The organism is Pseudomonas sp. URMO17WK12:I9 (assembly GCF_900230165.1).
In the GTDB taxonomy this organism is placed as follows: Bacteria; Pseudomonadota; Gammaproteobacteria; order Pseudomonadales; family Pseudomonadaceae; genus Aquipseudomonas; species Aquipseudomonas fulva.
This window is the reverse complement of the sequence record NZ_OCMQ01000003.1, coordinates 362,580-535,844: the sequence shown is the minus strand read 5'-3', so window position 1 is coordinate 535,844 and position 173,265 is coordinate 362,580. Positions and strand designations below refer to the sequence as shown.

The window sequence follows — 173,265 nt, the reverse complement described above, 5'->3', positions numbered from 1 at the left end:
CTGCAGATTGCGGTGGTGAAGATGACATGAACCGAAAGTTCGCAACGCATCACAAACATCACATATCCGAATTCGCTGGGCTGTCCAACAGGACATTCTGGCTACAGAATTTCTTGACGACCATAGAGCATTGGAACCACCTGATCCCATCCCGAACTCAGTAGTGAAACGATGCATCGCCGATGGTAGTGTGGGGTTTCCCCATGTGAGAGTAGGTCATCGTCAAGATTCATTTCGCAAAACCCCTATCTGCGCATGCAGGTAGGGGTTTTGTCTTTGGGCTGTGAAAAATCTCAATGCTGTGTACTCATATGACCGTGCTCAGGACGTTTGACGACAATAAATGCCTTAGGCCAATGAATCACCTTGTGCACGCTAAGCCGATCCTGACGAGGTCATTAGAACAGTCGCCTTCCCTGTTAACCTGTTCATTCCTACACCCGAGGCCTACAAGGTGAAAGCCACTCGCCTTACCCTGATCTGCCATGGATTAACGCTGGCCCAAAAGCGCGGATATTTCCCTGAGCCGGCAGACTCACTGGTGTCCATGCCCCACCGCAGCGTACCGCACGGCGGATCTCAGATCCTCACAGCGCCGGAACAACGCGCTCAGCAAACCGCCCTGGCCTGGGGTGATGCAAAGATTGCGTCAGGATTGGCGGATTGCGACATGGGGCGATGGCAAGGGCTGCCATTGAAGCGCCTACAAGCCGAGCAGCCGTCGGCCTTGGCCGACTGGCTGGAGAACCCCGCGAGCGAGGTACATGGAGGGGAGTCCTTTCAGACGCTTTGTCAACGCATGAGCGCTTGGCTAGGAGATTTTGATTGGCCGGGCGAATGGTCCGCGGTCACTCACCCAATGGTCATGCGTGCAGTATTGGTACAGGTGCTGGGCTGCCCAATGACGGCAGGACAACGTATCGATGTCCTGCCGTTGTCACGCATCGAGTTAAGCTTCAGCGGGCAGTGGCGGTTGCGGATCAACTGCCCTCAGAACGCCAGCTTATAGCCAATCAACAGCAGCATCGTAGCGAGGCATGGGCGCAGCACTCGGTCCGATATGCGCCCAGTCAGATGGCTACCCAGGTAGATACCTGGCAGTGAACCCAGCAGCAGGTAGCCGAGCAATGACCAGTCCATGTTACCCATGCCCGCATGACCCAGCCCAGCCACCAGCGTGAGCGGTACGGCGTGGGCTATCTCGGTACCCACCAAGCGTCGTGTGATCAGAGAAGGGTAGAGCAGGAAGAGCGCGACGGTGCCCAGGGCGCCAGCCCCGATGGAAGTGAGCGTTACCATGACACCCAACACCACCCCGGTCAGAACAGTCAGAGTATTGAGGCTACGATCGCTCAGATGGTAATGGTCACCGGCATGGCGGCTGGCGAATGCCTGCAGGCGCGATTTGAACAAGATAGCCAAGGCTGTGAGGATCAATACAACGGCCAGGCCCTGCTTGATAATCGCATTTACCGCCGTGGTGTCGGTGTGAAGCGTACTGAGGAACCACAACGTCAGTGCAGCGGCGGGAACGCTGCCGAGGCTCAGTAGCCCCGTGATCTTCCAGTCGATGTTCTTGTTGCGCGCATGCACCCACACGCCGCTGGCCTTGGTGATCGCCGCATAGAGTAGGTCGGTGCCTACTGCCGTTGCCGGGTTAATCCCGAACCACAGCAGGATTGGCGTCATGAGCGAGCCACCGCCTACACCCGTCATGCCAACAATGAAGCCTACGACCAATCCTGCAATGGTAAAACCGAAAGAACCTACATCCATACGCTACTCGACTGCCCAGCTTTGCCCGTTATCGGATGCAGCCAGCATATAGATTTTTTTATAGCTAAATAGACTTGTTCGTTATTAGGTTATAACTGGGGCAACCCTGCTTATGGAGCTGCCCCCGATACGACCCTGACCGTCAGATTCGGAAGCTACCCACCAGTTGCTTCAATCGGCCGGCTTGCTGGGCCAATTGATCGCAATGGCGCAGCGTTTCATTGAGGTTTTCCACGCCCTGCTGATTCAAGGCATTGATCTGGGTGATATCCAGGTTGAGGCTTTCCACTACGGCAGTCTGTTCTTCGGTGGCAGTGGCCACTGACTGATTCATGCCGTCGATTTCGCCGATGCGCTGAGTGACGCTGGCAAGGCGCTCACCTGCCTGGTTGGCTACCTGGACGGTTTGCTCACTGGAAACCTGGCTGGTATTCATCGTATGCACCGCCTCGCGTGAGCCTACCTGCAGGCCAGTGATCATTCGATGAATTTCCTCGGCCGATTCCTGCGTACGGTGGGCAAGGTTTCGCACTTCATCGGCCACAACGGCAAAGCCACGGCCGGCCTCGCCTGCACGAGCGGCTTCGATGGCCGCGTTCAAGGCCAACAAGTTGGTTTGCTGAGAAATGCCCTTGATCACATCAAGGATCTTGCCGATTTCATCGGTGCTGGCGTTCAGGGTTTCGATTTGTGCGCACGATTCGCTGATGCGTTGCGACAGCGAGGTCATGGCGCTGATCGCTTCCTCCACCACGGCACGGCCATCGTGGGCCTGCTCACTGGCGCCGCTCGCATGCTGCGATGCATCAGCTGCGTTACGCGCGATTTCCTGGGTCGCGGCACCCAGTTCATTGATCGCTGCTGCCACGCTGTTGGTGCGCATGCTTTGTTCTTCAGAGCCGTTGATGGACGCATTGGAAGCGCTGACGACTTTTTCAGACAGGTCGTGGACCAGTCGTGTGGCCGACGACACCTCGCTGATGGAGGCATGGATACGCTCGACAAAGCGGTTGAAGGAGGTGGCCAACTCGCCGAACTCATCCTGATGCTGCACCGCCAGCCGGCGGGTCAGGTCACCTTCGCCTTCGGCGATGTCACGCATGGCACGACCCATGGTGGTCAAGGGGCGCATCAGCACAGGAATCAGCAAGCCAAGCAGGCCTGCGATAGCAGCGACCGCGATGAGCATGGCAATCAGCGCCGAAGTACGGAACTGGCTCAGGGCTACATAAGCCTTGTCCTTGTCGATCGAAAGACCGATGTACCACTTGGCCGAGGGCAGGCCCGCTACCGGCGCAAACGAAATCAAACGTTCCTGGCCATTGAGCACGACGTCCTGCATACCCGGTGCTACGCGCAGATTGGCGCCAGGGTAGATGTCCTTCAGGTTTTTCATGACCTGGTCTTTGTCGGGGCTGACGATCACCTGGCCGTCGCTGTCGGTAAGAAACGCGTGGCCTATGCCGCCAAAGTCGACACTGTTGATGATTTCGACCAGCGTATCGAGGCTGACGTCGCCGCCCACCACGCCCAATAGCTCGCCATTGGACCGACTTTTGACCGGGATGGCTACCGTCACCACCAAGCCACCCACGGCCGCTTGATAGGGTGGGGTCAGCAGGGTCTGGCCGGCATTGGCAGCTGCGCTGTACCAAGGGCGTTTACGTGGATCGTAGTCGGCAGGCATTTGCGCATCCGGGCGCTGCGTGAACACCCCGTTGGCCTGGCCCATGTAGGTGAACAGGAAGTTGCGTGTATAGGAAGGCTGATCCACCAAGCCTGCGAGGGTTTCCCCCGTTCCAAGCTGGGCAATGTCTTGCGCAAGGTTTTCCAGCACGAGAATGCGCCCGCTCATCCAGTTCTGCACGCTGCTGGCGGTCAATGCGCCGGATTGTTCGACCGAAGCCTCGATGTTCTGCCGGATCGTATTGCGTTGCAGGTAATCGTTGTACAGCGTGAACAAGGCGAATGCCAATACTACTACGCCGCTGGCGCTGAGCAGAATCTTGTGGCGAAATTTCAGGTTCATGTTTCGAGACCTTGAGCCATTAACGGGAGGGCGCAGCGCGGGTGTGGTGCGCTATCAGCCCTGTCGAAAGGGGTATCGGCGTGGCGGATAAAAGGTTGATACGCCTACGGAAATTTCTCACAGCTTTCGACAAGCGGCGATCACCTCAAGGCCAGCCGCTCGACCAGCATCCTTGCAGCTTTCAGCAACGGTTGCTGCTTGCGCCAGAACACATGCACCGGGAGTTGCAGCTCATTGCGCGTGTTATGGAAGGTCAGACGTTGCAGGCGGCCCGCGTCCAGTAGAGGCGCGACCCTGGACAGCGGCAGATCACCCCAACCCAGGCCTGCCTCGACCATCTGCAGGGCGATATCGAAGCTGTCAGTCGTCCAATGCGTGGCACCAATGACCATGCGCGGATCGCTCAATGGCAGGTCGCGGCTGCGTACCAGGATCTGCCGCACGGCTGTAAGGTCTTCGAGGTTCTGGATTGCACCAGGCCGTGCGGCCGGGTGATGGGGAGCGAGGGTCGCCACCAGAGACTCGACACCCATCAGCTGAAACCCGCGCTGCGGGTCAACTTGAAGCCCTGCAAATGCCACGCACAGGTCTGCCCGACCACTGTCCAGCAAACCCAACGCTTGTTCTTGCGGCGCACTCAGTATCGCTATTTCCAGCAATGGATAACGTTCGCCGACCTCGGCAATGGCAGCTATCAAGGGCCGCTGGTCAACATCTGGAACAACCGCCAACGTGAGGTTGCTCTCCAGGCCTTGGGAAAGCTCTACAGCATGGACTTGCAGCAAACCCAACTGCTCGGCAATCAACCTCGCATGGGGCTCAAGTGCCAGGGCCTGGGCTGTGGGGCGAACCTCGCGAGGTCCGCGCTGGAACAGGTCATAACCCAGCTCGGCCTCCAGGTTGCCAATTGCCATGCTGATTGCCGAGGGCACGCGCTGCAGGCTGCGCGCGGCAGCAGAAAACGAGCCTCTGTCCAGGACGGTGAGAAAGACCTGGATGGTTTCACTGTTAAATGACATACGCTTCTCCTGTCAGTCAGGCTGAAAGCTGCTAACTTTTGCTGTCAGATCTAATGACTCACTATACCCGGCCCACGCTATTTGAATGAGGTCGATGCAGTGCAGGGTTTGAAGCGCAAACTGGTTTATGTAACGTTCTATGAGTTGATTGGGTTGTGCATGTCCACCTTGGGCTTGGCCTACCTGTCCGATACCCAGGCCTCTCACACGGGTCCGCTCGCGGTGATGATCACGACCATCGCCATGATCTGGAACCTGATCTACAACACGTTGTTTGAGTATTGGGAAAGCCGGCAAGCCACACGAGGGCGCAGCGTGGCTAGGCGCGTAGTGCACGCAGTAGGGTTTCAGCTGACCCTCGTGATCTACCTGATTCCGCTGATCGCGTGGTGGTTGGACATGAGTCTGGTCGATGCACTGTTGGTGGACATGGCATTCATCGTGCTGGTGCCTTGCTACACCTTCGTCTACAACTGGGCCTTCGACAAACTATTCGGCCTGCCCAGTTCGGCAATGGCTGCAACGTGAGGCGCCGCTGTCAGTAGGCCTTGACGACCAACCCGGCTCAGTCCAGTCGGAGCTTGGTTTCAAGCCGGTCAAGATGCTCGTTCATCAGGGCGAGGGCTGCCTGTGCATCGCCTCGCTCGAGCGCGTCGATCAGCGCTGCATGTTCTTGCCAGGCGCAATGGTCACAGCACGGTGACTCGTAGCGCGCGATGATAAGGGACGTCATGGGCACCAACCCATTGAGAAAGCGCGACAACGGTTCATTGGCAGCCATCTGGGCCAGTTTCAGATGAAACTCCCCACCCAGACGTATAGCGGCGCAGCGTTCGCCTTTTTCATGGTGCATGCGTTCACGCTCGACCAATTGGCGTAGCTGCTTGAGTTGCCCGGGACGGGCGCGCTCGGCGGCCAGGGTAATCAGCGTGGTCTCGGCAAGCCGCCGCGCGCTCAGTACCTGGCGCGCCTGATTAGGATCGGGCGCAGCCAAGTGAGCCGTGTGGCTTGGACGTTGCACCACTACCCGCTGGTCGCTCAAGCGGCCCAACACCCGGCGGATGACCGTGCGGCTCACGCCGAATGCCTGGCCCAGCGCTTGCTCTGGCAGCAAGGTGCCAGGCGGCAGGCGCTGCTCCAGAATGGCATCGAACAACCGTGGGTAGATCTGTTCAGCAGAAAGTCGGGTCTCACCGGCTGCAAGCAGATCGGGCAGGCGATGTGTACCATTCATGGTCGCTCTCCTGGATTATGGGTGCCGATGTTCGTCAGGAACATTGAGCGCAATGCCCATGCGCGAACCCTCGGCAAGAATGTGTTGGCGCATCTGGGCGCTGGCTTGTGTGCTGTTGCGCTCACGGATCGCGCGCACCACGGCTTCATTTTCCTTGAGCCGGGCAGCCAGGTGCTCGGGCGAATTGCGCAGCATGTCGGCGCTTTGTTTCAGGGCATTTCCCGTTTGCTCCACTACGCTCTGGAAGATCGGGTTGGTGGTCAGGGCAAACAGCGCCTGGTGGAAGGCAATGTAGGCGTTCATGCCTGCTTCGCTGTCATCGGCCTCCAAGGCTTCACGCATATCCATCAGGGTCAGCCGTAGCTGGCCGATGTCCTGGCTGTTGGCCGACTGAGCCACCAGTCCGACGATGAAGGGTTCGAGGGTGTAACGCAGCTCCAGCACATCGGCGAGGCTGGCCTGTGCACTGCTAGTGGGCGCCGAAGCCGAGGCAGTTGGCTCGGCATCCAGCACCAGTACACCTTTGCCAGGCAAAGCGCGCACCAGCCCAAGGGTCTCGAGCACGATGACCGCCTCACGCAGGCTCGGGCGGCTGATGCCCAGTTGTTCGGCCAGTTCTCGCTGGCCTGGGAGCATGTCGCCACTGCGCCATTGGCCACGGGCGAGGGCTTGACGCAGCTTTTCCACCACAGCGTTGACGACGGTTGATGAGCTGATCACGTTTCGCTCCTTCAGGGGCCGGCATGCGAGCCGGCCCTTTTCTTTCAGAATTCCTGTTGGTGGGCTGCAGGCTGCTTACGCGGGTTGTGCGCAAAACCAGGCTTGCCGTCGAGCACATTCTGAGCGCGCTCCAGGTCGATGTCTTTTTCCCAGCGGGCGATGGCCACGGTGGCAACGCAATTTCCGATCAGGTTGGTCAGTGCGCGCCCGATCCCCATGAACCAATCCACGGCCAGTACCAACACCAGGCCCACCACCGGGATCGCAGGGACTGCCGTCAGTGTCGCGGCAAGGATCACCAGCGCCGATCCGGGAATCCCATGCGCGCCCTTGGACGTCACCAGTGAAACCAGCAGGATCGTCAGCAGGTCGGTCATCGCCAGGGGCGTACCGGTCGCGTTGGCGATGAAGACGATGGCCAAGGTCAGGTAGATGGAGAAACCATCAAGGTTAAAGGAATAACCGGTGGGAATCACCAGCCCGACCGTCGAGCTGCCGATGCCCAGGTGTTCGAGCTTGCGCATGATTTGCGGGAGCACGGCATCGGAAGAAGCCGTACCCAGAACGATGGTCAGCTCTTCGCGCAAATACTTGATCAGGGGCAGCAGTTTCAGCCCCGACAAGCGCATGACGGTACCCAGCACGATCAGCACGAACCCTGCACACGTCAGGTAGAACAGCGCCACCAAGCCGCCCAGATGCTGCAGCGACTCCAGGCCGTACTTGCTGGTGGTGAAAGCGATGGCGCCGAACACGCCAATGGGCGCCAGGCGCACGATCATGCCCATGATGCGGAAGATCACATGGCTGAGCTCGTTGATCAGCCGTGAAATGCCCGCAGCCGAGTCGCCGACCAGGTTGAGCGCGCTGCCGAACAGTACCGAGAACAACAGTACCTGCAGGATATTGTTGTCGGCGAAGGCGCCTATCACCGAGGTGGGGATCAGGTCCATGAAGAATGCTGTGGCGCCATGGATGTGCTGACCACGTTCGGCCAGGCTGCTGGCGTCAGCGCCGGACAACTGGTCGAGGTGGATATTGGCGCCGCTACCGATACCACTGGTGAATGCGAACACCAGGCCAATGATCAGGGCCAGCGTGGTAAGCACTTCGAAGTAGATGACCGATTTGAGGCCGATGCGACCGACCTTCTTTAGGTCACCGGCACCGGAAATGCCGCTGACCACTACGCAAAAGACGATCAGGCCGATCAACATCTTGATCAGCTTGATGAAACCATCGCCGAGGGGTTTGAGCTGCAAGGAAAGGTCGGGGAAACTCAGGCCGCAAGCAACGCCAAGGGCCAGCCCCAGCACGACTTGAAGGAAGATCGAACGCGAGCACCATTTGAGCATGGGAGTGATCTCAGGTCGGTGTCCTTGCTTCGTTGGCCGCACGGGGCGAATGAGCGCAGGACTTAATTATTGTGGTCTTACCGGTTTGTTCAGCGCCTGGCCATAAAACGCCTAATCGCGGAGCAATGCAAGCAGTTTTGGCCTTACCGGTCTGACCAGTCATGGTGCGCGTAGGCTCTTTATGCTCTATCAATGTGCAGTGAGCGCAAGATCACCAATCCAAGAACCCAGAGCCTAGGCGGCGGGATATAGGCAGCAATAAGCTTGCCAGTGGAGCGCAGCGTTAAGCGCGAGGGACCATGGGATACAGGCCGCGGGTGGCCTAAAGGCCCGAGCGGGCTCAGCATGTATAGCGCAGACGTGTTTCTTGCAAGCCCAATGCGGTAATGAGTTGCTAGATCATTCTGTGCAGTGGGAATTGCCGCGCGTTGGCAGGAAGGGCCAGGAGGAGTTCTGGCGTTGGATGGCAGGGGCAGTGATTAGCGATGACTACATGCGGTGGCAGGACGCCCAGGCTAACCGATAATCGATTTCGCCTGAATCAAAATGGGGCGGCCGATGACCGCCCCTCGCTCACGCAATGACGGCAGGGCCGCCATGCTCGCTCGCCTCAATCGCCGTGAAGCGTCTCGGCCGCATACAAGGTGTTTTCCAACAGGCAGGCGCGGGTCATCGGGCCCACGCCACCCGGTACCGGGGTAATCCAGCCAGCACGGGGGAGGGCGGTTTCGTAGACGACGTCGCCCACCAGCTTGCCATCTTCCTGACGGTTGATGCCGACATCGATGACGATGGCGCCTTCCTTGATCCATTCACCCTTGACCAACCCGGGTTTGCCCGCGGCTACGACCACCAGGTCCGCGCGCCCAACATGTCCTGCCAGGTCCTGGGTGAAGCGGTGGCACACGGTGATCGTACATCCGCTGAGCAACAACTCCAGCGCCATTGGCCGGCCAACGATGTTGGAGGCCCCGACGATCACGGCATTCATGCCGTACAGGTCCTGCCCCGTGCTTTCAAGCAGGGTCATGATGCCTTTGGGTGTGCAGGGGCGCAGCAGCGGAATGCGTTGTGCGAGGCGACCGACGTTGTAGGGGTGGAAGCCGTCCACATCCTTGTCCGGGCGGATGCGCTCGAGCAGCAACGATGCGTCGAGGTGCGCGGGCAGCGGCAGTTGCAGCAGGATGCCGTCAATGGACGGGTCGTCATTGAGACGATCGATCAGTTCAGTAAGTGCTTCTTGCGTGGTGTGACTCGGCAGGTCGAAGGCCTGCGACAGGAAGCCTACCTCTTCGCAATCCTTGCGCTTGTGCGAGACGTAAACCTGGGAGGCAGGGTCGGTGCCGACCAGAATCACTGCCAGGCCCGGCGTGCGCAGGCCCTCCTGGCGCCGCTGCGCGACACGTTGAGCGATTTGCTGGCGCAGCTTGGCGGCAATCGCCTTGCCATCGATTAGTTGTGCAGTCATAGACGCGTGATTAACCATCGGAAGGGAAACAATAAAGAACGCGTATTCTCGCACGACATGGCCGGAGGGCAAAGGCGGGCGGTCGGGCAAATGCCCTAACCCCTTCAATAATTTAAATTTTTTTTAGAAAGTTGTTGACGACCCCAGGGGTCGGCTATAAGATTCGCCGCACTTGTCGGGCACAGCCTAGCACTGGTTGGCGAAGTCGGGCAGAATGAGTCGTTTGGCAGTGAGCTGTCAGTGCCTTGTTCGGTTAGGCTTCATGCTTAAGCGCCCGTAGCTCAGCTGGATAGAGCATCCGCCTTCTAAGCGGATGGTCGCAGGTTCGAGTCCTGCCGGGTGCGCCACTTAGGCAGCTTTGGCAAGCAAGGTGATTGAACGCGTTTTGGTGGGCGTAGCTCAGTTGGTAGAGCGCTGGATTGTGATTCCAGTTGTCGTGGGTTCGATTCCCATCGTCCACCCCATATTCTTCGAAGGCGCCGCGCTGTAACTGGCGCCTTTGTTTTAAGCGTTACGCGGACGTGGTGAAATTGGTAGACACACTGGATTTAGGTTCCAGCGGCGCAAGCTGTAAGAGTTCGAGTCTCTTCGTCCGCACCATGCTTCAGTAAGGCAGTACCGTTACACCGCAATATGGTGGGCGTAGCTCAGTTGGTAGAGCGCTGGATTGTGATTCCAGTTGTCGTGGGTTCGATTCCCATCGTCCACCCCATCTTTATATGAAAGGCGCCTTGATCGTGAGATCGGGCGCCTTTTGTTTTTGGTGCGTCCGGACCCTGAGTGAGTGCGTGGCGTGGCTGATCCTGTGGTAATCAGGGCAGTCATCGCGCTCGACTCGCCCGCTCCCAAGGGGGCTGGCTCGCCACACGGGCGGCTCCGCTGCTGGCCGCACCTTTCAGGTGAACCGCCGACATGAAGCGGGGGATCAGTATTTGTTGCTAGCCGCCCTTGCAATCCGCTGGTGGCATCCCAATAAAAGCTGATAGATTTCAGCCGGTTGAAACCCGGTGAAGCGGGAAGTACCAGGACATAGCCAATGATCGCAAAAGAAGCCCGCCAGGCTGCCGCGCTGCAGCGTTTCGCCGAAGCGAACCCTCACCTGCTCGAAGAGATCCGCGCGCTGGATGCTCGTGAGCAGGCGCAGCAAATTCAGTGGGCGTTCGAGGATGCCGCTGAACAACGAGGCATCCAGCCCTGGGAGCTCGCACTTGAGCTGATCGCTGAAACCCCGGAACAATTGCGGGCCATGCGCTTGGAGACCCACCGAGAGGTGGCCGATGCGCTTGGATTGTCCTGGGAGGAGTACTGCCAGTTCAACGAGATCGAGCTCGAATAAGGGCCGTGCGGTTCAAGGTGTATTTGTTGAGCAAGATGTTGCGGCACGTATTGGCCGGAATGTCGGGCCAGGCTTATTGGAAACAGGTCGCGCGGTGTGCCGTGCGGCCCTTGAAAGTTAATCGACCGGCGTTGTTTCAGGTCGTCCCGAGTGGGGTGACTTCTGCAGCGCGACTCACTAGAATGCTTGCCCTTGATTCTGGAGTCGGGCTAACGCCGGCTAACGTCTGTGCAACGAGGAATATCCATGCAAGTTTCTGTTGAAAACACTTCCGCTCTCGAGCGCCGCATGACCATCGCCGTTCCGGCTGAGCGCGTCGAGAACGAAGTCAACAAGCGTCTGCAGCAGACTGCCAAGCGCGCCAAGGTTGCCGGCTTCCGTCCTGGCAAGGTGCCCATGAGCGTGATCCGTCAGCGCTTCGAGGCCGATGCCCGCCAGGAAGCCTTCGGTGATCTGGTTCAGGCTTCCTTCTACGAAGCCATCGTCGAGCAGAAACTGAACCCTGCCGGCGCGCCGTCCGTAGAGCCCAAGTCGTTCGAAAAAGGCAAGGACCTGGAGTTCGTCGCGGTCTTCGAAGTGTTCCCGGAGTTCACCGTTGCCGGCCTGGAGTCGATCAACGTCGAGCGCCTGAGCGCCGAAGTCGCCGATTCCGATCTGGACAACATGCTGGAAGTGCTGCGCAAGCAGAACACGCGTTTCGAAGTCGTCGAGCGCGCCGCTCAAACCGACGATCAGCTCAACATCGACTTCGTTGGCAAGGTTGACGGTGAAACCTTCGCCGGTGGCTCGGCCAAAGGTACTCAGCTGGTGCTGGGCTCCGGCCGCATGATCCCAGGCTTCGAAGACGGCCTGGTCGGCGCCAAGGCTGGTGAAGAGCGCGTCGTCAACGTGACCTTCCCAGAGGATTACCAGAACCTGGACCTGGCCGGCAAGGCCGCCGAGTTCACCATCACCGTGAACAGCGTGTCGGCCCCTGTGCTGCCTGAGCTGAACGAAGAATTCTTCGCACAGTTCGGCATCAAGGAATCGACCCTGGAAGGCTTCCGCGCCGAAGTTCGCAAGAACATGGAGCGTGAACTGCGCCAGGCCATCAAGACCAAGGTCAAGAACCAGGTCATGGACGGTCTGCTGGCCGCCAACCCGATCGAAGCGCCAAAGGCTCTGCTGGAAAACGAAGTCAACCGTCTGCGCGTGCAGGCTGTTCAGCAGTTCGGTGGCAACATCAAGCCTGAGCAACTGCCGGCCGAGCTGTTCGAAGAGCAAGCCAAGCGCCGTGTTGCGCTGGGCCTGATCGTCGCAGAAGTGGTCAAGCAGTATGACCTCAAGCCAGACGATGCCAAGGTTCGCGAAATGATCGAGGAGATGGCCTCGGCTTACCAGGAGCCTGAGCAAGTCATCGCCTGGTACTACAAGAACGACCAGCAGATGAACGAAGTGCGTTCGGTTGTACTTGAAGAACAAGTTGTGGATACTGTTCTGCAGAAAGCGACTGTGACTGACAAGTCGGTCTCGTATGAAGAGGCCGTCAAGCCAGCCCAGGCACCTGACGAAGCCGAGTAAGCGGTCTTTTCGCAGGAAGCCCCCACAAGCCAGCCTTCGCGCTGGCTTGTGTGTATTCAAGCCATGACTATTTGGGAGTGAGCGCAGGACATGTCCCGCAATTCTTTTATTCAGCAGAGCTCTGACATCCAGGCTGCAGGCGGCCTGGTCCCTATGGTTATCGAGCAGTCCGCCCGTGGCGAGCGCGCCTACGACATCTATTCGCGCCTCCTGAAGGAGCGCGTGATCTTCCTTGTTGGCCCGGTCGAAGACTACATGGCCAACCTCGTCGTCGCACAGATGTTGTTCCTTGAGGCGGAAAACCCGGACAAGGATATCCATCTGTACATCAACTCGCCGGGTGGGTCCGTGACCGCCGGCATGTCGATCTACGACACCATGCAGTTCATCAAGCCGGACGTATCGACCATCTGCATCGGCCAGGCCTGCAGCATGGGTGCGTTCCTGCTCGCCGCCGGTGCCAAGGGCAAGCGTCACTGCCTGCCGAACTCGCGCGTGATGATTCACCAGCCACTGGGCGGGTTCCAGGGCCAGGCTACCGATATCGAGATCCATGCCCAGGAAATCCTGAACATCAAGGCGCGCCTGAACGAGCTTCTGGCCTACCACACCGGCCAGGATCTGGAAACCATCAAGCGCGACACCGAGCGTGACAACTTCATGAGCGCCTCGCGCGCAGCCGAGTACGGCCTGATCGACTCGGTATACGACAAGCGGCAACTGGCTTCCTGAAGCGGGAGGCCAGGGCAGGTAGGCGCATGACGCGCCTGCCTGCGGACTTGAAAAAGCCCGCAATTGCCTTCATCTTGTGTTGCAAGCCTACCGGATTGGATCGATCGAATGACTGACACCCGTAACGGCGAGGACAGCGGCAAATTGCTTTATTGCTCCTTCTGCGGCAAAAGCCAGCACGAAGTGCGCAAACTGATTGCCGGGCCCTCGGTATTTATCTGCGACGAGTGCGTCGACCTGTGCAATGACATCATCCGCGAGGAGGTGCAGGAAGCCCAGGCCGAAAGCAGCGCGCACAAATTGCCTTCGCCGAAAGAAATCAGCGGTATCCTCGACCAGTACGTCATTGGTCAGGAACGCGCGAAAAAGGTGCTTGCCGTGGCGGTTTACAACCACTACAAGCGCTTGAACCAGCGTGACAAGAAGGGTGACGACGTCGAGCTGGGCAAGAGCAACATCCTGCTCATCGGCCCGACGGGCTCGGGTAAGACCTTGCTTGCCGAAACCCTGGCGCGCCTGTTGAACGTACCGTTCACGATCGCGGACGCCACCACCCTGACCGAAGCCGGTTATGTGGGTGAGGACGTCGAGAACATCATTCAGAAGCTGCTGCAGAAGTGCGACTACGATGTGGAAAAAGCCCAGATGGGTATTGTCTACATCGACGAAATCGACAAGATTTCGCGCAAGTCGGACAACCCGTCCATCACCCGTGACGTTTCGGGTGAAGGTGTGCAGCAAGCTTTGCTGAAGCTCATCGAGGGCACTGTTGCTTCCGTCCCTCCACAGGGCGGCCGCAAACACCCGCAGCAGGAATTCCTGCAGGTTGATACCCGCAATATCCTGTTCATCTGTGGTGGCGCGTTCTCCGGCCTTGAAAAGGTCATCCAGAACCGCTCCACCAAAGGTGGCATGGGCTTCGGTGCTGAAGTGCGCAGCAAGGAAGAGGGCAAGAAAGTCGGCGAGTCTCTGCGTGAGGTCGAGCCTGACGACTTGGTCAAGTTTGGCCTGATCCCCGAGTTTGTGGGCCGCTTGCCAGTATTGGCAACGCTTGATGAGCTGGACGAAGCAGCGCTTATCCAGATCTTGACCGAACCCAAGAACGCGCTGACCAAGCAGTACGCCAAGCTGTTCGAGATGGAAAGCGTCGACCTCGAGTTCCGCAGTGATGCGCTCAAGGCCGTTGCTCGCAAAGCGTTGGAGCGCAAGACTGGCGCCCGTGGCCTGCGTTCCATTCTGGAAGGCGTGCTGCTCGACACCATGTACGAGATTCCCTCTGCGAAGGAAGTCAGCAAGGTGGTGATCGATGAAAGCGTCATCGAGGGTACCTCGCAGCCGCTGATGATCTACGAGAACAGCGAGCCGCAAGCCAAGGCCGCGCCTGACGCCTGATTAAGGGGCAGGTCGCCTGACCGTGTAGCACAGAGGGGGCCTTGGGCCCCCTTTTTGCTTTTCCTGCGCCAGCGCTTGTAATTTCGTGGGTGTACCCCCACATTAGGTCCAAACATCAATTCCACGGTTTCCGGCCACTAAGGCCGCTGTAGAGGCGAAATCATGAAGACCACCCTCGACTTGCCTCTTTTGCCATTGCGCGACGTCGTTGTTTACCCGCACATGGTCATCCCGCTGTTTGTGGGGCGTGAGAAATCCATCGAGGCCCTCGAAGCCGCGATGACGGGCGAAAAGCAGATTCTCCTGCTCGCCCAGAAAAACCCGGCTGATGACGATCCGGGCGAAGACGCGCTATACCGCGTTGGTACCGTAGCCACCGTGCTCCAGCTGCTGAAACTGCCTGACGGTACCGTGAAAGTGCTGGTCGAAGGTGAGCAGCGGGGTACTGTCGAGCGCTTCAGTGAAGTCGATGGCCATGTGCGCGCCGAAGTGTCCCTGATCGACGAAACCGAGGCTGTAGAGCGCGAGTCGGAAGTATTTGTGCGCACACTGCTTTCGCAGTTCGAGCAGTACGTGCAACTGGGCAAGAAAGTGCCTGCCGAAGTGATGTCATCGCTCAACAGCATCGATGAGCCCGGGCGTCTGGTCGACACCATGGCCGCTCACATGGCCCTGAAGATCGAGCAGAAACAGGAAATTCTGGAAATCGTCGACCTGCCAACGCGGGTCGAGCATGTCCTGGCACTGCTTGATGCCGAGATTGACCTGCTGCAGGTCGAAAAGCGCATCCGTGGCCGGGTGAAAAAGCAGATGGAGCGCAGCCAGCGCGAGTACTACCTGAATGAGCAGATGAAGGCCATTCAGAAAGAGCTTGGCGATGGTGATGAGGGTCATAACGAGCTCGAGGAGCTGAAAAAGCGTATCGAGGCCGCTGGCCTGCCCAAGGACGCCATGACCAAGGCCCAGGCTGAGCTGAACAAGCTCAAGCAAATGTCGCCGATGTCGGCTGAGGCCACCGTAGTGCGTTCCTACCTGGACTGGCTGGTTCAGGTGCCTTGGAAAGCGCAGAGCAAAGTGCGCCTGGACCTTGCCAAGGCCGAAGACATTCTTGATGCAGACCACTACGGTCTGGAAGAGGTCAAGGACCGTATTCTCGAGTACCTTGCCGTGCAAAAGCGCGTCAAGAAAATCCGTGGCCCAGTGCTGTGCCTGGTTGGCCCACCTGGCGTGGGCAAGACGTCCCTGGCCGAATCCATTGCCGCTGCGACCAACCGTAAATTCGTGCGCATGGCCCTGGGCGGGGTACGGGATGAAGCTGAAATCCGCGGCCACCGCCGGACCTATATCGGCTCCATGCCCGGCCGGTTGATTCAGAAGATGACCAAAGTGGGCGTTCGCAACCCGCTGTTCCTGCTCGATGAAATCGACAAGATGGGCAGCGACATGCGCGGCGATCCGGCCTCGGCACTGCTGGAGGTGCTGGACCCCGAGCAGAACCACAACTTCAACGATCACTATCTGGAGGTCGATTACGACCTGTCGGACGTGATGTTCCTGTGCACCTCCAACTCGATGAACATCCCGCCAGCGTTGCTGGACCGGATGGAGATCATTCGTCTGCCGGGTTACACCGAAGATGAAAAAATAAACATCGCAGTCAAATACCTAGTGCCCAAGCAGGTCAAGGCGAACGGCCTGAAAAAAGAAGAGCTGGAGATCGATGTCTCGGCCATTCGCGACATCATTCGTTACTACACGCGCGAAGCGGGTGTGCGTGGTCTTGAGCGTCAGATTGCCAAGGTCTGCCGTAAGGTCGTCAAGGAACATGCAGGGCAAAAGCAGGTCAACGTCAAGGTGACCGGCGAGCAGCTCGAACACCTTCTGGGCGTGCGCAAGTTCCGTTATGGCCTGGCCGAGCAGCAGGACCAGATCGGCCAGGTGACGGGTCTGGCATGGACACAAGTGGGCGGCGAATTGCTCACCATCGAGTCCGTGGTCATTCCTGGCAAGGGCCAATTGATCAAGACCGGTTCGCTCGGTGACGTCATGGTCGAGTCGATTACGGCCGCGCAGACAGTGGTGCGCAGCCGTGCCCGCAGCCTGGGGATCGCAGCAGACTTCCATGAAAAGCACGACGTTCATATTCATATGCCCGAAGGCGCCACCCCCAAAGATGGCCCGAGTGCAGGCATCGGCATGTGCACCGCGCTGGTGTCGGCACTCACTCAGATACCTGTGCGCGCGGATGTAGCGATGACAGGCGAGATCACGTTGCGCGGCCAGGTTCTGGCCATTGGCGGGCTCAAGGAAAAACTGCTGGCCGCACACCGGGGCGGCATCAAGACGGTGATCATTCCTGAGGAGAACGTGCGTGACCTGAAGGAAATCCCGGAGAATATTAAACAGGATCTGCAGATCAAACCGGTCAAATGGATTGACGAAGTCCTGCAAATTGCGCTGCAATACGCCCCGGAGCCCTTGCCAGATGTGGCTTCCGAGATTGTCGCGAAGGACGATAAGCGCGACAGTGAGGCAAAGGAAAGAATTAGCACGCACTAACAGTTTCAGCCCGGGTGGCTTTCTTGACAGTATTTTCGGCGCCTTGCTATAAAGCGGCACGTGAGTGTCATCAGGCCACCCAGCACCGTTTTCACACGCTTTTCTTTACATACTTAGAAACATACTCAATAGAGCACAAGGGGACTTACGAGTGAACAAGTCGGAACTGATTGACGCTATCGCCGCACATGCAGACATTCCCAAAGCCACCGCTGGCAGAGCGCTGGACGCAGTGATCGAAACCGTCACCGGCGCCCTGAAGCAAGGCGACGATGTCGTTCTGGTCGGCTTCGGCACCTTCTCTGTCAAGGAACGCGCTGAGCGTACTGGCCGTAACCCGCAGACCGGTAAGGCGATCAAAATTGAAGCCGCCAAGGTTCCAGGTTTCAAGGCAGGTAAAGGCCTGAAAGACGCCGTCAACTAAGTCGTCTCTTTCAGCCGGACCCGGCCAGGCCAGGTCCGAGCACGCTGAAGGCGGGACGCAAACGTTACCGCCTGATTCGTATGCTAAGAAAAGGCGCATCCTCGGATGCGCCTTTCTTTTATCAGGACTCTACCCACGCTCCGCGGTTGTCGACGCAGTGGTACAGCCGTCTCTGGGGGACGCATGCTGCAAAATATCAGGGACAATTCACAAGGTTGGATTGCCAAAACCATTATCGGTCTCATTGTCGTATTAATGGCATTGACCGGGTTCGAAGCCATTTTCCAAGCCGCCAGCCACAGCCAGGATGCTGCCAAGGTCAACGGCGAAACGATCAGCCAGAACGAGCTGAGCCAGGCGGCCGACATGCAGCGCCGCCAGCTGGTGCAGCAACTGGGTAAGGACTTCGATCCTGCGCTGCTTGACGACAAGCTGCTGCGTGAAGAGGCCCTCAAGGGTCTGATCAGCCGCAAGCTGTTGCTCGAAGGTGCGAAGGACGCCAAGTTCGCGTTTTCCGATGCTGCGCTCGATCAAGTCATGCTTCAAACGCCGGAGTTCCAGGTTGACGGCAAGTTCAACAGCGACCGCTTCGACCAGGTCATCCGCCAGATGGGCTATGGGCGTATGCAGTTTCGCGAAATGCTCGGTGAAGAAATGCTCATCGGGCAGTTACGTGCCGGGATCGCCGGCAGCAGCTTCGTAACCGATCAGCAAGTCGATGCTTTTGCACGCCTTGAGAAGCAGACCCGCGATTTCGCGTCCTTGACCTTCAAGGCCGACCCAGCCGCGATCAAGATCAGCGACGAAGAGGTCAAGCAGCACTATGACGCCCATGCCAAAGAGTTCATGTCGCCTGATCAAGTCGTCATCGATTACGTAGAGCTCAAGAAATCGTCGTTCTTTGACCAGGCCAAGGTCACTGACGAGGCGCTCAAGGCTCAGTACGAGAAAGAGATCGCCAACCTGGCCGAACAGCGCCGCGCGGCGCATATCCTCATCGAGGTCAACGACAAGACCACCGATGCCCAAGCCAAGGCGCGTGCTGACGAAATCGAACAGCGCCTGGCCAAGGGTGAAGATTTCGCCGCGTTGGCGAAGGAATTTTCCCAGGACCCAGGTTCGGCCAGCAACGGCGGTGACCTCGGCTTTGCCGGCCCTGGTGTGTACGATCCGGCGTTCGAACAGGCGCTGTATCAGCTGCACGACGGTCAGGTCTCAGCCCCGGTTCGTACCGAATACGGCTATCACATCATTAAGCTGCTGGGCGTTGAAGCGCCCGAGGTGCCGAGCTTCGCGAGCCTGAAAGACAAGCTGACCCGCGACCTCAAGACGCCACTGGTCGAGCAACGCTACGTGGACGCCAGCAAGCAGTTGCAGGATGCCGCTTACGAGGCCTCCGACCTGGTGCAGCCGGCTCAGGACTTGAACCTCAAGGTGCAAACGTCCGCTCCGTTCGGTCGCGAAGGCGGCGACGGTATCACTGCCAACCGCTCCGTGGTGCAGGCAGCGTTCTCGGAGGAAGTGCTGGAAGAGGGTGCCAACAGCACCGCCATCGAGCTCGATCCGGAGACGACGGTGGTACTGCGCGTCAAGGAACACCGCAAGCCTGCACAGCTGCCACTCGAGACGGTTGCCAAGAACATTCGCGAGCATCTGGCCAAAGAGAAAGCCACCGCTGCCCTCAAGGCCAAGGCGGACAAGCTGATCGCGGGGCTGCGTGATGGCTCCATCGCCCCTGGAAGCGTTCAGGAAGGCCAGGGCTGGAAGCCCTATGAAGCCGTCTCGCGTGGTCAGGAAGGTATCGATCCTGTCGAGCTGCAGGCATTGTTCCGTCTCGGCAAGCCGCAAGCCAAGGACAAGCCCGTCTATGGCAGCGTCGTGCTGCGTGATGGCAGCCTGGTCGTGCTGCAACTCAAGGGTGTCAATGACGGTGCTGCGGCCACTGATGAAGAGAAGCAGCAGATCCGCCGCTACTTGGCGTCTCGTGCGGGTCAGCAGGACTTCGCCGCCTACCGCAAACAGCTGGAGGCCAACGCGGACATCACGCGTTACTAAAGCCGTTTGGAAACACGCGACAGGCCGCTATAAGCGGCCTGTTTTTTTTCCTGTGCGCAGGCACCGCAAGCGTTAGCGTTTGACACCCTCATGATTGTCCAATGTGTCGCGTGCGATCTCGCGGCCCAGTGCGATCAGCTCGGGCGCCTTGTAGAACTCGAAGAAGCGACACACACGCTTGGGCACGTTGATCAGTACGTCAGGCGGATAGCCGGCGATCTTGTACTGCGCCAGTGAAGTCTGCATGACTTCGAAACTCTGGTTGATCAAGTCCAGCAGCGAGGCCGGCCCTACGTTGTCGATGATGAACGAACCGGTGGCAGACTTGGGCGCGCCTTCGCTTTCGGGGGCCGCCGTAGGCTGCTGTGCCTGCGGATCTGCCGATTCGGCCAGCCACGGGTTCACGGGAGAAAAACGATCGCGCGTCATGCCTTTTTCAATACGGACCAACTCTTCGGCGGGCTTGCGGCGAAACGGCAGGTGCGAGCCAAGCGAGTTGATCAGTGCATCGAATCTCATCTTGAAGGCTGCAGGTCGCTCTATCACTGGAAGTTGATACTGCTTCTGGTTGGTGGCGTTGAGGTTGACCGCAATGATCAGGTCGCAGTGGCTCGATACCACGGGCACGATGGGTAACGGGTTGAGGATGCCGCCGTCGACCAGCATGCGGTTACCTTGAACCACGGGCGTGAATAGACTGGGTATGGCAGCCGAGGCGCGCATGGCTTGGTGCAGGCAGCCTTCCTGAAACCAGATTTCCTGTTGGTTGGTCAGGTCAGCTGCAACGGCGGTATAAGGAATGCGCAATTGCTCAATGTTGATGTCGCCTACTATCTTGCGGATCTGACCGAAGACCTTGTCGCCCCGAATAGCGCCCAGACTAAAGCTAACATCTACCAGGCGCAGGACATCCAGATAGTCCAGGCTCTCGATCCAGCGTTTGTATTGCTCAAGCTTGCCTGCAGCGTAAATGCCGCCAACGACCGCTCCCATGGAGCACCCGGCAATGCAGGCGATTTCATATCCGCGGCGTTCGATCTCCTCGATCACGCCGATGTGCGCATACCCTCTGGCCCCGCCTGATCCGAGCACCAATGCCACGCGTTTGTTCATCAACTTCCCTCAGCGTTCGCCACTTAAGCTCTACAATGCACGCATCGTACCCTTGGCAGCAATGCGCAACCTGTCGAGGACCTGCTTGGTCAAAGCCAGGCGGGCACTTTTACAAGGGGTTGGCGTCGAACATGCATTGTTTCTCTCCCTCAGAGGTTTAGCTGATGAAAGCCTGGATCTGCCTGCCGTTGATTGCCCTGACCCTTGCTGGTTGCGCTGGCAAGACGGCATACCGTGACAGCTGTGCCACACAACTGGACGCCGCCTGGAAGGAGCTTGACCTGGCCAAGGCTGAAGGCTTTGCGGGGGCCGTGAGTTATTCCAAGGCGCTGTCGCTGCTTACAGGCGCCAAGACGCAGCAGCAATTCGAGGGTTACGAAAGCTGCACGCGCAAGGCTGAAAAAGCACGCTTCTACATCCGTGAGTCCCGTGCCGGCCGTTGATCGAGGGTTGCCACATGTCTGACATGCTTGATCACCTCATCGCCCAGATCATCACCTTGCACGTCAGGCTCCTGGCGTGCCGCGAACGCCTGGCGGTCGACACCGACAGTGAAGCCCTGCACGACCTGCGCACCACCGTGCGCCGCCTGCGCAGCCTGGTACGACCACTGCGCGGGCTGCCTGGTGTGGAGCAACTCGAAAGTGCCGCCAAGGCGCTAGGGACGCTCACCACGCCGCTGCGCGATGCCGAAGTGCTGGGCGCCGCCCTCATTACCCAAGGGTTCGAGCAGGCCGGGCGCAGGCGTCTGCAAGGGCGAGGGCCATCCTACGCCAGCGTCGCACGCAGCCCGCAGCTGACCCGGTTACTGGGGGCGGTGGATGCGTTTCCCGCGTTTTTGCGTGGCGCAGATCGCGATGGCCTGATTCAGGCGTTGGACAAGCGTATCGAGAAACGCTTGCGCAAACAGTGGCGCAAGCTGACCGAGGCCTTGCAGGATCCCAATCACGATCGTCACCGGTTGCGGTTGCTGATCAAACGAGCGCGGTACGCAGACGAAGCCTACCCCCAGTTCGGCCACGCCCCGAAGAAGCTCAAACGCACCCTGAAACGAGCACAGGGCGATCTGGGGGATTGGCATGACCGTCTGCAATGGTTGCTGCAAGCGCAACAGCACGCCGATCTGGCGGGCTGCATTAGCGGATGGCAACACCAGTTGGAAGAGGCCGAGCGGCGGTCGGACAGCACGCTGGACGCGTTGGGTGCTGCGTTGGCCCGTCGCAAGCCCGGACAATGACCGATATGAAGGCTGTTGCAGGGGCCAGGGCCGGCTAGGATGGGAGCACCGTTACTCGTGCAGGAGCTGCCCAATGACGTTCGAACAAGTGCTCAAGGCTGCCAGAGCTCATCCCGACAGCGTGCGCGTGCCGGCAGGCTGGGGCCAGGGGCGAGCGATTTTTGGCGGCCTGATGGCTGCCATGGTGTTCGAGGCGATGCGTTCCCGGCTAGGTCATGACCGCCCGGTGCGCTCACTGGCCATTACTTTCGTGAGTCCTGCCTCGGCAGATACCCCGATTCGGCTGGAGGTCGAGCTATTGCGCCATGGCACGGGTGTCAGCACGCTGCTGGGCCGCGCCGTGCAGCAAGGACAGGTGGTGACGCTGGTACAGGGCAGTTTCGGGGCTGCACGAAGCTCTGCCGTGTCCGTACCCGCCGTACCTGCACCAGAAATGCCGGCGCTTGAGGCGAGTGCAGCACCATTGCCTCATATCCCAGGTGTGACACCGCAATTCATGAAAAACCTGGAGTTGCGCTGGGCGATCGGTGGTCTTCCGTTCAGCGGCAATGACTCGCGCACCATGGGGGGCTGGGTGCGCCTGCGTGACCTGCAAGACGGGGAAATGAACGAGGCGCACCTGCTGGCGTTGGTAGACGCCTGGCCACCTAGCGTTCTGCCCATGCTCAGACAGCCTGCAGCCGGCAGTACACTTACCTGGACCATCGAATTCGTCCAGTCTGTACGCTCGCTGAACGCTGGCGATTGGTGCCAGTACCGTGTGGAAACCGAATACGCACGCGAGGGATATGGCCATGCGGCCGCTGCATTATGGAGTGCAGACGGCGCATTGTTGGCCTTGAGCAGGCAAACGGTGACGGTGTTTGGGTGATGCCCGTCACCGCCGAGGCTTGTGACGGTCGCGCCAGGCCTGCCACCACGCGCCACTCACCACAAAACGCGGGAACGTGATGAACTGCTCGCTGAGTACACGTTGAACACGGTCGGTGCGGTTGATGAAGGGCTCTTGGGTATCAGCTTCCAGGCGATGGCCGTGACGTTGAAGTCCAAGGGCCGCGACCAGGGCGAGCACGCCGACCGCCAGCTGCACGATATCCAGCCCTAACAATCCGGACACGATCAACAGGACGCCCAGAATGAACAGCGGAACCGCAATCAAATGCAGCACCAGGTTTGCAGGGTGACGATGACTGTGCGGGTAGCCGCGCCATTGCCAGGCGAGCAGATTGGGTAGACGTTTGTTCATGGGCATTTCCTCTCGGTCATGCCCAAAGCGTAGTGTGCAGGCGCGGCCAGAGCCAATCGCCACTGCCTATGACCGTTATAGCTTCAGTTGACCTATAGCCTTGTTCAGCGCCCCGGCCAGTGTCGCAAGTTCCGAACTGGTGGTGGCCGAACCTACGGTCTGCTGCACGGTTTGCTCGGTCACATCACGGATGCTGACGACGGCACGGTTCATTTCCTCTGCCACCTGGCTCTGTTGTTCGGCAGCCACGGCGATCTGGGTGTTGCTTTCACGCATCTGCGCCACTGCCCCAGTGATCTCGGCCAATGCCGCTCCTGCTTCCTGGGCCTGTTTCACACAATCGTCTGCTTTGTAGGAGCTTTCCTGCATAAACTCGACCGCATCACGCGTGCCTGACTGCAGGGCAGACACCATGGTAGTGATCTCGTCGGTAGATGACTGAACGCGTTTGGCCAGGTTGCGGACCTCATCGGCCACCACGGCAAACCCACGACCCAGGTCACCGGCACGGGCCGCCTCTATGGCCGCGTTCAATGCCAGCAGGTTGGTCTGCTCGGCAATGCTGTGAATGACACTGACCACACCATTGATCTTCTGGCTGTCTTCGGCGAGTTGACGGATCATTTCGGCGGTCTGCTGAACGCCGCTGGAAAGCCCGGCAATGGACGTCTGCACGCGATTGACCACGTCTTTCCCACCGCCGGCGAGCGTGTCGGCAGTCTGGGACAGATCGCGGGTCGCCCCTGCATGCTGGGCGATATGGTAGACAGTGGCGGACATTTCATTGATGGCTGTCGCGGCTTGGTCGGTTTCGCTTTGCTGGCCGAGCATGCCGTGACGCACCTCGTTCATGCTGGCCGCAAGACGCGCGGCACCTGAGTCGAGCTGTGCTGCGGTGGTGGCGACGGTGCTGACGATACGGTGGTAGGTGCCCTGCATGGCGTTGAAGGCGCCCGCCATCTGACCGACTTCGTCACCGCCGGCCAGTGGTACACGCGCCGCCAGATCACCGGTTTTTTCCACATGCAGCATCACGTCCTTGAGCGTGTTGAGTTGGCTGAGTAGAAAGCGGATCAGCAGTTGCGAAGCGGCGAGCATGGCCAGCATCAGAATCAACACGCACACCGCGTAATGCGTAAATCGATCGATGAAGACCTGGCGCAGGCTGGGTGACTGGGCGATCACGGCAACACGCTGATCACCTCTCTGCAGCACATGAGCGCCCTGAATGGGGTCTTGTCCCAACAGTTGGTTGGAGGGCAGCGCTATCCAGCCCTGAGCGCCGCGCAAGGCCTCCAGGGGCTCGCCGGCAAAGGAGGGCATCTGCCCTGCACCCCAGGTGATGACGCTTGCCGAAAGAGGCAACGGTTGGCCTTGTGGCCACGCTGCCAGCAGGTTTGCCTGGGCGTTTGCTTGATGTTCAGCGCCTTCAGCACGGGCGCGCTGCTCCAGATGGACGGCGTACAGCACCAGCAGCAAGGTGGTCACGAAAGCGACGGCGTTGACCGCCCAGAACTTGTATTTCAGGGAAACATTGCTAAGCCAGGCACCCATGGGCAGGTCTTCTCTGAGTTGAGCGGAAACAATATTGGCAAGGTGCCATCATTGTGCCCGCGGCGACTCGAGGGGTGTTGATATGTATCAAGAGATATCAGGATTGCGACGGCAATTCGAAGAATGCCTTAGCCGTGGCAGTAGTGTGCGCGGCGGTATCTTGCAGGGTTTCCCTGCGGTGCAGTGCCACTTCTCGCAGGACCTCAGGCAGGTACGCCGGCTCGTTACGCCCGTTCTTGGGCTTGGGGCGCAGGCTGCGCGGCAATAAATAGGGGGCATCGCTCTCCAGCATCAAGCGGCCGGTGGGTATACTGCCCACCAATCCATGCAGGTGCGTCCCGCGCCGTTCATCACAAATCCAGCCAGTGATGCCGATGTGCAGGTCCAGGTCCAGATAGCTGAACAGCGCAGCACGTTCCCCGGTGAAACAGTGGACCACGGCTGCTTTTAAGTGGTCGCGATACTCTTTGAGGATGGCCAGCAGGCGCTCACTGGCGTCGCGCTCATGGAGAAACACCGGAAGTTGGCACTCCACGGCCAATGCCAGCTGGGCGTGCAAGGCCTTCTCCTGCGCAGGGCGTGGAGAGAAATCGCGGTTGAAGTCCAGGCCGCATTCGCCCACGGCGCGCACCCGCGGCTCGGCGAGCAGTTGGCGCATGTGCTGTTCGCTCTGGCTGTTCCAGCTGTTTGCATCGTGCGGGTGAACGCCAGCCGTCGCGAACAGGTGAGTCTGCGCGCTGTCCAGTTGCTGGCAAAGGACAATGGCCTGTTCACTCACAGGCAGGCTGGTGCCCGTCAGGACCATTTGCTCGACGCCCGCTTCCAAGGCGCGGTGGACCACTTCCGCTTGGCGGCCATCGAAACTGCTGTTGGTCAGGTTGACGCCAATATCGATCAATTGCATGGTGCTACCTCGTGCCGCAGGGACGCCAGCATAGCAAAAGCCCGTGCCGAACTGGCTGTCCAAGAACTTCAAGTCCAGGGCATGGTCTTTTTGACCTCAAGCCCAAACGTGGCGAACGTCATGCTGGCCACCCACTCACGACGGATACCTCAAATGCCACGCTACTGGCTCATGTTCATGCTGCTGTTAGGGTTGCCTCTGGTCAGCCAAGCGCAGACGCAGGTACGTCCACCGGGCCCGCAGCATCACATTGCGCCGGCCAATGCCCGCGACCTCCAGCACATTCGCAGCAGCAAGGTCTTGCGCGTGCTGGTCAATCAAAGCCGCAACAGCTCTGGAGAAGTGAAAGGCGAGCCAGTGGGCGTCGAGTACTACCGCTTGCGCGCGCTCGAGCACTTTCTCAATGCCCGGGTAGAGGACAGCCAGCGTATCGAGCTCAAACTGATCCCACGCGCCAAGGAGCAGCTCCTAGGCGCACTGGGGCGCGGCGAAGGCGATTTGGCTGCACCAGGGGAACTGCTCGATCCTGCCACGGTGCGTAACGTAGTAGCAACTGCCCCAGTGCGTGATCAGGTGGCGCTGGTGTTGGTTGGGCGCAAGGGGGGGCGCGCCTTCAGCCAGGCGGAACAATTGTCAGGTCGCACCATCGCGCTGACAAGCGCCAGTGCCGCGGGCCCGTTGATCGAGCAACTGAACCAGCGTCTGGCCATGCGCAAGCGTCCCCCGGTCAAGGTGGAGTGGGTCGATCCGACCCTAGCGATCGAGGATGTGCTGGAGATGGTCCAGGCCGGTATCTATCACTTGACCGTGGTCGAACAGCCGATCGCCCGCCGCTGGTCAAAGGTCATGCCGAAGCTGCGTGTCAACCTGCGCGTGCACCTGGGGCCCTCGCAAGCCATGCGCTGGTACGTTGGTCGTGACTCGCCGCAGTTGCAGGCATCGGTCGACCGCTTCCTACAGAACTATCGCGCCCCTGACAACGAGGATGCAGCATTCGAACGCATCTATCGGCGTCAGTACCGGGTACACAACCCGCTCGCCCGCCAGGACCGTCAACGGCTGGCCTCGGTCAGCGCCGTGTTGCAAAAGCATGGCCAGGCGCAGCAGATCGACTGGCTCAACCTTGCCGCCTTGGCATTCAAGGAGTCGACCCTCAACCCGGCCGCGCGGGGGGCAGGGGGCGCACACGGGTTGATGCAAATCACGCCGGCGGCTGCCCAGCGGGTCGGGGTCAGTAACATCAAGACGGTGGACGGCAACGTTCAGGCCAGTGCGCGTTACCTGGCCCTGATCCGTCGCAAGTTCTTCTCCAGCCCCCGCATCAATGAACGTGAGCGCATGGCGTTCGTGTTGGCCGCCTACAACCTGGGGCCCGAGCGCGTGCAAGCCATGCGCGCCGAAGCGCGCAAGCGTGGGCTCAACGGTAACCAATGGTTCTTCCAGACCGAACGCATCGCCATGGAGCAGGTGGGCATGGGGCCGGTCAACTTCGTCAACAGCGTGAACAAGTACTTCCTGGCGTTCAATCGGGAGCGGCGGGTGCTGGAGCCCAAGGGCAAGCACTAAGCGAGGCTGCACCGAGGCGGGCAATTGGCCAGAATCGTGCGCTTGCATGTTCGGTTCAATCGCTCTAGCATGACGCCTGCGCCGATTTAAACAGCTACTTGCGGGGCGCAGAGACGCCCGAGGGGTGTCCCGAAATACCGCTAAAGCGCTGGTTCGGTGACGCCTCCCACCGCTGCCCAGCGAGATTGGCGAGGCGGAGAATTCACCATGAGTTGCCCACGTACCAGTGTCTGTCTAAGCCCTCTGCCTGTCAGTCAGGCGTCGCGCACCCCGCGCATCCTGCTTGGGGGGGCGCACCAGCCCACACTTTTGCGCCACCTTGAAGGCTTGTCTCGTCGACGAGGCCAGGCCCGTGCATTCCTGATCCAGTTCGCCGAGACCGGCGAGCATTTCGCCCAGTACGCCAATGACCGGTTCGACCTTGCCGTGATTCAAGCGCCCGCGCCCGAGGCCTCGGCCGAAGTGATCGGCCATCTGGTCCGTATCGCGCGCCAAGGGCTGATCACGGCACGCTGAAAGTCTGCCGTCTCCTGCGACGGTGCAAAGCGATCAGGGTTTGACGAATCGTGGCGCGGCTTCGTGTGCATCGTATTGAATGTCGGTGACGTCCCAGTAGGCTTCTCCCGTGGGTGTGCGCACCATGATCTCGTCCCCGACGCACTTGCCTATGCAGGCCCGGGCCATCGGTGAGTCGATGGAGATGAAGTCCTTGCGGTCGTAGATTTCATCCGCGCCAACGATTCGGAACCGCTTGCTTTGGTCGTGCTCGTTGGCGATGGTCACCCATGCTCCAAAAAACACTTTTCCTTCCTGCGCGGGCGAGTAAGGCACCACGCGCAGGTTCTCGATGCGCTTGCGAAGGTAGCGGACACGACGGTCGATTTCCCTCAACCTTTTCTTGTTGTACTGGTAGTCCGCATTTTCACTGCGATCGCCCAGTGACGCCGCCCAGGTCACTTTGCGCGTGATCTCTGGTCGCTCATCTCGCCAAAGCCAGTCCAGTTCATCTTTCAGGGCTTGGTAGCCTGCTTCGGTGATGAGGTCAGTTGCCATGTTTGCTTTTTTCCATATCCGAACCCGGCCAACATTGTCGCTGCGCGCACGGGGAGGTGGCACAGGGTAGCCGGGAGGCTACAGACGTTAACCGCCCAGATGCGCCATGTTCAAGCACTGGATCAAGCACTGGAGTCAGCGGTGAATGGTCCGTGCAGCTGAGCCACGTCATGGCCTTGGCCGAGTTCATGGTGCGTCCGCATGCTTGCAAGAAGCCCCGGACGACTGGCTGCAGATTGCGCAACCACCCAATCGATGTGGTCAGCTGTGATGGCGGTCGTCAGGGCATTGCCAGATAATGGGCGCTTTCAATGCCGACAATGACTTGCATCATTCACAGGTGAGGAACTCTCGATGGTAAATGTCCGGCCGCGTCCCGCGGTCAATGGAGTGGCTTCGGCCGACCGCGTGCTGACGGTACTTTCTGCGTTTCAGGTGGGGGACACGGCGCTGACGCTCGTCGAGCTCGTCGAGCGTACCGGGCTGATCAAAAGTACCATCATGCGCCTGATGGTTTCGCTTGAGAATCACGGCTATGTCAACCGCATGGCCGACGGTCGCTACCAGCTGGCCAGTGAAGTGATGCGGCTTAACGCCGTGTACGAAGAGGGTATTGATCTGGAGCGGCACGTGATGCCCAGGCTGCACCTTCTGGCCGAGCGTACGGGTGAAACCGCGTCGTTCTACGTGCGCCACGGCGCCTACCGCATGTGTCAGTACCGGGTGAACTCCCCCCATCGCCTACGCATGCACGTTCAACCTGGCGATATGCGTCCGATGGACGATGCTGCCGGCGCCCAGGCCTTGCGTACACCGTTTGCCAGCGGCATCACCATGCAGAAGCCGTTTTTCTCGATGGGGGCCACGGACCCGCATGCGGCTTCGGTAGCCTTTCCCGTCTACGGGGCAGGCGATGAACTGGTCGGGGCATTGGTGCTGTCAGGCCCTTCAAGCCGCTTGACGCCAGAGTGTGCCGAGGCGATCAACGAGGTCTTTCTCGACGCAACCCGCGATCTGATGCGCAGCCTGGGTTGCAAGGCCGCGTAGTTTTTCAACGCTTTTTCAGCCAACCGTTCACCGCCGTTTCACAGGCGTGGTACTCGTTCGACAGCCTGGTGATCTGCGAGGCTTCTCCAACCCGCAGGCGCCAGGTGCGTCAGGCTTGGCGACCTTCGCCCTCGGCGCTTGTCACCAATGCAAATGGCTTATCGCAATCACCTGCTTGACGGTGGGATGGAGCAGGTGCTCAAGCGCAGCGGAACCCCCTTCAGGCAGCCGGAACGGTTGGCGTTTGGGCTGATCGAGCCCCCAGAGCACGTGCTCCAGGCGCATAAGATGTTCATAAGCGCCGGCGCGGATCGTGACGGCCAACAGTTATGCTGTGGCGCCTTTCACCTGCGCCACGATCATAGGCGGGTGCTGCGGTATCCGCCCTGAGCATATCGAACAACTTCATGAACACATCGGGATCGAGCCAGAGGGCATCGCACCTTCAGGTGGCTGACCAAGACCAGCAGCGGTATTTGGAGAAGCACGGCCTGGGCAGCTGCTCGCCGTAAGCCTGGCACGTCGGCAAGACGGTCCCGAGTCACGCAGGACCGCCTTGGCTTCACCCTTCACGCAGGACGGTGAGCGGTGAGGCATCAAGTGCGCGGCGAGTGCCGAGCACACCCGCGCAGCCTACCAACAGCGCGCCTGCGACGGGCATGAGCAGCAACCACGGGTGCGGGCTCCAGGGCAGTGCGAAAGCGTAGTGATACAACACCAAGGTAATCAGCTCGCACCCTAGCGCCGCCAGCAAACCGCTCAAAGCCCCCAGCAAGCCGAATTCGATGCGCCGTGTCTTGACCAGCAACTGGCGTTGGGCTCCCAGGGCACGCAAGAGCGCACCTTGGCGAATGCGCTCATCCAAGGTGGCTTGAAGGCCTGCGAACAAAACGGCCAATCCCGCGGCCAGTACGAACAGCAGCACATACTCTACTGCCAGCGTGACCTGGGCAAGTATGCTGCGCAATTGGGCGAGCAATGCATCGACCTGGAGGATGGTCACCGCAGGAAATGCGCGTGACAGGGCGACGATCTCCTGATCATGCCCGGGGGAGAGGTAAAAACTCGTCAGATAGGTCGTAGGCAGCCCTTGCAATGTGCCGGGTTGGAAGATCATGTAGAAGTTGGGCTGGAAGCTGTCCCAATGCACGCTGCGCAGACTGATCACCTTGGCCTGACGTTGCTGGCCACCAATATCGAACGTGAGTGTGTCGCCCAACTTCAGCTGAAGACTTTCGGCGAGCTGGGCCTCTACCGATACGCCAGGTACCTCGACATCGGTTGGTGACCCTTGCCACCAATGGCCACCGGTCAATTGGTTGCCGTCAGGCAACTGCGCCGCCCACGTCAGGCTCAGGTCACGTTGCACGGCGCGTTCGCCTGCGGAGTCCTTCGTGACGATCTGTTGAACGGGCTGCTGGTTGATCTCGATCAGCCGCCCCGGGGTGACCGGGTACAGAGGAGCAGCAGCGGCGTTGATCTGTTTGAGCTGTTGGGCGAAGCGATCCTGATCGTCAGGCAGAATATTGAGTGCGAAATAATTCGGGGCGTCTTCAGGCAGCTGTGCCTGCCAGGTGTCGAGCAGCTCTGCACGCAGCAGCGCGACCAGGCCCATGGCCAGCAGGATCAGCCCGAAGGCCAGGGCCTGCCCAGCGGCGGCCGTGGGGTGGCGAAGCAGCTGGCCCAGCCCTAGCCGCCAGGCCAACGGCGCCCCTGACAGGAGCCGACGCAGGCTGCGCAAACCCAGCCACAGCAACCCGCCCAGGACCAGGGCCGCCGCCAGGCCACCTGCCAGGAGTGCGAAGGTCAGCAGCAGGTCAAGGCTTAGCCGCCACATGATAAGACCCAGGGCGAACAAGGCTGCACCGTAGACCAGCCAGCTGCTGGGAGGGACAGGGAGCAAGTCACGACGCAACACCCGCAACGGGGGCACTTTACCCAAAGCTGCAATCGGCGGCAGGGCAAAGCCTGTCAGCGCGACCAGGCCCGTGGCGATTCCAGCCAAGGCCGGCCACAGGCTGCCTGGCGGTACGTCGCTGGGCAGTAATCCGTGCAGCAGCTCGAACAAACCCAGCTGCGCGAGCCAGCCTACTGCGGCCCCCACGATCGCCGCTGCAAACCCGAGCATGGCCAGCTGCAAACTGTACAGGAGCAGTGCCTGGCGCCGCGACAGTCCCAGGCAACGAAGCAGGGCGCTGGCGTCCAGGCGCCTGGCGGCATAGCGGCTGGCAGACAGCGCCACGGCGACACCGGCCAGCAATACTGCAACGAGGCTGGCAAGGTTCAGGTAGCGCTCGGCTTTGCCCAGTGCGCCGCCGATTTGCTGGTTGCCATCGCGGGTGTCGCGCAACCGCTGGCTGGCCGAAAGCGTGTTATCGACGCTGGCACGGTATTGCGCCAATGCCGCGGCAGGGCCGCTCCACAGGTCACGGTAAGTCACGCGGCTGCCGGGTTGGATCACACCGGTCGCCGGCAGGTCCGCCAGGTTCATCATCACCCGTGGGGTCAGGCTGTAGAAGTTGTTCGCCCGATCCGGTTCATAGGTCAGCACGCGGCTCATGCGCAGGGTCTTCATGCCCACATCGATGCTGTCGCCGATGTTCATGCCCAATGCCGCCAGCAGCCGGGGCTCTACCCACACCTCGCCGGCTGCCGGCCCGCCGCCTGGGTTTTCCTCGGCATAAGGCTCGGCGGCGCTGCGCACCTGGCCACGCAGTGGATAGGCGTTATCGGCGGCCTTTACCCCCGCGAGCTGGATACCGTTATCTGCGCCGACCACGCTGGTGAATTCGACCACTTGGGCGTGATGCAGCCCCAAGGCCTTGCCTACCGTAATTTGTGACGCCGCCGCTGGGGCGCTGCCTTGCAGCACCAGGTCGGCGCCCAGAAACTCACTGGCGCGCAATTGCATGGCACCGTTGAGCCGTGCGCCAAAATACCCGATGGCAGTACTGGCCGCTACGGCGACCAGGAGCGAGAAGAACAACACCCGAACTTCACTGGCCCTGAGATCACGCAGCAGCTGCCGCCAGGCCAGCCCCAGCAGGCGCGACGCCGGCATGCCCTTCATCCGGCCTCCAGGGGGCTGACCAACTGGCCCGCGTCCAGGCGGATATGACGGTGACAACGGTGCGCCAGTCGCTCGTCGTGGGTTACCAGGACCAACGTGGTGCCGCGCTCCTGATTCAACTCGAACAGCAGGTCGCTGATACGCTCGCCCGTGTGGCTGTCGAGGTTGCCCGTCGGTTCGTCGGCAAACAGCACGGCGGGCTGAGCGGCGAAGGCTCGGGCTAGGGCCACCCGCTGTTGCTCACCGCCCGACAGTTGCCGCGGCGTATGGCTCAGCCGTTGCCCTAGGCCTACGCGTTCGAGCAAGGTGCGCGCGTGATCGCGCGCGTCTGCGCGGCCATGCAGTTCCAGCGGCAACATCACGTTTTCCAGTGCATTGAGGCTGTCGAGCAACTGGAATGACTGGAACACGAAGCCCACGTGCTCGGCCCGGATGCGCGCCCGCTGGTCCTCATCGAGCGCGCCAAGGTCGTGTCCGGCGAGCGTCACCGAACCTTCGCTGGGCTGATCAAGCCCGGCCAGCAGCCCAAGCAGGGTCGACTTGCCTGAACCTGAGGCGCCGACGATGGCAAGGCTGTCCCCCGCGGCCAGCTCCAGCGATAGGGGGTGCAGGATGGTGAGTTCACCTTCCGCGCTGGTGACCACTTTGCTAAGGTGCTGCGCAACGAGCATGCTGGGGCCCATGGAGAATCCGATGCGAATGTGGTTGATGAGTGCCGGCCTGGCCCTGTATTGCCTGGCCCAGAGCGCGACTGCGGGAACGGTGCTGATTGTCGGTGATAGTATCAGCGCAGGTTTTGGCCTGGATACCCGCTACGGGTGGGCATCCTTGTTGCAGACCCGCCTGCGCCAGGAAGGTTTCGACGACAAAGTGGTCAACGCGTCGATCAGTGGCGACACCAGCGCCGGCGGGCAAGCGCGGCTGCCTGCGTTGCTGGCGGCGCACAAGCCGGCGGTGGTGGTGCTGGAGTTGGGAGGCAACGATGGGTTGCGCGGGCAGCCGCCAGCGCAATTGCGACAAAACCTTGCCTCAATGGTCGATCAGTCGCGCCAGGCAGGTGCCAAGGTGCTGCTGTTGGGCATGCAGCTGCCTCCCAACTATGGTGTTCGCTATACCACGGCCTTTGCCAAGGTGTACGAGGAGCTGGCCAAGGACAAGCAGGTGGCCCTGGTGCCGTTTTTCCTGGAAGGGGTAGGGGGCGTTCCTGAGTTGATGCAGGCCGACGGCATCCATCCCGCCCAGGGCGCCCAGCAGCGGCTGCTGGAAAATGCCTGGCCGGTGCTTAAACCGTTGCTCTGACGCTTTAAACGGGGGCGGGTTTGGGCTAATGTTGCGCCCCCCGTTCCGAGTACCCCCGATGCCGCGCCCTGCCTGGTCCCTTTTCGCCTACCAATTGATCGAGCCCGACGAACAGCTTGACCTGTTCGCCTGCCAGGAAAGTCGCGTTCACCTGGTCGCGCGGCAGCTCGAACTCGGCGTGCCGGTAGACAGAACATTGTGCGGGGGTTTATTGCCCGCGCACCCTCGCTGGTCCGGCGTACCACGCACCATCTATCGCGATACCCGACTGTGCGAGCTGTGCCGTGCCATTCTGGACGCGCAACGGCGGGGCATGCGGCCGATCTGGCCCCAGCTGCAGGCAGTCTAGGCGCGCACCTTTCATCATCTGTAACCGTGTCGGGCTCCGGGTGCCTCCCGCTGCTTGGGGCGGGGGTGTACAATCATGGCTTTCGTCCCACCTTCCAAAGGATTTACCGGATGTTGCCGCGCTTTCCCGCCGTCACTCGTAGCCTGTCCCTGGCCGCCTTGCTGGTAGCGGGGCCCACTGTCGCACTGGAGTTGCCACTGCCGCCACCTGGGGACGACATCGTCGGTCAGGTGCATGTGATCAAGGCCAAGTACGAGGATACATTCGCCGATATCGGTACGGCCAATGATCTGGGCTATCTGGAGATGATCGCCGCCAACCCGGGCGTCGATCCCTGGCTGCCTGGCGCCGGCACCGAAATCATCTTGCCCACGCGCTACATCCTGCCACCGGGCCCTCGCGAAGGTATCGTCATCAACCTTGCCGAATACCGCTTGTATTATTACCCCAAGGGCGAGAATGTCGTGCACACCTTCCCGCTGGGGATCGGTCGCGAAGGCTGGGGTTCGCCAATTGCCAATACCAAGATCATCGCCAAGACGCCAAACCCCACCTGGACGCCGCCGGCGTCGATTCGGGCCGAACATGCGGCCGATGGCGACATCTTGCCTGCCGTGGTTCCGGCCGGCCCGGACAACCCGCTCGGGCCCTTCAAGTTCACCCTGGGCGTACCAGGTTATCTGATCCACGGCTCAAACAAGAAATTCGGGATTGGCATGCGTACCAGCCATGGCTGCTTCCGCATGCTCAACAACAATGTGCTGGAACTGTCGGGCATGGTGCCAGTGGGTACGCCGGTTCGCATCATCAACGAACCGTACAAGTTCGGGTTGAGCGGGGGCAAGGTATACCTCGAAGCCCATACGCCGCTGGATGATCAGGGCAATCCGTCGGTGGTCGACAAGCATACGGCGGTCATCAACGCGTTGCTCAAGCGCGAAGACCTGGCCAATAACCTGCGCATGAACTGGGACATGGTTCGCGATGTCGTGGCTGCTGAAGACGGTATGCCGGTGGAGATTGCCGTGCCCGTCGACAATCAGGGCGCCACACCCATGGTCTCGACGCTTCCAGAGGAGATGCAGTAACCCGCTGTGCGAACGGCGTTGCCAAGGCGCACCAGGCGTCTTGGGCGGCGCATCGCGCCAACGTGCGATTTCGAAACCAAAAAAAAGCCGACCCCCAAGGGGGTCGGCTTGATAACAGCCCCGAAGGACTATTATTTGCGGCTGGCTTTGTCCAGCATGCGCAGTGCGCGCTCATTGGCTTCGTCAGCGGTCTGCTGAGCTTTCTGAGCGGCTGCCAGTGCGTCGTCAGCCTTGCGGTAGGCTTCATCGGCACGAGCTTGTGCGCGGGCTGCTGCGTCTTCGGTTGCAGTCAGGCGAGCTTCGGTTTCTTTGGAGACGCTGCTGCAACCGGTAGCCAGAACTGCGGCCAGAGCCAGAGCAGAGAATTTCAGAACGTTGTTCATCGTGTTCCCCTTCAAGGACTTTCTATTAATGAGCCATCTCTCAGAAAAGAGAAACTGGCCGGCGTACATAGTACCCATTACTTGTAGTAAGTAAACTGACTGAACGCAAGAACTGCAAAAAAAAACAGTGCGCAGTGTCTGCGCCCACACTGGCCAGTGGCTCCCAGCCCCGAGGCAGCGGTGCAACACGACACTAACGGCAACTTTCGTGTTGAACTAAGGGTGACTTCTACTGTCTTTGTGCGTCTTAGTCGTACATCATTTGTCGGCAAAGCTAACGTCACACTTAACAGCGTAAGCGGTTGGTAGCTTGCATTCATTCAAAGCGCTTCACTTGAGCAATCCACGGGTATGCGCCTAGTATGTGGGTTTACAGAAAGCCCGAACGAACGCAGACGTCCAGCGGTCCAACGCGCAACAGATGATGCATGTGCCAAGTGTGCCGGGTATTGACCATCGATCAGGCTAAGGGTCTGCCGGAAAGGCCCGCAAGGAGTAGTGATGAGCGAAGCGCTGACCATCCACCATGACCAGGCGGGTCATCAGTTCGAGACCAACGTGGACGGTCATCGTGCCTACCTCACCTACATGGACTTGGGTAAGCAGACGCTGGACATCTACCGCACGTTCGTACCCAACGCCTTGCGTGGACGTGGGATCGCCGCTGCCCTGACCGAGCGCGCGCTGCAGTATGCCGAGCAGATGGGCTACACGGTGATACCCTCGTGCTCGTACGTGGAACGTTACATGGAGCGTCAGCAGCGTCACGCCAGCAAGGTGTGACCACTGCTTCGGGCAACGGGGCCTGGATGGCCCCTTGAGGTCTCAGGCGCGATTGCGCTGAGGCAGTACGTCCTTCAACTTCGTGCGCATGCTGCGCAACGTCTTCTCAGTCGCTGACCAGTCGATGCAGGCGTCCGTCACGGAGACGCCGTACTGCAACTGCGACAAGTCCTTGGGAATGGACTGGCAGCCCCAGTTCAGATGGCTCTCGACCATCAACCCGATAATCGATTGGTTGCCCTCCAGAATCTGGTTCGCTACGTTTTCCATCACCAGCGGTTGCAATGCCGGATCCTTGTTGGAGTTGGCATGGCTGCAGTCGACCATGATGTTGGCCTTGATCTTGGCCTTGGCCAGGTCCTGTTCGCACAGGGCGACACTGACCGAGTCGTAATTGGGTTTACCGTTGCCGCCGCGAAGCACGACATGCCCGTAGGGGTTGCCCTTGGTGGTCACGATGGAAACGCCACCTTCCTGGTTGATCCCAAGGAACCTGTGCGGCTTGGACACCGACTGCAGGGCGTTGATGGCGACGGTCAAGCCACCGTCGGTACCGTTCTTGAAGCCGACAGCCGACGACAGGCCAGAGGCCATTTCGCGATGGGTCTGCGACTCGGTGGTACGTGCACCGATGGCTGACCAGCTGATCAGGTCCTGCAGGTACTGAGGGGAAATCGGGTCCAGTGCCTCAGTGGCTGTGGGTAGCCCCATTTCGGCGAGGTCGAGCAGCAGCTTGCGACCGATGTGCAAGCCATCCTGAATCTTGAAGGAGTCGTCCAGATAGGGGTCGTTGATCAGGCCTTTCCAGCCCACAGTGGTACGCGGCTTCTCGAAATACACACGCATGACCAGGTACAACGTGTCCGACACTTCTTCGGCCAGGGCCTTAAGGCGCTCTGCGTACTCATGCGCGGCCTTGATGTCGTGGATGGAGCAAGGGCCGACCACGACGAACAGGCGGTGATCCTTGCCATCGAGAATATTGCGCACCACGTCACGGCCAGCAGTCACGGTCTGCAGGGCCTGGGCGCTAAGGGGAATTTCCTTCTTGAGCTGGTCGGGGGTGATCAGCGTCTCGTTGGATGCAACGTTCAAGTCATCGATCGGTAAATCAGCCATCGTGTTACTCGTCAGGTCACGGGTGCCGGCCGCCAGCTATCCCCGTGCGGCCCAGCAGCAAGAATAATCGCAGCGGGGAGCCGAACCTTAGCGCGTTAGCGTTTGCGCCACAATGGGCATTGCCCCGCGCAGACGGGGTTTTTCCGGGCGGCGGGGTGGACAGCGAACATTGACCTGCGCGAAGGTGCTTGACCGGTGTGAAAACAGCCTGACATGAGAAGGAGAACCGCATGCGCGCGCGCAACCCCCGGATTGGCATCATCGGCAGTGGCGCCATAGGCGGCTTTTACGGGCTGTTGCTGGCAAAGGCCGGCTTCAATGTGCACTTTTTGCTCAGAAGCGAGTACGAAGCGGTCCGTCAGCATGGGCTGACCGTACACAGTGCTGTCCATGGGCAGCTGCATGGCAACGTGAATTGCTACGCCGACGCCGCGCAAATGCCGCCGTGCGATTGGCTATTGATAGGTGCCAAAGCCACTGGCAACCCTCAACTGGCACCGCTGATCGTGCAGGCCGCTGCACCGGATGCGAACGTGGTCCTGCTGCAGAACGGACTGGATGTCGAAGCGCAACTGCGCCCGTTGCTTCGTGCTGACATGCACTTGCTTGGCGGGTTGTGCTTCGTCTGCGCCGACCGCCAGGCGCCCGGCGTGATTCGCCATCAGGCGTTAGGCACCGTGAACCTGGGTTACCACAGCGGCCCCAGTAGCGATGGCGGACGCCGCCTGGTGGAGCAGGGGGTTTCATTGTTCCAGGCTGCGGGGGTGAATGCCGTCGGCATGCCTGATCTGGCTGGCGCACGGTGGCAGAAGCTGGTCTGGAACGTCCCATTCAACGGCTTGTCAGTGCTGCTCGATGCCAGCACGGCCCAGCTGCTGGGCGACAGCCATGCTCGCACGCTGGTGCAAGCCTTGATGGAGGAGGTGATAGGGGGCGCCGCCACTTGTGGTCATGCCATGCCCGCAGGCTACGCCCAGCAGCTGCTGAGCATGACCGAGCGCATGCCGGATTACTGGCCCAGCATGTACCACGACCATGTTCACCATCGGCCGCTCGAAATAGAAGCCATCTATGCAGCACCTCTGGCCCGCGTCCAGGCGGCAGGTTGCCATTTGCCCCGCATGGAGATGTTGTACCAGTCGCTGACGTACCTCGGTAAACGCAGTGAAGGGACCATGCGCTAGGCGCAGTCATGCATCAGCCTTGGCAAGCGAGGCGCTGATGCGCTGCTAAGCTCAAGCTTGCCCTGCCGCCATGGCAGTCGAGGAGGTCGAATGATCCGCTCTCTGCTGTACGCCACAGACCTCGGCGTCTATGCGCCATTCGTGATGCAGCATGCGCTTGCGTTGGCGCGCACATTCGGTGCCGAGTTGTACGTGATTCATGCGGTCGAACCGATGGGCCAGTTTGCTGAATCCCTCCTGCAAAGTTACCTGGATGAACACACCCTTGATCAGCTGCACAGCCAGGGCGTAGGCACGGTAATGGCCAACATCGAGCAGCGTGTACTGGAAAATTTTCGAGAAGAGCTGGGGGAGCAAGCCGATCTGGCAGTGCTCAAGGCGGTACGCGTACGCCAGGGCGACCCTGCGCAAGTGATCCTGGATCAGGCGCAGCGTCTGAGCGTCGACTTGCTTGTCTTCGGCAGCCACAGCGCCGGGGCCGGCGTGGACGTGCCCTTGGGTAGGACCGCGGTCAGACTGCTACAGCTTTCGCCGGTGCCGGTCTACATGGTCCCTTTGGCACAGCATTTAGGTCGTAGGAAGGCCTGAATTACGCTGTAGGCATATTCCAAGCTGTGTAACAAAATAGTTCTAGATTTATTGCGATTACCACTAATATAGTTATATATCGTCGCTGCCCGCTGCCGCTGACCCATGCTGAACTGAGGGAAACCTATGAAGCTTCAACAACTGCGCTACATCTGGGAAGTAGCGCACCATGACCTCAACGTCTCCGCGACAGCGCAAAGCCTGTATACCTCGCAGCCGGGGATCAGCAAGCAGATTCGCCTGCTCGAAGACGAACTGGGCGTCGAGGTATTTGCTCGCAGCGGCAAGCATCTGACGCGTGTCACCCCGGCTGGAGAGCGCATCATCAACACCGCTGGCGAGATCCTGCGCAAGGTCGAAAGTATCAAGCAGATCGCCCAGGAGTTCTCCAACGAGAAGAAGGGCACGCTCTCCATCGCCACTACTCATACCCAGGCTCGCTACGCCTTGCCTCCGGTGATCAGTGGCTTCATCAAGCAGTACCCGGAAGTGTCCCTGCACATGCATCAGGGCTCCCCGATGCAGATCGCCGAGATGGCCGCCGACGGTACGGTGGATTTCGCCATCGCCACAGAAGCGCTCGAGCTGTTCGGCGACCTGATCATGATGCCGTGCTACAAGTGGAACCGTTGCGTGGTAGTTCCACAGGGCCACCCATTGGCGAAGCTGCCCAAGCTGACCCTTGAAGCGGTGGCCGAGTACCCCATCGTTACCTATGTGTTCGGCTTTACCGGGCGCTCCAAGCTGGATGAAGCCTTCAGCAACCGTGGCTTGACGCCCAAGGTGGTGTTCACGGCGGCGGACGCGGACGTGATCAAGACGTATGTCCGTCTCGGTCTGGGCGTGGGTATCGTTGCGGGCATGGCGGTCGACGCCAAGCTGGACGGTGATCTGGTGGCCCTGGACGCCAGCGAACTGTTCGAGGCCAGTATCACCAAGATCGGCTTCCGGCGTGGCACGTTCCTGCGTGGGTTCATGTGCGACTTCATCGAGAAGTTTGCGCCGCACCTGACCCGTGAAGTGATGGCCAAGGCCATTCAGTGTCACAACAAGCAGGAGCTTGAGGCCCTGTTCGAAGGTGTCGAGCTACCGGTGCACTGATGCTTGGATGCCAGGGCCGTCAAGCGGCCCTTTTTACTGATGCCGCCCGCGTTTCAAGCCTTGGTAATCAGATTGCCGGCGTGCAAGCCGCATTCCTTCTGGGTCGATTCCTCCCACCACCAGCGACCTTCGCGCTCGTGCTGATTGGGTAGCACAGGGCGCGTGCAGGGCTCGCAACCGATGCTGATGAAACCGCGCTCATGCAGGCTGTTGTAGGGCAGCTCAAGCATGCGGATATAGCCCCATACTTCTTCGCTGGTCATCTGCGCGAGGGGGTTGAACTTGTAGAGCGTGCGCTCCGGGGTGGAGAAGCCTGTGTCGACCTCAAGGGCTGCCACCTGGCTGCGCGTCCCTGGGCTCTGGTCACGGCGCTGCCCCGTCGCCCAGGCGCTGACGGTCGCAAGCTTGCGGCGCAGGGGCTCGATCTTGCGTATGCCGCAGCACTCGCCGTGACCGTCACGGTAGAAGCTGAACAGGCCTTTGTCTTTGACGAAAGGGTCGAGCTTGCTGCGGTCGGGGCTCAGGATTTCGATGGGCAAGTTATAATGCTCGCGCACCTGCTCGATGAAGCGATAGGTCTCTGGATGCAACCGTCCGGTGTCGAGGCTGAAGACCTTGACCTGCTTGTTCAGCTTCCAGGCCATGTCCACCAGCACCACATCTTCGGCACCACTGAAGGAGATCCACAGGTCGTCGCCGAAATGCTCAAAGGCGAGCTTTAGAATGTCCTGTGGGGATTTGTCCGCGTAAGCCGCTGCCAGGGCAGCGACGTCGAAAGGTTGGCTCATCAGGCGGTTTCCATCTTGGCTGTGGCGCTGGGCGCTCGTAGTGAGGCAATGGTAACAAAAAACCTACCCTGGTTGCGGGCGCGCCGAGGTGCGTCCAGCGGTTGACGGGGTAAAACCGCCTTAGATCGCCTGCAAGGTCTGCATCAGCACCCGCACCTTGGCAATCGACTCCTCGTACTCGGCCTGCCATTCAGAGTCGGCCACCACGGCGCCACCGCCCCAGCAACTGACCTGGCCGTCCTTGATCAACAGGCTGCGGATGGCGATAGAACTGTCCATCTCGCCGCGGACATCGACATACAGCAGCGATCCGCAGTAGAGCGCTCTGCGAGTGGGTTCAAGCTCATCAATGATTTGCATCGCGCGGATCTTGGGCGCGCCGGTGATCGAGCCACCAGGGAAGCTGTCGCCGATCAGGTCCAGTGCGTCCTTGTCAGCCGCCAGCGTCCCCGCCACGCTGCTGACCAGGTGGTGCACATTGGGGTAGGTTTCCAGGCTGAACAACTCAGGCACTTTGACAGAGCCAATCTCGCACGTACGGCCCAGGTCATTGCGCAACAAGTCCACGATCATCAGGTTTTCCGACCGGTCCTTGGGGCTTTGCCGTAGCTGCTCGGCATTGCGCGCGTCCTCGGCAGCATCCAGGCCCCGCGCACGGGTGCCCTTGATCGGACGGGTTTCCACATGCCCCTTGCTGACGCGGATGAAACGCTCAGGCGAGAAGCTCAACAAGGCGCTGCCATCTGCCAATTGCTGGAACCCGGAAAACGGTGTTGGGCACGCCTGGCGAAGCGCTTGATAAGCTCGCCAGGGATCGCCTTGGCAAGCAGCGCGAAACCGTTGGGTCAGGTTGATCTGGTAGCAGTCACCTGCCTGGATGTAGCGTTGAACCTGCTCGAAGGCTGCATGGTACTGCTCGGGCGCAAGGTCCCCGGTCATCGGCGCGAGCAGCTTGAAAGCCCCATTGGCCGTAGGCTCGCATTCCTCGAACAGGTGCACCAGTCGCTCACGCTCTTCACTGCCCAGGCTTGGATGGAACACCAGTTGGCTAGTACGGGTCGCGTGATCGGTCGCCAGCGCCCACGCGTACACGCCCAGTTGGGCATCCGGCAGGCCGAGGTCGTCCACCGCTTGGGTCGGCAGGTGTTCAAGCCGACGACCAAAATCGTAGCTCAGGTAACCGATCAACCCACCGGCAAACGGCAGCTCGCTCTCTGGTGGCAGCTGTGCAGGTCCCAAGGCAGCCAGCGCATCGCGCAACCGTTGCAGGAAGGCGCGCCCCGGTTCGTCCGCCAGCACCTGCAGGTGCTGCACGGGCCACGCGCTTATCAGGTCGAAGCGGCCGCGCTCTGCGCCGGGGCGAGCGCTGTCGAGCAAAATGGCACCCGGCGCATCACGCAGGCAGGAAAAGTAGGCAGCCGGGTCGGGCTGGTAGGGCAGGGCGTACAACGTACAGGTCGGCATCAGTAGGGACGGCGATGTAAAAGCGAGGACGGCGATTGTAGTCCGGCGCAGGCATTGCGCCTAGCGTCAGGGCGACATTCGCCATCTTCATCTTGCCGGGGCTGGTGGTCAGCCCCCTTCTCAGTGGCCGGGCCTGTGGCCGAATAGCCCTTGGGCCACGCGCACGCGTTGCTCGGCGTCTTCGGTCACACCCTCTTTGGCCAGTGCCTCAAGGTGCGCCTCGATCGCATGGGTGCGTTGCGTCAGGCCGCAATCGTTGGCGATCTGGATGTTCAGCCCTGGACGCGCGTTGAGCTCGAGGATCAGTGGGCCTTTCTCCTGATCCAGCACCATGTCCACGCCAATGTAGCCCAGGCCGCACAGCTCATAGCAGCCGGCTGCCAGCTTCATGAACCCGTCCCAGGTCGGCAGCTGCACGCCGTCCACTGCGTTGGTGGTATCGGGGTGCTTGCTGATGATGTTGTTCAGCCAGGTACCTCGCAGCGTCACACCCGTGGCCAGGTCCACGCCTACGCCGATGGCGCCTTGGTGCAGGTTGGCCTTGCCGCCGGACTGGCGCGTGGGCAAGCGCAGCATGGCCATGACCGGGTAGCCCATCAGGACGATGATGCGGATGTCCGGCACGCCTTCATAGCTGATGCTCTTGAAGATCTGGTCCGGGGTGACCCTGTACTCGATCAGGGCGCGGTCGCGATGGCCGCCGAGCGAGTAAAGCCCGGTGAGGATGCTGGAAATCTGGTGCTCGATTTCTTCATGGCTGATGATCTTGCCGGACACCGTCCGATAGCGGTCTTCGAAACGGTCGGCGATGACCATGATGCCATCACCCCCGGCACCCTGAGCTGGCTTGATCACGAAGTCGCTGCGCCCGCCGATGATCTCGTCGAGCTTCTCGATCTGCTTTTCAGTCTCGATGACACCGTACATTTCCGGCACGTGGATGCCGGCTGCCAGCGCGCGCTCTTTGGTGATGATCTTGTCGTCGACGATCGGGTACAGGTGGCGCTTGTTGTACTTGAGTACATAGTCTGCATTGCGCCGATTGATACCCATGATGCCCCGGGCCTCCAGGGCTTTCCACGTCTTGATCAGGCCGAACATCAGGCGTCCGCCTTCTTCAGGAATGCCTTGAAGCGGACCAGCTCGGTCAGGCGGTAGCCGCGGTAGCGACCCATTGCCAGCATGAAGCCCACCAGGATCAACAGTACGGCCGGGAAGGTGAACACGAAGTAGACCAGCTCCGGCACCATCATCAGCAAGTGAGCCAGAGACGCGGCGAACAAGGTGCCGATGGCCACTTTCATGGCATGACCGCCGCCGCGTTCTTCCCAGGTGATCGACAGGCGTTCGATGGTCATGGTCAGGATCACCATCGGGAACAGCGCAACCGACAAGCCGCGCTCAAGGCCCAGTTTGTGGCTGAACAGGCTGATGGCGGCGATCAACACCACGACGAATGTCAGCACCACCGAAAGGCGGGGCAGCATCTGCAGCTTCAGGTGTTCGAGGTAGGAGCGCAGCGATAGCCCAAGCGCGGTGATGACGGTGAACAGCACGATCCCGAAGCCCAGCTGTGTTTCGCGGAAGGCCAGGGCGATCAGGACCGGTGTGAAAGTGCCCAGGGTCTGGATGCCGATCAGGTTGCGCAGCACCAGAATCACCAGCACGCCGATGGGGATCATGACCATGATCATGAAGGTCTGCTGGGTCTGCAGTGGCAGCCCGTACAGGGAGTATTCGAGGAAGTCGGCGTCGGTGTTCTCGTCCGTCAGCTTGGCCAGGCGGATGGCGTTCATCTCGCTGTTGTTCATGCTGAAGGTTACGTTGGCCCGCTTGCCGCCATCGACCGTGATCAGGTTGTCATCCCCGGTCCACCACAGCAGCCGATCGTTGGGCAGGCCTTGCTCACCGGTTTCGGGGTTGAAATACAGCCAGTCATTGCCGTTGAAGCTGCGCAACCACAGTTCCGGGGTTTGCGGGGTGTCGGCCACCAGGCGGATCGTGTGCACCTTCTCCATCGGCACGTGAGCGATGGACAGCAGCAGGTCAATGACCTGCGCTTTCTTCATCGGCGAGGTATCGCCTGCCAGCAGCAGCTTGACGTTGTCGTCGTTGAGGTTGTTGACGCGCTTGATGGTTTCGCTGACGAACGTCTCGACATCAGCCGAATGCTGACGAATCGGTGCCATCAAAGCTTCGGCGGCGATTTTCTCAGGGCCTTCTACTGCAAGGCTGTCGCGGAAAGTCGGGCCCTTGACCTTGGCTTTCTCAGTGCTGTAGCGCTTGGTCAGCACCAGCCGGTAGTACAGGGTCTGATTGCCGCTGGCGCGCCGAGCGGACCAGGTGACCTTGCGGTTGCCATCGGCGCGGTTGACGCTCACACCATAGTTGTTGGAGATGAAGCTTTCGTTGAGGCTCACATAATCCCGATTCAGGGGCGGCACGAACATCTGGACCTTTACCGGGTCCTTGGTGCTGGCCACAAATTCGATCTTGGCATCGATGTTCCACAGATCGTCCGTTTCATCCTCGGTCACCGGGATGCCAAGTACGAAGATCTGATAAGCCGTGACCGCTACGCCCAGCAGCACCAGGACGGTGATCAGGACTTTCAGATGGAGGGTAAGAGAGCGCATCGGAATTACTCTGCTTTGGGAGCGTCGGTGGCACAGGCAGGTTTGCCGGCCGCATATTTAAGGCTTGGGTCGACCAGGGCGTCGAAATGCTTCAAGGCCTCCGAGCCGATCAACAATGGGAACTGGAAAGCGCTGCGATCGGTGAGGTTGACTTCGATGGTGCGCGTGGCCTGGCCCATGCAGATGTCCAGCTCGATGACGGGGCGCGCGGTGTAGGCCTTGCCCGATTCGGCGTCGTAGTCGCCAGCCCTGCGCTTGATCTTGCTAACGCGCGCCAGCGGGCGTTCGATGGGATGGGAATGGGCAGCGTCAATGGCCAGATAGAAACGCACCCAGCTTTCACCATTGCGCTTGAAACGCTTGATGTCGCGGGCGCTGAGCGAGGCAGTCTTGGCCCCGGTGTCGAGCTTGGCCGCCACTTCGAGGTCGAGGTCGCCAAGGCGAGCATATTCGTTCAGACCGTACACGGTCTTGCCGGCTGCCTGGCTCAGGGCCGGCAACAGGAGGAGGCTAATCAGCAAAGCAAAGGGTGTCAGTTTCATAGTCCTGGCGCGGTATTGTGCAAGGTTCGGGGTAAGGCGACTGGCAACGGCTGCACAAGCTTCCTCGTTGATCTGCCGGCACCATGCTGGCGGGGCAGACGGGCTATCCATACTCCATCGAAGGCGCGGCATTCTATCACGCCGACGTATTGACGCCAGCGGTGCGCGATCTGACACCCTGATCGGAAGCTAGTTTCTTGGAATGGTTATTGTCGACAATCATGGATAATGTTTTGACCAGTGCATGTGGTTCAGCTAGATTGATGGCAATTATTTAGGCATGGTGTCAACAATATGCAGGTGCTTTCACCCAATGACGCTGCTGGCAACGAGGAATCGGAAACCCTGTCCGAGCATGTGTTCAGGCGGATTCAAGCGGCCATTGTGCGGGGGGACATAGCCCCAGGGAGCAAGATTTCCGAGCCGGAGCTTGCCCGCACCTATGGCATCAGCCGAGGCCCGCTGCGTGAAGCCATTCACCGCCTCGAGGGCCAGCGCCTGCTGGTTCGTGTGCCCCATGTGGGCGCACGTGTGGTTTCACTGAGCCACGCCGAACTCATCGAACTCTATGAAATCCGCGAGTCGCTCGAAGGCATGGCCTGCCGCCTGGCGGCCGAGCGCATGGGCAGGGCCGAGATCGACGAGCTGCGCCAGGTGCTGGAAACCCATGAGCGCGATGCTGCCTTTCAGGCGGGCGTAGGCTATTACCAGCAGGAGGGTGACTACGATTTTCACTATCGCATCATCCAGGGCAGTGGCAACCAGACCTTGGTCAAGATGCTCTGCGGCGAGCTGTACCAACTGGTGCGCATGTACCGTATCCAGTTCTCGGCCACACCCAATCGGCCACGCCAAGCTTTCGCCGAGCACCACCGCATCCTGGACGCGATCGCCGAGGGTGACGGCGAGTTGGCCGAGCTGTTGATGCGCCGTCACATCGCTGCGTCCAAACGCAACATCGAGCGCCATTACCAAGGCGACCACACCCCCAGCACACGAGGTGAAAAATGACCGTCAAGAGCACCCCAGGCCAGCGTTTTCGCGATGCAGTGGCCGCCGAGCGCCCGCTGCAAGTCGTTGGCGCCATCAATGCCAACCACGCCTTGCTGGCCAAGCGTGCCGGCTTCAAGGCCATCTACCTGTCCGGCGGCGGTGTGGCGGCAGGCTCGCTGGGCTTGCCTGACCTGGGCATCAGTAGCCTGGACGACGTGCTGACCGACGTCAGGCGCATCACCGATGTGTGCGACCTGCCATTGCTGGTGGACGTGGACACCGGTTTCGGCGCCTCGGCCTTCAACGTTGCCCGTACCGTGCGCGCCATGAGCAAGTTTGGCGCCGCGGCCATTCACATCGAGGATCAGGTAGGCGCCAAACGTTGTGGCCACCGTCCGAACAAGGAAATCGTCACCCAGCAGGAGATGGTCGATCGTATCAAGGCGGCGGTCGATGCCCGCACCGATGACAGCTTCGTGATCATGGCCCGTACCGATGCGCTGGCGGTCGAGGGGCTCAATGCGGCGCTGGATCGGGCGGCCGCCTGTGTCGAGGCCGGTGCGGACATGATTTTCCCCGAAGCCATCACCGAACTTGCGATGTACAAGACCTTCGCCGACCGGGTCAAGGCTCCCATCCTGGCCAACATCACCGAGTTCGGTGCCACCCCTTTGTACACCACCGAAGAACTGGGCTCGGTCGATGTGTCGCTGGTGCTGTATCCACTGTCGGCGTTCCGTGCCATGAACAAGGCTGCCGAAAACGTCTACGCGGCCCTGCGCCGCGACGGTACGCAGAAGAACGTCATCGATACCATGCAGACACGCATGGAGCTTTACGAGGCCATTGGGTACCACGCTTTCGAGCAGCATCTCGATGCATTGTTTGCACAGAAAAAAGGCTGACCTGCCAGCTGAGCGCGCTGCAGCGCCCAGGTTCAGGGGTAAGTAAGGGTTAGCCAGCCAGCATTCCATAACAAGTTCAAGAAAGGAGAAGCACCATGGCCGAAGCAAAAGTACTCAGCGGCGCAGGCCTGCGCGGTCAGGTTGCCGGGCAGACGGCCCTGTCGACGGTCGGTCAGGCCGGCGCTGGGCTGACCTATCGGGGCTATGATGTCCGTGACCTGGCCGCCCATGCCGAATTCGAGGAGGTGGCTTACCTGTTGTTGTATGGCGAGCTGCCCTGCCAAGCCGAGCTTGCCGACTACAAGCACAAGCTCAAAGGCCTGCGCGACCTGCCGCAGGCGTTGAAAGAAGTACTGGAGCGCATCCCGCGCGACGCTCACCCGATGGACGTGATGCGCACGGGCTGCTCCGTGCTCGGAACCCTCGAGCCCGAGCTCACCTTCGATGCCCAGCGCGACAAGACCGACCGGCTCCTGGCCGTCTTCCCGGCGATCATGTGTTACTGGTACCGCTTCAGCCATCACGGCGTGCGCATCGACTGCGTCAGCGACCAAGACACCTTGGGCGGCCACTTCCTGCAGTTGCTCCATGGCAAGCCGCCCAGCGAGCTGCATGTGAAGGTGATGAACGTATCGCTCATTCTCTACGCCGAGCACGAGTTCAATGCCTCCACTTTCACCGCCCGGGTGTGTGCCTCGACCCTCTCGGACCTGTACTCCTGCGTCACCGCCGCCATCGGCTCGCTGCGCGGCCCGCTGCACGGCGGTGCCAACGAGGCGGCCATGGAGCTGATCGAGCGCTTCCAGAGCCCGCAGCAAGCGTCGACCGAGTTGCTGCACATGCTCGAGCGCAAGGACAAGATCATGGGGTTTGGCCATGCCATCTACAAAGAGTCCGACCCGCGTAACGAGGTGATCAAAGGCTGGTCCAAGCGCCTTGCCGATGAAGTGGGCGACACGGTGCTGTACCCGGTGTCCGAAGCCATCGACAAGACCATGTGGGAGCAGAAGCGCTTGTTCCCCAACGCCGACTTCTACCATGCCTCGGCGTATCACTTCATGGGCATACCGACCAAGCTGTTCACCCCTATTTTCGTCTGCTCGCGGCTTACCGGCTGGGCAGCGCATGTGTTCGAGCAACGTGAGAACAATCGCATCATCCGTCCGAGCGCCGAATACACCGGCGTCGAACAGCGTCAGTTCGTGCCGATCGAGCAGCGCTGATGGGCGCCCACCCCGCGCAGGTCTTGTTGGCCTCGCGGGGTGGCCCAGCATGTCTGCCCGCACGCGCACCCTTGAACGCCATCCGTGACCGAGCCTGATAACGATATGAATACTGCCTACCGCAAAGCCTTGCCAGGCACCGACCTGGATTATTTCGATGCCCGCGCTGCCGTCGAGGCCATCAAACCCGGCGCCTATCAGGGCTTGCCCTATACCTCGCGCGTGCTGGCCGAGAACCTGGTACGCCGCTGCAGCCCCGGTACGCTCCAGGCGTCGTTGGCCCAGCTGATAGAGCGCAAGCGCGACCTGGATTTCCCTTGGTATCCGGCCCGGGTCGTCTGCCATGACATCCTGGGTCAGACCGCGCTGGTCGACCTGGCCGGCTTGCGCGATGCCATCGCCGACAAGGGCGGTGACCCTGCCCAGGTCAACCCGGTGGTGCCCGTACAGCTGATCGTCGATCACTCACTGGCCGTCGAGTGTGGCGGCTATGATCCCCAGGCGTTCGAACGCAACAGGGCCATCGAGGATCGCCGCAACGAAGACCGCTTCCATTTCATCAACTGGACCAAGAAAGCGTTCAAGAACGTCGATGTCATCCCGCCTGGCAACGGCATCATGCACCAGATCAACCTGGAGAAGATGTCGCCCGTGGTACACAACGATCACGGCGTGGCCTACCCGGACACCTGTGTCGGCACCGACAGCCACACCCCTCATGTGGACGCATTGGGCGTGATTGCCATCGGCGTGGGAGGGCTTGAGGCCGAGAACGTCATGCTCGGGCGCGCCTCCTGGATGCGTCTGCCGGAAATCATCGGCGTCCAGCTCACCGGCAAGCTGGCGCCCAACCTGACGGCAACCGACTTGGTATTGGCCCTGACCGAATTTCTGCGCAAGCAGAAGGTGGTCGGCGCCTACCTCGAATTCCATGGAGAAGGCGCCCGTGCTCTGACGCTCGGCGATCGCGCCACCATCTCCAACATGGCTCCAGAATATGGCGCCACGGCGGCCATGTTCGCCATCGATCAACAGACCATCGACTACCTGCGCCTGACGGGCCGCGAGGAACAGCAGGTCGCACTGGTAGAGACCTACGCCAAGGCCACGGGTCTATGGGCCGACAGCTTTGCCGACGCAGTCTACGAGCGCACACTGGACTTCGATCTCTCCAGCGTAGTGCGCACCATGGCGGGCCCCTCAAACCCCCATGCCCGGGTGGCCACCAGCGAGCTGGCCGTCAAGGGGATTGCGGGTGCCTGGGAGCAGGTACCCGGGCAGATGCCGGACGGGGCGGTGATCATTGCAGCCATCACCAGCTGCACCAACACCAGCAACCCGCGCAACGTGATTGCCGCCGGGTTGCTGGCACGCAATGCCAACAGGCTGGGGCTGGCGCGCAAGCCTTGGGTCAAGTCATCGCTTGCTCCTGGATCCAGGGCTGTACAGCTGTACTTGGAAGAGGCGGGCCTGGAGGCGGAGCTCGAAGCGTTGGGCTTCGGCATCGTCGCTTTTGCTTGCACCACCTGCAATGGCATGTCCGGCGCCCTCGACCCGACCATCCAGCAGGAAATCATCGACCGGGACCTGTACACCACCGCGGTGCTGTCTGGTAACCGAAACTTCGATGGCCGTATTCACCCGTATGCCAAACAGGCATTTCTGGCGTCCCCACCCTTGGTCGTGGCCTACGCCATCGCGGGTACGATCCGTTTCGATATCGAGAAGGATGTGCTGGGTGTGGCATCGGATGGGCGGGAAATCCGCCTCAAGGATATCTGGCCCAGCGATGACGAAATCGATGCGATGGTTCGCGCTGCGGTCAAGCCCGAACAGTTCCGCAAGGTCTACATTCCCATGTTCGCCGTGGAGCAGGACCACGGGCCCAAAGTCGCGCCGCTGTACGACTGGCGTCCCATGAGCACCTACATCCGTCGCCCACCCTACTGGGAAGGCGCCTTGGCTGGGGAGCGCACCTTGCGTGGCATGCGCCCACTGGCGTTACTGCCGGACAACATCACCACCGATCACCTGTCGCCCTCTAATGCCATCATGCTCGACAGCGCGGCGGGAGAGTACCTGGCCAAAATGGGCTTGCCTGAAGAAGACTTCAATTCCTATGCCACCCACCGTGGAGATCACCTCACGGCTCAGCGCGCCACCTTCGCCAACCCCAAGCTGTTCAACGAGATGGTGCGCAACGAAGATGGCAGTGTAAGGCAGGGCTCGCTGGCACGCCTTGAGCCCGAAGGCCGAGTCATGCGCATGTGGGAAGCGATCGAGACCTACATGCAGCGCAAGCAGCCGCTGATCATCGTGGCCGGTGCCGATTACGGCCAGGGCTCTTCACGCGACTGGGCTGCCAAAGGGGTTCGTCTGGCAGGCGTGGAGGCCATCGTCGCCGAGGGGTTTGAGCGCATCCACCGCACGAACCTGGTGGGTATGGGCGTCTTGCCCCTCGAATTCATGCCAGGTACAGACCGTAAGGTACTGGGCCTGGATGGCAGCGAAACCTATGACGTGATCGGCACCCGTACACCGCGCGCCACCCTGACCCTGGTGGTTACCCGTCGCAACGGAGAGCGTTTTGACGTACCGGTGACCTGTCGCCTGGATACGGCCGAAGAGGTGTCGATCTACGAAGCGGGCGGTGTGTTGCAACGTTTTGCCCAGGACTTCCTCGAAGCGACCGTTTAACGCGACGTGGCCGCATTGCGGCCCTAGGCGCCCGCGCTGGCTCGGGCCCATCCAAGAGGCTTCAATTAATGGCACATGCACCTCAAATCAAGATTCCGGCCACTTACATCCGTGGCGGCACCAGCAAAGGCGTGTTCTTCCGTTTGCAAGATCTGCCGGAACAAGCGCAAACGCCAGGTCCGGCACGCGATGCCTTGCTGCTGCGGGTAATCGGCAGCCCCGACCCCTATGGCAAGCAGATCGACGGCATGGGCGGGGCAACGTCCAGCACCAGCAAGGTCGTGATCCTGTCCGCCAGCGAGCGGCCTGATCATGATGTGGACTACCTGTTCGGCCAGGTCAGTATCGATAAGCCTTTCGTGGACTGGAGTGGCAATTGCGGCAACCTTTCCGCGGCAGTAGGTGCGTTCGCCATCGGCAGTGGCCTGGTAGACCCCGCGCAGTTAGCCGGCACCGGTGTTGCCACGGTGCGTATCTGGCAGGCCAACATCGGCAAGACCATCGTTGCTCATGTGCCGATGGACAACGGTCAGGTGCAGGAGACCGGCGACTTCGAGCTTGATGGCGTGACGTTCCCGGCCGCCGAAGTGCAGTTGGAGTTTCTTGATCCGGCTGCCGACGACGATGGGGAAGGCGGGGCGATGTTCCCTACCGGTAACCTGGTGGACGATCTGGAGGTGCCAGGGGTTGGCACCTTCAAGGCTACGTTGATCAATGCCGGTATCCCAACGGTGTTTCTCAATGCAGCCGACCTCGGCTACAGCGGTATGGAATTGCAGGATGCCATCAATGGAGATCCGGCTGCCCTGGAGCGGTTCGAGACGATACGGGCCCATGGTGCGCTGCGCATGGGGCTGATCGAGCATCTAGAGCAGGCTGCCGCCCGGCAGCATACCCCCAAGGTGGCATTCTTGGCGCCGGCACATGCCTATCTCGCCTCAAGTGGCAAGCAGGTCAGGGCGGAAGATATCGACTTGCTGGTGCGCGCCATGTCCATGGGCAAGCTGCATCACGCGATGATGGGCACTGCTGCCGTCGCGATCGGCACGGCGGCGGCCATCCCGGGGACACTGGTAAACCTGGCTGCAGGCGGCGGTGAGCGCAGTGCAGTACGCTTCGGGCATCCATCGGGCACCCTGCGGGTTGGTGCAGAAGCACGCCTGATCAATGGGCAGTGGTCGGTGACCAAGGCCATCATGAGTCGTAGCGCTCGCGTGTTGATGGAGGGCTGGGTGCGCGTTCCTGGTGATAACTTCTGACAGGCGTGCTCGCCGCCGCCTGGTCACGTTCACGAAGGCGTCTGCAGGTCTTTAGCAGGTGCCCGACCGTTTGAAATGGCAAAAAAAGCCCCGGCATCACTGCCGGGGCTTTTTCATGCAGCCAGTCGATGGCTGCCTGGCTTACGCCTGGACCACTGGGATCTTGGCGTTGGCGGCCGCTTCGCGGAACTCGGCGATCTGGTCGAAGCTCAGGTAGCGGTAGACGTCGGCAGACATGCTGTCGATGTCCTTGGCGTACTGCATGTACTCTTCGACGGTCGGCAGCTTGCCGATGATCGAAGCCACCGCAGCCAGCTCGGCCGATGCCAGGTACACGTTGGTGGCGTCGCCCAGGCGGTTCGGGAAGTTACGGGTCGAGGTCGACACCACGGTCGAACCGGTCTGGACTCGCGCCTGGTTACCCATGCACAGGGAGCAGCCCGGCATTTCCATCCGCGCACCGGCTTTGCCGTAAATGCCGTAGTAGCCTTCTTCGGTCAGCTGGTGTGCATCCATCTTGGTCGGCGGGGCCAGCCACAGACGGGTCGGAATACCGCCCTTGACCTTTTCCAGCAGCTTGCCAGCGGCGCGGAAGTGGCCAATGTTGGTCATGCACGAGCCGATGAAGACTTCGTCGATCTTCTCACCCTGTACCGAGGACAGCAGGCGAGCATCGTCCGGGTCGTTCGGGGCGCAGAGCACAGGCTCCTTGACGTCGGCCAGGTCGATTTCGATGATTTCGGCGTATTCGGCATCGGCGTCGGCCGACAGCAGTTCAGGGTTGGCCAGCCAGGCTTCCATGGCCTGGGCGCGACGCTCCAGGGTGCGTGCATCGCCGTAGCCTTCGCCGATCATCCAGCGCAGCAGGGTGATGTTGGACTTCAGGTACTCGGCAATGGCTTTTTCCGGCAGCTTGATGGTGCAACCGGCAGCCGAACGTTCAGCCGAAGCGTCCGAGAGCTCGAAGGCCTGCTCGACGGTCAGTTCGTCCAGGCCTTCGATTTCAAGGATGCGACCGGAGAAGGCGTTTTTCTTGCCCTTCTTCTCGACGGTCAGCAGGCCTTGCTGGATGGCGTAGTAAGGGATGGCGTGCACCAGGTCACGCAGGGTGATGCCAGGTTGCAGCTTGCCTTTGAAGCGCACCAGGATCGACTCTGGCATGTCCAGCGGCATGACGCCGGTGGCGGCAGCGAAGGCTACCAGGCCGGAGCCTGCAGGGAAGGAGATGCCGATCGGGAAGCGGGTGTGCGAGTCGCCACCGGTACCCACGGTATCGGGCATCAGCATGCGGTTCAGCCAGCTGTGGATGATGCCGTCCCCTGGGCGCAACGACACGCCGCCACGGGTGCGGATGAAGTCTGGCAGGGTATGGTGGGTGGTGACGTCGATTGGCTTCGGATAGGCCGCAGTGTGGCAGAACGACTGCATCACCAGGTCGGCGGAGAAGCCCAGGCAAGCCAGATCCTTGAGTTCGTCACGGGTCATGGGGCCAGTGGTGTCCTGGGAACCCACGGTGGTCATCTTCGGCTCGCAGTAGGCGCCTGGGCGAACGCCCTGGCCTTCCGGCAGGCCACACGCACGGCCGACCATCTTCTGCGCCAGAGTGAAGCCCTTGCCGGTGTCGGCAGGCTGCTCTTGTTTCTTGAACAGGTCCGATGGGCCCTGGCCAAGCTCGGCACGGGCTTTTTCGGTCAGGCCGCGGCCGACGATCAGAGGGATACGGCCACCGGCACGCACTTCGTCGAGCAGCACTTCGGTCTTGAGCGCGAACGTGGTTACCAGCTCATCGCTTTCGTGACGGCGTACTTCACCTTTGAACGGGTAGACGTCGATCACGTCGCCCATGGCCAGGTCGGTGCAGTCGAACTCGATCGGCAGGGCGCCGGCGTCTTCCATGGTGTTGTAGAAGATCGGGGCGATCTTGGTGCCGAAGCAGAAACCGCCAGCACGCTTGTTTGGCACGTACGGGATATCGTCACCGAAGAACCACAGCACCGAGTTGGTGGCGGATTTACGCGAAGAACCGGTACCCACCACGTCACCCACGTAGGCGACCGGGTAGCCCTTGGCCCTGACTGCTTCGATCTGAGCCAGCGGGCCCACCGAGCCTGGTTGCTGAGGCTCGATGCCGTCGCGGGTCATTTTCAGCATGGCCAGGGCGTGCAGCGGGATGTCAGGGCGCGACCAGGCATCTGGGGCAGGGGACAGGTCGTCGGTGTTGGTTTCGCCAGGCACCTTGAACACGGTCAGGGTGTATTTCTCGGCGATGGCCGGGCGCGAGGTGAACCACTCGCCGGCGGCCCAGGATTCCAGCACGGCCTTGGCATGAGCATTGCCGGCCTTGGCTTTTTCAGCCACGTCATGGAAGGCATCGAACATCAGCAGGGTGTGCTTGAGCTGCTCGGCCGCGACGGCGCCCAGCTCGGCGTCATCCAGCAGCACAACCAGCGTCTCGATGTTGTAGCCGCCCTGCATGGTGCCCAGCAGTTCGGTGGCGTGCTTGCGATCGATCAGCGGCGAAGTGGCTTCGCCCTTGGCGAGAGCCGAAAGGAAAGCAGCCTTGACATAGGCCGCCTCATCGACGCCAGGCGGTACGCGGTTGGTGAGCAGGTCTACGAGGAAGGCTTCTTCGCCGGCCGGCGGGTTTTTCAGCAACTCGACCAGGCCTGCAGTTTGTTCGGCGTTCAGCGGCTGGGGCACGATACCCAGCGCGGCGCGCTCTTCGATGTGTTTGCGGTAGGCTTCAAGCACAGTTATTTCCCTCATCAGTGGCCCCTTTAAGGGGTCCGGGACGCTCATCCAGCATTCCTTGCACCCATGCGCCGTCATGGCTTCTTGGGCCGCCTGGCCAGGGTCGCAAGAAATCCTTGCGGAAGCTGCTTTCAAAGTTTTACGCCTGCAGAACGAGTATCTGATGAGGGCTGGCTCGGGCCTGCGGGGATGCAGGCCCGGACCAACGTCGTTCTGCCGGATCAACTGTGCTCGTGACGCTTTGAAAACAGCTTCCAACGGACATTGTTGCCTTCGAAAAGGCCGGATGATTCTACGGTATAAATCGCTGGAAGGTAAGGCGGCGATGATGACTTTAGCGGGTGACCCTGGTTAGACAAAGGGCTAACATGGCCGCGTACTCCACCTTCAAGCCGTTGTATTTCATGTCCAACAAGTCCATCAAAACGCCCTGCGTCGGCCTGTGTTCCACGGTTTATGGGGACACCGTATGCCGGGGATGCAAGCGTTTCCACCATGAGGTCATCCACTGGAATGGCTACGACGATGCGCAGAAACGCGCGGTTTGGTTACGCCTGGAGCAACTGCTGGTTCAGGTGATGATGGCCAAGCTTGAGGTGTTCGACAAAGGCGTGCTGCGCCAGCAACTGGAGCAGCGTGCCATACGGTATGTCGAGCAGCAGTCCGAGTACTGCTGGGCCTACCAGCTCATTGCCAGGGGCGCGCGCATGATTCGGGATTTGGAGGCCTACGGCATGGCCTTGCTGCCCGAGTTCCGCGACTGGGAACTGCCGCAACTGCGCGATGCGATTGATCGTGAGTTCTTTCTGTTGTCAGAGGCGCATTACCAGCGCTACATCGCGCCATCGTTTCTCAACAGCGCGTTGGAGTAGTCGCCTTCTCCTCTACTTCGCTGTTTGGCCCTCCACTAGCGTCGAGCTTGCGATTCAAGGGGGACCTCGGTCAGTGCCAGCGGGGGTGAACTCAGGTCGATCGATTCGACATTCTTGATGTAGAGCGCTTCCTTCTGCAATGCGCGGCCGGCGTTGCTTAGCGTTTAGCTCACATTGCGACCCAAGAGTGAGCCATCATGACCGACTACATTTATCATCCTGAACTCTCGTTTCTTGCCCGCTGCTGGTGGCAGTTGACCGACGAGCTGATTCAGCCGGATCGATGGTGGGACTACCAGGACAAGCTTGCCCCTATGTGGCTTCACGTCGGCGGGGCCGGTATCCACAACGATCATTGGTATAACTACTGGCGAGCTGAGCCCGAGGGAAAGGGGCCACTGCAACTGGCGCCAGAGGACTACACCAAGGACGGCCACCGGTATGGCGAGCTGTTCTGGTTCGGTGCCTACGTTGCTGCCTCAGGGGAGGATGGGGCGAAGTTGTGCTACGAAATCCGGCCTTACGACAGCGGGTGGCGGCCGTTGAACCGTATCCTCTACAACAATCCCTCTACGGTGTCGGGGTACGTTGCGGTCAAACGCGCGAATGAGCCAAGCGCCGGGCAGCCGCGTCTTTCCAATCCCACCCATTTATGGTCGGTGCAGGCGATGAACTACGCCGGTATCAAGCGCGGTGCGCGAATGTGCAACCTGATTCTGGAGAATGCCCAAGGGCATCGCGTAAGGCGCTATAAAGAAGCAGACGCATCGCTCATCAATACCGTACGCGGCGAGCCTGGCCGGATAGCACTGGAGATTCTCGACTATGGTCATCAGGCTCGCGAGTGGGCTTGGGGAACGGCGCTGGAAAAGGCGCGTGCCAGGTACAGATTTCAGCCTCAATACAGCTTCATTGGACGTGCCTGGTGGCGGCCTGACGGTGAATCAACCGCAGGAGGCCTGGTAACGGCAAGGTTCGACGAAGGCAGCGAGTGGTCTCCCAGAGCTGGGCTAGTGGTCGAGACGAATGATTTCTTTGGGAATCGCTGGAACATCGCCGAATTTCGCACGGCATGCGACCACTTTTGGTTTGCCGCCTACAGCGATGGGAACAGCCATGTCTATGAGCTATGGCCGCTCGACAGTCACGGCAGGCGCCTCGACTTTACCCTAAGAGAGCAGCGCGGTTGGACGACAAGCCTGGCCAAGCGCTGGACCAGCCAGCGAGCGCTCCCGGACTTTCTCTGGAAGCTCGAAGGACTTGATCCCAAAACCTTGGACGAAGGTACATCTGTCCTCAATGTGCAGTTGCAGCACTTGAGCGGCAGACCTGCGACGTTGCTGTGGCCCCAGCATGGCCGTCGGTTGATCACGGGCCAGCAAGGGCAGCACGGTTCGCTAACGATTCATGTGCTGGAGACGGCTGCCCGCTGCTGATCGGGTGGAGTTGGATCGGGGCAGGTTCGCTGCTGGGCCCCCAGGACGCCGGACCAGGCAAGGCGAGGCGTTGTGGGCGTGAGCGTCAGCGCTTGACGAGCCTGCCTACGGGCTCAGTCCCCGCTGTATTCGCAACCACTGGTGCACGTCTCGTGGATACGCACCTTGGACAGTTCTGGCAGCAACGGTTTGACCTGATCCCAGATCCATTTGGCGATGACTTCGCTGGTGGGGTTTTCCAGGCCAGGGATGTCGTTCAAGTAGTTATGGTCGAGCTGCTCGTAGATGGGTTTGAACACCGCCTTAATTTCGGCGAAGTCGCGAATCCAGCCGGTATGCGGATCGAGTGGACCCGTCAGATGAAGGCCGACCTTGAACGAATGCCCATGCAGACGCCCGCATTTATGGCCTTCGGGCACATGGGGAAGGCGGTGGGCGGATTCGAACGTAAATTCTTTGAAGATTTCCACGCAGTCAAACTCTGTCTGAATCAATAATGCGCGCAGTTTACCAGCATGCCCATCACAAGGCTTGCAGTCGTTCATGCAGCCGCCCGGTGGCGACCAATTCCAGAAACTCATCGCCCAGGCGTTGGCTTTCATCGATGGCCTTGTACCAGTAGCGCTTGCGCGCCGGTGCATCGCCCATGAAGCGCTTGAAGTCGTTTCGATCGGGCAGCTTCCCGTGAGGCAGGGTTGCCAGGTAGGCCGGCGAGGGCGCCAGCAGCAGTACGTTCTGCAGGCGCCTGGCATCGCCCTTGCGCCACGGAAGGGCCTTGTCGAACCAGCCAGGGACGACCTTGTCGGTGAAGTGCGGGTAGACCACCAGGTCATCGCCCCCGTAGGGCAGGTCAAGGTGGTAGTCCAGCAGCCCGCCATCGCGGTACATGCCGGAGCCGGCTCCAGGTATGTCCCGTACTCCCTCCATGACCATGGGGATCGAACCCGAGGCAAGCAGGGCATGACGCAGGTTAGCCAGGTCCAGCGGCAGGCAGCGCGTCGGGAAATCCGTCAGGGCATCAAGCGGTGGCTGGCTGCGGCTGTCGTGCAGAATCACGCGCTCGAAATGTCGGGCCAGGCGAGTTCTGCCCAGCAGGTTGCTGGCGATCACCGAGCCAAGGCCCATACCCAGTCGGCCGCGATGATCGTGAGCGAGCTGGCCATGGCTTTTGACGACCAGGATGTTCAACCGGTACGCCGGGTTCGCCAGCACCTGGCCGTCACGACCCTGCAACAGGTCATCGAGCATGCGTTGGCAACTGCGCGTGATCTGGGCCGGGGTGACGCCTTTTGCAAAATCCTGCTCGGTATAGAGCACCCCTAGCCGCCGCAACCCGGCAACCGGGTCGTCAAGGCAGGCGCTTGCAAAGCGCCAGGCGCCAATCGATGCGCCGATCAGCGCGCGCGGGCGAGGGGCCGATGGCAGGAACTGGCCGAACAGCGCCAGGTCCAGGCCCTGAATGCCCAACGGTTTCGGCCCCCCTGCTGCACCTGGGAGCACGCCGACGTCGACAGCCTGCAGCCCGCGCTCTCTGATTTGGCGCAAGGCGCGATAGCCAGCCTTCAGGGTAAGGGCGGGGTACTTGACGTGTATGGCGCTCATGGTGGTCCTCTGCGGCGACGGGCGCAGCATTATAGAGTGATGCAGCAGTTCGAGGCGTGTCCGGGTGTCTGCCGGCTGCGCTATCATGCGGCCAGCTGTTTTCAGGTTGAGTTAAGGACTGCTGGTTAATGTTGATTGCGTAGACAACGTGTACAGCATTATGGAGAAACGAACGATGAAAACCTTGACTGCACTGTTCACCGCCGCTGCCCTGTCGTTGGGTGCCACTGCTGCATTCGCCAAGGATGTGCAGCCTGACGAAGTGGTCAAACTGGTCAACGACAAGACCATCAAGTCCCTGGATGAACTCAAGAAGGCCGCGATTGCCAAGCACCCGGGTTCCACCGTCAAGGACTCGGAACTTGAAGACGAATACGGCCGCTACGTGTACAAGGTCGAACTGCGCGATCCCCAGAATGTGGAGTGGGACGTGGCCTTCGATGCCAAGACCGGTGAACTGCTGAAGGATGAGCGAGACAACTGATGAACCCACCACCACGGGCAGCGCGCTATCTGGCCCTCGCCCTGCTGGCCGCGTGCTCGCTGGCCGCTGCCCGTGACCTGGACCAGGATGAGGCACTGGCTTTGCGCCAGAAGGGCGTGATTCTACCGCTAGAACACCTGCTGGAGACGGCCATGGCCCGTCACCCAGGCGCGCGTTTGCTGGAGGCAGAGCTTGAAGAAGACGACGACCGCTATGAGTACGAGGTCGAGTTGCTGACGGTTGACGGCGTAGTACGGGAAATCAAGCTCGATGCTGCTACTGGCGCCCTGCTCAAAGATGAGGAAGATGACTGAATGCGCTTGTTGCTTGTCGAGGATAACGTCCCGTTGGCAGACGAACTCACCACGGCGCTGCAGCGTCAGGGGTACGCCGTCGACTGGCTGGCCGATGGCCGTGATGCGGTCTATCAGGGCCAGTGCGAACCGTACGACCTGATCATCCTGGACCTTGGTCTGCCAGGGTTGCCTGGCCTCGAAGTCCTGGCGCAGTGGCGTGCAGGCGGTCTACTGACACCCGTACTCATCCTGACGGCACGTGGTTCCTGGGCCGAGCGCATCGAAGGCCTGAAGACCGGCGCCGACGATTACCTCAGCAAACCTTTTCACCCCGAAGAATTGCAATTACGCATTCAGGCGCTGCTGCGCCGCGCGCGTGGGCTTGCCAACCAGCCAAAGCTCGAAGCTGCCGGCTTGCATCTGGACGAGCGTCGCCAATGCGTGAGTCGCGAGGGCGTCGATATTCAGCTCACGGCTGCAGAATTTCGCCTGTTGCGCTATTTCATGTTGCATCCCCAGCAGATCTTGTCCAAAAGCCACCTGGCTGAGCACCTCTACGATGGCGAGACCGAGCGCGACTCCAACGTGCTCGAGGTTCACGTCAACCACTTGCGCCGCAAGCTTGGCCGTACGGTGATCGAGACACGGCGCGGCCAGGGCTACCTATACGCCGGGAGCGCTGCGTGAAGTCGATCCAGGCGCGGCTCAGCCTGGGCCTGATTGCCGTGCTGGTGGTAGTCGGGGTGGTACTGGCGCAGCTGACGCTATGGCTGTTCGAAGCCGGGTTGCAACGCTACCTGGAAAACGGCCTGCGCAACGAAAGCGAGAACCTGCTGGTAGCACTGGTGCGCGGGCCTGCAGGCATGCAGCTCGACGAGCAACGCATCTCGGCGGCTTATCAGCGGCCGTTTTCTGGCTACTACTTTCGCATCGACTTTGCCCAAGGCACTTGGCGTTCACGCTCCTTGTGGGACATGAACCTGCCCAAACCGTCGGCCCCTGGTCTGTCGGACCGGCACGAGCTTGGTCCTGAGGGGCAGGAGTTGCTGACGCTGCGTGCTGATTACCGGCGCCTGGGGCAGGATATATCCATCAGTGTCGCCCAAGATTACTCGCCTGTCCGCCAAGGCTTCCGGCGCCTTCAGCAAATTGGGCTGGGCATGGGCCTGGTCGCGCTGGCCCTGGTGCTGGTGCTTCAGCGCATGACCGTCACCCGCTCGCTGCGCCCACTGGAGCGGGCTCGACAGCAAATCGCCCAGTTGCAGCAGGGTCAGCGCTCCCAACTCGATGCCCAAGTACCCAGTGAGCTGGTGCCGTTGGTTGGCCAGATCAACCATTTGCTCAGCCATACCGAAGACAGCCTGCGACGCTCGCGCAATGCACTGGGCAACCTGGGCCATGCCCTGAAAACACCCCTGGCGGTACTGCTTAGCCTGGCGTCCAACGAGCGCCTGCAGGGCTTGCCTGAGGTCCGTGCACAGATGCGCGAGCAGTTGCAGCAGATCGAGCAGCGCCTGGCCCGCGAGCTCAACCGCGCACGCCTGGCAGGCGATGCGTTGCCAGGTGCGCAATTTGCCTGTGATGAGGAGTTGCCAGGGTTGCTGAGCACCTTGGGCATGATCCATGGCGAGGGCCTGGTGCTGAGCCATGCCATGCCATCTGGCCTGCTGCTGCCCTGGGATCGCGAAGACATGCTGGAACTGCTGGGCAACCTGCTGGATAACGCCTGCAAATGGGCGGACAGTGAGGTACACCTGGGCATCGCAACCTCCGAGGACCATTACCAGCTGTGGGTCGACGACGACGGCCCTGGCATCCCCTATCAGCAACGTGTGCAAGTGCTCGAACGGGGTTCTCGCCTTGACGAGGAAGTCGATGGGCACGGTCTGGGGCTGGGCATCGTGCGTGACATCGTCCAGGCCTGGGGTGGGCAACTGCAACTGCTAGAAAGCCCGATGGGCGGATTGCGTGTGAATATCCAATTGCCGCGCCGTAGCCTGTGACCAGCGCTGAGTCCCACAGCGCGGCCCGGTTCCCCCTTCCCAGCAGGCAAACAGCTGTACTGCAAAAAAAATGCACCACTGCCACATTTTTTTGAATTAGCCCAAATCGACGTCGCTCGGCAGAATCGCTCCTCGTAGCCTTCGCTCGCCGGCGTCCAAGACAACTGTCAATACCGCGCACCACTGGCCAAGGCTTACGGTTCCTCTTTCGTCCAGACCTATACAGAACCCGAAACGACATGCCTGCCTCGCGTACCGAACGTCTTCTGCAGTGGCTATTACCCGCTCCCATGAACATCCCTCCCACCCAATGGCTGCGTGCCGGTGTCGGCGCATTGGTCGGCCTGTTCCTGGCAGGCTGGCTCACGAGCCTGGCTTATGGCCCGGATATCGCCTTGCACCTGCTCGGGCCGTTGGCAGCCTCGGCGGTGCTGGTGTTCGCCGTTCATTCAGGCCCCCTGGCACAGCCTTGGCCAGTGCTTGGCAGCTATGCCTTGGCCGGCATCGTTGGCTTGGCAATGCGGGACGGTTTTGGTCCCGGGCTTTGGGTCGCTGCCGCCGCCCTGGGTCTGTCCATCCTGGTGATGTGCTTGCTGCGCTGCCTGCACCCGCCCGGTGGCGCAGTGGCGGTCAGTGCGGTTCTGGCCGACCCAGGGCTGACCGCCCTGGGTGACCATCTGCTGGAGCCGGTACTGCTCAACGCGCTGATTCTCGTCGCGGTGGCCATCGTCTATAACCGCTTGACCGGTGTGCGCTACCCCAAAGGCGCTGCACCGCGTAAGGATTTGCACCACACTCACGACCCGCTGCCAAGTGAGCGCGTCGGCATCCGCAGTGAAGACCTGGATCAGGCGTTGGAAGAGTTGGGCGAGTTCGTCGACGTAACCCGTGACGAGTTGGAGCGCATCATCCTCGCCACCGAGCAGCACGCCCTGCAGCGCAGCCTAGGGGGCATCACGGCGGCGTCGGTGATGTCGAAGGACGTACAGTTCGTCAGCCCTGACACCACCTTGCAGCAAGCCTGGAAGCTGCTCGACAGCCATCATGTCAAGACCCTGCCGGTGGTGCAGGACGGCGCATTGGTGGGGATCGTCAGCCTGAGCGACCTGGTAGGCCCGGCCATGCAGCAGGCGCGTTTGAGCTGGCGGGGGCTGTTCGGGCGCAAGCCCGTGCGCATGGCGCAGGTGATGAGCCGCCGGGTCGTCAGTGTCAGCAGCCAACACCCGTTGGAGCGCCTGCTGCCGCTGCTGTGTGAGCAGGGGCTGCACTGCCTGCCGGTGCTCGACGGCGACGTGCTGGTAGGGGTGGTCACCCAAACTGACCTGATCGCCGGGCTCAAGCGCCAGTTGCTCAGCAGCGCCAATGCCTCAGAGCGTCGGATCCCAGCGTTGTGACCAGTCGCTGGCCTCGGCTGCGATAAGCCGGCGCAGGATGCCAAGGGCCTGTTGCAACGCGTCGCTGTCACGCTCGCGGGCGTAGACCAGAAAAGTGGGGTAGGTAAATTCCGGCGCGTGCGGTACGCGCTCGAAGACGCCACTGTCCAGGTAAGCCTGCACCACTCGCGTGCGAAAATAGCCGCTCCCGCCCTTGTCGAGGATGAACTGCAAGGCAAGCGGCCCCAGGTTAAAGCGCAGTGCGGCGCGGGCGCAGTCGGGCAGGGCGGCGTCATGTTGCCGGCGGAACGCCTCACCCCAGTCGATGTAGATGTACGGCTCCGGCCGCTCGACCCGCCGGATCCGCACCAGCTTTTCTTCCATCAGCTGCTCCACCTGCAAGCCCGGCCCGTAGATCGGCTGGTACACCAGCGCGGCGTCAAGTACGCCCATCTCCACCCTGCGCAGCAATGATTCGCCATCGCTCACTTCGCTGTGGATGCTCTGGCCAGGAAGCTCCTGGTACAGCGCAGTGACCCAGTCGAGCATCATCGGGTTGCCAAGGCTCACCTCGCCGCCAAGGTGCAGCACCTGCTGATAGCCCGGTGGCAGGGGCAGGTCGCGTCGTGCTGCCTCCCAAGTCTGCACCAGCTGGTTGGCATACCCGACGAAGGCTTCGCCGTGGCTGGTCAGGCGGGCGCCAGTCCGGCTTCTTGTGAACAGGGTGCAGCCCAGTTGCTGCTCGAGCCGCTGCAACCTGGCGGTGACTGCTGTCTGCGACACGCACAGGCGCTCTGCAGCCGCCACCAGGCTGCCACTGCGCACGACCTCCAGAAAAGTGCGGGCCTGATCGATGTCCATTGAGGTACTCACCGTAAAAACTGGTCGCTATTCTAGTGAGTTTATCGCCACATTGAATGGCTTTTGCCCACGCTGCAAAAATGCAGGTCAGTTAGGCCATATCGCGCCTGGCGCCTGGGTGCAGGGCATCCATACTCAGCGTTCGCCCTTCAAGAACAACAACATCGGGTCAACTCACCATGAGCTATCAGCACAGTTACGCCCAATCCATTACCGACCCCGCCGCCTTCTGGGCAGAGCAGGCGCGCTCGGTGGCGTGGTACCGCGCACCCACCGTGGTTCTCGAGAACAATGCCGATGGCACTCACCGGTGGTTTCCTGACGCACGATTGAACAGTTGTTACCTGGCTCTGGATCACCAGATCGAGCAGGGTCGGGGAGATCAGTTGGCGCTGATTTACGATTCCCCGGTGACCGGCACCCAGCAGACGCTCTCCTACCTTCAGCTTCGCGAAGAAGTCGCGCGACTGGCCGGCCTGCTGCGCCAGCTTGGGGTACAAAAAGGCGATGGCGTCATCATCTACATGCCGATGGTGCCCCAGGCCGCCATGGCCATGTTGGCTTGCGCGCGCATCGGTGCTGTTCACTCGGTGGTATTCGGCGGGTTTGCGGCCAATGAGCTGGCATTGCGTATCGATGATGCGCGCCCGGTGTTGCTGCTAACCGCTTCCTGTGGGCTGGAGTTCGAGCGCGTCATCGAGTACAAGCCGTTGGTCGATCGCGCTCTGGAACTGGCCCAGCACCGCCCGCGCAACGTGTTGGTCTGGCAACGGCCCCATGCGCAAGCGCCGTTGCAGGCAGGCCGAGACCTGGATTGGGCTCAGGCCGTCGTCGATGCTCAGCCAGTGGCGCCGGTGGAGTTGGATGCGGCAGACCCGCTGTACATCATGTACACCTCAGGAACCACCGGTAAACCCAAAGGCATCGTTCGCGAGAATGGCGGTAATGCCGTTGCGCTGCACTATGCCATGCGCACCGTCTACGGCATGCAGCCAGGCGATGTCTGGTGGGGTATCTCCGACGTGGGCTGGGTGGTGGGGCACTCGTTGATCGTGTATGGGCCGCTGATGTGCGGCTGCACGAGCGTCTTCTACGAAGGCAAGCCCATCCGCACGCCGGATGCTTCTGCCTACTGGCGCGTAGTGGAGCAGTACAAGGTCAATGCGCTGTTCTGTGCGCCCACAGCCATGCGTGCCATCCGCAAGGAGGACCCTGACGCCGAACTGCTGCGCAAGCATGACCTGAGTTCACTGCGCCAGTTGTTCCTGGCAGGCGAAAAACTCGATTCCAGTACCCATCAATGGCTGGAACGGGTAAGCGGCAAGCCGGTGCATGATCACTGGTGGCAGACCGAGACCGGCTGGCCGGTGACTGCGCCCTGCGTGGGGCTCGAGGGGAGCGCGGCAAGAGCAGGGTCGAGCAATCGTGCGGTGCCTGGGTACCACGTGCAGGTGCTGGATGACGAAGGGCATCTGGCCGGCCCCAATCACCAGGGCGCAATCGTCATCGCCCTGCCGTTGCCACCAGGCTGCAGCCAGACGTTGTGGGGAGATCACTCGCGCTATGTCCAGGCCTACTTGAGCACGTACCCTGGCTACTATCACACAGGTGACGGCGGGTATCTCGATGAAGACGGGTTCGTCTACATCATGGGTCGCACGGACGATGTGATCAACGTTTCCGGGCATCGTCTTTCTACAGGTGAGATGGAGGATCTAGTCGCGCGTCATGCTGCTGTCGCCGAGTGTGCAGTGATCGGCGTTCACGATGACATCAAAGGGCAGGTGCCATTGGCATTGGTGGTGCTCAAGGACGGCGCCGGCATCGTTGAATCGCAGCTGCTGGTCGATCTCGTGGCCAGCGTACGCGAGGAGATTGGCGCCTTGGCCTGCTTCAATCAAGTCCGATTGGTCAAGCGTCTGCCCAAGACCCGATCTGGCAAGATTCTTCGCGCGGTGCTGCGCAAGATCGCCGATGGCCAAGCGTACACGCCGCCTTCTACAGTGGACGATCCGGCAGTGCTCCAAGAAATCGAAGCGGTGCTGTCAGGGCTTGCGCGGGCAAGCTGAGAAGGCAAATCCGACCCTGCTCAGCCTTCGGCGCCTGCGGGGCCCATTTGCTGTAGCTGGCCAAGGCGACTGCGGGTGCGCATCAGGTCTGGCAGCGATCCCTCGAGACTTTCCGCCAGCGGGCGCGAGCCAATGAGGGTCAGTTGCCGATCCTGGTCGTAGAGCACGTCCACCACGTTTACGAAACGCTGCTGGGCAGCAAGCGAACACGCCTCCAAACCGTCCAGGCCCTCGATGATCCAGTGCGAATATTGCCGAGCCAATGCCAGATAATCGATCACGGCTGTAGGCTGCTCGCACAGGTCTTCGAAGGTGAACCTGATCTGGTCACCCTCAGCGCCCTGCACGCGTAGTGGGCGATTATTGACCATGAGGGTATCGCCGTGGCCCTTCGGCATGTGCAGGGACTGGCGCTGCGCACCGGTCCCGGGCCAGACATAACGGCCCTGCGTAAAACGTTGCAGCGCCCGGTTGACCGGCAGGCTGCGAAAATCCGTTTCACCGCCGACTTCCTTGATGACCATGCAACGGTTGATCAGGTCGATCACAGGCTGGAACCGCTGATGGTAAAGCGGATTGGGCAACAGCCCCTCAGGTGCGTAGTTGCTGGTGAGCACCAGCAACGTGCCCCGTGCGAACAGGGCCTCGAACAATCGAGTCAGTAGCATGGCATCACCAATGTCATGCACATGAAATTCGTCGAAGCACAGGATGTCGTTTTGTCCGGTCAACTCGTCGAGCGTGATGCCAATGGCATTGCCCGTCGCTTGGTGGCGGTGCACGCCGTGATGCAGGCGGGCAAAGAAGTCGTGGAAGTGCCAGCGCAGTTTCGATGGGTTGGGCACCCATTGAAAAAAGCTGTCGAGTAACCAGCTTTTACCCCGACCGACCGGGCCATATAGGTACACGCCCGTCGCTTGCCCCGTCCTGTGCTGGTCGACCTGCTGGGACAGGCAGATGATGGCCTGACGTTGGCTCTCGCTAAGCGTGAAGCCGCATCGACGCGCCTTGTCATCGAAGGCGGCAGCCAAATCGTTGCTCGGCGCCACTGCACGATGACGAAGGCGCTTGCCAAGGTGGCGCAGCGGGGCAGGTAACCAGGCGGGCAATGGCTCGTTTCCTTGTAACAGACGGTAGCGAGGATCTTGCACCAGCCTGGGCTGTGTGACCAATCGAGAAAGTGACATCGACTGATCGCTTGCTGCGATAGGTCACAGCCTACGGGCAGCTCATGCTTTGAGTTGCAGCTGACTCTCGATCATGTATTTCACGGCCAACCGGCGCTCCTTGAGGCGACGAAGGTCGTCGTCCTCGAAATTGCCTGCCGAGATGGATTCGGCGGCCAGCACCTGGTTATCGATGTCGACGTATTCGTCGAGCAAACGGTCCAGGTCCTTATCGGTCTGGCGACGTTGCTGAACGATTTCGCGAGGGTAGTGCAGGTCTTGGTACAAATCGTGTGATACGGGCATGGCATCCTCCTTGGGGCATGACAGTGGCGATAACCATTGGAATGAAGGTTTGCGATTGCGTTGACGAGAAGGGGCAGGAATGCGACGAACGGTAGCGCTCAACCGCTGCTGAAGACTAACTCGCTGTTTTTTGGTAATTTTTTTATCAGAGGGCTTCCCAAACCCAAACATTGTTGATAAAGTGCCGCGCATTCCAAGACAACAACGCGTTGTCAGTTACTTGGAATCTTCAGAGCAGCTTCAGCTGCATCCGATACAGGGGCGTCGCCAAGCGGTAAGGCAGCAGGTTTTGATCCTGCCATGCGTTGGTTCGAATCCAGCCGCCCCTGCCATTTTTCTACATTTCTTTTTCAGTGCATGGGCTACCAGCGCTGAATTCGTCGTTTCTGCGATTCGGGATTTTTTGGCAAGTGGCTTTTGATCGAGAGGCGCATCTTGTAATGCACCTCCTCTCGGAAGCCGCGCTGGGCGAACCGTGGCGCAATGCTTCAGGTCGCTGTACCCAGCATCTCGTTCAGTGCCCTGGCGAGTTCGTCAGCTTGTACTGGCTTTTGAATGACCAGGCTATCGGGCAGGTCTAGCCCTTGAAGCTCCGCATAACCCGTAAGGAACACCACGCGCAGCTTGGGGTAGCGCTCTCTCGCCGCCATGGCCAGCTGAGCGCCATTGAACTCAGGCATGGCGAAATCGGTAAGAAGCAAGTCGATATCATCGTCCAGCAGTGCCAGTGCCTGCTCCCCACTGTGTGCCTGGCGAACCTGATACCCATATTGGCGCAGGACATCGCCCAGCATGTCGCGCACCAGATGGTCGTCATCCACCAGCAGCACGTTACGGTTGTAACCGCTTTCGGTGATGGTATGGGTCAATGGCAGCGGTTCCGGTTCGCTCGCGACCTGGTCCTTCACCGCAGGCAAATAGACGGCCACTTCGGTACCGCTGCCCGGTGCGGTATCAATGCGCACACCGCCGCCCGACTGCTTGGCAAACCCGAAGACCTGCGCCAGGCCCAGGCCAGAGCCCTTGCCGATATCCTTAGTGGTGAAGAACGGTTCAAAGACCTTGGCCAGTACCTCTTCGCTCATGCCGCACCCCGTGTCACGGATGCTCATCATGACGTACTCGCCGGGGTCCGGATCTTCCGGGCGGCGTGGCAAGTCGTCAATGCGCGTATTGCGCGTGGACAGGGTCAATTGCCCACCCTCCGGCATGGCATCGCGGGCGTTGATCGCAAGGTTCAGGATGATCATCTCGGTCTGGGTCGGGTCTGTAAGCGCCTGCCAGAGCGATTTGTCCAGATCCAGGCGTACGGAGACATTGCCGCCCAGGGTGCGGCGTAGCAGTTCTTCGAGGCCATCAAGCGTGCGGTTCAGGTTCAGCGGCACGGGTTCGAGCCGTTGGCGCCTGGAAAATGCCAGCAACTGCGAGGTCAGCTTGGCTCCGCGTTCACCCGCTTCCCTGATATGGGTAAGCCGGGTTCGTGCCTTCTCGACATCGGCCTTTACCAGGTCGCGCTCCAGAAAGCTCGCCCCGGTCAGGATCACGGTAAGCAAGTTGTTGAAGTCGTGGGCCACGCCCGCGGTAAGCTGGCCCACCGCCTCCAGACGCTGCATCTGTTGCAGGGCGGCCTCGATACGCTCACGCTCGCTGATTTGCTCACGCAGACGGGCGTTGGCTTCGGCCAAGCCCATTGCAGTTTCACGTTCGCTGGTAATGTCCCGCGCGACTACGTAGAGCAGGGTGTCTTCGGGTACCACGACCCATGACAGCCAGCGCTGCTGGCCGCCTGCGTGGAGAATCCGGCCCACGAAACGGGCACTGGTGCGTCCATGGGCCAGCGACGCCAGTTCGGTCAGCAGCAGTTCCTGATCCGGCTCCGGCAACAGGTGCAGCAACGAAGACTGGCTCAGGCGTTCCCGCGAAAGGCCCAGGCTGGCTTCCCAGGCCGGGTTGAGCGCCACCGGTGTCAAGTCGTGGTTGAGCACGGCCAGCAGGTCCTGGGAGAGCTCCCAGGCACGATCGCGCTCACGGGTACGTCGCTCGACACGCTCGCCGAGCATTTCATTGAGTTGGCGCAATGCCTGAGTGGCCACGCGCTGGGTGTGAACATCCTGAAGAACGCCTGAAAAACGTACGCACTTGCCGTCGACGAACTGGCTCTGGCCACTGCTCAGCACCCACCGGGGCTCCTGGCCATCGGGCGGCACGATGCGAAATTCCATGCGATAGTTGCCGCCACTGTCCGGAAGCATGGCCAGGTTGACAGCTTTGCGAACCATCTCGACGTCGTCTGGATAGATGCCAGCGTAGAACACCTCCAGGCTCATCTCGGTGTCCAGCGGCAGGCCAAACAACGCCTTGCAGCGTTCATCCCACGCCAGCAATCCCTCCTGAGGTCTCAAGTCCCAGGTCCCCATGCCCGCAGCGGTGATAGCGATGCGCGCGCGGGCTTCTACCTCAGCCAAGGCCTCCTCGGCACGGCGTCTGCGCTGGCGCTCCTGCACCTCGGTGAGAGCACGGCGCACGGCTTTGGGCAGCAGCGGCAGGTTTTTCTTGAGCACGTAATCGGTGGCGCCCAGGCGGATCATCTCTACCGCATGTTCCTCTCCGTAGATACCGGAGAGGAAAATGAAGGGCACATCAGGGGCCAGGCGCTGGGCGATCGAAAGCACTTCGGTGCCCGATGAGCCCGGCAGTACGCAATCACACAGAATCAGGTCATAGCGCCCTTCGCGAAGGGCATGCTCGACGCCGTTGTGATCGAAGACCAGGTGAGACTGGATGCGCAGCCCGCTACGCTCGAGGCGCATCAGGGTGAGCTCGGCGTCCATCGAGCTGTCTTCGACCATCAGTAGGTTCAGCGGGGTAGACTGCATCGTGGTGCAGGCCTCAGTTGCCGCGACGGTTCAAGCGCAACGAGCCGGGTGGTGGCTCGTTGAGTACTGCCCAAAAGATGCCCAGGTCGGAAATGGCGGCAACGAATTCCTTGAACTCGACGGGTTTGACCACGTAGGCGTTGACGCCCAGTTCGTAAGCGCGCAGCAGGTCGGGTTCTTCGCGGGACGAAGTCAGCATCACGGTCGGAATACTGCGCAGCTCCGGGGAGGCACGCAGCGCCTTGAGTACTTCCAGCCCATCGACTTTCGGCAGCTTGAGGTCGAGCAAGATCACGGCAGGGTTGCCGTCGTCGCGGTCAGCGTAGGCCTCGCGGCGCAACAGGTAATCCAGGGCATCTGCGCCGTCACGCAGCACGATGACTTCGTTGGCCAACTGGCTACGTTCCAGGGCCAGGAGCGTCAGCTCCAGGTCTCGAGGGTTGTCCTCGACCAGCAGGATGGGTTTTAGCATGGTAAGTGCGGTGCCTCAGTGCGTCGCGGATGGGCGCGGTAATGTGAAATGAAAACTGGCGCCTTTGTCGATCTGGCCTTCGGCCCAGACACGGCCATCGTGCCTTTCAATGATGCGGCGAACACTGGCCAGGCCAATGCCCGTGCCTTCGAAATCCTCCATGCGATGCAAACGCTGGAAGACGCCGAACAGCTTGTTGGCATAGGCCATGTCGAAGCCCACGCCATTGTCCCGGACACAGACCTCGGTCTCGGTTGGATGCTGCACGGCTGTGATCTCGATGCGGGCAGGTGTACGTCCACGGGTGTATTTGATGGCATTGGCCACCAGGTTGTTCAATGCCAGGTTGATGAATGCCGGGTCGCCGTAGGCGCGGGGCAGCTGCGCGACGTCCCAGATGATCTCACGCCCGGCATAGTCGGGTGCCAGTTCGGCGCGAATGGCTTCGACCAGCGCGTTGAGGTCCACGTCCGACATCCGCAGGGCAGAGCGACCCATCTGCGAGAAATGTAGCAAATTGTCGACCAGGTTGCCGGCAAAATGAGCAGCCTCGCCGATGTGTTGCAAGAACCGCTTGCCACGTTCACTCAGACCGGCGCCTTCCATTTCGCCGAGCAACTCCGTATAGCCCGCGATGTGGCGCAGGGGCGCACGCAGGTCGTGGGAAACACTGTACGAGAAGGCCTCGAGCTCCTTGTTGGAGCGGCGCAATTCGTTGGCCATCTGCGCCAGCTCTTCAGCCTTGCGCAGCACGATACCCAAGACCGCAGTACGCAACTCCATGACGCCATCGATGACCAGCGGGTCCCACGGTGCGCAATAGCCATGCAGTTGCTCCTGCCAGCGTTCGAAACTATGGCGAGGTGCGAGGTTGCCTAGCGGTGCGACTTCCTTGGTGGGCTGCCCAGCCCATTGGACGCTGCGCACCTGCTCAGGCCGGAACCACAGCAGGTAGTGCGAGTGAATTTTAGAGATGGCCACTGCCAGCACGCCGCCGGCATGCTCGGCCAGTTCGGGCAGCTCGCTGACGTCACGGCGTACATTATCCGTCTGGAATACATCCTCACCTTGGCGGGCCAGCCAATGTACCAGCGCGTTGACCTGCGCCTCTGGCGGGGTGATGCCGACCCGCTCGCAGTACTCGGCTGAAATGATCGCAGCGCCTTGGGCGCTTGCAAAGGCCATGAGTACATCGGGCAAGGCGCGCAGGCCTTCGCTGACACTGTCATGGTCGGCCATGGACGAAATCATCCGCACGATGTACTGGCGAAGTTCCAGTAACTGACGGGTGCTGGCGTGGGCTTCACGGGATTCGATCTGCAACGACAGTACGCTGGCCAGCAGCTCGCAGGCGGTACGCGTGCGCAGAGCCACTGGTCTGGGTTGTGCATGATGGCACGAAATGAGCCCCCACAGCTGGCCATCCACCACGATGGACAAGGACATCGATGCCAGCGTATCCATGTTGCGCATGTATTGCAGGTGCACGGGCGATACGCTACGCAGGCTTGTGAAGCTCATGTCCAGCGGGTTGCCAGTGACTGGGTTGAGCGGCGGTAACAAGGGTGACGACTGATAATTGGCATCTTCGATGACGCGGATGCGGTTGACCCGATAGAGCTCACGCGCCTGACGCGGTATATCCGAGGCAGGGAAGCACAGGCCCAGGAAGCTGGGATAACCCGGGTCGGCAACCTCGGCCAGGACCTCACCGTTGCCATGGGCGTCGAAGCGATAGGCCTTGACCCGTCCGAAGCCGGTCACACGCTTGAGCTGAACCACGGTCTGCTGCAGCAATTCCTCCAGGCTACCCGCTAGGTGCAGGCTGCTGACGAAGGCGCGCACCAACGGGTAGTAATCACCCTGGGCAGTCAGGTCCTCGGGGACTCTGGGTGGCTCGAGCTCGACGATCAGCACACCGTCATGCCTGTGTGCCAGCAGATGAAGCTCCTCTCGGTAAGGTGCCCTGTCGTGCAAGCGCACATCACCGATATGGAATGGAAAGGCTTCGTCTTTGGGCAGCCGCGCCAGGTGCTGGCGCATGTCGAAGCCAGCCTGGACGATCTCGTCGAAGCTGCAACCGAGCAATGTTTCGGCAGGCCTGCCCAGCCACTGCACGATGTTTTCACTGACCTGCAGGATGTGCAGATGCTCGGGATCGAGCACCAGGACAAACCCGTGAGGCTGGATGCTACCCGGCACTTGAATGGGCTCCTGAGCGCAGCGTTCGATCGCCTGGGCAAGTGTTTGGTCGGTAGTCATCGAAGAAAACGCTCCTGTCGTTTGGGACCTGCATGCCGCATGGGTCTGGGGCAGGATGGTGGCGATACACCCTATCAGAATATCGCTAGGCCTGCCTTGCTTTGGCGGTCAAAACGCATCTCGCATGTAAGCTGCCAAGCACTTTCAGGAATTGCCACAGCCGTTAGTGCTTTTTTGCTAATACCAAAAAACAGGCGTGTCGAACGGTTTGAGGGTAAGCCCGCTGCTAATCTTGAAAACAGTGTGAATGACAGGGACGCTGACGTGAACAAGCACGCGTTTGCCGCGCTCTTGGGCCTGCTGCCGCTGGGCAGTGCTCTGGCGGCAGATTTTCTGGTCGAAGTGAGGGTGTTGGTAGAGCGCGGTTGCATGCTCGTCAACCCTGCCCGGGAGGCGGGTGCACAAGCACTCGGGCGCATCGACTTTGGCGCAGTGTCACGATTGGATGGGCCGCAGGCCCCTCGAAGTGGGACGCTGTTGGGGCCCTCTGTACCCCGCCTGGCGTGTAATCCGGACACGCCTTACCAGGTACGTGTGGACGCCGGCCAGCATGGTGGGAGCGGGGCCGTGCGGTTCCTGGCTATCTCAGGCTCCGGTGCCAGACCCATTCCCTACCGGCTGTACCGGGATGCCGCCGGACGCCAGCCGTTGATGGTCGATGAGCCGCAGTCGTCACGGGTGCCTGGCAGCGGCCAGGTAGACCTGCCGTTGTACGCAAGGTTGGACAAGCTGGCCTGGGCCCCTGAGACAGGGCGGTATACCGACCTGCTCAAAGTGACGGTCACCTGGTAGGTAAACCCATGCACAAGGATGTGAAGCTGTGAACCGATCATCAATGCTGCTGCTGACGCTCGGCCCATTGCTCATACCGGGCGGCGCGGCGCATGGCACCACCACCGGCTTCATCCAGGCGCAACTGATCATCAGTGCTGCTTGCCAGATCAGTAGTGATGAAACGCAACCTGCGACACTGGCCAACCCTGGATTGATGGATTTCGGTGCCCGCGGCCCCAACTGGGAAGAACCTGTTCGCAGCCGGGTAGATGACGTTGGCACCCAAGGCCGCTTGCAGATCAGTTGTACGCCTGAGGTGCGTGCATTCAAGGTGAGTATCAACGCTGGCATGAACGGCGATGACGGAATACGTCGCCTGAGCAATGGGCGCGAACTGATCCCGTACCAACTGGCTGTCGATCCAGCGGGCCGCAGCCACTACCCGGTCGGCCAGGCTCGGCCCTTTGTCATCAACAGCACTCGGCAAATGCCTATTCCCATTTACGGCGTGCTGGTCGCACAGCCTCGTGCGCTACCCGCTGGCCTTTATCGCGACACCCTCAGAGTGACCCTGGACTGGTAACCCATCAAGGAGATATCGATGCGAACCCACCTCTCACGCTGTATCCTCGCCGGGCTGGGCATGGCGCTGGCGTCCCAGGCGCCGGCAGCCACCGTCACAGGTACCATCAACTCGACACTGACCCTGATTGCGGCTTGTCAGGTCAACGGCAGTTCTGGCACCTCAGGCCTGAATTTCGGCAGCCTCAACTTCGGTACTCAGGATGCCTTGTTCGGTACGGCCAACGCGCAGGTACTCGGCGGCAGCGGCGGGGCACTGAGCGTGCTGTGTTCCGCGGGCACGGTGCCCGCCATTCGGGTACGCGCAGGCGCCCACGATGGCCAGTCCACCGGTGGCACCCGTGCTCTGGCAGACGGTGCCGGCAATTTCGTTCCCTATGACTTCTATACCGATGCGGGGCGCACGCAGTTGCTGGCCATCGACGGCACGATCACATTGCCGACCAGCACCGGGGTAGCGCAAACCGTCAATCTCTATGGGCAAGCGCGTGGCAAGGCCGGGTTGCCTGCGGGTGTCTATACCGACACCGTCGCCGTCGAGCTGACGTTCTGAGACATGCGCGTCTGGCGTACAGGGAGCGTTGCCGGCTGTCTGCTGATGCTGGCTGGCCCGCTGGGTGCAGCCACCACCAGTACCTTTGCGGTGAACGCGCAGGTTGTCGCCGGTTGTCTGATCACAGGGGGCGCCACGCAGTACGGCACCCTGAACTACGGTACGCAGTCGGCCTTGTCCACGGCCGTGTTGAGTACGGCATTGGGCGGTTCGAGCGTGTCGCTGCAATGCACGCCTGGGGTCGTGTTGAGCATGAGCCTGGATGCTGGCCAGAACGCCAACGCAGGCATGCGAAACCTCAAGCGTACGGGAGGCACGCAGGTAGTGCCCTACCAGTTGTACCAGGATGCTGCATTGGCGCAGGGCATCGGCATTGGGCAGAACGTGAACGTGAGTTATGCCGACCCTGCAGCTGTAAGGTTGCCTGTCTACGGAAGGCTTCAACTACCCGGAACGGTGCCTGCCGGCACCTATACCGACGTAGTCCAGGTGACATTGACCTGGTGACCGGTCGATTCGCCAACATACCGTCCCAGGGAGGGCTACATGAGAGCACGCAGCAAATGGATCCAGGCCTTGTTACTGCTGTGCAGTGTGGGTGGCCAGCCGGCGTTGGCCGCCACGTCCGTACTGATCTGGCCCATCGACCCTGTATTGGAAGCGGGGCAGAAGGCTGGGGCGCTGTGGCTGGAGAATCGCGGCACAGTGGCGGCAAGCCTTCAAGTGCGGGTGTTTGCCTGGCGTCAAGGCCGCTTCGAGGAGCAGTTCAGCGCGCAACGTGAAATCATCGGCAGCCCTCCGGTCGCCACTGTCGCACCCGGTCAGAAGCAACTCATTCGCCTGACCCGCACCGGTGCGGCACCCGCCGGCCAGGAACAGGCCTACCGCATCATCATCGATGAGATTCCGCCAGCAGTGCCAGTGGACAAGGCCGAGGCCGGCACCACGGCCGCGATTCGCCTGCAAATGCGCTACTCGGTGCCGCTATTCGTTTACGGGGAGGGCCTCTGGGGTCGCCCGGACCCGAACGGCGAGCGCAACGAGCAGGGGGTAGGCAAGCCGCAGCTGACCTGGCAGCCGGTCATGGTTCAGGACAAGCCGTATATCGAGTTGCGAAACACTGGCCCTGTGCATGCACGCTTGACCGATGTGGTGGTGCAGCAAGGCAACCAGGCCAAGCCTGTTGCAGAAGGACTGCTGGGCTATGTATTGCCTGGGGCCAGCATGCGCTGGCCGGCGCCGCTGACCGTGGGTGCCGGGGGGATACTCAAGGGGCGGGTCAACGGCCAGGGTGAGGCGACCGTCATCAGCCAGGGCCGGTAAGTCACAGGCAAGTCACGGGGCCAGGGAGGGCCCGACAATGGTCAGGACCGATGCGTGAAGAGGTTCGCGACGAAGCGCCTGGGGTGTCTGGGGCTGGCCCTGGCCGGCTCAACCCTGGTGCTGGCGGACGACCTGCCGCCGCCCCCCACGGAGCTGTCGGCGGTTGCCGATGCCACCTTGTACCTGGACCTCACGGTGAACCAGATGCCTAAGGCTGAATTGGTGCCGGTGCAACAAAGAGCCGGGCGCCTTTACATAGACAGTGAGGTGCTGCGTGCAGCAGGCCTTGCGCTGCCCGGCGACCCCTCGGGCGACGTGGCGCTGGACGCCGTTGCGGGGATGCATGCCGAATATGACAGCCAGAATCAGCAACTGCTGCTGGATGTGCCCCCAGGCTGGTTGCCGGATCAGCAAGTCGGTGAGCGCACGCTTTACCCGCCTACCGATGCGCGCAGCAGCTTCGGTGCCGTGTTCAATTATGACCTGTACCTGAACGATACCGACGACAGCGGCACCTACCTAGCCGCCTGGAATGAGCTGCGCGTGTTCGACAGTTGGGGCACCGTCTCCAGCACGGGCCAGTGGCGGCATTCGTTCAACGGTGTGACACGCAGTGGCACGGGTGATGGGTTCCTGCGTTACGACACCACCTGGCGCTTCACCGACGAGCAACGGTTGCTGACCTTCGAGGCCGGCGACCTGATCACTGCCGCCTTGCCCTGGAGCAGCTCGGTGCGCGTGGGTGGGCTGCAGCTGTCCAGGGACTTTGCCGCCCGGCCAGATCTTGTGACCTACCCGTTGCCCGCCTTTGCAGGCGAAGCGGCCGTGCCAACGTCCCTTGAGCTTTTCATCAATGGTTATCGAACCAGCACCACCGAATTGCAACCCGGCCCCTACACCCTGACCAACGTCCCTTTCATCAACGGTGCTGGCGAGGCAGTGGTGGTTACCACCGACACCCTGGGCCGGCAAGTCTCCACGACCCTGCCGTTCTACGTGACCAGCAACCTGTTGCAAAAAGGTCTGACTGACTACGCGGTGGCAGCCGGCAGCCTCAGGCGAGACTACGGGGTGCGCGACTTCGGTTACGGCCCAGGCGTGGCTTCGGCCAGCCTGCGCCACGGTCTGAGCGACACCTTCACGCTGGAGGCCCATGCGCAAACGGCCGAGTCCCTGATGCTCGGCGGCCTGGGGGCGAACGTGCGCTTAGGGCAGTTCGGGGTGCTCAATGCTGCGCTTGCTCAAAGCCGTTTCGAAGGTAGCCAAGGTCAGCAAACCGCCCTGGGTTATCAATACAACAGTCAACGCCTGGGGTTCAGCTACCAGCGCCTGCAACGCCATGGCGATTACGCCGACCTGACGCGCATCGATCGGCGCGACATGCAACTTAGCAGGAGCAGTGAGCAGGTGACGCTGAGTCTGAACCTCAACCAGTACGGGAATCTAGGCGCAGGTTATTTTGATGTGCGTGCAGGGGACGGCACCCGCACGCGTTTGATCAACCTCAGTTACAGCAGACCGCTATGGGGCAACAGCAGCGTTTACCTTTCTGCTAACCGAGAGGTCGGTGATCGCCAGTGGGCGATGCAGGCGCAGCTGGTGATTCCGTTCGACATGACCGGCACCCTGGCCTTGGGCATCGAACGCAACAAAGAGGGCCAGCACCAACAGCGGGTCAATTACAGCCGGGCCGTTCCAGTGGGCACCGGGGTGGGCTACAACCTCGGGTATGCCACCGGCAGCGATCGCAGGGCTTACCGCCAGGCCGATGCCACCTGGCGCCTGCAATCGGTCCAGCTGCAGGCGGGTGTCTACGGCAGCAGTGGAGAAATGACCCGTTGGGCCGATGCCAGCGGCTCGATCGTGTGGATGGACGCCGGCCTGTTCGCGGCCAACCGCATCGATGATGCGTTCGTCGTGGTCAGCACCTCCGGTTACGCTGATGTGCCCGTGCGCTACGAAAACCAGCCGGTAGGCCGCACCGACAAACGTGGGCACCTGCTTGTGCCCTATAGCAGTGCCTACTACCGGGGCAAATATGAAATAGACCCGATGGATTTGCCGCCTGACATTCTGGCACCGCAGGTGGAGCAGCGCGTTGCCGTGCGCCGCGGCAGCGGTTACCTGCTCGACTTCGAACTCAAGCAGGTGCGAGCAGCCAGCCTGGAGCTGGTGGATGGCGATCAGCGACCGCTGGGCCTGGGGAGCCGCGTCAGGCACGTGCAAAGCGGCGCGCAAGCCGTGGTGGGCTGGGACGGGCTGGTCTACCTGGAAAATTTACAGCCCACTAATCGCGTGCAGGTCGAACTGGCGGGGGGAGGGCAGTGTGAGGTCGATTTCGTCATGCCAGAAAGCACAGGTTCGATCCCGTTAATCGGGCCGTTGGTGTGCAAGTGAACCGTCACCAGGCATGGCTCTGCGCAGGGTTTCTAGTATTCTGCGCAGAGCCTGCCCAGGCCAAATGCGCGTCGGTGGCCACCGCGCCAGCCTTGTTCGGTGCCCTCAATTCGACGCAGGTACGCACAGCCGTGCAGACGGCGTCCACAACCAACGCCGGCCTGCAGTGCAATGGCACGGTGTTGAGCGTGCTCAGCAACACTGACTCATTCAAGCTGACGGTACAGCCGACCACGGGTGGGCTGCTAGGCCCCACGGGAGATGTCATCCCGTACACGCTCTACGCCGACGCCACCACCAACTTCCCCATCAGCCGAGGAGTTGCTTTCGAATATGGACGCACGGGCATCCTCGATCTGCTGGGTTTGCTCAACGGTACACCCAAGACTGTGCCGTTGTACCTTCGTACCCAGATCGGGAGTAACGTGGCGGCAGGTCTCTATCAGGAAACCCTCCGGCTGGATTGGACCTGGAACTATTGCGAAGGGCTTTCGCTGGGCGGGTTGTGCATCGGGAGGGATACCGGATCAGGCACCCAGTACCTGACCGTCAGCCTGACGGTGACCAATGATTGCCAGATCGTTACGCCGAATATCAACTTCGGGTCTGCGCCTGTGGTCAGCGCCTTCGCAACGGTCAGCCAGAGCCTGAGCGTCTCCTGTACCAAAGGCAGTGCCTACAGTGTCGGGCTCAGTGATGGGCAGAACGTGCTGAGCGGACGGCGGCGCATGAAGTCGGCCGCCAACAACTACCTGGCGTACGACATCTACAAAGGCGCAGGTACCGTTCGCTGGGGCGCTACCGGCAGCGCCAGGCGGGCCAGTGCCGACGCCGACGTCAACCCAGGCGTTGGCACTGGCACTGGCAGCCAGGTATTCAACTACAGCGCCCGGGTCTATACCGATCAGCCTACGCCGCCGGCGGCCAGCTACTCGGACAGCGTCGTACTGGACGTACAGTTCTGAGGGACAAGGCAGGCTCAGCGTAGGTCGTCTACCATCACGGCGAGCGTATCCAATACGGCGCTCGCCAACGCCTTGGAGCGCAGGCCTGACCAGCCCGTGTGCGGGTCGGGGGCATCGTCGTGGTCCTTGAAAGGCATCTCCAGGGTCAGCGACAAGCAGTCGTGAGCCATCCCCACGGCATTGCATGCCAATGTCGTGTTGGCCTGGCCAGGCGCGTCGCGGGTGTACCCGTGGGTGGTCTGGAAGTCTGCCGTCAGGTTCATCAGTGTGCTGCGAAAGGTTTCCTCCAGGTGGGCGAGGCGGGCGGTGTAACCTGGGTTGCCCTCGCATGCGGCAGTGAACACATGGGGGATTTCTTCATCCCCGTGCACGTCGATGAAGGCGTCCACGCCATGCTGCTTCATCTGCGCCTGGGCAAAGAACACTTCCGGAGTGAGCTCGACATTGGCGTCCTGCCAGGCGCGGTTCAGGTCCTTGCCGGCGTAATTGGTGCGCAAATGGCCCAGGAAGGCACCATCAGGGTTCATGTTGGGAATCAGGTACAGATCAGCGCGCTCCAGCAGTTGCTGGACAGTGGCGTCACCCGCTTGCACGCGGTCGATCAGCCCCTCCATGAACCATTCGGCCATGTGCTCACCGGGATGCTGTTGGGCGATGAACCACACTTTGCGCTTGCCCGCCGCGCCGTCGCCTGCGCGCAGTAATGGAATATCGCGACCCTGGACGCTGCGACCGCTGGCCAGCAATGTGATGCCCGGGAGGGCGAGCGCCCGTTCGATCAATTGATTGTGGCGTGCACGGGGATAGGGCTCGAAGTAGGCGAACCAGACCTGCGCTTGCTGCGCCGTGATCTCGAAGCTCAGTGCACTGCCATCGAATTGGCTCGGCACCCGAAACCAGGTCTGCTGGTCGTAGGAGGCCACGGCGTTGTAGCCACTCCAGGCGTTCTTGTAGGAAGAGCCAGCGGCGTTGTCGAGGCTGAACCGATGGTTCTGCCCAGGCGTCAGTCCGCTGGCGCGAAAGTGAAACCACTGGTAGTGGCCACTGTGGGTATCCGGCCGGATGGCGAGGCGGACCTGGGCAGGATTGCTGGCGTCGATGACTTCGATGTTGCCAGAATCGAAGTCGCAATCGATATGCAGCGGTGACAGCGTCACGGTCATGGGGCGGGCTCCTTGGCGGTGTTGTTGTGCCAATACTGTACACCGCTTGCAGGCGTCGTCGCGCCCCCGTGCGCCTGGCCTTGGTTCAGAGCCCCAACTGGCTCAGGTCAGGATGATCGTCAGGCCGTCGACCTAGCGGCCAATGGAACTTGCGCTCGCTTTCTGCGATAGGGTGCTCGTTGATGCTCGCGTGCCGATAGTGCATCAGCCCGTCCGGGGCGAACTCCCAGTTCTCGTTGCCATAGGCCCGGTGCCATTGCCCGCTGTCGTCACGGTATTCGTAGGCATAGCGCACGGCAATACGGTTGTCGGTGAAGGCCCAAAGCTCCTTGATCAGTCGGTATTCAAGCTCGCGATTCCATTTGCGGGTCAGGAAAGCCTCAACCTCGGCTCGCCCGCGGGGAAACTCGGCGCGATTGCGCCACACGGTATCAGGGGTATAGGCCAGCGACACCTTGGCAGCATCGCGGCTGTTCCAGCCGTCTTCGGCCAGGCGGACTTTCTCGATGGCGCTGGCGCGGGTGAAGGGTGGCAGGGGTGGACGGGACATTGCTCGACTCCTCGGCATGAATGTGTCCGAAAAGCGTAGCGTGCCAGGGGCAAAGCGAGAATCATCACCGGGCAGACTTCACAATTGCGTCGGCGACAACAATGTCGATGTGTACGCAGACCCGGTGTGATCGGGTTTGGGCACTGCCCGCCACAACCGTGTCTGGTGCACGGTCGTGACGAACAAATGGCTCAGCGCCGGCGGAACAAGGGCAGCGGCTGGTCCGTGGCACCCTGATAGGTGACGGAGAAGTCCTTCAGGCCCTGCAGGGCGTCTTCAGGGTCCTTGTCGGCGCGGATGGCGAATGCATCGAACCCACAGCGGGCCATGAAGAACAGCTGGTCGCGCAGCACGTCACCAATGGCGCGCAACTCACCCTTGTAGCCGTAGCGGTCGCGCAGCAGGCGGGCATTGGAGTAGCTGCGCCCGTCCGTGAAGGCAGGGAAGTTCAGGGCGATGACCTGGAAGTGCTGGACGTCCTCGCCAATTTCCTCGGCCTCCTGATCGCTGTCCAGCCAGATGCCCAGACCACCGTCGCGGGCTTTCAGGGCATGGGCATGGTCGCGCCACATCTGCAAGGGCACGATGTAGTCGTCGCAGTTGGTCAGTTCGTCGAACGAGGTTTCCTTGGGCAACAGGTGCCAGGTTTCGTCGACGATCTGGTTGTGCTTAATGATTCGCTGCATACACGCGTTCCTTGAAGGGGTCGATGCCGATGCGTTGGTACGTGTCGATGAAACGCTCTTCTTCGGTGCGTTGTTCGACGTAGACGGCGATCAGCTTCTCGATCACATCAGCCATGTCGTCCTGGGCGAACGAGGGGCCCAGGATCTTGCCGAGGCTGGCGTCGCGCGCGGCGTTACCGCCCAGCGATACCTGGTAGAACTCTTCGCCCTTCTTGTCCACGCCCAGAATGCCGATATGACCGACGTGGTGGTGCCCGCACGCGTTCATGCACCCGGAGATGTTCAGGTCGATCTCACCGATGTCGAACAGGTAGTCCAGGTCGTCGAAACGGCGCTGGATGGATTCGGCGATGGGGATCGATTTGGCGTTGGCCAGGGAGCAGTAGTCACCGCCTGGGCAGCAGATGATATCGGTCAGCAGGCCGATATTCGGGGTGGCGAATCCGCTCTCGCGCAGCTCCAGCCACAGGGCATGCAGCTGGCGTTGCTCCACGTCGGCCAGGATGATGTTCTGCTCGTGGGAGGTGCGCAGGAAGCCGAAGCTGTAGCGTTCTGCCAGGTCGGCCACGGCGTCGAGCTGCTTGTCGGTGAGGTCACCTGGAGCAACGCCGGTGGGCTTGAGCGACAGGGTCACGGCCACGTAACCAGGGCGCTTGTGGGCACGGGTGTTGCGTGAGCGCCAGCGCGCGAAGCCTGGGTGTTCGCTATCCAGGGCGCTGTAGTCGACATCGTCCAGCGCCAGGTATTGGGGGTCGACGAAGTGACGCGACACGCGCTGCACTTCCGCCTCGGTCAGCGTGCTGCTGCCGCCACGCAGGTGGACCATTTCGGCCTCGACCTTTTCGGCGAAGACTTCAGGTGTCAGGGCCTTGACCAGGATCTTGATCCGCGCCTTGTACTTGTTGTCCCGGCGACCGTAGCGATTGTAGACGCGCAGGATGGCGTCCAGGTAGCTGATCAGGTCCTGCCAGGGCAGGAATTCATTGATGAACGAACCGACCACCGGCGTGCGACCCAGCCCGCCTCCGACCAAAACGCGGAAGCCCAGCTCGCCAGCGTCGTTGCGCACCGGCTCAAGACCGATGTCGTGCACTTCGATGGCGGCGCGGTCCTGTTTCGAACCGTTGATGGCGATCTTGAATTTGCGCGGCAAGAAGGCGAATTCCGGGTGGAACGTGGTCCACTGACGGACGATCTCGCACCAGGGGCGCGGGTCGATGACTTCATCGGCGGCGACGCCTGCGAACTGATCAGTGGTGGTGTTGCGCAGGCAGTTGCCGCTGGTCTGGATGGCGTGCATCTGCACGGTCGCCAACTCGGCCAGGATGTCGGGAATGTCTTCCAGGGCCGGCCAGTTGAACTGAACGTTCTGGCGGGTGGAAATGTGCGCATAGCCCTTGTCGTAATCGCGGGCGATCTTGGCCAGGGTACGCACCTGTCGGGCATTGAGTTGGCCATAAGGAACGGCGACACGCAGCATCGGCGCGAATCGCTGAATGTATAGGCCGTTCTGCAGGCGCAGCGGGCGGAATTCTTCCTCGCTCAGCTCACCGGCCAGGTAACGGCGGGTCTGATCACGGAACTGCTTGACGCGGTCCTCGATGATCCGCTGATCGTATTCGTCATATACGTACATAAAAGTCCTGTCTCAGGCATGCAGCTATTCGCGCGCACGGCCGCGCACTCCGGTTCGGAGCCGGGGCACCATAGCAGGTTGTATTTATGCGCAAAAGTGATGTTTTTGCATATGAAAAGAACCAAACGAACTATGTGAGACTGACTGCCATTTATGCGCTTGTCCTGACCCGGTGGGTATAATCCTGGGTTTGCTTCAGAGACCTCAGCCTATGCTCAAGGCCCTGTGCCACTGCCTGTGCCTGTGCTTCGCCCTGCCATTGACCGCAGGTGCGCAGCCGGTGTCGGTGGTTTTCCTCAACCCGGGCTCGCCGGGCGAGACGTTCTGGGCCAGCTACAGCCAATTCATGCAGTCCGCTGCCGATGAACTGGGCATGGACTTGCGTGTGGAATATGGCGAGCGCCGGACCGATCTCGCCCTGAGTCAGGCCCGGGCGGCCCTCGATGGGCCCAGGCGACCAGATTACCTGGTACTGGTGAACGAACAGTACATCGCCCCCGAGATCATGCGCCTCTCGCAAGGGGCGGGGGTCAAGCTGCTGCTGGTCAACAACGGCTTGACGCCCAGCCAGGCACGGGCTGTGAGCGCCCGGCCTGACAAATTCGCTCAGCCGTTGGGGTCTCTGACCACCAATGACGAACAAGCCGGGTTCCAGATGTTGCGCGAGATGATCGCGCAATTGCCTGCCGCAAGCGGTCCAGTGGATCTGGTCGCGTTTTCAGGCGTGAAAACTACGCCTGCCTCGCAGCGCCGGGAAGACGGCATGCGCCGCGCCTTGGCCGACTTCCCCCAGGTGCGCTTGCGCCAGGTGGTATACGGCGGGTGGAGCCGGCAGCGCGCCTACGAGCAGGCGCGGTTTCTGCTCGAACGTTACCCGCAAACACGGCTTGTATGGTCGGCCAATGACGAGATGGCCTTTGGGGCCATGCAGGCGTTCGAGGAGGCGGGGCTCAAGCCAGGCAAGGATGTGATGTTCAGTGCGGTGAACAGCTCGGGTGAGGCATTGCGTGCGCGTCTGGACGGACGCTTGAGTGTCCTGATGGGCGGGCATTTCAGCCTTGGGGGCTGGGCCATGGTCATGCTCAATGACGATGCCCACGGCCTGCCGTTTGGCCGCGATGGCCTGCGCGACTACAGCCTGCCTGTGTTGCAGAGCATCGACCAGGCCAAGGCCGGGCAATGGCTCAAACGACTGGAGCTGGCCGACTACGGCGTGGACTTCAAAGCGTACAGCGCCATAGGGCGCACGGCTGGCTATCAGTATCCGTTTCTCACGTCACCGGTCGAATACTGAGAAACCCTGCTTGAGCAAAGGTCTTTGCTGGTCTTAACTGCCGATTGTGCGGTGCATTCCCATAATCACTAGAAGAGGCAATGCCATGACCAACCCAACGAAGTTGCGCAAGCCCGGCCATAGCGTCGATACCTGGGCAATCCTGTGCCTGGTCGCGCTGGTCGTCATCACGGCGGTGTATTGGGGCACTCACCCGTAATCCTGCTTACCGATTACACGGCGCAGTGGCACCCACGCGCCGTATTTCCAGCTGCCCCTCTCGGGAACAGCTGGACGGACCCAGTTAAGCCTTAGCTGTCATACCCCAGGTTCGGCGCCAGCCAACGCTCGCTGACACTCACGGGTTGACCTTTGCGGGTGCTGTAGCTCTCGATCTGATCCTTGTCGACCTTGCCCACCGCAAAGTACTGCGCCTGCGGGTGGGCGAAGTACCAGCCGCTGACAGCCGCGGCCGGGAACATCGCGTAATGCTCGGTCAGGAAGACGCCACTTGGGCCCGTTTCGCCGATGGCACTGCCGTCGAGCAGGCGGAACAGGGTCTCTTTCTCAGTGTGGTCGGGGCAGGCCGGGTAGCCCGGCGCCGGACGAATGCCACGGTACTGCTCCTTGATCAGCGCCTCGTTGTCCAGCTGCTCCTCCCGGGCATACCCCCAGTAGTCTTTGCGCACCTGCTCATGCAGCCATTCGGCGCAGGCCTCGGCCAGGCGATCGGCCAGGGCCTTGACCATGATCGAGCTGTAGTCGTCGCCTTTGTCCTGATAGGCCTTGGCGACTTCTTCGGCACCGATACCCGCCGTGGTGATGAACCCGCCGACGTAGTCGGTCACACCGCTGGCCTTGGGCGCCACGAAGTCGGCCAGCGACCAGTTGGGCTTGCCGTCGGGCTTGATGGTCTGCTGGCGCAGGTGGTGCAAGGTCGCCAGCGCAGCGCCGTCTTCACCGTACACCTCGATGTCGTCATCGGCCACTTGGTTGGCAGGCCAGAAGCCAAACACCGCGCGAGCACTGATGAGTTTTTCGTCGATGAGTTTGTCGAGCATCTCGCGGGCGTCCGCGTACAGGGCGGTCGCCGCCTCGCCAACGACTTCGTCAGTGAGAATTCGCGGGAACTTGCCTGCCAGGTCCCAGGAAATGAAGAACGGCGTCCAGTCGATATATTGGGCCAGGGTGCGCAGGTCGATGTCATGCAGGACCTTGGTACCCATGAAAGAGGGTACCGCTGGCTGGTAGCCGGCCCAGTCGTACTGGGGTTTGGCTGCCACTGCCTGGGCATAGGTGAGACGCTCGGTCCGGGCGCTGCGGTTGGCCGTGCGCGCGCGTACCTCTTCGTAGTCCTGGCGTGTGCGTTCGACGAAACCTGACTTGAGCTCCTTGGACAACAATTGAGTCGCCACACCCACGGCGCGGGACGCATCGGTCACGTAGATCACGGCGTCATTGCTGTACTTGGGCTCGATCTTCACGGCCGTGTGAGCCTTGGAAGTGGTAGCGCCGCCAATCATCAACGGCAGCTCGAAGCCCTGGCGCTGCATCTCGCGCGCCACATGCACCATCTCGTCCAGCGACGGTGTGATCAGGCCCGACAGGCCGATGATGTCGCATTTCTCGTCACGTGCCGTCTGCAGGATCTTCTCGGCGGGCACCATCACCCCCAGGTCAACGATGTCGTAGCCGTTGCAGCCCAGCACCACGCCGACGATGTTCTTGCCGATGTCGTGCACATCACCCTTGACCGTCGCCATTAGAATCTTGCCCTTGGCCTCGGGCTTGTCGCCTTTCTCGGCCTCGATGAACGGGATCAGGTGCGCAACGGCCTGCTTCATCACCCGGGCCGACTTGACCACCTGGGGCAGGAACATCTTGCCTGCGCCGAACAAGTCGCCGACCACGTTCATGCCGTTCATCAAGGGGCCTTCGATGACCTCGATCGGCCGTGCACATTGCTGGCGGCACGCCTCGGTGTCCTCGACGATGAACGCCGTGATGCCTTTGACCAGCGCATGCTCCAGGCGCTTTTCCACCGGCAGCGAGCGCCATTGCTCGTTCTCGACTTCCCGCGTGGCACCGCCGCCCTTGTAGTCGTCGGCAATGGCCAGCAGCGCATCGGTGCCCTGGGGCGTGCGGTTGAGTACTACATCCTCGACCTTTTCCCGCAACTGCGCCGGGATCTCGTCGTAGATTTCCAATTGACCGGCATTGACGATGCCCATGGTCAGGCCGTTGGCGATGGCGTGGTACAGGAACACCGAGTGAATCGCCTCGCGCACCGGGTTGTTGCCCCGGAACGAGAACGACACGTTGGACACCCCGCCCGAGGTCAGGGCGTGGGGCAGGTGGTCGCGGATATAGGCGCAGGCCTCGATGAAGTCGACTGCATAGTTGTTGTGTTCCTCGATGCCGGTGGCGACAGCGAAGATGTTCGGGTCGAAGATGATGTCCTCGGCAGGGAAGCCAACCTCGTTGACCAGGATGTCGTAGCTGCGCTTGCAGATTTCCTGCTTGCGCGCGGCGGTATCGGCCTGGCCGACTTCGTCGAAGGCCATGACCACCACGGCGGCGCCATAGCGCTTGCACAAGCGGGCGTGGTGCTTGAACTGCTCAACGCCTTCCTTCATGGAAATGGAGTTGACGATGCCTTTGCCCTGGATGCACTTGAGGCCGGCCTCGATCACCTCCCACTTCGAAGAGTCGATCATGATCGGCACGCGCGAGATATCCGGCTCACCGGCGATCAGGTTGAGGAAACGGACCATGGCCGCCTGGGAGTCGAGCATCCCTTCGTCCATGTTGATGTCGATGACCTGGGCGCCAGCCTCTACTTGTTGCAGCGCCACTTCCAGGGCCTCGGTGTAGTTTTCCTCGCGAATCAGTCGCGCGAACCTGGCCGAGCCGGTGATATTGGTGCGCTCACCGACGTTGACGAACAACGACTGGCGATCGATGGTAAAGGGCTCCAAGCCCGAGAGGCGGCATGCCTTGGCGATCTCCGGGATTGGCCGTGGTGGGTACTTGGCCACCGCCTCGGCGATGGCCTGGATGTGCCCAGGGGTGGTGCCGCAGCAACCGCCAATGATGTTCAGGAAGCCACTGGCGGCGAACTCCTCGACCACTGCCGCCATTTCCGCCGGGGTTTCGTCGTACTCACCGAACGCATTGGGCAAGCCCGCATTGGGGTGTGCCGAAACGTGGGTGTCGGCCTTGCTCGACAACTCTTCCAGGTAAGGACGCAAGTCCTTGGCGCCCAATGCGCAGTTCAGGCCCACGGATATCGGCTTGGCATGCCGGACCGAGTTCCAGAAGGCTTCGGTGGTCTGTCCGGACAGCGTGCGGCCGGAGGCATCGGTGATGGTGCCGGAAATCATGATCGGCAGCTCGATTCCATCATCTTCGAACACCTGCTGCACGGCGAAGATAGCGGCCTTGGCATTGAGAGTGTCGAAGATGGTTTCGATCAGGATCAGGTCGGCACCACCCTCGATCAGCCCGCGGGTAGCCTCGATGTAGTTTTCCACCAGCGCGTCGAACGTGACGTTGCGATAGCCGGGGTCGTTCACATCGGGGGAGATCGAGCAGGTCCGGCTGGTCGGGCCGAGCACGCCCGCCACGAAGCGCGGTTTGTCAGGGGTTTCCAGCGTCTTGGCATCGGCCACTTGGCGGGCGATGCGCGCGCCTTGCACGTTCAATTCATACACCAGCGATTCCATGCCATAGTCGGCCTGGGAGATCTGGGTGGCATTGAAGGTGTTGGTCTCGAGGATATCGGCGCCCGCGTCCAGGTAGGCCATCTCGATGGCGGCGATGATATCGGGGCGGCTGAGCAGCAGCAGGTCATTGTTGCCTTTGACGTCGCTTGGCCAATCGGCGAAGCGCGTGCCACGATAGTCGGCTTCCTCCAACCGGTAGCTCTGGATCATAGTGCCCATGCCGCCATCGAGAATCAGGATGCGCTCTTTAAGTGCTTGTTGAAGTGCGTGAAGACGAGCGCTGCGGTCGGACATATGAACTACCTGGTCGGGCGGAAATCAGAAAGTGCTGAATCATAACAAAGCTGCACGGTTTTTAGGGGTGTGCCCGGTTTTCATGAAATATGTTCATGTTGCCAACCCTTCATCCCAGCTATTAATACAAGCATTGCCAATTTTTCATTGCCTTGGCTGCACATAATCAGGACATCCCGCACATGGTGCATCGTATGCTTGCCGGCCTCACTGCCCTGTTGATCAGTGGCGCGGTGCTCGGGCAAGGTCTTCAACCAGCTCCAACCATTTCCTATACCCGCGATGTCCAGCCGATCTTCACCGAGAAGTGCGTCGCCTGCCACGCCTGCAACGACGCCGCCTGCCAGCTCAAGCTCGAGGGCGCCGAAGGTGCCGTGCGCGGTGCCAGCAAGGTGCCCGTCTATCAGGGCGAGCGCAGCAAGGCCGTAGCGCCCACGCGATTGTTCTATGACGCCCATAGCGAGGCCGAGTGGCGCAAGAAAGGCTTCTATTCGGTGCTCGACAATCAAAGCGGCCAGGCCGCGCTGATGGCACGCATGCTCGAACTGGGGCACAAGACGCCGCTCACCCCAAATGCCAAGGTACCGGATGAGATTGCACTTGGCCTGAACCGCAACAACATGTGCCCGTTGCCCCATGAGTTCGATGCTTATGCCGGTGTGCATCCCAAGGAGGGCATGCCGCTGGCCGTGACCGGCCTGACCGACCAGGAATACGCGACACTGCGTGGCTGGCTGGCGGCGGGTGCGCCCGTCGAGTACCAGGCGATCAAGCCCAGTGCCAGCGAAGCCCGTCAGATCGCCGAATGGGAAGCGCTGCTCAATCGTCCAGGGGCTTCAGAAGCACTGGTGGGGCGCTGGCTGTACGAGCACCTGTTCCTGGCCCACATTCATTTTACCGGGGGTGAGCAGGGGCACTTTTTCCAATGGGTACGCTCGCGCACGCCCAGCGGGCAGCCTGCCGACATCATTGCCACGCGCAGGCCCAATGATCCGCCCGGCACAGCGTTCTTCTATCGCCTGATTCCCGTGCAGGGTGTGATCGTGCACAAGACTCACATCACTTACCCCCTCGGGCCGCAAAAACTCAAGCGGGTCAAGCAGCTCTTCTACGCCGGCGATTGGCAGGTGACCACGCTGCCAGGCTACGGCCCTCGGCACCGCGCCAATCCCTTCGAAACGTTCGAGGCGATCCCGGCGGTGGCGCGCTACCAGTTCATGCTCGACAACGCCGAGTACTTCGTGCGCACCTTCATACGCGGACCGGTCTGCCGTGGGCAGATTGCCACGGACGTGATCCGCGACAACTTCTGGGCGCTGTTCCAGGAGCCGGCTTTCGATCGCTACGTCACCGATGCCCGTTACCGTGGCAAGGCCACGCCCTTGCTCGCCATGCCAGGTCAGAACGATGACGTGGGCAGTGTGCTTGCGTTGTGGCGCGCCTATCGCGACAAGCGCAACGAGTACGAGAAACTGCGCCGTGAGGCCTACGCCGATATGCCGGCCCCGGGCTGGTCGACATTGTGGACGGGCAACGACAACGCGTTGCTGAGCATCTTCCGTCACTTCGACAGCGCGACAGTGACCAAGGGCCTGGTAGGGGACGTACCCCTGACGATGTGGTTGTTCGACTACCCCTTGCTGGAGCGCACCTACTACCAGCTGGCGGTCAACTTCGACGTCTTCGGCAACCTGTCGCACCAGTTGCAGACGCGCCTGTACTTCGACCTGATCCGCAACGGCGCCGAGGTCAATTTCCTGCGCCTGATGCCGGCTGAGGCGCGCCAAGACATCCTGAGCGACTGGTATCAGGACAGCGGCAAGATAAAGATGTGGCTCGACTATGAAAACATCGACGCCGATACGCCGAGCGGCCTTGCCTTGAGCCCACGCGATCCCAAGCGCGATTTCGGTATGCAGTTGATCGCGCGTACCGCCAGCATCAATGCCTCACCCGATCCGATCAACCGCTGCCAGGGGGCGTATTGCTCGCGCCCGCAGATGAGTGAAGAGTTTCGCAACGCAGAGCAGTCGCTCAGCCGGCTGGTCTCGCGTCCTGCAGCCGGGTTGAAAGTGATCAATCAGTTGCCTGAGGCGACACTGCTGCGCATCGAAGGGCAGGGTGGGCAGCGGCAGGTCTACACCTTGATGCGCAACCGGGCGCACAGCAACGTGGCATTCCTGCTGGGCGAGGCTTATCGTTACCAGCCAGGCCTCGATACCCTGACCTTGCAGCCCGGGGTCATGACCAGCTACCCCAACTTCATGTTCAACGTGCCAGCCGCCGAAGTACCGGTTTTCGTCGATCTGATGAGTCAGGCCAAGGATGATACCGCTCGCTTCGAGCGCATCGTAGAGCGGTGGGGCATACGCCGTACCCATCCGCAATTCTGGCGTTACTTCCATGACCTGAGCGCGTTCATTCTGGAAACCGACCCCGTAGAAACGGGCGTGCTGGACATGAATCGCTACGAAAACCTCTGATCGGGGCGCGCTGACCTTTCGCGCCCTCCTGCGGTCCCAACCCATGAGTGGCACCGGCAGCTGCGCTGCAGCCGGTGCCTGAATGCACCGGCAAACGCAGGGTACTTCATGCTGTATTCGCTTCAGGCACTTCGTGCTTTCGCCGCCTGGGTGGTCGTCTGCCACCACTTCATGCAGGTTTTCTTCGACTTTCACGCCTCCGGCCCCGTCGGCCAATTGTTCACTGACCGGGGTGCGGTGGGCGTGGATATCTTTTTCGTCATCAGTGGGTTGGTCATCTACCTTTCGACCTGCGACAAGCAGGTTGTCCCGCATCAGTTTGTGCTCAACCGCGTGCTGCGTATCGTGCCAGCCTACTGGTTCTACTCGGCGTTGATGGCCTTGATGCTGCTCGCCTTCAGTCAATGGATGCCGCATCAGGTATTCACCTGGCAACACCTGCTGCGTTCACTCTTTTTCATACCAGCAGAAAACCCAGGTGGTTACGGTATGTACCCTACCTTGAACGTTGGCTGGACCCTGAACTTCGAGATGATGTTCTACCTGCTGTTCGGGATGGCGTTTCTCGTAAGCCGGCGCCTGCATTTACTGGTGGTCGCCGGCCTGTTGGTAGGGGTGAGTGAAATCCTGGGGCGCCTGGGCGTGGTCAGTCACTTCTACAACAACGACATCGTCTATGAGTTTCTGCTGGGCATTGGTATAGGTGTGCTTTACCGCCGTGGCCTGGTCCGTCAGGGTATTTGGGTCCCGATGGGGCTCCTGGCCGTAGCCGCGTTGGCCATCTATCAGCTCGACGCGTCCCAAAGGCTGCTGCATTGGGGCCTGCCCAGTGCAATGGTTGTCCTCGCCTTTATCGCCATGGAGCCACTGTTCAAGGGTAATCGCATCCTCAAGGCGCTGGGCGACTGCTCGTATTCGGTGTACCTGATCCATGTGCTGGTCCTGCACCTGGGCTGGTTTGCCAGTCAGCAACTGGGGCTGGACCCGTACCTGACATTCGCCCTCTGCGTGCCTTGCATCGCCACCCTGTCGTGGCTCAGTTACCAGTGGATCGAGCGCGGGCTGTACCGCTGCATGCAGGCCTGGATGCAGGCACCGAGCGCGCAGGCGCAGCCGTATGTGCTTTCCCGAGTCAAATACTAGGACTTTGTTAGAGGGCTGCGTTGGCGTACACTGACGCGCAAGTCTGTGAGGAACCTACATGAGCGCTATAACCATTACCGACGCCGCCCATGACTACCTGGCCGATCTGCTGTCCAAGCAGAACACGCCCGGTATCGGCATTCGTATCTTCATCACCCAGCCGGGTACCCAGTACGCCGAGACGTGCATCGCCTACTGCAAGCCGGGCGAAGAGAAGCCTGATGACACTGCTGTGGGCCTCAAGAGCTTCACCGCCTACCTCGATGCGGTCAGCGTGCCGTTCCTGGAAGACGCGCTGGTGGACTACGCCACCGACCGGATGGGTGGCCAGTTGACCATCAAGGCGCCTAACGCCAAGGTGCCCATGGTCAATGAAGACAGCCCGATCAACGAACGCATCAACTACTATCTGCAGACCGAAATCAACCCTGGCCTAGCTAGCCATGGCGGTCAGGTCAGCCTGGTGGATGTGGTCGACGAGGGCATTGCAGTACTGCAATTTGGCGGTGGCTGCCAGGGTTGCGGTCAGGCAGACGTTACCCTCAAGGAAGGCATCGAGCGCACGCTTCTGGAGCGTATCCCCGAGCTCAAGGGCGTGCGTGACGTGACTGACCATAGCCAGAAAGAAAACGCCTACTACTAGTAGGGCTTCCGGGTTGCGCCGAGCCGGAATCGGACTTGGCGTGGGCCCTGTAAGCCGACGTGCCGCTTTGCGCTAGCAACAAACTGTTACGTTTGCAACCTCTGCGACAATTGGCCGCTGCCTGTATTCAGCGGCCTGGAGAGGTAATCGCCGCCGGTGGGTAGAAGGGACATGGGGGGCATGCCAGAATGCGCCGGTTTTCTGGCCGGCCCGTCCCGAGGGTCGGCACCTTCCCTGTAAAGGATGGTTTCATGAATGATCTTCTGACCCGGCGTTCAGTCGTCGCCGGCATGGGCGTTCTTGGACTTGGCCTGCTGGCAGGTTGCAGTCCGGCGCGTGGGCTTGAGTTCAAGTACGGCAAGAACATGAGCAATGAAATCCTTGGGCGAAAGTTCTCGCTGCGGGATCCACAAGGCAACGTCCGTACCCTGTCAAGCTTCTATGGCAGCATGCCGATGGTCTTCTTCGGCTTCACCCAGTGCCCGGCCATCTGTCCGACCACCCTGGCGCGAGCTGCTCAAATTCGCAAACTGCTGCGCGGCCGTGACCGTGATCTGTTCCAGGTGGTATTCATCACGCTCGATCCAGAGCGCGATACGCCGGAAGTGCTCGATGCCTACGTCAAGGCGTTCGACCCGACCTTCACCGCGCTTACCGGCACGCCTGAAGAAATCGACGCCGTGGCCAGGGAGTTCAAGGTGTTCTACGAAAAGGTCCCGGCCGGCGACACCTATACCATTTCCCATTCGTCCACCAGCTACGTCTACGACACCCGTGGCACCCTGCGGCTGAGCCTCGGGCATTCCCTGACAGCCAAGGAATGTGCCGAAGACCTGGTTACCCTGATGGAGATCTGCTGAATGTCATTGCAATCCGTTAAGCGCGGCCTGGCGGCCTTGGTCCTGCTGGGCATCACTGGGCCGGTACTGGCCCAGACCACCGTCAGCGAAGCGTGGGTGCGCGCCAGCGTGCCTCACCAGCAGTCGACCGGCGCATTCATGACCATTACCGCCAGTGGCGACAGCAAGCTGGTCAGTGTCGCCTCGCCTGTGGCCAAGACCGTCCAAGTACATGAAATGACCATGAACGGGGACGTCATGGGCATGCGTGAGGTCAAGGCGGTTCCGCTGCCGGCCGGCAAGCCCGTCACCCTGGACCCCAATGGCTTGCACGTAATGTTGATGGGCTTGAACGATCAGGTAAAGGAAGGCCAGCAGGTCCCGCTGACCCTGACGGTGCAAGCCGCTGATGGCACTACCGAGTCAGTCGCCGTGCAAGCTCAGGTACGTGCGCTCACTGCCCAGGCGCCAGGTGAGCATGATCATATGCACATGGACCACCCGTAACACTCAATGGGGCTGCTTTGCGGCCCCAGCAAGGTCAACTGCGAAATTTCGGCAGTGGCCTGTCCAGCGTCAATGACGTCAGTGCTCGGCGCACACGTGCTTCGTCAGCTTCCAGGGCCTTCAGGCTCGCCCTTATCTTACCGGCCGCCGGCAGGTCGCCCTGTCGGTCGATCCAGTCTGCGATCTCCTTGCAGGCGGTGCTTAGGCACGCTTGCCGCTGATTCATCAGTGACAGAAGGGTGGTGATCTCTCTTTCAGACATGACGGCTCCTCCTTCCAGCCTTTTAAGTGTAGCAGCGCCACGGCCAACCGACTACGCCGCGTTGACGCACTCAAGCGGCGAAACAGGCTAACCGATAGGCCCCCGGGGTGATGCCATAGGCTTGCTTGAACTGCCTGTTCAAGTGGCTCTGATCGGCAAAACCCAGGCTGAACGCCACTGCCGCAGGCGGCTGCCCCTGCTTGAGCAGTTCCCTGGCCCTTACAAGACGTCGCTGTTTGAGCCAGGCGTGAGGGGGCATGCCCGTGGCCTGGCGAAACACCCGTGCGAAGTGAAACGGCGACAGGTTGACGGCAGCCGCCAGCAACTCCAGCGACGGCGGGTCGGCCAAGTGGGCTTCCAGCAACTCCCGGGCACGTACAACAGCGCGAGGCTCTTGACCTGGGGCAGACAGTTCGGCCAGGCGACCGTGGCGTTGAACCAGCGCCAATACCGCCTGGCGCCATACGGTTTGTTGATGCAGTGCGCTGGCGCTGCTCTCGGACAGTTGATGCAGTTGGCTGAAGGCGCTGGCAAGGCCAGGGTCGTGGATCACGCTATCGCGAAAGCGCGGCATCCCCGCATGGCCCAGTTCCAGTTCATCGAGCACGCCGGTTACGCGCTCATGTTCAGGGTAGAACCCGCGATAGCGCCACCCGGCTTCGTGGGCCTTGGCACCGGTGTGCAGTTCGTCCGGGTTGATCAGGACCATGCTGCCAACGGGGGCAAGGTGCTCGCTGCCTCGGTGCCAGAAGCGCTGGGCACCGGACTCGATGACCGTGAACACATAGCCTTCATGCACATGGGGTGCGAACCGCTGTTGCACATACCGGGCGTGCAGCATTTCCACATCGCCCAGCGCCGGTGCCTGCCATAGGTGCGTTTGCTCACAGGTCGTGGCGTTCATGAGAGGACACTTCGCAGGACGAAGAAAATCAACATGCTCAACAGCATGCTCAGCATAACGTTGCGGGTCAACCACACCAGTGCGGCGGCCACCACCGCCCCCAACAGGTAAGGGTTCAGCGGTTGCAGGTTGAGCGTATGCCCCGGCATGAAGATGATAGGCCCGCAGATGGCCGTGAGCATGCCCGGCACCGCAAAACCCAAAAATTGACGCGCATTGACGCTCAGTCGCAACGGTAAGCGCGGTTCGAGAAAAGCATAGCGATTGAGGAAGACCACTACGCCCATGCCGATGATAAGCAGCCAGGTCATCACACAACCCTCCCAAGCTTCTGGCACGCGAAACCGGTGCCCATCCCAAGCAGGCCAGCGCTGACCAAGGCCGTTTCCCAATGCCAGTGGCTGAACAGTACTGAGGCGCCCAGTGAAACGGCGACACAAGCCAGGGTAGGCAGATTACGTACCAGGGGCGTGATCAGGGCGACGAACGTGGCGACGATTGAGAAGTCCAGGCCTAGCTGATCAAGGTGTGGAATGCTTTTCCCCAGCACGATTCCGGCCCAGGTGAACAGATTCCATGCAACGTAGAATGTGAAGCCTATGCCCAAGGCATACCAGCGATTGAAATGCTGGTGGTCGTGCCGACTGGTCAGGGCAAAGAACTCATCGGTCAGCAGAAATCCAAGGCCCAGGCGCCAGCGCAATGGCAAAGGGGAGAGCGCTGGGCGCATCGACAACCCGTAAAGCAGGTGCTGTGAAGTGAGTAACAAGGTCGTCAGGAGTATGGAGGCCAGGCTGGCACCGCTTTTGAGCATGCCGATGGCCACCAGTTGCGCGGCGCCGGCAAAGACGATCGCCGAGAGCCCTTGGCCTTCCCAGGCGCTGAGGTTGGCTGCGATGGCCATGGACCCGGCCAGCAGGCCCCAGGGTGCGACAGCAAGCGACAACGGCAGGATGGCGATGGCGCCCTGCAGGAAGGCGTGGCGTGCGATGGACGGCATAGGTATGGGCATCTGGACAAGGCAGGCCAGCATGCCAAGCCATCACAGGCGATGGCTTGAACGTTCTTGCTCTCTTGTCACCCGCTTGGTGCGCCGCGCCCAGACCCGCGGCGGGTGGGTCAGGGCCGGCTGGTCAAATGCTGCTGCGCCGTGACACAGCCGTTGGTCTCTACGGCTTTTTGCAGCAATGAGTGGCGGTGTTGCGGATCGAGATCACCCAGCAGGCGGTAGACCTCAGCCTGGTAATCGCGCTGACGTCCCCACAGCATCTCAAGGCCCTGGGGTTGACTGCGGCTGCAGGCCATGCGGGTGGCAGGCTGGGGGTAGTAAGGCGCATAGAGGGTTGCCATGCTGGGTACGGCCTCCAAAGCGGCGCGGTACTGGGCACTGGCGTTGTAAGGTGGGCACCAGGTGGCGATGGCAGGCGCCGCCGGCGCAAACCCCTGGTCGAGGCTTGCCTGGAGCAAAGGGCAGGCAGCGTCGGGTATTTGCGCGGCGGGCAAGTAAGTCATGTAATAGAGCGCCAGACGGTACTGCGCGACTGGGTGACCGAGTGCGACCGACTTCTTGAGCAGTGCCACCGCAGTCGGCAAGGTGTGTGCCATGGCCTGCCCCTGACGACGCAGCTCTGGGTCGCTACCCAGGGCCGTTCGCAAGACGCTTTCATCCTCCTGGGTATCGGCCTGTTCCAGAAGGGGCAATGCCTGGCGGTAGAGCAGATCGGCATGGGGGTCGATGGACACTTCCAGTGCATGCCCCGCCGCAGGTGCCAGGGCGGCCAGTACCAGTGCCATTTGTGGCAAGCGACTCACAGGCTTGCCTCGCAAGTTGCCAGGCAAGGATGGACGGCTTCTCTATTCATGACAGTCAAGCGTACGCCTCAGGCAATCGGAACGACAGGCTATTCTAGCCATGCAACAGGCCGGTCCGAAAGACCACCCGACGATTGTCAGTCAGACACGCTTACAGTGTGCTTGCGCGCTGCGGTTTTTCCTGGGCAAGTCCGAGCTTGGCCGTTATCACTTTAGCCAACGCAGTCTGTCCCAAATCGTTGAGGTGCAGGCGATCAATGAACAGGTCCGAACCGAAGGCTGGGGAGCTGTCGAGCATGCAGTTCATGTCGTAGCAGGGCACCGGCGCGGCCTGTTCACGAATGCGGCGAAAGAATGCCGCGTGTACCCTGCGATCGAAAACGCCTTCGAGCAAGCGGTCGGTGCTTCCCGGCGTTTGCTGGAGCGCGCTCAGCATGGCCTGCTCACCCGCTGGCAGACTCTCGCGACACCAGTGCACCAGGGGCTGAAGGATGAAAGTGAGGGTGGTATGGGCGCTGCCTAATAGCCGATCCCATTGCTGCACTGCGCGAGCGATATGGTCGGCTGCCTGGGTCATGCGTTTTTCTGCCGGGGACAGTGCTTCGATAGACTGATGAGGTCGAGGCGCGGCGGCCGGCGGTGCCAGCACCTTGGTCAACCGCTGCCAGAGGGTCAGGCCAGGCTGTGATGCTGCCTGGACTTCCTCTGAGCCGGCCACGGACGTTTGCCAGTCATTGCTCTGTTGAGGTTCAGGTGAGCAGGCAGTGATGTCCCAAAGCGCTTCGTGCGCCAAGCTGTTGAGCCCGCTGAGTATGACCACATGTCCCAGCGGCGCCAGGCGGTGCTCGTGGGTAAGGAACAGCAGCAGCTCCTGGCTCGCATCCAGCCCGCACCCGGCCAGGCTCAACCAGATTTCTCCGGTCAGCACCGAGAGCTGCGAGGCGACCGTGTGTTCATCCGAACTGGCGCCGATGCCCATGGCCACCGACCCCCCGACCAGCAGGTTGAGACGCGTAGTGCCGTTGCGTTCAGCCACCGAAAACCGCCGGCCGTTGCAGTAGCTGTAGCGCAGGCCCAGGGCGTCGGTGTTGACGACGGCCGAGCTGAACCCGGTTTCGTGCACCCGAACGCGTTGAGTGGCGCACTGGGTGGCCTTGGCAAGCAGCTGTTGGTACTCAAGCTGCAAAGGCGAAAGCCCTTGGCGACTGGCTGTGGACATCTGGTCTCCTGGCAAGGCACCGCGTCAGGCAAGGTGCTAGGCGGTTAGCTCCCTGAGGTTGTACAAAAGCCCGCCGATGGCGATCAACAGCAATGCCACGCCAGACGCAAGGCTGATGAATCGATGGCTGCGTGCTGAGGCAATCTTGCCGATGGCAAAGATGTAAAGACTCAGCACGGCGAAGTCGATAACGATCCATAGCAGAGAAAGCACGACCATGCTCTTGCCGAACGACTCGGTAATCTGGATGAACTGCGGGAAGAAGGCGATGAAGAAAATGATGTCCTTAGGGTTGGAGATGCCCACCATGAAGCCTTGCCAAAGACCCCCGCGGCCCGCGGGCTTGGCCATATCGGGCTCGTGGTTGGGATGCGGCGCCTTGAGCGCTTCCCTGAGCGTGCCCGCGGCGATGTAGCCGATGAACAGGCAACCCAGCAGGCTCATGGCGCCAAGCCATGCCCTGTCAATGGCTGCGCTGGTAAGAATGATCCAGGCCGCTGCTCCGATCAGTACCAGTGAGGCCCAGTTGGTGCCCAGGGCCGTGAAAATGGCCTTGCGTGAGCCCGAAGCGGCTGCGGTGTTGACGATCAATGCCACGACCGGACCTGGAGTGGCGATCAGCAGCAGGACGGTAAGGGCGTAGGTGGCAGTCAGGGCGGTATTCACGTCATTTCTCGATGATGTTGTCGGGGGTGGCAGACACGGCGGTCCTGGCATGGAAAGGGCAGCGCGCCGGGTTCAACGAACCGGTTTCCTGCAACTGGTACTGCATCCACTCGAAATTATCCGCTTCACCGAAGAAACCGAGGCTTTCAGGTACTAACCCGTCGTTGTAGTGGCCGACCCGTTGACGAATGCGCTCGCGGATGCGCTGGCCGCTCTGGGTGGCGACATTGGCCACTTCGTCGAAGTTCTCTCGGGGGTTGATGACGAATGTGATGTGCTTGCCCAGGTTGCGGCTTTTCATCTGCTCGTGGCCCGGGAAATTCATGTTGATGAACAGCGCCATGCCGGCAAAGCAGAACGACCAGCCGCTGTCGGCGGGGTCGGCTGGCACTGTCTGGGGCCAGGGGTTCGGATCCCGAGCATGAACGCCTTGCAGCACCTTCCAGGCAAGCGCCTGCTGTTGGGCAAGCGGCATGTCGGTCACCGTTTCGAGAAATATCACCAACGGGTGGCCGATACGTAGCTTGGGCGCAACCGGATCCATCAACCGGACATAGCTGGCCAGCCCTTGAGCGATGTCATCCGCCAGCTGTTCGGCGCGGGCGAAAAGGACATAGCACGTCTGCGCATTGACTGCCTTGCGCCCGAACAGGCAGGGGAATTCCGGATTGGCAAGGGTCTGGCGAAAGTGTTGCAGGGTAGCGATTGTCCAGTGTGTTTCGATGCACTCATGTTCGAGGGCCTGCTCAAACGCATCCAGGCGGTAGCAATGTCCATATCCCGTAAACATGGTTTCCCCGAGCTTCAAATGATGAACGATCCATGCAGATTCAGGCAGGATTTAGGTTATGTATGTTTTTTCACTGCATTTTCTAGCACTGTCGGCAGGTTGTAAAACGCGTGAAATTATGAGCTACTATTAGTCTTGCTAATACTCAGGAGGCGTCAATGTCGGAAAGGATTCAGGCCTTGCATGCACTGCGTGCGTTCGAGGTTGCGTCCCGCTATGGTTCATTCACCAAGGCGGCGGAAGAGCTCGCACTGACCCAAGGCGCAGTCAGTCACCATATCAAGACCCTGGAGGGCATGTTCGGCTGCGATTTGTTCGAGCGGCGCGGGCCCAAACTGAGCCTGACCGAGCATGGGCGCTTGCTCTCTCAAGAGCTCAAGGTCGGCTTCAAGATCATTGAGAACGCTTGCTCGCTTCTGCGCCAGGACCGCTACGGCCTGCGTCTGAAGGCGCCTTCAACGCTCACCGTGCGTTGGTTGCTAAGGGCACTGGATGGCTTCAAGAAACACGAAGACACCTGTTCGGTGCAGTTGTCGAGCGTGTGGATGGACATCGACAGCGTCGATTTCTATTCCGAACCCTACGACTGCGCCATCTTGCTGGCCAACGGTCGGTTCGCTGCCGATGTGGAGAGTTGCCGGCTGTTCGACGAGTGGCTCATACCGGTGTGCCACCCTGACTACATGGAGCAGGCGCAGCCTGTGCTGTCGGACCTGAACCGTTGCGAACTGCTGCATCCCTCGCCGGATCGGCGCGACTGGCGGCGCTGGCTGGCGCGGATGGAGGCCCTTGATGTCAGCATCGACCAAGGCCAGGTGTTCGACACGCTCGATCAAGGTATCTCCGCCGCTCAGCAGGGCCTGGGCATCTCCGTGGTCGATCTGGTGTTGGCCAGTGCCGATCTGGCAGCCGGGCGCCTGGTGACACCTTTCAAGCAAGCCGTGGCAACTGGGGATGGCTACTACATGACTTGGCTGAAAAACAGCCCCAAGGCCCGTCAGATGCAAAAGTTGCGAGATTTTCTTCTCGGTCAAGTGCCTCCACTGGTGCTCAAGGACATCAACTACCTGTACAGCTGAATTCACTACACCGCACAGGGTAAGCGCGACCCGTCCACCGACGGTGGAGGTTAGACGCTGGGGCTTGGTTGCCGGCGCAATCATGTCGTCTCGCAGGCAAGGCCAGGTGCGCCTGGAGCGACCCGTTACATTCGTCATCATCAACAACGCAGAGGGCGCGGCGGTGGATTTGCAGCAGGGCTTCGTCCTGACCCGGCACTGGTACGACACGCAGGCAGGTACGTGCGTGGAGCTGTGGCTGGCTACCGATCAGGGCCCCCGGCAAGTGCGACTGGCGCCCCAGATCAATGTGGCGTTCGTCCCTCAGGCGCAACAAGCGCACGCGCAACGGTTGCTGGCCGACGAGCCGGATGCAGAACTGCGCCCGCTTGGATTGAAGACATTCGATCAACGCCCAGTAATGGGCCTGTACTGCCGTCAATACCGGCAATTGCTTCAGGTAGAACAACGGCTGCGCGCCGCAGGTATCGACGTCTACGAGGCCGATGTCAGGCCACCGGAGCGCTACCTCATGGAGCGTTTCATTACGGCCCCCGTGCAGTTCGCTGGACGCCTGGATGAGCAGGGCGTGCTCTGCGATGCCCAGCTCAAGCCGCACGGCAGCTACCGTCCATCGCTGCGCCTGGTGTCGCTGGACATCGAAACCACCGAGCGGGGCGAGTTGTACAGCATCGCCCTGGAAGGCTGTGGGCAGCGCCAGGTGTACATGCTCGGCCCACCCAACGGTGACCCTCGCGAAGTTGACTTCGACCTGCACTACTGCGCCGATCGCAGTGCGTTGCTGCACTGCCTGAACCACTGGATAGCGCGCCACGACCCGGACGCGATCATCGGCTGGAACGTGGTGCAGTTCGACCTGCGCCTGCTGCATGAACACGGCAAGCAGCTGCAAGTACCCATGCACCTGGGCAGGGGGGGAGCGGCCATGACCCTGCGCGCGTCAGGTAGTGGTGGCCATGTCTTCATTGATGTGCCCGGCAGATTGGTGATCGACGGCGTCGAAGCGCTGCGCTCGGCAACGTGGAGTTTTCCATCGTTCAGTCTTGAAAATGTCGCGCGAACCCTCTTGGGTGACGGCAAGGCGATCAGTACGCCCTACCAGCGCATGGATGAAATCAATCGCATGTTCGCCGAGGACAAGCCTGCGCTGGCGCGCTACAACCTGAAGGACTGTGAACTGGTCACACGCATCTTTGCCCACACCAGGTTGCTGGAGTTTCTGCTTGAGCGCGCGTCGGTCACGGGCCTGGCGGCAGACCGCAGCGGTGGCTCGGTGGCCGCCTTCTGCCACTTGTACATGCCTCACATGCACCGCCAAGGCTACGTCGCGCCCAACCTGGGCAGCCGCCCCGACGAAGCCAGTCCCGGCGGTTTCGTCATGGATTCACGACCTGGGCTGTACGATTCGGTACTGGTGCTGGACTACAAGAGCTTGTACCCCTCGATCATCCGCACATTCCTGATTGACCCTGTCGGCCTCGCCGAGGGGCTGCAACAGCCAGATGACACAAACGCGGTCGAAGGCTTCAGAGGGGCGCGTTTCTCACGCACACGTCACTGTCTGCCAGCGATCGTCGAACGTGTGTGGCGCGCCAGGGAACACGCCAAGCAGGATCGCAATGCGCCATTGTCCCAGGCGCTGAAAATCATCATGAATGCCTTCTACGGGGTGTTGGGCTCAAGTGGCTGCCGGTTTTTCGATGCGCGACTGGCCTCATCGATCACCTTGCGCGGGCACCAGATCATGCGCCAGACCCGCGCCTTGGTCGAAGCCCGCGGGTATGACGTGATCTATGGCGATACGGATTCGACATTCGTCTGGCTCAAGACCGGCCATGATGAGGCGGCGGCCGAGCAGATCGGCAATGCACTGGTGCGCGAGGTGAATCAATGGTGGCGCGAACACCTGCGCCAGACGCTCGGCCTGGAGAGTGCGCTTGAGTTGCAGTTCGAGACCCATTACCGGCGTTTTCTCATGCCCACCATACGCGGCACCGAGGAGGGCAGCAAAAAGCGCTATGCCGGCCTTGTTCAGCGTGCCGATGGCACTGAAGACATGGTCTTCAAAGGGCTGGAATCGGTACGCACCGATTGGTCGCTGCTGGCCAGGACCTTCCAACAGCAGCTCTACCGACGCATTTTTCGCGGCGAGCCTTATCGCGAATTCGTTCGCGAGTACGTCGGCCAGATGCTCGCTGGAGAGCACGACGCTTCGCTTGTATATCGCAAACGCCTGCGCCGCCCGCTGGCGGAGTATCAGCGTAACGTGCCACCGCATGTGCGGGCCGCACGGCTTGCCGATGACTATAACCGGGAACTGGGTCGCTCGCTCCAGTACCAGCGCGGAGGCTGGATCAGCTACCTCATGACCACTGCCGGGCCCCAGCCTTTGGAGAATCGTCGTGCCCCCATCGACTATGACCATTATCTGTCGCGCCAACTGCAGCCGGTCGCCGATGCGATTCTTCCCTTTGTGGGTGATCGCTTTTCTACGTTGATCGATGACCAGATGCTGCTGTTTTGATCGTGAGGTAGTACCCCGTCGCCGCAGGTATGTATGTCGTCTCGCTAACCTCCCGTGCAAAATCACTTCACGGGAGCAACTGATGGACACCGCACTCACTGATCAACAGCTGGCGGAGCAGGCCTGCCAGGATGGCCTGATCGCTGCTCGCTTGCCGGCCTGGCTCAAAAAGCTCGATAAGGCATTCATTGCCCAGGCAGGCCAAGCGCTGAACAGCAGCCTGAAATGCCGCCAGCGTCTGGCCGCGCGGTGGGGATTGATCGAAGGTGTCGAGGCATTCGCCAAGCCCCTGCTGGAAAAATCCCTGAGCGCTCGTTTCGGTATCACCCAGGGCGTGGACCAGTTGTGGTTTCGCAATGCTTACGAGGTACCGCTCGCCACTTACTTCCCGATACGGGTGCCCTTGTACGAACGCCACTACTACCAGATACCGCTGCTTGAAGCCGTCTTGCGAAATTTTACCGCTGAACAGACGCAGCCCCAGGTCTTGCCGCCGATGGCTGGCGTGTTCGACGCGGCAGGTAACTCGGTGCCCAGGCTTAGCGCCGCTCGGTTTGCCCAGTTGACCCGGGAACTGGATCTGGGTGGGCTCTATCAACAACACTTGTCTGCCCATCTAGCGTCGGCCTCCATGCAAGCGCTACTAGGTGAGCTGAACCGGCACGAAATGGTGCTTGATGCATTCAAAGCCAATGCCCAGGGCGTGTTCGCTCCCGGCGAGCTCGAACTGTTGGTCGATTTGTGGCAAAGCGGCAGGCTGGGACGCCTGCACGGCAATCGAGTGCTTCCTAAAAGCTTGCAGATTATGGATTGTCCATTGCAGCAGATTCTGGTGCTGGATGTGCGGGACGAATCGTTGGCACCTTTCTACACGTCGAGCAAGCGTGTGCTGGTGTATATCCCGGGTGACCCGTTTGGAGCCTGGAGCACAGCCGATAATCTGGAGCGCTTTGAACGCGCTGTGCTCAACGCACGCTTGCGCCAGCCTGCCTATCAGCAGTTTTTTGCGCGTTTCATTCGACGTCGTGATAGCCAACGATTCTTCAGCCAGCTCGCGTCGGCTTTCTATGAAGACATACCGATCTGGGCAACAGCTGACCTGTACCCGGTAGCAAGCGCCTTGTCGGAGCCTGTGTTCGAAACCCTCGCCCGCAGCCGCGTTGCACACGTAATGGACGATGCCGCAACGCTGGCGCCTCCGGTCAACGCGTTGGATCGGGCCATCGGGCGCGCGCATGAGAAACGCCTGGCAGTCGAGGGCTGGACGTTGCTGGGGCTGGCCAGTTTCTGGCTACCTGGGTTGGGCCTGGTATTGCTTGCCGTGACTGCCTGGGAGTTGATGAAGGAGGTGTATCACGGGGTAGACACTTGGCACGAAGGCGAGACGGAGCAGGCTATGGACCATATGACCCATGTGGCCGCTCAAGTTGCATTGATTGGAGTTACCGCGGGAGCGGGTTATGGTTTGGCCAAGGTGTGGAAACGCTCGACGTGGGTAGATGGTCTGGTCCAGTCCAACGTTGAGGATGGGGGCGCGCGCCTGTGGTCCGAGGACCTGGCGCCCTTTCGAAGCTCCCCGCCACCTGTTGAAGCGGTGGCAGATCATGAGGGGATCAGCCGCCAGGATAGCCGCGCATGGATCCGCATGGACGGCCACACTTACCCGGTGCAGCAACGCACGACGGACGAGCAGTGGCAGCTGGTGCCGCGCGAGGGTGTAGGTCCTCTTTTACAGCACAACGGTGCAGGTGCGTGGCGGTTGTGGAGTGAGTCTCCCCTGGATTGGTCGACCAGCCATTACCTGTTCAGGCGCCTGGGCGAGCCGATGGCTGAACTCGACGACACGCGAATCGAGCAGGTCATGGCCATTCACGCGCTCGACGATGACCAGCTACGCGGTTTGCATTTTCGCGGCGCCGACCTCTTGCCAGCGCTGATCGATACCAGCCGCCGTGCGCATCTTGCTCAGCGTACCGAGAACCTGCTGATGCAGTTGCGCACTGGTGTTGTAATCGAAGATCAGAGGCTGCTTGCGCAGGTTGTGCAGCTGACCGGTGGCGAGGGCCTGTCTTCTTCGGATCTGGCGGCGCAGCTCGATGCACGACGGTACGAGGTCATGCAGCACCTGCTTGATCAGCAAATGTCTCCTTCCAGTCAGGATATCCAGGCTTTGCAGTGCGTATTCCCACGCTTGTACCCCAGTGCGGCACAGGCGCTGCTGGCCAATGCGAGCAGTGTCGACCTGCAACGTCTGCGTCGGACGGGTCGCGTGCCATTGCAACTGGCCGAAGCTGCCCGTGAGCGCAGCTCGCACATTCGTGTGCAGCGCGCCCTCGAAGGCCTGTACTTGCGGACGTCGCAGGATACGGACTTGGCCAAGCTGGTCCTGAAATTGCTCGACTATCGAGTTGGAGGCATCGGTAATGTGCGGTGGCGCCTGTTGAGTGCGCAGTTCAACGGCGTGCAACTGACCAGTGCCGGAGAAGGGGATGTCGAGCTACAGCTGTTCCATGACACCCAAGGCTTCAGCGTAAGAAACGCCTTTTCGCAGGAAATCTGCCCTCCCGGGGACCTGTTCGAGGTCATCGTGAATGCCTACGATCAGGCCCAACTGACAACCATGGGGCTGCATGCGCCTTTCGCCGAAAGTTTGCGCCAGGAAGTCGCTGCGCTTGCCCAGGTTCACCGGGCAGCGCTGCCTGAGCTCCTGGGCATCGCGACTCGCGGCCGCTGGCAATTGCCCACCCGCTTGGCCGACGGCCGCGTGGGTTACGTGCTCAGTGGACGTGGCGGGCGCAGGCCCAACCCCTATCTGCGAAGGCTGAGGTTCCTGTACCCCACCTACACCGATAATCAACTCGACGAGTGGCTGACTGATGCGCGTTCGGCAGCAGGAGGCATCGAGGCGCGGCTGCAGTGCCTGGAGGATCAGTACCGGACGCTCAACATGCATTTGCGTACGTGGGCCAGGCAAGGCTCAAGTCATGCCGAGCGTCAACGTCGCCGGACGCTGGGAAGAGCCTTGCGCAATTGCTGGCAGCACGTGCTCGATGAGGGCATGCACGGCGACAGTCTGATTCTTGCCTATCGTTGGGACATGATCGGCATTCACACCGAAAGTCTACCGGAGCTGCCGCCCCAGATACGGTTTGATCATGTGTATTCGCTGTCGCTGCGCGACGCCAGCATCCGCTACCTGCCTGAAAGCTTTCTGGGTGCGTTTACCAGTGTCCGGTCGCTCGAGCTTCCCGATAACCAGATCTCTCGGATCCCCCAGGCGCTCTTGCAGATGGAACATCTGTGGACGCTGAACTTGGCGCACAACCAGGTGGTGCTGGACGCGGGGCAGGCAACCATTCTCGGTAGCTGCAGCCATTTGCGTTACCTGGATCTCTCACGCAACCCGTTGGGCAGGCCCTTTTCGGTGGGCGGGCTGACATGCCTGCACGAGTTGCGTATAGCAGGCGCCGGCCTGCGCAGCTTGCCTTACCAACTGCTCGAGAGCACTTCGCTGCGAGTGGTCGACTTGCGCGACAACCTGCTTACGGCATTGCCTGAAGACTTCTATGAATCGCGCCTGTGGGTGGAGGGGGAGGTCCACCTGGGCGGTAATCCGCTGTCGGCTGTTGAGCGCGAACGGCTGGAGCAAGCGTTACTCACAGCGGCTACCCGCGCCCGTGATCGAGCGATGGTACTGGTGCGGCTGAACTGGATGGATGCGATCGGCCTGGCCCAGCGCACGGAACTGGGCACCTGCTGGGAACACCTGCAGGCCATGGAGGGCAGCGGCGAGTTCTTCGGTCTGCTCGAACGCCTGATGGAAACAGCGGATTTTCAGCACCGCACAGGCGCGCGCTATCTTGCCGGCCGAGTCCTGACATTGTTGGGGGCCATGCGTGATTCGAGCGACTTGAGGATGGCGATGTTCAGCGACGCTGAGCAACTGACCTGTCAGGACAGCGTGGCATTGCGTTTCAGCGATCTGGAAGTGCGCCTGCGGGTCTGGCAGGCCGAAGTCCAAGCGCAGCAAGGTGAACGAGAGCAGGTGCTGTTGCACCTAGGGCGGCAGCTGTGGCGTTTGGATGAAGTCGAGCGTGTGGCCATGGACGACGTGCGCTGGCGACAGGCCGATGGTGCCGATCCTGACGAGATCGAGGTGGTGCTGGCTTACCGCCTGGCGCTACGCGAGCGCCTTGACTTGCCCATTTTCACCAGCGGCATGTCATTCAGGGCGGTGGCCGGGGTCACCGAGACGCATATCGAAGGAGCAGCCAGGCGCGTGTTGCAAGCAGAAACCAGCGAGCAACTGGCCAACTCCCTGTTGGACAGGGAATTCTGGTGCAGTCACGTGCGCCGCTTGCATGCACAACGTTTCGACGAGATGAACGCACCTTTTCATGCACGGCTGGAGGCTGTGCAAGAGGCTGCTGATCTGAGCGAACAGCAGGTGTTACAGCAGACGGAAGAAATTTCGCAGCAACGCCAGGCGGCCGAACGGGCGCTTCTGCTGGACATCACGCGTCAGGCGCTGGACAGCGCGGCCGAGCCCCTTCAACCCTAGGAACAGGAGCGCCGTCGTGCCGGAGCAGGGTGAGCGTGTTGAGCTATGCTCGTAGGCATGCACGAGCCATGTAAGGCGCCACATAGCAGGGTGACACCTCCAGTTACTTTTGAGTTGCGCCTTGCCGGGTGGGTTGGTTTAGGCTCCTGCGTCGGATCTTTCTCCAAGGTCCGTAGTCTTTGTTTGATCGAGAGAATAAGGAGATGCGCATGCTTGTCCGGTCATTGACCCTCGCCGCCCTGCTCGCCGCCGTGAGCCCGGCTTTTGCGGCCGACAGTAGTGGGCCATTGGCCCAGGAGCTGGGCAAGGCAAGGCCATTGGTCATCATCGCCCCCAGCAGTGCCGACCCTACCCTCAGGGCCGTGACCAAGGCCATGGAGGATCCGGCTACGCAGGCTGCCTTCAAGGAGCGCAGCGTCGTGCTGTACAGCGTCGCCCAGATGATGGGGAAACGGGACGACAAGAACCTGGAGCAGCAGACCACCATGGCACTGATCCGCGAGCTCAAGCTTGGTGCGAGCAAGGGGACCAAGGTCATCCTCGTTGGCAAGGACGGTGAGCGGCACATGCTCAAGGATGACGACACTGGGGAGGTCCTCGATCCCCAGGCCATCATCAAGGCGGTGGACGATCTACCTGCCAGTGAAAAAGCGGTCAAGGCTTCCGAGCCGGTTGCGACCGCAGTGCAGGAAAAGATCAAGGAAACCAAGCCGGGCAAGGCCGCCAAGCCCACCTCACCGCCCAAGCCCTTGGAAGACTGAGCCTCTAGTCGAGCCCTTTCATGGAAGACCGGGTGCCATGCAGGGCTGCCAGCGCAGCCCTCACGGTTCAGGTCGTGGATTGTCCTGCGCTGCCAGTTTCGGCCAGGGATGGGTCATCGTGCAGCGATATCCGCGAGGTTTCCGGCAACGCCAGCCCGCCCACTAGCGCTATCAAGGCAATGACGACCAGATAGAAAGCTGGCGCCAGACTGCTGCCTGTCTGCCCGATCAGCCAGGTCGCGACCAGTGGGGCGGTGCCGCCGAACAGGGTGTAGGCAACGTTGTAGGTGATGGCCGACGCGGTATAGCGTGTACGTGTCGGGAAACTTTCCGATAGCAGGGCAGCGGTTACCACGCCGCTGGACAACGCGCCTACCGCCAGCAGCACGACACCGAGCAAGGCGCCGAACATCGCCCCCGAGCTGGCCAGCCAGTAGGCTGGGAACACGCACACCATCACCCACAAGCAGGTGAAGCCAATGGTCTTGCGCCGCCCGATCCGATCCGACACAGCGCCGGCAACCGGGCAGCCAGCGGCGGCGAACAGCAGCGCGACAGTGGTCACCAGCAGCGACTGGGCGCGAGTCAGGTTGCCCACCAATTGCAGGTAGGTGGCGAAGTAGGTGGTGAACATGTAGAACGACAGTGCAGTAAGGGAGATGAACGCGCCCAGGTTGCGTATCGCTCGTCCATGGTGGCGCAAGGTCTGCTTGAGGGGCGAATGCTCATGTTCCTTGCGCTGAGCCAGTGCGTCACGGAAGGCTGGCGTTTCTTCCATGCGCCAGCGCAGGTACAAACCGACCAAGCCCAGTGGTGCGGCGATCAGAAAGGGTACGCGCCAGCCCCAGGTGGCCATGGCTTCTGTGGTCAGGCTTGCTTCCAGGCCGTAGGCGATCACGGCAGCGCAGGCAAAGGCCGAGAACGTCGAGACCGGCACGAAGCTGCCATAGAACGCGCGCTTGTCGTTTGGTGCATGCTCCATCAGGTAAGCACAGGCCCCCGCATATTCACCGCCTGCCGAGAAACCTTGCAGGCAGCGGGCGAGCGTCAAGAGCACGGGGGCTGCCAATCCGATGCTGGCATACGTGGGCAGTAGGCCGATGAGGGTGGTCGAGCCTGCCATCAGCAAGATAGTCAGCGACAGGATACGTTTGCGTCCCAGGCGGTCTCCCAGGGCGCCGAACACGATACCCCCCAGTGGGCGCAGGGCGAACGCCACCGCGAACACGGCGAAGGTCTTGAGCAGGGCGACGCTCGGGTCACCACTGGCGAAGAATTGGCTGGCGATGAGTGTTGCAAGAAAGCCGTAAACGGCGAAATCGAACCATTCGACGAAATTGCCGATGGCCGAAGCGGCGATCACCCTGCGCAGGGTGGCAGGGGATACCTCGTGAAGTGCGGACATGCGGGTGCTCTCCGATTTTCCATTGGCAGCCATGACGAGCGTGGTGCGGTCGAGCCGCGCCATCAGTAGTTATGGTTGTCAGTAGATCGGCCCCGCTTACGAGTCGCTTTGTCGAGGACGACCTTCGGATGCCAGAAACGACCGCGGCGATCGGGGCTTTAGGCCACGACAACGCGATTGCGCCCACCTTGCTTGGCCAGATACAGCGCTCTGTCAGCCGCGGCCAACGTGCCGGCCGCATCGCCTGTGCCCTCCCAGTGCGCCACCCCAAGCGACACAGTCAGGGCGCCCACCGGCGCTACCGGGGTGTCCCCGATGGTCGCGCGCAGGCGCTCGGCCACACTGGCTGCCACAGCTAGATCCGCACCGGGCAAGAGCATCAGAAATTCCTCCCCGCCAGTACGGCACAGCAAGTCGCCTTCCCGGCAGCAACGGCGCATCGAATGGGCCAGTTGTCGCAACACGGCATCGCCGGTGTCGTGCCCGTGGCCGTCGTTGATCCGTTTGAAATGATCCACGTCCATGACGATGGCTGAAAAGCGCCGCCCTTCGGCCTCCAGCAACGACAGGCTGAATTCCAGCCCGCGGCGATTGATCAGCCCTGTCAGGGGGTCGGTCTGGGCTTCGCGGTTCAGGCGGCCAATGCGTTCGTGCAGCAGGTTCAGGCCGAACAACAACGCTCGCTTGAGCTCAGCCGCCTCGAAATACCACGCACGCACCCGATGCAAGTCTTCGGCCGTGTTGGCGCTGTCCATCATCCGTGCACTTGCGGCGAGCTGCCAGAGCGGCCGAGCGATGACCAATGCCAGCCACCAGAGCAGCAGGCTGCCGACCAGCGCCAGTGGCGCTGATGTACCTATCACATTGAGGACCAGGGTATTGAGCGGCGCCACGGTGCGTGACAGTGGTTGCTGGGCGACCACGCCCCAGCGGGCGCTGGGCACGGTGGCGAAGCCTGCGAGCATCTCGACGTTCTGGCTGTTGGTGAGCGCCACGGTGCCGCTGGGCAGTGTTGGCAACTGATCGATCAAGGCATTGCCCTGCACGACAGTACCGACGCGCTGGTTATCAGGGTGATAGAGCAGGCGTCGTTGGTGGTCGACTACATAGAGGTATGAGCCGTCCTTGTAGAAATGCTCGCCCAGCAGGCTGTTGAGGATATTGCGTTCGCGCAGGTAGAGGGTGCCCCCTACGTAGCCCAGGTAACGGCCTTGCTTGTCGATGATCGGCTGCGAGAGCGTGACCACCAGGTTGTTGGCGGCAGAGACGTACGGGGTCGAGACCAGCGCACGCCGCAGGTGCAGCGCTTCGTCGACGCCTGGGGAGCGCATGCGCCCGCCCACCAGGTGCCGTAGCGGCGCAGGGGAAACTGACAACAATGTGCCGTCGGCATCGATCACGAACGTGGAATTGAACGCCATGCTCTGCGCCAGCACGCGGTCTGTTTCAACCTGCAAGGCCACGGCGTCACTCAATTGTCGGCCTTGTACACCTGCGCTGAACTGCAGTTGCTGCAAGGCGTTACCGATGAATGTTTCGGTGATGGTGGCCAACTTGGTGGCGTACACCCGGTTCGCTTCCAGTGCGTGATTGATCAGCAACTGCCGCTGGACGCGGTAGCTGGCAAAATAGCTGGCGCACAGCATCACCAGTGCGGTGAGTGCGCAGAGCACCAGAATGAGCCTGCGCAGGTCCAGTCGCAATCCATGCTTGGTGTTAGGCAATCCTGACCTCGGAATCATCAAATGCGGCGAATGGCAAGGAATGCTCATTGGCAGTCGCGTAGCGCGAGTGTCACTCAGGGGGCGTTTTTTTCAAGCGCCTTGAGTTCAGCCTCCACGTCCTGCATGCGCTGTTCAGCCACCGCCTGTACCTTGGCATCTGCGGCGGTTTGCTGCATCAGTGCCGTGAGTTTTTCACTCAACCGCTTGCCTTGCGGTGTCTTTTCCAAGGCGCGGGCCTTGGCGGGGTCCTGCAAGGCGCCGACGATACTGGCGAATTCGGCATCGGTGAAGTTCTGTTCGCTGTACAAGCGGAACAGGTCCTGACGCTGGTCGTCAACCGTCAGGTGCCGACGCAGGACCTGTTCGATACGGGTCTGGCTCACGTCAGGGTGCTTGCCCGCAAGGAGCACGGCCATGCGCTGAATGTTGTGGTCATAAGCCTCCTGCAGCGGCAACTGGGCAACGATCTGTTCTTCTCGCGAGGGTTTCTGGTCGCACGCCGTGACCGCGGCGGTGAGCGCAAACATGAGCAGCAACTTCGGGAAGCGAGGCATGGCTTGGCCTGAATGGGCTGTGGGGTAGGGCGATTATACGGGTGCGCGCACGTCCGGGACGAGCGTTGCATTTGCCTTGCCGGGCTGGCTGCGGTAGAACCAGGCCTTTGACTGCAACGGTTGCCCCATGCCTGAACTTACCCTGCGCCCCGTGACCCCCGAAAGCCGTGACGAGGTCGTGGCCTTTGTCGAGGCCGCGCGACGGGACTTGTTCCCGATGCTTGCCAAAGCGCCTTTACCTCCCGACCTTGCACAGTTTGATGATGTCTATCTGCAAGGCGCCGGCGCCTTCCTCGAAGCACGGGCGGGCGCAGACCTGGTGGGCGTGATCGGCTACCTGCCCTACGACAACCGCTTTGCGCAGTTCGACTACGGTGACCAGCGTGTGGCCGAGGTCGTGCGCCTGTTCGTGTTGCCTGCCTATCGCCGGCTTGGCGTGGCGGCACGCTTGTTCGGGGCCTTGAAAGCACAGGCGGCAATCGATGAAATCGACCGTTTTTACCTGCACACCCACCCATTTCTGCCGGGCGCCGTCAGCTTCTGGGAGCGGCAGGGCTTCACCCTGCTAGACGTTGAGGACGACCCGATCTGGCAGACGACCCACATGGACCTGCGGCTGCGTTAGGCGCTCGGACATGTCCTACATTGACGCAGGTGTGATGGACCACGCGTTCATTTTCTTACAAGGCAGGTGATGGTTTGCTTCCTCGTGCACGGACTTTTCACAGCCGCAGAGGGAGAGTGACAATGCCGCACATGGCCCTGTACAAACTGAAACTGCTGGATGAATTCGAGGTTCGCACAGACGGTTGGTCGTTCGACGATTTCCAGAACCGCCTGATGGACATCTGGCGTGGCGCCACCCGCCAGGATGCCGCCTGCATCATCAATGCCGCGCACCGAGAGGGCAGGTGGCCCAGGACGGTCAGGCAATACCTGTTGAGTCGCATCAAGGTGGCCGGCCACGTCGAACCGGAGTTGGAAGCCACGTTCATCGAACTGTCTGGCTCGCTCACTGGCCAGGAGCGGGCGCAATGGTGCCGCACGGCGGCCGATACCGTTCACTGACCGCTGACAGGGGCGCGCGGCGGCCTCGCTGTCGCCGCCCGTATTCAACACGCACTACCGTCGGCCTACTCGATGTTCACGATGTGGCGCGTGATACGCAGGCGCTCACGCGCTGCGAAAGCGCAATACCTGAGCGCCGTCCAGCGGGTCGGTGAGCACGTGTGCGTGAACGCCGAAGGTACTCAGCAAGCAAGCGGGCGTGAGCACATCCAGCGGTTTGCCCAGTGCGACCAGTCGCCCGTTGTTCAATACCGCCACACGGTCGCAGGTCAATGCCTGATTGAGGTCATGCAAGGCCACCAAGGTCGTGACCGGCAATGCTTGCACCTGCTGCAACAGGCCCAGTTGATGCTGGATGTCGAGGTGGTTGGTCGGCTCGTCCAGCAATAGCACTGCGGGGCGTTGCGCCAAGGCCCGAGCGATGTGAACGCGCTGGCGCTCGCCACCGGACAACGACCCCCACAGGCGGCTGCGCAAATGCAGTGCATCCACATCAGTCAGCGCATGCTCGACGATGGCCTTGTCGTCCTCACCGAACGGCGCCAAGGCCGATAACCAGGGGATACGGCCCAACGCCACAGCGTCGAAGACTCGAATGGCATCGAGCGTGTCAGCATGCTGCTCGACCAGTGCCAATGACCTTGCCACCGCTCGGCGAGGCAGGCGCGAGAGCGACTTGCCCAGCAGTTGCACGGTGCCAGTGGCCGGCTTACGCAGGCCTGCCAGCACCTTGAGCAGCGACGACTTTCCCGAGCCATTTGGCCCGACGATGGCCAGGGTCTCGCCGACGTGCACCGTCAGGTCGATCCCGTCGAGCACCGGGCGGCCCCCCAGGTGCAGGCTGATGCCCTGGCAGCCCACTGGGGCGAGCTGCATGGGCGCCATGGCGGTCACGCGCGCCCCCTACGGGCCACCAGGATAACTGCGAACACTGGGCACCGATCAGGGCCGTGACCACCCCCACGGGGATGACCTGCCCGGCGATCAGCGTCCTCGACAGGATGTCCGCGGTGATCAAGAACAGCGCCCCGCCCAGGGCACTGGCCGGCAGCAGGCGGTCATGACCGGGCCCGAGCAGCAGGCGTAGCGCATGGGGAATGACCAGGCCCACGAAACCGATCGCGCCGACGATCGAGACCATGACGGCGGTCACCAGGGCTGCACAGCTGATCAGCAGCAGTTGAGTGCGCCGTACCGCAACCCCCAAGGAGGCTGCCGAGTCGGCGCCGAAGGTGAAAGCGTCCAGCGCTCGGCGTTGCCACAGGCAAACCAGAAGGCCCAATAGGGCAACTGGTACGGCCAGCCAGACCGAAGGCCAGCGCACGCCGCTGAGATTGCCCAGCAGCCAGAACAGAATGCCGCGGGCCTGTTCGGCTGTGGCCGACTTGGTAATAAGAAGCGCCGTCACGGCATTGAACAACTGTGAACCGGCAACCCCAGCCAGGATGATGTGAGCGCCAATGCCGCCCGGGCTCGCGGCGCGCGCCAGTAGCAGCACCAGTGCGAAGGCGGCCAGGGCACCGATGAAAGCCCCGGCTGACATGCTCAGCGTCATGCTGCCCAGGCCCAGCAGCCCGACCAGCACTGCACCTGTTGAGGCGCCTGCCGACAGGCCCAGCAGATAGGGCTCGGCCAGCGGATTGCGCAGCAACGCCTGGAGGATCACGCCGCAGGTGGCCAGCCCTGCGCCGCAGGCCGCCGCGACAAGGCTGCGGGTCAGCCGGTAGTTCCACACGACACCGGCGTCGATGGGGTCGACCGGGTAGCCCGCCTGCCAAGCATGGTTGGCCAGTACCTGGCCGACCAGGCCCAATGACAGCGGGTTTTCACCGATTGAAGTGCCCGCCAACAGCGCGCCCAGCAGGGCCGCCAGTGCGGCGCAGGTCAGCCCCAGACGCTTGATCACTGCGCTGCGACGCCGGTGGAGAAGGCCGTGGCCAGCGTCTGCACGCCGCGGAACAAACGAATGCCCGCCTGCATCGCCTCGGCATCGAGCACGATGATACGCCCATGCTTGACGGCGTCCATGTGCTGCGTCACAGGGTCATTGCGCAGAAAATCGAGTTTTTTCTGGTAGTCGTCGGCCGGAAAACGGCGGCGGTCCATGCGTGCAATGATCAGCCAGGTCGGGTTGGCCTTGGCCAATGTCTCCCAGCTCACGGTTGGCCACTCCTCGGTGGAGCTCACCACGTTGCGCACGCCAAGGGCACGCAACATGAAGTCCGCAACGCCCTGGCGGCCTGCCACGTACGGGTCGGTGGCCAGATCGGCGCTGGAGAACCAGAACAGCGCCGAGATAGTGGACAGGTCAACGCCTGCCAGCTGCGCCTGGGCATGGGCCAGGCGGCCCTTGAGCTCGTCGTTGAGGGCGGCGCCACGAGCCTGCACATCGAAGACGCTGGCCAATTCACTGACACTCTTGTAGATGCTTTCGACCTGGAAGGCTTGCAGCCGCGTGCCGTCGGCGCCCACCCGGTTGTCCTTGCCTTCGCAATCCGACGGCAGCACATAGGTGGCGATGCCCAGCTCATTGAATTGCTCGCGCGTACCCACCGCACCCTGGTCCCCCACCATCCACTCGAACTGGGCCGTCACCAGCTGCGGGCGCTTGCCCACTACCGCCTCGAAGCTGGGCTCGTTGTCGGCAAGCCGAGGGACCTTGGCGTCCTGCGCCTGGTAATCGGGCAATACGTCATTGAACCAAAGCGATGACGCGGCCAGCCGGGGGGCCAAGCCCAGCGCATACAGCATTTCGGTGCCTGCCTGGCCAATCGTCACCACGCGTTGGGGGGCTTGGGCGAACACCTGGGGTTTGCCGCAGTTGTCGACCGTCAGCGGATACGCGGTAGGTGCACCCTGAGCCAAGCCGGCAATGCCAAGGCCAGCGAGCAGGGTGGCGAAACGGGGCAGCATGCAGGACGATCTCCTGTTGGGCAGTTCCCGGTGGCTCGCGCAAGACGAACGCGGGATTCACTATTGATTTGAGCGGTGGAAACCGGGGGGCACGCATGGTAGACCATCGCGCCGCCGGGTGAAACGCTTTAAGGGGCTGATTTAGCGCCTAGAAATACTTCAGCCACGCCAAGTCACGCCTGCGCGCCTTCAACCGGGCGAACCAGCGCACAGGTGGGTAGAGCATCAGCGGTAGCAGGGCCGACGTCAGCCAGACTGCGGCAATGGTCTCGAAACCGAAGTAGGCGCCCTGGTTGGCGCCCCACACGCCCACTGCGCTCAGGTACAGCAGTTTGAGCACGTACAGGTGCAGGAGATAGAAAAACATCGGGGCTGCGCCAAACATCGCCAGCACTGCGATCCAGCGCGGGTGCCCGGCGCGCTCGAATGCGCGCAGCAACAGCAGCCCAACGCCCAAGGTCAACATCAGGAACAGCAGTGATGGAGGGTACTTGGTGATGTTGAAGAAACTCATCAGCGTCTGCGTCAGCGCAGGGTGAATGCTCCAGTGCGCTTCGCCATAGCCGTTGATCACGCGTAGCGCGACAAAGCCCAGGAGTGCGCCGCACCCAGCCTGTAGCAGGCGTCGTTGACGCAGTGCCGGCGTGCAGGCGCTGTGCAACCAAGGGCCCAGCCAGTAGCCAACGGCGATGACGCCGAGCCAGGGCAGTACCGGGTAGGATGTGCGCAGACGCAGTGTGGCGCTGATGTCGAGCCAGGTACGGTCATGCGCGATGGCCCACGGCACATGCCAAGGGGATGTGGCGTCGAAGTGTACGCCGTCAAGCAGGTTGTGCCCGGCGATGATGGCCAGCCCAACAGCGAGCAGGCCAGCCCGGGGCAGCCATATCAAAGCTGACAGCGCCATCATGCTGATACCGATGGCCCAGATCACTTGCAGGTAGATCACAGTCGGCGGCACCTGGAATGTCCAGGCAACGTTCACTAGGGTGAGCTCCAGCACTACCAGAAACAGCCCGCGCTTGAACAGGAATGACGAGACTTCCCTGCGACTCTGCCGCTTTTCGCCATAAAGCCAGGCAGACAAGCCGGTAAGCAGCACGAAGACGGGCGCGCACAGGTGGGCGAGGGTGCGACTGACGAACAACGCCGGGTCGGTGGTTTCCACTGCCATCGGGTCACTGACCTGATGCTGCATGAAAAACGTTTCGCGGACGTGGTCCAGCAGCATGATCAGCATGACGAAACCGCGAAGGGCGTCGATGCTCTGCAGGCGTTGATGGGAGAGGGGCGTTGGCAGGATTGCAGGGGGCATGGACATCACGTATCAAAACGAAGATCGCAACGTTATCTTATAACTCATGCGCTGAGCAAGGCTGTCCTTGGCATGCGCACCTCGCTCGTATCGCCCAGGGCCGTTGCACGCATCCGGCCCTAACGCCCCTGCGCCTGTACTGCCTACCGACCCTTGCGACGCGCTACGCGCGCTTCGATGTTCTTGCGCCCAATGAGCAGCGCAGGCTTTTCCGTGACTGGCTCATCAGCCAGCCATTTGTACATGACAAGGCAATCCACCAACCCCAGATGCGCATGCCGATAGGCCTTGGGCAAGCGGCCGACGGTTTCGAAGCCCAGCTTGTGCCACAAGGCGATCGCCACCTCGTTGCTGGCAACCACCGAATTGAATTGCAGCGCCAGAAAGCCTTCCTGGCGAGCCAGCTTCTGTGAGTGCTCGCACATCAGGCGCGCCACGCCTCGGCCACGTGCCTGCTCGGTCACCATGTAGCCGCAATTACCCACGTGGCTGCCTGGTCCGCCGGCATTGGCCTTGAGGTAGTAGGAGCCCAGGAGCTCGCCCTGGGCTTCGGCCACCAGTGTGTGCCGGGGCAGCTCGAGCCACAGATGCCGGGCCTGCTCAAAAGTCATGTCGGGGTCAAGGGCGTAGGTTTCCCGCGCCTGAACCACCGCCTGTAGCGTAGGCCAGAAGCGCTCGAAGTCGTCTGGCGTCATGGGGCGGATATTGATCATGTGCAGCCTCAGATGTAGATGAACACCAGCACCAACGCGGCGACCACTGCCCATTTCTCGAGGTAGTAACGCATGCGATTACGCTTCTTCAGCGCCTTGCCCCGTTCGCGGATGCGATAGATACGGGTGAACAGGCGATTGATGGCGCCGGTCTTGTCCCCCGCATCGTTGGGTGCAGCGGCAGCGGCCATGACGTTGCGGCTGAACCAGCGATTGAACGCCGTGGCCCAGCGGTACTTGAGGGGGCGCTCCACATCGCAGAACAGAATGATGCGATTGTGCTCGGTGGTGTTAGCCGCATAGTGGATGTAGGTTTCGTCGAACACCACGCCCTGGCCATCGCGCCACGAATATTTCTCGCCATCGACGTCGATGTAGCAGCCGTCGTCGTTGGGAGTGTCCAGGCCCAGGTGATAGCGGTAGGAGCCAGCATAGGGATCGCGGTGCCGAACCAGCTTGGCCCCAGGGGGCAGGGTGGCGAACATGGCGGCCTTGACGGTGCCGATGCCTTGCAGCAGTTGTGTGGTGCGTGGGCACAGGGTCATGGCCGACGGATGACTCTCGCCGTACCACTTGAGGTAAAACCGCTTCCAGCCGGTTTTGAAGAACGAGTTGAAGCCAACATCGTCGTAATTATCGGACTTCTTGATTTCACCCACCTGGAGTAAACGCTGGGCTTCCTCACGGATCTCCTGCCAGTGTTCCTGCAGCGGTTGTAGCTCGGGGAAGGCTTCAACCGGCAGGTAGGGCTTGGCTGGATGTTTCGAGAACAAGTAAAGGAAACTGTTGACCGGGGCCAGGAAACTGGAATGGTCACCCAGCTGGCGAGTCAGCTTGTGACGTACCCGACCGCGCAGGTGAACGTAGGCGATCGAGAAGACGAAGAGCAGAACGAGTGCAATTTTCATGGACGTTTACTTGTCGAAAAATGGCCATGCGCATGGCATAAGCCCGCCAGCATAAACAATCGTCGCAGCAGTTTGTACTGATTGTTACGAAACTGTCCGGCCGATTCGGTGTCGCGTTGCACAGTCCGCGACCCTGGTTTCACCTTCAGGAGATCTTATGGTTCAGGACACACGCTCCAGCGCCAGCCCCTTCAAGCGGCTGTTTTTCGCCCTGCCGGTCAGTGATGCCCAGCGCCGCGATGTCTCCCAGTGGCGGCGCAGCCTGGCGCTGCGCAGCGGCAAGCCGGTGCCAGCCGCCAACTTCCATGTCACCCTGGCCTTCTTGGGCAATGTCGACGCGGCTCAGGTGCCGTCTGTGTGCGCTGCCGTCGACCAATTGGTGCTGCCCGACAAGGCGCCGAGGCTGGTGCTCGATCGCTTGCAGGTGTGGCAGAAGGCCGGTGCCTTGGTGCTTGAGGCGCAGCATACGCCTGCGGCGCTTCTTCAACTGGTCTATGGGCTGCAACAGGCGCTGCTGCCCCTGGGGATCGCCGTGGCAGACCGCAGCTTTCGCCCGCACTTGACGCTGTCTCGCGAGTTTCACGGGCAGCCCCCTGAAGCCAGCTCGCCACCGGAGTTCTTTGTCAGCGCCCGGGAATGTGTACTTTACGAGTCCCGAAAGGGCGCTTACCAGGCACTGGCGCGCTGGGCACTAGGGGATGGGGGCGCATTCTTGAGCCCGCCGGGCTCACACCGGTAGGCTCTGATAGGGCAATTCTTCGCCGGGGCTGCGTTCGAACTGGCGTTTGTACTCGCGGCTGAACTGCGACGTGCTCTGGTAGCCCACCCGATGGGCGACCTGTGCCACGCCCATTCCTTCGCCGATCAGCATCTGCTGTGCCTTCAGCAGCCTCAGGCGCTTGAGGTACTGCATAGGCGCCATGTCCGTGCAGCGTTTGAAATGCTCGTGGAAGGTGGAGACGCTCATGTTCGCTCGCCCAGCCAGAGCCTCGACGCTCAGGGGCTCGCTGTAGTGCTCGCGCAGGTGGGCTAATGCAGCACCAATGCGGGCGAAATGGCCCTGCTGCTCGACCAACGCTCTCAGTACCCCGGCCTGTGGGCCACGCAAAGCGGCGTACAGCACTTCGCGTACCCGGGCCGGCCCCAGCACCTTGGCGTCCACAGGGTCTTGCAGGCACTCCAGCAATCGCTCGACCCGCTCGCGCATGGGCGCGTCGAGGGCGGCCGAGGTCATCGACTGGGGCGTCTGAGCCTGTACCGGGCCATCCGTGGCAAGGCCGGTGCTCTGCACCAGTTCGCTCAGCGTGGCGCGGTCGATCGCGACTGCCACGCCCAGCAAGGGCACATCGGGCGTGGCGAAGGTCTCGCACATGAAAGGGACCGACAGCGCCTGCACTAGGTAATGCCCGGCGCCGTACTCGAGCGTGCGGGGCCCCAGGCGGGCCAGCTTGCTGCCCTGGGCCAGGATCATCAGGCTCGGCTCGTAGATCTGCGGGCTGCTGGCCACGTAGTGGTCCCAGCTCAGCACTTGTACCTGGGGCAGATGGGTGGACACGAACCCTGGGCGTAGTGCCAGGCGACGTATGAGCGTGCAAAGCGGGGCATTGGCGTCTACGTGACGGGTCAGTTGCATGGAGCACCGGGGCAGAGAATCGGACAGCATGGGGAGTCGAATTATGCCCGCCGCGCGTGGTCTTCACCAGCAGCTTCGGAGAATCAGGCAAGGCTTCCGGAGAATCTGCGGTGGGCAATGTCCCTCTCTAGGAACAAAATGCTTCACATGAACCGTTTCACTTAACCGCGAGGTCTCCATGTATACCGCTATCGGTTACGCCGCCCAAACCCCCACCAGCCCGCTGGCACCCATGACCTTCGAGCGCCGCAGCCCGCGCCCGGATGACGTGGCCATCGACATCCTGTATTGCGGGGTGTGCCACTCGGACATCCACCAGGCCCGCAACGAATGGGGCATTGCGGTCTATCCCTTGATGCCCGGCCACGAGATCGTCGGCCGCGTGACGGCAGTAGGCGCCCAGGTCACCGGCCACAAGGTCGGTGACCTGGTCGGTGTCGGCTGCATGGTGGATTCCTGCCGTCAGTGCGCGGCCTGCGCCAAGGACCTCGAGCAATACTGCCTCGAAGGCCCGACCATGACCTACGCCACGCCCGATCGCGTCGATGGCAGCAACACCATGGGTGGCTACTCCAGCAGCATCGTGGTCAGCGAGCATTTCGTGGTACGCATCCCCGAAGGCATGGACCTGCCTAGCGCCGCTCCTATCCTGTGCGCCGGTATCACCACCTATTCACCGCTCAAGCACCACGGTGTAGGCCCAGGCCACAAGGTGGGCATTCTTGGCATGGGTGGCCTGGGGCACATGGGCATCAAGCTAGCCAAGGCGCTGGGTGCCGAAGTCACGCTGTTCACCCGGTCCGAGGCCAAGGCCGCTGAGGCGCGTCGCCAGGGAGCAGACCATGTGATCGTGTCCACCGACGCCGAGCAGATGAAAGCCGCTGCCGGTCGCTTCGACTTCCTGCTCGACACCATCCCTGTCCAGCACGACCTCAATCCCTACCTGGAAACCCTGACCTTCGACGGCGTGCACATCCTCGTCGGGCTGATCGAACCGATCGAGCCTGCGCTGCATGCTGCCAACCTGGTCATGAAGCGCCGCGTGCTGGCCGGCTCGTTGATCGGCGGTATCGCAGAAACCCAGGAGGTGCTGGACTTCTGTGCCAAGCACGACATTCGCTGCGACATCGAGATGCTGGACATCCGCCACATCAACGAGGCGTATGAGCGCATGATCGCAGGCGACGTGAAGTACCGCTTCGTGATCGACATGGCGACCCTCAAGGCCTGATCAGCCATTGACCTGCTCCGGGGCAGCCGGTGCAGGTCCTGTTGCTGGCCTTACCAGGCCAGCGGCTTCTCTCCACCTCTCCAGAACAGCCAGCGCCGGACCTCACCATGCGGGCCTGTGCCGATCTGCCAATCGGGTCGGCCACGGTCGAGCGCGATCACCGAGATGAACCCCGCATGGCTTGCAGCGACGAGGGTTCTCCCATCCTCGCTGATGTCCATCGCGCTGATGGTCGAACCCAGATAGTGCTGCCAGCGTTCGCTACCGTCTTCCCCGAACGCCCTTAGATAACCATAGGCATCACCGACGATGTACTCGTCCTGGCGCGCCACGCCTGCATAGACCCGTGCGCCTTCCTGCACCACCGGCGTGCGGGGGTCCTGGCTGTAGTAATCCGTGTCCAGGCCTTCCAGGTCGCTCACCCTGACGGCCAGCGATGCGCCGCTGTAGAAGTGACAGGCATTGAGCAGCAACTGGTCCCCGGCGCGGTTGAACAGGGCGTAGTGCGGGTATTCGCTGGCCGGCCCGATACTGGCAACAGGCCGTAACCGATGGTCCAGCACCTGGTGTCGGTTGGCTTGCTCGCCCACCACGACCCGCTTGCCGTCTGGCGAAACAGCGCCGTGGGCCATGCTCAGGCCAAGGATGATGTCATCGGGGTCCGTGCCCTCTGCCAGCGCTTGCTCGACCTGCTCCTGGCGTGGCAGCAGCCGGCTCGCGCCCTGCTCGGATAGCACGAAAATGCCCTCGTCGCTGACCAGCAGCACCTGTTGCCCGTCGGGGAACGGTATCAAGGCAGTCGCAACGGGGGGCAGGTCGAAAGGCTCGAACGGATAGCCCTTGGGCAACCCCTCCAAACCGGTAGGCCAGGCCAGCCGCCGCACCTGTGGGCCGCCCCATCCATCGGTCACGCGCACACCCTCGGCATTGGCCAGGGCGAAGAAGCGCCGAGCCGGGCACCGGCCGAAATGTTCGACGCCGATGATGGGTGTCACGCTGTAACCATCGATACGCACCACCTGGCCTTTCTCGTGAGGCATGCCGATCCGTGCGAGCAGGCTGCCGTCGTCGAGCAGCAGTAACGTGGCGATACCCTGGCCGTGCGTATCGAGCAGGGGCAACAAGGTCGCATGGGCTGGCGGCCAGGCCTGGCGAAACGTCTGGCGCTGGTGCTCCTCGACAGCCGGCTGATTGACCGTGCGCAAGGCGGCGCGCCAGGCGTCCAGCAAGTGCTCGGTGGCAGGGTGCCGGGGTTCTTCGAGCTGGTCCCAGCCGTGCGCACGGCCTTGTGCGACATAGTCGTTGACGGCCTGGGCGTAGGTGATAACGGCCTGCTGCCATTGCTGCTGGGGATGCTGCTTGTCCATGAGTGGGTGGAACTCCTTGATGTGCGCCAGTATCCGAGATTGCGCATGGTACTCCTTCGGTACGGCGGTTGTGAGGCCCAAGCATGACGCGTACCATGCCTGCGTCCCCAATTTTAATAAGACACACGCTCATACCACTCCTTGCCGGGGCTGGACGTGCGTGGTCTTGCCTTGCCTGTGGAGAACCGGTTTCACGCCATGAACGGACCCCTACCTGACCATTTGCCACCCACTGTAGGCGGCGGCAGCTGGCTGAGCGTCATCGCCCTGGCGTTGGCCGCCTTCATCTTCAACACCACCGAGTTCGTCCCGGTGGCGCTGCTCAGCGACATTGGCCGCAGCTTCGACATGACCACTGCGCAAGTGGGGCTGATGCTGACCATCTACGCCTGGGTCGTGGCACTGGCATCACTGCCGATGATGCTGATGACCCGCAACATCGAGCGGCGGCGCCTGCTGCTGTTCGTGTTTCTGGTGTTCATCGTCAGCCACCTGCTGTCGTGGCTGTCGCAGAGTTTTGCGATGCTGCTGCTCAGCCGCATCGGCATAGCCCTGGCGCACGCCGTGTTCTGGGCGATCACTGCCTCGCTGGCGGTGCGCGTCGCCCCGCCTGGGCAACAGGCCAAGGCGCTGGGCCTGTTGGCCACCGGCACGACGCTGGCGATGGTGCTCGGCATCCCCCTGGGGCGCGTGGTGGGCGAGGCGCTGGGATGGCGCGTCACCTTCCTGAGCATCGCCGGCGTGGCGCTGGCGACCATGCTGTGCCTGATGAAATCGCTGCCGTTGTTGCCGAGCCAAAACTCGGGGTCGTTGCGCAGCTTGCCGATACTGTTCAAGCGGCCTGCGCTGGTCATCACCTACCTGCTGGTGACGCTGGTGATCACCGCGCAGTTCACCGCCTACAGCTATATCGAGCCGTTCGCCTTGCATGTCGCGCAGATCAGCGGTGAACGCACCACGTTGGTCCTGCTGTTGTTTGGCGGCGCTGGCGTGGTCGGCTCGTTCCTGTTCAGCCGCTACAGCGACCGTTTCCCCCAGGGTTTTCTGGTGGGTTCGATCGGCATGCTGGCAGTTTGCTTGCTGCTGCTCTTGCCCTTGTCCGGCAGCTTCAATGCATTTGCTGTGCTGAGCATGTGCTGGGGTGTGGCGATCTTGAGCTTCAGCCTGTCGTTGCAGTCACGCACCTTGAAGCTGGCTTCCGACGCCACGGATGTGGCCATGGCGTTGTTCTCCGGCATCTACAACATTGGCATCGGCGGGGGGGCGTTGCTGGGCAGTATCGTCAGCAGCTACCTGGGCGTGGCCAATATCGGCCTGGTCGGCGGCAGCGTGGCAGTGGTCGGCTTGTTGCTGGCAGTCGGCAGTACCCGCCGCTTTCGCGACGCGCTGGCGCATTGAGTGTGGCTTACAGGCCAGCAAGGCTGCTCAGCTCAGTACCGCAGCCCACGCTGAGAGCAAGAGCAGCCCGCCCAGGGCTCGGTTGAATAAGCGCATGCGGCGTGGCGTTTGCAGCCAGGCCGCACTGCCTGCGCCCAGCACCGCCCACAGCGTCATGCACGGCAGGGCGATCACCAGAAACAGCAGCGCCAGTTGCCACACCGCCAGGCCGGGCGCGGCAAACACGCCGATCACGGCCACGGCCATCAGCCACACTTTGGGGTTGATTACCTGCAACGTTGCCGCGTCCACTGCCGTAAACGCCCGCACCTGGGCTGCCGCGCCGGTGTCGCCGGCGCTACGCAGCAGTTGCCAAGCCAGCCAGCTCAACCACAACACCCCGCCCCACATCATCATATGCTGGACTTGCGGGTGACGCGTCAACCATTGGCCCAGCCCCATGCCTACCAGCAATACGGTGGCCGCAGCGGCCAGGCAAGCCGCCAGGATGGGTACCAGTGTGCTGCGCAGGCCGTGACGCGCACCTTGGGCGAGGATAAGCAGATTGGTCGGGCCCGGGCTGATGCTGGCAACCAGGGCAAATGCAATAAATGGCAGGAAAGAATGCGTCATGTGCAGGGGCTCCTTGAGATCAGCCACCATGCTCGCCATCTGCATCGGATCAGTCTGGAAGGATTGAGCAGCGTTTGCGGTAGTGTGCCGGCGTGAGTTGATAAGCCCGCCGAAACCAGCGGCCCAGGTGGCTCTGATCGGCAAAGCCCAAGGTGACGGCTACGTCTGCAGGGCTGGCTCCGCTGGCGAGCAAACGCCGGGCCCTGGCCAGACGCAGCTGGATCAGGTACGCATGGGGGGCAAGCCCGAATGCCGCCTTGAAGGCTCTGGTCAAGCGATAGCGGTCGATACCACAGGCTGTTGCCAGCTCCTGGAGGCCCACATCCCGTGCGAGGTTGTCATGCAGATAATCGCGGGCCCGTTGCGCCGTGAGCGGCAGGCGCGGGTCCGGGTCGACCCGCTTGCGCCAGTGCAGGTGGCGTGTGAGGCAGGCGAGCAGGGCGTCGGTGGCCGACTGCCTGACGATGAGTAGCTCGTTTGCATGCAGTGCATTGAAGGCAAAAGCGGTGGTTTGGGCGAGCTGCAGGTCCTGGGTCAGCGTGTCGGCGAAACTGGGCAAGGCATCACGGGGCGCGTGTTCGAACAGCAGGCGCAACTGCTGCTCCAGCCAGTCCGGCTCCAGGTAGAGCGTAGAGTAGGTAAAACCGTCTTCAGTAGGCGCAAGCCCATCGTGCAGGTCCCCAGGCTCAAGCATGAAGACCTGACCCGGCACGCTGCGGTGCCTGACCCGACGGCAATTGAATTGCTGGACCCCTTGCTCGGTCACACCGACCAGGTAGCTGTCGTGCCAATGGGGATCGTAGGCATGACCGACGAAATGCGCGCGGATCGACTCGATGCCGGTCTCGGCGTCCTGCTTGAGGTCGATCCAGTTACTCATGGGAGCTCGCTGTGTGCACGCTGATGCGGGGGCTGTATCACGAGCCTAATGCCCCCGGTTCCAGGTGTCTGGAAGATTTGTGCAACTGCCGAGCCTGGCTGCCGGCTGCAGTGCGTCGAACCGCTGGCGCAGCCACTGGTGCAGTTGCGTGACGGCGGGCGTGAGCTGCTTGCGGTGCGGACATACCAGCGTGACCGGCGTCGGCTCGCCCGGCCATTGAGGCAGGACGATTTCCAGTCTGCCACAGGCCAGGTCGTCGCTGACATCCAGCCACGACTTGTAGACGATTCCCTCGCCAAGTACCGCCAGGCGGCGAATCACATCGGCATCATCACTGACCAGTGGCCCTTGCACGTGCACCGTGCGTTGGCCGAGTTGCCACTTGTCGTACACCCGTCCGTGCTGCATGTACAACAAGCAGGCATGAGTGTGCAGTGCTTCGGGTGTCTGGGGTCGGCCGTGGCGGGCCAGGTACTCGGGCGAGGCGACCAGCACGCGCTGGTTCCAGTCGGCCAGGGGGAGGGCAATGTAGTTGGCGTCCTGATTCAGGCCGTAACGCACGGCGACGTCCACCGGATCACGGCTCAGGTCGGCAATCTGGTCGGACAGCATGAAGCGCAGGTGCAGGGCCGGGTGTTCCCGGCGAAATGCGCTGAGCCACGGCAGCAGCATGTTGCGGCCCAGGTCCGAGGGCGCGGAAACCTGCAAGGTGCCACGCAGGGCGGTGGCATTGCCGTGCAAATCGTCATGAGCGCGGCGCAGGCTTTCCAGCACGTTCACGGCGGTCGGCAGGTAGCGCTCGCCCTCGGCAGTCAGGCGCAGGCTGCGGGTGGTGCGAACGAACAGGCGCACGTCCAGGTCACGCTCCAGCCGCTTGATGGCCGCTGCCACCTGGCCGGGTAACAGGTTCGCTTCTAGGGCAGCTGCGGTGAAGCTGCCCAGTGCGCTACTGCGTACGAATAGTTCGAGGTCGGCAAGGCGCAGCATTGTCACTCCGTGGGTGAAAGTGTTGCTCGATTGTGCCGGTTTTTATTTGTGGCAGGAAAGATACCATGGGCACTTCTTTCCTCTCGACGATCGGAATTGCCCATGGATACCGTCTCGCTGGCCAAGCGCCGCTACACCACCAAAGCCTATGATGCATCGCGTCAAATTCCCCAAGCCACGGTCGATGCCTTACTTGAGCAATTGCGCTACAGCCCATCGTCGGTGAATTCCCAGCCCTGGCATTTCGTCGTCGCCCAGAGCGACACTGCCAAAGCCCGCCTGACCACAAGTACCGACACCGACTACGCCTACAACTCGCCCAAATTGCGCGATGCCTCCCATGTCATCGTTTTCTGCGCGCGTACCGACATGACCCAGGTGCACCTGGAGGCCGTGCTCGCCCAGGAAGCACTCGACGGGCGTTTTCGGGATGAGCAGGCCAAGGCGGCTCAGGACAAGAGCCGGCGCCACTACGCCGACCTGCACCGTTACGAGCGCAAGGACCTGCAGCATTGGATGGAAAAGCAAACCTATCTTGCCCTGGGTACCGCCTTGCTGGGCGCGGCTGCCTTGGGCCTGGACGCTACCCCCATCGAAGGTTTCGATAGCCAGCGCCTGGATGCCGAGCTGGGGTTGCGCGAACAAGGCTTCACCAGCGTAGTGCTGCTGAGCCTGGGCTATCGCAGTGAAACCGACTTCAATGCCGGGTTGAGCAAATCGCGGCTCCCGGCCTCCCAGGTATTCACCTTCCTGTAAAGGCATGCCCGGCTGGCGTGATTCACCACAGTGCAGCGCTGGCCGTCTTCAATGCCGAGGCCATTACCGCAATGGCCTTGTCTACCTCTGCCTCTGTGGTGAACCTGCCGATGCTCAGGCGAATGCTGTTACGGGCACGGCGCTCGTCCAGCCCCAGGGCCAGCAGGACGTGGGATGCCGCATTGTTCGCCGAATTGCAGGCCGAGGTGGTCGACAGCGCCAGTTGCGTGGCAAGCGCCGCGTTGTTGAACCCCGCCTGCTCGATACACAGGTTCAAGGTGTGCGGCACGCGCTGGGTTGCGCAGCCGTTGAGCGTAATGCCGGGCAGTGCCAATAGACCCTCGCGCAGGCGCGTGGCCAACTGTGCCAAGCGCTGGTACTCGCCGTCGCCCGGTTGACCCGCCAGGGCAAACGCGCTGCCCATGCCCGCGATCTGATGCGTCGCCAGGGTGCCGGAGCGCAAGCCTTGCTCGTGACCACCGCCATGCAGCTGCGCACGCATGCCGGCGCGGGCCCGGGGGCCGACGAACAGCGCACCGATGCCCTTGGGGCCATACACCTTGTGGGCTGAGAAGGACATCAGGTCAACGGGCAGGCCGGCCAGGTCGATGTCGAGCTTGCCAACCGCCTGGGCGGCATCCACGTGCAACAGGGCGCCGTGCGCCCGCACCCGCTCGCCGATGGCAGCGATGTCGGTCACCGTTCCCAGTTCATTGTTCACCGCCATCAGCGACACCAGGCGCGTGTCGGCGCGCAGCGCGTCCTGAACCATGGCGGGATGGATCAGGCCTGATCGGTCCGGTTGCAGTCGCGTCACTGTCCAGCCCTGGCGCTCCAGTTCGGCCGCTGTGTCCAGAACGGCCTTGTGCTCTAGCTGACTGGTAAGCAGATGCCCAGGCTGGCCCAGTCCCTGTGCGATCCCTTTGAGCGCCAGGTTGTTGGACTCGGTCGCCCCGGATGTCCATACCAGCGACGCCGGCGACGCCCCCACGCGTTCGGCCACCTGCTCACGGGCCAGTTCGACTGCATCACGCGCTGCCTTGCCGTAGACATGCCCGCTCGAGGCCGGGTTACCGAAATGGGCATGCCGACCCAGGCACGCAAGCATGGTCTCGATCACTCGATCGTCGACCGGGGTGGTGGCAGCGTAATCGAAGTAGAGCGGGGCGTCAGTCATGAGCAGGTCCATTGGCAAGAGAGCGAGGGTGCCTGAACAAGATTAACTGCGCCGCGAAGAGACTTTTGCTCTAAATCAGAGCTTTTTAAGACCATTTTGCAAAAGCATTCTCCCGCTCAGGCATAACGGAAAAAATGTTCCCATCCTTCACGACCTTCAGACGGTTTACCTCACGCACCGCTCAGAGACCGTTCCTCTTCGCTGACTACTCGCTCGCACAACTCTGTGATCTGCTCGCGCATCCAGCGGTTGGCGGGGTCCTGATCAGTGCTTTCATGCCAGTACAGGTGCGTTTCCAACGCAGGCACCTCCACAGGCAGCGGCTTGTAGCACAGCTGATGACGGCGGGCGAAACGCTCTGGCACGGTCATCACCATGTCGGTTTGCTGCAAGACTTGCGAGGCCATCAGGTAATGCTGTGAGCGCAGGGCAACCTTGCGCTGTACGCCCATCTTGCCCAGCGCAAGGTCCACGTAACCCAGCCCGTTGCGGCGGCTGGAAATGTGGATGTGGGTCATGCCAAGGTACGCGTCCAGGCTCAATGCCTTGTCGGCCTGCGGGTGGCCTTGGCGCAGGGCGCAGACGTAGCGGTCCTGCATCAACTTGATGTGCCGCACTTGAGGGTCGGTGTTGAGAGGGGCATCGATGGCGAAGTCCAGTCGTCCCGCGGCGAGCTCCTTGGTCGTTTCTCGACGCTTGCACAGGAAACTCTCGATCAGCACCCCAGGTGCCAGGCGACGCAGACGCTGGAACAGCGGCGGCAGGATCACGGCCTCGGTCAGGTCGGTCATGCTGATGCGAAAGGTCTTGCTCGCTTGCAGGGGATTGAACGTTCGGCTTTCCTGCACTGAGGTGCGCAGCAACGCCAGGGCGCTGCGGACCGAGCCGATGATGTTTTGCGCCATGGGTGTCGGCACCATGCCCTGGGCGGTGCGCACGAACAGCGGATCGTTGAAGGTCTCCCGCAGCCTGGACAATGCATTGGACACGGCAGGCTGGGTGATGCCGACGATCTGCCCGGCACGGGTGAGATTAGCTTCGGTGTAGATCGCATCGAAGACGATGAACAGGTTGAGATCGACCTTGCTGAGGTTCATGAGCGCCGCTCGTTCTTGGAATTATCGGCTGATCATATATCGGTTATGAATGTTAATACACGCCGAAAATAGACTAGGTGGATGACCCATGCCTGCCCTAGGCTTGCTTCATGTCATTAGACCCGAAGGAACCTGCCAATGGATTTCGCCTATTCGCCCAAGGTGCAAGCGCTGCGCGAGCGCGTGACTGCATTCATGGATACCTACGTCTATCCTGCCGAGTCCGTATTCGACCGCCAGGTGGCCGAAGGCGATCGTTGGCAGCCTACCGCCATCATGGAGTCGTTGAAGACCAAAGCGCGCGAGGAGGGCTTGTGGAACCTTTTTCTGCCTGAATCCGAATACGGTGCAGGGCTGACCAACCTGGAGTACGCCCCACTGGCAGAGATCATGGGCCGTTCATTGCTGGGCCCGGAGCCGTTCAACTGCTCGGCACCGGACACGGGAAACATGGAAGTGCTGGTGCGCTACGGCACGGCCGCGCAGAAGCAGCAGTGGCTGGAGCCTTTGCTGCGGGGCGAGATCCGCTCGGCATTCGCCATGACCGAGCCCGATGTGGCGTCCTCAGATGCCACCAATATGGCGGCCACAGCAGTGCGCGAAGGGGACCAATGGGTCATCAATGGCCGCAAGTGGTGGACCTCCGGCGCCTGTGACCCACGGTGCAAGGTGCTGATCTTCATGGGCCTGTCCAACCCGAACGGCCCGCGGCATCAACAACATTCGATGGTTCTGGTGCCGATGGATACCCCCGGTGTGAGGGTGCTCAGGCCTTTGCCGGTGTTTGGCTACGACGACGCCCCCCATGGCCATGCCGAGGTGGTGTTCGAAAATGTGCGGGTGCCATTGGAGAACGTGCTGCTTGGAGAAGGCAGGGGGTTCGAGATCGCCCAGGGCCGACTGGGGCCTGGGCGCATTCACCATTGCATGCGATCCATTGGCATGGCCGAACGGGCCCTTGAACTGATGTGCAAGCGCGCGGTTGGCCGGACTGCGTTCGGTCAGCCACTGGCGCGCCTGGGCGGCAATGTCGACAAGATTGCCGATTCGCGCATGGACATCGACATGGCACGACTGCTCACGCTCAAAGCGGCCTACATGATGGACACGGTGGGCAACAAGGTGGCCCGCAGCGAAATCGCCCAGATCAAGGTGGTAGCACCGAACGTGGCGCTGCGCGTGATCGATCGGGCGATCCAGTTGCACGGTGGCGCGGGGGTCAGCGCTGACTTTCCGTTGGCCTACATGTACGCCATGCAGCGCACGCTGCGCCTGGCCGACGGGCCCGATGAAGTACACCGGGCTGCGATCGGCAAGTACGAGATCGGCAAGCACCTGCCTGCGTCGGGTTCAGCGGCCCAACGCTGATTGCTGTGGTCACCCCGCCAGGCTCAGCGGGCCGAACGGCTGTTGGTATCGGCAGGCGTAGTGGTGGCAGGTTTGTGCAGATGCGCGCCCGTAGGGTCATCCAACTGAATGACGACGCCTTTCTGCCAACTGTCGGCGCCGGTGTCAGGCGTCGGAATGTCGATGTCAGCGCGCTGCTTGCGCGTCTGGGTGGTATCGATGCCCAGGCGACGATTGCGCTGCTCGACCATTGCAGGGTCTGCCTGACCGTCTGCCGTAAAGCCCATCATCAGTTGGGGCACGCCCATCGGCAGGGACTTGTCCTGGTCGGTATGCCAGGTATGCCACGTCTTGCCGTAGGTGGTGGCCAGGCGTTTCATCAAGGCATGCTCGGCAGGCGCAGGTATACCGGGCGCCACCAACTGGCCGGAGGACACTTCGTAACCGTGGCTGTGCCACAGGGCTTTTTCCTTGTCGGGTAAACGGGCGAACAACTTCTGATCGATGATGTACTCCACGCCCATGATCTTGGCCGTGGCCGTGCTGCCATCGTAGATCACGCACTGAATGACGTCTTCGTTGAGGATCGCACAGTAATGATGCGCTTCCATTTGAATATCCGGATGGCCGTTATAGAAGTGAAAGCCGTCCAGGTAGGCATTGAGTGCCTCAATGGGTGGTTTGGACTGTAACAGCGCCGCGCCTTTTTCAAGCCATTGCGTCCCGGGTTTTATTGGGGCGCCGGGTGTGTGTACGGGCGATGCGGTTTTGGCACCTGAGCAACCGGCGAGCAGGGCGCTGGCGATACACAAGCCAAGAAGGCTGGGGAACGGGTTGGGCATGATTCAGTCTCCGCTGGGTGTGCGCAACAGACCGCTTGCAGGGCACTAACATTTTCTTTGACGGACAGACGGTAATGCGGTCTAGTTAGTCAAGCGGGTTGAACCAAGCGTATGTTCGACTGCACTAACAAGTTACTGAAGTTTTATTGCCCGTCGTACTGAAAAGGAAACGTCCCCATGTCTCGTCTTGCAGAGTTTCGACAACTGGAACAGAAATTGGCTGCCCAACTTGCAGAGCTGGAAGCCATGAAAGGTAGCCCTGAGCTGCAGAAAGAAATCGAGTTTGAAACCAAACTGCGAAATCTGCTGGCCAAGTACGAATACAGTTTGCGCGACATCGTCAACCTGCTCGATCCGAAAAACGGTCAACGTCCCGCTACGCCTGCTGCGTCCCAGAAAGCGCCGCGTCGTGCTCGGCAAGTCAAGCAGTACAAGAACCCTCACACCGGTGAAGTCATCGAGACCAAAGGTGGCAATCACACCAAGCTCAAGGCATGGAAGGCCGAACACGGCGCAGATGAAGTGGAAAACTGGCTGGCCAAGTAATGCCTGCCCAGCGTTACCCCACGACCCCGGACGGCCGCTATTTCGTTGTCCGGGGGCGGTTGTGGCGCTGTACCGACCCCTCCCTGTCCGAGGCTGAGCGTCAGCACTGGGTGCATGCCCTGATGGACGCCCGCAGAGCTGTAAAGGACGCAAAAGCCGACAACGATCCCGACCAGTTAACCCGCGCCCGTGCCCAGGTTCAGACGGCAAAGGTGGCGCTGGGTGAGCGGGGCCCTGTCTGGTGGGCCGACGGGAGCCCGGACTTCAACCGGCGCATGGCGGTCAATACTCCTTATGCCCAGTGGTTCCAGTCGCTTGATCCGACTCAGTAATCGCAGCCTTGCCCTGACCACGGGTTTTTATCAGCGACACCAGCACACCGCCCAGCAGCAGTCCGAACGTGACACCCAACGACAAGAGGGCGGGCACCTTGCCAATCAAGCCGTGGTAGAAGATCTTGCAACCGATGAAGATCAGCACGAGCGCCAACGCATATTTCAGGTACACGAAACGGTGCATCAGTGCCGACAGGGCAAAGTAAAGCGAACGCAGGCCCAAGATGGCAAAGATATTGGATGTGTAGACGATGAAAGGGTCCTGAGTAATGGCGAATATTGCCGGAACACTGTCCACGGCAAAGACGAGGTCGGCCAGTTCAATCAAAACCAGCGCAAGGAACAGCGGCGTAGCGTGGCGCACAGCATGGCTGCCCCCGCTGGGCGTGATGTGCACGAAAAACTTCGAGCCGTGGATCTGATCGGTCACGCGCATGTGCCGCCGTACAAACTTCAGAATCGGATTGTTGGCCAGGTCCGGTTGGCTGCCTTCCTTGGACAGCGCCATCTTCACACCGGTAAAAAGCAGGAAAGCGCCGAAGATATAAAGTACCCAGGCAAAGTTCTGCACCAGGGCCGCACCTACGCCGATCATGATGGCGCGTAACACCACCACACCGAGAATGCCCCAGAACAACACGCGGTGTTGGTACCGCCTGGGAACGGCGAAGTAGCTGAAGATCATCGCCATGACGAAGACATTGTCCATCGACAACGACTGCTCGACAAGAAACCCCGTGTAGAACTCCAGCGCCGGCTGCGCGCCCAGGTAGTACCAAACCCCAACGCCGAACAGCACGCCAACGCCAAAATAGCCCGAATACAGCAGCAGGCTTTCGCGCATTTCGATTTCACGGTCATGGCGATGCAGCACGCCCAGGTCGAGCACCAGCAAGCCGACGACGATGGCGACGAAGATCAGCCATAGCCAAGCGCTGGTGCCAAGAAAAGGTGTGGTGAGAAAGGTGTGCAGAGCTGTCATGAGCCCCTCCTGGTCGGTCGACGTTGCGTGGCAACAGTGATCCGACATGGCGGCTGGCAACCGTCAGAGGGGCCCGGTATCACTTAAGCTTGAGCGTAGATCCATTTGTGGGGCACGCCGAATGGGCAGCTGTTACATTTTTTTGCAAAGGGCTTTCGATGCGCTGACGGCTCAGGTCTTGGTGCAGTACTGCAAGCCTCAATAGACCCAGACCTCGACGCGACGGTTGCGCAATCGGCCTTGCTCCAGCTCGTTACCGGCCACCGGCATCTGGTCACCTAACCCCGCCACCTCCAGCACCTCGATACCCCCGCGCGCCAGCGCCTGGCGTACCGCCTCGCCGCGCAGGCGCGAGAGCAGGGCCGCGCGTCCCGGTGTGTCCTTGGGGTCGCCGAAGCCGACCAGCACAGCCTTGCGCTGCTGCTTGCTGGCCTGGTTCAGGTAATCGATGATCCGCTGCACATCCTGGATGGCCTTGCTGTCCAGGGCGGCACTGCCCGGTTGAAAGCGCAAATTCACGCTCAGCCGCTGGGCGTGCTCTACGAGGTCGCGATACCGGGCGGGCATGTCCGGAACAGGCACCACCCGCTGGGCCACGACCTGTTGTGACACAAAGCCTTGTTCGGCCACGATGGCCTGCCCAGCAGGGCTCTGGATGAAGTCGATCAATGCGGTGGCTTGAGGGCTTGAGGGAGTGGGCAGATACAGGAACAGGCGACGTGACAGGGGGTAGTTCTCGCTGGCCACCAAGGCGCGTTCGGGCAGCTGCGCCGCAGCGGTGCCTTCGGCCACTGCCAGCACCTTCGTCCCGTGTGTGGTCGAAAGGCCGGAGAATCCGATCGCCTGGCGATCACCCGCTACCTGGGCGGCCAGACGATCGCCGGCTTCGAAACGCGTGGCTGTCGGCGCCAGGCTGACCTGCCCAGGCGCCAGCACCCGTGCTTTGAACGTTTCGAACGTCCCGGAGCGTTCGTCCCTGGCGTACAGGTGGATGTCGCCACCGGCCACTCCCAGTTGCTCCCAGCGCTGTATCTGCCCGCTGAAAACCTGCGCAATTTGATCCAGGGACAACTCATGCAACGGGTTGGCAGGATTGACGAGGATGGCGACACCGTCCAATCCGATCACATGTTCGGCGGCAGGGGCCCGCAGGTCACCAAATGCCTGCAATTGCCGCGCTTCGCTGTCATTGATCGGACGTGAGGCGGCGACCAGGTCGGCCTCGTTACGAGCCAAGGCAGAAAAGCCCGTGTTCGTACCATGTGCCGCGATGTCGACCCGAACGGCTACGCCGTCGGCGCGGGTCGCCGTGATCACTGACTCATTGTCAGACTGACCGCGGTGAACCTGCACCTGGGTGGCGAGCTCAGCACGCAGTTGCGCCAGTACCAATGCCGGTAACAGGGCGCTGCCAAGCGTGTTGGAGCCCTGGATGCGCAGAGGCACGGACTCGGCCCAGGCCATCACCGGTAGCATGGTCAACAGGAGGGCGAACAGGCGGGCCATGCCGATTGGACCTTTACGGTGGGAATGGCCTGAGCGTAAGACAGTGGCGTGATAGTGTGATGACAAGGCGGCCGTGCGCAGGCATTAGCGCACGGCCTGATACGTGGCGTCAGCTCCTCGGCTCAGTGAGCGCCGGCCGATTTGCTCAGGTCACTTTCTGCCCATTGGGTATAGATACACGCATCGGCCACGGCCCAGCGTACCTTGACGGTGTCGCCTGGCTGCATCGGCATGCCTGCCGCCGAAAGCGCCTTGACCGTCAACGATGTACCGCCTGCTGTGACCACATGACAGGTTTGGCTTTCACCCAGGAACAACACCTCGCCGACCGTGGCGCTGACTTCATTCCAGCCCGCAGGCAGAGGTTGCTCGGCAGCTTGCTGAGCAGTCAGGGCCAGGGCCTTCTCGGGTCGCACCATGATTAGGGCATCCTGGTCCTGGCTCAGGCCTGGGGTCAGGCGGATGGCCACGCTCTGGCCTTCGAAGCTACCGGCGCCGTTGCCATTGGCCTTGATCCGCAGGAAGTTGGAGTTGCCCAGGAACGAGGCGACAAACGCGTTGGGCGGGTTCTGATACAAGTCGTAGCCACTGCCAAGGCCCACGATTTTGCCATGGCTGAAGATCGCGATGCGCTGGGACAGGCGCATAGCCTCTTCCTGGTCATGGGTGACGTAGACGATGGTAATGCCAAGACGCCGGTGCAGTTGGCGTAATTCGTCCTGCAGGTCTTCACGCAGCTTCTTGTCCAGGGCACCCAGCGGCTCGTCCATCAGCAGGATGCGCGGCTCGTAGACCAGCGCCCTGGCGATGGCCACGCGTTGCTGTTGCCCGCCAGACATCTGCGAGGGCTTGCGGTGCGCGAAGGGCTCCAGTTGCACCAGCTTGAGCATGGCATCGACACGCTTGCGTGTTTCAGCCGCACCCAGCTTGCGAATGGCCAGGGGGAAGCCGATGTTGTCGCGCACGTTCAGGTGCGGAAACAGAGAATAGCGCTGGAACACCATGCCGATGTCGCGCTTGTGCGGCGGCACGTTGACCAGCGATTGGCCCTCCACGAGTATCTGGCCGCTGCTGGGCGTCTCGAAGCCAGCCAGCATCGAAAGGGTGGTGGACTTGCCGGAGCCGCTGGAACCCAGGAAGGTCAGAAATTCGCCTTCCTGAATGTCCAGGTCCAGGTTGTCCACGGCGGTGAAGTCGCCGTAATGCTTGTTCAGGCCGCGCAGGCTGACCAGGGCCTTGCCACGCGCGTTGTCTTGGATCACTGCACTCATGGGTTAATCTCCGCGCGCTCAGGCGTTGGTTTCGGCACGCCGGCGCAGGGCGGCGGCAAGGAACATCACAAGCAGCGACAGACCGATCAGCAAGGTCGATGCCACGGCGATTACCGGGCTGAGGTCCTGGCGCAGGGTGGTCCACATCTTTACCGGCAGTGTCTGCAGGTCGGGGCTGGCCATCATCACGCTCAGCACCACTTCGTCCCAGGACACCAGAAACGCGAACAACCCGCCGGCGATCATCCCAGGCCGGATGGCCGGGAAAGTCACCTTGAAGATGGCCTGCAGGCGCGAGGCGCCGCAGATGACGGCGGCGTCTTCGATTGACTGGTCGAACAGCTTCAGGGAATTGATGATGGAGATGATGGTGAAGGGCAGGGCGACGATCACGTGGCTCACCACGAAGGCGAACAAAGTCCCGGTGTAGCCCAGCTTGAGGAACAAGGCGTATACCGCCACGGCGATGATCACCAGGGGCACGATCATGGGCATGGTGAACAAACCGTACAGCAGTTCGCGCCCCGGGAAGCGCCCCCGTACCAGGGCAAAGGCCGTGGGCAGGCCCAGCAGCACTGCCGCAACGGTGGTGAGCACGGCGACCTTTAGGCTGGCCAGGGCCGCGTCCATCCACTCAGGGTTGGAGAAAAACTGCCCGTACCATTTGAACGTCCAGCCCGGCGGCGGAAACACCAGCCATTGGGATGAGCCGAACGACAGCAGCACGATGAAGACCACCGGCAGCAGCAGGAAGGCAGCAATCACGCCGGTGGTCAAGTACAGGCCGGTGCGAAGCGGCCGGCCCATGGCGTTGGGAGACAAGAGCATGTGGTTTACCTCGCAGTGCCAACCGGGGATTCCGGCTGCAGCTTCAGGTACAGGTAGAACAGCACCAGGGTGATGACCACCAGCAAGGCGGCTGCCGCGCTGGCCAGGCCCCAATTGAGGAACGACTGCACCTGCTGGATGATGAATTCAGGCAGCATCATGTTCTGCGCCCCGCCCAGTAGCGCCGGGGTGACGTAGTACCCCAGCGACATGACGAACACCATCAATGCCCCGGAGAACAGCCCCGACCGGCACAGCGGCAGAAACACTTTCCAGAAATTGGTCCACGGGCTGGCACCGCATACCGAGCCTGCCTGCAGCACCATCGGGTCGATGGCATGCATGGTTGCCTGCAGCGGCAGCACGATGAACGGGATCATGATGTAGCTCATGCCGATCACCACGCCAGTGAGGTTGTGCACCATCTCAAGTGGGCTATCGATGATGCCCATGGCCATCAGCATTTTGTTGATGACCCCCGAGCTTTGAAGCAGCACCAGCCAGGAGTAAGTGCGTGCGAGCAAGCTGGTCCACATCGACAGCAGTACGATGTTCAGCAGCCACCGGCCCCAGCCCTTGGGCACCAGCGTGATCGCCCAGGCCAGCGGAAAGCCCAGCAGTACGCTGATCAGCGTTACCAGCCCGGCCACCGAAAAGGTGTTGAACAACACCCGGGCATAGGCCGAGTTGGCGAACAGCTGTTCATAGTTGCCAAGGCCAGGCGTGGGCTCGAGCACGCCGCGCAGTAACAGGCCAACCAACGGTGCGAAGAAAAACAGGCCCAGGAACAGCAGGGCTGGCAGCAGGTTGCGGCTGCCCTTCCAGCGCTGGCTCAGGGAGGCGCGCCGTGGCCCGGCCCCTGGAGCACCGGTGCCCGAAGGGGCACCTTGGGCGTTATGCAGGGCATTGATCGCGACTTTCATTTGACCAGCCACTCATTCCAGCGGGCGGCAATGGCCTGGCCGTTCTTGGCCCAGTAGGCAAAGTCCAGGGTAACCTGATCCTGCGCATAGGCAGTCGGCAGGTTCGGGGCCAGGTCCTTGTCCAGCTTGGCGAGGCTGTCGGTATTGACCGGGGCGTAGGCCGTCTTGTTTGCAAACTCGGCCTGGCCTTCGGCGCTGCTGGCATTGGCCAGGAACTTCATGGCCGCATCCTTGTTCTTCGCGCCTTTGGGCACGACCAGGAAATCGGCCATGACCAGGTTCTGTTTCCAGCTCACCCCTACAGGCGCGCCGTCTTGTTGCAGGGCGTAGACGCGGCCGTTCCAGAACTGGCCGAGGGAGGCTTCACCGGAGGCCAGCAGCTGTTGCGACTGCGCACCGCCGCCCCACCAGACGATGTCCTGCTTGATGGTGTCGAGCTTCTTGAAGGCGCGATCCAGGTCCAGCGGGTAGAGCTTGTCCGGTGCTACGCCATCGGCCAGCAGCGCCAGTTCCAGCACACCTGGGCTTGGCCATTTGTAGAGGGCGCGCTTGCCGGGGTAGGTCTTGGTGTCGAACAGCGCGGTCCAGTCGGTTGGCTTGCTGGCACCGAGCTTGCCTTCGTTGTAGCCGAGCACGAAGGAGAAGAAGAACGAACCCACGCCATGATCGGAAACGAAGCGCGGGTCAATCTTGTCGCGCTGGATCTGGGAAAAGTCCAGAGGTTCGAGCAGGCCTTCGCTGGCAGCACGCAGGGCAAAGTCAGCCTCGACGTCGACCACGTCCCACTGCACATTGCCGCTTTCGACCATGGCCTTGAGCTTGCCGTAGTCGGTCGGGCCGTCTTGCACCACCTTGATGCCGGTAGCCTTGCTGAACGGGGCTGCCCACGCTTGTTTCTGAGCATCCTGGGTCGTTCCGCCCCAGCTTACGAAATTCAGGCTCTCAGCCGCCTGAGTGGCCTGGCAGGCCAATGTCAGGAGGCTGGCCGACAGCACTGCGGTTACACGTTTGCTCAACAGCATGATTACGCCCTCGTTGCTTTTTGTTATTCGAGGCAGGGCTTGTGGTGCGCCCGCCAACAGTATTCGGGGAGCAGCGGTAGACAAATTCAAGGTCTACGGAATGTCATATTATGGTATTCCAAACTTTTCGCAAGTAGCAGCAGGCTACCGGCCATCATTTGGTCGATGGCCATGCAGGCTGCGCGATCAGCCAGCCATTGGCTCGAACGGTACGCTCTGCACCACTTCCAGCTCGTAGCCCGCCAAGCCTGCATACTTCAAGGGCGGACCCAAATGACGAAGCTTGCCCACGCCCAAGTCTTGAAGTATTTGCGCACCAGTGCCGACCTCCGAATACACCTTCGACTGCCCGCGCCGGTAGGGGCGCTGGGGTTGGGTCAATTGCGGCACACGTTCGAGCAGCGCCTGGGAGGACTCATGGTTGGCCAGGATCACGACCACGCCTGCGCCTTCCTCAGCCACTTTCTGCAGTGCCGCCCACAACGTCCAGTTGGCCGGGCCCGCCCACTCGGCGCCGACCAGGTCGCGCAGCGGATCGATCACGTGCACCCTCACCAGCGTAGGCGTCTCACGGCGCAGTTGGCCCATGACCATGGCCATGTGCACGCCGCCGTCGATACGGTCCTCATAGGTGACCAGGCGGAAGGTGCCATGCACCGTGGGCAGCTCACGCTCCCCGATGCGCTTGACGGTCTGCTCGGTACTCAGCCGGTAGTGGATGAGGTCGGCAATGGTGCCGATCTTGATGCCGTGGCGGGCCGCGAAGGCTTCAAGCTCGGGCCGACGGGCCATGGTGCCGTCGTCGTTGAGCACCTCGACGATGACCGACGCCGGGCTCAAGCCTGCCAGGCGGGCCAGGTCACAGCCGGCCTCGGTGTGCCCTGCGCGGGTGAGAACACCGCCTTCGCGGGCGCGCAACGGGAAAATATGCCCAGGCTGCACCAGGTCTTCCGGGCGCGCATCGGCGGCCATGGCAGCTGCCACGGTGCGTGCGCGATCGGCGGCGGAGATGCCCGTGGTGACGCCGGTCGCGGCCTCGATCGAGACGGTGAAGGCGGTGCTGAACATGCTGCCATTGGCCGGAACCATCTGTTCCAGGCCCAGGCGCTGGCAGTGCTCATCCGTCAGCGTCAGGCAGATCAGGCCACGGGCTTGCTTGGCCATGAAGTTGATGGCCTGTGCGTCGCAGTATTCGGCGGCGATCAGCAGGTCGCCTTCGTTCTCACGATCTTCGTCGTCCACCAACAAGACCATCTTGCCTTGCCGATAATCCTGGAGAATTTCATCGATGCTGTTGAAAGGCATGTCGAGTGCTCGTGCTGAGAGTTATTGTTTATGGTATACCATCATACACAAAAGCCCCCACGCAGGAGACAAGCGGATGAAGGCCTATTGGATTGCCCATGTGGATGTGACCGACCCGGTTCAATACCAGCAGTACACTCAGCGTGCCCCGGCAGCCTTCCAGGCCTACGGTGGGCGCTTTCTGGCCAGGGGAGGGCGCAGTGAGGCCTTGGAAGGGCGGCCTACGCCCCAACGCAGCGTGGTGATCGAGTTCGACTCCTATGACCAGGCCGTGGCCTGCTATCGATCCGACCTTTACCAGCAAGCCTGCGGCCTGCGCCAAGGTGCGGCGTGCGCCGAGGTGATCATCGTCGAGGGCGTCGCGCCATGACACCACCGGGCGTAGCACGGGTGCCGCAATCCTGGCTATGCTTGGGCAATGACCAACTCTGTACCATTGCGCCAACCTTGCCCGCCCGGTGCGTGCATCTGCGGTCGCGATCAGCTGGCCACCGAGTGCGAGCCTGCTCGGCGCATCCTGCTGCTGACCCGGCAGGAAGAAAAGCGCCTGCTCGAACGCCTGGAGAACCTTCAGGACATCGAGGATCTCTATCGTCTGCAACGTCGGCTATATGACAACCTGGGCATCCGGCTGCATATCGCACCGGGCCATCATGAAGTGCGCACCATGCGCGGGATCGTCATCGAGCTGGACGATCAGCCTGGGTTGTGCCGCAAGACGCGCCAGGCCATACCGGCGGCCATACGCAAGGGGCTCGAACGAAATCCGCAGGTTGCCTTCCGCCTGCTCGACACCCACGACCTGTTGCGCGATACCTGACCGAACCGGCCCCACATCCACATGCCGGCCCGGCATTGCCTGGTCGCCTAATTTTTTCCACACCCTGCACGTCTACTTGAAAGTTCCCCTGCGCCGTGCGCGCAGTGGCAATCCCACTCAAGGAGGCAGGCAACATGAATTCAGTTTTCGACCGTGAAGACATCCAGTTCCAGGTCGTGGTCAACCACGAAGAACAGTATTCGATCTGGCCGGAATACAAGGCGATCCCCGAGGGCTGGCGGGCGGTGGGCAAAGCAGGGCTGAAAAAGGACTGCCTGGCCTACATCGATGAGGTGTGGACCGACATGCGTCCGCTCAGCCTGCGTCAGAAAATGGCTGAAGCTGGCGCACAGTGACGGTGATCAATCTCCTGTGCCTGCCGTATTCGGGGGCCAGTGCGATGGTGTACAGCCGGTGGCGCCGCGCGCTACCGGCGTGGTTGCAGGTTAGGCCAGTGGAATTGCCAGGCCGCGGCGCACGCATGGCCGAGGCGTTGCACACCGACATGCAGGCGCTGGCCCGACAGCTGGCCCAGGAGCAGCGCCTGGCGACCAGTACGCCTTATGCCTTGCTCGGCCACAGCCTGGGCGCGCTGCTGGCCTTCGAACTGGCCCATGAACTGCAGGCCCTTGGTTGCCAGCCACCGCTGGCGCTGTTCGCCTGCGGCACTGCTGCGCCTACCCGCCGGGAAGACTATGACGGCAGGCGCTGGCGCGAGCCGAAGTCCGACACCGAGCTGATCGATGAATTGCGTGAGCTGCAAGGCACGCCAGAGCAGGTGCTTGCCAATGATGAACTGATGAGCCTGACACTGCCGATCCTGCGCGCTGACTTTCTGCTGTGCGGGACCTACGCGTATCGCCAGCGGCCCGCGCTTCGCTGCCCGTTGCACGTACTGGGTGGCGAAGATGATCGGGCCAGCGACGAGCAGCTACGGGCCTGGCAGCACGAAACCCAGGGCTCGTTTTCGCTGCAGGTGTTCCCTGGCGGTCACTTCTTCATCCATGACCACGAGCCAGGCGTGCTGGCGGCATTGACCAGCGCCCTGGAACCGCTGCGCCTGACGGGTTGATTGACGTCTCGCCCAGGGTCAGCGAGGCTAGGGGCTTTGAACCTCCAGGACAGACCATGCTGATCGATCTCTCTGCGCGCCCGTTGGCAGGAGCCTACCCTTGAACGGGCGGATGCTGGCCGCAGGCGTTCTCGCCTTGGCCGTGTTGCAAGGGTGTACGGGGCGCCGAGCGTCCGTACCCCAAGCCGACCCTGCGCAGGTGCACGCCGAGCTGATGCGCTTGTTGCCCGCCAAGGCTGGCGACCGGGCCGGCTGGGCCGCTGATATCCAGAAGGCGTTCCAGGCCCAAGGTATCGAGCCTTCAAAGCGAAACCTGTGCGCGGTACTGGCTGTGACCGAGCAGGAGTCCACCTTCAACGCCGACCCCCAGGTGCCCCAGCTGGGCCGTATCGCGCGCGAGGAAATCAATCGGCGGGCTGCCCGTGTGCATGTGCCCAGAATGCTGGTCGACGGCGCGCTGCAAACCCCGTCTGGCAATGGCAAGACCTACGCACAGCGCTTGCAGGCAGTGCGCACCGAGAAGCAATTGAGCGAACTGTATGATGAGGTGATCGCGCGGGTGCCATTGGGCCGTACCTTGCTGGGGGGGCTCAACCCGGTACATACCGGCGGCCCGATGCAGGTGAGCATCGACTTTGCCGAGAAACACGCGCAAGCCTATCCCTACGCACGCGAGGGTAGCGTGCGCCAGGAAGTGTTCACGCGCCGCGGTGGCCTGTATTTCGGGATTGCGCATCTATTGGGCTATCCCGCCAACTACGAGCGTCAGCTCTATCGGTTCGCTGACTTCAACGCTGGCTGGTACGCCAGCCGTAATGCGGCGTTTCAGGCGGCGCTCAGCCAGGTCACCGGGATAGATCTGGCGCTGGACGGTGACCTGATTGCGCCTGGGTCGATCATGCCCGGCACCACAGAAAGGGCAGCACGTCAGCTTGGTCGGCAGTTGGGCCTGCGCAACCCGCAGATTCGCAGTCAGCTGGAGCAGGGCACCGAACTGGATTTCGAAGAGACTCGGCTGTACCGGGAGGTGTTTGCCCTGGCCGATGCCAGGGCCGGCCGTGCATTGCCGCGGGCCGTGCTGCCGGGCATCGAGCTCAAGAGCCCGAAGATCACCCGCAAGCTGACCACTGCCTGGTTTGCCGAGCGGGTGGATGGGCGCTATGAGCAGTGTATGAGTCGTTGAGTAAGTGCGGGTCTGCTCTTCTTATTCGGCCCTTATGCTCCACACAGGTACTGCGCTACCCCTTCAGCCTTGGCCTAATGCCTCGACGATCAGATCAACGCTGCTCTTCAAGCCTGCCAGCGTGTCGTCGGTATCGCTCTGCACGACAACCAGCTTCGCGCCGCTGTCTTTGATGACCTGCGCCACGGCGGCCTCTGGTTGCCGATGATCCAGGACCAGGGCCACGTCCTGGTTTTTGAGGTTGTCGGCCAAGGCTTTGAGCGCAGCGGCATCCCACTCGGTGGGCAGCGGCTGGTCCACCAGGTCCAGGTTCAATCCGCTGGCCAAGTAACCCAGCCGCTCCGAAAGGCTGACGGTGGTCAGGTTTTCCACCTTGGCCAGACGCGTCTGGCTATCGGCGGCCAGCGCCAACACTTGCTGCTTGAAGCCGGCAAGGTTGGTTTTAATGCGTGCCTTGTCCGCAGGTGACAGCCGCTCCAGATCATTGGCCACGACATCGGCCATGCGGCCCAGGTTGGTGGGGCTGAGCCATGGGTAGCCGGCGTAGGCATCAGCCCCCGTCACGGCGATGCCTGGCAATGCACCATCGACGGGGCGAGCGGCGTCGATTTCCACGATGCGGATATTGCTGCGCCGCGCCACCGGATAAAGCGGATCGTCTCGCCAGATCGAACGCACGCCGATCACAGCGTCAGCCTGCTGGGCCGCCTTGTGCAGGCTGGCTTCGCCACGACCACTGAAATATGACGGCTGGCGGCTGGCGGGCAAATTCGCCGGCGCAGCGCGTTTGAGGTCAACCGAAGTGCCTTCGAGCAAGGTGTTGGCCAGGCTGTGGGTCACCGGCAGGGTGGTCAGCACCTGGGTGGCCGAGGCCAGGGACGGCAGGCTGGTAAGGGCGACGGCCAGACACAGGCGTTTGAGGTTCATGCCGGGTTTCCTTGCAGACGTGGGACGAGCGCGCGGGCCAGGGCGGCCAGGGCGAAGCAGAGGCCAGCGACCAGAATGATCGCGGCGCCGGACGGTACAGGCAGGTCGAAGACAATGGGCAGCAGAATGCCGAACAGGGTGCTCAGGGTAGCGATGAACACCGAGATGAAGAAAAAGCCTTTCAATGACTGGCTGACCAGGCGCGCGGCAGCCGCGGGGATGACCAGTAACGCGCCCACCAGAATCGCACCGATTACTTTGACCGCGGCCACCGTGACCAAGGTCACCAGCACCACGAATAGGTAGTCCAGGGTTTTGACCGCCACCCCGCGTACAGCAGCCAGTTGCGGATTGAAGCTGGCCAGCATGATGCGGTTGTAGAGCGGCAGCGCCAAGGCCAGCACCAGCACGGCGACGATTCCCAATACGACCAGGTCCTGACCGCTGACGGTCAACACCGAACCGAACAGCACGTTTTCCAGAATGTGCACGTTGATCCTGCCGGCCAGCATCAGCAGCAGGCTGGCGCCCAGCGCCAATGACACCGACAGGAACACGCCAATCAGCGTGTCGGGCGACAAGCCGGTGCGATTGCGCAGGAAATTCAGCAGGATGCCGAACAGCAGGCAATAGCCGAACAGGCTGCCGTAGGGCCCAGTATAGGGTTCGCCCAACAGGATGCCGATGGCCACGCCAGTCAGCGCCGCGTGGCCGACCGCTTCGGAGAAGAAGGCAAAGCGCTTGACCACCACCAATGTGCCAAGGCCACCGAGCACCGGCCCGATCATCAACCCTGCCAGCAGCGCATTGACGACGAAGCCGTAGGCCAGCGCTTCGGGCAAGTAGCCTTGAACGGCCCACTGCTGCACCAGTTCACGGAAGGATTCGAAACTCATCAGGCAAGGCTCTCGCTGCGCGGATGGACGGAGAACAGCCCGAGCAGACGCTCAGGGGTGAGAGCCTGGGCAGGCGGTGCATCGAACAGCACGCGGCGGCTCAGGCCGGTTACCCGGTCAGCCAGCCGCAGCACGGCTTCAAGGTCATGCTCGATCCACAAGACAGTGGTGCCGGAGCGACGCCAGCTGGCCAGCAAGTGCTCGAACACACGAATACCCGCTTCGTCCAGTGCCGACATGGGTTCGTCCAGTACTAGTAGTTGCGGTTCGGGAATCAGCCCTTGCGCCAGTAGCACCCGCTGACGCTCACCGCCCGACAGTGCCCCCATGCGCCGCTTGCGCTTGTCGAGCATGCCGACGTGGGTCAGGGCCGCCTCGATGGCCGGCTGGACACGCTTGGACAACCCTAGGAAGGCGGGCTGGCGCTGGCACATGGCAGCCATGAAGTCGTCCACGGTCATGGGCAAGCCGCGGTCGAACTCCAGCGCCTGAGGCACGTAGCCGATCACCTCCCGCTCGCTGGGCCAGTGCATAGCCAATCGGCCCTGATGAGGCATCTGCCCCAGCAGTGTCTTGATCAGCGAGCTCTTGCCGCCCCCATTGGGTCCGACGATGGCATGCACCGAGCCGGCCGCGACGCTGAAACTGACCTGTTCGAGAATGCGCGTACGGCCCAGTTCAAGGTTGACCGCCTCGAACTCGATGCGAGGTCCACAAACCGGCAGCACCTGAGTGGCGGCGGTCATGCGCGGTTCTCCTCGATGGCGCGCACCACTGTGTCGAGGTTGCGCTTCATTTCGACCTCATACTTGTCCTTGGTGTATTCGCCGTAGGAAATATGCGTCAACGGGTACAAGCGCACGCCGGATTCACGCTGGATCGTTTCCACATAGGCCGAGGGGAAGTCCATTTCCGAGAAGATGACGCGCACATCCAGCGCTTTGAGTTGGTCGATGGTTTTCTTCAGCTGAGCGGGACTGGGCTCGATGCCGTGGGCAGGCTCCACCACGGCGGTGACTTCCAGGCCAAAATCACGCACCAGATAATCGTAGGCAGCGTGGATCGTGGCCACCCGGAAGGTGGCACCAGGCGCTTGGCTCACCTTGGCCAAGGCCTCTGCACGCAGGGCACGCAGACGCTTGGCATAGGCCCGCGCATTTTGCGTGTAGAGTTTCGCGTTTTCCGGGTCCAGCTTGCCCAGCTCCCGGGCAATGTTATTGACCTGCGCAATGGTGGTGCTGATGGACAGGAATGTATGCGGATTGACGACCTTACCAGCGCCGCGTGCGGCAATGCCGGTTGCCGCGAGCAGAGGCACGTTCTGGTTCGATTCGATGGTGGCGATGTTCGGTTTTTCGCTGGCCGCGATCATGCGGTCGGCGAAGTCGTCATGACCGACGCCGTTGAGCACGACCACATCGAGCGTGCCGATGCGCTTGATGTCCTCGGCGCGAGGCTCGTAGGCATGCGGGTTGAAGCCAGCCGGAATCAACGGCACCACCTCGGCTTTGTCGCCAACGATGTTGCTCACATAGCTGTAGTAAGGGTGCAGGGTGATGCCGATACGCAGCGGTTTGCCGGCGTCGGCCAGGGCAAAGGCGGGTAGGGCGCAGGCCAGGAGCAGGGCGAGGGCGGAGCGAAGCATGGAACATTCCTTTGGAGTCAGTGACGGTGTTCGCGGGTGACACCGGCGTCGTAGTGGCTGACGACCTGGCGCCAGCCGGCGACGATCAGGCTTGCCGGGGCAAGGTCATCGACCGATGAGCTGGGGCTGTCTCTAAGGAGCCAGACCTCGGCCTCGGCGCCAGCTTCGGCGGGCAGGATCATCAGCAGGTCGCCGGCGATTTCCGGCGCCTGGCTGCGGCCCAGGTAGGCGCCGTCGGCCAGCAACGACCAGTGGTGATCGCCACGGCCCTGGCTACCGGCATCAACGACGAAAGGCGGCAGACCCTCGGCCGCCAGTGTTTGCACGTCGGGCACGGCGCCCTCTTCCTCGCGAAGGTACTGGATTTCGTCGAAGGCCACCCGCAGGTCGGTGTAGAGGCCTTGCTCAGCCGGCGTCAGGTCCCGCCGAGCGTCAATTTGATGGCTGGCGATCGGCTGATCGTCCACACGCTCCCCACGCACCAGCACGACGCTGGCTGCCAGGGCTACGATAAATGCACTGACCATCAGCACATACAACGTTTCATGCCCGGCGCCGGCCGGGCGAATCACCTGAACCCGGCTCATGGTTGCGAAATGTCGGCGTAGTCGACTTCGACCACATGGCCAGGGCCTGCGTCGAACAACACGTAGAATTCACCATCCGGGCGCTTGAAGGTGAGGGTGGAGTCATCCCCGAGCTTGCCGCCGACCAGCACCTGTTCGTCGTAGCCGATCACGTCCAGGGTTACACCAGGTGCACCGCTACCGTCAGAAAAGCCGCCAGTGCATTTGATCTGACTGCCTGGCACTTCCTCACATTCACACATGGGGTTGTGTGCCATGGCAGCCGTCGCGGTCAACAGCAGTGAAGGGAGCATGAGCCTACGCATGAGGTGTTTCATTTGTTGCCTCCTTGTTTCTTGAGCCAGGCCACGGTGGCTGGCGATGCCTGGGCCAAGGGCACCGAGGCTTGATGCATGCTGCCGTCCCAGCCTTCAAGGGTGATCCACACTTGGGCATCTGGCCGAGTACGCGGCGCAATCGGAAGGGAGGTACCCATGTGGTAGGGGGCCCCGAAGAAAATGGTGCCGGCGGCGCGCAGGCTGCGCGGCTTGCCGATGCGCAGGTAGGTGGCTTTCACCTCTTGGGCGCAGCCTTTGCAGAGCGAGGCATTGAACACCTTGAAGTAGCCGGCCGGACCATCGGCCTGGGGCACTTCGTCACGCATTTCAGCCAGGTCCAGGCTGTAGGGCCCTACTTTGATATCACGTATCACGTTCGCGCCCAGCCCGGCTTCGCCGCGAAACAGCTTGGCGTCGGCAAAGTACTGGGGCATGAAGCCCAGCGGGATCAGGACCAGCAGAATGTTCAGGTGAAACCGCCACTTCAACCAGATCTGCTTCAATGGCCGTTGCTCAAGGGTGTGTGCCTGGCTCATGGTTGGGTCTCCAGGGTAGGCTCGCGCTGTGCGACGCGCGGGGCGCGCTCGCTGCGCTTGAGGGCGGCGGCGGTAGCCTGGGCGGTGCGCTTGGTCCAGATGAGCAGGCCGCTGAACACCATCAAGGTCAATACCAGGCCGAAGAAGAACCACACCAGTTTGATCGGCAGCCCGCCGAAGTCGCCGGTGTGCAGCGGACGCATGGATTCGGTGACGAACTCCAGGGGCGTGCGGTCGCTGATGCGGAACTGGCTGTCGACCTGGCGGGTGTAGGGGTTGACCGAGGCATTCTGGAACATCAACGGGTACCACCCCGGCCCCGAAAGGCTGATATGGCTGTACGCCGTGGCGGGCAATATCACGAAGCTGACCTCAAGGCCCGGTACCGCTTGCCCGGCAATGCGCACGGCTTCGTCCAGGTCGATACGTGGTGCCGGGGTGCCGTCGGTGGTCTGCGGCACGTCCTCGCGTGCAATCACCGGCACGATGGGGCGTGTGGAAATCGTGACGTGGTTATCGCCCAGAATGGCCTGGATCAGGAACCAGGTACCGGTAATGGAAATGACGGCGATGAACCAGATGGACCAGACGCCGGCCAGGCGATGCACGTCCCCCCAGAAAATCCGCGAGCCGTGACCGGTGCGCACCGGCTTGAAGAACCCCCTCCAGAATTTCTTGTACACCACCAGCCCTGTGACCAGGGACGCCAGCATGGGCAGGCCCAGTAGTGAAACAAGGTACCAGCCCCAGCTGTAACCGTTGGTGAATGGCACCAGCCACCACCCATGCAAGGCGCGGGTGAAGGCTTCGAAGTCGAAGTCGGGCGTCTTGCCCTGGATGGCCCCGGTGTAGGGGTTTACATACAGCGTGGGGCTGGTGCCGTCGGGCAGGGTAACGTTGGCAATGACCGCGAAGTGCGAGCCGTCGGGCTGGCGAAGCATGTCCACGATCATCTCGGGCTCGGCCTTGTGCAGCGCATCGAGCACTTGCTGGAAACTCAGGCGGTCCACGTCGGCATCGGGCTTGTTGGCGCGGACCGCAGGGTCGGCCAGCCATACGATTTCCTGGCTGACCACCGCGAGCATGCCGGTGAAACACACGATCAGGACAAAGAACCAGATCGGCAGCGCGAGCCAGCTGTGGACCAGGAACCAGAGCCTGGACTTGGATTTTTTCGGAGTTTTGGCCATCAGACGATCTTCACAATAAGGGGTCGAGCTTAAGCCCAACCCTGGAGAGCTGTATTGATAAGGACGAATGAGAATCGAAATTCCGTCGATTTAAATGCAAGGAAATGTTTCAGGCTGAGGAACCGGCCCCCTGCACCTGAAACGGGGGGCCGGTGGCGAAGCGTCTGTCAGGCGCGGGAAAGGACCGCTTCTGGCAGTGGCAGGGTGCGCAACGATGGCAGGTCGTGATAGAGCGCACGGCCAATCTCGGCGGCCCGCGAGGGCAGAACCGACAGCAGCGTGTCGCTCAGACCATGGCTGTTCTCGCAGAAGCCTTGCAGGTACACCGACGCCTTGAGGTCGGGGCTGGTCAGTACGCGGTAGTTGCGATCGACGTTGAAGTCCTCCAGATAGCCAGCCAGGGGGGCCAGCAAGTCGCGGTGCGAACGGCGCTCGTAGCCGGTGGCCAGGATGACGGCATCGTAGCGGTGGGTCTGTTGCTGGCCGGTGGCCAGGTCGCTGAGGGTCAACTCGATGCCTTCTGAGGTGCCCACCACCGCTTCTACCTGGCGCCGGCACAGCACGTTGTGGCGGAACTGATGGGCCACTTTTTGCCGATAGAGAATGGCGTAGATGCGCTCGATCAGGTTCAGGTCGACCACCGAGTAATTGGTGTTGTGGTATTCATCGAGCAACTTGCTGCGTTGATCGGCCGGTTCGTTGTAGACCAGGTCGGTGTAGTCGGGTGCGAAAATCTCGTTGACGAACGGGCTGTCGTCGGCCGGCTTGAGCGCCGAGGCGCGCAGGATCATGTCCACCTTCACCGACGGGTAGCTGTCGTTGAGATCGATGAACGCCTCGGCTGCGCTCTGGCCTGAGCCGATGACCGCGATGCGCATTGGTTTTCCGGCATTGCAGGGCAGCTGGCTGACGCTGCTGAGGTAGCGGGAATGGTGGAACACGCGCGGGTCGTTCTTGAAGGCCGCGAACGTTTCCGGAATCTTCGGTGTTCCGCCGCTGCCCACCACGACCGAACGGGCCCTGCGGGTGTATTCCCGGCCTTCGGCATCACGGGACACCAGGCGCAGGTGCTCGACGCGGCCTTGGGTGGTTTCAGGTTCGATACGCAGCACTTCTTCACCGTATACCGCCTGGGTCGCGAAATGTTCGGCAGCCCAGCGCAGGTAGTCGTTGTATTCCAGTCGGCAGGGATAGAAGGTGCCCAGGTTGATGAAGTCGGCCAGGCGCTGTTTCTGGTGCAGGTAGTTGACGAAGCTGTAGGGGCTGGTGGGGTTGCGCAGGGACACCAGGTCCTTGAGGAAGGAGATCTGCAACTCGCTCTGGGTGGCGAGGGTTTCACCGTGCCAGCGATAGTCCTGCTGCTTCTCGATAAATAGCGCGTCAAGGGCGCGCCCCTGGCTTTCGGCCAGCTCTTCGAGGGCGATTGCCAGCGCAAGGTTGGACGGGCCGAAGCCTACGCCGATCAGATCTTTGATGGTTTCCTGCTGTGTGGCTTGGGTCATGGCCGCGATTCCATAAGGTCGATGTGGACGCTCACCGGTGATCCGGCTACCGCGCTGGTACATCTTCTGGAACGAGCCAACCGACAGGGAATTTAGCAGGGCTCAAGACAAGCCCATTTGTGCCGATAAATGGGGCACGGACCGGTTTTGGAGCAAGGAATCATCATGGTCGCAATCAACTCGAGCAATCTGTTGATCAACGGCGTCTCAGCCCAGACGCTGAGCGTTGACGCTGCCGCCGAGCGTGAACGGCGTGTGCAGGCGGGCGAAGCGCCCGGCCCGTTGAGCATCACCAGTGACAGCCTCAACGCCACGGCTACGGGCCAGGCACAATCTGCCCAGAGCGACGACAGCGACGAGCCAGAGGCCGTCAAGCAGCTGCGCGAGTTGATCAAGACGTTGCAGAAACAGCTGGCAGAGGAGCAGAAACAACTTTCAGCGCTGATGAACAGCGACATGGAAGAGACCGCGAAGATGGCTGCCATCAGCACCAAGCAAAGCAGCATTGCCACGCTCAGCAGCCAGATCATCGCGGCCTCGGCACAGTTGCTTGAACTGTTGCAGCAAAGCGGTGGTGGCAGTGCCGGTGGCCTGGTCAGCACCCGTGCCTAGCCGGCGCTGACCAAGCCGAGAGGGTCAATCGGCGGCCAACCGCGCTTTGTTGTGACGATCGGCCTTGTACTGCATGGCCACCGCTGGGGCTGGCTTGGCCGCGCCCGTCTCAAGCCACTGGCGCATACGGCTGGCATCGGCGAAGTGGGTGTACTTGCCGAATGCATCGAGAATGACCATGGCGACCGGACGGTTGTCCATGCGTGTCAACAGTACCAAGCAGTGTCCAGCCTCGTTGGTGAAGCCGGTCTTGGTCAGCTTGATGTCCCAGTTGCTCTTGTTCACCAGGTGATCAGTGTTGCGAAACCCGAGTGTGTAATTGGGTTTGCTGAACGCTACGGTTTTCTCACGGGTGGTCGACAACGTACTCAACAGAGGGTACTTGCGCGACGCCATCAACAGCTTGGTCAGGTCGCGGGCAGTGGAGACGTTCTGAGTCGAAAGACCGGTGGGTTCGATGTAGCGGGTATGGCTCATGCCCAGGCTGCGGGCCTTGGCGTTCATCGCCTTGATGAAAGCCGGGTAACCGCCAGGGTAGTGGTTGGCCAGGGTGGTTGCGGCGCGGTTTTCCGAGGACATCAGGGTGATCAGCAACGTCTCGCGTCGGTTCAACTGGCTGCCGAGCCGAACCCTGGAGTAGACGCCTTTCATGTCCGGGTTGTTGGCAATGGTCATGGTCAGCATTTCGTCCATGGGCAGCTTGGCATCGAGCACGACCATGGCCGTCATCAGTTTGGTCACCGACGCAATGGGCAGCACGCGGTCAGGGTGACTGGCGTACAGCTCCTTGTTGGTGTTGAGGTCGATCAACAAGGCGCTGCCGGAGGCCAAGTGCAGCTTGGCGGGGTCACGTTGCAACTGGGCAGCGGGCTGTGCAGCGACAGCGCCGGTAATAGGGGTCAGGGTACCTGTGAGCAACAACACAAGGCTGAGGGTGGACAGGATCGTTTTCACGTTGAGGCTCACTAAAGAGGGCTATGTCGTTGGCATTGCGAGGGTTTTCCCCAAGCCGGCGCATTCTGGAGTATGGCTCAAGCCGTGTCGATTGCCTTATCACCAATGGGCGCAAGGTGAAGGAAATTTAATCCTGCGGGTACGGCTTCAGCGCGTTGAGTAGGCCAACTCCCCATCCTTTGGTCGTCCCCTCTCACTGAACCGCTTGGGCTGATTTACTGATTCGAGGTGAACTCCGTGGGACTCGGCCCTGTCACCTTTGAACATACGGAGGATCCAGGCATGGTTGTGAAATTGAGAACGTATCGCGGAGATGACATCCCGGAGTGGTACCAGCGTGACGATCTCGATGAACTCTACGAGGTCGAGGACCAGGAGGGGAGTGTGCAATTGCTCGAAGATGATGAAGATGCAGTGAAGCTCGTCGTAGACCTTACCTATGAAGATGAAACGGCCCCCAAGCCAGAGTGATGGGAAGCAAATGAAGCCTCGCAGCGGGCCCAGCCCCCACGGGCCTGCTGGCACTTTCGGATCGTAAAATACCTATGCCCTGCGCCAGGCACGCGAGGCGATGCGCGTGAGTCGCAGCTCGGTGATGGTCAACCCGACCAATATCAAGCCTGCGCCGGCCAGACGCTCTGCAGGCAAACGATCACCGGCAAGGAAGTAGCCGAACAGGCCGCCGAAAATTGGCTCGCATATGAGTATCAATGCAACCTTTTCCGGGGGCAACACCGCTTGGGCACGGTTCTGGATGGCGTAAGCCAAGGCTGTTGCCAGCAGCGCCAATACCAGGAGGGTGGTGGTGACAGGTAGCGTGGTGGGTACGAAGAACTCGTTGTTCGACCAACTCCATATCAGCGAAAGCACGCCGACGACGCTTAATTGAATCGAAGCCGATGCCAAAGCGAGCGCAGGCGTGGTGAACGTCGATACCATCACGATATGCAACGCGAAGCACACGGCACACCCCAGCACCAGCAAATCGCCGTAGTGCAGGGTAAATCCATCCAGGCTCAGCAGGCCGAGCCCGACTACCGCGATACCGGTTCCGACCCCTTGCTTCAGGCTGGGGCGACCCTTGCCCATGAGGTAGATCAGCACCGGCGTGAACACAGTACACAGGCCCGTGATGAAACCGGCATTGGAGGGCGTCGTCAGGGCAGTACCGGAGGTCTGCAGCGAAAAAGCCAAAAACAGCACGATCCCGGCCAAGCCAGCACTCAACCAAGTGCGTGGGCCCATCAGTCGAAACGAGCGAATCGAGAAGGGGAGCAACGCCAATGCGGCCAGGCTGAACATCCACGCATTCAAGGTGGAGGCAGCCATGATGCTCAGCGTGTCGTGCTTGGCCACGAAGCTCCAGCCCCATACCGCGGTGACAGCCAGAAGCGAAATCGACCAGAGGGTGTTTTTAGACATGACGAATCCTTGGGCAGGCATTTATACCGAATGCCTTGCCGAGAAATGTCTGTCAGCGGTACCTAAGAACGCAAAGATGAAGCGTTGCCTGCCCACTGGCAATTACCAGGTTGGTAGCGCCCTGCGGCCTAGTTGTCGGATGAATGGTCCGTACCGGTGCACCCCACCAGCAGCATGATCATCGCCTCGATCGACCACGGCTTGGCAATGAATGCAGCGGTGGGTGGTAATGGCACGTCGAGCCTACTGTGCCCGCCACTGGTCACGATCACAGGCAAGCGTGGCCATTTTTCGTAAGCCGTCCAGGCCAGATCCCAGCCATCGGAAAGCCCCGGTGTGCGCACGTCGGTCACCACCGCCGCCCAGGGCTGCTTATCGAGTTGGCGAATACCCTCTTCGGCGGTATCCACAGAGACGACCGTCGCGCCTGTATCTTCTATGATCATGGCCAAGAATTCCCGCAGGGCAGGCTCGTCCTCGACCACTAAGATCCGTTTTCCCTTCATGAGCGCAGACCATCGTTTCCATCATGTGCTTCCGAGGGCGTGGTCAGCACCGCGTTGCTTCGAATAGATAAGCGGTGCAATTTGTACAGCTATTGGCATGAAACTCGACGGCTGTACAACAGTGGCATGCATGCCATCACCGGTTTCAGCTGCTCTTCCAGGTCGCTCAATAGATGCGTTTGCCTAGCTTTTGGGTAAACGGGGCGGTGATCTGGCAACTGAATCCAGCAGGCTCGTAGTTGAACGTCACCTTGCCGTTGAACGCGTTGCGTAAGCTGCCTTGCATCATCAGAGTGCCATAGCCTCGCCTGGTGGGCGGCGCAACCGCTGGACCGCCGGTTTCATGCCAGTTGAAGGTGAAATGTGGCGGTGAGTCCATTTGCTCTTCAAGCTGCCAGCTGAAGGCCACAACGCCGCCGCATTGGGAAAAGGCTCCATATTTCGCGGCATTGGTCGCCAGTTCGTGCAGGACCAACGCCAATGCAGAAGCCGCCTCGGGCGCCAGGATTATGTGCGGCCCGCTTTTGTCGTCGTGCATGTCCGTCACATAGGGGGCCAAGGTTTCAGTCACCAGGCTGTGCAAGCTGATCGGGACCTTCGCGAGCGCCAGCGTATGAGCCTTCTGCATCGTCACCAGGCGGTTTTGCAGAACACTGCGGAACTCGGTGATTTCTGGATGATGCTTCGCCGTCAGGATGGCAACAGCGCCAAGGGTACCGAACAGGTTGCGCATACGATGATCAAGTTCGGTCACGAGTATCGCCGCCGCTTCCTGGGTACGGCTGTAGGCGCAGAGCTGCGCGCACAAACGCAAGGCGCTGGGCATCTGTGCGCGAAAAGCCTCGGTAATCGGGCGTTGCGGGTCGTAGATCAGGGCGATCGTGCCTTGTACGGCGCCGTCCTTGTCCTGGGCCGGAAACGACGTCAATGCTTTGAGCCCATGCTCACGAAACAGGCCCTTCACGCTGCTGCGAAACGTGGATCGGTAGCCACGTCAGGCACATCAATGGCCGCGCCGCTGAGAATGGCCAAACCGCATGCGCCGCGGTTTGTCGAAATGGGGTTGCCAGTGAGCTTGCTGCTGAATGCTTCAGGCAGGCTCGCAAAGACAGAGTGCCTGAAGGTTTTGCCTGGATGGTCCAGGATATTGATGCCGACGTGACTGCCCGGCAGTTGCGCAGCCAGTGCAGGGACGAAGGCGCTCAGCAAAGGGAGGATGGATTCACCGTTGGCCATGATCTCGATGGCCTCGTCCCGAAAGCTGTCGACCAGTGCCGTCATGAGCCAGGAAGCCTTGCAGGGAATGGCAACGACGTCTCCTTGGACGAAGTGTCTCGGTGTTTTGAAACGGCAAGGTTACAGCGTTTCGCGGATGCGCGCAGCCTGGCGAGTGACAGGGCACTTAAAAAAAGCCCGCACGATGGCGGGCAACAGGGAGCAGCACTAAATGTTCGTGTCAGGCGAGTAGGCTGAGGGGTTGCAGCTGTTCGATCAGGGCGCGCGCACTGGCCAGGCTCGGCATCGGCCCGCTGACCGGCTCGCCATTACTGACCAGGTACCAGCAAGCCAGCAGGCCCTGATTGCGCAAGGAGGCCGGTACTGCCGAGCCGATCACGGACATGATCTCGATAGTGGCCATCTACAGCCCTCCGCTAAGACATGGCGTTACTGTACCGACGCCTTGGGCGGGACTGAAATCAATGTGCTCAATAGTGCTTATCAGTTTTGCCTAATGTGCTGGCGTCATTGTGCACGGTCGATTCGTAGGGCGTTGCGAGCAGCCTCGAGTCGGTATGCGTGGGGCATCCGCTCTGCTAGGCTCAGTCACCGTCTGTACACCGCAAAAGGATCGTGTATGTCCCTTATACCCAGCCGGGATACCGTGCTGTGCATTTCCCTGGCAGGCCGTCCAGGGACCTTCGGTGTCCGCTTCCACAACCACCTCTATGAGCAGCTTGGCCTGGATTTCTATTACAAGGCCATGCGCACCGATGACTTGCCGGCTGCTGTAGCGGGCATCCGGGCGCTTGGCATTCGTGGTTGTGGTGTCTCGATGCCGTACAAGGAAGCGTGCATGGCGTTGGTCGATGAAATTGACCCCTCGGCTGCGGCAATCGACTCCGTCAACACCTTGGTCAATACCGAGGGCCACCTCAAAGCCTATAACACTGACTACCTGGCAGTCCGGCAGTTGCTGACGCAGCACAAGGTGGACCCGGCCACGGCGTTCGCCTTGCGCGGCAGCGGTGGCATGGCCAAGGCGGTGGCCAGTGCGTTGCGTGACGCAGGTTTTGGCGAAGGCATGATTGTCGCCCGTAACGAGCAGGCCGGGCGGGAACTGGCCGATGTGTGCGGCTACCGCTGGCTGCCCGAGCTTGGCGACCTTTGCCCGCCGATGCTGATCAACGTCACCCCGGTGGGCATGGCAGGTGGGCCGGAGGCGCAGCAGTTGGCGTTCAGCGAGATGGCAATTGCTGCGTCCGAGCGCGTATTCGATGTCGTGGCCATGCCCGCGCAAACACCGCTGATCAAGCTCGCAGAGCAGCTCGGCAAGCAGGTGATCACCGGGCTTGAAGTCATCGCACTGCAAGCGTTGGAGCAATTTGTCCTGTACACCGGGATCAGGCCAACGGCTGAACAGGTACAAGCTGCCGTGACCTACGCGCGTCAAGGCTGAGCCAGCTGCAGAGCCTGCGACATGCAGCGACCAGCAAGCAAAGCCGGGTCGCTGCAGCGATCAGCGCACCTGGGTGACTTGATCCAACTGCTTGTCAACCAGCGCACGGCCATACGCCAGCGACACATGCTGGGCATTGTCCAAGTCGCTGAAGAACTTCATGGGCATCGATAGCCGGCGGCTGACATGGCCGTCGGGCGCTGTGATCAGGCAGCCTGCCGCAAAGGGGAGCGGCGAGTCAGGATGAGGCATGACGCTGGCGGTGATGACGTGCTTGCGGTATTCACACTGGAGCGATTGCATGATCGGTACCTCGCTGTGGCAATGAAGCCTCTACTTCATATACCACAGCAAAGGGTATGCGGGCGGTCACCCGACAAGCGTGGCCTGTGAGCCTTAGGCTTTCACCTCGCCTGGCTGGATGATCTCGACCCAGTACCCATCCGGATCCTTGATGAAGGCCAGGTGGTTCATGCGCCCGTCTTGCAGGCGTTTCTGGAACGGCACGCCCAGGGCTTCGAAACGGGCGCAGGCTTCACGTACGTCCGGTACCGAGACACAGATGTGGCCGAAGCCGCGTGGATCGGTATTGCCATCGTGGTAGGCGAAGTCGGCATCCTGTTCGGTGCCATGGTTGTGTGTGAGTTCGAGCACGCCCGGGATCGACTTCATCCACTGGTGGCGGGCATGGTCGTCCTCTGGGATCTGGGCAGGGTCGACCAGAGCCAGGAAGTACAGGCTGAAAGCAGCCTCCGGGAAATCACGCTTGTCCACCAGGCGGAAACCCAGTACGCGAGTATAGAAATCCAGCGACTTCTGGATGTCCTTGACCCGCAGCATGGTGTGGTTGAAGACGAATTGGGCAGTGGCAGCGTCAGGCTGTGCGGTGACGCCCGGAACGGTTTGCAGATCGTGCAAGCTCATGGAAACTCCTGAGACGGGGCCGGGTGCAAGGACCCGGCGAAACGGACAGGCTGCTCATGATACGGCAGTGAAACGATTGCGCAAATGAAAGCGCCCTGCTGAAGGCAGGGCGCTGGAATTAGAGGCCCGCGTGTGCGGGCGCGTGATGGGGTCGCTAGTCCGTTAGCTGTGTTTATGATGCCTAGGGCGCTGTGAAAAAAGTGTGAAGCAAGTGTTGAGGTTTCATCATTGCGCCAACGCGAGCACATTCATGGCCAGTCGCCTTTTAGCGAGTGGGCGAAATGGCACGGGAGGGGAAATGATACAGGTACTGCTGATCGGCATTGGTGCTGGCGATCCTCGTCAGTTGACCTACGAAGCGGTCGAGGCGTTACGCTGCGTAGACGTGTTTTTCGTCATGGACAAAGGTCCCGAGGTCCAGGACCTTCTGGAGGTGCGCAAGGCGATCCTGCAGCGCTACCTACCCGACGACAGCTATCGCATCGTGCAGATTACCGACCCGCCACGCGCCAGGCAGGCTCCAGGGTATGCCGAGTCGGTCGATGTCTGGCACCGTCAGAGGGCCATGGCGTATGCCTCGCTGCTGCAGGCGCAACTGCACCCAGGGCAGACCTGCGCATTTTTACTGTGGGGTGAACCAGGCTTGTACGACAGCACGCTACGTGTGATGGAATTGGTCCGCGAGCAGGGCGTGTCGCTTGCTTTGAAGGTTGTACCAGGAATAAGCAGCATGCAGCTGTTGGCCGCCCGTCACCAGATCGCGCTCACACGTGCCGGTGAGCCGTTGATCGTGCTGCCAGGACGGCGGCTGGCGGATCTCGAACAAGTCGACAATGTTGTGGTGATGCTCGACAGTGCCTGCGTCTTTGCTGAGCTGTCCGATCCGGCGCTCACGATCTTCTGGGGGGCCTACCTGGGAACCGCAGACGAGATGGTGATCGCCGGGCCACTTGACGCGGTCAAGGCACGCATTGTGGAGGCCCGGTCAACTCTACGCAGGCGCAAGGGCTGGATAATGGACATCTACCTGCTGCGCCGTGAAGCACGTCCGACAACGGATTATCAAGCCGAACCAACTACCCCGCTTGATGGGCATCAAGGATAGAGGCCACCTTGTCTCGCAATTGGTCAATGGAGTAAGGCTTGCCAATTCTGTACATGCCTTCAGGCACTTCGACATTGTCGCCATAGCCACTGGCGAACAGCACAGGAAGCCCTGGACGCAGTGCGCGTGCACGCTTGGCCAGGTCATGGCCATCCATGTCCGGCAAGCCAACATCGGTTATCATGAGTTCGAGCGTTTGGTCAGGATTTTCGAGTACTTTCTGTGCGGTCGTGGCGTCTTGCGCCTCGATCACGTCATATTTCAATTCGTCGAGGACCTCGACCATGAGCATGCGTACGATGTCGTCGTCCTCGACTACCAGAAGGGACATGGTTCAGATCCTGTCTTGTTGAATGTCTTTTGTTCTGTGCGTCGCCGGGGCCCAGAAGTTCCCGAAGAATACCTATCTGATCGATCCGATGGAACGATTGGAGCAGGTATGTTTCAAATGCTGGCTAAATGCCGGGCACGCTGATCAGGGCGTGCGCCAGGCCAGGGGCTGCCCCTTACCATAAGGAAAGATTGACCATGCTGTTCATGGACCTCATTTGCTCGGGCGTTTTCAGATGATACAAGCTGCCTCGATGGATCAACGTAGCTTTCGCAAGCTGTTGAGCCGCAACATCGGCCTGCCCCTGGGGCTCGGCCTGCTCGGTGCCGTGGCGTTCGTCGCCGTTATCAACTACCTGCTGTCTGCCATGCAGTGGGTGGAACATACCGACCAGGTGATCGGTAACGCCAACGAAACGCTCAAGCTCTCGATCGACATGGAAACCGGGATGCGCGGTTTTCTGATCACAGGCGATGAGCGTTTCCTGGACCCGTACGAGGTGGCCAAGCCCAGGATCTTCAACAGCCTGCAAAGCCTGCGAAGCATGGTCGAGGACAATCCCCAGCAGGTCGAGCGCATCGATCGGCTGATCGCGCTGCAGGGCGCGTGGAACGACTTCGGCAGCCAGATGATCGACCTGCGCCGCGCCGAAGGGGGATACCGCGAACTGATCGGTAACGGCCGTGGCAAACGCCTGACCGACGAAATCCGCAAGGAATTCGAGGACCTGATCGGCGCCGAGCAACAGCTGCGCATGACCCGTAACGAGACGGTCAGCACTGTCACCGTCGCGGGCATCATCACGTTCGTTGTGTTGCTGGTCGGGCTCAGCGCGTTGCTCGCCTACCTCGGTCGCCGTGACCTGCTGGCCTTGTCCGACAGCTACACCAAGAACTTGCAGGCCCAGCAGCGCGCTGCAGAGCGCCTGGAGCATCAGGCCTGGCTGCGTAACGGCCAGACCCAACTGGCCCAGCAGGTGCTGGGTCAATTGTCCCTGCCCATGCTGGGTGACAAAATCCTGCGGTTCTTCGCTACCTACCTGGGCAGCGTGGTTGGCGCCGTGTATGTGCGTGATGAACATGGCCGCCTGGTGCGGGTGGCCAGTTATGGGCTCGAAGCCCAGGAACAGGCGCGCGAGCAGGTGCTGGGTGATCATCACGGGTTGCTGGCACAGGCGGTGCGTGAAGAACGGCTGATCCGCCTCGATGCCTTGCCGGAAGACTATTACCGGTTGGCGTCGGGCCTGGGCAAGGGCCTGCCTCGCAGCGGCCTGATCGTGCCGGCCACCGAGGACGGTCAAGTCAACGGTGTCATCGAGCTGGGCCTGCTGCGCCCCTTGCAGGACCGCGACGCGGAGATGCTCGAGCGTGTGGCGGGCAACCTGGGCATGTCCATCGAAAGCGCCCGCTACCGTCAACGCCTGCAGGAAGTGCTGGCCGAAACCCAGCAGCTCAACGAAGAGCTACAGGTCCAGCAGGAAGAGCTGAAAACCGCCAACGAAGAACTCGAAGAGCAGTCCCGGGTGCTCAAGGAGTCCCAGGCTTACCTTGAGACCCAACAGGCGGAGCTTGAGCAGACCAACGAGCAATTGTCCGAGCGCACCGATGCACTGGACCTCAAGAACGAGGAGCTTAGCCGTGCACAGGCCGAGCTTCAGGCTCGTGCCGATGAGCTGCAGCGTTCGAGCAAGTACAAGTCCGAATTCCTTGCCAACATGTCCCATGAGCTGCGCACGCCGCTCAACAGCTCGCTGATCCTGGCCAAGCTGCTTGCCGAGAACGGCGAAGGCAACCTGAGCCAGGAGCAGGTCAAATTCGCCGAGTCCATCTACTCGGCGGGCAATGACCTCCTTAACCTCATCAATGACATTCTGGACATTGCCAAGGTCGAAGCCGGCAAGCTTGAGGTGCGCCCCGAAACGACCCACGTCGAACGGCTGGTCGAGGGCTTGCGTGACATGTTCACGCCACTGGCCTCTCAGAAGGGGCTGGGCTTCGAGGTCACAGCGGCCGAGCACGTGCCGGCTACCCTGTTCACCGATCGCCAGCGCCTGGAACAGATCCTCAAGAACCTGTTGTCCAACGCCATCAAGTTCACCGAGCGGGGTCAGGTCAGCCTGAATATCGGCTACCAGCCCGAGGCCGGCATCGTGTTCGCGGTGCGCGACACCGGGATTGGCATCGCCCCCGATCAGCAGCAAGCCATTTTCGGTGCATTCCACCAGGTCGATGGCACCAGTAACCGCCGCTATGGTGGCACCGGGCTGGGCCTGTCCATCTCCCGCGACCTGGCCCGCCTGTTGGGCGGGCAGATCACCGTACAGAGCACGCCGGGCCAAGGCAGCGTATTCAGCCTGGTACTGCCAGAGCGCCATGATGTCGACGAACAGCCCGTCGCGCCGCTTACCCTACGCCCTGCGGTGACTGCGTTGCCATCGGTCATCCAGCCGCCAGCAGCGGCGGCCAAACCGCCGATCCTGGCCTTCACCGATGACCGCGAGCGGGCGCCGTTCACCAACCGCTGCATTCTGGTCATTGAGGACGAGCCAAACTTTGCCCGTATTCTCTTCGATCTGGCCCATGAACTGGGCTACAGCTGCCTGGTGGCCCATGGCGCCGACGAGGGCTTCGAGCTGGCTGCTCGGTTCCTGCCCGATGCCGTACTGCTGGACATGCGACTGCCGGACCATTCCGGCCTGACCGTACTGCAGCGCCTGAAGGAACAAGCCGAGACGCGGCACATCCCGGTGCATATCATTTCGGTCGAGGACCGCGTCGAAGCGGCCATGCACATGGGCGCAGTCGGTTATGCGGTCAAACCCACCAGCCGCGAAGAGCTCAAGGAAGTCTTCGCGCGCCTGGAAGCCAAGCTGACCCAGAAGCTCAAGCGTATTCTGCTGGTAGAGGACGATGACCTGCAGCGAGAGAGCATTGCCCGGCTGATCGGCGACGAAGACGTCGAGATCACCGCTGTGGGCCTGGCCCAGGAAGCCTTGGCACTGCTGCGCGAAAACGTCTACGACTGCATGATCATCGACCTCAAGCTGCCTGACATGCTCGGTAACGAGTTGCTCAAGCGCATGACGGCTGAAGATATCCGCGCGTTCCCACCTGTGATCGTCTACACAGGTCGTAACCTGACGCGTGAAGAGGAGGCCGACCTGCTCAAGTATTCGCGCTCGATCATCATCAAGGGCGCACGCTCGCCCGAGCGTCTGCTCGATGAGGTCACCCTGTTCCTGCATAAGGTGGAATCGCAGCTGTCCCATGAGCGTCAGCGTATGCTCAAGACGGCGCGAAGCCGCGACAAGGTATTCGAAGGGCGCAAGATCCTGCTGGTGGACGACGATGTGCGCAACATCTTTGCCCTGACCAGTGCCCTGGAGCACAAGGGGGCCATCGTCGAAATCGGCCGCAACGGCCGCGAAGCCATCGAACGCCTCGAACAGCATGAGGATATCGACCTGGTATTGATGGACGTCATGATGCCGGAAATGGATGGGTTCGAAGCGACCCGGCTGATCCGCCAGCAGCCTCGCTGGCGCAAGCTGCCGATCATCGCCGTGACTGCCAAGGCGATGAAGGACGACCAGCACCGCTGCCTGCAGGCCGGCGCCAATGATTACCTGGCAAAGCCCATCGACCTGGACCGCCTGTTCTCGCTGATACGTGTGTGGTTGCCGCAACTGGAGCGAATTTGATTAGCGAACGCAATACCGACATCGAGATCCGCTTGCTCATCGAGGCCATCTACCTCAAGTACAGCTACGATTTCCGCAATTATTCTGGCGCTTCGATCAAGCGCCGGATCCTGCATGCCCTGCGCCAGTTCGACTGCCAGACCGTGTCTGCGCTTCAGGAGCGGGTACTGCATGACCCTGGCATGTTCATGCAGTTGTTGCAGTACCTGACGATTCCAGTCAGCGAGATGTTTCGCGACCCTGGCCACTTCCTTGCCCTGCGCAACGAAGTGGTTCCGCTGTTGCGCACATGGCCGTCGATAAAGATCTGGATCGCCGGCTGCAGCACAGGCGAGGAGGTGTATTCGATGGCCATCTTGCTGCGCGAGGAGGGTCTGCTGGAGCGCACCATCATCTACGCCACCGACATCAACCCGCACTCGCTGGAAAAAGCCAAGCAAGGCATCTATTCCATGCCAAGCATGCGCGAGTATGAAGAAAACTACAGGTTGGCCGGTGGGCGACGCGACTTCTCCGACTACTACACTGCTGCTTACGGCAACGCCATCATGGACAGCACCTTGCGTGAGCAGGTGACCTTCGCCGATCACAGCCTGGCCACCGACAGTGTGTTCTCGGAAACCCAGCTCGTCTCGTGCCGCAACGTGCTCATCTATTTCGACAAGGTCCTGCAGGACCGCGCCCTGGGCCTGTTCCATGAGTCCCTTTGCCACCGGGGTTTTCTGGTGCTGGGCAGCAAGGAGTCGGTTGATTTCTCGGCCTACAGCCAGCGCTTCGAGCCCTGGGTCAAGCCTGAACGGATCTACCGCAAGTCATGAAGGGCATACAAGCTGTCGTGATCGGCGCCTCGGCGGGCGGTGTGACTGCCTTGTTCAAGGTGCTCGGCGGGTTGCCAGGGGCGTGCAAGGTGCCTGTGGTGTGCCTGTTGCATCTGCCCGAGGACCGGCATAGTCATCTGGCTGAAGTGCTGCAACGTCGCTTGGGCCGACCAGTGCTCGAGGCACGCGACAAGCAGCCTTTGCAAGACGGCGGTATCTTCGTGGCGGGCCCTGGTTACCACCTCTCGGTAGAATGCGACTTCACCCTTTCTCTGAGCCAGGAGCCCGCGCAGCACTTTTCCAGGCCTTCGATCGACTACCTGTTCATGTCGGCAGCCGATGCCTATGGCGCGGCACTGCTGGGCATACTGCTCACTGGCGCAAATGAAGATGGCGCCCAAGGCCTTGCGTACATCAAGAACAGCGGCGGCCGGACCATTGTCCAGGACCCTCGCGATGCACAGGTCGCGCTGATGCCGGAGGCCGCTTTGGCCCTGCATCGTCCCGACCATATTCTTCCTTTGAGTGGTATCGAGCAGTTGCTTGGTACTCTGGAATCCAGCGCATGTTAAGCCAGACCATCGCCAAACTGCTGATCGTCGACGATCTGCCAGAAAATCTCCTGGCCCTCGATGCCCTCATACAGGGTGACGATCGCGAGGTGCATCAAGCCCAGTCCGCCGAAGCGGCGTTGTCACTGCTGCTTGAGCACGAATTCGCCTTGGCCATCCTAGATGTGCAGATGCCTGGCATGAACGGTTTCGAGCTGGCCGAGCTGATGCGCGGTACCGAAAAAACCCGCAACATCCCTATCGTGTTCGTGACCGCGGCTGGGCGCGAAATGAACTATGCCTTCAAGGGCTACGAAAGCGGCGCCGTGGATTTTCTCTACAAACCGCTCGATACCATGGCGGTCAAAAGCAAAGTGTCGGTTTTCGTGGATCTCTACCGACAACGCAAAGTGCTCGACCAGCAACTGCAAGCGCTCGAGCGCAGCCGGCAGGAGCAGGAGGCCTTGCTGGATAAGCTGCAAAGCGCGCGCTGCGAGCTGGAGCACGCCGTGCGGATGCGTGACGATTTCATGTCCATCGTTTCCCATGAGGTGAGAACGCCTCTGAACGGTTTGATCCTGGAAACGCAACTGCGCAAGCTGAACCTGGCCAGGGGCAACCTTGAGGCCTTCAGTGAGGAAAAGCTCAAGGCCATGGTCGAGCGCGACGAGCGTCAGATCAACAGCCTGATACGGCTGATCGAAGACATGCTCGACGTGTCACGCATCCGCACCGGTAAACTCTCACTGCGCCCGAAGCTGTTTGACCTCAGCCAGCTGGTAAAGGGGCTGGTGGAGAACTTCACGGCGCAAGCGATCGCGCTGGATACCCGCATCGACCTGCACTGTGACGGGTGCCTGGCTGGCGAGTGGGATGAATTTCGCATTGAGCAAGTGCTGGCGAACCTGCTGTCCAACGCCCTGCGCTACGGGGAGCGCAAGCCTGTGCACGTGCGGGTGTTCGAGCTGGACGGCATGGCATGCGTGCAGGTGCAAGACAATGGCATTGGCATTGGTGCGGCCAACCAGCAGCGTATCTTCCAGCAGTTCGAGCGGGTCTCGAACCACAAGGCGACGGGTGGCCTGGGGCTTGGGCTCTACATCTCCGAGCAGATCGTCCAGGCCCACTGCGGGCGTATTCTGGTCGAAAGCGAGGAGGGCCAAGGTGCCACGTTCACCCTGCAATTGCCGCTTGGCGTGTGCGAACAACAAAACGATCAGGCGCGGGCAACCTCTGCGTGAGCCCGGGGTCTGATGGCAAACTGCAAGAATTTCCAAGGTTTCGATATGAGTGAAGATGCACAAGATGTGGTGCTGGTCGTCGAGGATGAACCGGCTATTCGCATGATTTTGCGGGACTACCTGGCCGGGGAGGGGTACCACGTGCTGGTAGCCGAAGATGGCGAGCAGGCGTTTGCCATCCTGGCCAGCAAGCCGCACCTGGACCTGATGGTGACCGACTTCCGCTTGCCCGGTGGCATCTCAGGCGTGGAAATCGCTGAACCCGCAGTCAAGTTGCGGCCAGACCTCAAGGTGATCTTCATCAGCGGCTATCCAGCGGAGATCCTGGAGTCCGGTAGCCCGATCACCCGCAAGGCGCCCATCCTGGCCAAGCCGTTCGACCTCGACACATTGCATGACAAGATCCAGACCCTGCTGCGCTGACAGCGGCAGGTTAAACCAAAGCGGGTGGCTACTGGTTCAGCAATCAGTTGCCTGGTTCCAGTTCCACCGCAGGGTTGAGCGTCAATGGGCGAACCGCTTGGCCCCGGCAACGCACAGCACCGCACCCACCGTCACCGACACCATGGCCCAGCTCACCTGCTCGTGCAGTAAGACTGCTGCCAAGCCCAGCCCAATGAAGGGCTGTACCAACTGCAATTGGCCGACCGCCGCAATCCCGCCCTGGACGAGCCCGCGATACCAGAACACGAATCCGATGAACATGCTGAACAACGAGACATAACCGAAGCTGAACCAGGCAGAGGCGCCGACTTGCGTCAGGTTCGCCATCGTGGGCATGGTGGCGACCGCCAACACCAGCATCGCGGGCAGCGCCAGCAACAACGACCAGCTGATGACCTGCCAGCCGCCCAAGGTGCGAGACAGACGTGCACCCTCCGCATACCCCAATCCGCATACCACGACTGCCGCGACCATCAACCCATCACCCACTATCGAGGCCTGCCCTGCATAGGCCGATGCATAGCCCGCCACCAACCCGGCACCTGCCAACGAAAATGCCCAGAACAGCGGCCTGGGACGCTCGCCGCCGCGCAGCACGGCAAAGCCGGCGGTGCACAGCGGCAATAGCCCCACAAATACGATGGAGTGGGCGGAGCTGACGTGCTGCAAGGCCAATGCAGTCAGTAGCGGAAACCCGACTACGACGCCGAGCGCTGTCACGGCCAGGGATGGCCAATCGCCTCGTCGAGGCTGGGGCTGACGCAGCAAGATCAGGCAACAAGCACCCACCAACGCGGCAATGGTTGCCCTTGCGCAGGTCAGAAAGGTGGGTTCGAACGCTGCCACTGCCACGCGCGTTGCGGGCAAGGAGCCTGCGAAAATGACCACGCCGATAAAACCGTTGATCCAGCCGCTTGCTGTTCTCTGCATCTCGCACTCCTTGTCGTCAATGAAGCCAGTACAACACCGATGTGCGCGCAGATGCCATGTACAATCCAGTACAGTTTGGCGGAACTGTTAGGTATTGATGGGCAGTACAGGTGGGAAGAATCCAGTGAAAGAGCACAGCACGCGCATTGCAAAAGTCATGGCTGAAATCCATGCCCGCATCGCGGCCCGTACCTATTTGCCCGGTGCGCGGATACCTTCAGTACGGGCAATGGCGCAGAGCATGCAGATCTCGGTGTCGACCGTGGTCGAAGCCTACGAACGACTGGTGGCCGGAGGGGTACTCCATGCCCGCCGTGGCGCCGGGTTTTATGTGGCAGGGGGCGCGGCGCCCTTGGTGCTGACCGAGCTGGGACCCAAGCTTGAGCATGAGGTCGATCCACTGTGGATTTCTCGCCAGGCGCTGGAACCCGCTGGCGACCTGTTGAAACCTGGCTGCGGCTGGCTTCCTGCGCACTGGATGTTCGAGGCTGGAGTGCGCAAGGCGCTCCGGGCTACGGCGCGCTCGCAAGCCGAGCAGGTGGTTGAGTACGCATCGCCGCAGGGCCATCGGCCGCTGCGCGATTTTCTGTCGCGGCGACTGGCCGGCTTTGGCATCGACGCACCGGCGGAGCAGGTCATGCTCACAGAGTCCGGCACGCACGCCATCGACCTGATCTGCCGTTTTCTGCTCCAACCTGGTGACACCGTACTGCTCGACGATCCCTGTTATTTCAACTTCCATGCCTTGCTCAGGGCCCACAGTGTCAACATCGTCGGTGTGCGTCAGACCCCTACCGGCCCGGATATCGATGCATTCGGTGCTGCCCTGGCGGCGCATTCGCCACGGCTCTACATCACCAATTCCGGCATTCACAACCCAACAGGTGCCTCCCTGTCACCGGGCACTGCGCACCGGCTGCTCAAGCTCGCTGAGGCCTCGGGCCTGTTGATCGTCGAGGACGACGTTTTCGCCGATTTCGAGCATACGCCAGCGCCCAGGCTCGCGGCCTTCGATGGCCTGGCCCGGGTCATCCAGATTGGCAGTTTCTCCAAGACCGTCTCCGCTTCGGTCAGGTGTGGGTATATCGCCGCACGTCATGACTGGATCCAGAGCCTGGTCGACCTGAAGATCGCCACCACCTTCGGAGGCGGTCGTCTGGCAGCGGACATCGTTCACCATGCGATCACCAGCAGCGGCTACCGCAAGCACATGGAGACCGTGAGGATGCGCCTTGCCATCGAAAGGGACAGAACGGCTGAAAAGCTCAAAGCGCTCGGCATCATTCCCTGGCTGATGCCACAGGCAGGGCTGTACCTGTGGTGCCGTCTGCCGCAGGGCAAGGACGCGGCCGCGTTGGCCAAGGTGTGCTTGAACAATGGCGTGGTGTTGGCGCCTGGGAACGCGTTCAGCCAGTCCCAGACGGCAGGCGATTATGTGCGTTTCAATGTTGCGCAGTCAGCCGACGGGAAAATCTACGAGGTACTGGCGCGGGCTCTGAATGCCTGAGCCTTGCGCCTGGGTAGGCCCGCGAACCCTGACGCCCGAGCTTTTCTGAACCCTCGTCAATCGGGAAGTGCCCAACGTTACTCCAGGCTCAAGCAGGCTAGCCATCATGGACCACCCAGAAATCATTCACCACGGCGCCCGTGAGGGCGTGACCGGCTCCTGCCATCAAGTCTGGATGGACCAGACGGCCAGCTTGCTGATCGACTGCGGCGCCTTTCAAGGCGAGGACGAAGATCAAGGCGGGGAGGGCTTGGCCCTCGACTTCGCCATCGATGGCGTCAAGGCCCTGATCGTGACGCATGTACACCTGGATCACGTTGGGCGAATCCCTCATCTGCTGGCTGCGGGTTTCGAGGGACCGATCCTGTGTAGCGAACCGTCAGCTCAGTTGTTGCCCATCGTACTCGAAGACGCGTTCCGGCTCGGTATCAGTGACGATCCCGAGCAACTGGAACGCTATCTCAAGGTTGTGGAGCAGCGCACCATCGCATTGCCCTACGGCAACTGGTTCACGCTTCACGAAACCGAGGCTGCCCACTGCAAGGTCAGGCTGCAACCGGCCGGCCATGTGCTGGGTTCGGCGTATGTGGAACTCGACATGCAAAGGCCAGGCGCCACTGCCCAACGGGTGGTCTTCAGTGGTGATCTGGGGGCGCCGCATTCGCCACTGTTGCCAGACCTGACGCCTCCCGAGCGGGCTGACCTGCTGATTCTGGAAAGCACCTACGGTGACCGTCGGCATACCGACCGGAAGCACCGGCGTGAACGCTTGCAGGCCGTCATCGAGCGCGCGCTGAAAGACCAGGGTACGGTGCTGATCCCTTCTTTCTGCATCGGCCGCACCCAGGACTTGCTCTACGAGCTAGAAGAAATCCTCCACGAGCACGAATTGGCGGGAAACGATCAGGCCAACAGCGGCCCGGAAGTGGATTGGCCACACTTGCCGATTATTCTCGATTCACCGCTGGCTAGCCGCTTCACGCAGGTCTACAAGGGCTTGCAAGGGTATTGGGACGAATCGGCCCAGGACCGTATCAAGGAAGGGCGCAAACCCCTGTCCTTCAAGCAACTGATCACCATCGACAGCCATGAGGAGCACCAACGCATCGTTCAGCACCTGGCCGAAACGGCTCGGCCGGCGATCGTCATCGCGGGCAATGGCATGTGCTCGGGCGGGCGTATCGTCAACTACCTCAAGGCGATGCTAGGTGATGCCCGGCACGATGTGGTCTTCGTCGGTTACCAGGCCCATGGCACACCTGGCCGGGACATCCTGACCCACGGCCCGGAAGGCGGGTACGTCATGCTGGACGGCGAACGCATAGACATTCGTGCCGGGATCGAGCGTGTGGAGGGCTACTCAGCCCATGCCGACCAGGCGGATCTGGTCGGTTTCGTCACGCGAATGCAGGTTTGGCCGTCGCATATTCGCCTGATACACGGAGAGCCTGAGGCCAAGCAGTGCCTGGCCGGCGTTCTGCAAGCGCGCTATCGCGAGAGCGGTCACGAGGGACGTGTGCACATCCCCTGATGGTTAGCGACCAGAAAGTCCACGAACACCCGCACGCGTGCAGGCATGTTCGGTCCACCGGCGAAAACGGCGTGGATGGGCTCCCGGTCACCTGGATTGAAGGCCTCGAACAGTGACACCAGGCGGCCGCTGGCCAGGTCATCGGCGACGGTGAAGGTGCCTATCCGCGCGATGCCTGCGCCCAGCCTGGCCAACTGGGCCAGGGCTTCGCCGCTGCTGCACTCGATGTTGCCGCTTACCTTCAGTGCGAACTCGCGACCGTCACGTACGAACGGCCAGTCCGACGTGGCTCGCCTGAAGTTGAATCGCAGGCAGTTGTGCTTTGCCAGGTCCTCGGGTAGCAAAGGGGTTCCCCACCGGCTCAGATAGTCTGGCGAGGCCACGACCACCTGGCCCGTTTCATCGATTTGCCGAGCATTCAGAGAGCTGTCTGGCAGCGTGCCGAAGCGCACAGCCACATCGGCCTGGCCACCGAGCACATCAACGACTTCGTCACTCAGGGTCAGGTCGACCAATACCTGCGGGTACTGCACGCTGAACGCCGCCACCAAGGGGACGATGCGCAGTCGGCCGTGCCCAAGTGCAGCGCTGACGCGAACTCGACCACGGGGCACGCCCTGGTCCGTAATGGCCTGCTCCACCTCCTGAAGGTCTGTCAGCACGCGGCGTGCCCCGCGTAGATAAGTCTCGCCTTCGGGTGTGAGGGTAATGGCGCGCGTGGTACGCAGCATCAGCCGTGTTCCAAGACGCTGCTCGGTGCGCGCCAGTATGCGGCTGACGGCAGAGGGTGTCAGGCCCAATGCACGGGCGGCTGCCGACAGGCTGCCTGCTTGCGCCACCTGGGTGAACACCTCCATCTCACCTGATCGTCCTGTCAGATCCATTTGTGCCTCGTACGC

Annotated in this window: 163 protein-coding genes, 5 tRNA genes, 1 rRNA gene and 1 pseudogene; 83 read left to right on the top strand and 87 right to left on the bottom strand. The window is 61.3% G+C overall.

Annotation, left to right across the window (positions count from 1 at the left end; genetic code table 11):
- The first annotated feature begins 112 nt into the window (after nt 1-112).
- Together rrf and CRP40_RS10195 are read left to right on the top strand one after the other, a co-directional pair.
- Nucleotides 113-228, top strand: a 5S ribosomal RNA gene (gene rrf, locus CRP40_RS10200).
- Between the two features lie 226 nt (nt 229-454).
- On the top strand, nt 455-1,009 hold the full coding sequence (locus CRP40_RS10195; RefSeq protein ID WP_027914573.1) for a histidine phosphatase family protein: 555 nt from the start codon (nt 455-457) through the stop codon (nt 1,007-1,009).
- On the opposite strand, the gene CRP40_RS10190 is transcribed toward CRP40_RS10195, so the two are convergent.
- From CRP40_RS10190 to CRP40_RS10180, 3 genes are all read right to left on the bottom strand, one after another.
- Entirely contained in the window at nt 991-1,776 is a 786-nt protein-coding gene (locus tag CRP40_RS10190; RefSeq protein WP_027914574.1) for a sulfite exporter TauE/SafE family protein, read from the bottom strand. The genes CRP40_RS10195 and CRP40_RS10190 overlap by 19 nt on opposite strands.
- A 142-nt stretch (nt 1,777-1,918) precedes the next feature.
- The gene (gene mcpA, locus CRP40_RS10185; protein WP_027914575.1) at nt 1,919-3,805 is read right to left on the bottom strand and encodes a methyl-accepting chemotaxis protein McpA; all 1,887 of its coding nucleotides are present in this window, start codon (nt 3,803-3,805) and stop codon (nt 1,919-1,921) included.
- Between the two features lie 140 nt (nt 3,806-3,945).
- Complete coding sequence (locus CRP40_RS10180) at nt 3,946-4,824, bottom strand: LysR family transcriptional regulator (protein ID WP_027914576.1); 879 nt, start codon at nt 4,822-4,824, stop codon at nt 3,946-3,948.
- Nucleotides 4,825-4,923: 99 nt separating this feature from the next.
- Here CRP40_RS10180 and CRP40_RS10175 point away from each other — a divergent pair, with 99 nt between their 5' ends.
- The gene (locus CRP40_RS10175) at nt 4,924-5,352 is read left to right on the top strand and encodes a PACE efflux transporter (protein ID WP_027914577.1); all 429 of its coding nucleotides are present in this window, start codon (nt 4,924-4,926) and stop codon (nt 5,350-5,352) included.
- A 37-nt stretch (nt 5,353-5,389) separates the two neighbouring features.
- Here CRP40_RS10175 and CRP40_RS10170 read toward each other — a convergent pair whose 3' ends face one another.
- From CRP40_RS10170 to folD, 4 genes are all read right to left on the bottom strand, one after another.
- A complete protein-coding gene (locus tag CRP40_RS10170) occupies nt 5,390-6,058 on the bottom strand; it encodes a GntR family transcriptional regulator (protein ID WP_027914578.1) in 669 nt (222 codons plus the stop codon).
- A gap of 15 nt (nt 6,059-6,073) precedes the next feature.
- Entirely contained in the window at nt 6,074-6,778 is a 705-nt protein-coding gene (locus CRP40_RS10165) for a FadR/GntR family transcriptional regulator (RefSeq protein WP_027914579.1), read from the bottom strand.
- 44 nt (nt 6,779-6,822) lie between these two features.
- A complete protein-coding gene (locus tag CRP40_RS10160; RefSeq protein WP_027914580.1) occupies nt 6,823-8,133 on the bottom strand; it encodes a C4-dicarboxylate transporter DctA in 1,311 nt (436 codons plus the stop codon).
- A 610-nt stretch (nt 8,134-8,743) separates the two neighbouring features.
- Nucleotides 8,744-9,601: a bifunctional methylenetetrahydrofolate dehydrogenase/methenyltetrahydrofolate cyclohydrolase FolD gene (folD, locus tag CRP40_RS10155; protein WP_027914581.1), complete on the bottom strand. Its 858-nt coding sequence runs from the start codon at nt 9,599-9,601 to the stop codon at nt 8,744-8,746.
- A gap of 270 nt (nt 9,602-9,871) precedes the next feature.
- Between folD and CRP40_RS10150 the strand changes: the two genes are divergently transcribed.
- From CRP40_RS10150 to CRP40_RS10100, 11 genes are all read left to right on the top strand, one after another.
- Nucleotides 9,872-9,948, top strand: a tRNA-Arg gene (locus CRP40_RS10150).
- Nucleotides 9,949-9,989: 41 nt separating this feature from the next.
- Nucleotides 9,990-10,065: transfer RNA gene (locus CRP40_RS10145), tRNA-His, on the top strand.
- A gap of 51 nt (nt 10,066-10,116) precedes the next feature.
- A tRNA-Leu gene (locus CRP40_RS10140) sits at nt 10,117-10,201 on the top strand.
- A gap of 36 nt (nt 10,202-10,237) precedes the next feature.
- A tRNA-His gene (locus CRP40_RS10135) sits at nt 10,238-10,313 on the top strand.
- 324 nt (nt 10,314-10,637) lie between these two features.
- Nucleotides 10,638-10,937, top strand: a complete 300-nt coding sequence (locus tag CRP40_RS10130) for a DUF6388 family protein (RefSeq protein ID WP_027914582.1) — start codon at nt 10,638-10,640, stop codon at nt 10,935-10,937.
- A gap of 246 nt (nt 10,938-11,183) precedes the next feature.
- On the top strand, nt 11,184-12,497 hold the full coding sequence (gene tig / locus CRP40_RS10125; protein WP_027914583.1) for a trigger factor: 1,314 nt from the start codon (nt 11,184-11,186) through the stop codon (nt 12,495-12,497).
- Nucleotides 12,498-12,587: 90 nt separating this feature from the next.
- The gene (clpP, locus tag CRP40_RS10120) at nt 12,588-13,229 is read left to right on the top strand and encodes an ATP-dependent Clp endopeptidase proteolytic subunit ClpP (protein ID WP_023536171.1); all 642 of its coding nucleotides are present in this window, start codon (nt 12,588-12,590) and stop codon (nt 13,227-13,229) included.
- 108 nt (nt 13,230-13,337) lie between these two features.
- Nucleotides 13,338-14,621 carry an ATP-dependent Clp protease ATP-binding subunit ClpX gene (clpX, locus tag CRP40_RS10115; RefSeq protein ID WP_023536000.1) on the top strand — a complete coding sequence of 428 codons (1,284 nt, stop codon included), beginning with the start codon at nt 13,338-13,340 and terminating at the stop codon, nt 14,619-14,621.
- A 162-nt stretch (nt 14,622-14,783) separates the two neighbouring features.
- On the top strand, nt 14,784-17,180 hold the full coding sequence (gene lon, locus CRP40_RS10110; protein WP_027914584.1) for an endopeptidase La: 2,397 nt from the start codon (nt 14,784-14,786) through the stop codon (nt 17,178-17,180).
- A gap of 151 nt (nt 17,181-17,331) precedes the next feature.
- On the top strand, nt 17,332-17,604 hold the full coding sequence (locus CRP40_RS10105) for an HU family DNA-binding protein (protein ID WP_027914585.1): 273 nt from the start codon (nt 17,332-17,334) through the stop codon (nt 17,602-17,604).
- A 183-nt stretch (nt 17,605-17,787) separates the two neighbouring features.
- Entirely contained in the window at nt 17,788-19,659 is a 1,872-nt protein-coding gene (locus CRP40_RS10100) for a SurA N-terminal domain-containing protein (RefSeq protein ID WP_027914586.1), read from the top strand.
- A gap of 72 nt (nt 19,660-19,731) precedes the next feature.
- On the opposite strand, the gene CRP40_RS10095 is transcribed toward CRP40_RS10100, so the two are convergent.
- Nucleotides 19,732-20,772 (bottom strand): patatin-like phospholipase family protein, encoded by a 1,041-nt coding sequence (locus CRP40_RS10095; protein ID WP_027914587.1) that lies wholly within the window; start codon nt 20,770-20,772, stop codon nt 19,732-19,734.
- A 164-nt stretch (nt 20,773-20,936) separates the two neighbouring features.
- On the opposite strand from CRP40_RS10095, the gene CRP40_RS10090 reads away from it, so the two are divergent.
- The 3 genes from CRP40_RS10090 to CRP40_RS10080 all read left to right on the top strand — a co-directional run bounded on the left by CRP40_RS10090 (nt 20,937) and on the right by CRP40_RS10080 (nt 22,880).
- Nucleotides 20,937-21,215 (top strand): hypothetical protein, encoded by a 279-nt coding sequence (locus tag CRP40_RS10090; RefSeq protein ID WP_023536014.1) that lies wholly within the window; start codon nt 20,937-20,939, stop codon nt 21,213-21,215.
- A gap of 14 nt (nt 21,216-21,229) precedes the next feature.
- A complete protein-coding gene (locus CRP40_RS10085) occupies nt 21,230-22,009 on the top strand; it encodes a CHAD domain-containing protein (protein ID WP_027914588.1) in 780 nt (259 codons plus the stop codon).
- 73 nt (nt 22,010-22,082) lie between these two features.
- Nucleotides 22,083-22,880 (top strand): thioesterase family protein, encoded by a 798-nt coding sequence (locus tag CRP40_RS10080; RefSeq protein ID WP_027914589.1) that lies wholly within the window; start codon nt 22,083-22,085, stop codon nt 22,878-22,880.
- 6 nt (nt 22,881-22,886) lie between these two features.
- Here CRP40_RS10080 and CRP40_RS10075 read toward each other — a convergent pair whose 3' ends face one another.
- The 3 genes from CRP40_RS10075 to CRP40_RS10065 all read right to left on the bottom strand — a co-directional run bounded on the left by CRP40_RS10075 (nt 22,887) and on the right by CRP40_RS10065 (nt 25,713).
- A complete protein-coding gene (locus CRP40_RS10075; protein ID WP_027914590.1) occupies nt 22,887-23,255 on the bottom strand; it encodes a hypothetical protein in 369 nt (122 codons plus the stop codon).
- A gap of 75 nt (nt 23,256-23,330) precedes the next feature.
- On the bottom strand, nt 23,331-24,809 hold the full coding sequence (locus CRP40_RS10070) for a methyl-accepting chemotaxis protein (RefSeq protein WP_027914591.1): 1,479 nt from the start codon (nt 24,807-24,809) through the stop codon (nt 23,331-23,333).
- Between the two features lie 97 nt (nt 24,810-24,906).
- The gene (locus CRP40_RS10065; protein ID WP_027914592.1) at nt 24,907-25,713 is read right to left on the bottom strand and encodes a TatD family hydrolase; all 807 of its coding nucleotides are present in this window, start codon (nt 25,711-25,713) and stop codon (nt 24,907-24,909) included.
- 153 nt (nt 25,714-25,866) lie between these two features.
- On the opposite strand from CRP40_RS10065, the gene CRP40_RS10060 reads away from it, so the two are divergent.
- Nucleotides 25,867-27,279 carry a transglycosylase SLT domain-containing protein gene (locus tag CRP40_RS10060; protein ID WP_027914593.1) on the top strand — a complete coding sequence of 471 codons (1,413 nt, stop codon included), beginning with the start codon at nt 25,867-25,869 and terminating at the stop codon, nt 27,277-27,279.
- Between the two features lie 207 nt (nt 27,280-27,486).
- The gene (locus tag CRP40_RS10055) at nt 27,487-27,795 is read left to right on the top strand and encodes a hypothetical protein (RefSeq protein WP_027914594.1); all 309 of its coding nucleotides are present in this window, start codon (nt 27,487-27,489) and stop codon (nt 27,793-27,795) included.
- A gap of 33 nt (nt 27,796-27,828) precedes the next feature.
- Here CRP40_RS10055 and greB read toward each other — a convergent pair whose 3' ends face one another.
- Nucleotides 27,829-28,332: a transcription elongation factor GreB gene (gene greB / locus CRP40_RS10050; protein WP_049696270.1), complete on the bottom strand. Its 504-nt coding sequence runs from the start codon at nt 28,330-28,332 to the stop codon at nt 27,829-27,831.
- Between the two features lie 354 nt (nt 28,333-28,686).
- On the opposite strand from greB, the gene CRP40_RS10045 reads away from it, so the two are divergent.
- The gene (locus CRP40_RS10045) at nt 28,687-29,379 is read left to right on the top strand and encodes a helix-turn-helix domain-containing protein (protein WP_027914595.1); all 693 of its coding nucleotides are present in this window, start codon (nt 28,687-28,689) and stop codon (nt 29,377-29,379) included.
- 562 nt (nt 29,380-29,941) lie between these two features.
- Here the strand turns inward: CRP40_RS10045 and CRP40_RS10035 are convergent.
- On the bottom strand, nt 29,942-32,449 hold the full coding sequence (locus CRP40_RS10035; protein ID WP_027914597.1) for an FtsX-like permease family protein: 2,508 nt from the start codon (nt 32,447-32,449) through the stop codon (nt 29,942-29,944).
- A complete protein-coding gene (locus CRP40_RS10030; protein WP_027914598.1) occupies nt 32,446-33,132 on the bottom strand; it encodes an ABC transporter ATP-binding protein in 687 nt (228 codons plus the stop codon). Before CRP40_RS10030 ends, CRP40_RS10035 begins: the two co-directional genes overlap by 4 nt.
- Before the next feature lie 10 nt (nt 33,133-33,142).
- On the opposite strand from CRP40_RS10030, the gene CRP40_RS10025 reads away from it, so the two are divergent.
- The 3 genes from CRP40_RS10025 (at nt 33,143) to CRP40_RS10015 (ending at nt 35,185) form a co-directional block, all read left to right on the top strand.
- Nucleotides 33,143-33,748 carry an arylesterase gene (locus CRP40_RS10025; RefSeq protein WP_027914599.1) on the top strand — a complete coding sequence of 202 codons (606 nt, stop codon included), beginning with the start codon at nt 33,143-33,145 and terminating at the stop codon, nt 33,746-33,748.
- Between the two features lie 58 nt (nt 33,749-33,806).
- Entirely contained in the window at nt 33,807-34,097 is a 291-nt protein-coding gene (locus CRP40_RS10020; protein WP_027914600.1) for a hypothetical protein, read from the top strand.
- Between the two features lie 110 nt (nt 34,098-34,207).
- Complete coding sequence (locus CRP40_RS10015) at nt 34,208-35,185, top strand: L,D-transpeptidase family protein (protein ID WP_027914601.1); 978 nt, start codon at nt 34,208-34,210, stop codon at nt 35,183-35,185.
- A gap of 131 nt (nt 35,186-35,316) precedes the next feature.
- Here the strand turns inward: CRP40_RS10015 and oprI are convergent, their stop codons facing one another.
- Nucleotides 35,317-35,568 carry an outer membrane lipoprotei OprI gene (gene oprI, locus CRP40_RS10010; RefSeq protein ID WP_003259780.1) on the bottom strand — a complete coding sequence of 84 codons (252 nt, stop codon included), beginning with the start codon at nt 35,566-35,568 and terminating at the stop codon, nt 35,317-35,319.
- A 501-nt stretch (nt 35,569-36,069) separates the two neighbouring features.
- On the opposite strand from oprI, the gene CRP40_RS10005 reads away from it, so the two are divergent.
- Complete coding sequence (locus CRP40_RS10005; protein WP_023536046.1) at nt 36,070-36,351, top strand: GNAT family N-acetyltransferase; 282 nt, start codon at nt 36,070-36,072, stop codon at nt 36,349-36,351.
- Nucleotides 36,352-36,393: 42 nt separating this feature from the next.
- Here the strand turns inward: CRP40_RS10005 and CRP40_RS10000 are convergent, their stop codons facing one another.
- On the bottom strand, nt 36,394-37,470 hold the full coding sequence (locus CRP40_RS10000) for a 3-deoxy-7-phosphoheptulonate synthase (RefSeq protein ID WP_027914602.1): 1,077 nt from the start codon (nt 37,468-37,470) through the stop codon (nt 36,394-36,396).
- 230 nt (nt 37,471-37,700) lie between these two features.
- Here CRP40_RS10000 and CRP40_RS09995 point away from each other — a divergent pair, with 230 nt between their 5' ends.
- The 3 genes from CRP40_RS09995 (at nt 37,701) to cysB (ending at nt 40,343) form a co-directional block, all read left to right on the top strand.
- Entirely contained in the window at nt 37,701-38,654 is a 954-nt protein-coding gene (locus tag CRP40_RS09995) for a putative 2-dehydropantoate 2-reductase (protein ID WP_027914603.1), read from the top strand.
- Nucleotides 38,655-38,744: 90 nt separating this feature from the next.
- On the top strand, nt 38,745-39,242 hold the full coding sequence (locus CRP40_RS09990) for a universal stress protein (RefSeq protein ID WP_027914604.1): 498 nt from the start codon (nt 38,745-38,747) through the stop codon (nt 39,240-39,242).
- A 126-nt stretch (nt 39,243-39,368) separates the two neighbouring features.
- Entirely contained in the window at nt 39,369-40,343 is a 975-nt protein-coding gene (cysB, locus tag CRP40_RS09985) for an HTH-type transcriptional regulator CysB (RefSeq protein ID WP_023536044.1), read from the top strand.
- A gap of 53 nt (nt 40,344-40,396) precedes the next feature.
- Here cysB and CRP40_RS09980 read toward each other — a convergent pair whose 3' ends face one another.
- The 5 genes from CRP40_RS09980 to CRP40_RS09960 all read right to left on the bottom strand — a co-directional run bounded on the left by CRP40_RS09980 (nt 40,397) and on the right by CRP40_RS09960 (nt 45,773).
- Nucleotides 40,397-41,131: a phosphoadenylyl-sulfate reductase gene (locus tag CRP40_RS09980; RefSeq protein ID WP_027914605.1), complete on the bottom strand. Its 735-nt coding sequence runs from the start codon at nt 41,129-41,131 to the stop codon at nt 40,397-40,399.
- Between the two features lie 120 nt (nt 41,132-41,251).
- A complete protein-coding gene (pabB, locus tag CRP40_RS09975; protein WP_027914606.1) occupies nt 41,252-42,595 on the bottom strand; it encodes an aminodeoxychorismate synthase component I in 1,344 nt (447 codons plus the stop codon).
- Between the two features lie 120 nt (nt 42,596-42,715).
- Nucleotides 42,716-43,696, bottom strand: coding sequence for an alpha-L-glutamate ligase-like protein (locus tag CRP40_RS09970; RefSeq protein WP_023536214.1), 981 nt, complete (start codon nt 43,694-43,696; stop codon nt 42,716-42,718).
- Nucleotides 43,696-45,231 carry an inactive transglutaminase family protein gene (locus tag CRP40_RS09965; protein WP_027914607.1) on the bottom strand — a complete coding sequence of 512 codons (1,536 nt, stop codon included), beginning with the start codon at nt 45,229-45,231 and terminating at the stop codon, nt 43,696-43,698. Before CRP40_RS09965 ends, CRP40_RS09970 begins: the two co-directional genes overlap by 1 nt.
- 5 nt (nt 45,232-45,236) lie before the next feature.
- Entirely contained in the window at nt 45,237-45,773 is a 537-nt protein-coding gene (locus CRP40_RS09960) for an ATP-dependent zinc protease (RefSeq protein ID WP_027914608.1), read from the bottom strand.
- Between the two features lie 294 nt (nt 45,774-46,067).
- Between CRP40_RS09960 and CRP40_RS09955 the strand changes: the two genes are divergently transcribed.
- From CRP40_RS09955 to prpF, 5 genes are all read left to right on the top strand, one after another.
- Nucleotides 46,068-46,784 (top strand): GntR family transcriptional regulator, encoded by a 717-nt coding sequence (locus CRP40_RS09955; RefSeq protein WP_027914609.1) that lies wholly within the window; start codon nt 46,068-46,070, stop codon nt 46,782-46,784.
- Nucleotides 46,781-47,671 (top strand): methylisocitrate lyase, encoded by an 891-nt coding sequence (gene prpB, locus CRP40_RS09950; protein ID WP_027914610.1) that lies wholly within the window; start codon nt 46,781-46,783, stop codon nt 47,669-47,671. The genes CRP40_RS09955 and prpB overlap by 4 nt, the downstream gene beginning before the upstream one ends.
- A 95-nt stretch (nt 47,672-47,766) precedes the next feature.
- Nucleotides 47,767-48,894 (top strand): 2-methylcitrate synthase, encoded by a 1,128-nt coding sequence (gene prpC, locus CRP40_RS09945; RefSeq protein WP_027914611.1) that lies wholly within the window; start codon nt 47,767-47,769, stop codon nt 48,892-48,894.
- A gap of 105 nt (nt 48,895-48,999) precedes the next feature.
- Nucleotides 49,000-51,591 carry a Fe/S-dependent 2-methylisocitrate dehydratase AcnD gene (gene acnD, locus CRP40_RS09940; protein WP_027914612.1) on the top strand — a complete coding sequence of 864 codons (2,592 nt, stop codon included), beginning with the start codon at nt 49,000-49,002 and terminating at the stop codon, nt 51,589-51,591.
- A gap of 68 nt (nt 51,592-51,659) precedes the next feature.
- Nucleotides 51,660-52,850, top strand: coding sequence for a 2-methylaconitate cis-trans isomerase PrpF (prpF, locus tag CRP40_RS09935; RefSeq protein WP_027914613.1), 1,191 nt, complete (start codon nt 51,660-51,662; stop codon nt 52,848-52,850).
- A 141-nt stretch (nt 52,851-52,991) separates the two neighbouring features.
- On the opposite strand, the gene acnB is transcribed toward prpF, so the two are convergent.
- Complete coding sequence (acnB, locus tag CRP40_RS09930; protein WP_027914614.1) at nt 52,992-55,601, bottom strand: bifunctional aconitate hydratase 2/2-methylisocitrate dehydratase; 2,610 nt, start codon at nt 55,599-55,601, stop codon at nt 52,992-52,994.
- Nucleotides 55,602-56,005: 404 nt separating this feature from the next.
- On the opposite strand from acnB, the gene CRP40_RS09925 reads away from it, so the two are divergent.
- Nucleotides 56,006-56,473 carry a DUF1289 domain-containing protein gene (locus tag CRP40_RS09925; protein ID WP_023536066.1) on the top strand — a complete coding sequence of 156 codons (468 nt, stop codon included), beginning with the start codon at nt 56,006-56,008 and terminating at the stop codon, nt 56,471-56,473.
- A 197-nt stretch (nt 56,474-56,670) separates the two neighbouring features.
- Nucleotides 56,671-57,909: a hypothetical protein gene (locus CRP40_RS09920; protein ID WP_027914616.1), complete on the top strand. Its 1,239-nt coding sequence runs from the start codon at nt 56,671-56,673 to the stop codon at nt 57,907-57,909.
- Between the two features lie 113 nt (nt 57,910-58,022).
- On the opposite strand, the gene queD is transcribed toward CRP40_RS09920, so the two are convergent.
- Both queD and CRP40_RS09910 read right to left on the bottom strand, forming a co-directional pair.
- Complete coding sequence (queD, locus tag CRP40_RS09915) at nt 58,023-58,379, bottom strand: 6-carboxytetrahydropterin synthase QueD (protein WP_033695042.1); 357 nt, start codon at nt 58,377-58,379, stop codon at nt 58,023-58,025.
- A gap of 52 nt (nt 58,380-58,431) precedes the next feature.
- Nucleotides 58,432-59,511: a patatin-like phospholipase family protein gene (locus CRP40_RS09910; protein ID WP_027914618.1), complete on the bottom strand. Its 1,080-nt coding sequence runs from the start codon at nt 59,509-59,511 to the stop codon at nt 58,432-58,434.
- Nucleotides 59,512-59,686: 175 nt separating this feature from the next.
- On the opposite strand from CRP40_RS09910, the gene CRP40_RS09905 reads away from it, so the two are divergent.
- The 5 genes from CRP40_RS09905 to CRP40_RS09885 all read left to right on the top strand — a co-directional run bounded on the left by CRP40_RS09905 (nt 59,687) and on the right by CRP40_RS09885 (nt 63,688).
- On the top strand, nt 59,687-59,995 hold the full coding sequence (locus tag CRP40_RS09905; protein WP_027914619.1) for a PepSY domain-containing protein: 309 nt from the start codon (nt 59,687-59,689) through the stop codon (nt 59,993-59,995).
- The gene (locus tag CRP40_RS09900) at nt 59,995-60,309 is read left to right on the top strand and encodes a PepSY domain-containing protein (RefSeq protein WP_027914620.1); all 315 of its coding nucleotides are present in this window, start codon (nt 59,995-59,997) and stop codon (nt 60,307-60,309) included. The genes CRP40_RS09905 and CRP40_RS09900 overlap by 1 nt, the downstream gene beginning before the upstream one ends.
- The gene (locus CRP40_RS09895) at nt 60,310-60,978 is read left to right on the top strand and encodes a response regulator transcription factor (RefSeq protein WP_027914621.1); all 669 of its coding nucleotides are present in this window, start codon (nt 60,310-60,312) and stop codon (nt 60,976-60,978) included.
- Nucleotides 60,975-62,294 carry a sensor histidine kinase gene (locus CRP40_RS09890; RefSeq protein ID WP_027914622.1) on the top strand — a complete coding sequence of 440 codons (1,320 nt, stop codon included), beginning with the start codon at nt 60,975-60,977 and terminating at the stop codon, nt 62,292-62,294. Before CRP40_RS09895 ends, CRP40_RS09890 begins: the two co-directional genes overlap by 4 nt.
- A gap of 239 nt (nt 62,295-62,533) precedes the next feature.
- A complete protein-coding gene (locus CRP40_RS09885) occupies nt 62,534-63,688 on the top strand; it encodes an HPP family protein (protein ID WP_027914623.1) in 1,155 nt (384 codons plus the stop codon).
- Here the strand turns inward: CRP40_RS09885 and CRP40_RS09880 are convergent.
- Nucleotides 63,662-64,528, bottom strand: coding sequence for a LysR family transcriptional regulator (locus CRP40_RS09880; protein WP_027914624.1), 867 nt, complete (start codon nt 64,526-64,528; stop codon nt 63,662-63,664). The two genes, CRP40_RS09885 and CRP40_RS09880, sit on opposite strands and share 27 nt — an antisense overlap.
- Before the next feature lie 179 nt (nt 64,529-64,707).
- On the opposite strand from CRP40_RS09880, the gene CRP40_RS09875 reads away from it, so the two are divergent.
- Nucleotides 64,708-66,597 carry a propionyl-CoA synthetase gene (locus CRP40_RS09875; protein ID WP_027914625.1) on the top strand — a complete coding sequence of 630 codons (1,890 nt, stop codon included), beginning with the start codon at nt 64,708-64,710 and terminating at the stop codon, nt 66,595-66,597.
- Nucleotides 66,598-66,617: 20 nt separating this feature from the next.
- On the opposite strand, the gene zapE is transcribed toward CRP40_RS09875, so the two are convergent.
- Both zapE and CRP40_RS09865 read right to left on the bottom strand, forming a co-directional pair.
- On the bottom strand, nt 66,618-67,706 hold the full coding sequence (gene zapE / locus CRP40_RS09870; RefSeq protein ID WP_027914626.1) for a cell division protein ZapE: 1,089 nt from the start codon (nt 67,704-67,706) through the stop codon (nt 66,618-66,620).
- Nucleotides 67,707-67,826: 120 nt separating this feature from the next.
- Entirely contained in the window at nt 67,827-68,069 is a 243-nt protein-coding gene (locus tag CRP40_RS09865) for a hypothetical protein (protein WP_027914627.1), read from the bottom strand.
- A gap of 257 nt (nt 68,070-68,326) precedes the next feature.
- Here CRP40_RS09865 and CRP40_RS09860 point away from each other — a divergent pair.
- Nucleotides 68,327-68,401: transfer RNA gene (locus CRP40_RS09860), tRNA-Gln, on the top strand.
- 156 nt (nt 68,402-68,557) lie between these two features.
- Here the strand turns inward: CRP40_RS09860 and CRP40_RS09855 are convergent.
- Genes CRP40_RS09855 through CRP40_RS09845 form a run of 3 tightly spaced genes read right to left on the bottom strand, consistent with a single transcriptional unit; the run spans nt 68,558 to nt 73,679 of the window.
- Nucleotides 68,558-70,945, bottom strand: coding sequence for a hybrid sensor histidine kinase/response regulator (locus CRP40_RS09855; RefSeq protein WP_027914628.1), 2,388 nt, complete (start codon nt 70,943-70,945; stop codon nt 68,558-68,560).
- A 13-nt stretch (nt 70,946-70,958) separates the two neighbouring features.
- Nucleotides 70,959-71,417 (bottom strand): response regulator, encoded by a 459-nt coding sequence (locus tag CRP40_RS09850; RefSeq protein ID WP_027914629.1) that lies wholly within the window; start codon nt 71,415-71,417, stop codon nt 70,959-70,961.
- Nucleotides 71,418-71,432: 15 nt separating this feature from the next.
- Complete coding sequence (locus tag CRP40_RS09845; RefSeq protein WP_027914630.1) at nt 71,433-73,679, bottom strand: ATP-binding protein; 2,247 nt, start codon at nt 73,677-73,679, stop codon at nt 71,433-71,435.
- A 264-nt stretch (nt 73,680-73,943) separates the two neighbouring features.
- Here CRP40_RS09845 and CRP40_RS09840 point away from each other — a divergent pair, with 264 nt between their 5' ends.
- The 7 genes from CRP40_RS09840 to CRP40_RS09810 all read left to right on the top strand — a co-directional run bounded on the left by CRP40_RS09840 (nt 73,944) and on the right by CRP40_RS09810 (nt 80,273).
- A complete protein-coding gene (locus CRP40_RS09840; RefSeq protein ID WP_033695032.1) occupies nt 73,944-74,471 on the top strand; it encodes a spore coat U domain-containing protein in 528 nt (175 codons plus the stop codon).
- Nucleotides 74,472-74,499: 28 nt separating this feature from the next.
- Complete coding sequence (locus CRP40_RS09835; protein WP_027914632.1) at nt 74,500-75,036, top strand: spore coat U domain-containing protein; 537 nt, start codon at nt 74,500-74,502, stop codon at nt 75,034-75,036.
- 18 nt (nt 75,037-75,054) lie between these two features.
- Nucleotides 75,055-75,588: a spore coat U domain-containing protein gene (locus CRP40_RS09830; RefSeq protein WP_023536078.1), complete on the top strand. Its 534-nt coding sequence runs from the start codon at nt 75,055-75,057 to the stop codon at nt 75,586-75,588.
- Between the two features lie 3 nt (nt 75,589-75,591).
- Nucleotides 75,592-76,095 carry a spore coat U domain-containing protein gene (locus CRP40_RS09825; RefSeq protein ID WP_027914633.1) on the top strand — a complete coding sequence of 168 codons (504 nt, stop codon included), beginning with the start codon at nt 75,592-75,594 and terminating at the stop codon, nt 76,093-76,095.
- Nucleotides 76,096-76,134: 39 nt separating this feature from the next.
- Nucleotides 76,135-76,911 (top strand): molecular chaperone, encoded by a 777-nt coding sequence (locus CRP40_RS09820; protein WP_027914634.1) that lies wholly within the window; start codon nt 76,135-76,137, stop codon nt 76,909-76,911.
- 99 nt (nt 76,912-77,010) lie between these two features.
- Complete coding sequence (locus CRP40_RS09815) at nt 77,011-79,308, top strand: fimbria/pilus outer membrane usher protein (protein ID WP_097223513.1); 2,298 nt, start codon at nt 77,011-77,013, stop codon at nt 79,306-79,308.
- A complete protein-coding gene (locus CRP40_RS09810) occupies nt 79,305-80,273 on the top strand; it encodes a spore coat U domain-containing protein (protein ID WP_027914636.1) in 969 nt (322 codons plus the stop codon). Before CRP40_RS09815 ends, CRP40_RS09810 begins: the two co-directional genes overlap by 4 nt.
- Before the next feature lie 14 nt (nt 80,274-80,287).
- On the opposite strand, the gene CRP40_RS09805 is transcribed toward CRP40_RS09810, so the two are convergent.
- The 4 genes from CRP40_RS09805 to CRP40_RS09790 all read right to left on the bottom strand — a co-directional run bounded on the left by CRP40_RS09805 (nt 80,288) and on the right by CRP40_RS09790 (nt 84,308).
- The gene (locus CRP40_RS09805; RefSeq protein WP_027914637.1) at nt 80,288-81,436 is read right to left on the bottom strand and encodes a M14-type cytosolic carboxypeptidase; all 1,149 of its coding nucleotides are present in this window, start codon (nt 81,434-81,436) and stop codon (nt 80,288-80,290) included.
- An 85-nt stretch (nt 81,437-81,521) separates the two neighbouring features.
- Nucleotides 81,522-81,986 carry a nuclear transport factor 2 family protein gene (locus tag CRP40_RS09800; protein WP_027914638.1) on the bottom strand — a complete coding sequence of 155 codons (465 nt, stop codon included), beginning with the start codon at nt 81,984-81,986 and terminating at the stop codon, nt 81,522-81,524.
- Nucleotides 81,987-82,177: 191 nt separating this feature from the next.
- Nucleotides 82,178-82,672 carry a DUF934 domain-containing protein gene (locus tag CRP40_RS09795; protein ID WP_027914639.1) on the bottom strand — a complete coding sequence of 165 codons (495 nt, stop codon included), beginning with the start codon at nt 82,670-82,672 and terminating at the stop codon, nt 82,178-82,180.
- Nucleotides 82,656-84,308: a nitrite/sulfite reductase gene (locus CRP40_RS09790; protein ID WP_027914640.1), complete on the bottom strand. Its 1,653-nt coding sequence runs from the start codon at nt 84,306-84,308 to the stop codon at nt 82,656-82,658. The genes CRP40_RS09795 and CRP40_RS09790 overlap by 17 nt, the downstream gene beginning before the upstream one ends.
- Before the next feature lie 211 nt (nt 84,309-84,519).
- On the opposite strand from CRP40_RS09790, the gene CRP40_RS09785 reads away from it, so the two are divergent.
- Nucleotides 84,520-85,602 (top strand): ABC transporter substrate-binding protein, encoded by a 1,083-nt coding sequence (locus CRP40_RS09785; RefSeq protein ID WP_027914641.1) that lies wholly within the window; start codon nt 84,520-84,522, stop codon nt 85,600-85,602.
- Nucleotides 85,603-85,892: 290 nt separating this feature from the next.
- Here CRP40_RS09785 and metH read toward each other — a convergent pair whose 3' ends face one another.
- Nucleotides 85,893-89,600: a methionine synthase gene (gene metH / locus CRP40_RS09780; protein ID WP_027914642.1), complete on the bottom strand. Its 3,708-nt coding sequence runs from the start codon at nt 89,598-89,600 to the stop codon at nt 85,893-85,895.
- Nucleotides 89,601-89,782: 182 nt separating this feature from the next.
- Between metH and CRP40_RS09775 the strand changes: the two genes are divergently transcribed.
- From CRP40_RS09775 to CRP40_RS09755, 5 genes are all read left to right on the top strand, one after another.
- A complete protein-coding gene (locus CRP40_RS09775; RefSeq protein WP_027914643.1) occupies nt 89,783-92,083 on the top strand; it encodes a fatty acid cis/trans isomerase in 2,301 nt (766 codons plus the stop codon).
- 108 nt (nt 92,084-92,191) lie between these two features.
- Complete coding sequence (locus CRP40_RS09770; RefSeq protein ID WP_027914644.1) at nt 92,192-93,226, top strand: acyltransferase; 1,035 nt, start codon at nt 92,192-92,194, stop codon at nt 93,224-93,226.
- A gap of 58 nt (nt 93,227-93,284) precedes the next feature.
- Nucleotides 93,285-93,869 (top strand): Fe-S biogenesis protein NfuA, encoded by a 585-nt coding sequence (gene nfuA, locus CRP40_RS09765; protein WP_023536208.1) that lies wholly within the window; start codon nt 93,285-93,287, stop codon nt 93,867-93,869.
- A gap of 251 nt (nt 93,870-94,120) precedes the next feature.
- Entirely contained in the window at nt 94,121-94,729 is a 609-nt protein-coding gene (locus CRP40_RS09760) for an SCO family protein (RefSeq protein WP_027914645.1), read from the top strand.
- Entirely contained in the window at nt 94,730-95,215 is a 486-nt protein-coding gene (locus tag CRP40_RS09755) for a copper chaperone PCu(A)C (RefSeq protein ID WP_027914646.1), read from the top strand.
- Between the two features lie 34 nt (nt 95,216-95,249).
- Here CRP40_RS09755 and CRP40_RS09750 read toward each other — a convergent pair whose 3' ends face one another.
- The 8 genes from CRP40_RS09750 to CRP40_RS09715 form a co-directional block, all read right to left on the bottom strand.
- A complete protein-coding gene (locus CRP40_RS09750; protein ID WP_027914647.1) occupies nt 95,250-95,477 on the bottom strand; it encodes a hypothetical protein in 228 nt (75 codons plus the stop codon).
- 70 nt (nt 95,478-95,547) lie between these two features.
- The gene (locus CRP40_RS09745) at nt 95,548-96,381 is read right to left on the bottom strand and encodes an AraC family transcriptional regulator (protein ID WP_027914648.1); all 834 of its coding nucleotides are present in this window, start codon (nt 96,379-96,381) and stop codon (nt 95,548-95,550) included.
- Nucleotides 96,378-96,692: an AzlD domain-containing protein gene (locus CRP40_RS09740; protein ID WP_027914649.1), complete on the bottom strand. Its 315-nt coding sequence runs from the start codon at nt 96,690-96,692 to the stop codon at nt 96,378-96,380. The genes CRP40_RS09745 and CRP40_RS09740 overlap by 4 nt, the downstream gene beginning before the upstream one ends.
- Entirely contained in the window at nt 96,692-97,381 is a 690-nt protein-coding gene (locus CRP40_RS09735) for an AzlC family ABC transporter permease (RefSeq protein ID WP_027914650.1), read from the bottom strand. The genes CRP40_RS09740 and CRP40_RS09735 overlap by 1 nt, the downstream gene beginning before the upstream one ends.
- Before the next feature lie 119 nt (nt 97,382-97,500).
- Nucleotides 97,501-98,193: a hypothetical protein gene (locus CRP40_RS09730; protein ID WP_027914651.1), complete on the bottom strand. Its 693-nt coding sequence runs from the start codon at nt 98,191-98,193 to the stop codon at nt 97,501-97,503.
- Nucleotides 98,194-98,344: 151 nt separating this feature from the next.
- On the bottom strand, nt 98,345-99,412 hold the full coding sequence (locus tag CRP40_RS09725; protein ID WP_027914652.1) for a hypothetical protein: 1,068 nt from the start codon (nt 99,410-99,412) through the stop codon (nt 98,345-98,347).
- Between the two features lie 36 nt (nt 99,413-99,448).
- On the bottom strand, nt 99,449-100,078 hold the full coding sequence (locus CRP40_RS09720; RefSeq protein WP_027914653.1) for a LysE family translocator: 630 nt from the start codon (nt 100,076-100,078) through the stop codon (nt 99,449-99,451).
- Nucleotide 100,079: 1 nt separating this feature from the next.
- Nucleotides 100,080-100,868, bottom strand: a complete 789-nt coding sequence (locus CRP40_RS09715; protein ID WP_033695033.1) for a YqcI/YcgG family protein — start codon at nt 100,866-100,868, stop codon at nt 100,080-100,082.
- 158 nt (nt 100,869-101,026) lie between these two features.
- Here CRP40_RS09715 and CRP40_RS09710 point away from each other — a divergent pair, with 158 nt between their 5' ends.
- The 4 genes from CRP40_RS09710 (at nt 101,027) to CRP40_RS09695 (ending at nt 109,793) form a co-directional block, all read left to right on the top strand.
- On the top strand, nt 101,027-101,947 hold the full coding sequence (locus tag CRP40_RS09710) for a LysR substrate-binding domain-containing protein (RefSeq protein WP_027914655.1): 921 nt from the start codon (nt 101,027-101,029) through the stop codon (nt 101,945-101,947).
- Between the two features lie 163 nt (nt 101,948-102,110).
- On the top strand, nt 102,111-104,471 hold the full coding sequence (locus tag CRP40_RS09705) for a DNA polymerase II (RefSeq protein WP_027914656.1): 2,361 nt from the start codon (nt 102,111-102,113) through the stop codon (nt 104,469-104,471).
- 82 nt (nt 104,472-104,553) lie between these two features.
- Nucleotides 104,554-109,032 carry an NEL-type E3 ubiquitin ligase domain-containing protein gene (locus CRP40_RS09700; RefSeq protein ID WP_027914657.1) on the top strand — a complete coding sequence of 1,493 codons (4,479 nt, stop codon included), beginning with the start codon at nt 104,554-104,556 and terminating at the stop codon, nt 109,030-109,032.
- A gap of 209 nt (nt 109,033-109,241) precedes the next feature.
- Nucleotides 109,242-109,793 (top strand): DUF4174 domain-containing protein, encoded by a 552-nt coding sequence (locus tag CRP40_RS09695; protein WP_027914658.1) that lies wholly within the window; start codon nt 109,242-109,244, stop codon nt 109,791-109,793.
- Nucleotides 109,794-109,860: 67 nt separating this feature from the next.
- Here CRP40_RS09695 and CRP40_RS09690 read toward each other — a convergent pair whose 3' ends face one another.
- The 3 genes from CRP40_RS09690 to CRP40_RS09680 all read right to left on the bottom strand — a co-directional run bounded on the left by CRP40_RS09690 (nt 109,861) and on the right by CRP40_RS09680 (nt 113,476).
- On the bottom strand, nt 109,861-111,198 hold the full coding sequence (locus tag CRP40_RS09690; protein WP_027914659.1) for an MFS transporter: 1,338 nt from the start codon (nt 111,196-111,198) through the stop codon (nt 109,861-109,863).
- A gap of 158 nt (nt 111,199-111,356) precedes the next feature.
- A complete protein-coding gene (locus tag CRP40_RS09685) occupies nt 111,357-112,922 on the bottom strand; it encodes a sensor domain-containing diguanylate cyclase (protein ID WP_027914660.1) in 1,566 nt (521 codons plus the stop codon).
- Between the two features lie 74 nt (nt 112,923-112,996).
- Nucleotides 112,997-113,476, bottom strand: a complete 480-nt coding sequence (locus CRP40_RS09680; RefSeq protein ID WP_027914661.1) for a hypothetical protein — start codon at nt 113,474-113,476, stop codon at nt 112,997-112,999.
- A gap of 127 nt (nt 113,477-113,603) precedes the next feature.
- Here CRP40_RS09680 and CRP40_RS09675 point away from each other — a divergent pair, with 127 nt between their 5' ends.
- Both CRP40_RS09675 and CRP40_RS09670 read left to right on the top strand, forming a co-directional pair.
- On the top strand, nt 113,604-114,101 hold the full coding sequence (locus tag CRP40_RS09675) for a GNAT family N-acetyltransferase (RefSeq protein ID WP_027914662.1): 498 nt from the start codon (nt 113,604-113,606) through the stop codon (nt 114,099-114,101).
- Nucleotides 114,102-114,223: 122 nt separating this feature from the next.
- Complete coding sequence (locus CRP40_RS09670) at nt 114,224-114,544, top strand: hypothetical protein (RefSeq protein ID WP_027914663.1); 321 nt, start codon at nt 114,224-114,226, stop codon at nt 114,542-114,544.
- A gap of 105 nt (nt 114,545-114,649) precedes the next feature.
- On the opposite strand, the gene CRP40_RS09665 is transcribed toward CRP40_RS09670, so the two are convergent.
- The 6 genes and pseudogenes from CRP40_RS09665 to lpxO form a co-directional block, all read right to left on the bottom strand.
- A complete protein-coding gene (locus CRP40_RS09665) occupies nt 114,650-115,429 on the bottom strand; it encodes an ABC transporter ATP-binding protein (protein ID WP_033736756.1) in 780 nt (259 codons plus the stop codon).
- Between the two features lie 5 nt (nt 115,430-115,434).
- Nucleotides 115,435-116,450, bottom strand: a pseudogene (locus CRP40_RS09660) (iron ABC transporter permease).
- The gene (locus tag CRP40_RS09655; protein ID WP_027914665.1) at nt 116,447-117,457 is read right to left on the bottom strand and encodes an ABC transporter substrate-binding protein; all 1,011 of its coding nucleotides are present in this window, start codon (nt 117,455-117,457) and stop codon (nt 116,447-116,449) included. The pseudogene CRP40_RS09660 and the gene CRP40_RS09655 overlap by 4 nt, the downstream one beginning before the upstream one ends.
- A 148-nt stretch (nt 117,458-117,605) precedes the next feature.
- Nucleotides 117,606-118,772 carry a DUF1624 domain-containing protein gene (locus CRP40_RS09650; RefSeq protein WP_042139336.1) on the bottom strand — a complete coding sequence of 389 codons (1,167 nt, stop codon included), beginning with the start codon at nt 118,770-118,772 and terminating at the stop codon, nt 117,606-117,608.
- Between the two features lie 143 nt (nt 118,773-118,915).
- Complete coding sequence (locus tag CRP40_RS09645) at nt 118,916-119,485, bottom strand: N-acetyltransferase (RefSeq protein WP_027914667.1); 570 nt, start codon at nt 119,483-119,485, stop codon at nt 118,916-118,918.
- 8 nt (nt 119,486-119,493) lie between these two features.
- Nucleotides 119,494-120,393, bottom strand: coding sequence for a lipid A hydroxylase LpxO (gene lpxO, locus CRP40_RS09640; RefSeq protein ID WP_027914668.1), 900 nt, complete (start codon nt 120,391-120,393; stop codon nt 119,494-119,496).
- A 157-nt stretch (nt 120,394-120,550) separates the two neighbouring features.
- Between lpxO and thpR the strand changes: the two genes are divergently transcribed.
- On the top strand, nt 120,551-121,132 hold the full coding sequence (gene thpR, locus CRP40_RS09635) for an RNA 2',3'-cyclic phosphodiesterase (RefSeq protein ID WP_042139309.1): 582 nt from the start codon (nt 120,551-120,553) through the stop codon (nt 121,130-121,132).
- On the opposite strand, the gene CRP40_RS09630 is transcribed toward thpR, so the two are convergent.
- Complete coding sequence (locus CRP40_RS09630; protein WP_027914669.1) at nt 121,121-122,026, bottom strand: AraC family transcriptional regulator; 906 nt, start codon at nt 122,024-122,026, stop codon at nt 121,121-121,123. The two genes, thpR and CRP40_RS09630, sit on opposite strands and share 12 nt — an antisense overlap.
- Before the next feature lie 178 nt (nt 122,027-122,204).
- On the opposite strand from CRP40_RS09630, the gene calA reads away from it, so the two are divergent.
- Nucleotides 122,205-123,257 (top strand): vanillin reductase, encoded by a 1,053-nt coding sequence (gene calA / locus CRP40_RS09625; RefSeq protein ID WP_027914670.1) that lies wholly within the window; start codon nt 122,205-122,207, stop codon nt 123,255-123,257.
- 50 nt (nt 123,258-123,307) lie between these two features.
- Here calA and CRP40_RS09620 read toward each other — a convergent pair whose 3' ends face one another.
- Nucleotides 123,308-124,624: a hypothetical protein gene (locus tag CRP40_RS09620; RefSeq protein WP_027914671.1), complete on the bottom strand. Its 1,317-nt coding sequence runs from the start codon at nt 124,622-124,624 to the stop codon at nt 123,308-123,310.
- A gap of 198 nt (nt 124,625-124,822) precedes the next feature.
- Between CRP40_RS09620 and CRP40_RS09615 the strand changes: the two genes are divergently transcribed.
- Nucleotides 124,823-126,022, top strand: a complete 1,200-nt coding sequence (locus CRP40_RS09615) for a sugar transporter (protein ID WP_027914672.1) — start codon at nt 124,823-124,825, stop codon at nt 126,020-126,022.
- A gap of 27 nt (nt 126,023-126,049) precedes the next feature.
- Here the strand turns inward: CRP40_RS09615 and CRP40_RS09610 are convergent, their stop codons facing one another.
- The 3 genes from CRP40_RS09610 to CRP40_RS09600 are packed head-to-tail and all read right to left on the bottom strand — an operon-like array spanning nt 126,050 to nt 128,501.
- Nucleotides 126,050-126,634: a LysE family translocator gene (locus CRP40_RS09610; protein WP_027914673.1), complete on the bottom strand. Its 585-nt coding sequence runs from the start codon at nt 126,632-126,634 to the stop codon at nt 126,050-126,052.
- A 49-nt stretch (nt 126,635-126,683) separates the two neighbouring features.
- Nucleotides 126,684-127,514, bottom strand: coding sequence for an AraC family transcriptional regulator (locus tag CRP40_RS09605; RefSeq protein WP_027914674.1), 831 nt, complete (start codon nt 127,512-127,514; stop codon nt 126,684-126,686).
- 45 nt (nt 127,515-127,559) lie between these two features.
- Nucleotides 127,560-128,501 (bottom strand): LysR family transcriptional regulator, encoded by a 942-nt coding sequence (locus tag CRP40_RS09600; protein ID WP_027914675.1) that lies wholly within the window; start codon nt 128,499-128,501, stop codon nt 127,560-127,562.
- 102 nt (nt 128,502-128,603) lie between these two features.
- Between CRP40_RS09600 and CRP40_RS09595 the strand changes: the two genes are divergently transcribed.
- Entirely contained in the window at nt 128,604-129,257 is a 654-nt protein-coding gene (locus tag CRP40_RS09595; protein WP_027914676.1) for an oxygen-insensitive NAD(P)H-dependent nitroreductase NfsB, read from the top strand.
- A 22-nt stretch (nt 129,258-129,279) separates the two neighbouring features.
- Here the strand turns inward: CRP40_RS09595 and CRP40_RS09590 are convergent, their stop codons facing one another.
- Nucleotides 129,280-130,434: an aminotransferase class V-fold PLP-dependent enzyme gene (locus CRP40_RS09590; RefSeq protein ID WP_027914677.1), complete on the bottom strand. Its 1,155-nt coding sequence runs from the start codon at nt 130,432-130,434 to the stop codon at nt 129,280-129,282.
- Nucleotides 130,435-130,604: 170 nt separating this feature from the next.
- A complete protein-coding gene (locus CRP40_RS09585; protein ID WP_027914678.1) occupies nt 130,605-131,531 on the bottom strand; it encodes a LysR family transcriptional regulator in 927 nt (308 codons plus the stop codon).
- 138 nt (nt 131,532-131,669) lie between these two features.
- On the opposite strand from CRP40_RS09585, the gene CRP40_RS09580 reads away from it, so the two are divergent.
- Complete coding sequence (locus CRP40_RS09580; protein ID WP_027914679.1) at nt 131,670-132,899, top strand: acyl-CoA dehydrogenase; 1,230 nt, start codon at nt 131,670-131,672, stop codon at nt 132,897-132,899.
- A 23-nt stretch (nt 132,900-132,922) separates the two neighbouring features.
- On the opposite strand, the gene CRP40_RS09575 is transcribed toward CRP40_RS09580, so the two are convergent.
- The gene (locus tag CRP40_RS09575; RefSeq protein WP_033695034.1) at nt 132,923-133,720 is read right to left on the bottom strand and encodes an OBAP family protein; all 798 of its coding nucleotides are present in this window, start codon (nt 133,718-133,720) and stop codon (nt 132,923-132,925) included.
- A gap of 177 nt (nt 133,721-133,897) precedes the next feature.
- On the opposite strand from CRP40_RS09575, the gene CRP40_RS09570 reads away from it, so the two are divergent.
- Nucleotides 133,898-134,266, top strand: coding sequence for a histone-like nucleoid-structuring protein, MvaT/MvaU family (locus tag CRP40_RS09570; protein WP_027914681.1), 369 nt, complete (start codon nt 133,898-133,900; stop codon nt 134,264-134,266).
- The gene (locus CRP40_RS09565; protein ID WP_080992879.1) at nt 134,266-134,598 is read left to right on the top strand and encodes a hypothetical protein; all 333 of its coding nucleotides are present in this window, start codon (nt 134,266-134,268) and stop codon (nt 134,596-134,598) included. The genes CRP40_RS09570 and CRP40_RS09565 overlap by 1 nt, the downstream gene beginning before the upstream one ends.
- Here the strand turns inward: CRP40_RS09565 and CRP40_RS09560 are convergent.
- The 7 genes from CRP40_RS09560 to ribBA all read right to left on the bottom strand — a co-directional run bounded on the left by CRP40_RS09560 (nt 134,549) and on the right by ribBA (nt 142,438).
- Nucleotides 134,549-135,583 carry a TerC family protein gene (locus CRP40_RS09560; protein WP_027914682.1) on the bottom strand — a complete coding sequence of 345 codons (1,035 nt, stop codon included), beginning with the start codon at nt 135,581-135,583 and terminating at the stop codon, nt 134,549-134,551. The two genes, CRP40_RS09565 and CRP40_RS09560, sit on opposite strands and share 50 nt — an antisense overlap.
- A gap of 198 nt (nt 135,584-135,781) precedes the next feature.
- On the bottom strand, nt 135,782-137,089 hold the full coding sequence (locus CRP40_RS09555) for a phosphate ABC transporter substrate-binding/OmpA family protein (protein WP_027914683.1): 1,308 nt from the start codon (nt 137,087-137,089) through the stop codon (nt 135,782-135,784).
- Nucleotides 137,090-137,211: 122 nt separating this feature from the next.
- Complete coding sequence (locus CRP40_RS09550; protein ID WP_027914684.1) at nt 137,212-138,360, bottom strand: ABC transporter ATP-binding protein; 1,149 nt, start codon at nt 138,358-138,360, stop codon at nt 137,212-137,214.
- An 18-nt stretch (nt 138,361-138,378) separates the two neighbouring features.
- On the bottom strand, nt 138,379-139,188 hold the full coding sequence (locus tag CRP40_RS09545) for an ABC transporter permease (RefSeq protein ID WP_023536057.1): 810 nt from the start codon (nt 139,186-139,188) through the stop codon (nt 138,379-138,381).
- 5 nt (nt 139,189-139,193) lie between these two features.
- A complete protein-coding gene (locus CRP40_RS09540) occupies nt 139,194-140,111 on the bottom strand; it encodes an ABC transporter permease (RefSeq protein WP_027914685.1) in 918 nt (305 codons plus the stop codon).
- A complete protein-coding gene (locus CRP40_RS09535; RefSeq protein ID WP_027914686.1) occupies nt 140,108-141,133 on the bottom strand; it encodes an ABC transporter substrate-binding protein in 1,026 nt (341 codons plus the stop codon). The genes CRP40_RS09540 and CRP40_RS09535 overlap by 4 nt, the downstream gene beginning before the upstream one ends.
- 186 nt (nt 141,134-141,319) lie before the next feature.
- Nucleotides 141,320-142,438 (bottom strand): bifunctional 3,4-dihydroxy-2-butanone-4-phosphate synthase/GTP cyclohydrolase II, encoded by a 1,119-nt coding sequence (gene ribBA / locus CRP40_RS09530; RefSeq protein WP_027914687.1) that lies wholly within the window; start codon nt 142,436-142,438, stop codon nt 141,320-141,322.
- Nucleotides 142,439-142,514: 76 nt separating this feature from the next.
- Here ribBA and CRP40_RS09525 point away from each other — a divergent pair, with 76 nt between their 5' ends.
- The 5 genes from CRP40_RS09525 (at nt 142,515) to CRP40_RS09505 (ending at nt 145,513) form a co-directional block, all read left to right on the top strand.
- Nucleotides 142,515-142,808, top strand: coding sequence for a DUF1330 domain-containing protein (locus CRP40_RS09525; protein WP_027914688.1), 294 nt, complete (start codon nt 142,515-142,517; stop codon nt 142,806-142,808).
- Between the two features lie 48 nt (nt 142,809-142,856).
- A complete protein-coding gene (locus tag CRP40_RS09520; protein WP_027914689.1) occupies nt 142,857-143,258 on the top strand; it encodes a hypothetical protein in 402 nt (133 codons plus the stop codon).
- Between the two features lie 134 nt (nt 143,259-143,392).
- Nucleotides 143,393-143,614 carry an MbtH family protein gene (locus CRP40_RS09515; protein ID WP_027914690.1) on the top strand — a complete coding sequence of 74 codons (222 nt, stop codon included), beginning with the start codon at nt 143,393-143,395 and terminating at the stop codon, nt 143,612-143,614.
- Nucleotides 143,611-144,330 (top strand): alpha/beta fold hydrolase, encoded by a 720-nt coding sequence (locus CRP40_RS09510; RefSeq protein ID WP_027914691.1) that lies wholly within the window; start codon nt 143,611-143,613, stop codon nt 144,328-144,330. The genes CRP40_RS09515 and CRP40_RS09510 overlap by 4 nt, the downstream gene beginning before the upstream one ends.
- 112 nt (nt 144,331-144,442) lie before the next feature.
- A complete protein-coding gene (locus CRP40_RS09505) occupies nt 144,443-145,513 on the top strand; it encodes a DUF1615 domain-containing protein (RefSeq protein ID WP_033695035.1) in 1,071 nt (356 codons plus the stop codon).
- Nucleotides 145,514-145,576: 63 nt separating this feature from the next.
- On the opposite strand, the gene CRP40_RS09500 is transcribed toward CRP40_RS09505, so the two are convergent.
- The 9 genes from CRP40_RS09500 to CRP40_RS09460 form a co-directional block, all read right to left on the bottom strand.
- Nucleotides 145,577-146,440 carry a zinc ABC transporter substrate-binding protein gene (locus CRP40_RS09500; protein WP_027914693.1) on the bottom strand — a complete coding sequence of 288 codons (864 nt, stop codon included), beginning with the start codon at nt 146,438-146,440 and terminating at the stop codon, nt 145,577-145,579.
- Nucleotides 146,437-147,336, bottom strand: a complete 900-nt coding sequence (locus tag CRP40_RS09495) for a metal ABC transporter permease (protein WP_027914694.1) — start codon at nt 147,334-147,336, stop codon at nt 146,437-146,439. Before CRP40_RS09495 ends, CRP40_RS09500 begins: the two co-directional genes overlap by 4 nt.
- Nucleotides 147,336-148,082 (bottom strand): metal ABC transporter ATP-binding protein, encoded by a 747-nt coding sequence (locus CRP40_RS09490; RefSeq protein ID WP_027914695.1) that lies wholly within the window; start codon nt 148,080-148,082, stop codon nt 147,336-147,338. The genes CRP40_RS09495 and CRP40_RS09490 overlap by 1 nt, the downstream gene beginning before the upstream one ends.
- Nucleotides 148,079-148,981: a metal ABC transporter substrate-binding protein gene (locus CRP40_RS09485; protein WP_027914696.1), complete on the bottom strand. Its 903-nt coding sequence runs from the start codon at nt 148,979-148,981 to the stop codon at nt 148,079-148,081. The genes CRP40_RS09490 and CRP40_RS09485 overlap by 4 nt, the downstream gene beginning before the upstream one ends.
- A 17-nt stretch (nt 148,982-148,998) precedes the next feature.
- Nucleotides 148,999-149,568, bottom strand: coding sequence for a DUF6162 family protein (locus CRP40_RS09480; protein ID WP_027914697.1), 570 nt, complete (start codon nt 149,566-149,568; stop codon nt 148,999-149,001).
- A complete protein-coding gene (locus tag CRP40_RS09475) occupies nt 149,565-149,885 on the bottom strand; it encodes a hypothetical protein (RefSeq protein ID WP_027914698.1) in 321 nt (106 codons plus the stop codon). The genes CRP40_RS09480 and CRP40_RS09475 overlap by 4 nt, the downstream gene beginning before the upstream one ends.
- Nucleotides 149,882-150,421, bottom strand: coding sequence for a hypothetical protein (locus CRP40_RS09470; protein WP_027914699.1), 540 nt, complete (start codon nt 150,419-150,421; stop codon nt 149,882-149,884). Before CRP40_RS09470 ends, CRP40_RS09475 begins: the two co-directional genes overlap by 4 nt.
- Nucleotides 150,418-151,611 carry a PepSY domain-containing protein gene (locus CRP40_RS09465; protein WP_027914700.1) on the bottom strand — a complete coding sequence of 398 codons (1,194 nt, stop codon included), beginning with the start codon at nt 151,609-151,611 and terminating at the stop codon, nt 150,418-150,420. Before CRP40_RS09465 ends, CRP40_RS09470 begins: the two co-directional genes overlap by 4 nt.
- Nucleotides 151,612-151,778: 167 nt before the next feature.
- Nucleotides 151,779-153,113 carry a SidA/IucD/PvdA family monooxygenase gene (locus CRP40_RS09460; RefSeq protein ID WP_027914701.1) on the bottom strand — a complete coding sequence of 445 codons (1,335 nt, stop codon included), beginning with the start codon at nt 153,111-153,113 and terminating at the stop codon, nt 151,779-151,781.
- Between the two features lie 165 nt (nt 153,114-153,278).
- On the opposite strand from CRP40_RS09460, the gene CRP40_RS09455 reads away from it, so the two are divergent.
- Nucleotides 153,279-153,725, top strand: coding sequence for a hypothetical protein (locus CRP40_RS09455; protein WP_027914702.1), 447 nt, complete (start codon nt 153,279-153,281; stop codon nt 153,723-153,725).
- A gap of 24 nt (nt 153,726-153,749) precedes the next feature.
- Here CRP40_RS09455 and pbpG read toward each other — a convergent pair whose 3' ends face one another.
- Complete coding sequence (pbpG, locus tag CRP40_RS09450) at nt 153,750-154,679, bottom strand: D-alanyl-D-alanine endopeptidase (protein ID WP_027914703.1); 930 nt, start codon at nt 154,677-154,679, stop codon at nt 153,750-153,752.
- Between the two features lie 288 nt (nt 154,680-154,967).
- On the opposite strand from pbpG, the gene CRP40_RS09445 reads away from it, so the two are divergent.
- On the top strand, nt 154,968-155,150 hold the full coding sequence (locus CRP40_RS09445) for a hypothetical protein (protein WP_134325423.1): 183 nt from the start codon (nt 154,968-154,970) through the stop codon (nt 155,148-155,150).
- A 72-nt stretch (nt 155,151-155,222) separates the two neighbouring features.
- Here the strand turns inward: CRP40_RS09445 and CRP40_RS09440 are convergent, their stop codons facing one another.
- From CRP40_RS09440 to CRP40_RS09425, 5 genes are all read right to left on the bottom strand, one after another.
- Nucleotides 155,223-156,101, bottom strand: coding sequence for a DMT family transporter (locus tag CRP40_RS09440; protein ID WP_027914705.1), 879 nt, complete (start codon nt 156,099-156,101; stop codon nt 155,223-155,225).
- A 128-nt stretch (nt 156,102-156,229) separates the two neighbouring features.
- Nucleotides 156,230-156,607, bottom strand: coding sequence for a response regulator (locus tag CRP40_RS09435; RefSeq protein WP_027914706.1), 378 nt, complete (start codon nt 156,605-156,607; stop codon nt 156,230-156,232).
- 166 nt (nt 156,608-156,773) lie between these two features.
- Nucleotides 156,774-157,571 carry an HWE histidine kinase domain-containing protein gene (locus CRP40_RS09430; protein WP_239930207.1) on the bottom strand — a complete coding sequence of 266 codons (798 nt, stop codon included), beginning with the start codon at nt 157,569-157,571 and terminating at the stop codon, nt 156,774-156,776.
- Nucleotides 157,568-157,888 carry a hypothetical protein gene (locus CRP40_RS22195; protein WP_049696164.1) on the bottom strand — a complete coding sequence of 107 codons (321 nt, stop codon included), beginning with the start codon at nt 157,886-157,888 and terminating at the stop codon, nt 157,568-157,570. Before CRP40_RS22195 ends, CRP40_RS09430 begins: the two co-directional genes overlap by 4 nt.
- A 175-nt stretch (nt 157,889-158,063) precedes the next feature.
- The gene (locus tag CRP40_RS09425) at nt 158,064-158,246 is read right to left on the bottom strand and encodes a hypothetical protein (protein WP_027914707.1); all 183 of its coding nucleotides are present in this window, start codon (nt 158,244-158,246) and stop codon (nt 158,064-158,066) included.
- 216 nt (nt 158,247-158,462) lie between these two features.
- Here CRP40_RS09425 and CRP40_RS09420 point away from each other — a divergent pair, with 216 nt between their 5' ends.
- Entirely contained in the window at nt 158,463-159,284 is an 822-nt protein-coding gene (locus CRP40_RS09420; RefSeq protein WP_027914708.1) for a shikimate 5-dehydrogenase, read from the top strand.
- Between the two features lie 60 nt (nt 159,285-159,344).
- Here the strand turns inward: CRP40_RS09420 and CRP40_RS09415 are convergent, their stop codons facing one another.
- Nucleotides 159,345-159,587, bottom strand: coding sequence for a hypothetical protein (locus tag CRP40_RS09415; protein WP_027914709.1), 243 nt, complete (start codon nt 159,585-159,587; stop codon nt 159,345-159,347).
- Between the two features lie 93 nt (nt 159,588-159,680).
- Nucleotides 159,681-160,208, bottom strand: coding sequence for a lactoylglutathione lyase (gene gloA / locus CRP40_RS09410; protein ID WP_027914710.1), 528 nt, complete (start codon nt 160,206-160,208; stop codon nt 159,681-159,683).
- Between the two features lie 298 nt (nt 160,209-160,506).
- On the opposite strand from gloA, the gene cobF reads away from it, so the two are divergent.
- A complete protein-coding gene (gene cobF, locus CRP40_RS09405; RefSeq protein WP_049696163.1) occupies nt 160,507-161,313 on the top strand; it encodes a precorrin-6A synthase (deacetylating) in 807 nt (268 codons plus the stop codon).
- On the opposite strand, the gene CRP40_RS09400 is transcribed toward cobF, so the two are convergent.
- Entirely contained in the window at nt 161,285-161,644 is a 360-nt protein-coding gene (locus CRP40_RS09400) for a response regulator (RefSeq protein ID WP_027914711.1), read from the bottom strand. The genes cobF and CRP40_RS09400 overlap by 29 nt on opposite strands.
- 235 nt (nt 161,645-161,879) lie before the next feature.
- On the opposite strand from CRP40_RS09400, the gene CRP40_RS09395 reads away from it, so the two are divergent.
- From CRP40_RS09395 to CRP40_RS09375, 5 genes are read left to right on the top strand one after another with little or no spacing between them, the layout of a single operon-like run.
- Nucleotides 161,880-165,344, top strand: coding sequence for a response regulator (locus CRP40_RS09395; protein ID WP_027914712.1), 3,465 nt, complete (start codon nt 161,880-161,882; stop codon nt 165,342-165,344).
- Nucleotides 165,341-166,162, top strand: a complete 822-nt coding sequence (locus CRP40_RS09390) for a protein-glutamate O-methyltransferase CheR (RefSeq protein WP_027914713.1) — start codon at nt 165,341-165,343, stop codon at nt 166,160-166,162. Before CRP40_RS09395 ends, CRP40_RS09390 begins: the two co-directional genes overlap by 4 nt.
- Nucleotides 166,159-166,734 (top strand): chemotaxis protein CheB, encoded by a 576-nt coding sequence (locus tag CRP40_RS09385; RefSeq protein WP_027914714.1) that lies wholly within the window; start codon nt 166,159-166,161, stop codon nt 166,732-166,734. The genes CRP40_RS09390 and CRP40_RS09385 overlap by 4 nt, the downstream gene beginning before the upstream one ends.
- The gene (locus tag CRP40_RS09380) at nt 166,728-167,954 is read left to right on the top strand and encodes a hybrid sensor histidine kinase/response regulator (protein ID WP_027914715.1); all 1,227 of its coding nucleotides are present in this window, start codon (nt 166,728-166,730) and stop codon (nt 167,952-167,954) included. The genes CRP40_RS09385 and CRP40_RS09380 overlap by 7 nt, the downstream gene beginning before the upstream one ends.
- Before the next feature lie 45 nt (nt 167,955-167,999).
- Complete coding sequence (locus tag CRP40_RS09375) at nt 168,000-168,377, top strand: response regulator (RefSeq protein ID WP_027914716.1); 378 nt, start codon at nt 168,000-168,002, stop codon at nt 168,375-168,377.
- An 81-nt stretch (nt 168,378-168,458) separates the two neighbouring features.
- Here the strand turns inward: CRP40_RS09375 and CRP40_RS09370 are convergent, their stop codons facing one another.
- Nucleotides 168,459-169,328, bottom strand: a complete 870-nt coding sequence (locus tag CRP40_RS09370) for a DMT family transporter (RefSeq protein ID WP_027914717.1) — start codon at nt 169,326-169,328, stop codon at nt 168,459-168,461.
- A 124-nt stretch (nt 169,329-169,452) separates the two neighbouring features.
- On the opposite strand from CRP40_RS09370, the gene CRP40_RS09365 reads away from it, so the two are divergent.
- Nucleotides 169,453-170,835 (top strand): PLP-dependent aminotransferase family protein, encoded by a 1,383-nt coding sequence (locus tag CRP40_RS09365; protein ID WP_027914718.1) that lies wholly within the window; start codon nt 169,453-169,455, stop codon nt 170,833-170,835.
- 106 nt (nt 170,836-170,941) lie between these two features.
- The gene (locus CRP40_RS09360; RefSeq protein ID WP_027914719.1) at nt 170,942-172,366 is read left to right on the top strand and encodes an MBL fold metallo-hydrolase; all 1,425 of its coding nucleotides are present in this window, start codon (nt 170,942-170,944) and stop codon (nt 172,364-172,366) included.
- Here the strand turns inward: CRP40_RS09360 and CRP40_RS09355 are convergent.
- On the bottom strand, nt 172,339-173,250 hold the full coding sequence (locus CRP40_RS09355) for a LysR family transcriptional regulator (RefSeq protein ID WP_027914720.1): 912 nt from the start codon (nt 173,248-173,250) through the stop codon (nt 172,339-172,341). The genes CRP40_RS09360 and CRP40_RS09355 overlap by 28 nt on opposite strands.
- Between the last annotated feature and the right edge of the window lie 15 nt (nt 173,251-173,265).

What these genes read in the sequence shown, in the direction of transcription:
- CRP40_RS10190 (WP_027914574.1), bottom strand. Translation starts at nt 1,776, where the DNA reads ATGGATGTAGGTTCTTTCGGTTTTACCATTGCAGGATTGGTCGTAGGC.
- mcpA (WP_027914575.1), bottom strand. Translation starts at nt 3,805, where the DNA reads ATGAACCTGAAATTTCGCCACAAGATTCTGCTCAGCGCCAGCGGCGTA.
- CRP40_RS10180 (WP_027914576.1), bottom strand. Translation starts at nt 4,824, where the DNA reads ATGTCATTTAACAGTGAAACCATCCAGGTCTTTCTCACCGTCCTGGAC.
- CRP40_RS10170 (WP_027914578.1), bottom strand. Translation starts at nt 6,058, where the DNA reads ATGAATGGTACACATCGCCTGCCCGATCTGCTTGCAGCCGGTGAGACC.
- CRP40_RS10160 (WP_027914580.1), bottom strand. Translation starts at nt 8,133, where the DNA reads ATGCTCAAATGGTGCTCGCGTTCGATCTTCCTTCAAGTCGTGCTGGGG.
- folD (WP_027914581.1), bottom strand. Translation starts at nt 9,601, where the DNA reads ATGACTGCACAACTAATCGATGGCAAGGCGATTGCCGCCAAGCTGCGC.
- CRP40_RS10130 (WP_027914582.1), top strand. Translation starts at nt 10,638, where the DNA reads ATGATCGCAAAAGAAGCCCGCCAGGCTGCCGCGCTGCAGCGTTTCGCC.
- tig (WP_027914583.1), top strand. Translation starts at nt 11,184, where the DNA reads ATGCAAGTTTCTGTTGAAAACACTTCCGCTCTCGAGCGCCGCATGACC.
- clpP (WP_023536171.1), top strand. Translation starts at nt 12,588, where the DNA reads ATGTCCCGCAATTCTTTTATTCAGCAGAGCTCTGACATCCAGGCTGCA.
- clpX (WP_023536000.1), top strand. Translation starts at nt 13,338, where the DNA reads ATGACTGACACCCGTAACGGCGAGGACAGCGGCAAATTGCTTTATTGC.
- lon (WP_027914584.1), top strand. Translation starts at nt 14,784, where the DNA reads ATGAAGACCACCCTCGACTTGCCTCTTTTGCCATTGCGCGACGTCGTT.
- CRP40_RS10100 (WP_027914586.1), top strand. Translation starts at nt 17,788, where the DNA reads ATGCTGCAAAATATCAGGGACAATTCACAAGGTTGGATTGCCAAAACC.
- CRP40_RS10095 (WP_027914587.1), bottom strand. Translation starts at nt 20,772, where the DNA reads ATGAACAAACGCGTGGCATTGGTGCTCGGATCAGGCGGGGCCAGAGGG.
- CRP40_RS10090 (WP_023536014.1), top strand. Translation starts at nt 20,937, where the DNA reads ATGAAAGCCTGGATCTGCCTGCCGTTGATTGCCCTGACCCTTGCTGGT.
- CRP40_RS10085 (WP_027914588.1), top strand. Translation starts at nt 21,230, where the DNA reads ATGTCTGACATGCTTGATCACCTCATCGCCCAGATCATCACCTTGCAC.
- CRP40_RS10080 (WP_027914589.1), top strand. Translation starts at nt 22,083, where the DNA reads ATGACGTTCGAACAAGTGCTCAAGGCTGCCAGAGCTCATCCCGACAGC.
- CRP40_RS10075 (WP_027914590.1), bottom strand. Translation starts at nt 23,255, where the DNA reads ATGAACAAACGTCTACCCAATCTGCTCGCCTGGCAATGGCGCGGCTAC.
- CRP40_RS10070 (WP_027914591.1), bottom strand. Translation starts at nt 24,809, where the DNA reads ATGGGTGCCTGGCTTAGCAATGTTTCCCTGAAATACAAGTTCTGGGCG.
- CRP40_RS10065 (WP_027914592.1), bottom strand. Translation starts at nt 25,713, where the DNA reads ATGCAATTGATCGATATTGGCGTCAACCTGACCAACAGCAGTTTCGAT.
- CRP40_RS10060 (WP_027914593.1), top strand. Translation starts at nt 25,867, where the DNA reads ATGCCACGCTACTGGCTCATGTTCATGCTGCTGTTAGGGTTGCCTCTG.
- CRP40_RS10055 (WP_027914594.1), top strand. Translation starts at nt 27,487, where the DNA reads ATGAGTTGCCCACGTACCAGTGTCTGTCTAAGCCCTCTGCCTGTCAGT.
- greB (WP_049696270.1), bottom strand. Translation starts at nt 28,332, where the DNA reads ATGGCAACTGACCTCATCACCGAAGCAGGCTACCAAGCCCTGAAAGAT.
- CRP40_RS10045 (WP_027914595.1), top strand. Translation starts at nt 28,687, where the DNA reads ATGGTAAATGTCCGGCCGCGTCCCGCGGTCAATGGAGTGGCTTCGGCC.
- CRP40_RS10035 (WP_027914597.1), bottom strand. Translation starts at nt 32,449, where the DNA reads ATGAAGGGCATGCCGGCGTCGCGCCTGCTGGGGCTGGCCTGGCGGCAG.
- CRP40_RS10030 (WP_027914598.1), bottom strand. Translation starts at nt 33,132, where the DNA reads ATGGGCCCCAGCATGCTCGTTGCGCAGCACCTTAGCAAAGTGGTCACC.
- CRP40_RS10025 (WP_027914599.1), top strand. Translation starts at nt 33,143, where the DNA reads ATGCGAATGTGGTTGATGAGTGCCGGCCTGGCCCTGTATTGCCTGGCC.
- CRP40_RS10020 (WP_027914600.1), top strand. Translation starts at nt 33,807, where the DNA reads ATGCCGCGCCCTGCCTGGTCCCTTTTCGCCTACCAATTGATCGAGCCC.
- CRP40_RS10015 (WP_027914601.1), top strand. Translation starts at nt 34,208, where the DNA reads ATGTTGCCGCGCTTTCCCGCCGTCACTCGTAGCCTGTCCCTGGCCGCC.
- oprI (WP_003259780.1), bottom strand. Translation starts at nt 35,568, where the DNA reads ATGAACAACGTTCTGAAATTCTCTGCTCTGGCTCTGGCCGCAGTTCTG.
- CRP40_RS10005 (WP_023536046.1), top strand. Translation starts at nt 36,070, where the DNA reads ATGAGCGAAGCGCTGACCATCCACCATGACCAGGCGGGTCATCAGTTC.
- CRP40_RS10000 (WP_027914602.1), bottom strand. Translation starts at nt 37,470, where the DNA reads ATGGCTGATTTACCGATCGATGACTTGAACGTTGCATCCAACGAGACG.
- CRP40_RS09995 (WP_027914603.1), top strand. Translation starts at nt 37,701, where the DNA reads ATGCGCGCGCGCAACCCCCGGATTGGCATCATCGGCAGTGGCGCCATA.
- CRP40_RS09990 (WP_027914604.1), top strand. Translation starts at nt 38,745, where the DNA reads ATGATCCGCTCTCTGCTGTACGCCACAGACCTCGGCGTCTATGCGCCA.
- cysB (WP_023536044.1), top strand. Translation starts at nt 39,369, where the DNA reads ATGAAGCTTCAACAACTGCGCTACATCTGGGAAGTAGCGCACCATGAC.
- CRP40_RS09980 (WP_027914605.1), bottom strand. Translation starts at nt 41,131, where the DNA reads ATGAGCCAACCTTTCGACGTCGCTGCCCTGGCAGCGGCTTACGCGGAC.
- pabB (WP_027914606.1), bottom strand. Translation starts at nt 42,595, where the DNA reads ATGCCGACCTGTACGTTGTACGCCCTGCCCTACCAGCCCGACCCGGCT.
- CRP40_RS09970 (WP_023536214.1), bottom strand. Translation starts at nt 43,696, where the DNA reads ATGTTCGGCCTGATCAAGACGTGGAAAGCCCTGGAGGCCCGGGGCATC.
- CRP40_RS09965 (WP_027914607.1), bottom strand. Translation starts at nt 45,231, where the DNA reads ATGCGCTCTCTTACCCTCCATCTGAAAGTCCTGATCACCGTCCTGGTG.
- CRP40_RS09960 (WP_027914608.1), bottom strand. Translation starts at nt 45,773, where the DNA reads ATGAAACTGACACCCTTTGCTTTGCTGATTAGCCTCCTCCTGTTGCCG.
- CRP40_RS09955 (WP_027914609.1), top strand. Translation starts at nt 46,068, where the DNA reads ATGCAGGTGCTTTCACCCAATGACGCTGCTGGCAACGAGGAATCGGAA.
- prpB (WP_027914610.1), top strand. Translation starts at nt 46,781, where the DNA reads ATGACCGTCAAGAGCACCCCAGGCCAGCGTTTTCGCGATGCAGTGGCC.
- prpC (WP_027914611.1), top strand. Translation starts at nt 47,767, where the DNA reads ATGGCCGAAGCAAAAGTACTCAGCGGCGCAGGCCTGCGCGGTCAGGTT.
- acnD (WP_027914612.1), top strand. Translation starts at nt 49,000, where the DNA reads ATGAATACTGCCTACCGCAAAGCCTTGCCAGGCACCGACCTGGATTAT.
- prpF (WP_027914613.1), top strand. Translation starts at nt 51,660, where the DNA reads ATGGCACATGCACCTCAAATCAAGATTCCGGCCACTTACATCCGTGGC.
- CRP40_RS09925 (WP_023536066.1), top strand. Translation starts at nt 56,006, where the DNA reads ATGTCCAACAAGTCCATCAAAACGCCCTGCGTCGGCCTGTGTTCCACG.
- CRP40_RS09920 (WP_027914616.1), top strand. Translation starts at nt 56,671, where the DNA reads ATGACCGACTACATTTATCATCCTGAACTCTCGTTTCTTGCCCGCTGC.
- CRP40_RS09910 (WP_027914618.1), bottom strand. Translation starts at nt 59,511, where the DNA reads ATGAGCGCCATACACGTCAAGTACCCCGCCCTTACCCTGAAGGCTGGC.
- CRP40_RS09905 (WP_027914619.1), top strand. Translation starts at nt 59,687, where the DNA reads ATGAAAACCTTGACTGCACTGTTCACCGCCGCTGCCCTGTCGTTGGGT.
- CRP40_RS09900 (WP_027914620.1), top strand. Translation starts at nt 59,995, where the DNA reads ATGAACCCACCACCACGGGCAGCGCGCTATCTGGCCCTCGCCCTGCTG.
- CRP40_RS09895 (WP_027914621.1), top strand. Translation starts at nt 60,310, where the DNA reads ATGCGCTTGTTGCTTGTCGAGGATAACGTCCCGTTGGCAGACGAACTC.
- CRP40_RS09885 (WP_027914623.1), top strand. Translation starts at nt 62,534, where the DNA reads ATGCCTGCCTCGCGTACCGAACGTCTTCTGCAGTGGCTATTACCCGCT.
- CRP40_RS09880 (WP_027914624.1), bottom strand. Translation starts at nt 64,528, where the DNA reads ATGGACATCGATCAGGCCCGCACTTTTCTGGAGGTCGTGCGCAGTGGC.
- CRP40_RS09875 (WP_027914625.1), top strand. Translation starts at nt 64,708, where the DNA reads ATGAGCTATCAGCACAGTTACGCCCAATCCATTACCGACCCCGCCGCC.
- CRP40_RS09865 (WP_027914627.1), bottom strand. Translation starts at nt 68,069, where the DNA reads ATGCCCGTATCACACGATTTGTACCAAGACCTGCACTACCCTCGCGAA.
- CRP40_RS09855 (WP_027914628.1), bottom strand. Translation starts at nt 70,945, where the DNA reads ATGCAGTCTACCCCGCTGAACCTACTGATGGTCGAAGACAGCTCGATG.
- CRP40_RS09850 (WP_027914629.1), bottom strand. Translation starts at nt 71,417, where the DNA reads ATGCTAAAACCCATCCTGCTGGTCGAGGACAACCCTCGAGACCTGGAG.
- CRP40_RS09845 (WP_027914630.1), bottom strand. Translation starts at nt 73,679, where the DNA reads ATGACTACCGACCAAACACTTGCCCAGGCGATCGAACGCTGCGCTCAG.
- CRP40_RS09830 (WP_023536078.1), top strand. Translation starts at nt 75,055, where the DNA reads ATGCGAACCCACCTCTCACGCTGTATCCTCGCCGGGCTGGGCATGGCG.
- CRP40_RS09825 (WP_027914633.1), top strand. Translation starts at nt 75,592, where the DNA reads ATGCGCGTCTGGCGTACAGGGAGCGTTGCCGGCTGTCTGCTGATGCTG.
- CRP40_RS09820 (WP_027914634.1), top strand. Translation starts at nt 76,135, where the DNA reads ATGAGAGCACGCAGCAAATGGATCCAGGCCTTGTTACTGCTGTGCAGT.
- CRP40_RS09805 (WP_027914637.1), bottom strand. Translation starts at nt 81,436, where the DNA reads ATGACCGTGACGCTGTCACCGCTGCATATCGATTGCGACTTCGATTCT.
- CRP40_RS09800 (WP_027914638.1), bottom strand. Translation starts at nt 81,986, where the DNA reads ATGTCCCGTCCACCCCTGCCACCCTTCACCCGCGCCAGCGCCATCGAG.
- CRP40_RS09795 (WP_027914639.1), bottom strand. Translation starts at nt 82,672, where the DNA reads ATGCAGCGAATCATTAAGCACAACCAGATCGTCGACGAAACCTGGCAC.
- CRP40_RS09790 (WP_027914640.1), bottom strand. Translation starts at nt 84,308, where the DNA reads ATGTACGTATATGACGAATACGATCAGCGGATCATCGAGGACCGCGTC.
- CRP40_RS09785 (WP_027914641.1), top strand. Translation starts at nt 84,520, where the DNA reads ATGCTCAAGGCCCTGTGCCACTGCCTGTGCCTGTGCTTCGCCCTGCCA.
- metH (WP_027914642.1), bottom strand. Translation starts at nt 89,600, where the DNA reads ATGTCCGACCGCAGCGCTCGTCTTCACGCACTTCAACAAGCACTTAAA.
- CRP40_RS09775 (WP_027914643.1), top strand. Translation starts at nt 89,783, where the DNA reads ATGGTGCATCGTATGCTTGCCGGCCTCACTGCCCTGTTGATCAGTGGC.
- CRP40_RS09770 (WP_027914644.1), top strand. Translation starts at nt 92,192, where the DNA reads ATGCTGTATTCGCTTCAGGCACTTCGTGCTTTCGCCGCCTGGGTGGTC.
- nfuA (WP_023536208.1), top strand. Translation starts at nt 93,285, where the DNA reads ATGAGCGCTATAACCATTACCGACGCCGCCCATGACTACCTGGCCGAT.
- CRP40_RS09760 (WP_027914645.1), top strand. Translation starts at nt 94,121, where the DNA reads ATGAATGATCTTCTGACCCGGCGTTCAGTCGTCGCCGGCATGGGCGTT.
- CRP40_RS09755 (WP_027914646.1), top strand. Translation starts at nt 94,730, where the DNA reads ATGTCATTGCAATCCGTTAAGCGCGGCCTGGCGGCCTTGGTCCTGCTG.
- CRP40_RS09750 (WP_027914647.1), bottom strand. Translation starts at nt 95,477, where the DNA reads ATGTCTGAAAGAGAGATCACCACCCTTCTGTCACTGATGAATCAGCGG.
- CRP40_RS09745 (WP_027914648.1), bottom strand. Translation starts at nt 96,381, where the DNA reads ATGAACGCCACGACCTGTGAGCAAACGCACCTATGGCAGGCACCGGCG.
- CRP40_RS09740 (WP_027914649.1), bottom strand. Translation starts at nt 96,692, where the DNA reads ATGACCTGGCTGCTTATCATCGGCATGGGCGTAGTGGTCTTCCTCAAT.
- CRP40_RS09735 (WP_027914650.1), bottom strand. Translation starts at nt 97,381, where the DNA reads ATGCCGTCCATCGCACGCCACGCCTTCCTGCAGGGCGCCATCGCCATC.
- CRP40_RS09725 (WP_027914652.1), bottom strand. Translation starts at nt 99,412, where the DNA reads ATGTCCACAGCCAGTCGCCAAGGGCTTTCGCCTTTGCAGCTTGAGTAC.
- CRP40_RS09715 (WP_033695033.1), bottom strand. Translation starts at nt 100,868, where the DNA reads ATGTTTACGGGATATGGACATTGCTACCGCCTGGATGCGTTTGAGCAG.
- CRP40_RS09710 (WP_027914655.1), top strand. Translation starts at nt 101,027, where the DNA reads ATGTCGGAAAGGATTCAGGCCTTGCATGCACTGCGTGCGTTCGAGGTT.
- CRP40_RS09700 (WP_027914657.1), top strand. Translation starts at nt 104,554, where the DNA reads ATGGACACCGCACTCACTGATCAACAGCTGGCGGAGCAGGCCTGCCAG.
- CRP40_RS09695 (WP_027914658.1), top strand. Translation starts at nt 109,242, where the DNA reads ATGCTTGTCCGGTCATTGACCCTCGCCGCCCTGCTCGCCGCCGTGAGC.
- CRP40_RS09690 (WP_027914659.1), bottom strand. Translation starts at nt 111,198, where the DNA reads ATGTCCGCACTTCACGAGGTATCCCCTGCCACCCTGCGCAGGGTGATC.
- CRP40_RS09680 (WP_027914661.1), bottom strand. Translation starts at nt 113,476, where the DNA reads ATGCCTCGCTTCCCGAAGTTGCTGCTCATGTTTGCGCTCACCGCCGCG.
- CRP40_RS09675 (WP_027914662.1), top strand. Translation starts at nt 113,604, where the DNA reads ATGCCTGAACTTACCCTGCGCCCCGTGACCCCCGAAAGCCGTGACGAG.
- CRP40_RS09670 (WP_027914663.1), top strand. Translation starts at nt 114,224, where the DNA reads ATGCCGCACATGGCCCTGTACAAACTGAAACTGCTGGATGAATTCGAG.
- CRP40_RS09665 (WP_033736756.1), bottom strand. Translation starts at nt 115,429, where the DNA reads ATGGCGCCCATGCAGCTCGCCCCAGTGGGCTGCCAGGGCATCAGCCTG.
- CRP40_RS09655 (WP_027914665.1), bottom strand. Translation starts at nt 117,457, where the DNA reads ATGCTGCCCCGTTTCGCCACCCTGCTCGCTGGCCTTGGCATTGCCGGC.
- CRP40_RS09650 (WP_042139336.1), bottom strand. Translation starts at nt 118,772, where the DNA reads ATGCCCCCTGCAATCCTGCCAACGCCCCTCTCCCATCAACGCCTGCAG.
- CRP40_RS09645 (WP_027914667.1), bottom strand. Translation starts at nt 119,485, where the DNA reads ATGATCAATATCCGCCCCATGACGCCAGACGACTTCGAGCGCTTCTGG.
- lpxO (WP_027914668.1), bottom strand. Translation starts at nt 120,393, where the DNA reads ATGAAAATTGCACTCGTTCTGCTCTTCGTCTTCTCGATCGCCTACGTT.
- thpR (WP_042139309.1), top strand. Translation starts at nt 120,551, where the DNA reads ATGGTTCAGGACACACGCTCCAGCGCCAGCCCCTTCAAGCGGCTGTTT.
- CRP40_RS09630 (WP_027914669.1), bottom strand. Translation starts at nt 122,026, where the DNA reads ATGCAACTGACCCGTCACGTAGACGCCAATGCCCCGCTTTGCACGCTC.
- calA (WP_027914670.1), top strand. Translation starts at nt 122,205, where the DNA reads ATGTATACCGCTATCGGTTACGCCGCCCAAACCCCCACCAGCCCGCTG.
- CRP40_RS09620 (WP_027914671.1), bottom strand. Translation starts at nt 124,624, where the DNA reads ATGGACAAGCAGCATCCCCAGCAGCAATGGCAGCAGGCCGTTATCACC.
- CRP40_RS09615 (WP_027914672.1), top strand. Translation starts at nt 124,823, where the DNA reads ATGAACGGACCCCTACCTGACCATTTGCCACCCACTGTAGGCGGCGGC.
- CRP40_RS09610 (WP_027914673.1), bottom strand. Translation starts at nt 126,634, where the DNA reads ATGACGCATTCTTTCCTGCCATTTATTGCATTTGCCCTGGTTGCCAGC.
- CRP40_RS09605 (WP_027914674.1), bottom strand. Translation starts at nt 127,514, where the DNA reads ATGAGTAACTGGATCGACCTCAAGCAGGACGCCGAGACCGGCATCGAG.
- CRP40_RS09600 (WP_027914675.1), bottom strand. Translation starts at nt 128,501, where the DNA reads ATGCTGCGCCTTGCCGACCTCGAACTATTCGTACGCAGTAGCGCACTG.
- CRP40_RS09595 (WP_027914676.1), top strand. Translation starts at nt 128,604, where the DNA reads ATGGATACCGTCTCGCTGGCCAAGCGCCGCTACACCACCAAAGCCTAT.
- CRP40_RS09590 (WP_027914677.1), bottom strand. Translation starts at nt 130,434, where the DNA reads ATGACTGACGCCCCGCTCTACTTCGATTACGCTGCCACCACCCCGGTC.
- CRP40_RS09585 (WP_027914678.1), bottom strand. Translation starts at nt 131,531, where the DNA reads ATGAACCTCAGCAAGGTCGATCTCAACCTGTTCATCGTCTTCGATGCG.
- CRP40_RS09580 (WP_027914679.1), top strand. Translation starts at nt 131,670, where the DNA reads ATGGATTTCGCCTATTCGCCCAAGGTGCAAGCGCTGCGCGAGCGCGTG.
- CRP40_RS09575 (WP_033695034.1), bottom strand. Translation starts at nt 133,720, where the DNA reads ATGCCCAACCCGTTCCCCAGCCTTCTTGGCTTGTGTATCGCCAGCGCC.
- CRP40_RS09570 (WP_027914681.1), top strand. Translation starts at nt 133,898, where the DNA reads ATGTCTCGTCTTGCAGAGTTTCGACAACTGGAACAGAAATTGGCTGCC.
- CRP40_RS09565 (WP_080992879.1), top strand. Translation starts at nt 134,266, where the DNA reads ATGCCTGCCCAGCGTTACCCCACGACCCCGGACGGCCGCTATTTCGTT.
- CRP40_RS09560 (WP_027914682.1), bottom strand. Translation starts at nt 135,583, where the DNA reads ATGACAGCTCTGCACACCTTTCTCACCACACCTTTTCTTGGCACCAGC.
- CRP40_RS09555 (WP_027914683.1), bottom strand. Translation starts at nt 137,089, where the DNA reads ATGGCCCGCCTGTTCGCCCTCCTGTTGACCATGCTACCGGTGATGGCC.
- CRP40_RS09550 (WP_027914684.1), bottom strand. Translation starts at nt 138,360, where the DNA reads ATGAGTGCAGTGATCCAAGACAACGCGCGTGGCAAGGCCCTGGTCAGC.
- CRP40_RS09545 (WP_023536057.1), bottom strand. Translation starts at nt 139,188, where the DNA reads ATGCTCTTGTCTCCCAACGCCATGGGCCGGCCGCTTCGCACCGGCCTG.
- CRP40_RS09540 (WP_027914685.1), bottom strand. Translation starts at nt 140,111, where the DNA reads ATGAAAGTCGCGATCAATGCCCTGCATAACGCCCAAGGTGCCCCTTCG.
- CRP40_RS09535 (WP_027914686.1), bottom strand. Translation starts at nt 141,133, where the DNA reads ATGCTGTTGAGCAAACGTGTAACCGCAGTGCTGTCGGCCAGCCTCCTG.
- ribBA (WP_027914687.1), bottom strand. Translation starts at nt 142,438, where the DNA reads ATGCCTTTCAACAGCATCGATGAAATTCTCCAGGATTATCGGCAAGGC.
- CRP40_RS09525 (WP_027914688.1), top strand. Translation starts at nt 142,515, where the DNA reads ATGAAGGCCTATTGGATTGCCCATGTGGATGTGACCGACCCGGTTCAA.
- CRP40_RS09520 (WP_027914689.1), top strand. Translation starts at nt 142,857, where the DNA reads ATGACCAACTCTGTACCATTGCGCCAACCTTGCCCGCCCGGTGCGTGC.
- CRP40_RS09515 (WP_027914690.1), top strand. Translation starts at nt 143,393, where the DNA reads ATGAATTCAGTTTTCGACCGTGAAGACATCCAGTTCCAGGTCGTGGTC.
- CRP40_RS09505 (WP_033695035.1), top strand. Translation starts at nt 144,443, where the DNA reads ATGCTGGCCGCAGGCGTTCTCGCCTTGGCCGTGTTGCAAGGGTGTACG.
- CRP40_RS09500 (WP_027914693.1), bottom strand. Translation starts at nt 146,440, where the DNA reads ATGAACCTCAAACGCCTGTGTCTGGCCGTCGCCCTTACCAGCCTGCCG.
- CRP40_RS09495 (WP_027914694.1), bottom strand. Translation starts at nt 147,336, where the DNA reads ATGAGTTTCGAATCCTTCCGTGAACTGGTGCAGCAGTGGGCCGTTCAA.
- CRP40_RS09490 (WP_027914695.1), bottom strand. Translation starts at nt 148,082, where the DNA reads ATGACCGCCGCCACTCAGGTGCTGCCGGTTTGTGGACCTCGCATCGAG.
- CRP40_RS09485 (WP_027914696.1), bottom strand. Translation starts at nt 148,981, where the DNA reads ATGCTTCGCTCCGCCCTCGCCCTGCTCCTGGCCTGCGCCCTACCCGCC.
- CRP40_RS09480 (WP_027914697.1), bottom strand. Translation starts at nt 149,568, where the DNA reads ATGAGCCGGGTTCAGGTGATTCGCCCGGCCGGCGCCGGGCATGAAACG.
- CRP40_RS09475 (WP_027914698.1), bottom strand. Translation starts at nt 149,885, where the DNA reads ATGAAACACCTCATGCGTAGGCTCATGCTCCCTTCACTGCTGTTGACC.
- CRP40_RS09470 (WP_027914699.1), bottom strand. Translation starts at nt 150,421, where the DNA reads ATGAGCCAGGCACACACCCTTGAGCAACGGCCATTGAAGCAGATCTGG.
- CRP40_RS09465 (WP_027914700.1), bottom strand. Translation starts at nt 151,611, where the DNA reads ATGGCCAAAACTCCGAAAAAATCCAAGTCCAGGCTCTGGTTCCTGGTC.
- CRP40_RS09460 (WP_027914701.1), bottom strand. Translation starts at nt 153,113, where the DNA reads ATGACCCAAGCCACACAGCAGGAAACCATCAAAGATCTGATCGGCGTA.
- CRP40_RS09455 (WP_027914702.1), top strand. Translation starts at nt 153,279, where the DNA reads ATGGTCGCAATCAACTCGAGCAATCTGTTGATCAACGGCGTCTCAGCC.
- CRP40_RS09440 (WP_027914705.1), bottom strand. Translation starts at nt 156,101, where the DNA reads ATGTCTAAAAACACCCTCTGGTCGATTTCGCTTCTGGCTGTCACCGCG.
- CRP40_RS09435 (WP_027914706.1), bottom strand. Translation starts at nt 156,607, where the DNA reads ATGAAGGGAAAACGGATCTTAGTGGTCGAGGACGAGCCTGCCCTGCGG.
- CRP40_RS22195 (WP_049696164.1), bottom strand. Translation starts at nt 157,888, where the DNA reads ATGACGGCACTGGTCGACAGCTTTCGGGACGAGGCCATCGAGATCATG.
- CRP40_RS09425 (WP_027914707.1), bottom strand. Translation starts at nt 158,246, where the DNA reads ATGGCCACTATCGAGATCATGTCCGTGATCGGCTCGGCAGTACCGGCC.
- CRP40_RS09420 (WP_027914708.1), top strand. Translation starts at nt 158,463, where the DNA reads ATGTCCCTTATACCCAGCCGGGATACCGTGCTGTGCATTTCCCTGGCA.
- CRP40_RS09415 (WP_027914709.1), bottom strand. Translation starts at nt 159,587, where the DNA reads ATGCAATCGCTCCAGTGTGAATACCGCAAGCACGTCATCACCGCCAGC.
- gloA (WP_027914710.1), bottom strand. Translation starts at nt 160,208, where the DNA reads ATGAGCTTGCACGATCTGCAAACCGTTCCGGGCGTCACCGCACAGCCT.
- cobF (WP_049696163.1), top strand. Translation starts at nt 160,507, where the DNA reads ATGATACAGGTACTGCTGATCGGCATTGGTGCTGGCGATCCTCGTCAG.
- CRP40_RS09400 (WP_027914711.1), bottom strand. Translation starts at nt 161,644, where the DNA reads ATGTCCCTTCTGGTAGTCGAGGACGACGACATCGTACGCATGCTCATG.
- CRP40_RS09395 (WP_027914712.1), top strand. Translation starts at nt 161,880, where the DNA reads ATGATACAAGCTGCCTCGATGGATCAACGTAGCTTTCGCAAGCTGTTG.
- CRP40_RS09385 (WP_027914714.1), top strand. Translation starts at nt 166,159, where the DNA reads ATGAAGGGCATACAAGCTGTCGTGATCGGCGCCTCGGCGGGCGGTGTG.
- CRP40_RS09380 (WP_027914715.1), top strand. Translation starts at nt 166,728, where the DNA reads ATGTTAAGCCAGACCATCGCCAAACTGCTGATCGTCGACGATCTGCCA.
- CRP40_RS09375 (WP_027914716.1), top strand. Translation starts at nt 168,000, where the DNA reads ATGAGTGAAGATGCACAAGATGTGGTGCTGGTCGTCGAGGATGAACCG.
- CRP40_RS09370 (WP_027914717.1), bottom strand. Translation starts at nt 169,328, where the DNA reads ATGCAGAGAACAGCAAGCGGCTGGATCAACGGTTTTATCGGCGTGGTC.
- CRP40_RS09360 (WP_027914719.1), top strand. Translation starts at nt 170,942, where the DNA reads ATGGACCACCCAGAAATCATTCACCACGGCGCCCGTGAGGGCGTGACC.
- CRP40_RS09355 (WP_027914720.1), bottom strand. Translation starts at nt 173,250, where the DNA reads ATGGATCTGACAGGACGATCAGGTGAGATGGAGGTGTTCACCCAGGTG.